Below are 230,686 nucleotides of genomic sequence, written 5' to 3'. Positions count from 1 at the left end.
GATTCATGCTCTGTGCCTGATCGATATGACGCTGACGCACTCCACAGGCGCGCACGGACCACTTCTGATCGATGTAGTGTGCATTTTTGTAATACCAGAACGTCTCCATAGAAAGCTCCGGTGCAACACGCGGCATCAATCCATTTTTCTTTTCTTCGAGGAAATACCGATTCATGATCGGGTCAAGTCCTGCACTCGTTCCGGCGATAATGCTTGTACTGCTCGTCGGCGCTATCGCTAAAAGGTAAGCATTTCGGAGTCCCTGCTGTTTCACTTTTTCCCGAAGCTGATTCCATTTTTCTGTCTTCAAATGTCGTTTATCAAAATATTTTCCTGTCTGCCAATCGCTTCCCTCAAAATATGTGTAACTTCCCTTTTCTTTCGCAATCTCGCTGCTCGCCTCAATCGCAGCATAATGGATTTTAGAAAATACGTCCCCGACAAATTGTAAATGCTGCTCGCTCTCCCATGAAATTCCCTGTTTTGCAAGCATATGGTGATACCCACTCACACCCAGTCCGATCGGGCGATATTTCTCATTATTGATTTTCGCATATGGAACAGGAAAGAAATTCAGATCAATGACATTGTCAAGCGCCCGCACCGCACATTTTGTAATATCCGCAATCTCTTCCCCGTCTTCCACGTTCAGATGTCCCAGAGACAGGCTCGCCAGATTACATACAACAAACTCGCCCGGTTTTGTGACCGTGACAACCACTGTTTCTCCATTCACCGTTTCCACTCGCTCTTCCACTTCTTCGATTCCGCTCATATTCTGCGCAATCTCCGTACAAAGATTACTGCAATAAATCATGCCTTTATGTCCATTTGGATTCATGCGGTTGACATGATCCCGATTAAATGTAAACGGTGTTCCGGTCTCCACTGCGCTTTTGATAATCAGCCGGATAATGTCTTTAATCGGAACGACTCTCTTTTTAATCTGATCATCCTGCACACAGTCCAAATATTTTTCTTTCCACGCTTCTCCATAACAGTCTTCCAGCGCATAGCCCTTCACCGTCAAAATCTCGTGAGGACACATCAGATACCAGTCTCCCTCGATATTGTCTCTTGCCTGCTCCCAAAAATAATCCGGGTAGCAGACCGCCGGGAACACATCATGCGCCTTCATCCGGTCATCCCCATTATTTGTTCGCAAATTCAAAAACTCCGGCAGATCTCTGTGCCACACATCAAGATAAACTGCAACTGCCCCTTGGCGCACACCAAGCTGATCAACTGCGACCGCCGTGTCGTTTGCAAGACGAATCCAACGTATCACACCTCCTGCTGCCCCCTCAAATCCTCGGATAGCGCTTCCGCTTGCCCGCACTTTTCCAAAATACATTCCCATTCCTCCACCAAATTTACTTACTTTGGCAAAATTATCGATACTTCGGTAAATTCCATTTAAACTATCCGGAACAATATCGATGAAGCAGGAAGAAAGTTGGTGATACGGCTTTCTTGCATTCGATAACGTCGGTGTCGCCATCGTCACTTGAAGTTTACTGAGCATATCGTAAAAGCGTTTTACCCAAAGCGCCCTGTCTTTCTGCTCTTTCATCGCCAAATGCATGGCAATTCCAAGAAACATCTCCTGTGGGCTTTCCAGCGCCACACCTTGTCCGGTGTGGATCACATAACGGTTGAGCAGCAATTCCAATCCCGAATACGTAAATAAATCATTTCTTTCAGGAGCTAAAAATGTCTCAAATTCATCGATTTCCTCTTTCGTATAATTCTCCAAAATATACTGTCCATATAGCCCCCGCCCTGTCAGATATACAATTTTTTCATACAGTGTTGTAATCTGACATGATTCTTCCGCTTTCCTCAGTTCTCTTTCAAAAGTAAACAACAACAGCCTCGCTGCAATCATCTCCCATTTTGGGGCTTCCTGTGTAGTCAACTCCACAGCCGCCTTGATCAAAAGTTGCAGATTTTCTTCTATTGAGAGTTCTGGTTTCTGAAATGTCAGAAATTTATCTTCCAATATTCCCAGATAATATATATCTTCCGGGAAATCTTTCTGAATCGCTTCCATATAAGAGGCAATTTCTGTAAACTTTTCAAACGTCTCTATCATCTTTTTTCTATTTCCCATATTTTTACCTCATTACTATTTATAGTATTTTCTAAAACAGAATACCACAATATATAGTTGTTTTCAACCAAAAGAATACATTTCACTCTACACAATTACTATATGCAAAAAGGCACATGACTCTACATCATGTGCCCATTATCCGTTCGTTCTTAAATTTGTTCTAAAGCCTGCCCAATATCTTCTAAGATATCTTCAATATGTTCTGTTCCAATGGACAGTCTGACTGTACTATCATAAATCTGCTGCTCTTCCAATTCTTCTTTTGACAGTTGTGAATGTGTTGTTGTCGCCGGATGAATAACGAGGCTCTTTACATCCGCCACATTCGCAAGCAGTGAAAAAATCTGTAGACTGTCAATAAATTTGTGTGCTTCTTTTTCACCGCCAACAATATCAAATGTAAAGATCGAACCTGCACCATTTGGAAAATATTTTTCATATAATGCGTGATCCGGATGTTCTGATAAAGATGGGTGATTTACACGCTTTACTTTCGGGTGATTTTCCAAAAATGCTACAACTTTTTTTGTGTTCTCTATATGTCTTTCCAATCTCAGTGACAAAGTCTCCACACCTTGCAGTAAAAGGAAAGCATTAAATGGAGAAATGCACGCTCCTTTGTCTCTCAGCAAAATTGCTCTGATATATGTCACAAAAGCAGCCTCCCCGGCGGCATCCACAAAGGAAATACCGTGGTAGCTCGGATTTGCCTCTGCAATGTTCGGATATTTTCCGGATTTCTTCCAATCAAACTTTCCGGAATCTACAATAATACCTCCGAGAGATGTCCCATGACCGCCAATGAACTTTGTTGCAGAATGTACAACGATATCCGCTCCATATTGAATCGGTTGAATAAGATATGGGGTTCCAAATGTGTTGTCAATCACAAGCGGAATATTATGTCTATGTGCAATCTCGGCAATCGCTTCTATGTCCGGGATATCGCTGTTTGGGTTACCTAATGTCTCAAGATAAATCGCTTTCGTCTGTTCCTGTACCGCATCTTCTACTTCCTGAATGTCGTGTACATTGACAAATGTCGTCTGTATTCCCTGTCTTGTAAGAGTGTTCTCCAACAAATTATAGGTGCCTCCGTATATCGTCTTCTGTGCTACAATATGGTCACCTGCCTGTGCGAGTGCCTCAATCGTATACGCAATCGCTGCAGCTCCGGATGCAACTGCCAATGCCGCCACACCACCTTCTAATGCAGCGATTCTTTTTTCCAACACATCTTGTGTAGAGTTCGTCAATCTTCCATAGATGTTTCCCGCATCGCTAAGTCCAAATCTGGCTGCGGCATGTGCAGAATCGTGAAACACATACGATGTCGTCTGATAAATCGGTACTGCTCTCGCATCTGTTGCAACGTCTGCCTGTTCCTGTCCTACATGTAACTGTAATGTCTCAAATCTATATCCCATATTTTCTACCTCTCTTTTTATCAAATTGTCTGGTTCTCGATTTTCTTAACAATCACAGCACATTCGCCCATTTCTGAAATTATGTCTCAACATTAAAAACACTATTTTCATATACCCCATCTCCAATGCTTTTTTATTTCTTAGATATTACCCCTTAATTCCTACCTTGTCAATATGTTTTATGGGCTTTTTGTATCTTTTCTAGAAACAGTAACAGTATTTAATTGCTCAATTCACTTAATTTGACTTCGTCAACTAGAATCGAGCTAATATCCGTCTTCTCTAAATACTCTACAATTTCATCTCGCTTTCCTGAGATACAATAATTCTTTGCTTCCAACACATCTAATTGTTTCGCATCTTCATAACATTCTCTCAGTGCACTCTCTTTCCCTTCACCCGGAAATACATATTTACTGCTTTGTAAATCTAAAGAGTTCCATATATCCATATGGTCCAGCAAATCTTTTAAGTGAGAAAGATACGTCTCTTTCAACTGCGCCTCTGTCATCTCTGTTCGCGCTGCATCCTCTCCACCAATCAAAGAATCCCGCAACGCAAGCCCTCCTTGAAACGATGAATTTGGCTGATAGACTTCCACCCATTGCACATCCACAGCTTCTTTCCGAAGTTCTTCCACCACTTTCGGACTCTCTGCCCCGACAGAAAGATATAAAATCGAAGATTCCGGAAGTTCTTTGATTTTTTCAAGATATTTTTCTTTTTCTTCATATGGATTCTCAAATCGATTTGCCCGAAATGAAGTTACGAATCCACTGTCTCTCCAGTTCACATATTTTCCAAACTTCATATCAACCCACACATTTGGCGCACCATAAATCACCGGACTTCTCCGGTCTGTAATTTGCATAGACAACTCATATCCTGCAAATCCCTTTTTCTTTACTTTTAATGCAACGAGTTCCGCATACGGCTGTGTCGTCTCCCAATAATTTTTCAGAGTTGTCTGCATCTGACTGTGCTCTCCCTCATTTAGCTTTGCCGGGTTGATAAAAATTGCATTTAAAAATGGATTAATAATAAGCAACAGCACAAGAACCACTCCAATAATTCCGGCCAACGTACAGCATACAATCTTCTGAATCTTTTTCTTCATTCTCTGTTCAATTTTCTTCTCCAGTTCTTCCTGCTGCGGCATATCTTCCAGCATCGCTTCCAATTCCTGATCTAATTTGTTTTCATTCCATTCTTTCATGATTCTCCCTCCAATCGTTCTATTAATTTTTGTTTCGCCCTAGAACGTATTCTTACGTTTTCTCGCGTAATTCCATGCATCTTCGCAATTTCCTCATCTTTCATATGAAAATTTCTTATTCGTCTTTTATGTTTCCAGGTGTTATGTTTTTCTGTACGATCTTTTGCATCATCTCCCACACTGATTTTGATGTCGCTTCCACTTTTTCATTTCTCTTATAAATCTGTGACTTTTTTACTCCATGTTCCGCCCAACTCTTCCCACCGGATGCATCATTTAATAAAACCGGCTGAAAATTATCTAACAGATGTGCATACTTTGCATCGGCAGTCTCGTAAGCCTCAAATTCTTCCCATAATTCTCTAAAATATATCCCCTGATCTTTTGGAAGCAAGCCAAAAATACGGTCTGCCGCTTTTTCTTCCCTCTCACGCTTATCAGTTGCCCCTGCTGCATCATACGCATAAGTGTCTCCCGCATCAATCTCTACCAGATCATGAATCAGCACCATGATAATCACTTTCATTACATCTACCGGCTCCTCCACATGTTCTTTCAATAAAAACGCCATCAATGCAATATGCCAAGAATGCTCAGCATCATTTTCTTTTCTGTTTCCATCTGCCAGATACGTCTGGCGAAAAATATTTTTCACTTTATCAATCTCCACAAGAAATTGTATCTGTTGTTCTAATCTTGTCATCTCTTCTCTCTCCTTATATATTCGTCATAGTTAATTTCAGTATACGTCCACACATTTTCCCCGTCAAGAAAAGACTTTTTGGTTACTGTTACCTTGACATTTCTCTCTATTTCGCATATGATACTATATAGTTTACTTTGTTAACTATCCAAAAGGAGGCTAGTTTATGCGAGATTACACATGGCTGGATATGATGAAGATCATGCAGGAAATTCGACTTTTTTCTACACTTCACGTAAGACGTGCCAAAAAGGAAGGAATCACATCCGCTCAGGAAATAGATCTGCTTTCCAGAATCGTACTGTCAGATCACGCCCTGACTCCTCAGGATTTGACTGTCCAGATGGGACTTTACAAATCCGCAGTCAGCCGTCTGATCGACCATCTGGAAAAGAAAGGATTTCTTAAAAAACACTATTGTGAGACAGACAAACGTAGTTATGTGCTTTTGATTACAGAGACTGGAAATATGGAACTGGATTGCACCTATCGCTATTATCTGGAGCCAATCTACAAACTGAGAGAAGTACTCGGCGCAGAATCTTTCGAATCATTAACCACACAGATTCAGACAGCAAATGAATTGCTGCAAGATAAAAAAACAGGGAGGTAGTCATATGACTTTTTATCAAGAATTACAATTGGATCAGGTCGGCTCAAAATCCTATATCGCAAGCATAACTGACCCTAAAGAAAAACGAAAGCACATCGCAATCTATTTATTTAAAATTTTATTAACCGTTTCGTTTTGCGTTGCTTTTGTTACTATTTACACAAAACTTTTCGGAGCAAACAATAGCATTGTCGGTGTCGTTGTATTATTATCCGTCATGGTATTTCGTTATGCCGATATGGGTATTCACAATCCGCATGGCGCATTTAGTATTCTGATCATCTTCTGTATTCTCGCAGTTGGTCCAAGATTGACCAATATGGTCTCTCCGGGTATCGCATTCTTTGTGAACATAATCTGTATCTTTGCTCTGATGCTGCTCGGCTGCCACAATGTCATTATGTCCAATCACTCCACATTTGTGTTAGCTTATCTGTTATTGCAGGGATACGATGTCAGCGGACATGATTATACCCTCCGACTGATTGGACTTTTAGTCGGTGCAGCATCTACTGCTTTGATTTTATACCGGAACCACAAAAAAATGTCTTATAAACGAAGTTTCCGGCATCTGTTTCAGGAGTTTGATTTGTCTTCTGCTCGCACAAGATGGCAGATTCGTCTGACACTCGGTGTCTCCAGTGCGATGCTAATTGCTTCACTTCTCGGAATTCCGCGTGTGATGTGGATTGGTATTGCAGCGATGTCTGTTCTGCTTCCATTTCGTAAAGATATGGAATATCGCGTCAAATTCCGTGCACCCGGCAATATTCTCGGAGCCATCTGCTTTCTTGTACTCTATACTGTGCTTCCGGAAAGCTGCTACAGTTATATTGGAATGATCGGTGGTATCGGAGTTGGTCTTTCGGCGACCTATGGATGGCAGACAGTGTTTAACTCTTTCGGTGCATTGGCAATTGCCACTCCGATTTTCGGACTTCCTATGGCAATCTTTTTACGTATCTTCAACAATGCCTTCGGCTCTTTATATGCACTGGCATTTGACAGTGTCATCACAAAAGTCCGCACATTATTCGAAGACAAAGAATCCCGCATCTCCGCTTAGATGCAGGATTCTTTTTAATTCCAATCACCGACAATATCTTTTACATATGCATAGATTTCTTGAAAATCAACCTCGCACTCTCCATCGAAAATACCTACCGGTATTCTTGCTTCAAATCCATACATCATCGGATAATCTTCTTTTTCAAAATCGTACACGATCACTTTTTTTCTATCAGGATCTACCAGCCAATACTCTCGCACTCCGGCGGTCATATACTTGTTCAGCTTAAGCACCAAATCCTTCTTTCTGGTAGACTCTGACAATACTTCCGCGACAAAATCCGGCGCACCAAAAATACAACGATTCTGAATCTTTTCCCGATCACAAACCACAATGACATCCGGCTGTACCATCGTCTTATCATCGCAATCAAGCTGTACGTCAATCGGAGAAGCAATAAGAACACATCGTCCATGTTGCTTTCTGATATAATCTTTTAATACAAGCAATATCTCCGTCCCCAAAAGTTGATGTACCGATGTCGGTGCGGACATATCGTAAATCACACCATCGATCAGCTCTACCCTCTGTTCCTCTGGCAAAGCATAGTAATCTTCCAACGTATACGCCCCCTGCCTCTTCACGTTATAAATACTCTGAGCTTCCTGCACACAAGAAACCGTATCATTCTGAAAAATCTGTGATAATGCCGCGATCGTATCATATCTCGGAGACTCCGTCACACCCGCAAATATCTTTTGCACCGTTCCGAGCGGCACATTTGACATCTTTGAGATCTGTTCATATGTATATCCCAGTTCTCTCTTTCTTTTTTTCATCTCTTCAATCGTCATACCATCACCTCTTTCCTCTATTTTACCGTTTTCTTTCCACATCGTCAATTATATTTCCATATTTCATCCTTTTTTCAATTTTACGCCATTCATATTTGCAAGTTTCTCTTCGCCATACCTGTTGTAAGCGTTTCTTCAAATTGGTATAATACCAATATAAAATTTTAAGGAGATTCTTATGAAATATACTAACTATTATTCCTCACCACTCGGAAAGCTTTTGATGGCTGCTGATGACATTGGTCTGACCGGTCTTTGGTTTGAAAATCAGCTACACTACGCCTACAATCTTGATCCGGAGCATCAAGAAAAAGAGCTGCCTGTCTTCAATCAGACGAAGCAATGGCTTGACCTTTATTTTTCTGGACAAACCCCTGATTTCACTCCGCCTATTCATATGACAGGCACCCCTTTTCAAACTGCCATATGGAATATTTTAGAACAGATTCCCTATGGTCAGACAACAACTTACGGAGACATCGCAGCTCAAATCGCCAAGCAAAAAGGTATTGCACATATGTCAGCACAAGCTGTCGGACAGGCTGTTGGGCGTAATAAAATTTCCATTATCATTCCTTGTCATCGCGTAATCGGCAAAAATGGAACACTTACCGGCTACGCAGGTGGATTGGACAAAAAAACAGCTTTGTTATCCATTGAAAAAATTATTTGATATTTCTGCTCATAATTTTCTCAATTACTTCTTCCCAATTCGAGACACGAATGTGCTCCGTCTCCTCGTATTGATTTGCCTTGCTGGAAAACAAAAGTGTAGAAATTCCTTTTTCGGAAGCAGCATCACAGTAAGTTAGAGAATCATCAATCAAAACGGATATTTCTTCCTCCACACATGCCTTTGCCTTATCAAACGTACAGATCAGTTTATCATAACAGATGCCGCCATTGGCAAGTTCCTGCTCTGTCGTTTGGTAGGGATCTGTATAAAGTGCATCTGTCCTTGCTGTAATAATCACAATACGATGTCCTAACTCTCGCAGTCTTTTCACCCCCCATGCCGCATCTTGTTTAAATGGTGTACCCGGCACAATTCGGTCATAATACGCTCTGCAAAATCCAATTTCATCCTTTTTCCACTCTTTTGGCAAGTTACTGTAAGAAATATTCTGCTTTCTCAAGGTTTCCTCATCCACATCAAAATATTCTGCCACATACGGCAAAAAATAATCAAATGATTCCGTTAATGTATCATCAATATCAATCGCAATATTCATATTTTACTTTCTCCTGCTCCTTTTTCATTCTCTTAGCTAATTCCAAACTCTTTCGCATACCGAAGAACACCACAAATTTTTCCGGCAGCATCCTTCAGTTTATACGCCATAAAGTTTTCTTGTGGCACCTCAAACGGAGCCGTTATTCCAAACATATTAGCTGGCAAATACCCTGTCCTCGGATAATATGTTTCACTTCCTAATACAATTGAATATTCATAGTTCAACTCTTTTGCAATTCTATGCCCCTCTTCTATCAAAGCAGTACCGACTCCCTGTCTCTGATATTCCGGCAAGACAGATAATGGCGCTAATGCCAAAACCACTTTATCTTCCACTTTCGCTTTTGTGAACATGATATGTCCTACAATCACACCATCTATTTCTGCAACTAACGATAATTCCGGAATATATGCGTCACCATTTCTCAACGCATTGACCAAATCCTGTTCATTCCCATCCGCTTGTACAGCACTGCCAAACGCTTTCTTTACTACAGAATATATATTTTCATAATCTCTTGTCTCTTCTTGTCTGATAATCATAGCATCCTCCTCAATCAATAATCACTTCGCCATTTTCATCTATAAGGTATATCGCAAAAACATGATGGATTTGTGCCGGATAAGATTCTGCAATTTCCCCATTATAGACAACTCGTACCTCTGTTCCTTCCTCCATCTCAGGCACTTCTTGAATCGAGATGACATCTGTGGATACCGATATTCGATCCACAGATGTCAATTCTTGCTCTCCCTCAAATGGCTCTACTAATATACTGTTTTCTTTTACTTCCAACACTGTTGCTTGAAAGTAAGGATTTTTCTTTTGCTCAGTCTCTTTTCCACACCCAACCACCATTACCAGCAAAAATAAGATTAACGCAAGATAAATTTTCTTCATAAGACACCTCCTTTTTTGTTTTAATATGTCTGTACAATGGCGATTGATTGATTTCCCATTCGTGTGTGAGTGACTTTAACATCGAAACGAGTATTTTTAAAACCTTTTTGCGCTGTTTGGTGACCAGATAAAGTTGAAAATGGGCTACATATGAATTGTACTCCCATAAGTCAAAGAGGTCTGCTCCTTTTTTTGAAACATTCGCAATATATTCCGCATCATCTATTCTATCTTCTTTGATTGCGATTTCCATCAACGACATCAATGTCGCATGAATTTCATTGGTAGCAGACAATAATTTTTCTTCTGCTGCTTTCGCCGCCTCGCCCAGTTTTCCCAATTCAATCAATAAATTTACCTGAATCTGTTTTTTATCAAAAAAGTCCTGTTCTGGCAGCGAATTTAGCAATTCTTGCGCCCGCTCATACTCTTTGCGTCCCATGTATCTCGAAATCAGCATCGCTTTTGCCTGATTTTGAATCGCACTGTCTGAGCTGTCCAAGGCACGCACATATAATGTTTCAACACCCTCCTTTTCGGAAAGCTCCGACAATTCATTCAAAAATAATGCAATTTCTCTGTCTGACAAATCTTCCTGAAAAGATAACAATGTATTCAAATCTGTATCCAACAATCTGGCCAATGCCGGAAGCAATGTGATGTCCGGATATGACGTGCCTTTCTCCCATTTATTGACCGCCGGGGCTGTCACCCCAAGATAACCTGCCATTTGTTCTTGTGTAAGTTTTTTTGCAATACGCCGCTCTCTGATCATTTCATTTATTTTCATAACGACTTCCTCCTGAGTTCACTAATCACTTAAGCAAAGTATAGCAACTTTTTCACACACAAACAATTGACTGCTTCTTAAATAATGCTTTCAAAATTTAACCATTGGTATATGAAACGGTATAACACATATGAAAACTGACATACAATTTTTCTTGACAAACAATAGTTATTTTAGTATTTTAGAAATTGCTAAAATACTAAAATAACTATGGAGGTGCTTATGCATAAAATATCAAAAATTGCCCAAATTGGGAAAAATTGTGTAGCCTGCGGATGCTGTATGAAAGTTTGTCCGAAAGGCGCTATACATATAGAACTTGGTATTATTGCCAAAGTCAACAAAGATGCTTGCATCGGTTGTGGAAAATGCGCCAGAGAATGTCCCGCCGGAATTATTCTCATCGCAGAACGGGAGGTAACAAGATGAAACAACAAAAGACATGGGCGGATTATCTCTGGATCATCGAACTATTATATTTAACACTTGGACTTTTTAATATTCTGTTTGCCTGGCTGGGGCTTATATTCTTTATAACTCCACTGCTTATTTCCATCTTCGGAGGCAGCAAGGTATACTGCAACCGCTTTTGCGGAAGAGGTCAATTATTGGGGCTGTTAGGACACAAACTAAAACTATCACGTAAAGCAACACCCCCAAAATTTTTACATAGTCGCTGGTTTCGATATGGGTTTTTGACATTTTTTATGATTATGTTCGGGCTTATGCTATATAGCACTTATAAGGTTTTTAGCGGTGCACCACTGAAACAGACCGTCACACTTCTGTGGACGTTTAAATTACCATGGGAATGGGCAAAAATCGACATGGTTTCACCTTGGATTTCCCAATTTGCTTTTGGCTTTTTCAGTGTCATGCTCACCTCTACAACATTAGGTCTCCTGACCATGTTTCTGTTCAGGCCTCGTTCCTGGTGCGTATATTGTCCGATGGGAACTATGACACAAGGAATTTGCTATCTAAAACACAGGAAGGAATATAAAAATCATGGAAATGAAAGCAAGAAAAATTGCTGATCTGCTAAAACTATTGGCAAATGAACACCGTTTACTGATCTTGTGTTCCCTAATTTCAGGTCCACTCACCGTAAGCGAAATTCATACCTTCACCCCGAACATTACTGTTTCAGCACTGTCTCAGCATTTAAATCAACTGAAAACGGCTGGGATTCTTGAATCAGAAAAAATCGGCATGAATGTTGTCTACCGGATTCAAGACGAGCGGATCATTGCTTTGATCAGCGCTATCAAAGAGAATTATTGTAACTAATACTTAGCCACAAAAACGCTGTGACAAACCTAATCTGGTTTTGTCACAGCGTTTTTGATTATATATTCTCGCTTCGAATGGTCTCAATGATATTCTGCTTTTCTGCTTTTTTCACCGAATATCGCATTGTCCAAAAGATGATCAGAAATACTGCCGCAACTGCAATCAAGATTTCTTTCCACGGAAGTGTATACGGTACCTCAATGATACCGACAAACACTTTGTACATTCCATAGGATAGCGCTACTCCGACCGGAACCCCAAAAGCCAATGCCTTTGTACCATATAAAATACTTTCACAGCGAATCATCTTTCGAAATTCTTTTTCTGTCATTCCAACCGAGCGCAGTATCGCGAATTCACGGCTTCTAAGCGTCATATTCGTTGTGATTGTATTGAAGATATTGGTAATTCCAATAGCCGAAATAACTGCGATAAATCCATATAAGAAAATCGCCGCAACCAATACCATACTGTTCTGCTCTTTTGCCCTCTGCTCATAATCAATGAAATACCACTCTATACTTTCATCCAATCCCTGAATTTCTTCCTGTAATATTTTTGTATCTTCCGCTTCCGCATAAAATCCATCCAGCGTACCACCCATTCTTGTCATCATTTCATCCGAAATAACAGCAACAACAGAATAATAATCCGCCTCCACTCCAAACGGAAGCTCCTTGGTCCGCTTTGCAATCTCCATCGACTCTACTTCTTTTTGTTCTCCATCCTCCGACAACATGCGATAGGAAAGCGTGTCTCCTGCCTTGCTGTTCAGCAGTTGGAACTGTTTCCTGACTGTCTCTCCGGTATCCTGATCATAAATTGTTCTCCGCTGCGTATCGCAGATAATCGCCTTCTCTTTTGCAACCTCATAAGAAAGTCCCTGCTCTTTTACATACGCCCGATATTGGTCATCCGGAATGGAGTAAAATGTGATATATAAATCTTCCTCCCCCACTTCAATTGAATCATATACGCCATTCATATCTTCCAATGCTTCTTTTGTATAATCACCTTGTGCAATATTACAGATTTGATGCTTTACAACTGTACTTTCCTTAATTCCATCTGCCTTTTCCACTTTCCCATAAAGTTTTTCCTGCTGCTCCTGCGAAATATCCGAATCTTCAATCGAACCATAAATATTATAGTCCATCTCCTGATATACATAGCTTTGCAATAAAAATCCATATTGAATAACGGAACTGATTGAGATAAACAGCACAACACTTAAAAAAATGGAAAATACCGTTGTTCTGTATTTTTTGCGGCTTCGTTTTAAATTTTTACTTGCAATCTCACCTTCTATGCCCAATATTTTTGAAAGGAGCTTAGAAGTACGCAGTTTCTTTCCTGCAATTTTAATACCTGCCGAGTCACGAATTGCATCCATTGGAGCAATCTTGACTGCTTTTCTCGCAGGGATGACTGATGATAGATAAATTGTGATAATTGCAACTGCCACTGCAACTACAAGCGCCTGCCATGATACATATAAGTGTAATGGAATATCTGCAAGACCACTTCCTGCCAATATCTGCGTCACTGTCAAAAGTGTAACCCAGATTGCAAAAACGCCACACAGAATTCCCAATGGAATCGCAATCACTCCAAGCACAACTCCCTCAAACAACACATTTTTCCGAATCTGCTTTGAAGTAGCGCCTATGCTTGCCAACATTCCATACTGCTTGATTCGCTCCATAATCGAAATGTCAAAACTATTCTTAATGACAAAGACCGATGTAAATATAATAATCAGAATGACGATCACAGCCATCCGATATAACACCTGCATGGTCTGCTCTGATCTCGTTCCTCCCTCAAACTGCAGCAACATATCATTGGTAATGATCTGTTCTTGCGAAAATCCATGTTCCTCTTTCAAATTTTCCGCAAATGTATATGCTTCTTTTGGATCTTTTAATGACAATGCAATTTCTATCGGCTGTCCGGCTGTATCATGGTCCAGTTTTGTCACAAGTGTAGAGCCCATCATCCCGTCTTTCTGAAATTCAAAGCTGTTAATTCCCATCAAGCCTGCAATCGTATACGTCTCCTCTGAACCATTGACTTTGAGTGTCAACACATCACCCACTTCATAGCTAATACCATCCAATCCGCTCAGCTGCACCGGCATCAGGATCTCCTGCTCATTTTTGGGCATATGACCTTCTATCAGCTTAATTCCAAGCCGCTTCAAATCCTTCTCCTCAAATGCTTTCAATTTCAGCATCCCTCTATAATTTTCCTGATCTTCTTCCTCTTTAAAAAATGTCTCAGGCGCTACATCTGCAATTGTCTGCCCAATCATAGTCTGTTCGATTTTTGCATTGTTTAACAAATATTTCTGCTGTTCAACCGGCACATCCGATACAAAAATATGATAATCTCCATCATTTTCCTTTGCGTACTCTATCATAGAGCCCTGCATGCTGGAAACAAATGTCGTAATCGCCGTAACCAGCGCTACCGAAAGGATAATTCCGAAAATTGTTACAAGCGTACGCTTTTTATTCCGTTTTAAATTTTTGACCGTGAGTTCATTTAAAATGTTCATAAACTACCTCACTCTCTCGTCTTTGACAATCTTCCCGTCATCAATTGTCAGAATCCGATCCGCTTCCAGCGCAATATTCTCGTCGTGTGTAATTACGATCACCGTCTGATTGTATTTTTGATTGGACATTTTTAAAAGATCAATAATCTCTCTTGACGCCTTACTATCCAGATTCCCCGTCGGCTCGTCGGCGAGCACGATCGCCGGATAATTCACGATTGCACGCCCAATCGACACTCTTTGCTGTTGTCCGCCTGACAGTTGATTCGGAAGGTGCTCTTTTCGATTCTTGAGATTTAAGATTTCTAAAAGTTCCTCCAGACGTTCCTCTTTTACTTCCTTTCCATCTAATCTGCATGGAAGCGTAATATTTTCTACTACATTCAAAATCGGAATCAGATTATAAAACTGATAAATCAATCCGACCTGTCTTCTCCTAAAGATTGCCAGTTTATCCGCATTCAGCTCATAGATATCAGTCCCGTCGATAAATGCCTTCCCGCTTGTCGGGCGGTCAACACCGCCAATCAGATGTAAAAGTGTTGATTTACCACTTCCTGACGCCCCGATGATCGCAACAAATTCTCCCTTTTCCACGGTAAAACTCACATTATCCAAAGCAACCACTTCAGTATCCTTTTCTCCGTATCGTTTACATAAATTCTCTACTTTTAAGATTTCCATACTCTGCCTCCTTCGTTTTTCTTTATTCTACGATACAAAAGTGACTCTAAAGTGACTTTTGGAAATCATTTTTATATATTTTTACGATAAACGTCGTGCCCTCATCTTTTTTACTCTTTACTTTCACTTCCCCGTTCTGGTATGCAATCATACTTTTCGTAAATGCCATACCAAGTCCCATACTGTCTTCTCTGCTTCCTTTCATCTTGTAAAAGCGCTCAAAAATATGCGGGAGTTCTTCTTTTTCAATCCCTTCTCCATCATCTGTGATTTCAAGTTTTGTATAAAGATTATTTTCCGACCACAAAAGCGCTATGTGTGCCGCGCCATGCTCCAGTGCATTTTTCAAAATATTGTGCAGAGCTTCCAAAAGCCATTTTTTATCACACCAAAGCGTAATATCTTCTTCGCCAGATGAAGCAATTCTACACCCACTCACCTCACAGAAGATTTTGAACGAATCTATCATCTTCTCTGACAATTCTGCTGCCATCGTCTCTTCTCTTTTCAATGTAAGTGTCTTTGAATCTAATTTTGCAAGGTTCAAAATCGTTTTTACGAACCACTCAATCTTCAGCAGATCCGCCTGCATATTATCAAGAAATCGCATTCTCTTTTCGCTTGACATGTCCATATATAGGATTTCATTTGTCATACGAAGAGAGGTAATTGGTGTCTTGAGTTGGTGCGAAATGTCCGCGATCAGCCTTTCTGTCTCCTTCTTATTTTTTTCGAGCAGTTGATTCTTTTCTCTGAGAAGTACGGTGATATCATATACTTTATTTTTAAGAAGACTGAATCTTCCCTCTTCGTTATCCCGCAGATCCAGCGTTGCCGTTTCCTGAAGTACCTCCTCACAGTATTGTTCCAGTTCCTCAATCTGCTTTCTCTGCCTTTTCATGGCATATAAAAAGATACCGACACAACCTGCACAGACCAAAAATAAAATCCCAGTCACTCCGCCCACTATCATCACCTGCTGATTTCCACCGGTTCGTTTCGGTAAAAAATTGTCTTCCTCAATTCCATATTTCTTCAATACACTTTCTTTCTGAGACGCTACCCCGTCTGAAGTCATCTGACGAATCGTCTCCTCCTCCACATCCGGATATTGCCTTACAATCTCTGTCACAAGACTGTCCGTCACGTCATACAGCCATCTGTTATTCTCCCGCTCCACAGCGCCAGCAAATATCCAGGTACTGATAAGTCCAGCCAAAGCAAGGACACACACGCTGATTACAAATCTTTTTTTCTCCATAGATCAAACCCCCGCCTTATATCCCATGCCGCGCACTGTCCTGATGATCTTTGGAGCATTTGAGTCTTCTTCTATCTTCTCGCGAAGTCTTTTGATATACACTGTCAACGTATTGTTGTTGACAAAATTGCCGGACTCATCCCAGATTCCCGAAAGTATCTGCCCTCTTGTCAGGATCCGGCCTTTATTCTCAAAAAACAGAGCAAGTATCTTATACTCCAGCGCCGTCAGTTCTATGCGCTCATTGTTCTTGTAGACCGCCCCTTGCTCTAAATTCATCTTCACATGCTCAATTTGAATTTCCTGTCTGTTTTCTTCCAGTATCCCAGTATGGCGGATTACATTTCTAATTCTGGAAAGTAATTCCCGTGGACGAAACGGTTTCGTAATATATTCATCTGCCCCCAATTCAAATCCTTTTACAATCTCTTCTTCTCCATCCAACGCCGTCAGAAAGATAACCGGCAGTTCTTTTCTTGCTTTGATCTCCTCAAACAGTTCAAACCCATTTCCGTCAGGCAATGTGACATCTAAAATAACCAACTGAAAATCCTCCGACTTTAACAGTTCCATTGCCTGCCTTGCCATAGCTGCCACTTTTATCTGAAATCCTTCACCTTCCAAAAAAAATTGAATGCTCTGTGCAATATGCTCATCATCCTCAATCAACAGTATTCTTATCATTTTATTCTCACCCCTCCATAGTTGTACAAATTTTATAAATAATTTAAATAATTATACAACTTTTTGTAAAATATTAATATAAATTTGCGATATTTTATTGCTCTTTGGCAAAAGTTGTTGTATAATAAATAATATCATAGACAGAATAAAAAATACATAACAAAGGAGTGATTCCCATGGTATATTTATTAACAGGGCAAAAAGGCAGTGGCAAGACACAAAAGATGATTGAATTAGCCAATCAGAAAGCAAAAGCATGTGACGGTAATGTTGTCTTTATCAAGAACAGCCACAATGATACCTACAGTGTATCATTTGATATCAGAGCAATCTGCATGGATGATTTCCCTTCCATCCGCAACATAGATGAATACACTGGTTTCATCTATGGTATGATCAGCTGCAACAGTGATATCGAAGTTATTTTTATTGACGGAATTTTAAAGCAGACCAGTGTTTCCCTCGAAAATATCCCAAGATTTGTCGATCGTTTAAGCAATATCTCGAAAAAGCACAACGTAGATTTCTATGTAAGTGTAAGTGCTGACAGAGAAGGTCTAAAAGATGTGAAGACGGAAAAATGTGAATTTTTAAATTAGAATGTAAAAAGAGTTGCGAGACTGTCTCACAACTCTTTTTGTTTATTTTAAATTAGTTACAGTGTTCATCTTTTCTCCCACTTTGTACTCTACCGTAATCTCCTGGCCGACATCGTATTTGATGATATCGATATAGTCCACTACAGGCACATCAAAAATGTCCTCGGAGCCTTCTATCATAATGTAATAGTGTGAGTTTCCATCCACAACACCTTGCGCGATTTTTGTAATCTTACCTGTCAGGGTCTGAGTTTCCCGCGTATCTTCCTCTTCCACCTGAATTCCTTCTTTTAAGAGCAGCTCTTGATACCGTTCTTCACATTCATTTACCGTATCTCCGATTGCAACAACCTGATATTTATGGACATTCACCATCGCATATTTCTTGACAAGTCCTGCCTCGTCCTTCAGCGCAATGAAATATGTCGGTTCTCCGGAAATATTCAAAAGCAGCGGGAATGCAGCCTTATAGCCGAGATCCTGCACCTCTCCCTGCGCGGAATTCATCGCTGAACTCTCTGTCGCCCCTTCAATAGCGTAATATTTTGTCTCCATCGTACGTTGATTCATCAGCACAAACCCTACATTTGACTGGTCACCGCTTACGGATGTAACACCTGTATACACCCACACATCATCGTCAATTGCGAGATAATTATATCCTTCTGTCGTCTTCAGACAATCTTTCTGTCCAAGTACACTATTGAAAAATCCGTGTTTTAAAGTTCCATAATAGTCATATAACTGCACAAGCATATCTGCGGAATATGCACGGTCTATCCATTCCGGCACTTCATCAATCGCATAGTCCACTGTCTCACCGGTGATCGCATTACAGAGAACAACACGTCCGATTGTCTCACCACCAAACAGACCGATGTTGAATTTCTTCACCGGACATACCCAGTATGGAACCCCGTCATCGTCAATTTCAAAACTTAAATCATTAAAAATATAGGTTGGATATTTAAAACGCAAATGTCTGTAAATATTTCTGTTGAAATACTCAGATGTGGAATACTTCATCCCTTCCTCTAATTTTACAAGTTCTGTTGTCTGTGTCGCCATATCAATTCGGATATATGCCGGAATTCCCTCTGACTGATTTGTCAGCCATTTGATTGGGTTCGCATAACGAAGCGGTGATACTCTCACCGGCTTATCCCGGTAGTTAATCTGGGTGTAAATATCGTCCACTTCAAACTGAGATACCATATCTACCATACTTCCCATCTTACGGTTTCCGAGAATCGTAGCAGAGTCTTTATCCAAAAGCGGAATCTGATCAAACGATAACTCTTCAATATCTTTCGTGAATTCTCCGTCTTTCACAGTTAAAAGCTTTTGATATTTCTTTGCATTGACAATCGGGGAGGACAGTAATGTTCCCACTCCATAAATCAACACAACGCCTAGCAGAACAAACAGAATTCCCTTCACAACCTTGGACTGCTTAATCTCATCTTTTCCAAGACGCCTTTTCCATATATAATACACCAAAAGCGCCACAATCAGTAAAATGATAAAAATCCAAAATTCTGATGAATGGATATTGATTGCCGGAATGGTTACGTAATAATAAATACATGCCAGCAAAATGACAATCAATATTCCGATAAGTTTCTTACTTGATTTTTTCATAATCTTCTCTCCCTTAAAATTTTCTTCTCCACAAGTTCGATGAAAACAACATTAAAAACGGGAAAATTTCCAATCTTCCGACCAGCATATCAAAACAGAATACAATTTTTGATAACACAGAAAATTTCGCAAAATTCTCAACCGGACCAACCGCAGCAATTCCTGGTCCCACATTATTCAATGTTGTGAGCACGCCGGTAAATGTTGTTGCAAAATCAAAATTGTTGATGGATACAACAAGAACAGATGCTATCACAATAAAAATGTATGCCATAAAATACACATATACCGCATGCATCGTCTCACCACTCACTCTTTTTCCATTGACCTTTACAACACTGACTGACTTCGGATGCAGTGTTTTTTTCACTTCCTGCTTGATACTTTTTAACAAAATTAAAATTCTCGATACTTTCATACCACCACCGGTCGAACCTGCGCACGCCCCGACAATCATGACCATAAGCAGCAAACACTTCGACAGCTCCGGCCAAAGGTTATAATCTGCGGTCCCAAATCCGGTTGTTGTGATAATGGAAGCCACCTGAAATACCGCATAGCGGAATGATTTTAACGGTGTCTCATAAATGTGCATAATGTTGAACGTAATGATAATCGTCGTAGCTGCGATGATTCCCAAATAGGCCCGGACTTCTTCGTTTTTAAATACAGACTTTACATTCTTTAACAGCAACAGAAAATACATATTAAAATTGATTCCAAACAGAATCATAAATACTGTGATCACACCATCTATATATGCGCTGTCATAAAACGCAACACTGTTATTCCTGTTGTTAAACCCTCCGGTTCCAGCAGTACTGAATGCATGGATGACACTGTCATACAGATTCATTCCTCCCGCAAGCAAAAATCCAACTTCTATCAACGTCAGCGCAAGATACATTCCATATAAAATTTTTGCTGTTCCTCTCACCTTGGGAACCAGTTTGTCCGCTTCCGGTCCCGGAACCTCCGCGCGCATCAAGTGCATCGTATTCTTGTCATCTAAAGATGTCAGTACCAGCACAAAGACAAGCACTCCCATTCCGCCGATCCAATGCGTCAGACATCTCCAAAAATTCATGCCCATCGGCAAAGATGCAATATCCGTCAAAATAGTAGAACCTGTTGTTGTAAAACCGGACACAGTCTCAAACAGTGCATCGATATATTTCGGTATCGTTCCCGAAATATAAAACGGAAGTGCTCCGAATACGGACCATAGAATCCATGCCAGCGCCACAATCACAAATCCTTCCTTTGCATAGATCATCGCATTCTCCGGCTTTTTGCGCCCGAAAATCAAAAACAATACCATTAAGACAGCACTTGTGATTAAAAACGCACGCATCGTCTCTTCTCCGTATATCGCGGAAACAATCGCCGGAATCACCATCACAAGCGCCTCTACACCTAACATTCTTCCTAATATAAAACTCGTCATTCTATAGTTCATAATTGCCTCTTCCTCTAACTCAAAATATCTGTGATATCATGAATCTTTCTTTCCAAAGTTACAACTACGACACTATCCCCTACCTGAAGGCTGTCTTCACCATTCGGAATAATAATCTGTCTCTTTCTTCCAATACAGGCGATCAGATTATTCGGCTTGATCGTTATATTCTTAAGCGGTATATTCGTATAATTGTTCTCTTTTCTGATAATAAATTCTAACGCTTCCACCTGACCGTCAACCAGACGATACATCGTCTCCACGTTTGCACTGCGCAAAGAATTCTGTCTTGCACGCACATAACTTAAAATAACATCTGCTGTTGCACTTTTTGCAGATACAATACTATCGATTCCAAGACCTTCGACCATCTGCGCTCTTGTGTCCTCATTTACCTTTGCGATAATCTTATGCACGCCCTGCATCTTTGCAAACAATGCCATAATGATATTCTCCTCGTCCATACCAGTAAGTGAAATAAGTGCATCCGCCTCCCGAATACCTTCCTCGATCAAAAGATCATGATCTGCTGCATCTCCATGAATAATGGTCGCCTTAGGCAGAGACTCACATAACGCTTCGCATTTTTTCAAATCCTGCTCAATAATCTTAACCTGCATTCCCAAAGACAGAAGCTGCTTTGCGAGGTAAAATCCTACGCGTCCACCTCCGCAAATCAAAACTCTTCGGATCTTATTCTTACAATCTCCCAAAGATTTAAAGAAGAGCTCAATCTCCCGATGGGATGCTGCAATGTGAAGCTTATCGCCTTCCTGTGGAACAAACTCTCCGTCCGGAATATAAACTTTCTTTCCTCTTTGTACTGCGCAGACAAGTATCTTAATCTGATATTTCCTATAAATCTCCGCCAGACTGTGACCAATGATCGGATTCCCTGAGCGCAGCATAAATTCAACCAGTTCCACTCTTCCTTTCACAAATGTCTCAATCTTACTTGCCACCGGAAAAATCAGCACTCTTGAAATCTCATTTGCAACTGCCAGTTCCGGATTGACCGCCATACTCAACCTCAAATCTTCTTTCAAAATATCTATCTGCTGATAGTAAATTGGGTTACGCACTCTGGCAATCGTATGTCTCGCTCCCAATCTTCTCGCGATCAGACAACTCAGCATATTGAGCTCATCTGTAGATGCGCATGCAATCACTAAATCTGCATGCGGTACATCTGCTTCTTTTTGCACTTCTGCACTTACACCATCCCCGGTAATACAAATGATATCCAGCTTATTAATCGCCGCCTTTAACTTTCCCGCATTATTGTCAATCAGCACTACATCATAATTGTCTTCAGAGAGTTGCTTTGCAAGTTTATATCCTACTTTTCCATCTCCAATAATTACAATCTTCATCGATATTCCCTCAACTTTTTATTTTCATTCCTCTCGGATTCCCATACAGAATCCAAACAGCATGGCAATTATAGCACCTTTATATCAAAAGTACAATACATTCCCAAAAGGTTGTCCCACACAGATAAAAAGGTAAGGACATCTAAAAATGATGCCCTTACCCGCCTTACTTATTCTTCTGCTGCACGTTTTGCAATCTCTTTTTCCTGCACATCAGAAGGAGCCTGTTCATAGCGTACAAATTCATATTCATAAGCCCCTCTTCCACCTGTCATAGACCGCAGCACGGTGCAGTATCCAAATACTCCTGTCATCGGAATATCCGCTTCGATAATCTGCGCTCCGCCCGCAACCGGCGTCATTCCAAGCACACGTCCACGACGTTTGTTCAGGTCTCCCATCACGTCTCCGGTATACTCATCCGGCACCGTCACTTTAATCTTTGCGATTGGCTCCAATAACACAGGACTTGCTTCCATAAATCCTTTTTTGAACGCCTGCATTGTCGCTGTCTTAAATGCCATCTCAGAAGAATCCACCGGGTGATAAGATCCGTCATATAAAACTGCCTTCACACCTACAACCGGATATCCTGCCAAAGGTCCTTTCAGTACAGATTCCTGCAAACCTTTTTCTACTGCCGGGAAGTAATTCTTTGGAACTGCTCCGCCAACTACAATCTGTTCAAATACATATGGTGTCTCTAAATCTCCGGAAGGTTCAAATTTCATCTTTACATGACCGTATTGCCCATGCCCTCCAGATTGTTTTTTATATTTTGTATCTACATCTGAATTCTTTCGGATAGTCTCTCTGAAAGCAACTTTCGGTGTCTCCAAATCCACATCTACTTTGTAACGGCTTGCAAGCTTGCTCACAACAATCTCTAAATGTTGATCTCCCATACCATACAATAACGACTGACGATTCTCACTGTCATTTACCGCTCTCAACGTCACATCTTCTGCCATCATCTTTGCCAGCGCCTGAGATACCTTATCTTCATCTCCTTTTGCCTTTACAACATATTTCATATATGTATAAGGTGTGGAATATTCTGTCTTTCCGAACAGAACCGGCGTATTCTTTGTAGAAAGTGTATCGCCTGTCTTTACGCCAGAAAGTTTTGCGATCGCACCGATATCACCTGCGTGTAATTCTGAGACTTCCACCGGTTTATTTCCCTGCATCGTATATAATTTCCCAAGTTTCTGTTCCGTGTCATTCTCTGTGTCAAACAGTGTATCTTCGCCTTTTAAGACACCCGAACATACTTTTACAAATGAATATTTTCCAATAAACGGATCTACCATTGTCTTAAACACATATGCCGTCTTCGCTTTTGCGAAATCATAATTTGCTTCAAAAATATCATTTGTCTTGCGGTTGATCCCCACACAAGTTCTCTTATCCGGGCTAGGGAAGAAACGCACAATGTCAGACAACAAATTTGCCGCTCCCTGCGCCTCTATATTTGATCCCATCGCAACAGGTACGATATCCCCATCCATTACTTCCGTGCGCATCGCAGAACGAATCTCTTCAATTGAAAATTCTTCTCCTGCAAAATATCTTTCCATAAAGTCTTCACTCGTCTCGGCAACCGCCTCCATCAGTGAATCTCTTAAAAGCTGTAAGTTTGGCAAACAATATTCCGGAATCTCACACTCCTCTCTCTGCCCGATACCTGTATATCTTCTTCCGGCATTCTTGATGACGTTGATATACCCTACAAGCTTTTCATTCTCACGAATCGGCTGGAAATGCGGCGCAATCTTCTTTCCGTATCTTGCCGTCAAATCTTCCACAACCTGCCGGAAACTTGCATCATCCACATCCATCTCTGTCACATATACCATTCTCGGAAGATTATATTTGTCACATAACTCCCACGCTTTTTCCGTTCCTACTTCTACTCCTGCTTTTCCTGAAACAACAATTACGGCTGCATCCGCTGCACTTACCGCTTCTTCTACTTCTCCAACAAAATCAAAGTATCCCGGTGTATCCAAAATATTGATCTTTGCTTTTTCCCATTCAATCGGGATCAGACTTGTACTAATCGAAAACTCTCGTTTTTGTTCTTCTTTATCAAAATCACTAATCGTGTTATGGTCTGTTATCTTGCCCATTCGATTGGTTGCTCCTGATACATAAGCCATTGCTTCGACTAAACTAGTTTTTCCGCTGCCTCCGTGTCCTAAAAGTACCACATTTCTAATTTCGTCTGTTCTGTAAACTTTCATATTTTGCTGCCTCCTTATTTTTGTAGTTTCTCATGTGTATATTGTACTAAAATTTCCACAAAATTACAACTCTTTTATTAAATTTATACAATTTATTTGTCTTTTACTTTAGTGTACAATAATTGATAAGTGAAAATAAAGAAAGGACAGCAAATATTATGAACAAACCTTACAAAATCGGGTTTATCGGGCTTGGATTGATTGGCGGTTCCATCGCCCGTGCGATCCGTCAGTATTACCCTGATTCCGAGATTATCGCCTTTGACAAAAGCAGAGAGACACTCGCGCTCGCCACGCAGGAATCTGTAATCAACGTAGCCTGCACTTCCATCGATAACAACTTTTCCAACTGTCACTATATTTTCCTATGTGCACCGGTCTCATATAACACTGCGTATTTAAAGCAGATCAAACACTATGTTACCAAAGACTGTATTCTCACTGACGTAGGCAGTGTAAAGACTTCGATTCACGAGGAGATCATCGCTCTTGATATGGAAGAAAATTTTATCGGAGGACATCCAATGGCTGGTTCTGAGAAGTCCGGTTTTTTAAATTCCAAATCGATGCTGATTGAAAATGCGTACTTCATCCTGACTCCATCTTCGACCGTATCGCAAGATAAAGTGACTGCATACAGCACTTTTGTAGAATCGTTAAAAGCACTTCCGGTCATCTTGGATTACAAAGAGCACGATCTGATCACCGGAACAATCAGCCATCTGCCACATATCATTGCATCCACCTTAGTCAACTTTGTAAAGGATACGGATACAAAAGATGAGTTAATGAAACAGCTTGCTGCAGGAGGATTTAAGGATATCACAAGAATTGCCTCTTCTTCTCCGACAATGTGGCAGCATATCTGTCTGAAAAACGGAGACAATATTGTCAAAATTTTGGACGCTTACATTGACATGTTAAAAAATGCAAGAGATTCTGTCGCAGAAAGCTCCGAGCAAAAATTATATGATTTATTTGAGACATCTAAAAATTACCGGAATTCCATTCCGGAAGGTTCCTCCGGACCGATCAAAAAAGTGTTTGCGATCTACTGCGATATCATCGACGAAGCAGGGGGAATCGCAACAATTGCGACCATACTTGCATCAAACAATATCAGCATCAAAAATATCGGCATTATACATAACCGTGAATTTGAAGAAGGCGTTCTGCGTATTGAATTTTACGACGAATCTTCTTCCCATAATGCAACTGAATTGCTGCAAAAATACCGCTATATTGTATATGAACGTTAAAAAGACGGGATTCCCGTCTTTTTTTCTTGCACAATATACTAATCATAAAATTCCGTTAAACAGTTTTATCAATACCGGAACCGCTGCCGAACAGATAATTCCATTCAAAACTGCCATCATCACCACTTCTCCTGATGTATATTTCATCAGCATCGGAAGTGTCGTATCCTCACTCGTAGCTGCTGCCGGAGCAATCGCCGCATATCCGTTAAAATATTTTACTACAACCGGTATGATCATAAACGAGAAGATTTCCCGCAAAAGATTACATAGAAACGCAATCGTACCAATTTTTGCACCTGCAAGCTCCGTCACCAGAACTCCAGAAAGACTGTACCAGCCAAGCCCCGACACAATCATCAGACTGTCCCGTAAGCTTTCCCCTAAAAACAGACTGCACACAACACCTCCAAAAATGCTTCCCAAAATAACTCCTATTGGAATCAATAAGATTTTCACATGATGCTCTCTTAATTTCTGGAATACACCTTTGTTCGCTCCAACACTGATTCCGACAGAGAACATCAGCACATACAACACATGTTCTGAGTGTCCGGTCAGAAAATCAATTATATCCTTGGGAAGAATTCCATTTCCCAAAAGCACTCCCGCTGCCAGACAGCACACTGCGATCACAACCATCATATTTCCTTATCCTCCTTACTTTTCATAAATACTTTCGTAAGTCCATAGACGATCAAAGTAGATCCTGCCACCGCAGACAACATATAGAGCACACTCTTCCAGCCAAGTTCTGCCAGTTCATTAAAAAAGTTTTCTCTGCTTCCAAGCGAGACTCCCATAATAAAAATCAAAATCCCGGTTAAAACAATCTGAAGCACTCCATTTACCTTCAATGTTTTCTTCAAATTCAGTTTCATACCGATAATAACTCCAAGCATCATAATTACAAGTATTAACATATTTCCTCCAACTAGTAGTATTTTACGCACACCTGTTTTCCCATCTTCCTTGCCACCTCCTGAAGCTGTTCTACCAGATTCATTCGGATACTTAAGTCAAATGGAAGATTGGAATTTTGGTGCGCTTCATTCGTTGCCGTCCCCACAAATAAATGAATGTCCGTACATTCTTCGATTAACAGCCTTGCAAGTCTGGACGCTCCATTATCCGCATCCAACTCATCAAAAAATTCCACGTCAAAATCATCTCTCTCATATTTCTTGAGCAGTTTTAATGCTTTTCCAAGTGTCAGAACTCCCTCTGTCACCAAATCCAAACCTTCAATCGCAGCAGTCGGCGGCACTGATGAATCTTGATAATTCACCGATGTGACAATGTTTTTCTGCAAAACGCGCGCCATAATATTTGCGCTCGTCCCTCCTGACACAACCTTTGTTCCCTCTTCTGACATAAATTCCCGCACCATACGCTCATCATCATCTTTGCTTTTTGGCGGACCGGTAAAAATGTTCACGATTTTTCGATTGATCACACGCATGACTGCAATCGTCGTGTCATCACCCGGACGGTGGGCATACAATTCATTGCACAGATCACTCAAAAGAACGGTCAATCTCGAAGCAGAAAGTGTGTTTTTTGTGCATTTCAGCGTATATTCTGCCATCTCGTTCCACGTCCAGCTCAAATTCATAAGCTCTCCTTCCCCGGCGTAGATCACACCATCACTCATCAAAACAAAGCAATCATTGAGCTTTACCTGAAAACGATATTCACGTATTGTTTTCCCTTCGATTATACGTTCTTTGTACGGATAATCCACAATCTTTTTATCCCGGATAAAAATGCAGCTTGGATTGTCAAATTCGACAAGATACGCTTCTCCATTGTGAGCAATCTGAAGAATGCTAAACGTTGCATACGCCACTTCCCGCACTTTGCAGATCGGCAGGGTCTTTGCGATCGTCTCCACCGCAAGCTCAATGGAAGCCCCATCCCGAAACATTGTCTTTAGGATTTTTGAAGTGAGTGTTGCAAGTATGTTCGCTTTCACACCGCTTCCCATTCCATCAGCCAAAATCAAAACGTCTGCCTTATCCGTCTTCAGCACCTCCACCTTATCTCCGCAGAGTTCTTCCTGATATTTGTTCAGACTTTTCCACGCAACATCCACACTAACACTCATGCTACTCCTCCTCATCCATCAGGATTGAATCCCGTAATTTCGTAAGCGTAACCTTTGTCTCCGCCGTTGTTTCTCCTAAAAGTCCCGCAATTTCCTGCGCCACCATCATCTGCTTATCAATAACCTTCTGTGCAGCATCGATCGTCTCCATCTTTAAACGGTACCGCTTTTCCTTCGCCTTCTCCTCTTTCGTGATATCCTGATAAATGACAAGCACTGATGTAAGATTCGGAATATACACAATTTTTTCTTCCGCCTTCAAGTGAATCTGCGGTAAATCTACTTTTTTACTCATAATAGACTGTTTCGTTTCAAGCACCATCTCGATATCTTCCGTCTCGATAAACTCGAATATGTATCGCTCCAGCGCTTCTTCCCTGCTGACTCCCAAATACTGCTGCGCCATTCGGTTGCACTCTCGAATCCGCATCTCATCATCTATGATGAAAATCAGATTCGGTGTCACATCCAGCACAATATTCGACATCGATTCTGCCTGTGCAATCGCATACGGAAGACACATCCCAAGTTCTGCCTTCTTCTGAAATACCGCTGTCGCTTTCGCCCGACAGGTCGAATACCCGCATGCACCACAATTCAATTCATCCTCTTTTTTATACTTTCCGATTGCCTGCAGCAATTCTGTCAATTCCTCCTCTGTCGGAACTTGTTCGTGCTGACTTCGATCCAAAAATGTTTTTTGCATTGATATGCAATCATATGGAATATCCTCGGAAGCGGGCGCATGTTCCACCTGTGCTTCAATCTGCACCTTCGCTTTCACAAAAGAATTCTGCCACTGGTCCGATGCAGGTCCTTTAATACAGCCTCCGTCACATACATTTGCCTCGATAAAGCAGTGGCTGAGTTCCTCCTTCTCCATGCTTTTAAATAGTTCCATACAGGCATCCAGACCGTCCACGTAAAGTTTGTGATATGTATCCTTCATCTCTTTCTGTTCCATCACCGACTTTACAATTCCTCCTCCAACCGGATAAATGCGGTTGATCCTCGGATCCGGATTTCCAAACGGCTTCTCTTCGCATTCCGATATTGTGATTCCTTCTGCCTTCAACCATCCGCCAAGCTCCTCAAATGTCAGAATTGCATCGACAGCCCCAAACACCCTGTCATCCCCAACTGCCTCTTCTTTTTTTGCAATGCAAGGCCCTAAAAAAACAACCTTCACATCCTCACCATAAATCTTTTTGATCAGTCTCCCATGCGCGATCATCGGAGATACTACCGGGGTCATATATTTTGTCAGACTTGGGTAGTATTTTTCGATCAGATCATTCACACTTGGGCAGCAGGTTGTAATCAGGTTTTTCATCGTTCCTTCTTCCAGGAGTTTCTGATATTCACGTGTGACAAGCGCCGCTCCCTCTGCCGTCTCGCGCACTTCAAAAAAACCAAGCTTTAACAGTGCATCCACAACCTGCCCCGGATTTTTATACTCCAACACACCAAGATAAGACGGCGCAATAGAAATCACGGTTTTCATCCCCTGTCTCAGATACCCTTTGACACGCTCCATATCACTCGCAAATGTTTTCGCATTCTGCGGGCAAACTTCCAGACAATGCCCACAGTGAATGCAGGCTTCCCGAATAATATGCGCCTGTTCATTCCGGACTGAAATTGCTTTTACACTGCAATTTCGAACACATTTATAGCAATGCCTGCAATTTGCATCCTGAAAATCAATCACTTTCATTTTCAATCTTCTCCCCTTTCCCAGAGTCGCATTTTCTTCTTTTTAGTATACTCAATTTCTCCGGTTCCCGCAAGGAAAACCCCTTCATACCGCTACCGATATGAAGGGGTTCTCTCATTCTTAATTATCGTCTTTTTTTCTACGTCCCAAGATATAGCCGCTCGCTAAAATCATGGATGAGAAAATGCCAAACACGCTTGTCGGATCTCCTGTTTTTACCGGTTTCTTGTTGTCTGGTTTGTTTTTATCCGGTTCTGTTGGAGTCGTTGGCTTCGTAGGTGTTGTTGGCGTTGTAGGTGTGGTAGGTGTTGTTACTTTCTTAAGTGCTCCACACATCTCATTCAACACTTTTAACGCTTGATCGACATCGTCCTGCGTTGCATTCTCATTTTTCAATACCGCATTGGCTTCTTCAAATGCTTTCGCAAATCCTTCCCAGCTTGCCTCTGTGTAATCTTTTTCATTTAGTTTGCTGCACTCATCTACCTTTGCCTGCAGCGCTGTCTTGTCTACTTCCGGCTGAGGATCCGGTGTCTCTGCCACTTCCAGCTTACCATATGCTTCTTCCAAGCTTTGAAGCATTGCATCAACCGTTTCCTGTGTTGCTTTCTCATCTGCTAATACCGCATTTGCATCTTCCAATACGTCTACAAATGCCCCCCAGCTCTCTTGTGTATAAATATCGGAATCTAACTTACTGTACTCATCCACTTTTGCCTGCAATTTACTCTTATCTACTTCCGGAGTCTCAGGCTCTGTCGGTTTTTCTTTGAGACCTGCAATCGCGTTCTTCAAAGTCTCTGTCGCCTGATCCACAGCCTCTTGTGTCGTCGCATTCTCTTTTACATTTTTCGCATTGTCATATGCTGTTTTAAACGCATCATAAGACTCTGTTGTATACTTATCTTTATACTTATCTTTATCCTGTTCTTTTCCTGCTGCAATCACAAGTTGTTCATCCAATGCTTTATAATCGAGTTCTTCTGTAGGCTCACCTTGTACTACTACATTCACGCTCGCCTTTTTATTCTCTGCATTTGCAACTGCATTTAAACTCAGTGTTCCTTCCAACACATATGTATCTACTTTACCGGTATCTAGATTATCTGTATTCCATGTCACCGGAACAAGTACTTTGATTGTGTCAGTCATTTCTTCCACTGCAACCTGAATTCCATTTACAGCCGGAAGCTTCGCAGCATCAAATTCACTGTCTTTCTCAATCAGGATATCTGTATTTGCAGACACACTCTGTACAGAGGATTTCTCATATACATATCTGCCAAGCACTTCTGCCTCATTGATTCCAACGCCGTGTCCACCTGCCACATTGTTCAATTCCTTAAAGAACACTCTCACATAGCGTGCTGAAACCGGAGTTTCAAATGTAATCTCATCAGTCGGATTCACCGGACCGTTATGTTCTTTTGATAAAGTCTTCACCGTTGTCCAGTTCTCATTGTCATTGGATACCTGCACCTCATAATCTGTAGGATATACTTTATTGAAGTATGATACCTTCAAACCGTCAATCAGATTCATCTGCTCCCCAAGATCAATTGCAAACCATGCATCGCCAATGTCCTGTGCCTCATCACCTGTTCCACTCTTGATAAGATCACTGTCCCATTTTGTGGATGCATTTCCATCATTGATGGATTCCTTGACGCCATTGCTTGTACCAGATACCGTCACTGGTTTTTTCAATCCAATATTCTGCTTTTCTGTCACTTTCACTTGAAGTGCGTTTACTGCCTCCTGCAATTTTGTAGTCGCCTTTGTCACCTCGTCCTGTGTCGCACTTGCATTCTCTGCAACTTTCTTTGCCTCTGCAATGACTGCTTTTAAGCTTTCCTTGGAAGCTTTCGTATACTCTTTGGATTCTGCTTTTCCTTCTGCTTCTTTGATCGCCTCATTTAAAGCAGTCTTGTCTGTCACCTCATCCTTTTTCTCTTTTCCGTAAATCTCAAACTCTGTGATTCCGACACCATTTCCGGCTGCGGCTGAGTTCAATTCCTCAAAGAAAAGGCGAACATATCTGGCTGTCAGAGGAGTCTCTAAATCAATTGTTTCTACCGGATGTGCTGCTCCATTCGGATTTTTGGAAAGTTCTTTTACAGTTGTCCAGTTTTGAGCATCATCCGATGTCTGAAGTTCCCACTTTGTTGGGTAGATCAGATTATAGAAACGTACTACAATCTGATTCATAGTATATTCTTTTTCTGCTCCAAGATCGACGTAAATCCATGAGTTTTCTTTTGCGTTATTACCTTTGATGAAATCACTGTCCCATTTTGTTTCGGTATTCGCATCATTTACATTATTTTTATCTCCAGCAGTCGTTCCAGAAACTTCTACTTTTTTACCGATTGCAATATTCTGTTCAATTTCCTCACCATTGTCTACGATAATTGGATCTACATACTCTCCGATATCGTCAGATGCATTTTCTCCGGTTGTAATTGCCAGTTCATGAATTGAGGCTTCACTTTCTTTAGTCCATTTAATGCTAATCTCTGAAATTGGTCCCACATCTTTTGTATCAAATTTTGCAATGACATCTTTCACTGTTCCCAGTTTTTGCTCACCCTTTGGAGTTGTTACATACAAATCACCTTCACCGGCTGCACCCTGTAACACAGAAATCTGTGTAATGTTTGTATTTTCTGTCACACGATATTTAATATAGTCACCGGACTTTGTCTTTTTATTGAACAATGTACTGATGTCATTATCAATCACGGCTCCCACATCACCTGACATGTTGCTTGTGATCTGCGCCGCCGCTACGCCGCCTTCTGTCTTTTTATTAATCTGAATCTCATGTAGCTTCAATTTATCATTTCCGTTACCTGTAAAGTAAAGTCTTAGATATCTTGCTTTTGCACCTTTCGCATCACCGCGCACATAGCGATAAGGAACTTCCATAACAGAATTGTCATTTTCAACTGTCGCCACATCTGTCCAGTCTTTATTGTTTTCTGAAATCTGAATCTTTGCATTGTACAGACGCTGTAATCCGTCTGAGGTTACTGCCTCCACATCATACACTTCAATCGTTTTTCCCAAATCAAATGTAATATAAGAATCTTTCGCCGGATTTTCTTTTGTCAAAATATAAGTAGAAAGATTGCCATCAAATACATTTGTATACGTCCCTTCACTCAAACCATTTTTAATTGTTGACTGTAACAATTTTGCTTCTGGCTTCAGGCTCTTGATATCCATTCCAATCTTTGTTATATCCACTGTCACATCTTTTTCTGAATTGTTTCTCAATCTTAAATATTTTACTCCGGCAAGGTCTTTGACCTCTTTTGCCTCTGACCAATTCAATGCATCAAATGAATATTCAAATACAAGACCTTCCTCTGCCGATACTTCTTTTACGAATGATTTTGCCGCTTCCGGTGTCTCTAGTTTAATACCAACATAATTATTTGGTTTCAATGTAACACCTTTCAAATTGCGAACGCTAATCTCTGTTCCCTCAATTGTCAGAGGTGTCTTTTTCAATGCATCAACGTTAGTGTAGACTCTGTCATGTTCTTCCACTTTTTTGTTCACTGTAAATTCTCTTACATATGTCCAATAATCCGGTTTCCCATTATATCCTGCTGTCTTCAGATAATATCTCACATATCTCGCTTTCACATTGAGTCCATCTGCCGTAATACGGTCTCCATCCACTTTTGCATCAATCTTTTCCCATGTTTCTCCGTCTTCTGAATATTGTAATTCTGCATCATGGAAAATGTCATGGTGTCCGTCTTTTTGTGCCTGCAAAATAGATACATCTGTCACAGTGGTAACTCTTCCAAGGTCTAATCCATAATAATCGCCCGCCTGCTGTTTTACCTGCCATGAAACATAAGTTGTCTCATCTCCATCATACATCTTCTTCGAATCAGCAGTTTCGGTCACTTCTGCTCCGCCCATTTTCGCATATAATGTTGGTGAAATTGTAGTGTCTCCCGGGTTTAAAATCGGTGTTAACTGATTTTTTGCTGCATTGATTGCCTTTGCCACAAACGGCGCAAGTCTCTTGCTTCCTGCTTTTGCATATACATTCGGCAAATCTTCTGCTGTAAGATAGGTATACATTGTGTTGTAATATTTGCTTGCACTGCTTAGTTTTGTCCAGGCCGTTGTAGTATCTCCATTTTCTAAAGCAATCAAACTCTCCAATGCGCCTTTTCCTGCACTTGCCACATCATTTAATGATTTCAGCCAAGGCGTCAATTCTTTTACCAAATTTTTATTTGCACAATTTTTTTCAAAATCTTTGACTGCATTCAGGATATTATCAAATTCCGCTAAAATTGCTTTCGCATCTTCATTTTCTTTAATTGGCTTTCCTGCATTTACAAGCTTTTGCACTGCATCTAATTTTTCTTTCAAATACTCTGACTCATTAAATCCAGGAACTCTGGATGAGCCAGGTGCATTTGCTACGTTTCTCGCAATCGTAAGATAAGAATCTTTTACCTCAGGCTGCAAATAATTAAATGCGCTCTCCCAAATTTCATTTGCATGTTCAGAATATTTATTATTGTTCCATACCAATGACGCCAACTGATACAAGCCCACCTCATTTGAATATGCAAATCTGCTTGGGTTTGAGTGGAAACCTGCAAGTCCCGTTACATTGTCTCTCGCATAATATGTGATATCACCAAGATAAATTCCTGATTTCGCATGCTCATTTACCGGATAGTTCAACCAGAAGTCCGGATCATGATTTGTCTTTTCTTTCAAAAAGTTTACCGTTTCCTGTGTGATTGGTGAGTTTACATCATCACCGGTCCAGTAAATATGAATGTCATCATTCAAATTCTTTAAAGCTGTTAACTCCGCACCATTACCTGACCATGCCTTGTTATAACCCTGTGGACAGTATGTAATCGGCTGGCAACCTTTCTTTTTTAAATCTTCATTCAATCTATTCAGCACAGTCACAACCATGTCATTGTTTCCGCCACCAAAGTCATCATTCAATATATCAAATTTACGAACACCAATTTTATACAACTGTTCCAGCTTTGCCATTAATTTCTGATACTGTGTTTCGTACTTTGCATCTGATATACTTGAAAATGATTTAAAAAAGTTACCAAGGTGAATAGACCATACAAAATCTACTTTTGTCTCTTCGGCTTTCTTTACTAACTTTTCAAATTCTTTTATTGTTTCATCCGGATATAGCTGATCCCATTTGCTTGTATGATATGCATCTCCCTTCGGTGCATAGACATAGCTGTTCATCTTATAGTCTTTGGCAAATTCCATCAGATTTTCACGCTCATCAAAGTTCCATGCACCATAGAAACCTTCGATGTATCCTCTCGTCGCCACAGTTGCATAGTCTTCAATATGCGCATCCAAAAATTTCTTTCCTGAGAAAGAAGAGAACATCATCTGCAGAGTCGCAACACCATGAAAGGTTGCATCCGTATCTTTTCCTTCAATGACAATATCTTTCTTTTGTGCATCTGCATCAAGCACATAGGCATCCGGCTTTTTGTAAAATTCTGCATTTGGCTCGTTGATTTTATTTTCTTTCATATAACTATCAGCTGCACCGTTTGTTTGTTCCACGCCGAGGATGATATTTGTTTTTTCATCATCTACGTTCTCAGATTCTTTATATCCAACTTTATACTTGTCCAGTACTTTTTTTACAAAGTTTTTGGTAGCCTCATCCACTCCGTTCTCTGCAACAATCGTTACCTCTCCACTTTTCAGTTCAAATGACTGTGTTGTTTGTGGATACGTCACCTTCTGCGGAAGCGGGTAAATTGCATATGCATTCGGATTTTTAGAACACTCTGTCTGCTCTGTAGGCACTGTTGGCGTCGTTTCCTCATTCTTCTTTGCAGCAGCTGCCGGAAGAACAGAGGTTGCTGTCATCGCGCAAACTAACGCTGCACTTGCTACACGTAAGGATTTTCGTTTCTTTTTCATATTTTTGCTCCTCTCGTTTCTTTTTTCACATACAATTCATTATATCATATTTACAATTTCTTCCAAAGAGTTTTTTTATTTTTAGATATATTGTATAAATACGATTTTTTTTTTGGTACAAACAGACAAAAGACAGATTGCCGTGTAACAATCACCATTGTCTTATCACATAGCAATCTGCCTTTTATCATTACTAGATGGAATTAATCGTTCTCTTTATATAAGATGTATGTAAAATCTCATGCGCTTTTTGGCTTCCCGGTCTTCCCAGAAATTCTTCATATAATTTCTGAATCGAAGGATTCTCATGCGATTTTCGAATTGCTTTTTTGGCATCGTTGTCATACAGTACTTTCGCACGTGCCGCTCTCACATCGGTAAAGTTTCTTACATCCGCAGAAACTTGTGGCTGTCCACCGCCATTTACACAGCCTCCCGGACATCCCATAATCTCAATGAAATGATAGTCTGCTTCTCCTGCATTGACTTTGTCAAGCAGCTCTTTTGCGTTTTGCAGTCCGGATGCGACTGCTACTTTCACATCCATTCCCGCTACATTGTAAGTCGCTTCTTTAATTCCATCTGTTCCTCGTACATCTTCAAAGTCCACTTTTGCGAGTTCTTCTCCCGTAAGCGTCTCCACCGCCGTCCGAAGTGCCGCTTCCATAACACCACCGGTTGTGCCAAAGATTACCGCTGCTCCTGTTGATTCTCCGAGCGGATCATCAAAATTCTCTTCCGGAAGTCCTGTAAAATCAAGTCCTGTACGTTTGATCAGTCTTGCAAGCTCTCTTGTTGTAATAGCAATATCCACATCCGGTACCCCCGCCGCATTCTGATCCTCGCGTCCAATTTCAAATTTCTTTGCAGTGCAAGGCATCACACTCACACACACGATATCCTTTGGATCCATCCCCGTCTTTTCCGCATAATAGGTCTTTGTAATTGCTCCAAACATCTGCTGCGGTGATTTACAGCTCGACAGATTCTCTGTCATATCCGGAAAATAATGTTCACAGTATTTGATCCATCCAGGTGAGCAGGAAGTAATAAGTGGAAGTACACCACCATTTTGTACTCTGTCTATAAATTCACGCGCTTCTTCCATAATAGTGAGATCTGCACTGAAATCCGTGTCAAACACTTTGTCAAATCCGATTCTTCGAAGTGCTGCCACCATTCTGCCCTCCACGTCAGTTCCAATCGGATATCCAAACTCTTCTCCCAATGCCGCTCTTACGGAAGGCGCTGTCTGCACTACAACATGTTTTTCCGGATCGGCAATCGCCTCTAACACTTCATCTATATAATCCTTTTCTTGAAGAGCCCCAGTCGGACAGACTGCAATACACTGTCCACAAGACACACAGCTTGTATCTCCAAGCCCCATCTCAAACGCCGATCCAATACTCGTTGCAAACCCTCTGTGATTCGGTCCAATCACACCGATTCCCTGTACTTTCTCACAGACTGCCGAACATCGTCTACACAAAATACACTTATTGTTATCCCGAATCATATGTGCCGCCGTTACATCTAATTCATACCCATTTTTCTCACCATCAAAATAGTCTTCCTCTGCAACTCCAAGTTCACGGCACAACTGCTGCAATTCGCAGTTCCCACTTCTCACACAAGAGAGACATTTTCTGTCATGCGCAGACAAGATTAACTGCAGAGTCTTCCTTCTTGCCTCCAACACTTTCGGTGTATTCGTCCATATCTCCATCCCATCACCGATTGGATGTACACAGGATGCAACCAAAGTCTTTGCACCTTTTACTTCCACCACACAGATTCGACATGCCCCGATTTCATTAATCTCTTTCAAGAAACAGAGAGTAGGTATTTTGATTCCAGCCAAATGTGCTGCTTCCAAGATTGTAGACCCCACCGGCGCCGACACGGCTCTGCCATTTAATTTTATCGTTACATTTTCCATCATCTTACCTCCCCTATTACTCTTTATAAATAGCACCAAACCGGCATTTTTCCATACATGCTCCACATTTGACGCATCTAGACTGGTCAATCATATGTACTTCTTTTACCGAGCCAATAATCGCATTGTTCGGACATGTTCTTGCACAAAGTGTACAGCCTTTACATTTATCCGCATCAATTTTGTATTGCAACAACTCTTTACAGACTCCCGCAGGACATTTTTTATCTACGATATGTGCAATATATTCGTCCCGGAAATAGCGCAGAGTAGAAAGTACCGGATTTGGAGCTGTCTGTCCAAGTGCACAGAGCGAGTTATCCTTTAAGTGATAACAAAGTTCCTCCAATTTATCCAAATCTTCCATGGTTGCCTGCCCCTTTGTAATCTTATCCAAAAGTTCCAGCATACGTCTTGTGCCGATACGGCAAGGTGTACATTTCCCGCAGGACTCATCTACCGTGAATTCCAAAAAGAATTTTGCAATATCCACCATACAAGTATTCTCATCCATAACAATCAGACCACCTGATCCCATCATGGATCCAATTTCCATCAAGTTGTCGTAATCGATCGGAACATCAAGATGTTCTGCCGGAATGCATCCGCCTGACGGTCCTCCCGTCTGAGCCGCCTTGAATTTCTTTCCATTCGGAATTCCTCCGCCGATTTCTTCCACAATTTCACGAAGTGTCGTTCCCATCGGAATCTCCACAAGTCCGGTATTATGAATTTTACCACCTAACGCAAACACTTTTGTTCCTTTTGATTTTTCTGTTCCCATACCCACAAACCATTCCGGTCCCTTTAAAATAATCTGTGGAATATTTGCCCAGGTCTCCACATTATTTAAAATCGTCGGTTTTTGGAATAAACCTTTCAATGCAGGGAATGGGGGACGCGGTCTTGGCTCACCACGATTTCCTTCAATGGATGTCATCAATGCCGTCTCTTCTCCACAGACAAACGCTCCCGCTCCCAGTCTCAAATCAATATCAAAATCAAATCCGCTTCCAAAAATATCTTTGCCAAGCATTCCGTATTCTCTCGCCTGACGAATTGCGATTTCCAGACGTTCAATTGCGATCGGATATTCCGCACGCACATAGATGTACCCTTGTGACGCCCCGATTGCATACCCTGCAATTGTCATTGCCTCCAACACAACATGAGGATCCCCTTCAAGCACCGAGCGATCCATAAACGCTCCCGGATCTCCTTCATCGGCATTACAACAGACATATTTTTGTTCTGCCTGATTGCCTTTTGCAAATTTCCATTTCAACCCCGTCGGGAAACCTGCTCCTCCGCGTCCTCTCAGTCCACTGTCCAAGATAACCTGAATGACGTCATCCGGTGTCATCGTCGTCAAGACTTTTCCAAGAGCCTCGTATCCGCTCGTCCCTATGTATTCTTCAATATTTTCCGGATTGATCACGCCACAGTTGCGAAGCGCAATTCGCTTTTGTTTCTTATAAAATTCCGTCTCTTGAAGCGGCAGTATTCCATCTTCACTGACCGTCTCCTGATATAAAAGACGAGTAACAATTCTTCCGTTTAACAAATGTTCCGATACGATTTCCGGAATGTCCTCTTCTTTTACCATGGAATAAAATGCGCCCTCCGGATAAACGATCATAATCGGCCCCAACGCACACAGCCCGAAACATCCTGTTTTCACGACTCCAATCTCATTTTCCAGACTATTTTTTCGAATCTCTTCATGCAGTTTTTCAATAATTTTCTTGCTGCCGGAAGAAGTACACCCGGTACCTCCGCAGACCAACACATGCTTGCGATACGGGTTATCTTCTGTCCAGACTCCGTCTTCTGAACGAAACTCTACCTGTCCCCGCATCTTTTCTTTGATTGCTTTCAATTCTTCCAGTGACTTCATGCATATCCTCCATTTCTATTTTCATACGATCCTAATCATATTTTGCTAAAATATCATCTATGTCATCTACAGTCAAACGTCCGTAGACATCATCATTTACCATCATGACCGGCGCAAGACCGCATGCCCCGACACATCGACAGGCATCCAGTGAAAATTTACCGTCAGGTGTACATTCCCCACCCACGATTCCAAGCTTTTCCATCAGATAATTATAAATATCCCCGGAACCTTTTACATAACATGCCGTGCCAAGACAGACTGAAATGCGATATCTTCCTTTTGGATTGAGCGTAAACTGTGAATAAAACGTTGCAACTCCATATATTTTCTCCAACGGAATCTTCGTCTCATTTGAAATCATTGTCTGCACTTCTATCGGAAGATACCCATATATTTCCTGAGCCTTTTGCAAAATGGGCATCAAAGCACCTTTATCATCCTTCAATTCCGCAATCACCTGCAATAACGCCTCTTCCTGCTCTTTTGTTCCATGAAACGGAACCCCTCCTGTTTTAGAACACATCCTGAAACCTCCTTTTACTGTAGTTTTCCGTTCTGCACCTTGTGCATCTCGATATACCACTTCATATTAACACAGATTTATGCAAAAATCCATATTTAAGCACTTTTCTTTTATGTATTTTTACCATTATTTTAATTTATTTTTGATAGTTTTTGTAATTTTATACAAAATTCTGAAATTAGACAGGATTTAAAAGACAATAATAAAAAAGAAACCTTGTACAAATCTTACTAGAAGAATCTACAAAATTTCTTTTTAGATAAAAATAAATTATCATCAAACTATTCCGGATGCTATCCGCCTAAAGTTACATCTTGTTTGTCATACCACCTGATTGCTTTATCAAAATCTCTTTCTTTATAATCCGGCCAAAGATTTTCTACCACATAGAAATCTGCGTAGACTGACTGCACAGGCAGCATCCCCGACAATCTTCTCATATTTCCCCAACGAATTACCAAATCAATTCTGGAAATATCCTTCGAATGTATTTGAGTCATTACATCGTTCTCTTGCTCCATACCCTCTTTTCTTATCGCGCTCAAATCCCATTCCCAGCCGTAATTCACAAGAAAATTCACCTTGATATCAGCAATTCCGATTTCCTTTCTCTGTGTATATTTCAAAAGTTCTTCCGGAAAATGTACTGAGCTCGAATCTCCCACAACCAAGAGCGATACATTCCCTTCTTTTTGAATCAGCCGCACTGCATCTACGCACGCTTTTTTAAATGCATTTTGCTGCACTTTCGGCCGTTTACAATTGTCCACAGTAAACCCATAATACGTAATTTCCGCGACTCCATACTCCTTTGCTTTGCGCAGCACTTCAAGTCCCGGGTTCAGTCCGTGCTGATAGCCATCTTTTTTCTCCATCTGATGTTGTGTCGCCCATCTCCTATTTCCATCCGGTATAATTGCAATATGTTTTGGAATCCTCAACGCAGTCCCTCCTAAATTTTTATACAAGGACTATTCCCATAATAAACGATATTTATTCCAATCACATAGAAAAGCCCCGGAACTTCAAGTTCCGAGACTTCATTTTTCACCGTCTATTTAATAAACATCGCATCCCCCATGTAGAGGGCGTGCCTTCATTTCACTACTTATGTACCGCTACTTTGTAGCTCCTTCTTCCTATTATAATAACCGACTTTGCGCCAGTTGGCAAGTCAGTAGTTTACTTTTCTTCCGCAGGTGCAAATAACTCACTTGTTCCGTCCAGAACTCGCTTCTCCTCATCCATCTCAAAGAACCACCCAAACAATTTGAGGGCTTCATACCCTTTCAGCAGTTTATCCGCCTTTTCTTTGGCGTAGCGTCCGCTATAATCATAGGTTTCTCCTACCGTATTCATCGACCCATGCAGAAACACAAGCATTTGATGTGTGATGCTCAATCCTTGGAACGTCTCAGTTGCCTGCTTTCTCTCTTCTTCGCTGTACTTCCACTCATCGTCCTCCAGGAAAAAGCCTCTCGCAATCGAACCGTACAGACCGTAACCAATCAGCACAAGGGCTTCCCAGATTTTTTCTCTCGCTGCGTTTTCGTCCTTAAGAGCCGGGATTTTTCCAGAAATAATTCCGGAGATAAAATCTTTTCTTCTGGCAGCACTTCCTTTCAGAATTTCCTTTACCTCTTTTGACTTTCTATCCTGCTCTTTCTTCGCCAGCTCTTCTTTTGTCAGCTTCTTCTTTTCCTTCGGAGCTTTCGTAACGATTCTCAAATCTCGCCATGTCTCATACCAGTACATCTGCCCTTTCTGCTCTGGCAGTTCAATCTCATCCGGCACATCGTCTGTCAAGTTAATCTCTATCACCGTTTTCCACTTTCCATTGTACATCTGCTGGGAATACTGCTCCGGTGCTTTCTCTACCCCCATCTTTTTCAGCTTCGCTTTGAGCTTCTTTGCGTTCTCTTTCTTCTTAGCATTTGTAATCTCGTTCTGAACCCGGCTCACAATATCTCTGGAGCTGCTGGCCTTATCCAGAATCTCATTTCGCATTTCTACATCCTTGATTTTCTCCAGTTCGTACAGGTCTTTCAATGTGAGCTGAAAAGCATCGTCCTGCTGCTTCTCTTTCAATTTCTCCTGGTCCAGCTTCGCAATATTCAGCCTATGCCGGACGGTTGATTTACTGAATCCGGTCTTTTCTGCAATCTGGTCTTCCGTATCTCCCAAATCGAGCATCATCTGGAATCCCTGGGCCTGCTCCTGGATGGTAAGGTCTTCACGCTGAATATTCTCCAACAGCATGATGCCTACCTGCTCTTTCCGGGAAATCTTGCTTTTAATCTGGCATGGAACTTCTACCAGGCCTGCTAATTTTGCCGCCTCCAATCTTCTATGTCCTATCAGTACATGGAAATCACTGATTACCGAAACCTTATCAGCATCCGGCTGATCTTCCGGGTCTGCTGTCAATGCACTCGCCGGAATAACCGTCAAATTCTGCATGACTCCATGCTTCTTCATTGATTCTGCCAACTCTGTCACATCTCCGAGGTCTTTTCTCGGATTATCCGGATGCGGATATATATTCTCCACTCTGATTTTTACAACTTCACTGCTCTCCATTACTTTTCCTCCTTTTTCTTTTCAAATTTCAGACCCAGCTTTTTCCCGTCTTCCAGAATCCTCTGCATCTCTGCCTCATACTCTCCAGCACTCCGCACCGGTGCAAACGTCATTCTAGTGCCGCTCTTTGTTGGTTTTCCCATTTTCTGCAGTACCGCACCTTTTGTCTGGAGTTCATCCAGTCTGATGCTGATGACTGCAATCTGATAGAATCTCTCTTTCTCATCGAACAGCTTTTTTGTCATCCCCGGAAACATCGTCTGATATTTCATGATTGTGATCTTGTGTTCCATCATCGCCCTCCTTCACATTACTCCGCCGGGAACTCATACACGATGTTCTTCTTGTACATTGCCGGTCTTGTTGCCTGGGCCGCAGTGTCGAAGAACTCAACCGTATAACATTCATTTTCATATGCTCCACAGAAATCTTTCAGCACCTGCAAGCACCGTTCCTTTGTCTGATACTCTGCAATCTCTTCCAGACAACCATCAGATATGCAAATTGTGTGTCTGACGGTTTCCTTCTTTCCCTTGTGGTTTACCTGTTCTGAATATTCCAGGGCGTTAAAGGCTCTTCCGAACCACAACACCTTCTCTTTATTCTGGCTTACAATCAGCATCTTCCTCTTCCTCCTGCTCCCAGAACTCATTTACAACTTCCTGGACTACTGCATATTCCAGATCACCGTTATTCTCCAACATTCTATCCTCTAACTTCTCTGAAATAGAAATGAACACCTTCTCCGGAAGTTCGTCTACACTCTCTCCTGCCGCAGCACACACATCTTTTCCCCACTGTACTTTTTCAGACTTTTTTCTTTTCTCGTATTCATGTTCTGCATACGCATCCGCAAGGTCCAGAACCGCATTCAGTTTATTGTTATCCGGCTCATCCCGGAACATATCTTCCAACTCTCTCATAAGTTCTTCTCTATCCATTTTTTCGCACCCTTTCATTCCATTTTTCTCTTGCCTCTTTCTGCGCAAGCTTCTTGTGTCCGTTCCAGTCCTTCACTGATACATGAGGTCCGAGACTTCCGCACTTCGAGCAACAAACTCTATATCCGTTGTTACCCATCCTACGGATTCCCACTCTTCTATCTCTGCAACCGCAGAACGGGCATGGTTCCAGCTTTACCAAATTATTCTCCATGACTCCTCCTGTCTGCCCTTAATTTTCTCCGGCACATCTTCTTGTGCTGCCACATCCCTGCAGAACCGCTCCGAACAACTGAAATCCGTAAATGAACCCCTGCATTTCTGACTCTATCGCCACATCGTATACCGCAGACGTTATCGCCGTATCAGCTTTCGCACCCGGAACCTGTGCTTCCATAACCGCTCTCAGCCGTTCGTAGGCCTGCGTCAGTTCCGGAATTTCCCGGTTTTCGCCCTTCGGACCAGTAATAAACTGATTGAACAGTTCCCGGACGTCCTTATATCCGTTCTCCGCATCCTCCACCAGTTTCTGACCGCTTACCCGGCAACGAAGCTCTTTTTCCATCTTCTCAATGCCGGTCTTCTTTTTACCGTAGCATCTATCTCTTTTCATTCTCGTCAGATAGAGCTTGCAGGCTTTTTCAGTCAGTTCCCACATCGGGTACTCCTGGTGTCTTGCCTTGAACTGTGCCATTTTGAACTCTGTCTGCTCCATCGGTTCCAGCTCCACGATAAGCTGTGCGATTCTGCGATATGTAACCGAGTGATATTCCTGGAACATATCCGCCACCTCCCGGCTTGTCATGATGGTTTTTCCAACCTCTACCGGCTTCTCTTCCTCACATACATCCACCACTGCCATCTGTGAGATAATCTTCTTTACATCGTCCATCAATTCTACGATCTGCTCGCTTCTCTTCATAACCTGCCAGCTCCTTTCTTCAAAGCACATAACGTACAACACGCTCCGTCGAGTTTGCTATGGCAAATCACGCCTGCATCCTCCGGTCTTTTCCAGCAAAGTGCTCCACATACCGGGCAACGCACCTTTTCCCATCCTTCCTTTCCTTCCGGCACACTGGCTAACAACGGCATACACAGCCAACCGCCTCTGTCCGATTCTTTCCTCGGTTCAATCTTCATACCGCTTTTCCCCCTCTCTCATCCAATAATTTTTTCAGCTCTTTTACAACCGGATGCCAGCTTCTGGTTCCTCTCACTCTCCGGTACACATCAGCCAGAACTGCATCGCCGCCAGGAACAAAGGCTTCCATTCTGGCCTGTGTCATTCTCATATCATGGAACCCATCCGTAAATCTAAGCTCGCCTCTGTCTTCGTATAAAACTACTCTCTTTGCTCCCAGGCGGCCCCAGTCTTTGACATTTACTGTCCGTCCTTCTCTATTCATCACGCATCTTCCTCCTTCGCAAATTTGCTGTTGAGGCTTTCCATGATTGCCTCCAGTCTCTTCGCCCCGATTCCCGGTGTCTCGCTGATTGCTTTCTGCACTTCCGTAATGTCAATCCCAGGAACCGACTTTCTGCCCTCTTCATATGCTGTCATATAAAGATTCTTGCAGAACGATTCAAATTGCTGTCGATCCATTTTCTTGACTCTCTTGTAATCTTCTCTCCGGAGCAGATAACCTGCCCCGGTTGTCATGTTTTTTGTTTTGTTCATGCTCCTTCTCCTCTACTTTGCCAGCTTCTTCATAGTCTTAAAGAACTTCTTCATGCTCTTCATAAATTTCTTCATACTGCTTCGCCTCCTTTATGCAAATGGAATCCTGGCGTCAAACCAGCCGCCGTGTTTCTCAATCACTTGTTCAATCACTTCAACCGGCACATACGGGTACACTGCCTTTGTCGGTTCTGTCGGATCTTCAATATACGGCATCAACAACTCTTCTTTCTGGCTGGGATATCCGACTTCGCAAGCTGCATATTCTCCGCTTTCCAAATTCACCCGTGGCTCACAATACAATCCATCTCCAGCCTGGACACTCATTTCAAAACCGTCTTTGCAGAAGATATGAGGTCTCGGAGCCTGTGCAATCCCGCACACCAGCTTGTATGTCTCATGCAAAAAAGCCTGCACGCTATCCCGTTTCTTGAATTTCTCAACATCTACACACATGTGAGGAAAACAGTTTCCGCAATACTCCCAGATCTCTTTTCCTCTTACGGCGAATGTTGCATATGTGCCGCAGTTCTTCATTGTCTTCGGGTTGATTGCATGACTGTGCGGCTCTCCTACCTGGAAGTAATCCCTTGTCATTGTCCGTGGTGGCAGGATATCCAGGAAGTAATCTGCTACTCCCTGGTCTACCATATCTCCCGGCTTACAATATTCATCCCAACTGTTGCAGCCGCTCTTGTGCCATCCTTCGATTGTCTTTAGCTCTTCTCTTGCCATTACTCATTCTCCTTTTCAAATTCTTCCATCGTTGGTCTTTTTCCATCCAGGTCATCCCAGGTATACGGCTTATGATTTTCGCTTTCCCATTGCGCTTTGTAGCAATCTCTGCATACGCAAAATCCGGAAAGCCATCTCATTTCTCCCCAGTATTCCGGCTTTTTACAGCGTCTGCATATTACTATGCGTTTATTCTCATCCATACTTAGCATCCCTCTCTTTCTCTGATTTCTGTCGAAGCCTTATCCAGAGCTTTCAGCATTACCGGTGACGCTTTCAGTTCTTCCCAAGTCAATCCTAAGCAATCCAGCGTATCCTCAAGATCTCCGGTGTATCCGTACTCGTGATTATCCAGTTCGTACTTGAACATCTGGTAAAGAAATCCTGTTCCATCTTCATCGGCCGCCTTTGCCGCCTCCATCTCAGCGTTGTGCCGGTCCAGTACCTCATGGAAATGCTTGTGATCTTTCTTCTGGATGAATCCACCGCCCGGAATCCGATAAATCTTATCCAGGTCTTTCTCCGGGTCAAGTCCCCATTTTCCCATCATTTCATCAAACTGCTTATCTGAGAACGCAAACCCCAACGGCAGCTCATTGAACTCTTTCTGCTGTCTGTCTCTTAACTCTCTATAGCTCTCCATCTTAACTTTCCTCCTCAAACTCTGCCATCTTGCTTCTGTCAAATTTCATTGCCGGATATTCGCAGTAACCGCTTCTCCGAGTACGCCCGGTTCTCTCCGCAAATCCGTTTTCTTCCAGAAGAGCTACCGCCCAAGGGCAATTATTGGTGTCAACATACGCCTCATCTTCTGCCAACGAATGGTCGCACAGGCAGGTGGTTACTCTCGCAATAGGTCCATCCCATCTGTTATAAATTTCAACAGCAACGCTATTGTCTTCCACATACTTACCGACTCTTAACTTACAGTCCTTATACTCTGAATACTCTGTCTTAACATTCAAACTTGCCATATCAGTTCTCCTCTCTTCCCATTTCCTGGGATAACTGTTTTCTGATTTCCAACTCCGGTGCATCTTCTCTTTTTAATCTGCTCAGACACATTCCACTGTCATGTACCGTAAAATGAATATAACCTTCTGCACTCAATGTAATGCTTACCAGCTTTTCTGCCGTTCCATGCTGGCCTGCAATCTCCGTCAGCTTATCCAGTACCGGCATTACTTCCCTGCTCAGTTCCGCAAACTCTGCCTGTCTCACTTCATTTCCTCCTTTACTCTGGCGAACATATCAAAATCCTCGCACATATCGCATTCACTGCTGCTTAAAATATTCTGGCAAACCTGGCATTTCGGGTTTAACCGTCTGTAATAATCCGGATGATTCTTTTTCAAATCCTCAACCGTGAACAGTGCCACTTTCATATCCTGCATACATTATTCCTCATGCTTTCCCAGAACCTCATCTGCTTTTCTTAACAGTGCAAGACATCTATCATTCTCCTTTTTCAGCTCTTCTTTCTTCCGCTCCCTTTCTTTGTAAAACTCCTCATTTTTCAGCTCTTCTTCCCACCCATTGATGAACTGCCGTACTTCTCGGACATCATTAAATCCGCACTCATCCTCGTAATCATTTCTGGCAGTGAAGATAATGTACTTGTTGTCTCTGCGTTCATCATCAATAGCAACTCCAAAATACAACTCATCCCTCTTCTCTTCGTCAAGCGGCTCGAATCTTACATCATCATAGAGCGGACCGACCATCGGGCAGTTATTCTTGAACCATACTCTGTAGTTATCCAAGATGTAATTGCTCGTAACCCCTTTCAAGATACTCCAGATTTTCGCCAACCGGCCTGCCAGTGCTTTGTCACTGCAAAACCAGTCATACCAACCGGCCTCGATCTGGGTATTTCTGTCTTTTGCAAGGAAATCTCCCTTGCGGTATCTCTCACAAAACTCTCTCAGCGTCATGTCCGCCATCTCTATTCCTCCTCGTAATCTTCGTAATCAATATCTGCATACTCACAGATACCTTCATAGCTCGTGCCGTTCTCATACATATTTTTCAATGATACTCCAAATATTGTGCCATCCCACTGTCTGATTTTGCTTTCAATCTCTTCATTCAGCCGGGCATTGCTTCTGTCTGCCATACTCTCACTCCTCTCCTACATTTCCAGATGCTCAATTTTAATGGCTTCGTCTACTGCATCTGCTCCGTATCTTTTTTTCAGATAAGAAACTGCCACATCCCACTCATGCGGATCGTTGACCGTCTCAAATAATTTCTTAGCCTCTGTAATGCACTGTTCCACTACCAGGTCTCCTTTCGCAACTCTGATGATTCGCTTTCTCAGCTCCTCCACCTGTCTCTGTGCCTGTGCCATTGCCCGGTCAAGCGTCTCTGCATAGTTCGCAGCCTCCATCATATTCTTGATGATTGGCATTCCAAAGGACTTATACAACTCTGCTATCTGTTCCTTACCCTCTACCTCGCTGATGGACGGATGCCATGTATACACATGCTCCACGATGGAATAATCTTTCTGGCTTATCTCAGCCCCAATTCTCTTTTGAAATTCCTGTTTTGTCATACCTTCTACGCCTCCTCAACTTTCTTGTAATCTTCCAGGATGCTCAGCAGCGTCCCTTTTCCAATTCTGAACTTCTGCTTGTGTCCGCATCTGGTTCCCATATAATTGACAACCGTTCTTTCTGGAAGCTCATGCTTTATGTACTGGATTATGTAATAATGACCATCTCCATGATGAACAACGTCTATGTATTTGTGCTCATTCCGGATGTTCTGGTATGTAGCCTTTTCAGTTCTGTTTGCTCTTGATCTCTTTGCCATATTCTTCGCTCCTTTGAATTATTACTTCGATTTTGCGAACCTTACAGGTAAAAAAATAAGCCTACTTCCAACAAAGCTCTCTTACTTTGTCTGCTCGGCTACCAAATCCATACTTTTCAAGCATCTCCAAATCTGCTTTCACTGCCTCATCTTCCAGCGTGCATCCACAATCACTCAAAGAATACAGCTCATCTACGATTTCATCAGCAATGCTTTCTTCTCCAGCTTCCAGGGCTTTTTCAATGAACACCCACAGCATCTTCTGTGCTGCATCCCATTCCGGATAACCAAATTCATTTTTATCTCTTTCACTTAACAGGCTTCTGTATATTACTAATGCGTTCATCTTGACTACCTCCGTTTGTATCGTGTATTTGTTTTGTTATTTTGTAACTTTATTATACTTCGATAACTCGAACGTGTCAAGTGTTTTACTTCTATTTTTCAATTATTTTTACCAGGGCGATTTCATATCCCAACGCACTTACGATTTTCTCCAACGTGTCACAGCGAATACCGCATTTGCTTCTGGAAATAATCTGGTTCGCATACTGTCTGCTCACCCCGATTTTCTTTGCCAGGTCCACTGGTCGCAACTCCTCAACTTCCAGAACCTTTTTTATCAGCTCGTTGCAGTCAGTTCCTCTAATTTCTTCCATCCTCTACCTCTCTTTCAATCCAATCAGCAACTATCATTCCGCAGTTATCAGCTATCTGATACAGAATCTCCGTATCATCCCAGGTGTAATTGTTCAGAAAATCTGCCAGGCTCTCCCACCCCATTCTCTTCACAATCCGCTTCGCATCGTTCTTTTTAATCTCGAACCAGGTCAAGTGTTCATCCTTAAATCTGACGTCCCGGCATCTGTCTTGTACATAGGTTTCAAGAATCAGTCTTCCAAACATTTCCTACTCCTCCTCAAACAGCTTGCTTGCTTTCTGGGCCAGCATCTCATTTCTTCCGGATTTATCATCAAATATCCGGTGGCACTCCTCCAACAGCTTGTCTACTCTTTCCTGGGTTACTTCCAGGCCTGTACTCCGGATTGCTTCTTCCAGGTCTTCCAGATACCAATCTTCCCTGTGCCAGATAGCGTTTGCCCTGCGGTAAATCTCATCAATTATCTTCTGTCGATTTTCCTCGGTTGCCTCCAACAGCCACTCAAATTTCAGTTTCCCATCCTTGGTTGTCGGATTGTACTTTCCGGAACATCTGCCCTGCCGGTCCGTTACATAGGTCTGAACGCCCCACCACGTTTCCGGTTCTTTATCTATGAATCCCTTTCTCTTCCACATTGCCGGAAGTGAATGCTTTCCATGCGTGTTTTCGTTCTTTCGGAACTCTACTACAATTTCCTCTCCCAACGCATTTCTGTCTGCGAAGGTAAACCACCAAACCGGCGGTACTGTATGCTCACACTGATATATTTTTCTCATTTTCCTGCTCCTTTCGCTAATGATTCAGCAATCGCCTCCATCATACTCTGCGATAATTCCAGATACTGCTCTACGATATAGAATTTAGCACTCTGCCCGTTCTCATCCCATATTTCAAAATACCGGAATCCCCGTTCTTCCTCGGCTTTATCCTCCTGCACCTTCACATACTCTCGTGCCTTATTCTCAACGATTTCATCCAGTTTCTTCATGACCGTCTCCAGGTCAATCGACACATCCACCACTGCACACCCATTTGTAAATTCGTTCTCCCAGAACCCATGCAGGACATACACTACAATTTTCTTTTCCTCCATCCCGGCGTCCTCCTATCCGTAAATAATATCATCGAATATCGCATACTGGATAATCATGTCTGCCACTGTCGCATCTACCATGCAACAATCCAATTCATAGACTCCTTTGCTGCATCCTACAGAGTCTTCCGCATCCACCAGGATATTGTACGGCTTGTCTTCATCCTCCAGATACTGTTTTACTCCGCTGAGCAACTTTTCCTTGTTCAGTTCTCTCTTCTTGCCATCCACCGAATCATGCAATACCAGGACTCCTCCTCTGCTGATCTGCTCCGATGCAAATTCTCCGAGATACTTTCCTTTGACTTCTACTCGCCTGCACCAGTAGCAAATACCGCCCTCCAGTGCCGTTGTAACAATATCATCAATATCCTCTGTGCTGATTCGTACGCTTATCTCAGCTTTGATTTCCTCATACTCTTTTCCCATCAGTCTTCCTCCTCATATCCTACTCTCTCTACATAGTTTACGCTGTCCGGTTCGCATTCAAATTCCGGACACAAGGACCGCCATAACTCCTCCAGTTCATTTATGCCATTTGCGGTCAGCTCTGTTTCATCGCCATCATTGAAGCCGATTCTGTATACGCTCGGCCGCTTACCTTTTCTGACAATTCCTTTGCCCGCTCTTCTCAAATTCATTATTCCTTGTCCTCCACTCCGGCAAACTCCAAGATTTTCTCTCTGGCGAATCCCTCAATCACTTCCAGGTAATTTCCCGGCCACACATCCTTGTTCGGCTCGTAGGTTTCTGTGAACTCATTCGCCCAGTCCACAAATTTCTGTTTCCAGGTTATGCTGTCAATGTCTGTCAGTACCTCAAACAGATACTCACTCTCTCCCTTGAGCTGTTCCAGCATCATCGCTATTTCCATCAGATTTTCCGTCTGCTCGTTATACTCCAGCATCACGCCACCTCCTACTCTGTTCTTACCAATCCACCGTTTGCAGGTGCAATTCCGATACTTCCCAGTTCGGAACAATCCGGTGCATCCAGGTTCGCCACATACGCAAGTGAAATCCTCCCGTCCAGGTCTTCTCTATCCAGTTCCCACTCTTCTTCCTCTGCACTAACATACAACAACGCCAGGCATCTTCCAAACACCATATTGCTCAATATTGCAGCGTATACAATACCGCCACTTTCTTCTTCCCAGTCGGCAACAGCTTTCTTCTCCTCATCGTTCAAATCGTACAGAATACCTGCCGTCTCAGATTTAAGGACCGTTCCCTGCTTTCTGAATTTTGTGATTACCTGCGGCATCATTCCCAGGCGGCACATACGACCAACCGCTTCTTCTACCATTTTTGCTCTGTCCTGCTGATTCTTTGCATCCATTATTTCTTATCCTCCATTTTCTTCTCTAAATCTTCCAGTCCGAGTGTTGCATTTACGAATGCCAGCGCACATGCGGCTCCGATACATTCTCTGATTCCGGTTGAAACTCCGACAATCAAACACACCAGCATAGCCAGTGAAAACATTCTTCTGCTTTTCTTCATTTACTTTCTGCCTCCTCTGTGATAAACTTGGTAGCACGAGGAGAACTTGTCTCCCCGGCTACCGAGCTGTTTTTCAGAACATTACTTGAACCAGGTCAAAACTGCCGTAACAACTGCTATCAGCATTGTTACTATGGAAATTACGATATGTGTCCAGCATTCATAAATTTCAATTTTGGTCTTCTTCAACTGCTCTGAAAGCAGCTCTTCTTCTTTTTCTTCAATCCTGCGTTTTCTTTTTCCCAACGGGCAATTCCTCCTTTCTCATTTGTTCTGTCCTCTGCATTCCTACGGGGTTGGAACCGTCTGACAAGCATATGTACTATTCCATCAACCTTGCCGCCTGCATTACTTTGTATCGTGTATTTGTTTTGTTATTTTGTAACTTTATTATACTTCGATAACTCGAACGTGTCAAGTGTTTTACTTCTATTTTTCAATTATTTTTCGAGCTGTCGAATTAGTGTGTGTAGCATCTTTGCAACGCAAAGTGCTATTCTTTTTTATCTCTTTATCTATCTTTATCTCTATCTCTTACTCTATCTCTAATTATGGTGTAGAAATCATGTAAGAAATCTTACAAGGTTTTATATATAGGAAATGCTTTTTCGCTTCGATTTTTCGACTTATTCACATTATCAACATTCTTCCTGTGGATAACTTCAGAACTCAGATTGAACTTTGCAGAACCGCATTTTCAGCATATATGGCTATAACATCGTACACGCTTCTATACCGGCTTTTAGCTCTTAGGCATAAGTTAGTATCTAAAAACGTCTATCGTTACTCAGGCACATTTCGTCAAATTTGAAGGGGATTTTTTGTGAATTTTGTATATTGATTTATTCTACGGACTTGCTCCGCAATAAAAAAGAAGCCCCGGCAGAACACCGGGGCAATGTGACATATTTTCCTTTTTGACCAAAAGAGGTGTGCTTAATTTTCTTAGTTTCTTGCCTTAAAGGCATTATTTGATGTATACCTTGCCATCGTAATAAGCAGCCATCCAACCGCTCGGTGCTTTCATCCAGATATCGTTTCCGACATTCCGAACTTCCTGGCACGTTACGACCGTTCCTGCATCCAGGCAGCCATCATTGTCCTTATCGTGTTTCTGGCCGTCAGCCGTCAACTGCGAATGTTTCTTTGCGCTGTAGTTTGTTCCTGGACCTGTACGAACTTTCAGTTCTACCTGCAAAGTGTACTCATGTCCAGCAGTGTAAGACGGAGTGTTCTTCTTTTCCGGAACACTGGCTGCTGTCTTTCCGTTGTAAGCAGAAACCAGCTTACTCTTAGATACCGGTCCGTACTTGCCGTCCTGCTCCAAACCGTAAAATGCCTGGAACGCAAGCAGAGCTTTCTCTGTGTCTCCGCCGAAAGAACCGTCTACTCCGGAACTTCCGCAGGAGAATCCGCAACCGATCAGCATTTTCTGCATTTCTTTTACTGCGTCCCCGGAATCGCCTTTCTGGAGATAATTTCTCACATTAACCGTTCCGGATGCAGATGCTGTCACTCCGGTGTAACGGTACACATGAATCCACGGCTTATTGTAATAGCTGCGGATGCAGATTTCTCTACCGGTCTGATCTCCAGACTTTCCTCCTGTGACCGTTCCTTTCTCGTTGATACTTGCGTGCACCAGTTTACCATTTCCGCAGTAGAATGCTGTGTGTCCATTTCCGAGCAGGACATCTCCACGGATCATTCCGCTACCGGTTGCCAGATCCACGGATTTTACAACATCCTTGAATCCGATTTTTGGCAGAACCTCCGGCATGTTGCCTGTATAGGTTGCTCCGCTTGACTTTGCCGGGATTCCGGCCTCTTCCAAACATCTGATTACCAGCCCGGAACAATCGTAATTCGGTTTGCCCCAACGGTCTACCTGGTCGTAACCGTGTGAATCGTCCAGGGCGATTGCCTCTGCTCTTGCTACTGCATTTTCAATTTTGCTCACTTTGTTTTCCTCCTTCTTCTGATTCTGGTAAATCTTTAAATACTGCTCCCCGTAAGAAGCCCTTGTTTTCTTCACTGCCGAACCTACATTCGCCGGAGCCTCGAACTTGACTAAGAAGATATCGGACGCTTCCTGCACTGAGGTTGCGGTCTGCAATACCTTCCAGACACTCTTATAGCTCGTCTTCAATTCGCTCAGCATGTACTCTGTCTGCGTCTTCGCATCTCCGATGGACACTCCTCTGGACTTGACCAGATCGTAAAGGCCGGCTTTTCTTCCGGCAGATGTCCACTGACAGAACCCGTAACCGTACTGCTTGGAATCTCCCAACGGATGCAGGAACAACGCTCTCGTTATCTTTCCGGAGTCTACCGCTTCCGTGTAGGTATCGTCCGTATATTTGTACCCAAGTAATCTCTCACAAAGGTTTTCCAGATTACGTGGATTCATTTTGGATTCTGCGTAAATGTTCCCCATTGCCGCACACGCACCATATATCGTGCAACCGGCAGCCATCAAAGCGTCAAACAAAATATCTGTGTATGTATTCCGTTCTATTGCCATTTGTAAATTCTCCTTCATTCACAAAAAGGGCAGGGATTTCTCCCCACCCGGTCATAAGTATGTGTCCTCTTCTGGGTCCATCTCATCATCTTTCGGATGCAACTGTCCCATCTTGTCCATCAGCAAAAATGTCAACGGAACGAACACCGCAAACAAAATTACCAACGGCCAGAAGATTCCTGCCATCAGCAACAGCACTATCACAAGCGGATAATTCGGCTTGCTTGGCTCATAGTACATGCCATTGTCCTGGCAGTACAGCTCTTCGTCTTCATCTTCCATCCGGCACAATGTCCGAATGCCCCAGATGTAGACCGGCTGACACAGCAAAATCCCCAAAAGGTACACCAATAGGATTTTTAAGCCCATAGCTCCTCTCTCCCTTCTCCGATCAGTTCTGAGAGCCATTTACCTTTCCATCGTCCAAAAGGTCCTTAACTTCCTTGAACCACCAGTCAATAATTTTCAGCAGTACCTTTTCGGACATGATTACCTGCAACCACTTAGGCAGCAATCCTCTTGCCTGCTGTACTACCCATTTCAGTTTCTTTTCTCCCTGGCCGGACTCTTTGTAGATATGTTCAGCGTGCAGGAACAGCTTGTACACCTCTTTCCGGATGCCATCCAGTCCCTTCGCTTTCGCATACTGATATACGACCACTGCTGTCACAACGACCAGCACTGCGATCACCAGAATCAGAACCGGAATCGGCACCTGGCTTAAAAAATTCAATAATTCCATAGAATCAATCCTCCTGTTATACTTTGTAATCTCTTGATAGTTCCCTGTAGCGTTTTTAATTGTTTGAATGGGGAAATTATTGCCTAAACGCTATAAAGGCGAATATCGGGCAAATATAGCCTTCTATTTCATTCCCCTGTGATATGGTTCACTCCCTGCCTTGTCAGAAAATTCTCCAGATCATGTTTCTGCTCCAGCTCATAATTTAATGCAGCGTGCATATCTCCGTTGCACTTCGCATCCGGAATCCTCTGCACCGCCTTTGCTGTAGCTTCTGACAAACAAAGAGAACCGTCCAGAGCTTTCAGCATCATGTACTGGAGCTTTTCACGGTTCTCTTCTTTCTCATCCTGTTCTCTCTGCCTGCATGCCCGTTCGTTCTTTTCGACTTCCGCCCGTTCTTGGATTCGCTTCTCCAACAACCAGAAACAAAATGCCACGATTGTGGACGGGATACCGGCAGCTATCAATAATTCCATTGGTATCTCCTCCCTGTTATTTCGGATTTTCAGAACTAATCCGCTTCCGTGGCTGTGCTCGGATCTGCATAGGCTGTACCTCCTTTGCTCTTGAATGTTATCTCATCATCGTCACAGTCAACGTACTTCCGGCACGCATACTCAACGATGCCAAGATCTGCCTCTATTTCTTCCAGGCTCTTTGTCGGCGTTCCTTTGACCAGGAAAATCAGATCATAAATTGCCGACCAGAGCTTTGAGATAATCTGTAGCTTTGTCATTCTCTTCTCTCTTCCTTCTTCCGGAATAGGTGGTAATGTGGTTTCTCTTCTCTGAAAAATGCCCACCGGATATAATCATCCAGGAAAATTCCTAATGCCGACAGGAAAAACCATAACGCTGTGAACTGAGGGCATATCTGACCGAGAATGTTTCCCGGCATGTTGCTGTAGTCCCACATATGCAGACCGAGCAACACGTTCAGAACCAATCCGAACAGAAATTCTATCGCTGTGATTCCTGCCGCCGCAACTAACTGTTGCAGAACCAGTGGCATACACCGGTTTTTCTCATTGATCGCACCGCAAATAATGAAGCACAGGCCTCCGCAGACTACCATTGCCGGGAATGAATAACCCCGAAAAATTATCTCCAGCAAATAATAAATGCTCCCTCCGAAAAGAAAGAGCATTGGATATTTGATTATGCTTTTCATTACGAGATACCTCCGGATGCCAGAATCTTCATGTAATCTTTCAGAACCTCGTTCTGGAACTCTTCCGGGATTTCAGCTCCCCACTGGATCTGCTCCAGATCACTTGCTTTCTCTGCTGACTTAATCCACATATTGACCGCATTGCAGTAGGTCGTGTTGTAAGACACGAAAAACATTGCCCGTTCTACGATATTCTGCATGTCTGCCGCAGAGAAATACTTACAAGGATGTCCGTCCTCATGGTATTCCAGTTTTTCCTCTCCAGCTAGTAACTGCATTTTCTTCCCAAAAAGATTCAACTGATCCTTTTCTGTCAAACTGAAATGCTCCACTCCGGAAGATGTACTCACATCTACTCCGGCGTAAATTGTCTCCTCACATGCAGATGCGATTTCCCGGTATTTCGCTTTTCTGGCATCCTCAAGGCTCAGATTTTCTACACTGGATGGATCTGGTACTTCCTCCGCTTTCTTGAGCCAGTAGTCAAAATCGGCTTCGATCTCTTTCTCGGTTACTTCTCCGTTGTAGTGGAACTGCACTTCGTCGCATTCCCAGACTTTGTATTTGCTTTTCTTTCCATCCTGGATCTCTTCTCTCTCCACCAGCTCGATGCTCTGTCTCAGAATCACATCTGTACCAGAAAACACCGGATAGATCTCAATCTTCGATGGCTGCGATAAGTAAGATTCTCTTCTCATTTTCAACTTCCTTTCCGTGCTTACTTGCACTGTATGAACACATTTTGAATAATGCATCAAAATTGTATTTCTCCCGGAACTTTTGGCTATTGCTATGCTCAACCCATCCTTTATAGGCTGCAATCTTGCAAGCCCTCCACCACGGGACAAATCCTCTTTCTACAAAATCCATCCAGGCACGTAGCACCTGCCTCCGGATTCTCCGGAATACTCTGCCACGGATGATCGTGTATCTTCTGCGGACTACATAGCCCATCATGTCAACTCCTGGAGTTCTTTTCTTACTGCCTTTCTTTCTCTCTTCGTGGTTCTCCTTCTCTTCATTGAACGATGCCACTTGATAGAACTGCCAGATATCCTTGATTTTCAGTCCGAACTTATCATGCGCCCAGACTGTGGCTTTCTTCATGGCTTTTCTCAGCTTCGAGATATCGCCGTATATCGTGAAATCGTCTGCATAGCATACAACCGCATAGACAAGCCTATTCCGCTTTCCTCTGCGTATTTGTGCCTGCTCGTAGATGTATCTCAGAACATATGACATCACGTAGTTAAATAGCCATGCCGGAAGATATCCACCAATACACAAATGGTTCCCAGGATAATTGCTCATAAGAGCACCCAGGAACCATAGCAGCACTTTATTCTTGCCTATATCTCTTCGCAACATCTCCATTACGATACCCACCGTTACCGATGGATAGGCTTTTGTTACATCTCCTTTGATTGCTACAACCTTGCCGTGGAATTTCTTTCTCAAAAGTCTTTCAATCTTCCTCTTTCCAGCAACTCCGCCTTTCTTCGGGATGCTCCCATACTGGACCGGCAGAATCTTTGCCCGGAAAAGAGGTTTCAAAGCAAAGACAGCGATATACTCAAACACCTGCTGTTCCGGAGATTCCTGGCAGATGTCTCTTAGTTTCTGCGTCAGCCCATCCACCCTTTGAAATTGGCGAATTGGCTTTAATTGCAGATCACGGTCAACGATACGCTGTGTCAGCATCTTCGCAACTTCGCTCTCAGCCTCCAGGGTTCGCTTAAAATCCTGGTTCAGCCGGTCTTCTGCAATCTGACGCTTTGTGATCTTTCCGGTCTTGCATAGCAGACGTTGGAAATCGTTTCTGCCACGCTTATTCCGGAAACATTCTATAACGGCAGGTTCATTGAATTTCCAAGATTCAACATCCACATCTGCCGGTTTGCAATAGGTTTTCATCAAACCTCCTTAATATTCATCTGGTTACTTCCGTGGCTTTCCCCGTAGGTACTAGCCTCGTTGGTTTCAAGTTATTTTCGCACATAAGCGAGGATTATACGATGCAATGATTTTTTAATACTCTTTTCAAAATTGTACCAGTTGCTCCGAGAGAGCCGTTCCAGTTAGCGTTAGACACCCCATTGTTCGAGTTACGGCAAGGAACGCCAGCATTACCACCGTTGTTCAAGTTACCAAAGCACCAAGCCGCACGAACACCAGACGCCGCAGGTTCGCAATTGAAGCCAGCTCCCAGACACCGTATAACCCTAAAATTATTTTATTTGCAAATAAGACAATAAAGGGGCTTACTGCCCCTCTGCTTCGCATTCACCCCGTTTTTAACCCTCAAGACCAGGTGCTCCGAGAGAGCCGTACCAGTAAGCGTTAGACACCCCATAGTACGAGAAACGGCAAGGAACGCCAGCATTACCACCGTGGTTCAAGTAACCAAAGCACCAAGCCGCACGAACACCAGACGCCGCAGGTACGCAATAGAAGCCAGCTCCCACTCCAACGCCGCTTCCGCTTGCGTTGGTTGCCTCCGGCCATAGAACATCATCATTGATTGCATTATCAGTAATATACTTCCATGTCCAGGCAGCCGTATCTTTCGGAAATACCAATGTTGGAACATTTACTTTTTCGTAGTTCTCATTGATTGCAGAGCCTACTTTTGACTGATCGTAACATTTGTAGCAATCAAAACAATAATTCTCATTCGCATCCTGGCTCCACTGCCATAATTCATCGGAGACAATCAGATAGGAACCATTCATAAATTCTACACCCTGGATCATTCCAGGTTCTTTTCCGGAAGTCGGACTGTATCGGCTACCATCTCTACCAAGCACATTGTCATTCCATCCGGAATAGTACGGAGCAGTAGACAGCATTGTCGTACCGACTACCGTGTCAAAAGTCTTTCCACCGTTGTCCACGTACACTGCGGAATAGTCTGTGCCGTCAATGTTCACAGTCTCAATCGCTGTGATTAACTTCGCATCAAAAATGGAGTATGCACTGGCAGCGTTTCTATCGGTCGATGCATTGGTTCCCAGCATGACCGCAGAACCCACGAACAGGTTTGCCGCCTGTGCTGTGGTCAGAATTACTCGCTCCACTCCGGTCTCAGCCACGGCTACCGTGTACTGGAAACTGTAGCTTGAGCATCCTTCAATCTTTCCGGAATTTCCTTTACGTCCATATTTCAGACGCATCATAGCATCCAGGAACTTCAGAAGTGATCCAGATGCTCCGGAATACTGTGTTCCTCTGGCTCTCCATCTGGTTACTCCGGTTGAATGTGAGGTACGGTTGACCGGTGCCAGTCCAGTTCCGCAAGTGATCGCTCCGTCTGCGTCCAGACCGGCGTAATATTTCGGATGTGCCATGTACTCATGCACTTTTCCGGTTCGGTCTGTACCTTCTTTCCAACGTTTGTAGCCTGGAGCCGGTGTACATCTGGTTTTCAGATATTTGTAATCCTTGTCCTGCCATTCACGCTTGTAGGTGTTCTTCTGGATCATCCAACACAGATGTTCTCCACCTCTGACCTTTGCTGTATCGTCAATGTGTTCTACATAGAAAATCTCATGGGAACCATCTGCTTTTTTCTCTGCCGCAACCTCCAGACACCAAAACTGCGGAAGGTGTGCAAACGGATCATTACCGGCTGTAGATTCTGTGGACGGTGTACATGTCAGTCCTGTGGAATCATCCGTTAAGGTTCCGATCATGGACGTACTCTTATCATATCTTGGTGTCGTTACGCCGTGAACTCTGGAATCAACCAGAACATTTCCGAACCATCTCTCCAGCATCTCCGCTTTCGTGAAAAGCTCCGGATTATATTGAATCTTCCACCATTCAGTAAAAAGGGCATCCACCTCCGCTTTGGAAGTAGCTGCCGCAACTTTCTCTTTATATTTCAGATCCATTTCTCCAGCAATCTGATCTCTGTGAACTTTGACCAGTAACTGCATGGTCGTGTCTCTGGGGATATTGATTGTCTCACTCATTTTCTGCCTCCTATGCACTTAATATGATTGCGTCAAGCCCCTTGTCATCCGGGTTAATCTGGAACGCAATCGTGTTGACCTGGTTAATAAGTATCTCTGTAGCCTCTTTCGCCTTAGCAATGGCATCCGCAGTATTTGCCTGTCTGTCCTTCTCATTCTGAATCCGGACGTTTTCACTGGCGGTTCTTGTCTGCTCCGCAGATGCTCTCTGAGTTTCTGCCTGGGATCTCGCCTGTTCTGCTTGGACTCTGGCAGTTTCAGCCTGTGACCTGGACTGCTCCGCTTTATTGGCATTCTCAGTAGCCGCATTAGCATTCTGAGCTGCCTGGCTTGCTGCCGAAGCCGCACCGTTCGCATTACCGGCTGCTGTAGATGCCAGACCGGCCGCCTGGTTTGCATCATTCGCTGCCTGGTTTGCTGCTGATACAGATTGCTGGATTGCAGAATCAATCTGTTTTGCAGAATCAACGACTTTCTGCAAGGCTGCCTGCTGGGTCTTGCTGGCCTCTGTAGCTTTCTCGGTTGCTGTCTGCTGATTCTTACTGTCTGATGTAGCCTTTTCCGTAGCTGTCTGCTGGGTCTTTCCGGCTGCGGTAGCTTTCTCATTTGCTTCCTGCTGAGATTTGCCATTTGCAATAGCATTCGCTAGATTCTGCAATGCAGTCTGGACTTCCTCAGTTTTCGTATTGATTGAGTCTACCTGCTGTTTCATAGTAGCCGCAGACTGGTTGACCAACTCTTTGATGTCATTGTAGCTTTCATTCTCCTCATGGATTTTCTGCATACAGCTAATGAAAGCTCCTCGCACCTCTTCTCCATAGACCGCATTTCTAAGCTGATCTATTTCCTGGGAAATATCTGCCATTTACTCCACCTCCTTGATAGTAGGCTCCTCTCTTGCGACATTCTCTTCTGCAACATCCTCTTCTGACATATCCGGATTTTCTTCCGGATTTTCAAATGCCAGTATCAACCCCTCTTTCTCTTTCTCAAAGGATTCCTGCATTTCCTTAACTTCTGTCTCGTAATATGTTTTCAATTTCTCTTCATATCTGGCAGTTTCATCCGCCAGCTCATTTGAGGCATTTGTCCGGATCTCAGCCAGAACCGCACTCAAAATACCCTCTGTCATGAAAATAGGCAGCCCGTAAGCTGCCATAGTGTTTCCGACCTGTCTTGTAATCGCCTGCTTTGCATCAGCATAAATGACACTAAACGGTCTGGCCGGTTTCTTCTTTTCTTCCATCTTTTTCTACCTCCTGTTCTCTTTTGATGGTTCCTACAGCTACACTGTTTTTCGCTACCTTTTCCGGTGCGTCTCCTCTCGGAAAAATAATTTCCATCTTCTTGCCTCCTTCTTAGTTCCAGTAACCTACTATGATTCCGTTGTAAACTCTGAGATGTGAATACGTCCAACTGTTACCGTTGTTCGTGATCTCACATACAATCGGTATTGCTCCGCTAAATGCGGTATATCCTCCAGCAGAAATCGAACCTATCTTGAAGTTCTTCAGCGTGTACCAGTTTCCAATCAGATTGCAACCCATATTCACGCCATACTCATCGTAAATAGAGTTCGCACGGCTGAAACATAACATTGTCGTGTATGAGCTGGCCGATGCGCTGGCTTTCTGAGCGAACGCCATGTACTTTCCCTGTGGTTCCAAGTCGAACACCAGCCCCTTATGAGAATTGTTCTGAGCCCACTGGTTTGTGCCAATACATCCGACATAATAACCATCCCGATAGAAATGGTTTCCGCTTTCATCGAATACCGCTCGCTTCTTTGACGTAGACACGCCATAATCATAAATGGCTATCTCTCCCGCGCTAATCTGCACATACTTACTGCTGTTGTTGAATGCCGTAATTACTCTGTCATAATACTGAGTAACATATGAACCAAAATCTCCCTTGCTTACCTTGCTGATAATATTATCGGCATTGACTTTGATAGATGCCTTCAGATCTTCCTCGCCTTTTGTTGCTCTCTTGACCTCTGCCTCGATGGAATCTTTCAGCACGCTCAACTGGCTTTCTGAGTATGCGGATATATAACCAAGGATTTCAACATCCGTGATATATACAGTTGTATCCGCCACATTGTTATAAAAGTATGTGTGAAAATACGATGGTGTAGCTTCGGCTGTAAATTCAAACTGTTTCCATCCACTTCCAAGTTCTCCGGCAGTCGTAAGAAATGCTTTTCCGTCAATCGTGACTCGTATCCGTGCTTTTCCGGAATCTTCCGTATCACAAGCAGCTTTGAACCTTACAGTCACTTTCCCTTTTTTTGCCCACGGTCTCTGATACCATGAGAGGCTATAGGTCGAAGTATTATTCTCTATCTTCGCACAGCTTTTCCCAGAAAAGGTAGTCTGCGTTATTTGTGCAGCACTACTTCTATTCCATCCGGTAAACTTATCAGTGCTATCCGAAAAATTCCCATTGCTGCAATAATTGTGCAATGAGTTTTCGTATACTTCGGACACAGTTGCAGATACTTTCCCGACTTCGACATCCAGTCTTGCATCGATATCGTCCAACAGTTCCTGCATATCCCTCAAACACCGGATATCCGTTACATACAATACGCTTCCGGAATATCCGTATACCGTCACAGCTACAGACTTTACAGCTTTCGTAATCTTGACTTCTTTGCTGTATGCATGGTATTCGTCTGCGGAATATCCACTGAGATAAGCTGTGGACTTATTTTCGGCAAATCCATACTGGATATAAGACGGTCGGTACTTTGAACCTTCCGGATACGCCGCTTCGACAGCAATCTTATAATTGCCAGCCTCCAGAGTTCCCAGACTCTGTGTCAGCGTTACAGCTCCGGTTCCGGAAAATGTTAGCTTAAAGGCGTTCATGTTCAGAAACTCCGACTTCTCCACCTTGCAAATGCTGGTCGCTCCGGATATTGAGAACCTGGCCAGATCCAGTGTCTCCTGCTCTCCGCCGGTTATATAATTCTTTCTGGTAACTCTTTCCTTAACACTTCGTACAGACAGTTCAATGCGGTTCTCCATGTTGGAAATGGAATTTTCTATCTCTTCCCTTGCCACTCTTACCGTATTGTCTGCATACTCATTAGCTGCCGTTTCGCTTTCGGATATCTTCGTCTCCACGGATGTCCGATACCCGGCATCCAGGGATTCGGTCTTCACGGAATTTGCCAGTAGCATCTTACCGTTGATCTTTCCATCCATCGTCAGAGCCACACCGTCTATAGGTCCGTCATATCCCTGGCTGTAATGAGCAAAACCGCCAAGTCCCCATCTCCACAGGTTCTTGGCTTTGTTCTTATAATCCTTATCATCAGCAACAATGAACTCATTCGGAACATGCACTGCATATCCACTGGCTACCTGTTTGTTTATGAGGTCTTGTGCGCTTCTGAGAGCCTCCTGCAAGATTTCTGACTTGCTCGGCAAGGATTTTATCGTCTCTTCGATTTCTGCCGTATTCTGGCGATTTGACGAGGTGTACGACTTGACGCTTGTTTCATCGCCCAGCGTAACCGTATTATTCTTGAAGCTGGTAATGTATACCTTCTTCTTCGTCAACGGGAATTCCTTATCCAGACCGTTCGGTGTCGATACACACTGAATCTTGTTTCCAACCTCAAATTGCTGGAAGGAATCATCCGTGAGGTTCAGATCTATTGCTTTCACTTCCAAGACCATCTTCTCGAACTGAGCAGATTTCAGATATTCCTCTCCCTTTTTCTTGAGATTTTCCGGAAGAGTCACATCGTCCCAGGTTACGGTCTTGTATATCTTCCCGTACTCCTTCACGGCGTTATCATCCGTGACATAATCAACGCCACCATTTACGCTCGCAATCGTTATCCTCTGTTCAGAGATAGCCTCAAGCGCCGGGTCCTGGTCTTCTTCATCCAGCTTCGCTCCCAACGGGATCACGCAGGTAACCAAATCAGAGGCATCCATATTCTTTGAAAAGTCCAGCAGATTCTTGCCAAACCGGATGCCTTGTGTATTTCTTGTGTAATAATCTTCATCCGACAGGTAATCCAAGATTCTCAGCCCGTCTTCATGCCGGATAACCAGATGTCCTCCAAGTCTGCTCGTCAGCTTATCCTTAAATGCCGTTCTGGTATTTTCGTAATTGGAATACCGGTACAGTGAATCATTAGAATCCTTTACCGTTACCCTGCCGACAACGAACTGCTTTCTCTCCTCTACCTGTGCATTATGAATATCTATCAAATCCTGCACATACGCCTTGACCGAGATGTTGTGATAAACCTTTGGTCTCTGGATGCTGTCACACAAAAAGGCAAGTTCTCCTTCGACGAAGACTTTCTTTGTTCCAGAAAAATCTTCATCATCGTAGAGAACTCGCCCATAAAACTCCGGCTCATCATCCCGGTAAATCACAATATCTGTTGTCAGCTTCTTAACCTTGTCATAGTACGGGTGTGTCGGAAACACCTTGAAGGTTGCTGAACCGTTGATGTTATCTCCGATTTCAAAATACGGATTTCCACCAACGGTCAGTGCTTTTACCCTGGCATCGTGAATCGTGTACTCTTTGCCGTCCACATAGGCTTTAATCGTATACATCTACAGCATCCCTCCTCTGTGAATCAGCGTGACTTTGCCCCTTCCCTGGAAGTAAAGATCATTCACTCCCTTGTACAGGACAATGTCATACATGATATTCTCGCCAGTATATATCGTATAGGTCGAATTACGATACCTTACCTTCATTTCCGCATTGGAAACAATTCTGAGCGTTTCATTATGAACCCAACCGTCCAGGCTGACTTTCTGCCAACCGGAGCCAGAGCTGATCGTGATGTCTGAGGTGTTCCGGATAACGCCATTGATGAAGCTGAACGTATCCCACTTCCAAGGCTCATCCGAAGAATCCACGCTGATTTTATACGGCTCGCATTTGCAGCTTATAACAATCTCCGCCGTTACATCGTTATTCTTCTCTGTCTCTATCTCGCACCTGCCGGTATAATAATATCCCTTGTCGGTGTCGAGGATGATTCTCTTCGAGATTCCCTGCAAATCAGAAGCGATCTGACTTAACAGACCGCTCCATCTTTCATAACTACAGTTTCTTGCCCCGAATGTGAATTTCAAGGTCCGCATCTCATATTTTACGCCGCCGTTCTGAGCTTCTGAGAGATCCAGGTCCCCGTTCATGCCGGGGACGCTCACGTACTCTGTCTTTGCTTTCGGTATGCCGATAACAATCTTCTTGAGTCTTAAGCCCCAGTCCCGGAACGAATGCGTCTCATCAAACGTAATGCCTACTCCCGACATGATTAACCTCCTCTCTTCTTGTGTGTATCAATTCTCGCCATGTTTTCATCGACAATCGGTGTTGTTGCATCTCCAACTTCCCTACCGTCCAAATCTACATGAACGTGTGTCTCTCCGGTAATCTCTACCGTTGTGTCTCCACTCTCGAAGACACCCTGCTTTTCTTTCTCGACTTTGTATGTTGTGCTGACCTTCTTATCAACAGCAATCTTTCCGGTTTCCACATTAACCGCCGTCTGCATCCGCTTTCCAAGACTGGCCATCTCATCATCCATCTGCTTATACAGGTCTGGCATCTCGGCTTCAATACCTACGCCGATACCAGGTGGAATCCACTTACCAATCTCATCTGCAAAGACTTTGGACGGGGAGTGAATACCTAATGCTCCCTTAACACCGTCTACGATGCCGGAGAAGAAACTCTGCACCTGGCGTCTGAACCAACCGGCCGCATTACAGATTCCGTTCCATACACCCATCACGATGTTGTAGCCTACATTCGCCATCTGGGACGGCAAGTTCGCTACGCCATTTATGACGGCACTGCACAAATCAGATGCTGCCTGTCTTCCCTTCGCTACCATATCGGAACCCCACTGGATTACCTTCTGTAGCGTATTACTTAACCAGGTCCAGATTTTTCCTGGCAACTGGGAGAAGAAATTGACGATTGCATCTATCGTGTTAGAAGCTATCTCCTTCGCTTTCTGTAGGGTGTTGGAACCCCACGTTACCAGCTTATTAAAGGCATCAGTCAGCCAGTTCCAAATCTTGCCCGGCAATTCGGAGAAGAACTTCACAATGTTGTCTATACAGTTGCTTGCTATCTCTCCGGCTTTCTGGAGCATCTGACTTCCCCATTCAACCAGTTTGTTGTAGGTGTTTACCAGCCAGTTCCAGATTTTCCCCGGCAATTCAGAGAAAAACTTAATGATGCTATCTATCATCTGAGGAACATTCGTTGTGATCCAGTTAATCACATTTGCTCCCCATTCAATCAGCGTACCAATTACAAAGCCTATCGCATAACCGATTTTGTATGGCAGGTCCGTAAAGAACTGCACAATCGAATCAATAATCTGCGATACTACCTCAGATGCCGTTTCCAGCATCGAAGCTCCCCACTCGACAAAACTTTCTGCCAGTGAGTTAATGGCATCTATGATTTTCCCAGGCAGTTCTGAAAACCACTCAACCGCAGAGTCGATAAACTCGCCTATGCTATCCAGGACACCAGAAAACCATTCCGAAATAGCCGAACCAAGTTCACTCAGCTTCTCCGGGATGCTCTTGAAAAATTCTACAATCTGGTCCCAATGTTCCTTGATGAGAACAACCGCCGTTGCTACCGCAGCTACAATTCCAGCTACCGCCGCCGCAACCAGTGCAGGTGCCCCAAGGATAACAGCCCCGACAGACGCCAGTGCAATACCGACTACCATCAGAACCTCTTTTATGGCACTGAAACCATTTACAAACATATCTACGAAATTGGTAACCGCAAGAATCGCTCCTGCAATGATAGAACCAATTCCGGCTATTGATGAACCGAACTCTGCAAAGAATCCGATTACCTTCTGAACTGCTCCTCCGATAGAGGAGAAAATACCTGCGACCTTCGGGAACTCCAGTTCCAGAACTTCCATCAGTGTTCCGGCTCCGCCCTTCCAGAGTGCGAATCCTTCTACAACTTTTCCGATTACTCCAACCAGTCCGGAAACTCCGCCTTTCAGTGTGCCAAGCACCTTGAACAGAGATTTTACAGAGGACAGAACAGAACTTGCAACGCTCAGAGCTGCTATGGACGCCGCAATCACGCCGATTGCATATCCGACAGCCTCCAGCACATTCGGGTCTGCTCCATCAATCACACTGAACAGGTCAGAAACCACATCTACAATTCCCTGGATAATCGTACTTGCCGTATCGATGAATCCATTAAGGAACCCTTCTATCAGTGCAGATACGCCCGGAAATTCTTCACTCAGCCCCTCGCAGAATCCGGCTACGAAATCTTTTGCAGCCTGGATGATAAGCGGCAGATTTTCTTGTACCGCCTCGCCAATTTTACTCAGCATTTCACCGAAAGAACGGCCTATCTCCTCGGAATGGTCGCTTAATGCCTGCAGAAATTCCGTAAACAAATAAATACCGGCGGACCACATATCCCCGGCAACATTCAGAATCGCTTTTACAAGCTCAGCAACTACAGTTGCTCCGACCTCTGCAAATTCTTCCTGGTGGTCCATGATGGCATTTATGAACGTACCTACCAGGTCCTCTGCAACCCCTATCAATGTAGGTGCTGCCTCCATAGCCATCTGTGCCAGCTCAGCGAGTGAATTTCCAAACGACTCAATCAGACCGTCAAATCCTTTTTCCGCCATGGCTTCATTCATATCCTCTACCATGCCGGTAATGACTTTGACCGTTTCTTTCATTGGTTCCTGTACCTCTTCGTACAGGGCAATAGCTACAGATTCCAATGCACTCTTGCAGAGTGTGATTGCTCCCTGTAGGTTATCATTCATGGTGTCCGCCATTTCCTTGGCCGCACCATCCGCATCGTAAATAGAATCCGTCAACTTCTGGTAGTCTTCATCGGACGCATTCACGATAGCCAGCAATCCACTCATAGCCTCCTGGCCGCCGAGTGATGCTGCTAACTGCGCTTTCTGTGCTTCTGTCAGGCCTGCAAATCCAGAACGCAGGTCATTCATGATCTCTTTCAGAGACTTCATGGAACCATCACTGTTCGTCAGCGAGATTCCTAACTGGTCCATAGCCGCTTGTACTTCTTTGGTCGGCTTCGCCATTCTTGTAAAGATACTTCGCAGAGAAGTACCTGCCTGGCTCGCCTTAATTCCGGAGTTCGCCATCAGACCGATTGCCGTAGCACAGTCTTCAACGCTGAATCCTAAGGCTCCGGCTACGGGGGCAACGTACTTGAACGTCTCGCCCATCATTCCTACGTTGGTATTGGAATTGGATGCTGCCTTTGCCAGCACATCTGCAAAATGTGTAGCATTGGAAACTTCCTTCGAGTACCCGTTTTTGATGATGGTTGTTGTTCCGTCTGCCGCCAGTCCGAAGGCAGTCATCGCATCGGTAACAATGTCACTCGTCGATGCAAGGTCTTCCCCAGACGCTGCCGCCAGGTTCATAATACCTTCAATACTGTTCAGCATATCTCCGGTTTTCCATCCGGCCATCGCCATGTACTGGAAAGCCTCGGCACTTTCTGTGGCACTGAACTTCGTCTTGGCACCCATTTCCTTTGCCTTATCAGCAAGCTGTTGAATCTCCGTAGCCGAAGCACCGGAAATGGACTGGACTTTGCTCATTCCTGCCTCAAAGTCAGAACCGACCTTGATTGCAGCCGTACCAATACCGGCTACCGCTGTTGCGGCACCGGCCAGAATAGTAGTGGTAGCCTTAATCGCTCCGCTCGCCATTCCAGATAATTTGCTTAGTCCGCTCTGGAAACCGGAACTATCTATGCTGGTGTCAAATTTCAGCGTACCATCATAGCCCATGTTCTCACCTCAATTCTTCGGCTCAATCATCGGCTCATAATGGCACTACTTGATTTGTTTTCCGTCTTTGATTTTCAATTCAAAACGGGCATGACAATTTCTCCCTTTGCAGGAGACCATCACGCCCGAACACTCCGCCGTCTCTTCAAAAAACAACGGCATTTTATATTTACACTCCGGGCATTCCACCCGTATCATTTTCTTCTTTACATCTTCAATAGCCAGTCACCTCCTACAGCAGTCCCGTAAGGTCGCCGCCGTTCATAAGGGCTTCTGCTATTGCATCTACCTTCTCTTCCTCATCAGCAGGCAACGGTAAAGCATACAGTTCTTTCTTCCTGCGGTAGAAGTCTCTCTGCTCCTTCGTCATGGTCGCATCAATGTCTACGCTTCGATACTCCATAATCTTACTAAACTCCAAGTCAGATGACAGCGTTCTCAGCAAAGCCTTGAATTTCCACCAGTGCAGGTATTCAATGTCCTGTAGGTCTATGTGATACTGCGTCAGAAACGCCGAATAGATATAATCATCGTCATGCTCAAAAGAATAAATCCTTTGCACTTCTGCCGCCCCTTCTACTGCTCCGGCTCTCTTCTCACGCCATCGTTTACCACCGGCATAGAACCACAACAACCCATCCACCGCAGCATCCAGATTCTCCGGAATCTCCGGATATACCAGTTCCAGACCTTGCCTTGCTTTCTCAGCGTCCGAAAGCTCCGGGTCCTGCATCATCATTTCAAACAGAATGAAGGTACGGAAGTTTGTTTCTATCGCATACTCCGTACCTTCAATCTCTACTGTTTCCGGAAGATAGTCTACAAGCATGTTGTGGTTCATGAATTATCACGCCCACTCGCATTACCGATTGGCGTTACTACTGCTCCGTTCTTGCCATGCTTATTTTTCTTACCTTCCTGGCGTCTCTGTGCCCGGTTCATGTTATACTTGTTGGTAATCGCATTTACCTGGCCTTTCATCTTACCAGCCTCAGAAGAAACAATTCCGAAAGCATCCATGCAGATTGCTAGGTTGTTTTTACCCTTGAACAGCTTTTCAGCCGTTCCGCCTCCAAATACCTCATCGAAGAAATCCTTCACGATTCCGCACGTCTCCCGGATGCCGTCCGCATTCGACAGCTCCGTATGCTTCTTGGTTTCCTCGGCTCTTTTCACAACCTTATCCATGGATTTCTCATAGACCTCCATAGTATCTGCATCGAACAGATCTAACTCTAATTCCTGTCCACAAATTTTTAACATGCTCATATTACTTTACCTCCAAATTCTAAGCCGCAGCTTCTTCAAATGTCTTTGATTCTGTGTTGAAATATCCGTCAAGCGGATCGCCTACTGCATTGAGATTTCCACTCATGCTCTGCTTCTTTTCTCCAGATACGCCGCTCACTTCGGCAGATACCAGGAACTTTCTAGCCGCAAATGTGTTTGCAACCGGTTCAGAAGCGTTCTGCTTCTGGTCCCATAACTCTACTCTGCAATACTCAAATTCTGCATCGCTGCCGGTTAAATGGTTTCTTCCTACATGGTACAGTGCGTTGACCGCATCCTGGCTCTTGATGAGTCTTGCTTCAAACGGAAATACCGATGTGTAGGATACAACAGAGGAAGAGGAAGACGGCTCGCACACGTACTTCTCAGATTCGCTCTCTGCTCCGAAGGTTTCATCCAGTGTTGTGAAACCAACGCCCATCAGTACCCAGTTCGCCTTTTCGGATGTTCCGATATTTAGATAATCCGCAAACTGGTGTCTCTGTACCACTTCTCTTGCGCCACTTACATTACCTGCCATTTTTACTTGCCTCCTTAAAATACAATAATCGCAAGGAAATCTGATACCTTGCGTTTTTCATAGCTCCGTCAAAGATATATCCAGGGGAAAGAACCTCTATCTCCTCTGCACACATTCCTTCCGGAAGTTCCGGGAGGTTGCCTGCCATGCTGCTCTCCTCTACCCAGTTCGCAAATTCTTCATAAAACGTGCTGTTCTCGATGTTCTGTACCCGGTCCATGCTGTAAAACTCCCTGGAACCGAACTGGAACTGATACTGCCGTTCCGAACTGCCATCTACATATCTTTGGATTACCGGGTCGAATATCCCAGTCTCTATGGTGTACTCTACCGGGTCTGGCCCAAGGGCATCTACCCGGAATACACCGTCTTTCAAAAGAGGGCATTTCAGAAAATACTCTGTTATACCCTCCAGTACACTATTTACTGCCATATAACCTCCTAAATCTTATCTGCGCCTCGCAGAATATCTTCTTTTTCAGCCACCTTCATTCGTTCAAACCAATGTGCTCCTCGGTTCGCATCATACGGTCTGGTGTCTGCGGTTTGGTAATACTGTATGGCAGCATACGGGGCAATGTAATCTACCTCTCCACTGCCTACATCCGTTCCCAGTTTGCCGGATTTCTCCAGCATACCTGTTTTGAACGGGACTCTCGGACTGCACCTTCTCAGCACCTCTGAATCTACAAACATCTGCTTTCTGCTAAACTGAGCATTCCTTTTTGCTGCAAAATCCGGGCTCCAGGTCAGCTCCGCTTTCCCGTTCCCGGAATTGATGATTGAGCCTTTCGGAGTTGTGATCTTTTTCAGTGCCATCACGCACCCCCTATTCTCCAGTGCTTTGTCCTGTCGGTTCCTCTGATTGTATTGTCGGCATATTCTGTGACAGTCACAAAATCTTCATCGTGCTGTCTCAGCTTTGCCAGCTCCTCAATCGTATCTTTCAGAATGATACCCTGGCGGAAACTGAATGTGTCGAACAGCCACTGTCCGGCCACCACATACTGTCCTCGCACAATATAAGCTCCCTTCTGGATAGTCCAGTACCTCTCTGCCTCTTCATCTGACAGCTTCTTGTATTTCTCTTCGCTTATATACTGCTTTCCGGCTTCTACTGTCGCTGTGGCCGGGATTCGGATTACGCATTTTGCCTTATCCTTACGGTCTGTGTCCAATACAGTCTCTCCCTTTGTTCCGTACCACGAAACACCCAAGATTCTTGTCGCACAGAGTTTTTCCCGGCGGTCTGCTCCAATTCTCAGATTAAAGATTGTCACATCACTGTTTGTCATCATACTCTTTCACCCACCCTCTGTTCAGCAGTCCGGTGTTCGCCAGGTATGACCTCACAGCCCTGTACATCTCGTTATGCAACGCCGTATCATTCATGGCATCCGCATAGCTGATGGAATATCCATCGTTGGATTCTGACTTCACAACAGCTTCTCTCTTTTCGTTCTGCACTGCCACCGTATCAGCTACACAGCAGATTGCATCCTTAATTGAGTCTATAACCGAACTCATCCTTGCAATCCGGCCAAACGTAACCTGGTTCACGAATGCTTCCGAAATACTCTCGGCTCTCTTGAAATCATTCTCCGTTTTTATCTGCGTGCCACCGTAATCATTCTTGTAGTATGCAAAATCCACATACGGTCTTCTTACGTCCTCCTGGACCATCGAAACACCCCTTTCTGATAAATTGGTAGGCTGCAAAGAAAAATCAGCTATTCGCCGGGTTTACGCCCTCCTGCGTAGCTGAATCTTTTTTGCCGGTCTTCTTTTCTTTCGGAGAAGATGTGCCCGTTCTGACTTCCGGCTCCAGGCTTTCAAGCGAATAGCCCATGCTTTTGTAATATGCTGCCTTTCTTTCGGGAATCCGGCAGGAACTCCCGTCTTTCGTTGCTAAATACATAAGCTACCTCCTACTCAGTTTTCTTTGAGCCTTTGGCTGCTGTTTTCTTTTCAGTTTCTGCCGGGTCTGCAGCTCCTGTTGCGGACTGTGCCTGGACTGCCGCTTTCAGCTTATCATTCTCCTTCTGAAGCTCGGCAATCTTCTTGTCTGCATTCTCTGCATACAGGGTAGCCTCTTCCAGTTTGGCTTTCAGCTCGTCATTCTCCTTCTTGAGCTTTTCAGCAGTCGCCTTAATGTTCTCCGGCTCGAACAGCACATTGTCATTCTCATCCCTGATAATGTAGCCCATCTTCTTGTACTCATCGAATTTCTCATCCGGGATTCTGAGAACTCTGTTCTTTTTCTCAACTTTATACATATGGTTTCTCCCTTCAAAAATTGGCTCCATGCACACGCACAGAGCCAGTAATCAGTTTCTCTTATACACTCACATGGAAATCAATAGCGTCCATCTTGTGAGGCAGGATAAATACATCCTCGAAAGACTCCTCGAAGTAATCATACTTACCCTGGGAGCCTGCGGATGGCGGGTCGAGCTGAGCAAACTCGTAAGAAATCGGTGTGATTACCGCCGCCGGATGTACCAGAACCATGTTGATCTGCTTCGCTGTGGAATCTACCTTCCAACCCTCGGTAAAGTCATACTTCGTCTTCATCATGTCACTCGGTACGCTCTCCGGAATCTTCACATCATCAATAGAATTGATTGCTCTCTTGATTGCATCAGAACGGCTACCTACATCAACGGTTCTGTAAATCTGCTTCGCATTGTTGATGAGCGTTCTGACATCCGGTGTCACATACAGAATTCTTCCGGCTCTCGGAACTCTCTTATTATCCATGTTCTTCATCATCTCATCAAAGACGGTCAGCACATTCTCCTCTGTCAGCACTTCACTGTGGGCTGTCTTCGCTCCGTCAGTAGTCCAGTCTGCATACAGCTTGGAAATGCAGTAAGCATTCATTTCCGGGAACTTCTGCTCCTCGTTGTAAACCTTCGTGATATTTCCGATTGCCACAACACCCTTGGTCTCGGCAATGTCTCTCGGATGTACCAGCGTCTGCCACTGTCTGTGATTCTCCAGGGTCAGCGGTTTCCACTCGTTGTTGTAGTTACGCTTTCTGGTTCCAATGGTGTCTCTGTCTCCATCGGTACGGCCAGTTGTGGAGATTGTCGGCACCTCGATAACTCTGGAATTTACCCAACGGAACCTTCCATTGTTCGGTGTCGCAAATAAGTCTCCAAAATACAGGACATACGGAAACATCTGCTCCAGTGTCTGTAAATACTCGGTTGCATAATTTAATTTCGCCATTTCATTCTCCTCCTGTTAGTTTTTGTCTGGCTGTCTGATTAAGTTGAACCCAAACGGATTAAACGGTGTTTCTTTGCCTTTGACTCCTTCGCCTCCGGCTCCGCCAGTTCCTCCAACTCCTCTCGCAAAGAACGGCTTTCCTTCCTCTTCCTCATGGGAATCGTCTTCCGGATTGCTATCATCTTCGAAAACAAAAGCTCCCTTGTAGTCGTCATTTTCCATGAGAGACTTCATAAACTCATCGCCTCCCAGGAACTTTCCGTCTTCCAGGGTAAAGTTCTTCTTTTCAAACTCTGCTCTTACACCGTTTTCAGCAGGCTTGCTGGAGAACTTATAACCACCCATGAACATATCAAGTGCATGGGTGCGCTCCTGGGCCGCAAGCTGCGTAGTCAGCTTCTGTGTTTCCTGGGTGTACTTCGTCTCCCAGTCCTTTGCAGACTGCTTAATGCCGTCAATATCCATGTCCTTGTAGGACTGAATCGTTGTATTGGCATCTGACAACTGCTGCTTTACTCCGTCCAGCTCTGTAATCTTGGCATCCAGTTTTTCCTTCGACACATAGCCTCCGGCTTTCACATCTACTACCTGGATTTTCTTGTCAGCATCAATCGCCGCCTCCAGTTCCGCATAGGTCATAGCCTTAGGCTCTTCGCCGTCCTTCGGGGTTCCAAAAAGTTTCTTCAAAAATTCGTAAGCCATTTCACTTACCTTCCTTTCTTCGTTTCGCTGATTTCGTTTAGATTCCGGTTCACTCCGGCACTGCTATCGTGCATTTATATCTCCGCACGCAAGAGAAGGAGACAGTTTATATGCCATATCACAGGGCAAAAAACAACAGCCAGACGTTCCACCAACGGACCGGCTGACTGTTAATTGTTTTCGTGGTCTTAAAGGGTGTCTACGAACTTCTGAGAGTTCCCAGGACACGTTTTAAGTGCCTCAATGGTAAATTGTGAGGGTTAATAAGTTACGGCCCTATACGGGGTAAATACCATTTAACCCATGGATGGGAGATAGCAGGATCACCTCCTTCCTACTCCGCTGTGTAGTCTTCGATAACTGGAATACCGTACTCAATAGCACATGTATTCTCGATTTTGCATCCTCTGGCCTCCTGCCAGCCTTTAGTAAAGTAGGCGATGTCCGCACCGGCCAAAAGCTCCAGGGATTTTCCTAAGAACCAAAGGGGCTTTGCATCCACCGGGGCTTCCTGGAAAAAGGAATCAATGACCTCTACTGGCTCTCCAATCTTTTCCTCTGCACTCTCAATGGCTTTCTTGCGTTCTGTCAAAATATCCTCATCGGATTTTCCTTTCATCGGCTGAGAAATAAACAGTTTCTTCATAGTCTTGTTACCTCCTTATTTTGCTTTCTTATTCGCCCATACAGCTTTTCCACTGACTGAGCGGTTAAATGATACCAAGTTACCGTTGCCGTCATATACGGCTGATACCTGCGTTCTGGCGGTATCTACGCTTCGTCCGGTTTGCTTGCAGAAATCTTTCATCTGCGATTCTTTCTCTTTCAACTTCACAGATTCTTTCTGAAACTCTTCTCGGAAGTACGCTCTGTCGGCTTCTGATTGAGCCGTCTGGATATACGAATCATAGGCGGCCAGAATTCTCTTATACTCTCTGACCGCCCTTTCATATTCACGCTGCTTCTGCATACACTCATACTCCGTAAGAAAGTTCCCTGCAAACGAATATTTCGGTCTGCTGTAATCCTCCAGATCATCTTTCGTGTATGCCGGTTTGGAAATTCCCGGCCAGTACGGATAGAAGCTATGTCTGCAATTCCAACCGCACAAACCGGCTCCCGTTCCATATCCGGTTGCCTCGTAGAAGTTCTCATACCCCGGAGCTGCGCCCTCAATCTTGAACACCTTACCCTGCCAGACTGAGTGTGATGGTCTGGCTCCTGCATGAGCTGTTGTCTCGTAATACTCAGCCCCAAGCTCCGAAGCATACAACTCTGTCAGCTTTCCGGCTGTCTGATTTACTCCGGTCAGCAGAGCAGTTCTGATTGCCGTATCCAGCTTCGAGATGTACCCACTGTCATACATGACCGATGTTCCTTTTGCTGCTGCATCTCGGATAGCCTGTCTGATCGCCTCCTGGTACGAAAAAGCACCGGACGTAACCTTCATATAGGCTGCGTTCAGCGCCTGCATATACTCCTGCTGTGTGGCTATCGCCGTTGTCAGCGTAAGGTTTCCTATCTCTCCCCTACACTTCTCTGCAGCGGCCTCCATGGTCCTCTGCATCGCTCCAGAAAGAACAATATCCGAGGTTTTCAGCTTTCCGGCCTGCAATAGCGGCTTTGCATCCTGCAACATCCCGGTCAAGCCTGCATCCTGGAATAAGCGTAATATCTCCGTATCGGATTTTCCAGTCAGAACCCCGACCTCCCGGATTACATCATTCATCAATGCTCCGGACTGTTTTGCCTGCTTCAACTGCCACTCGGCTGTCGGTGTAATTCTTCCGGTCTTCGCTATCCTTCGTGCCACATCTCGGATGATCTGCTCATTCAGCACATCGCACATTCCCAGATAGCCGGAAGAAAAGCTATTCAAATATTCTGGTGTCAGCACTGCTCACACCCCCTATTCTTCTGTAGGAAATCTGGCTACCGGCTCCGGCATCATGTTCTTTGCCTCTTCCTCCGAGCATCCGAAATACCACGCAAGAAACGCTTCTGTTTTCAGCTTTCCGGCAACCACCATGGACCATCTACGCTGATACTCAGCTTCTGTGTCTTCCAGAACTCCATCGCCCCAGTTGCAGTTCAGCTCCGTTTCTCCGTCTGGAACCATATCATAAAGCAACGCCAGAACTCTCATGGCGTATATGATTTTCTCAAATCCCTTATGCCATGCGTCCTGCATCGCCGTTACCGTATGGTATGACCTCTGCTTTGATACCCGGATTTCGTATGCCGTCTTCTCAATGTCCGTTGGTTCAGACAGTGTGCCGTAGGCAAGACCAACCAGGAACTCTATTTTCATTAGCAGCTTATTCAGTCCCTGGAACAACGCTTCGTGGCGAATCTGCGGTGCATACTCTTTCAGCAGCCCCTTGTTAGTTCCATCCGCATTGTCGAAGTCAAATGTCTTGAACATCCTTTCCTGTCCTGCCGGAAGAACCGGCTTTCCATGCTTATCTGTCTGGAACAACTCAGAATCGCCCAGGATAGCAGCTTCTGTGGCTTTATACTCCCACAATACACGCCCGTACTGAATGTCAGCTTGTTCTATTATCTCTGTAGCTCTGGAGAACACTGATACCCCCAATGGCGAATCCGTATCGATATTGTTTGCCTTTGGTACTTTGATGTACGCAAAAAGTGGCTTGTCGATGTTACCGATAATTACCGGCTCTTCCGACAGGCCCGCCCATTCATCCACCTCAGACAGTGGTACTTCTTTCCGGAATCTATCCCTCACAGCATAGGTCCCATCATCGTTGTACTGGTAAATCTCCTCAGATTTGAACGCCTTGTTGATGATCGTATAGGTCATTCCCGTAAGCTCATGGTATTCAAGCCGGGTATACAGGTAATCTCCTATCTTCTTTCCTTCCACGAACACCGCCGCCGTTATTTCTCCCTTGTTATTGAACGCACAGGGGAAGAAATCCACCGCTTTCACAAAATCCAGCTCGATTGCCGTTGGCTTTCCGTTTTCGTCTATGTTCGTCACGAACGGCTTCACTGCAATAGCCCCACCTGCGCAGTACATCTCAACAAATTTGTTCAAGTCCGTAAGCTGGTCTTTCAACTGTTCATTGATGAAAGCAGCCATCGGACTGCCAGTTACCTCCATGCTGAACTCCGTTAGTATCAGCCTGGCAAATTCCTCCGAGATCGCTGCCGGCAGATTCAGAGGAATCACATTGTCTTTTCCACCTCTCCAGGGCGGTTCATTCTTGTACATGTTGTGCCACAGCTCTATGGCATTCTGCATTACTCCGGATTCGCATATATCAACGCCCAGGGCTTTTTCCACACTGTTATTCGGCACCAATCTTCTCAACACCTTTCTCAATATATTTGCAATTCTCAATCAGTTCACCCCGTCTTCTTAATGAATTTCTTTATCCTCTTCTCGAAGCTGTACTCCATCGCATCCAGGGAGTCGATGTCGCTGGTTCCATCGTCCAGACGTTCCAGTTCCATGTTCTTCGGATTCCAGACTGCCATGCTGATAGCTTCGAGAACACTTTCACAATCTGGTGTAAAGAACACACGCCCGGTTGCTGAGAGCGTGGTCATTGTAAAGATACGGTCTGTAATCTTGCACTTGGCAGCATTCGTGACATTGATATTTCCCAGTTCCGCCTCAATCATAGCTTTCTGCAAACCTCGTTTCAGCACCAGTTCCGCAGAATCGCAGTACACATTCGTAATGAATCCGTACCGGTCCAATATCTTCTCAACGAATTTCATAAACATCCGGTTCAAATCATCGGGGTCTGTTCCGTCTGCATCGTGCCATTCAGAGGACAGCACATACAGTTTCTCGTATCCCTGGGTAATTCCAGACGCAACAAAAGCGTGGCCGGAGCCGTTACCTCCGAAGTCCACGCCTATATTCAGCTCTATGAACTCTCCACGTTTCGCCATGTCAATCGTCTCTTCCAACGGCACGATGTACTCATCGTCCTCCGCCGCTATGGAAGTTGCCAGCTTAACGTATATCAGGCCTTCTGCAATACTTCTCTTACCTTCAATATCTCGGATGTACCAGATGCTGTCCTTGTCATACTGGCTGACAATCTCAGCTATTCTCTGCTTCGGGATGTTGATATTCTCGAAGATATTGAAATGCTCGTAATTGTAACCACCCAGAAGCTCTCCCTTGGCCGCTTTCTCAGCGTATTTGTCAATGTAATCAACGTATATCGCTGCCTTAGGATGGTCTGGGTTCAAGTCCCAGAAGATTTTTCTGTTCTTGGCTGCCAGTTGTCGGTTGAATGCCTCTTTGATGGTGTTGTCATGATGCAGGTTGATCTCGGTTGCAATCCACATACCGTATGAGTTGCCTCGGATTTTCTTGTAACTATCGGACGCTGCACCTCCGGCGAAGATTACAATCTTGTCTTTGTACCCCGTATCCGGGCCATTTATCAGCAGGCAGTCATTCCCTTTGTACTGAGTCCACCTGCACTGCCCACGAAATATATACTCAAGACCGAACCCATTAGCATCTCCAATGTTCAGCTTAGCATTCGCCATAGTCGAACCAGTCGCCAGGTGGATTCTATCCTTCGTCGTTTTTAATTCGTGAGCAAATGCGAAAACATTATCTACCGTCTTACCGGAACGAACAGCACCTTCCAGGATATTGTAGGTACTGTTCACACAATTTTTGATATACCGCTTGTGCTTGTCGCTGAAATTGAACCCTATACGCTTACGCCTGTTGACCTTGACATACGGGTTGGATAAGCCCTTATTCTTCGCCGCCATAAATGTCGGCTTCGATACCCTCCATGTCTTCTATCTCGTAAAGACCAATTTCCTGCTTATCTCTCCAGATGTCCGGCCTACGATTCTTTAACCAGAAACAGCACGCTCCTACGTCCGGTATGATGTCCTCTTCGGTCTCAACCGTCTCTATCTTCGCAGGCTTGGTATTACCGTCTTTGTCCATCTCAATAATTTTCCGGGTTACTTTTGTTTTCTTCTTACTTCCTTTTGCTCGCTTATACAGACTCAGTTCGACTTCTGCATCTGCATACTCTTTTCCGGCGGCCAGAGCCTCTGCAAACTCCGGGTAATCCTTTTTCCAACGGTTGATTGTTCTCGGAGATACCTCGAATGCGTCAGCTAAATCCTCATCCGTACCGCCTCTCATGCACAATACCTTGGCAATTTTTACGAATCTCTCATCATACTTCTGCTTTGCCGCCATTCAACCACCTACTTCCCTGCCAGGTAGTCAGCCGCCCAGTATTCAATCATCTGCCATTTGTTCTTACTGGTAATCGTGCCGTCCTTCTCTGCTTTTTTCAGAGCTTTCTTAATCACTTCTGCCGATTCTACCGGAATGGCAGCACTGCCAAATACTTTCGCAAGGTACGTCCAGTCCATATCCGGGTCAAAACCGGCATCGTCCATTTTCTCATTTGCAGCATCAATCATGGAGTGGACTGCCGCCCCTACATTTCGGATGTCCGTAAACTGCTGGTACTTATCCAGTGTCTCCACGAACTTCTCGCACTGCTCATAGGCAGCAACGCCGATAATCTCCGCACAGCTACCATTCAGATTCTTCATCAGTGCGTCCAGGTCTCTGATCTGGTTCGGAAGGAACGCAAACGCAATGGTCTTGAAATCAAACTGAACCGCCGGAGTATTCAGCTTATCAAACTGCTCCAACGGTTCTTCCAGAATCTCTTTTCCAATATAGCTCTCCATCATATCATCGACGTTATCCATCAGCTTCACAATCTCTCTCAGCGTACTCTCATCATCAAATCCGGAGAGTGCATTGTGAGCCAACTGCTTAGAAGCTGCCTTGCTTCGGGTCAGCCCACTCTTATCCAGGATAACGATAATTTCTTTCAGGCCTGCTTCTCTTGCACTCTTTACTCTGTGATGCCCGGAAATAATCTCCAGTTTCTCTCCCATCAATGCAATTAACGGCAAGCTCTCCAACTGCCCTCTGTTCTTGATGTTCGCTGTGAGCTGGTCCTGCATCTCATTTTTCATTATCCTGGCATTGATGTCCTGCTCCTTAAGGTCGGCTAACTGCACCTTCGCAATGTACAGCTCCGTACCCATGTCATAAATTATTTCATATTTTGCTTTCTGCTCTTCTGCCACTGTCTTTCCCTCCTTAACCATTCTTTCAATGTTTCCTGCTCTGTTCGGTCAGTCAGCTCCGCTTCGTATGTCAGCTTGAAACCGTTGTTCTTATCCTTCTGCCGGTTTACCAGCTTCATAATACCCCGGACTTCTTTATTCTCCGGATACTTCGTCAGCATGGCAGTCCGGACTTTCGTTACCTTCTCACGTTCCAGATCGTCCAGGAGCGTTTCCGTGAAGCAATGGTTCTGTGCCAGCATATACAGTAGTCTACCGAGCCGATACGTGGTGTGTGGGACCTTCATAACGTACCAGATGAAGAGTGATGTGGCTTGCATCTTTGAAATCCCAAATACGCCCGATACCATCCCGTCAATCAGAACAGCTCTATTGAACGTAGCCGATGAGCCAACAAAATTATGCGTCCATAGCTGTCTGTAATACTGTGCCTCTGCTGCCTTAATGGAGATGATCTGCACCTTGCTTTTCTCCGTTATCTCGTAATCTCTCGGCAACATACTACATGCAATCGGTGCCAACTTGCTCTCTGAAGGTCTTTTGATTTTCCTTCCCTCTGCCAATGCCGCCGCTTCTTCTCCTCTGTTCGAGGTAATGTAGCTGTTCAAATCTGCTCTTGTACCGGCTCTTGCAAATATCGGCTCTCCTACAGCCTCTCCGGTTCTTTTCTCCTGGTAGCAAACAACCAGAGCATTCGCATTCATGCACCGGTCAAACAACTCAACGTGTCCTGTTTCCGGGTCGAACAGTTTATACTCTGGTTCCTTCCAGGTCATTTTCCCCTGGGTGTCATAGAACTTCTCATAGCCGGAGAAGTAGGTCGGCGGATTGGCAATAACCAGCGTGTGGGGATCGTCAAGCACCTCGTCCAGATGGTCCCACATATCCAACGGTCGGTACGTCATACCGTACATTTCCTTCTTGATGTTCTCTAAACTCTGCCGGATATGCTCAATGTGTTCCTCTCTTCTGTCTCTCAAATCTTTCAGCAGATTAAAGAAATACTCGTTACCGGCTGTCTTCGATGTTCTCAGATACATCTGAGCATACAGAGCAACCGCCGGGTCCAACAGCTCCTCATCGGAAAAGCCCTGGGCGTGTATCTCCAGTTCGTCAAGCGGCTTGCCCGTAATGGCATAGCCCATAACCGAACTCATCATAGACACATCGCTTGTCTCGATCTGCTCCGGCTTATACCCATTCTGGATTGCCAGATTGCTCATGGCGAATGTTCCGGCACATGGCTCTACGAACCTCGTATACCCGTTCTTCGCAGCATTCTTTATCAGATTTACCAAGTATCTCTGCTCCACCGTACCCAAGCATCCCAAGAACATCTCTCCTGGGTCTCTGAAAAATGCCATTCCTTATCAACTCTCCCTTCTCTCGTTGCATAAAAAAAGGCACCGTACCCTTTCGGATGCGATGCCGTTGTTTTTGGACCGGAGCCCTGCGATGAACAGGGCCTCAACTATGGAATAGTCGTGTGCTGCCTACACCAGCTCCGGATATTATATTAAAGCGCCCATACCAAACAGACTCATTTGCTGGTAGCCATCATCTGGCTTTGCCTGCACTTCGGGCTTCTTACTTGCCGTTGATACTTTCTTTCCCTTCGGGGGATTCGGGTCTGGAAGTTCTTCAATAATCTCTCCAGTGTTCTCCACCCACCACTCAGCAAAAACAGTTCTGTGACACCAATCTTCCGGGATTCTCACATCCTCGTAGCACAGAAGGACCAAATCCTTTCCCTGGGCCGCTGCGTCACGTTCCATCTTCATAACCATGCTGATGATTCTGTCCTTGCCTATGCCGTTCAGCTTCTCGTAATAGGCTTTCTTGAAATCTTCCAGGTCCATTCTCAGCATATAACCTTTCGGTGCCAGTGAATAACACTGGTTCTCCAGTCTGTACGCCAGTTTGAATTTCGGCGTCCCGATGCTGATTCCTACGCAATAATATTTGCCATCTGCAAGCTCTTTGTTGCTATATCTGCTCGTATAAATTCCCATTGTCTGTCTGCTCCTTTTCCCTTGAAAAACCGTTGTTTTCCATACTTTAATTATACCAGATTACCTACCTAAGTACAGGGAATACAAGCTGTTTACCGTTTTTTAAGAATCCCTTCCTCCGGCTTTACGGTCCGAAGACCGCTCAGCCATCAGAGAAGGAAAAGTCGATTCACAGTGCTCCATTTTTATGGTGTGACATATGGGCTTTTGGCACTTACTACGTTACCACAGGTATTTTACCCTCGTCAATTCCATATTTTCTACTGTTTTTGAACCCAGTTTTCTCACACACCCAACAGGTACACAGCTATGATTTTGCAGGCGTTCCCGATATCCTTATAGACAGTCTTCTCACTCACACATTCCTCACTCGCAATCTGAGCAACCGTCTTTTCTTCCTCCGCTATGTAGTATTCGTACACTTCCCTGTAACACCGCATAGCTTCTGGCTTTTTCGATGTTTCGCACTCCTCCCGGTACGTCTCAATCGCACGCTCTATCCGGTTGATGTAATACATATTCTCCGCCCTGCGTTTTTCTTCTTTCTCTACTACGCTTTCCTGGCTATTGATATGTGCCGAACCCATCAAATCTCTTAGGAACGCCCACCGTTTTTCTACTTTCTCGCTTTCCGTAAATTCTTCCTTTTCCGGGATTTCCCTTTTCAGTCTACGGTAGTCTGATAACAATTTCTTGGTTCTTTTTACCTTATCAGCGTTACTCTGCTCACGTTTTTCGGTCTTTTTTCGCTCTTCTCTGCACATTTTGACCGCTTCTCTCGCAGATATTTCCGCTATCTGTGTCAGCTCTCTCCCTGTTACCTGGTAGATTCTGTTTCCCTCCAGACTCTCCGTTTCCACAGGTACGATTGCTAACAGTTCCTGCTCACTCTGCCTTTCCATATACCGCCATACCTCCTTGACTTTTCTTGCTCTGCTCCATATAATGAATCTATCTACGAACATTTGAGGAGCTGCCATGGGGATATGGCGGCTTTTCTTTTTAACTTAAAATCTGTAACCCAAGTGCCACATAACCTTCCTGTAATCCGATAAAGTCTCTGAGAACATATCTTACTACCGCTCCGATTTCTCTTCCGCTGTATTTGATGTTATCCCATTCTTTCAGAATCAGTACGTCTCCCACCTGGAAGTTTCTGTCATTCTTCCGGATTTCAAACGGTTTATTGCCCTCTATCGTCTCCTGGAAGTATTTCGGGTATGTCTTCAACTCATGCGTCATGCTCTACCTCCGATACTTCTTGCATGAAGCGAAGTGTGAAATATATCCTGCTCCATCTCCACGCTCGCCTACCAGGATTCTTCCTGTCACTACTTCTCCGTCCGACGTGACGATCTTCTCTTTCCCGGTGCTGTCCTTCTTGTAATTATGCAGTGCCATGTCTACCGGCATATTCTTTCCGGACTTCATCCGCACCCACAGGATTCTTCTGCCACACTGACGGCACGTTCCTTCGCTTGCCCTGTTGATCACAGCCGCACCTTCTTTCCCATTCCTGCCGTTCCGTATCTCAAAGCCTCATTCAGAACCGCAACCATCTCTGTAATGCTTACTGCTATTGCCTGGTTCCGATTTCTGTCATTGATACTTACCATGCCGGTCTGCAAACTTGCCTTGATTCCGACATCCGCTACTTTCTGATGCAGGATTCTCTTCTCTTTCTGAAATGCTCCTGTTCCTTTGAACTTCGTATATGTACCTTTCGTCTCAGCGTACACTCCGTCCAACGGTCCTTCCTTCGGGTCTGTAACATGCCCTATGATAAAATCACTCATATATCACTCCTCCTTTACTCCGGTAACGATGTTCCAGTTACCTGCTTTGCTCCTATGCTGCTTAATTTCTTCAACACTTCCGGGATATTCATTCTTTCAATCGTGTCTTTCGCAAGGTTTTCTTTCAAATTCTGTTCCAGTGATTTTATCAGAGATTCCTCTACCTCTCTCTTAGCATTCGCAATCAGCTTTTCAACCTTCTTTCCAAGTTCCTCTTCCAGATACCGACTCGTGAGCAGACCGGCGGCGGATAATTTCCTGTCACTGGAATAACTTGCAATGCGGCCGTCCCTGTCATATCTCTTTTCCGTAAGGAACAGCTCAAATCTCTCTCCCACGTATTCAGACAGAGGCTTGTACGTTACTTCATCGCTCCAGGTGCTTTTCTTTTCCGGGATAACAATCTTTCCAATCTTCTCCTCACACACATTCGCAATGAACTGGTCTACGGTTGCCTGTATCGTTCCTTCCGCCTCCAGAATCTTCTCTGCAATTTTATTATCCACTGCCTTTACAGCCTCATTTGTTGCCTTTTCCAGAAGGGCGTTTTCCACGCCCTTCACAATCCGTTCTCTTAATTCATCATCGATGGAATATGCCTCTTCATCCATCCAGTCAAGTTCTACTTCGATATTAAATTTTGCCATTCGACTTTTCCTCCTGTTTCTGCTTTTCTGCTTCTGCCGTCATTCTCTGGAAAATACAAAAGCCCTTGCATCTGTCCTGCGGCACTCCGCATGATTTACACGATATGAACAATGACCCATCTTCTTTTCTCGGTCTTTTATCCATGTATTATCCCTTCATTTCCTCTTCAACCTCTGCTCCACACCGGCAACAGATATTCTGAATCGGCTCGCCCAGTTCTCCTCTGAAAATCTGGATGTTATCCATGGAGATCACCGCCGTGCACATCGGGTCATAATGCTCTGCCAGGAAATGCTTGATAGGTTCCGCCGCTACCTCGAACTCCTTCATCAGCTTTTCAGCCTTTTCCTTCTCTTCCTCTTCCGGATTCAGAAGTCTCTCATAATCCGTCCAGTGGTCGTCCATGTACTTTCTTTCCAAAAGCTTCCGCCTTCCGTCTTTTGTGTTCTCGACAACAACCTGTTCTTCTTTTACAGACACAATTTTCACGGGTGTGTCCATGTATTGCTCATCGTATCCATTTGCTTTTCTCCACGGTTCTGAGCCAACGCAAAACGCTCCTATTCTAAGCGGATTCATCAAATCGTGCAAATCTACCGTCACATCCGGTCTCGCAGTTCTAATCGCCAATTTCCCTACCAAATCTCTTAAATTCATTTACTCTTCCTCCTCTGGTTCATCATATCCATACTGATCATCTTCGGTGTCGGTTTCGTCTTCCTCAAAGTCACTTGTAATCTCTGTACCGTCCCCTGCACCGTCTAAATCGGTTTCATCAGTAAATTGTGTATCTTCCGGGTTATCGCCCGTAGAATCGTCATATACGCTCTCATCTGCATCCTCGTATTCTTCCACCGGGCCAGGAAGTGCATGTTCATCTGCTACCTCTCCCGGAAGTTCCGGGTGTTCGATATACTCCGGACCAATATCCGGCTCGATTCCTGCCGGTCCCGGCTCCGTCACATCTCTGTAGTCTGCATCGAAAATGCTTCTCTGTGTAGTATCAGCAACCGGTCTCATCTCGTACTCCCCCGTCTCCTCATTCAAGAACAGCTCCATCTCAGTGTCCAAATTGCCTTTTTTCATATCCTCAACCTTCATCTGGCTTGTTACCTTGTGACTGAACTTCGGCTTCGCAATCTCTCTGCTCTCTCCAGGAATGTTCGGATTGTAGTTCGGCACGTATTCTCTCACGAGCGACACATCAAGTTTCAGCGTCAGCGTTCCCTCCTGGCATTCCTTTTCCTGCATATTACCGAGCAGTCGCTGTAAGACAAAATTCATATCTCTCTTCATGTCATTAAAGGTATCGCCATCAAAATTCAATTCCTTCACAAAATCGCTCATTCTACTTACCCGCCTTTCCGAACTGGATATTATGTTCTTTCATGTACTCCTGCAAATCCTTCAACTGCTGGAGCGTGCCAATCGCATAGAAGGTTGCCTTATATTTCTTTTCCTCCGGAAGAGCTTCTTTTTCTGCCGGCTTTTCTGCCGGTTCCTCACTCTGCACATCCGCCGTCTTATCCGGAACCGATGCGTTGTAGCCAGATTCCGAAGCTCTTTCCTCCTGGGCCTGCTGTTCTGCCAGTGCCTTTTCTCTCTCCGCACGTTCCGCAGCATTTTTTTCTGCCTCCTGGCGTCTACGTTCCTCCGCTTCTTTGGCTCTGGCTTCTGCTTCGGCTCTCCGGCGTTCCTCTTCCTCGGCTTTTCTCTTACGGTCTGCCTCCATCTGCTCTTCAAACTTAATCAGACGAGCGTTCTCAGCCATAGCCTGGGACATATCAAGCGTTCTCACGTATACGTCCTTCGCATTCAGCTTATACTTGCTATCCAGTGCGTCAATGGCCGCCAGGTCACTCTTTACTCTCTGAATCTTTTCCTGGATTTCGGTTGCTGCCTTACTTTCCTTGAAGCTCACATTCAGATACTGTGTCTCAAACACTCGTTCAAAAGGAAGTACCTCTGCCAATTCTCCGATTGTCTCAGCATATACATCCTGCAATCTGGCTTTCTTCTCCTCTTTTACGCCGTTCTCATATTCCTTTACCTGCCCGTCAATGATGCTGATCTGCTCCTTGATGAGTACCGTTACATCCTTCAAGTCATTCTCGAATACCTCATACGGCTCCATGCACTTTTTCTTAACGAGCTTTCTTCTGTCCTCGATCTCATTGAGCAATTTTCTAAGGGCGGCTCTGTCATTCTTCGCATCCGATACCGTATCTTCCGTATACACCAAGCCCTGGTATGCTTCCACGATACTTCTGACATTCGCCTCCAGCTCCGCTTTGTTCCAGTCAATCTTCTGCAAGAATCCGTCTTCCGTTGGATTCACGAGTCTTATTTCCATTTTTTCATCCACTGTGAATTTCCTCCTATTCTTCCTTCGACAAATTTATAATCGTCACTTCTACTCTCGGATTCTCCGAGTAGAACTTCCGGCACTGGCAGTCAACAATTTGCGTATCATCGTAATATGCCAGATTGTTGAGGCTGTCAGCGATAATCTTTACTACGTTATCCATATCCGGCTTCTTAGTCGGACGTATCTCTCCAGCCAGCATCGCCGCTCTTTTTTTCTTCGATGCCGACTTAGGAATCCGGTAATACGCCTTAATCCTCATATCCAGCATCGCCTCTTTCGGAAAGCTCTCTGTCCCGTAGGCTGTCTGCCATTCCAGCTTTACCAGATTTTCATAGGACACCGTATCTTTCGGGGTCATGGCGTGACCGGTCTTCGTATTGAATCTCGGTCTGCCCTTCCCTTTCGGTTCCCCGTATACCGTAAACTTTGCTTTTTCCATATCCGCCTCCTACTGACTTCCCAGGTTGCTTTCTTCAAGCATGGCCTGGATGCAGTACCAGCTACTCTTCTTTCCTTCTCTCGCAACCTTGATATGTCGGGTTGTATAACCGTTCATTACCAGGATTCCTGCAATAGTCCGCCTGTCCTCCGCACTGAAAATTCTCAGCGTGGCGTCCGGCTTAAACTGCTCATCCGCCGTCTGCATACCAAACAGCTTCGCCGGGTGGACTTCCAGGACCTCTGCAATCTTGATGAGAGAGGATGCCGGGATGTCTACTCTGCCTTTTTCATAATCCGCTACCGCCGACTGGCTCTTGCCGATTGCTTTTCCCAGTTCCTCCATCGTCATATCCTTTTCTGTCCTGCAACTCCGGATATTCGCTCCGATTTCCGCCATATCCATATGTCACTTCACCTCCATGTCACATCTTCCCCTGTAAGTTCCGCATGACCTGTTGGAACTTTGCCCTCGTTTCCTCAGACATTCCAGGTTCTGGATCTGTTTTTTCTTCCTCCTGTTTCTTAACTTCGAGCACAGGCTGCTCTTTCTTTTCCAACTCCAACGCATTGTCTCTCATGCTGGCAATCAGCAACCGTATAGATTCCGGCAGCTTTTTCTCCTCGCTGATTCTCTGCACTGTTGTCCTGTAATTCCGGATAAAATGAGACTGCTCTACTGTCTCAACCCTTTCAGAATCCATCAACGCCCACTCTTTCAGATTTGCCGCACTTCCTACGGCTCTCTGGCAAGCCTCCGGCAGTTTCTCAAATTCTTCCACTGAATGATACCCGGAATTTCTGACCGCCTTTCTTACCAAAGACCATGCCTCCAACTCACTCATGCTGCTATCCACACTCTCAACGATCTGCGTTGCCTTTTCTCTGATGTCTGCTATCGTTGGTGGAAATTTCTCTGTCAACATATACTTCTGGATTGCTACGTTGGCCTGCTGATACGGAATATCTTTCAGCAACTCAAACCATACATTGAAAGCATCCTGGTCCGGGATGAATGTCGGCTGTGCATATACAGCTTTCATTCCCTTAACAAGCGTTTTGAACTCCTCTCTTGTCATTACCAGTTGTCTACCTCACTCACTCTGTTCTGAATCCGTTCCCCGGCTGATCTCTGCGGAATCTGCGTCATTTTATCCCAGATAATGCCTTTCCAGTTATTTGACATACACTCCTCAATCAAATCGCACACCCGACCTTCTCCAAATTCTGCCACTTTCTTCTCTACCTGCCGGAGAAGGGATTTCATGCCCTGCTCTTTATAACCTTCCTTGCGTTCAATCTTGTATGTACACCATTCACGCATCTTTTCTCTGATTTCGCCGCCAAGTGCATAATCCGTAACCAGACGCTCATAGAGCTGCATCGTGTCTTCCTTCTTTACGGTTGCCTTTTTCGGCTTCGGCGGCTTTTCTGCTGGTGTTTTCTCCTGCTCCGGTTCCAACATCTCCGGAATCAATGCCTCCGGTACCTGGGAACCGCTCAGTTTCTTCTCATCCTGGATGCGGCGATAATACTTCCTCTGCCGGTCCGCCTCTGTGGAACTCTGCCCGATGAAATTCTGAATATCCATCATGTAGATTGCACCGTTATCCAGCACCTCTACCAACTTCAACTGCTCAAAAATCTTCATCGCACGTTCTACTGTCCCTACCTGATGCCTCGTAATCGTCGAAATCATCTCCAGGCTGTATGGGATATAGTCCTTGTACATCAACCGCCCTTCGTTTTTCAGACTCCGCAGGTACATCTTCATCAGTATGTCACTGTACAAGTACCCGTCTTTCATCCCCTGGAGAAGCAGCATTTCATCAGAATCGAAGAAATCCTCCTTCAATTTCAAGTAGTAGTATTTTTTGTTATCTGCCATCTGCTCACCGCCTAAATTCCGGCTACCAGGTTCGTAATTGAAATCGGTCTCTTCAAAACCTTTGTATGCCTGCAGCAATCGCACATCTCGCATCTGTCCGGTTCAGCCTCTCCATTCTTCACTCTGAGGATTCTCGGCATATTCATTTCTACCATGTGTTTCGCTTCATCGAGATAATTCTGCGTTACATGAATCACTTCGATGTTTGGTTCCTCTTCCTTTGTCCCTGCTGCAATGTAGAATGGTGGTCTCTCTCCGGTATTCTGGTACACAATTTCCTGGTATATCGCACCCTGGATATCGTACCCCCAGTACCGCACGAAATCTAAATAGCCGATGTCTTTTACCCACTCCAGCTTAGTGATCGATGCCATAACCTTAAGGTCCGTAATCGCAATCCCTCTCACAAAGCTGTCAATTTTGATTTTCCATTCTGCCCCGAACAGCTCTCCGGTCATAATGACCTGCTTTTCTCCGCTCATATACTGCATGAACATCGGGTCTCTCTCCATTCTGGCGATGATTCTCTCTGCCTGCTTATAATTTGCTTTCAACTCGCCTTTCTGAGTGAAGATTTCCGGATTCTCTTTCTTGAACTCTTCGAGCGTTCCTTCAAAGTAGGAATCCACGTAGGAACCCACCAGAAGCGGCGTGGTCTTTTTCTGCGCCCATCGTTCTTCCAGCTTCTCAACCGCCGAAAATTCACACGCCATCTTTCCGTATGTTCCTGCGAAATCCTTATACTGGGACACGCTCATGTACTCTTTGTTTGCTTCTTTGCTATAATAATTCTCTGCCGTCAAAACCATATGTCACTGCCTCCTACGCCTCTTCCAAAATCATTCCGTCAATAACCGGTTCTGCCTGCTTCTGGGCTTTTATCGCCGCAAATGCGTCTACCGGCTTATCATTCTCCGGCAACAATGCCTGTCCTGTTGTTGCTCCTGGAAGGGACTGCTGATTGAATACCACGTCTCCGCCGTCTTCGTAAGCTTTCTGCTGCTCTATATTGTCAAAGTCCAAATCAATCAACTTGCACAATCTTCTCAGCACCGTTTTCTTGTACATCTCACCAGTGCTGCTTTTCCATGCCTGGCTGTCTTTCGCTTTAGAGTATGTGTTTCTGACATTTTCGATGTCTTCCGAACTCATCGTGTCATACATCATCGAACCATCTTCAAAAACCACAATAGCGAATGCTCCAATCATCTGTTCATTGGAAAACGGCTTCGGTCTGTACTGCACGTTCTGTTTGCCTCCATCTACCTCTTCCATGAAGAAATCACCCTGCCGTACTACTTTTGCAAAAATGTCTTTAATCTTATTTTTACTGTACCGCTTGCACAATTTGATCTCGCCTTTGTAATCAGTTTGAAAAGTGAGGTTTCCGCCATACGGGATTGCGTAACACTCTCCATTAAAAAAATCCAGTCCCAGATATGCTGCTTTCGCCAAGCAAACTGGGATAGTTTCTGGGTTGATCTTTTCCAACTGCTCCTTCTTCTTATTATCTTTCATCATATCCTGGATTACCGTAATGCAATTCAGAATGAATCTCTGCTGATTAAAGCCGGCCGGTAACGCTTCTTTGTTTTCGGTCAGCTTCTTCGTCAGTCCGGTTTTTATCGTGCCGTACCACTGTTCTACGGTCATCTGTCCCATATCCTACCTCCTATGCTTCTTCCAGGCTCTCGCCCAGTAATTCAAATATTTCATCAATCGTCATGCCTTTTAGGCACTCCTCGCACACATAACTTCCGCAGCTCTCATAGAATCTGTCGCCCGGATAAATTCCTTCCAGGCATTCCGAACAGATATGAACCTCTTTCGGTTCCGGAGCATTCGGGCATCTCGGATGGCAAGGATTCTGTCCGCATATCTCACACATCATCTTCTTCCTCATCCGGCATCTCCAGAACATTGCTCACGCTCTGTATCATTTCTGGAATCCACAGTCTTGCAAGTATCGCCGCCGGAAGAATCAAATACTCTCCTCCAAAAGCTACCCTGCCTCTCTGCTCACAAGCCATCACAATACAGAAGCACTGGAAAATTCCCGTGATGCTTATGTATTCTATCCAGCCTAGGACTTCTGCCATATCCACTGCGTAGATTCTACTCAGCTTCTTCCACAGAACCCTGTGCATCCTACGTCTCATAACTCTGTTTCTCATGCTGTCTGCCTCCGTTCAGTGAAAATTCCGATGTTGATTCCCTTGCTGGACTCAAATCTTTCTATCAGTTCCTCTTTACTTTCGATTCCGTAATCTCTTTTCAGAATTTCAAGCATTTTCTGTACGTCCATACTCACACCTTCTTCAAAAACTTTTCGCCTACGATTTTCAGTTCGCTGATGGACTCCGCAACTTCATCTAAAAAAGCCAGGATCTTTTTCAGCTCCGGCTTCTCCGTTTCATCGATGATTCCATCTTCCGTAATGTCTACAAGTTCTTTTTTGATGCGGTTCAGCTCATCACAATCCAGCCTCTTCATCAGCCGAAGAGCTATCCCTTCCAGGCCTTTTGCTTCTGTTGCAACCGGAAGATAGCTGCATATCGGGCATTCATACTTGCAATAGCCGGTTTTCAGCTCCGGTGCATTATAGAGGTCCGCCATGAGAACCACCTTGTCTACCGGAACTACCTTCGTATTTCCAAGCTCATAGTCTGCGAGTGTCGAAACAGATATACCAAGCAGCTCAGCCGCACCTTCTCTGGAGTATAGCCTTTCGTTGTACATTGCCGCCTTTTTTCTGGCAACAAAATATACATTTTCATTGCTTTTCGTAGGGCCTCTTCCCATTTCTTCACACCATCTTTCCTGTTACAATTTAACTGTCCTTAGAGGAATCCTGTTTCCCTTGATATTCCTGGATTCCGAGTGCACCGCTTATCACTTTCATAACCGGTGGCGAATAGCATCTGCCACAGATAATTGCATTCAGATATTGTGTGGAGTAACCAGTCTTCTCAGCCAGCTCCCCTGTGTTCATATCCAGGTCAATCATGGCTTTTCTTGCATCCATACACCAATCTCTGGTTGCTTCTTTCATGGACGCTGATGCCTTTTCGATGTTGAGAAGGTCACTGATTGCACTTGCAATCGAATCCGAGTAAATCCGGCCATTCACAACTCCGGATACCCTGGTTCTTGACTTGCCGATTCTCTCAGCCAAATCGTTGATAGACCAGCCACGTTCAATCAGCCCCTTCTTAACTTCCTTGCCCCAGTCAGTGATATTGCCCTGCATTATGCTTTTCCTCCTTTCTGATGGATTTTTGCATATGTAGTTTACTTTCTCGAAGTAAAATGATACAATTTAACGGTACAAACGTACACTACATACGCAATCACAAACTACTTATGCGATTTAGCACTTCCCATTTGCGAATCATTTGTAGCTTGTGATTGTATTGTAGCTCGAAAACTCGAATTTGTAAAGAGTTTTTCTTCGATTTCTCGAATTATTTTACGGAGGTGCTACATGGAAGCAATCGACAGAATCGAAACAGTTCTCGAACAGAGGGAGCAAACGCCTTATGCACTGTGCAAATTTCTTGGCATTAACCAGTCTTCCTACTCTACCTGGAAGGCTAGGAACACTCTGCCGCCAGCTAAATACATTGCAGACATCGCCCGGTTTCTGCATGTCTCTACCGACTACATTCTGACCGGAAAAGAATCTGCTTACACTGACGCACAGGCTGAGACCTACACCGATGATGAAAAAGAGCTGCTGAGTATTTACAAGGCTCTGCCAACAGAAAAGCGTTATGAATTTAAAGGGGAAATGAAAGGCTACCTCAAAGCTCTTGAGGAAAGCAAGAAATACCTTGACGGTGAAAAAAGATTATCCGTTTAGATTGGTATCGTCGTTTCAGATGATACCGGACAGGAGGGCTTATGGATTCAAAGAAATACTTTTTCCTGGCCCGGACCGAAGAACAACTGAATTGCGATGCTGCGGCTCTACTGCTCTATCTCTCTTCCTTCTGTTCTTCTCTGGAAGAAGGGCCTGCATTGCTGTCTGTCGGAACCATCAACAAAATAGCGCACCTACGGAAGAAGCTCTCGCTTTCTGTTCGTGAGTTTCTGCCGTTGATCCATACCTATTCTGGCACTCTGACAGACATTGACTGCCGCCGGGCGTTGGTTTTCGCTCTTGACGGCAACATCCATGGCATAACCTCTCTCTGCGAAGGGAGGGTTCCTACATGGAGCAATTAACATCCAATAACAAATTTACTTTTCATGGGGAAGACACCGGGTTGTCGGTAGTAGATTTCTGGTCCTGGGCTTACAGTGATCTGCTCAACAATACAGACCGGGGCGTACTTGCAGAATACATAGTATACAGTGCGTTATTACCCCCCCCCGATTCGAAAATGCGAACTGATTGGCTCCCCTTTGATTTGACCAGTCCTGCCGGACAGCGAATCGAGGTTAAATCTGCTTCTTATCTCCAATCCTGGGATGAAGCATACCACGAGCATATACAGTTCAGCATAGCCCCTCACAGAGCCTGGGACCCGAAAGCCGGATATTCTCCGGACGTCAAGCGTCATTCTGACCTCTACGTTTTTTGCCTTTACAAAGCACTGACAAAAGACGTCTCGCCGCTTGCCCTGGAATACTGGGAGTTCTACGTGCTACCCACCTACGTGCTCAACGAGCAAAAGCCCAACCAGAAAAATATTTCTCTTAATTCGCTGAAAGCTCTAAAACCTTACATAACGGATTTTGCCGGATTAAGGGATGTAATATTGAATTGCCCGACTAAAAGGGCGTAGAAATGAACATGCGCCGTTCTGTAATGGGACGGCGTATTTTTGGAGGAAAAATATGATTTCAAACAGTGCTGCCACTCACGCAAAAGTGGCTATCTACATACGAGTCTCTACACTGCATCAGATCGACAGGGACTCTCTGCCTATGCAGCGTCAAGATTTGATTGCCTACGCCAAGCTGATACTGAACACTGACGATGTGACAATCTTCGAGGATGCCGGGTACTCTGGCAAAAATACCATCCGGCCAGAATTTCAGAAAATGATGTCTCAGCTTCGGACCGGCACGTACACGCATCTGCTGGTCTGGAAGATTGACCGCATCTCCAGAAACCTTCTGGACTTTGCAGAGATGTACCAGGAGCTTAAAAACCTGGGCGTTACCTTTGTCTCGAAAAACGAGCAATTCGACACCAGTACGGCTATGGGAGAAGCGATGCTCAAAATTATCCTTGTCTTTGCGGAGTTGGAGCGTAACATGACCTCGGAACGTGTCACTGCCACTATGATTTCCAGAGCCAGCAACGGGCAGTGGAACGGCGGACGTATTCCTTACGGCTACGATTATGACCCGGAGGAACAGGCTTTCAGCTTCAACTCCGACGAGTACAACATCGCCCATCTGATTCATGACAAATACGAAGAACTCCGCTCCCTGGTTTACCTGGCCCGGTATCTGAACGAACATGGCTACCGGACTCGTGCCGGTAATGACTGGTCTCCTGTCTCTCTGGATATTATTCTTCACAGCGTATTCTACTGCGGCGATTACCAGTACAACCGCCTTAAGGAAGGGGACCGGCAACGTCCTAAGGATAAATCCGAATGGATTACCGTAAAAGACCACCACCTGGCCATCGTAAGCCGGGAACAGAAAGAACGTATCCTTGCACTCCTGGAATCCAACCGCAGGCTCAAATCATTCCGCAAGAGTGGCAAAAGCAAATACACCCACATTTTCTCCGGCCTGCTTATCTGTGGAAATTGCGGTCAGCCTATGACCAGTTCCATTTCCACCGTAAAGAAAACTACCGGCAGACGCTATTCTCTCTACTTCTGCCCTACGCACAGGAAAAGCAAGCTGTGGTGTACCGGAAAATCTACCTCGGACCCAATCGTTGGCGAGTTTGTCTTCAACTACATTCTCAATATGCTCAACGCTCAAAAGGCATTCTCTCCGGAAACGAGCATACAGGAACTGGAACAGCAGCTACTCTCCGGCGATACCTTCTCCCCGGTGGTCGCCATTGCCCCGGACGGATTGCAGGATCTGTTTCATACGCTCCGCACCGGCACCGTCAAGGGAGAGGTCTTCGGAAAAGACGTCAAAATCAAAACCGACTCTGAGCCTCCGTTGCAACTATCAAAGCTCAAAAAGGAAAAGGTCCGTCTGGAAAGAGCTATCGACCGTCTGAACAAACTTTTCCTCTATTCCGAAAAAGCCATGTCTGAATCCGAATACCTTACTCAGAAGATTCAGCTTTCGGACGCTCTGGAAGAAGTCGAGGACAAGCTGGCATTCCTGGCATCAGAAGACAGCCTGCAACAGTCTATCACTGACGATGAATTTATCGCCAAGGCAAGCAACTTCATTCTCTCCCAGAAGCTCACTGACCGAAATTACGTCAGCTTTCAATCGCTGAGTGCTACCGTTTCTCCAGAGGTCCTTGATTCTTTTCTCAGCAGTATCATAGACAACATCGTTTTCAAAGACGGAGCCGTTCACTCTATCACATTCCGCAATGGATTGTCTCACACGTTCATCTACAAAGAAAAGCCAGAGGTTTAATCGCCCCTGGCTTTCTTCATATCTCCATATTCCGTTGTATCGCTATTTTGTAGTGAATTGCTCTACAAAATCATCATGGCATCCCCAAAGCTGAAGAAACGGTATTTTTCTTTCACAGCCTCCTCATAAGCCGAGAGCACCTGTTCTCTTCCTGCCAATGCAGATACCAACATGACCAATGTAGACTCCGGCAAATGAAAGTTCGTGATCAGGCAATCTAACACCTTAAATTCATACCCCGGATAAATGAAAATCTCCGTCCAGCCATTCGTCGCATGAAGTTTTCCATTTTTATCTGCAGCAGATTCAATTGTTCGACAACTTGTTGTTCCGACACAAATTACGCGATGCCCGCTTTCTTTTGCACGATTAATCTTTTCAGCCGCCTCTTCGTCAATCTGATAAAATTCTGAGTGCATGTGATGTTCCAATATATTATCTACTTTTACAGGACGGAATGTTCCAAGTCCTACATGTAAGGTCACACGTGCAATCTGCACGCCTTTCTCTTCAATCTCTTTTAACAACTCCGGCGTAAAATGCAGTCCGGCTGTCGGAGCTGCAGCAGAGCCGGAATGTTTCGCATATACCGTCTGATATCTGTTTTTATCTTCCAATTGGTGTGTGATATACGGCGGCAGCGGCATCTGTCCTAATTGATCTAAAATTTCCTCAAAAATTCCTTCGTATTCAAAATGGATCAGACGATTGCCTTCTTCTACGATATCAACGACTTCACCGACTAAAAGACCGTCTCCGAAACTGATTCGAGTTCCCACTTTTGCCTTTTTCCCAGGCTTTACAAGCGTCTCCCATACATCGTTTTCTTTTCGTTTTAGCAACAATACTTCTATTTTTGCATCCGTGCCGATTTTGGAACCAATCAGCCTTGCCGGAATCACTTTTGTATCATTGATAACAAGACAGTCCCCTTCCTGCAGATAATCTATAATCTCCCGGAACACATGATGCTCCACCTTGCCAGTCTCTTTATCCAACACCAAAAGTCTTGAGCTTGAACGGTCCTCCAATGGATCCTGTGCAATCAATTCTTCCGGTAAATCAAAATAAAAATCTTCTTTTCTCATCTTTTTGAAACTTCCTTTCTTATCCAATGCCGCCATATAAAATACCCAATATATAGACAACAATCGTCAAACCAACAAAAATATATTTTGTCATTGGCTCAAACCATTTTCCAATCTTTTTCTCGCGTCCCATCTGTACCTGCTCCCTTGCAAACCTAGGAGGGCATACCCAGAAAAACATAATTGCGGCAAGCAATGCTCCCAGTGGAATAATGTAAATTGAAACCACATCCATCCATGTACTTACGACATCACCGGATTCAATGACAACTCCAACCGCCACAGCCACAACTGCCACAATTGCGACTGCAATCTTTCTCGACACTCCAAAGCGTTCCTGAATCGCCTCCACCGGTGTCTCAAACAAATTGATCAACGAAGTGACTGCCGCAAACAGAACTGCCACAAAAAAGAGAATACAGAAAAATGTTCCGGCCGGCATCTGCTGAAATACTTTCGGCATCGTAATGAACATCAATGCCGGTCCTGCATTTGGATCTAATTGAAACGCAAACACTGCGGGTAAAATTACAAACGCTGAAAGAAGCGCTGCCAATGTATCGAAAATCGCTACGTTTCTCGCACATGCAATCACATCTTCATCTTTTTTCAGGTAGCTTCCATAAACTATAGTTCCTGAACCTGCTAATGAAAGCGAAAAAAATGCCTGCCCAAGTGCATATACCCAGGTTTTTACATTTCCAAGTTCACTCCATTTTGGCTTTAGCAAAAAAGAATACCCAGATGCGGATCCTTCCAGAAAGAATACTCGCACCGCCAGTATCAGGAACAGGCAGAAAAATGCAGGCATCATAAACTTATTGACTTTTTCAATTCCTTTTGCAATCCCAAACAGCATGATTGCAAACACAATCACCAGACCAAGCAGATGCCACGGAATACTTCCAAATGAAGCAGATATCTCTCCGAAGTACTCTTCCGATTTTGTTTTCATCAGACTTCCCGTCACAGATCCGACCAAAAATTTCAAAATCCATCCCACAACAACCGAATACCCGATTGCAATTCCAAGCGAACCAAGTGTCGGCACAAGTCCGACGAACTCGCCCCATCTTCCGCCTCTCATCTTCGATGCTCCGCGAAACGCCCCGATAGAACCAGCTTTCATCGCACGTCCAAACGCCATCTCACCTGCAACACCCGCAAATCCGAGCACAAAAACAAATATAAAATACGGTATCAAAAATGCAGCACCGCCACCTTCGCCTACACGATAAGGAAACAGCCAGATATTTCCCATTCCAACAGCAGAGCCGATACATGCCAGCACAAAGCCGAACCGGTTTTGAAATGTCTCTCTTTTTTTGTTTGTCATCTTTTTCCCCTCTTCCTCATTTGCATTTTCGCATATATAATCACATTATATATGCTTTTTTCTAAAAACGCTACCCCTTTTTCAATGAAGCATCTGATTCACCAGCAGCCAGTTTGCCCGAAACGGACGCATCAAGTTCCAATACCCGACACCATGGATATCCTTTTCTGCAGCCAGCTGCAATTTTGCATAAATACTTCTCACATCTTCAAACCAGACTTCATATCTCCTTCCACCAATTTCATAATAGAAAAACGGACTTTGATAACGCTCATCGTACTGAATCTCCGCACCTCGCTCTGCCGCGATGACATTCGCCTCAACATTTCCAATCAACCTTGCTTTTGTCACCCCTCGCTCATATGGGAGCGGCCAGCTATATCCATAATTCGGGACTCCCAATACAATTTTTTCTTTCGGAATTTCCGTGAGGGCATACTCCAACACCTGTCGGACATTTGGCAGCGGCGCTACCGCAAGCGGTGGTCCGTATGTATACCCCCATTCATACGTCATCAGAAACACCGTATTTGCACTTTGCCCCAACAGATGATAATCCATTGCCTCATACAACAGCCCTTTTTGATAAGAAGAGGTCTTCGGAGCAAGCGCCACCGACACCCGATATCCATTTTCATTCATCGTCTCCCGTAAACGATTCACAAAATCTGCATACCCTACCCGATCTTCCGGCCGAATATATTCAAAGTCCACATCTACACCTACATACCCCTTTTCTCGTACTGTCTCCAAAAGATTTTCAATCAAATTGTCCTGAACCGTCTCATTTTCCGATAATATTTGAATCAACCCACTGTTAAAGGTCCCCGTCTCCGCAAACGGCGTCAGCACCAGAATCGGTTCCACCTGCTGATTCCAAGCCTCCTGAATCACCCACGTCTCGTCAATCTGAGGTGGTATCAATTCTCCTTCTGCCGTAAATCCATAAGAAAAAATAAGTATTTCATCTATATAAAGAAGTACCTCACGCAAAATATACGGCTCAATAAACGGATATGCATACCCGCTGATCCTACCTTGCATAAGCGGTTCTCCCTCATAAGAAATGACCAAACTCTGCCCCTCTAACAAATAGGTCTGATTCAACAGAAACGGATTGTTTTGATATAGATTTTTGACCGTGATACTATATTCTTCCGCGATCTGCTTCACCGTCTGTCCTTCTCTCACAATATGAACCCGGCTCGTCATCAGAATCAAAAGAGCTTGCCCCGGAACAAGATTTTGCTGCGCTGCCAGCTCATTGTCATACACAATCCGGTCAGCTGAGACGTCATATAGCTGAGCGATCGAATAGATTGTCTCTCCACTTTTTACAACATGTATCGGCATGGTTATTCTCCATTTTTATTTCTTTACTTTTAATATATTCATCTATCGATAACCCCAAAACCGAATTTGTCACTATAACAAGTATTATTGTGCTGACTCTCCCTATCCCTCAACATATTTCATATATGGAACAAACATATCTATACTATGATCATCGGAATACAACTGCTCCGGAGTCGATTCAGTGCTTAATGCTGAACCACATCCCGAAAAACTAATCATAAAAAAATACTCATACCTAAAATAGTAAATATTTTCTTCAATTCATTCACCTCCCATAACATCTATGCAAAATTCCAATTGAACAGTATCGACCTTCCCATTGCCTATGAAAACAATACCATCCTTCCGCTTGGTTGGCAAGCGGTTTTACGATTCAAATGCGCCGCCCGTGTAAAGCAGTGTTTTGATTACTACTGATTTTACATAGAGGATTTTATTATGAAAACACTTGATTTCTGTAGCTTCTGCACAGAAAATGCTGTATAATCACAGGTAAGTACAAAAAACTGCTTTTTCGTTTCCCCCATCATTGATTCTAACCTAAAGAATTTAGAAATGAGGTATTTTTATGGAATATATTAGAGTAACCAACGAGAATATAGACAAAGAGCATATATGCTGTGCCATTTCAAATAACAATGATATTCAAGTATCATCAAAAAAGGCTTGGCTACAAGAGCGATTTAACGAAGGCTTAGTTTTCCTAAAGAGCGAAGAACGAGGAAAGTGTTTTATTGAGTATATTCCTGCTGAAAATGCTTGGAATCCTATTATTGCAGATGGGTATATGTATATTAACTGTCTTTGGGTTGCTGGTTCATTCAAGGGTCATGGATACTCAACAGACTTATTAAATGCGTGTATTGAAGATAGTAAAACAAAAGGAAAACAAGGGTTATGTATTCTATCTTCCCAAAAGAAAAAAACATTTTTAGCTGACCCTAAATTCTTAAAATACAAAGGTTTCATCGTTTGCGATGAAGCAGATAATGGTATTCAATTATGGTGTTTACCATTTAATAAAAATTCCTTGTTACCTAAATTCAAGAAGTGTGCCAAGCACCCTCACATTGATGAAATGGGATATGTTTTATACTATACCAGTCAATGTCCATTTAATGCGAAATATGTGCCTATTGTAGAAGAAATCGCAAAAGAAAAGGGCGTACAGTTTAAATCTATTCATTTGCAAAGCAAAGAGCAAGCACAGAATGCACCTACGCCGATTACAACTTACGCTCTGTTCTATAATGGAGAATATTTAACAAATGAGCAGATGAATGATAAGAGATTTTTAAAGTTATTGGCAAAATAACCCCCAGCTTATAGAGCTAAGAAAACTTCCTCCTACATCCCGTTTCGTCTTACACAAAAAGTACCGCCATCTGACGGTACTTTCCTTCTTTTATTTACTGTCTTAATTCAATTCCCATTTCTTCCAATGCTTTCAAGATTTTCGTCATCGCAGAAGTCACATCTGCCTCTTCCAATGTCTTATCTTTTGCACGGAACACAATAGAATATGCAACAGATTTGAATCCTGCTTTAATCTGCGCTCCCTCATAAAGGTCGAATAATTTGTAGCTTTCTAAGTAAGCGCCGCCTTTCTTCGCAATCACTTCCTCGATCTGACCAACCAAAATTTCTTTCGGCACAACCATACTGATATCACGAGTCACTGCCGGATATTTTGCAATTCCTTCATATTTTCTGTCAAATGTAGCAAGTTCCACTACCTCCGGCATATCAATCACTGCAACATAAGCTCTTGTCCCGATTCCGTAAATATCTGCCACTTCTGGATGTACTTCTCCCAAGTATCCTACTACTTTTCCACCGTAAATGATATTTGCCTGACGTCCCGGATGCAAGAATGTCTTTCCTGCGTTTGGATCATATGTCTCTTTTTCATGCATACCGATTTTTTCAAAGAATTCTTCTACAACGCCTTTCATGCTGAAGAAATCACCTTCTCCATACATACCAAGTGTGAACTGCATACGTTCTTCCGGAAGTTCTGTGACCGGAAGCTGTTTTGGAAGATAAATATTTCCAAGTTCATACAAACGAACATCTTTATTTCTTCTGTTATAGTTTGTCGCAAGCGATGTTAACATTCCATTCAAAGAAATTGTTCTCATAATACTGTAATCTTCTCCAAGCGGATTCATAATCTCCACCGCTTCACGGAGTTTTGAGTCCGCCGGAAGCAACAGTTTATCAAATACTTTTGGACTTTCAAAAGAATATGTCATTCCCTGACTGAATCCACAGAACTCTGCAATATTTCTGGCTACTTCCTCCACACGAAGTTTGAATGACAATTTTCCTGTTGTTGCCTCTCCCCTTGGAAGTGTTGTCGGAATATTGTCATATCCGTAAAATCTTGCAACTTCTTCTGCAAGGTCTGCAAGTCTGAATAAATCATGTCTGAATGTCGGTGTGATCACTTCTTTTGCCTCTGCATCATATTCCAAGCCGATTTTTTCAAAATATCCAAGCATTTCTTCTTCTGAAATATCTGTTCCAAGCATCACATTGATTTTCTCTGCATCAAATGGAACGCGAACCGGTTCTTTTTCTTTTCCATATACATCAACGGTTCCTCCGACAACTTCACCTGCACCTAATTCTTCAATCAACTGGCAGGCTCTGTCGATTGCCGCTTTCGCATTGTTCGGGTCAAGTCCCTTTTCAAATTTTCCGGAAGCATCTGTACGAAGTCCGACTTTTTTGCTTGATTTACGGATATTTGTTCCATCAAAGCATGCCGCCTCAAACAATACGTTCTGCACATCATCTGTAATCATAGAGTTTTCTCCACCCATGATACCCGCAATACCAACTGATTTTTCTCCGTCGCAGATCATTAGGACAGATTCGTCCATCTCTCTTTCCTGTCCGTCTAATGTCACGAATTTTTCTCCTGCTTTTGCTGTCTTTACAACAATCTCATTTCCGGCAATCGTAGAAAGATCGTAAGCATGCATTGGCTGCCCATACTCTTCCATCACATAGTTTGTGATATCAACAAGATTGTTGATCGGACGGATTCCAACAGAAGCCAGTCTTCTTTGCATCCATCTCGGAGATGGTCCAATTTTTACATTTTTCACAACTCTTGCACAGTAGCGTGGGCAAAGCTCTGTGTTCTCCACAGTTACTTTAATATAATCATTGACATCTTCGTCATTTCCAGTCTCTGCCACAACCGGAGGACAGAATTCTTTTCTAAAAGTTGCCGCTGCTTCTCTCGCAATTCCCACTACACTAAAGCAGTCCACACGGTTTGATGTCACCTCGTATTCAAATACAACATCATTTCTTCCAAGTGCTTCAATCGCGCTGCTTCCAACTACTGCATCTTCCTCGAAAATATAGATTCCGTTCTCCGGAGCCTCCGGGTACATATCTGTTGTAGATCCAAGTTCTTCGATGGAACACATCATACCAAAACTTTCCACTCCACGAAGCTTTCCTTTTTTGATTTTGATTCCGCCTTCTACAACTTTCCCGTCATGACTTCCTGCTACACGTCCACCGTCTAATACAACCGGCACCTTTGCTCCTTCAAATACATTCTTCGCTCCGGTTACAATCTGAACAGTCTCTGTTCCAACATTCACCTGGCAGACAACCAGTTTATCCGCATCCGGATGTTTCTCAATTTTATCAATCTGACCAATTACAATTTTTTCAAGGTCTGCATCCAACACCTCAAATCCCTCTACTTTTGTTCCGGAAAGCGTCATCGCATCTGTGTATTCCTGCGCTGTGACATCAAGGTCCGGCACATATGCTTTTATCCATGATAATGATGTATTCATTTTCTAAATCCTCCTAAAAATTTCTACTCTTTGGCATATTCTGTCGCGCCGCTCATTTTACTCTTTGGCACATCTTCTAGAATTGCTTTAAGAATCTAATATCGTTTTCGTATAATAATCTCATATCGTCGATTTCGTATTTCAACAGTGCAATACGTTCCAATCCTACACCGAATGCGAATCCGTTGTATTCTTCCGGATCAATTCCGCACATTTCCAGTACATGTGGATGAACCATACCGCAGCCTAAAATTTCAATCCATCCGGAGCCTTTACAGAAACGGCATCCTTTTCCGCCACATTTAAAGCATGTCACATCCACTTCAGCGCTTGGCTCTGTAAATGGGAAGTGATGTGGTCTGAATTTTGTCTTTGTCTCTGGTCCGAACAATTCTTTTGCAAATACTTCCAGTGTTCCTTTCAAATCTGCAAATGAAATATTTTTGTCAATCACAAGTCCTTCAATCTGATGGAATGAAGGTGAATGTGTCGCATCCACTTCATCCGAACGGAACACTCTTCCCGGTGCTATCATACGAATTGGAAGTTTTCCCTGTTCCATCACACGTGCCTGCACCGGAGAAGTCTGTGTACGAAGTACGATGTCTTTGTTGATATAGAATGTGTCCTGCTCATCTTTTGCCGGATGATCTGCCGGAATATTCAATTTTTCAAAGTTGTATTCGTCATACTCTACTTCCGGTCCTTCCACCACTTCATAGCCCATGCCGATAAAAATTCTTTCAACTTCTTCCAGCGCAATTGTATTCGGATGACGATGCCCAACCATGTTTTTCTTAGATGGAAGTGTAACGTCAATAACCTCTTCTTTCAATTTTGCTTCACGGATCGCTTTTTCCATTGCTGTCTTTGCATTGTTAAGAGCTGTCTCAATCTCTTCGCGAGCTTCATTGACAAGCTGACCAACCTTCGGTCTGTCCTCAGCCGCTACATCTTTCATTCCTTTTAAAACAGCTGTAAGCTCTCCTTTTTTCCCAAGGAATCTTACTTTTACATCATTCAATTTTTCCGGCGCATCCGCTGCCTGAATCTGTGCCAATGCTTCTTCTTTGATGCTTTGTAATTTTTCTTTCATCGTTTTTATCTCCTTTAATTTTTTTACTTATAAAAAGAACCCCGCCCCCAAAAAAGGGACGAGGCTATATCGCGGTACCACCCTACTTCTCACAGAAATCTCCATGAGCACTCGGACTGCGTAACGTGCAGATACGTTATCTTCTACTTTTCTTTATATCGTTCAAAGATACAGCTCCCGTGCGAAATTCGATTCCCATTTGAACTAAAGGAAACTTCCAGCCGATGATTTCCTCTCTCTGTTAGAAAATAGTGCTCTACTAAACACGTTCCATGCCTTTTTGTATTCAAAATTCCTTTTCATTTTAACACATTAATTCGTAATGTCAAGATGTTCCTCGACCAAAACATTAATTTCTCCGCCCAAAAGCATGACATACATACAGAAATATAGCCACAGCATAATCAATACAATCGTCGTCAAACTTCCATACATATTGGAAAATCCTTTGAAAATATCCATGTAAACCGAGAAAATGAAAGATGCCAGCGTCCAACCAAACGCTGTAAACACAGCCCCTGGAAACTGATACTTTATCTTTCCCTTATGATTTGGGAGAAAACGATAAATACAGGTAGAAAATACAATCAGCACTAACAGCGTCGTAACCGTTCGAATTTCAATGATAAAATCCGTCACATACCGGAAAATCGGAACATGTTCGTTGACAAACATACTAATACTGTTACCAAATCCAAGCAGGACAAGAGACAACACAATCGCAATGATAAAAAGTACCGTGTAGAAAGCTGCCCGGATTCTCAAAAAAATATAGTTTCTTGTCTCAATTTCCTCATGAATGCAGTTCAGTCCGTTTGTGATTGCAAGCACCCCGCGCCCCGCAGACCACATCGTCATAAGTGCTGTCAAAGGGATCACCGCACGTGATTGGTTATACACTTCATTCACAATAGAAATCATTGTCGCACGAATTGTCTTCGGGAACACTTCATAAACCGCCGTCATCACATCCGCTTTTGTTACCGGCGTATATCGCACCAAAGTCAGCAAAAGCAAAATGATCGGAATTAAAGAAAGTACAAGAAAAAACGCAGACTGTGCTGCATATGCCCCTACATGGTCTCTTCCTACTTTTTCTAAAAACTCATTTACTTTTTTCACCAAGACTCTCATAAAACGATTCCTTCTCTTTTTTATCTTACGCAATCATATCACGAAACATTCTTTTCGTAAAGTATCTTTCACTCCACGGTCACTCCCTGATAAAACAATTGTAAGATCTCTATGTATGTTTTTCCGCATTTTGCCATCTCATTTGCTCCATTCTGGCTCATCCCGATTCCGTGTCCGTATCCGCCTCCATTTATAATATAATTTCCTTCACTTTTCTCTATTTGGAAAAACGCGCTGGGCAATAAATTTTGACTGTCCACCACTGTCCCATCTTGTTTTTCAATTTGATATCCTTTTCCTCCCAAGGCTCTTCGTATCTTATTTTCAGTATCAACAGTCACGCTTCCACCATCTCCCTGTGCCACTATCTGAAGTGCCACGCCTCCTGCTCCCCGCTTTGTGACCGATACATTTTGAAGTGTTCCGATTTCCGTTGCTGTGTTTAGCTCAATCAGATTAGACAATACCCTTTCCGGCACCACCGCCTTCCATCTATACCACGGAAGTTCTGCTTCATATGAATTTCCATCTTCCTTGCAAATCTCCACACTTTGCAGATACTGATTTTGTTCATCCGGCGTCGTCCCCCACGCCTCAATCCCAGTTGTTTTTCCGCAGGAAGTAGAATAATAATAAGCCGTCACAACCTGATTCTGATACCATAATTTTTGTCCCCGTGTCTCATCCACCGCTCGAACAGCCGACTCCTGCTCCTTAGAATTCCCATACACCTGAAAAGAAGTGCTGTCATCTACATGTGCATTATACTCCGGATAAGATAGTCCTTGTGTCTGATTATAAGCATAGCTTCTCGCACAGACCGCCTGTGCTTTGAGCGCTTCTAACTCGTAAGATGCAGGCATCTCACTTGGAACGACCGCATACAGATATTCCTCCAAAGGAAGTTCATTTACAAGTATCATTCCTTCCGCACTGGAAAACAGCTCAAAACTCCCCAGATACGACGGCGTCCCATACCCTCTATTGAGACTTGAAACCGTAATCTTATCGCCGGAAACCACAGATTCCACTTTAATCGTTCCCTTCTGAAACATCGCGTCATCAGGTGTGACAGCAAACACTTCACCTTGACCATACTCCCTCTTTTCATCTCCTGCAGTCGCAATAAGTCCCCCTTCTGCCTGAAATTTTATTTCTGCATGTGCAATTTCTTGAAATCCATTCGTTTTGATCACTACCCGAATCATTTGCTCCTCCGTCTGCGCCTTTGATTGCGTCTCCTCTTGTTGTATCTTCGGAAGCTTCGACTCAATATCAAGTTCTGTTTCTCTTTTTTTTCTTTCCGAAAACATAATTACAAGAAAAATCGCAACAACAAAAAGCATTATCCCATAATACACATATTTTTCATTTAATTTTCGTTTCACAAGCTACCTCTTGTCCACTCTTTTTTCTATAGTATATACAAAAATATCTTTTTTTATGAAACTAGAATCTTTACACTAAAATAAGCAGCTACTTTCGTAGCTGCTTTTCTCTTTTGTAGTCCCCCAAAATGCCGTTTTCCATATTTTGACTCCTAGCAAACGCTAGGTGGGCAACCGCATCTGCTTTTCTGCCTTCCTCTGCAAAAACCGGAGGCTTGACATATTACAGAGATATAAGAATCCCGTTTAAAGTACTGTAGGTTCAAAATAATGGAAGTATCGCACATCCCAGGTTCTTTCTAAACATATTATAAGACATTGTGTAGTATTTTTCAACTATATTATCACATTTCTACAAAGAAATTCCGTTCCAGTATTTCCACCAGATTTTTTTCCACCACACAACATCCACAGACACTTCTCTTTTTATCTGACAGTATAGCTTTCGGCACATCTGATATTCTTCTTTTTCAATTTTTTCATTTCCAAAATTTGCCTGATAGACAATCTTCACCACCTGGTCTACATCTTCTTCCCTGATATTCGGATATGCCTTGCAAAGTTTCTGAGTAAACTCTCCATCAACTTCTTCGCTTTTTTCTACCTTCCCGGCAAGAACAAGCAATTCAAACATCCTATGGAACAACTCTTTGACGTATTCGGTATAGCCGTGGTTTCTGCTGATTCGTCTTTTCTTCAAAATCCAAACTCGCCTTCCAAAAAACACCGTAAATGCAATCAAAAACATTCCCACGAAAATCCCTACAATCATATGCAGCGGATTATCCGATCGTTTTTCATTTTCTTCTGCCGACAATTTATCTTTTCCCTCTCCAGACTGATTGTTTTCTTCATCCGTTTCTTCCTGTTTATCCTGCAGCTCATTTTGCTGCGTCTCATCTTTCTTTGATTCACTCTTCTGCAACTGTGACTCTGTCTGTTCCTGCAAAGTGTTCATCTCATCTGGTATGACGGTCATGGTATTTCCTGAATATCCGGGAGTTGTCTCCACCGGAATCCAGCCGATGCCCTGTACATAAGCTTCCGCCCATGCATGTGCAGACGCTCCTGTTACCAGGGCTTCATACTCACCCTCTTCATTCAGCTTAAATGCACTTGGCAGCACTGCATATCCGGCAACATATCTTGCCGGAATTCCTTTCATACGAAGCATCAAAGTCGCAACTGTGGCAAAATGCTCACAATATCCTTTTTTATTTTCAAAATAAAAATATTCTGCGACATCTTCCCCTACAAGAGTCTTTCCGGGTTCCAGACTATATTCCGCCTGCCCATCCAGCACTTGTGCGATTTCATCCATCACGCTCCACACATCTGTCGCAGGTACACGTTTTTCTACTTCCTCTAAAAAACTTTTCTCAACCTTTGCCGGCACTTCTGTATCATATTTCGATACATATTTAAAATATGCATTTTCCAAGGGACTTTTCGTGTTTTCCAGCGCTGCAGAGCCAAAGGATTCAAGCGGGCAGTATTGGATATCATATTTTTTTGCATCTCCCTTCACATACGAATCGGATACAATCTCATCTTTCTCTGTATAATATCCCCCGTAAGGAATATATTTATACTTTGTATTTGCCCCTACATTTTCAATATAGAGCGTCTCTTGCGAACTGACTGTTTTTAGTTTTTCATACAAAAGATTCCGCACTTCCTCCGTCTGTGCATTTTGCTGACGAATCCAGCTTTGAAATTCTTTCCTTCTTCCCTCTTTCCATTTATTATCCTCATATATCGTTCCAATATACCCTTGCAGATAAATTTTTTCCTGTGGCTTTGTCTGCGAAGTGATGACCAATTGCTTTTCATCATCTTTTGCGAACTCTCCTGCTCCGCCAATCACTCCATCATTCACTCCTCCCTTTGCTTTTCCAAAAAAATCCAATGATTTTTCTTTCAAAAGCTCCGAGATCTGTTTTGTAACATCCTTTCTATCCCCGAACGCTTTCTGCACCTGCATTCCAGAAAACATGCTCCCAACGGCAAGTGCCGCAGCAACAAGAATCACTCCCACAAATCCTGACCGTCTCTGCACCTGAAATCCTCTTTCCGTTTTTGCCGCCACAATTCCCCCAACTGAAAGCATGCAAAGAACAACCTCTGCCATCTTTGGCACCTTTCCCACTGTAAACGGTATCAAAATGCCGACTCCGAGCAAAACAACCGGCATCCACGAGTGTTTCATACACACAATCCCATACGATAGCAGCATTCCTATCAGTATCCCCAGCACAACCATTCCGTAATCTACAGATGCATCTACATTAAAGTAGGAGCCTAGATAAATCTGAAAATACTCTTCAGCTGTTTCCAGAACGCTTCTTTTGATACACAACAATGACTCCCGCAGAGTTTCTCCCCTTAACAGATACAAAAGCAAAACACTTCCAATCGAAACACTCCACGCAAGAACCTTTCCACTCTTCTTTTCCATCAACAAAAGAAGAGTCTCTATTGCGCAAAAAAGTAATATGATAGAAAATACTTCCGCCTTTTGATATTTCAATTGGAATGTGTTTGTAATCGCAAGCAGTATTCCCGCTGTTCCCATGCAGACATAGAGCAGCATTGCACAATGATATCCCCATTTTTTCATACGCATCCTCCTCTATACCACAATTTCAACAGAGTGAAAAAAGACCTCTAATCCATCTTGAACCATATCCATTTTTTCGTTTCCATTAATCTGCAGCTTCATTCCCGTATCTATTTTCACCATTGCTGCATAGATATCGTTCTTATATGTGTAGCGATACTGCTCCTCCATATTCTGTTCGAGACAGTTTGGGGAAAATTCCAACACTTCCATAATGCATTCATATAAATCCTCTTCCGTTCGGACAAGAATCCTCATAATTCCATCCTCATTTTTCTTCTTCCAGACTACATAATGGGCACACTCCCGTTCAAGCAATGCTGCTGAAAGCGATACTACCGCTTCCATAAACAAATTTCCCACACGACTTCCCTTTGTATCCTCTTCCATCAACAATACAACCGTTGCTCCCAATGGATAACTGAATTCCTTGATATACAAAGTGTTTTCTCTGGCGCTTAATTTCCAATGCACTTTCTGCATACGATCACCTGCCTGATATTCCCGTACATCGTAGATTTCCGCGCTGTCCTCTCCGCCTCTGTCCTGCGCATAGGATTCACCATCCACCGGAAACCATTTTGTTCGATTGCTCACAATCAGGTTCACCGGATATACTTTCGGCATCACAGTCGCAAACAGTTTTTCTTTTGGTCTTTTTGTAATTCCTAAAATGCCAAGTGCATCATAGCAAACAACCTTTCTCATCTGAATTTCTATTTTCCCACAATATTTTGGAATCATTTCGCACGTCAAATTTTGTTCCTGTCTGCCATTCAAATACACCTTATATTTTCGTTTTTCTTCTTTTCCGTCTGCCACATACCGATAACAAAACTGTACTTTAACCGGAACTGGAAATGCCATTGGATTTTTCAGACGAATCTTTACGGCGCAGCTTTCTTTTTGCTCCAGCATGATCCGATCCATCTTCATATAGGCACTGATTCTTCGCCTCCCAAAAACAGCCATCATCAGACAAAACAGTAAAAAAATAATTTCTGCCGCCAACACTGAACCGCCTTCTTTCCATTCATACAGCAGATTCAGATAAATCGTGACTGTCACTATCAGTAAATAGATCCACTTTTTCATCCGACACGCTCCTTCATCGTTCCTTTGGGTTTGGAGCTTGTACACCGTTCAAAATCTCCTCTATAATCTCCTGTACCTTCACACGGTTGAGCCGTGCTTTTGCATTCAGCTGAATGCGATGCCTTGCCACATTTTCAAAAATTTCCTGCACGTCTTTCGGGACACAATAGTTTCTTCCATTCAGATACGCAATCGCCTTTGTCATCTTTGCAAGCGCCACAGTCCCACGTGGACTGATTCCAAGTTCAATCATCGGATGCTTTCTCGTCTCTGTAACTAATTCGCCAATATAGCTATAAATCACATCGTGAATATAAATATTCTCCACCTCTTTTTGCAAAAGCACAAGCTGATCCGCTCTCAAAATCGGTCGTATTGAGTCGGTTATATTTCCTCTTTGATTGCCTTTTACAATTTCAATCTCCTGCGCCATATCCGGATATCCGATTGTAATACATATAAAAAATCGGTCTAACTGCGCTTCCGGAAGCATCTGAGTTCCCGCCGATCCAATCGGATTCTCCGTTGCGATCACAATAAACGGATGCGGAACTTCCCTCGTCACTTTGTCAATTGTAACCGTTCCTTCCTCCATAACTTCCAAAAGCGCAGACTGTGTCTTCGGCGATGTCCGATTAATCTCATCAGCCAAGAGAAGATTGCACATCACCGCTCCCGGTTCATAATAGAATTCTCCGCTTTTCTTATCATACATGGAAAATCCTGTGATATCCGCCGGAAGTACATCCGGTGTGAACTGCACCCTGTTCTGTATAAGAGTCATGCTTTTGGCAAAGGCAACCGCCATCGTTGTCTTCCCTACTCCCGGTATATCTTCGATTAAAATATGTCCGCCCGCTAAAATCGCAGCCAGAATTTTTTTCACACATTCGTCTTTTCCAATCACTGCCTTTTTCACTTCTTCTATAATTTTCCGTGCTACCTCTACATATTGCGCCATTTTCCGACCTCCTTCATACAACTGTGAAACCTTATCCTTATCTTATCATGTTTCCTCCATGTATTCTATAGTAGTACACAAAAAACCGAGTGCGTATTACACACTCGGCATTTTCTATCTTATAATATTTCTTATAACTGTGGACCAGCAGAAACAAGCGCTTTACCAGCCTCGTTGCTTTCATATTTTGCGAAGTTCTTAATGAATCTTCCTGCAAGGTCTTTTGCTTTTTCTTCCCACTCTGCTGCATCTGCGTATGTATCACGTGGGTCAAGAATATTTGTATCAACTCCTGGAAGTTCTGTAGGTACTTCAATGTTGAAGTATGGAATCTTCTTTGTAGGAGCTTTCTGAATATCTCCGTTCAAGATTGCATCAATGATACCACGTGTATCTTTGATAGAGATACGTTTTCCTGTACCATTCCATCCTGTGTTTACAAGATATGCTTTTGCACCGTTTGCTTTCATCTTCTTAACAAGTTCTTCTGCATATTTTGTTGGGTGCAGTTCCAAGAATGCCTGTCCGAAGCAAGCTGAGAATGTTGGTGTAGGTTCTGTGATTCCACGTTCTGTACCTGCAAGTTTTGCTGTAAATCCAGATAAGAAGTAGTATTCTGTCTGCTCTGGTGTCAATACAGATACCGGTGGAAGTACTCCAAATGCATCTGCTGACAGGAAGATTACATTCTTTGCTGCCGGTGCTGCTGATACCGGACGTACAATTTTTTCAATATGATCGATTGGGTAAGATACACGAGTGTTCTCTGTTACACTCTTATCGTCAAAGTCAATCTTTCCGTTTTCATCTAATGTTACGTTCTCAAGAAGTGCATTTCTCTTGATTGCGTTGTAAATATCTGGCTCAGATTCTTTATCAAGGTTAATAACTTTCGCGTAGCATCCACCTTCAAAGTTGAACACACCATTGTCATCCCATCCGTGCTCATCATCACCGATCAGAAGACGTTTTGGATCTGTAGACAATGTTGTCTTACCTGTTCCTGAAAGTCCGAAGAAGATTGCTGTATTTTCTCCGTTCATATCTGTGTTAGCTGAGCAGTGCATAGAAGCAATACCTTTCAATGGGAGGTAGTAGTTCATCATAGAGAACATACCTTTTTTCATCTCTCCACCGTACCATGTGTTCAAGATAACCTGTTCACGGCTTGTGATATTGAACATAACTGCTGTCTCAGAATTCAAACCAAGTTCTTTATAGTTTTCAACTTTTGCTTTAGATGCATTATAAACAACGAAGTCTGGTTCGAAGTTCTCAAGCTCTGCTTCTGTTGGCTGGATGAACATGTTCTTAACAAAGTGTGCCTGCCATGCCACTTCCACGATAAAACGAATTGCCATACGTGTATCTGCATTTGCTCCGCAGAATGCATCTACTACAAATAATCTTTTGTTAGAAAGTTCTTTAATTGCAAGTTCTTTACATGTATCCCAAGCTTCCTGAGATGCTGGATGGTTGTCATTTTTATATTCATCTGAAGTCCACCATACAGTATCTTTTGAGTTCTCGTCCATAACGATGAATTTATCTTTAGGAGAACGTCCTGTATAGATACCTGTCATAACGTTGACTGCACCAAGTTCACTTTCCTGTCCTTTTTCAAAACCTTCAAGTTCTGCTTTTGTTTCTTCTTCAAATAACACTTCATAAGAAGGGTTGTAAACTACTTCTGTAGTTCCAGTGATACCATATTTGCTTAAATCAATTTTTGCCATCTTAATAAACCTCATTTCTTAATATAGTAGTTTGAATTTTTCCAAGTTTCACTGATTTTAATTATACATACTTCACTAATAAAGTCAATACTTTTTTGAAAGATATGACATACATCTAATTCATTTCTTCCTGTAATTTCATTAAAATTCTATAAAATAAATATTAAAAATGCAAGTTCGAAACTTGAACCCTGCATTTTTTACGCATTTTTCATATATTTTTAATTATATTCACTCATTTCACACTGAATTTTGCAATTCGCTTGTCAAAAATTTCACGTTCATATTCTTCTAAAAAAATCTTTCTTGTATTCCGGTTTTTATTCAAAAAAATCTCAGAAGTACAGCATCTGCCTGCACCTCTGAGACCTTCTTTGAATTGTTAATGCAATTTATTTTTCAGAAAAATGCAGACTTTTACACGTTCAGTATCTCTTTTACTGTCTCCTCCATCTTGTCCGCATCACATTCTCTTGTATGAACAATCTTGGCATCTCGAATTTCTTCAATTGCTTTTGGAATCTTGACACATGAAATCTTTTCCAGTTCCGCTATCAAGTCAAATTCTTCCAACGTATCATACTTTTCATCAATGGAAGTCATCACACTTCTTGCAAATTTATACGGACTTGCAGTAGATGCAATCACTGTCTTTCTCTCATCTTTGTTTTCCTCAAGATATGCTTTCCCAACCGATGCCGCAACTGCTGTATGCGTATCGATCACATATCCTGTAGATTTATAAATCTCAGAGATTGTCTTCTTCACTTGGTCTTCCGTTGCATATCCTGCCGCAAAATCATCCAAGTTCTCCTTCATCTCTTTTGAAATCTCATAAACACCCTGTGATTTTAATGCGCGCATCAAATCCTGATTCTTTACAGCATCCTGACCTGCAATGAGATAAATCAGGCGCTCTAAATTGCTTGAAATCAAAATATCCATTGATGGTGATGTTGTCAAAATGAATTCTCGATTTTTATCATACACACCTGTTTGGAAGAAATCGAACAAAACTTTGTTCTCGTTCGATGCACATACAAGTTTTGCGATTGGAACTCCCATCTGTTTTGCATAATATGCCGCCAAAATATTTCCGAAATTCCCAGTAGGAACAACTACATTAATCTGCTCTCCCTCTGCAATTTCTTCATTTTTAAGCAATTTTGCATATGCATACACATAATATACAATCTGTGGCACAAGCCGACCGATATTGATAGAATTAGCAGAAGAAAATTGATAACCCGCAGCATCCATCTCTTTTGCAAGCTCTTTATTTTCAAAAATTGCTTTCACACCACTTTGCGCATTATCAAAATTCCCATGGATTGCAACAACCGATGTATTTTCACCTTTTTGTGTCACCATCTGAAGTTCCTGCACCTTGCTCACACCGTCTTTTGGATAGAATACAATAATCCTTGTCCCTTTTACATCCGCAAATCCTGCAAGCGCTGCCTTCCCGGTATCTCCGGAAGTCGCTGTCAGAATCACGATCTCATTCTTTACATTGTTTTTCTTCGCAGAAGTCGTCAATAAATGTGGTAAAATGGACAATGCCATATCTTTAAAGGCAATGGTTGCTCCATGAAATAACTCTAAGTAATACATACCATCTGCTTTCACAAGAGGCGCAATCTCTTCAGTATCAAATTTTGAATCATATGCCTTTGTGATACAGCTTTTTAATTCTTCTTCCGTAAAATCGGTAAAAAACTGTTTCATCACCGCATATGCAGTCTCTTGATAAGACATCTCTTTCAGTGTCCCCATATCGACATTCAGCTTTGGAATCGTCACTGGAACAAAAAGCCCTCCGTCATCTGCAAGACCTTTTAAAATTGCCTCGGAAGCTGTCACTGTTTTTTCTGCGTTTCTTGTACTTTTATACAATAAATTCATCTCAACCACCCTTTTTCACATTTTTTCACTATAGATATAAATATATCACAAAACTTGCGACTTCGCAATTTCGTTTTTTACTGTGACGGACATTTGTCACTCTGCTACATACGTTTTCGTTCTTTTCGGAACAAAATAAAGCAGATTGCACTAATCGCCATCAGAATCGGATAATACAGATATGGTATAATTTCAAACGGTGTAAGTGCTGTTAACGTCGCTGCTGAAAGGAGTTGTGCCCCATAAGGGATCAGCCCCTGTCCCACGGATGTAAAAATATCCAAAAGAGAAGCTGACCGTTTCGGATCAATGTCAAATTCTTCGCAGATTTCCTTTGCGATCGGTCCCGCCATGACAATTGCAACCGTATTATTTGCCGTACATGCGTCCACTAAAAGAGACAGTCCGGCAATTCCAAGTTCTCCCCCTCTTCTGCCACTGATTCTTGATTTGATTAAGTTTAAAATAAACTGGATTCCACCGTACTCCTTCACAAGCGAAACAATACCTGCCACAACAATCGATATTACCGTAATATCATACATTCCTGTCACGCCTTCCCCAATTACACTAAACATCTCAGATGCTGCAAGTGTTCCCGTTGCCACACCTACAATCAGTGAAAGAATTGTTCCACTGATCAGCATGATAAATACATTGATTCCTATCAACGCTCCGACTAAAACCAAAACATATGGTACTACCTGCCACAAGTTGTACGTAAGCGCCTCTGTAATCTCATAGCTTCCATTTCTTGTAATCATAAAGAAAATAATAATGGTGATAACTGCCGCCGGAAGCACAATCAAAAAGTTCGCTTTAAACTTATCTTTCATCTCACAGCCCTGTGTCTTTACAGCTGCAATCGTAGTATCTGAAATCATAGATAAGTTGTCACCAAACATTGCGCCACACACAACTGCTCCAATGCAAATCGCCATCTCATATCCCGTCTTTTCACTGATTCCCACAGCAATCGGTGCGAGTGCCGCAATCGTCCCCATAGATGTTCCCATAGAAACTGAAATAAAGCAGCCGATGACAAAAAGACCTGCAACTGCAACATTAGACGGAAGCACAGAAAGGCCAAAATTAACCGTACTTTCCACTCCGCCTGCTGCCGTCACGGCTCCGGAAAATCCACCGGCGCATAGAAAAATAAGACTCATCGTAATAATATTCTCATCCCCTACGCCTTTTGAAATCACTGACAATTTCTCAGCAAATGACAACTGTTTGTTCTGCATAAACGCTACTGCCAACGCGATCAAAAAAGCTACGATTGCAGGCATCGCATAAAAATCTCCTGTTACAATACCGGAACCCAAAAAGATTACCAGAAATACTCCAATAGGGAGCAGGGCAATTGCCCTTCCTTTGTTCTCTACTTGATTCATTCTTTTCCTCCTCATTTTCGTAAAGTTGCCTTATTGTATCATATATTTCTCCTGCAATCAAATACCCCGGCACAAAAAAACTATGCCGGGGTATCTTTTCTGTTATTTTTTCTTGCTATTTGTATAATTCACCAATCCGCCTGCTGCGATTAGTTTCTGCATAAATTCCGGAAACGGTTGTCCCTGAAACTCTGTTCCCTTTGTTCGGTTATAAATCTTTCCGCTGTCAAAATCCACTTCTACTTCGTCTCCTGCTTCAATACCATTCGCTGCTTCGGGACATTCGATAATCGGGAGTCCGATATTGATTGCATTTCGATAAAAGATTCTGGCAAATGTCTCTGCAATCACACAGCTTACGCCCGCTTCTTTCAGGCAAAGCGGTGCATGTTCTCTTGAAGAACCACATCCAAAATTTTTATTTGCAACAATCATATCACCCGGTTTTACTTTTTTTGCAAATTCCGGATCGATATCTACCATCGCATGGCTTGCTAATTCTTTTCCGTCAAAAGAATTCAAGTATCTTGCCGGAATGATTACATCGGTATCTACGTTGTCTCCATATTTGAATACGTGTCCTAATGCTTTCATTACTTATCACCTACTTTCTCTGGATTGGCAATGCATCCCGCAATCGCACTTGCCGCCGCAACTTCCGGAGATGCCAGATAAATAAGTGAATCTACATGTCCCATTCTTCCCACGAAGTTACGGTTCGTTGTAGATACACATTTCTCACCTGCTGCCATAACTCCCATATGACCTCCCATACAAGGTCCGCAGCTCGGAGTATTAAATGCACAGCCCGACTCAATAAATGTTGTCACAAGCCCTTCCTCAATACATTGTAAATAAATCTTTTGTGTTGCCGGAATTACCATCACACGCACATCCGGATGTACTTTATGTCCCTTCAAAACCGCTGCCGCTCTGCGCATATCTTCCATTCTTCCGTTCGTACAAGAGCCGATCACTACCTGATCGATCTTAATCGGTTCCATCTCCTCTACTTCGTCAATTGTCTTTGCATTGCCCGGCAAATGCGGAAATGCTACTGTTGGTCTCACCTTTGACAAATCAATCTCCACCACTTCGTCATATTCGGCATCCTCATCAGCAGTATAAACCTTATACTCTTTCTCGGAATGTTCTTTCATGTAAGCTTCCGCTTTTTCATCTACGATGAAAATACCATTTTTAGCACCGGCTTCAATCGCCATATTTGCCATTGTAAAACGGTCATCCATAGAAAGATTCGCAATACCATCTCCTACAAATTCCATCGATTTGTACAGTGCTCCATCAACTCCGATTTTTCCTATAATATGTAAGATAATATCTTTTCCGCTGACATATTTCCCCGGCTTTCCGGTGAGCACAAACTTGATTGCACTTGGCACTTTAAACCACAATTCTCCTGTTGCCATACCGGTTGCAATATCCGTCGTACCTACTCCTGTAGAAAACGCTCCAAGTGCGCCATATGTGCAGGTATGAGAATCCGCACCGATGATACATTCACCTGCAACTACAATTCCTTTTTCTGGCAGAATCGCATGTTCAATCCCCATTTGCCCGATTTCAAAATAATGTGTCAGGCACTGACATTTTGAAAACTCACGGATTGATTTTGAATTTTCTGCTGATTTAATATCTTTATTCGGCGTAAAATGATCCGGTACCAGCACTACCTTATCTTTGTCAAACACTTTATCTGCCATCTGATAAAACACCGGAACCGCCATCGGTCCTGTAATATCATTTGCCATAACCACATCTAATTTGGCTTCAATCAATTGTCCTGCAGTTACAGATTCCAGTCCTGCATGCGCGGCAAGAATCTTCTGCGTCATCGTCATTCCCATTTGGATGCCCTCCTTTTCCTGTTCTGTCTGATATTCTATCATATTCAAAAAGGATGTGACAAGGTGCGATATTAACCTATTTTTGTTTTTTCCAAATGTTCTGCATGCATAAAATCACTACGATTCCCAAAGATAATAAACCTATACCATACCAAGTTTTTTGCATTGCATCTCCTGTTTCAACCGGCTTTGCTTCCTGCTTTTCCACAATCGGGATATGTTTTGGGATCACTTCGACTTCATATGACATTTCTCTGCTTTCCGCATTCCACGTCGGCAGCGCAATCAGAAACGGAGTAATCCGATCATACTCTTTTGTCTCTTCCGCCACAAATAAATATACTCCCGTCTCTAAATTCTTTAGCTCTATTTCACCGTTTTTGTCTGCCCTGACCTTTGCACTTCTTTTACCGGAGAATGCTTTTAATTTTTCAGCTGCCTCTTCTAACTGCTCAGCTGTTTCAATTTGATTCAAATCCACTTTAGATGCCTCAAACTGCTCTGTCAATTCATAACTTCCATCCTTCCAGTCTGCTACTTTTATATAGGAAAATTCTACTCCTTCTTTTTTCGTTCCCTTTTTCCCATCTGTTAAGCTGATATGAATATTTCCATATTTCCCTAACTCTTTTTTATACTCTTCTTCCGGAATGAAAGGACTTTCTCCTCTCGCTGCTTCTACATTCTTCCATGCTCCCACTGTCAAAAAACTAATCATCAGGAACAACATTACTATTTCCTTTGTCTTAAACATCTCTTCCTCCTGTTTCGTTTTTTCGGTACAAAAACAGACACAAGAAATGCGGCCGGAAGTCCGTCAAAGAACAGTTCTCGTATAGACGGAACCTTCTTTGGCAAGTTCTTCCTTTCACTCTCCCGATAAGGCACTCTTTTTCCGGTTACTACCAGACGATGTGTGTTTAACCCATATGGAGTGCACGTAATCAGAGACACTAAATCTTCTCCTTTTTCCGGTTCCAAAACCTCTGTGATTTCTGGTTCGATTACTTCTATTTTCGACACCTCATAAGCAAGTGTTCTTCCACAAACATCCAAAAAGAATAAATCTTCTTTCTTCAATTCATCCAGCCTTGTAAACAACTTTGAATTTGGAAGTCCCCTATGCCCCGTAATCACACATCTTGTATTCTCTCCTCCAACCGGAAGTGCACTACCTTCCATATGACCTGCCCCAACAGCCAGAACATCTTCCTCCGTCCCATGATAAATCGGTAACTTCACACTGATTTTTGGTATTACAATAACTCCCATCACTCCGGTCTTCGACACATTCAAAAGTGTTTCATAATGTTCCTCACGAAGTGTCTTCTCCATCATTCCAGCCACTATTTTCCCATGTATCTGCTGTAACATCTCATTATATTTTTGTGCTTCTCGCCACACGGATTCCATATCTTTCGTTTTCTCCAACCCATTTTCATAAGTGGTGATCACCTTTTGCTGCCTCTCTTGCTCAATACGATTACTCACAAGCGGATATGAGCACAATAGAAATCCGGTTATAAAGCAAAGTATGGTCATTACTTTTCGCTTCATATTTCATCTCCTGAATCTGCTACTTTTTTTGTCCTCCATATTTTCTGTGCAGGCAAACTGTAAAACCACTCAAAAGAAGACTTCCGGCTCCAACCAAAAGAAGCATAGCTGATGATCCTGTCACCGGCAATTTCTTTCCTACTGTATTAATGACATTTAAATTTGCAGATCCACTTTCACTATCCGTTACAAGTTCTATATTACGCTCTTCAAAGTCACCATTTAAAAATTCCTTCATATATACATTTGCCTCTAATTTCTGCAAAATTTTATCCGTACCTCCCTCTCCTTTGATATAGCTGTTTCTTTCTTCCGTAAAAACAGCCTTAAGCTTCAGTACAATCGGATCTAAGATCGGACGGTACCCCGTAGGCGCTGATGTCTCTTTCAGATAATATGTGCCGCTATCCAAACCAAAAATTATAAAATTACCATTTGAATCTGATTCCATCTCAACAGCCTCTTCCGGAACAGAATTTCCCGAAAAATCACGGTTAATCACGCAATACCCATCTTCTATTTTCTTTATATACACCTCATTTTTTAAGTCCTTATCTGAATATAATCGAAATTTTGCTCCTTCCAATTTTGCTCCGTGATTATTGGTTTTCAATCCATTTAATTTGTATGTAAAACAGACAACCGTATCCCACGGTGTATATCCGGTACTTCCCTCGCCATTCGAATCCGGATTGTTTGAAAATTCCAGACGCACATCATTTTCAAATCCAGGTCGCCCGGTATCTTGTGCTGCTTTTTCATTCAAAGTAGCCTCATACGTCAAAACCACTTTCTGCCCATACACATTTTCATCCACTTCATTTTTTCGATCAAATTCTCTGTCTACGATCGCTTTCAAATCATTGATTGCCACTCGAAATGTCTCATCATCTCCCAGATTTGTGGACACTTGAAATTCATCTTTTCTTAGAGTATAATACTTTGACTGTGAACCGGATGTTTCATAAATTGTAATTGCGACAGAATCCTCATGAAATGTCAATGCTTCATCCATACAGTCATGCCATGCATAGTAATAGGTGTCGTACCCATTGATGTTTGGAACCCGGGACTCGTATTTATATGGAACAGTCTGTCCGATTTCATAATCGGCAATATCATTCCAACCGTCATTTCCAATCATCTCTTTATAATCATCTTCCTGTATCTTTTTCGTCACACTTGGATAGTCTGACTTCACATTCATATCCGCATCCGGATTCGCTGTTGTCACAATACAAAGTGAAGACGATGCATGGGTTCCATCTACATTACTCACTTCATCCGTCACATAATATCCATAATCCAGACCTCCAATTACAATCGAATTGTCCTTCCTTGTCTCTGTTACCCTAACCACATCAGGCTCTGCCTGATCTTTTGCGATTTGATCTCGCAATTTTTCCACAAAATACCGATAGGAACTATAACTGCCTTCCAATGGCTGCTCTTCATTTGCCCCCTCTACCTGATTTTGATTTAGAGATTGGATATGATCAATCACCTCATACTCTGTCACCTGTTCTGCGTCTTTGCCAATTGCTTCGCCGACTACTTTCTTTACCGGCTTCTCATAGTTTGGATTGAGTGTATATTGTATGGATTCTCCGCCTGCTGCATTTTCCGCATGGAAAATCTGATATACATGAAATTTCTTTTCCTGGAGAGGCTGACCGCTGTTTCCTCGAATTGTAATACTCGCATCTCCTCTTTTAAAATCTGCTATTCCACCTGGTGTTTCGACTGGATTCAGGTTCTTGGTTTCTGTCTCCCATGCTGCCGACACTTCCGCCAATGCAGCCTGTTCAGACATCAAAAATATTGCCGCGCAAACCGATACACACACCGTTTTCATCATTCTATTTTTCATCGTCTTATTCTCCTTATCTTTTTTCTTTTCTGTTGTCTGCCTGCAATTAAGCATAAGATTCCTCCTGCTGCCAGCATTAGAAGCATCCATTTAGATCCTGTATCCGGAAGTTTCATACCCGTTTCATTGATTACCGTGACATGCGTCTCCCTGTCCGCTTTTGTTCCGCCTACCGAAAACATACCGTCCGAATCAGATGCATCATAGGCTTTTCCATTTACATAAAACAGAAACGTATCTTTTGCCGGAATACTCTCTACCCACAGTTCATACACCAGTGGATTTCCAAACAGATCAACTGGGATACGATATCCTTCCGGCGCCTTGGTCTCCTTCATATAGTATCGTTTTCCAACTTCCAAATTTCTTAACTCCAATACCCCATCAGTACCTGTCTCTCCTCTCATCACAACATTTTCACACGTCTTCTCTGCATACAGTGTAAACTCTGCTCCTTCGAGGCGTTTCCCTTTCTGATTCTCTTTGTGGATCAAAAGTCGAAACGGTGCCAGAGGATCTTCCATGGTCACAATTATATTTCCTTTATCTGTCACCTGAATCTCTGCTTTTCCCAGCGTATCATCTATCTTGGATGTGATACTGATCTGATTGTCTTGTGCAACATAGAATTCAATTACATTTCCATTTAGCAGATAGCCCTCCATTACAGATATCTCTTGAATTTTATGCGTTCCATACTGTAGTCCTTTCAGTGTCAATTCTCCATTTTGATCCGTCTCTATCGTTTCCTTCTTCCCATCTGGACTTTCATGTTCAAATTTCACTCCCGGAATCGGGACGTCTAAGCCTTCCTGTCTTTTGATCAAATCCAGTTTTAAAATGCGCTCCGGTACACCCAGTGTATTGTAAGTATCCACGGATTCTGTATTTCCTTTTGCCGTAATCTGTCTTACAAACAGTTCCGGATTGAGCAAATATCCTTCCGGCGCTTTTGTCTCCTGAATCGTAATCGTCCCAATCGGCACAGCCGGTCGACCATTCAGATCCACATATAACGCATCTCCTGATACGAGATGTTTCTTTCCATAAGAACATTGTCCGTCTTCATCCGTCTCAAATACCCATGTCCGTTTCGCTGTCTTACCTAACTTTTCCGGATCTGTATCTTCTTCCCATAGTCCGTCATAATATTTTACAGTGAATCTTGCTCCACGAAATGTGGCTGCTCCCTGCGGCTTATTTTCTCCAGTGTCCGCGTCCGTTTTTCTCAGTAATATCTCAATTGTGCAAAGTTGTGGAACATCTTCAAACATTACCTTACTTTCACGCCCGGAAGATATTGTCACTGTTTTCGTCTCCGGATTTAGCGCGTACCCTTTTGGCGCCTTGATTTCTTTCACAAAATAGGTCCCCGCCTGCAATGAAAGTACATTTGAGTCCCCTTTTGCATCTGTTTTAAGCACACCTACTCTGGATGATCCGGAAAACGAAGCCTCTTTATACACTCCAAATTCTGCTCCTTCAAGTGAATAATTTCCATTCTGAGTTGTCACAGAAGGATTCGCAGACTCTTTTTTTAATCGAACCGTGCCGAACGGCTTGTACGTGCCTCCCCACTTACTCAGCGGTTGTCCTGCACCCTCATACATTATTCCGTATGCATCCTGAAAATACTGATAATTTTTTCTGGCCCATGCCATTCCATTTGCCATATACTCACTTTTGTGTGTTGCAAGCCAGTGTCCCAAATTACACTTCACATTATTTCCGGTCTCTATCACCACGTTTCCATACCAATGATGTGCCTCATTCAACACCCACCAGACCGCGCACTGCTTAAACAGATAATCGTAGTTACTGTTAATTCCACTGCATGCATAATGATCATAGTAATAAAACATTGCCGCAATCATCTGAATCGTGGCTTTGTTATAATATTTTGCAGCATCGACCGCCGTTTTGTAGCCTGCCCGAAAGGAAACTGTCGGATTCGCGCAATATAATTCTTCCCCATTGCTTGTTCCCAATCTCCCCTCGTTCCAGTGCTCTAAAATCACCCACGGAGTGCCATCCGGCGCAGTCTGATTGTAATCCACAATATCAATTGCACCTACATTCGCCTCCAATACCTGCGCATAAATAGTGCTTTTAGCCGCAAATTCTGCTCTTGGAATTTCCTCGTATCCTTCCACGGTACCAACTCCTACTTCCCGCAAAATTTCCCGTATGTCCTCTGCCATCTGAAGTTTTTCTTCCACAGAAGGAGGATCTTTTGGCTCCTGTGCATAAACACTCAGCGTGCCAAGAACCGTCGCGCAGATTAAGACGAACGAAAAAAGCTGTTTTATTTTTTTCAAACTTTTTCCTCCAATCTTGAATTTTTCTGTTAATATAGTTTCCCTTACACGATCCTCCTTCCTAATATGCAAATTGTTCTCGTTTTGGATACTTGGGATGATCATCCCTTTTGAATAATTGAATTGCTCTTAGACGAGTGCCTTTATCATAGTCTCATTCCACTCATTTGTCAACAGAAAAAAAACAAATAATACAACAAAAGCTAGAAACGTTTCTTATTCTCTGATAAAATAAATGTATTTCAAAAAGAAAGAAGGATTTTTATTATGGCTATACAGTCTTCTGCAGCCTTGCAGACTTTATTAAATCGAATACACCGCAAAAGCTATCCAGCTTACAAAGAAACAAAAGGTATCTATCAGTTTGACCGCTATGTGCTCTCAATCGACCACGTGCAGGGAGACCCTTTTGCCTCCCCATCCAAAGTGAGCATCCGTGTTCTCGGAAAAGATGCTCGTTTTCCTTCTATACTGTATGACAGTTACGAAAAAAGGATCGCTCTTCAAGATTATCTGACCCGCAAATTTCACCAGGGGATTGACCGTTATAATTTTAAGGCAAAGGGTTCCGGAAAAAGTGGGTTATTGTCCATCAGCCAATGCAGGCAGGAAATTTTAGAGCGTACCGCCTGCACAACCCATCCCAAAAACGGAGATATTGTACTTCGAATGGAAATTGGATTTCCGGCAAACGGACGAACGATCAATGCACAGGAACTCATTCGGATCTTATTTGATTTTCTTCCTGACTGCGTGTATAACACCTTATTTTATGCAAAATTGAACCACCAGAAATTACAGCAGATCCATGATCTTGCAGAAGATCAGGCATACATTCGTCACGAGCTAAAAAGACGAAACCTCGTAGCTTTTGTCGCAAACGGATCGGTTCTTCCAAGAGAATCCGGCATTTCACCACGTCCGCTGAAAGATGCCGTGCCTTTTTCTTCTCCTGCTTCTCTTGAAGTTACGATGTCTCTTCCACATAAGGGTGAGCTTATCGGAATGGGGATTCCAAAAGGAATCACATTGATTGTAGGTGGCGGGTATCATGGAAAATCAACATTGCTCAACGCTTTAGAACTCGGTGTCTATAATCATATTGCAGATGACGGCAGAGAGTACGTTATCACAGATGACACTGCCGTAAAACTCCGCGCAGAAGACGGTCGCAGTATCAAACACACAGATATTTCCATGTTTATCAACAATCTGCCAAATGGTAAAGATACTGTCTCTTTTTATACTGAAGACGCCAGTGGAAGTACTTCCCAGGCTGCCAATGTCATCGAAGCGATGGAGACCGGTTCGTCGCTGTTTCTGATTGATGAAGACACCAGTGCGACAAACTTTATGATCCGCGATGAATTGATGCAGCGCGTTGTCAATCGAAACAAAGAGCCGATTACACCGTTTATTGAGCGTGCCCGAATGCTCTTTGAACAATATGGTATTTCATCCATCATCGTAGCCGGAAGCTCTGGATCCTATTTTCATATTGCCGATTTGATTTTACAGATGGATCAATATGTGCCATTTAACATCACGGACTTTGCCAAGCAGGAAGCAAAAGCCTTCCCATTGCCAGATTATGACCATTTGGCTGTTCCTGATATTCCGGATTATAAACGTATTCCAAAACCAAATTCTGCATTTCGGTCGCAGGGAAAATGCAAGGTTAAGACACTTGGAAAAGATGCTGTACAGATCAACCGGGAAACGATTGATCTGCGCTACGTGGAGCAGCTTGCTGACTCCGAACAGACAACCGCGCTCGGATACATCATCAAGCATTTAGAAAGTAATGCAATTGACGGAAAAAAGAACTTGCAGACATTAGTAGATACTCTGTATCAAACATTTGACCAAAACGGATTTTCCAGCATTGCACCGAACACAAACATGGCACTTCCGCGCAGACAAGAAATATTTGCGGCATTGAATCGTTATCGAAAACTAAATTTATAGATTTGTTTGTTTTTAACTAGTTTCCTTTTATTTTTCGACATTTTTTTTATTAAATGACTAGTAATTGTGAAAATTCTGTGATAAAATTATAAAAAATTTTTCCAAAAATAAGGAGGATAACTTATGAAAAAATTTAAAAATGTGATTGTAGCTTTATTGGTACTGATTATGGGAACTCTTTCCGGATGTGCTGCTTTTCAAAAATTTGACGCATCTGGATACACAAAGGCCTGTTTGGACGCAACGTACAAAGGTGAGTTTGATGAATATATAAAACTCACAAAGCAGACAAAAGAAGATGCCGAAAAGACCTATAACCAAAACTTAGAGCTTGCCACACAACAGTTAACAGCTGTTGGTGTTTCAGAAGAATTATCTGAAAAATATATGCAACTTTTCATTGACTTGTTTAAAAATACAAAATACACTGTAAAAGAGGCAAAAGAAGGCAAAGATAAAAATTACACAGTAGAAGTTGAGATTGAACCTGCTCAGGTATTTGAAGGTGTGTTAGAAGCTACACAGGCTGAAGTTGAAACACTTGTTACTGCACAGGCTGAAAGCGGTACAATTCCTTCTCAAGATGAAATTATTGAACAGACTTTCCAAATCTTATATGACAAAGTTTCTGCTAACATGAAGAATATAACTTACGGTGAAAAACAGGTTATCGAAATCAGTGTAACAAAAGATTCTAATAATGTATATTCTATTTCACAAGAAGACTATTTAAAATTAGATGCAGCAATGTATGACAAAAATAATTTATCTCTATAATATAACTTATCTCTATAACAATAACAGGGACGGGAAATTTTCCCGTCCTCATTCATTACATTCTTAAATTCTAATTGCAGATATCTTCCAAATCCTTCAACCAAATATTCGCGCATGCGTCACTTGGCATTCGAAGATCCCCACGCGGTGACAGTGCAACACTTCCTGTCTTCGGTCCATCCGGCAGGCAGGAACGTTTGAACTGCTGTGAAAAGAATCGTCGATAAAATGTATTGAGCCATTTTAAAATCGTATCCTTGTCATACATTCCTTCAAATGTCTGTCTTGCAAGACGATAAATTTTAGAAGGTACATATCCAAATCGCATCATATAATACAGATAAAAATCATGCAGTTCATATGGTCCCACAAGATCTTCTGTCTTCTGTGCGATTTCCCCTTCTTTTGGCGGAAGGAGCTCCGGACTTACCGGCGTGTCTAAAATATCCACTAACACTTCCTGTAACTCTTTGTCTTCACAAGTATCTGCACAATATTGCACAAGGTGTCGAACCAGTGTCTTCGGCACAGAAGAATTTACCCCGTACATCGACATATGGTCTCCATTGTAAGTTGCCCATCCAAGCGCAAGTTCAGACATATCCCCTGTGCCAATCACCATTCCGCCTGTCTGATTAGCAATGTCCATCAGCACCTGTGTTCGCTCACGTGCCTGCGCATTTTCATACGTCACATCATGTTTCTCTTCAGAATGACCGATATCTCGGAAATGTACCCTCACTGCATCCTGAATATTCACTTCATGAAGTGTTGCCCCAAGCTTTTTCGTCAAGACACATGCATTTTGGTATGTTCTGTCAGTTGTTCCAAAGCAAGGCATTGTGACAGCTTCTATGCAGCTTCTGTCTATTCCCTGCAAATCAAACGCCTTTGCCGTCACAAGCAACGCCAACGTAGAATCCAATCCTCCTGAAATCCCAACGACTGCACTCTTACAATTAGTATGATTCAGACGTTTTTTTAGTCCCATCGCCTGAATCATCAAAGATTCTTCACAGCATCTATTTCTCAGACTTTCATTCTCCGGCACAAATGGCAATTTTTCAAAAGTTCTTGTAAGTTTCGTATCTTCCACCTCAATTGAAAATGGAACACGAATAAATCGATCTAAGTCTTCCTCCATCTGGAAAGTCGTATTTTTTCTTCTTTCACTGACGATTCGATCCACATCGATCTCACTGTAAATAGTCTGATTCATAAAGCGTTCTGATTCGCTTAAGATGCTTCCATTTTCAGCGATAATATTGTGTCCACCGAACACTACATCTGTGGTTGACTCTCCATCTCCTGCATTTGCATACACATATCCCGCAATAAGTCTTGCAGACTGTCCGGAAATCAGCTGCTTGCGATACGCATCTTTCCCAACTGTCTCATCGCTTGCAGAGCAGTTTACCACAATTGTTGCACCGGCAAGTGCCGCCTGAATACTCGGCGGAACCGGAGACCACACATCCTCGCAAACCTCAGCTGATACAACTAAATTCGGAAGTTCTTCACACGCAAATAAAATCTGCGGTCCAAATGGAATCTCTTCCTCCCCATACGGAATCCAATCTGCCTTTTTAGGTCCCGGCTGGAATTGCCGCATTTCATAAAATTCACTGTAGTTTGGAAGGAATGTCTTCGTTACCATCCCAATCACTTCACCATCACATACTGCTGCCGCAACATTATACAACTTATTGCACACGACATATGGGAGACCGACAAAAAATAATCCGTCTTTTCCTGTTGTGTAAGCGGCAATCTCTTCCAGTGCCTTTGCTGACTGACTCAGCAAAATGTCCTGTGAAAATAAGTCTCCACAGGTGTATCCGGTAATACAAAGCTCCGGAAACACTACAATCTTTGCTCCATTTTCAATTGTCTCGTCAATCAGACGAAAGATCTCCCACTTATTGTGTTCCACATCTGCAACTTTCGTGTTCAATGTTGCCGCAGCGACTTTTACAAATCCATCTCTCATCTCAACGGACCTCCTCTCTCATTACCTGCTTCTTTTTATAATCTCTTTCAGTTCATCTACTGTAAATTTATAATTCGTATTGCAGAAATGGCAGTTGACTTCAATCTCTTTTCCGTCATCGATCATCTCCTGAATATCTTTTTTCCCGATACTCACAATCGCTTTTTCTACTCTTTCTTTTGTACAGTTACAGTAAAATCTAGTTGGAACCGTATCTGTAAATTCTACATCCATCCCCTCAAGAACCGTCTCTAAAATCTGTTCCGGTGTGTAACCTTTATCCAGCATTGCTGTCACAGAATCAATTTTTTTAATATTTTCTTCCAATTTATCAAGCACCGCATCTTCGACAAAAGGCATGACCTGAATGATAAAACCACCTGCCTGTTTGACAGTATTATCTTTTTCCATCAGTACACCAAGTCCAACAGACGACGGAACCTGCTCTGATGTCGCAAAGTAATAAGTCAAATCCTCCGCAATCTCACTCGTCTGCAGAATTGTCTGCCCTACATATGGCTCTTTCAATCCCATATCTTTGATGACACTCAAAACTCCCAGATCAAGCGCTGCCGCCACATCAAGCTTTCCGGCTTTGCTTGGCGGAAGCATTACATCCGGATTCTCCACATAGCCTTTTACATTTCCATTTACATCGGCAGTCACAGTAAGACCTTTGATCGGTCCTTCACATTTAATCTGGATCGTCAGCAGATCCTTTTCGTTTTTCATCATGGTTCCCATCATGGCTCCCCCGGTCAACAGTCGTCCGAGTGCCGCCGTTGCAACCGGGCTTGTATTGTGGGCCTGTCTTGCAGTCTCCACAACATCTCTTGTTGTCGCAGCAAACGCTCTGATCTGGTTATTTGCCGCTGTTGCTCTTACAATATAATCTTTCATCGTTATTTCCCTCTCTCTCTTGCAATCACATAGATTCGTTCACTCACTCTTGTCGGCGCTTCTTTTGTAAACGCATCATATGCTGTAATATATTCTAATCCAGACTGTGTAATCAGCCTTTTCATTGTCTCCAGGTCATACGCCTTTTGAAAATGTGTCTCTTGGTATTTGCGATATAACTCAGAATCTCCTTCCCGAATAAACAGACTGAGTTCATATTCATTTATTCTTTCCTCTTCGTAATAATAATTATCCCAGATAAAACTGCATTCCTCACGGTTCTCTGCAATCGTCTGATCACCTAATATTTCCCTGTATTTATAAACCGTGTTGAAATCAAAGATAAACACTCCGCCAGGATCAAGATAATTATTAACGAGCCGAAATACCTCCTCCAGCTCTTCTTCCTCTAATATATAATTGACAGAATCACAGACACTGACAATTGCTTTCACTGTTCCATACAGTTCAAATTCTCGCATATCCTGCTGAAGATATAAAATATCAAGCCCAGATTTCATCCTTTTTTCTATCGCAATCTCAAGCATCTCTTCTGCATTGTCCACCCCGATCATATCGTAGCCGGATTGTGCCAGAATCTCTGTCATATTCCCGGTTCCACAGCCAAGTTCTAATACAAGTCCCTCACGCACACCGTATTCGTATAACAGACTTTTCAAATATTTTTCCCACTCTTCATATGGAATATTATCCATAAAAGTATCGTAGACAGCCGCAAAACTTGTATACGCCTCCACAGAGCATCCCTCCTATTTTTTACATAAGCTGATATATTATAGCATATTTTTAGTTTTGGAGCAAATTTTGAATAAAACTATTGACAAGTTCTGTTTCTGTGTATTAGACTAACAAAAAAGAATAAGATTCGGTAGGTGAGGCTACCACAGGGATTTGGATTTTCCTAAGATTGCTGCCGCAACAACGTGGAGACACGATTCGCTGGTTAGCAGGATATGTCGCAGATAAGGCATATCTTAATGCAATTTATATGCCCTGTGATGCTAAAGCTTGAACGATGTTGTCACGGAATGATTCCCACCATTGTTTTTGCTTTGGCGGGATTTTTTATTGCGTAGAAATTGCATCGCACTGCTGCGGACAGGTATCTTGTTCTTAAATTTTTATACGAGGAGGTGAGGGCAATGGATGCTGGTGCCAGTTTTGATCCCAAAATACGAACGAAAAATAAAATAATGAAAAGGAGAACTGACTATGAACAGAACAACTTTTATCGAACTGTTAGAGAAAAGAGATTTCAAAACGCTCAAAAACACGTTGGAGATAATGAATGCAGTAGACATTGCCCTGCTGCTTTCTAACTTAGAAGACAAGGAGAGAGCCTTTGCGTTTCGTCTGATTCCCAAGGACAAAGCTGCAGATGTATTCTCCAATATGAGTAATCCCATTCAGTCTTACCTTGTAAAAATTTTTACCGAAAAAGAACTTCGTGAACTGCTGGATAATTTATATATGGATGACACGGTAGATTTATTAGAGGAACTTCCGGCAAATCTTGTAACCAGGATTTTGCATACTGTCAGTTCCGATAAACGAGATCTGATCAATCAACTTTTGAAATTCCCTGAAAACAGCGCGGGAAGTATCATGACAACCGAATATGTATCTTTAAAGAAGACTATGACAATCAAAGAGACTATGAAACATATCAAAGAAGTCGGAATACACAAAGAGACCATTTATACGTGCTATGTGTTGGAAAACCGTCGTTTGATTGGAATTGTCTCTGCCAAAGACCTGATGACTTTAGACGACAATACATTTATCCAGGATATTATGGAGACTGAGATCATCTCTGTAGGCACACATACCGATCAGGAAGAGACAGCCAGACTGTTTTCCAAATACGATCTGCTCGCACTTCCTGTTGTAGACCTCGATAACCGAATGGTGGGAATCATCACTGTGGACGATGCTATGGACGTTATGGTGGATGAGGCAACTGAAGATATCTCTATCATGGGGGCTGTAAATCCAAGTGAAAAAACTTATTTTGAGACTTCAGTCTTTTCACATGCAAAAAACCGTTTTTTATGGCTTTTGATTTTAATGCTGTCGTCAACCATTACCGGAACAATTATAACACAATATGAAAATGCATTTGCTGCTATCCCTCTGCTTGTCTCCTTCATCCCAATGCTGATGGATACCGGCGGAAACTGTGGTTCTCAGAGCTCCACTTTAATCATACGCGGACTTGCATTGGACGAGATCCGTTTCAAAGATATTTTCAGAGTCATATTCAAAGAATTCCGTGTGGCACTGCTTGTAAGTCTTGGACTTGCACTCGCAAACGGACTGCGAATTTTTATCATGTACAAAGATTTGAAGCTTGCAGTCGTGATTGGTCTTTCCCTAATTTGCACTGTCATTTTATCAAAGATCATCGGCTGTATTCTGCCACTGTTTGCGAAAAAAATCAATTTAGATCCTGCAATCATGGCAGCTCCGCTTATCACAACACTCGTGGATACCTGCTCCATCATCATCTATTTTACGATTGCCACGCACATCTTTCAGCTTTAGAAAAAATTAGGGACATCACAACTTTCTGCGATGTCCCTTCTGTTTCTTTCCTATTTAATAACTTTAATCCAGCTTTCCGGAGCTTTGATATGTCCCATTTGAATTCCTGTCAATGTGTCATATAATTTCTTTGTAACAGGTCCCATCTCCTCCATTCCACTTGGGAAACAGATCTCTTTTCCATGATCTACCACTTTCCCAACCGGTGAGATGACTGCTGCTGTTCCGCAAAGACCACACTCTGCAAACTCCTTCACTTCTTCAAACAACACTTCTCTTTCTTCCACTTCCATACCAAGGTACTCTTTTGCAACATATACAAGTGAACGCCTTGTGATAGATGGAAGAATCGTATCAGACTTCGGTGTTACCAACTTATTGTCTTTTGTAATAAAGATAAAGTTCGCTCCACCTGTTTCTTCTACTTTTGTTCTTGTAGCAGAATCTAAGTACATATTCTCATCATATCCCTGTTGATGCGCATCTACAATTGCATGAAGACTCATCGCATAGTTCAAACCTGCTTTGATGTGTCCTGTCCCATGTGGGGCAGCGCGGTCAAAATCGCATACACGAATTGTGATTGGTTTTGCACCACCTTTGAAATACGGTCCTACCGGTGTTGCAAATACACGAAATTGATATTCATCTGCCGGTTTCACTCCGATCACCGGATTCGTTCCAAACATATATGGGCGGATATACAATGTAGCTCCTGAACCATATGGAGGCACATAATCTGCATTTGCCGCAACAACCTGCTCAACCGCTCTTATAAAACGATCTTCCGGAAACACCGGCATCTCCAGTCTTCTTGCACTGTCTGCCATTCTGCTCGCATTCAAATCCGGACGAAATGTGACAATATGTCCATCTTCAGTCCTATATGCTTTAAGCCCTTCAAAAACTGTCTGAGCATACTGAAGAACACCCGCACACTCATTTAATACCACATTCGCCTCTTCTGTAAGTCCGCCTTCATCCCATTTTCCATCTTTATAATTTGAAACATATCTTTTATCCGTCTGTACATAGCCAAATCCGATATTTGACCAATCTATCTCTTTTTTACTCATCACAATTCCTCCATTCCGTTACTGATTTCTCTTGTTTTTTATTATTATACTTTTTTATCCGCCTGTCAATAGAGCGCACTCTGTTTTTTTGTGTTTTTTCAAAAAGAGACTAAAATACTTATCGTTCTGCCATATTGATTGCTTCTATTCCAACGCTTCCGCCACGTACAACCTCAATTGCCTGAAATTCTTCATTCATCAGCTTAATCAGCGCATCATTTTTTGACGCCGTCTGCACAAATTCCAAAAGCAGGCTGTCTTTCCCGTAATCGATGATCTTTGCTTTAAAAGACTGTGCAATCTGGAACAGTTCTTCTTTATCCTCTCTCGTACATTTTTTGACTTTCACATACATTAGTTCTTTCATGCACACAGAACTGTTTGTAAAGTCAATCACTTTAATGACCTCCACAAATTTATTGAGCTGTTTTTTGATCTGTTCAAATGTCTCATCGTCACTGACTGTCTCAATCGTCATTCGCGAAATCGTCGGATCCTCCGTTGTTCCTACGGTAAGACTTTCCAAATTGTATAATTTTCCGGAAAACAACCCTGATATTTTAGGAAGTACACCTACCTGATTTTCCACATACAGAGAAATCCATCTCTTTTTCATTGTCGTATTCATAATTTTTGCTCCTCCTAACAATCCATCAACATCTCTTCTAATGTTCCGCCCGGCTTGATCATCGGATATACCAAGTCCTCCGGATCCATAATGAATTCAATCAATGTCGGGGTCTTTGTATTCTTTCTCGCCTCTTCAAATGCTTCTTTGATTTCCTCCGGTTTGAATACGCGAATTCCTTTTGCGCCATAGCTCTCTGCCAGTTTCACAAAGTCAGGTGTATACGGCGGGCACTCACATTCCGGTGTTCCGCATTTTCCCTCGCAGGATTTTCTAGCACGAAGGCAGGTCATGGAATAACGCTTTCCGTAAAATAACTTCTGCCACTGACGCACCATTCCAAGATAGTTATTGTTAAACACGCATAAAATGAGAGGAAGTTCCTGCCCGACTGCAGTCGCAAATTCCTGTATATTCATCTGCATACCACCATCTCCGGAAATCGCAATGACCGGTGTGTCTGGATTGCCAAGTTGTGCGCCGATCGCCCCCGGAAATCCATACCCCATTGTCCCCAGTCCACCGGATGTCAAAAGTTGTTTTTTCTCCGTCAGCTCCAAATATTGTGTTGTGAACATCTGATGCTGTCCCACATCTGTCACCACAATTGCCTCCTCAAACATCTCATTGATTGTCTCAATGACTTTTTGTGGTGTCAGCACTGGTTTTTCTTTCATTTTCAATGGATGTTCTTCTTTCCATCCTTCTATCTTTTCAAGCCACTGTGCCGTATCATGAAAGGCCGCATACTCCAAAATCTTTTCGGTCGCGGTTTTCGCATCTGCCACAATCGGAATATCTACATGTACGTTTCTTGAAATAGAAGCAGTGTCAATATCAATGTGTACAATCTGTGCATTCGGAGCAAATTCATGTATCTTTCCGGTAATCCGATCATTGAATCTTGTTCCAATCGAAAACAAAAGATCACATTCACTGACTGCCATATTTGCCGCATATGCTCCATGCATGCCCAAATTTCCGATAAACAGTGGGTGATTCGTAGGAATCGACCCTCTTCCCATGATCGTTGTCACTACCGGAATCTTTGTGATGTCTACAATTTTTGTAAATATCTCGACCGCGTTTGCAATCTTTACACCGCCCCCTGCTAAAAACAGCGGTTTTTTCGCTTTATTCAGCATCTTCATGGCACGTTTTAGCTGTCCGATATGAACCTCTGTATTCGGCTTATACCCTCTGATATTCACAGTCTGCGGATACTCAGGACTTCCAAGTTCTGCCATCACATCTTTTGGAAGGTCTATGACTACCGGTCCCGGTCTTCCTGTCCTTGCAATATAAAATGCTTCTTTGATAATCCGCCCCAAATCTTCTCTTTTTTGTACCGTAATTCCATATTTGCAGATACTTCTTGTAATTCCGACAATATCAACTTCCTGAAATGCATCATTTCCGATCAGATTTCTTGCGACCTGCCCTGTAAAACACACAAGCGGAACACTGTCATAGTTGGCTGTCGCAATTCCGGTAACAAGATTCGTCGCCCCGGGACCGCTTGTCACAAGACAGACACCTACCTTTCCGGTAGATCTTGCATAGGCATCCGCCGCATGCACAAGCGCCTGCTCGTGTCTTGGCAAAATCACTTTTGTATAGTCCTGCTTATAAAGCTCATCGCTGATATCAATCGTACAGGCGCCTGGATATCCGAACAGAATATCCACCCCTTCTTCTTTTAGTGCCTTCACAAACAATTTATTTCCTGTAATCTTCCTCATATATGTCCTCCTTCCAGATACAAAAAAACACCCCAAGCATACAGCTTAGGGCGAATCATTTTCTATATTGCCGACCAGTTTTTCAAAAACTGTGTACTCCTCCTTGACACTGTATTTTACAGACAATTTAGAGTTATTATAAAATTTTCTGACACTTTTGTCAACTAAAGTTTTCCTTTTTTGCAAAACTAATTGCAATGCATCCAGGACCCACATGTGTCCCGATAATGCCGCCAACCGGATAGATCTCGTATTTTTTCAGACCATATTCTGCTACCGTCTTTTCCATAAATTGTTCTACAATCTCTTTATCGGAAGTATATCCAAAATATACCGGCTCATTTTTATCAATCTCATATGAGCCAAACTCCTTCCAAAGATATTTCATGCCTCCTTTTTGTCCCCTCGCTTTTCCAAGCATGACCAACACCTTGTCCTTCAATTCAATGACCGGTTTGATTTGGAGTGCATTTCCAAGCACTGCCAACGGTGCAGGTATTCTTCCGCCCTTTTTCAAATAGGTCAGAGTGTTCAGCATTCCACATACGGTCAAACGCTTCTTTAAATCTTCAAGACATGCGACAATCTCTTCCACACCCTTCCCTTCTTTGCGCATTTTCACCGCGCGCTGAACAAGAAAACGCTGAGTGATGATTGCCTGCTCTGAATCCACAATCCAGATTTTTTCATACTCTGCCATCTGTTTTGCCAGATTCGCCGCATTGACCGTTCCACTTAATCCACTTGAAAGTGTGATCACCAGTACTTCTTCTCCTGCATCTTTCGCTTCTTCGTAAAGCTCCAAAAATTCTTCCGGAGATGGCTGACTCGTAGTCGGAAGATCTTTTTCCGCTGCAAGTTTTTCGAAAAACACAGAAAAGTCTTCTTCCGTATTCTGATGAAACTCCCCATCTGAAAATCTTATCTTTAAAGAAACGATTCGGATATTCATCTCCAATGCTTCCTGCTTTGTGATATCCGAAGCAGAATCCGTAATAATCATCATATCATTTTCCTCCTGTACCAATTGACAACATCTGTTTGATTTTTTAAAATAGATGATACGAATGTATCAACGAGAAACTATATCACAACTGTTAAAAAAAGCAATTAAAAAATTATAAAATAAAAGGAGAATGACTATTTATGATAAATCCGATGAAATTCATGCAGGTAAAAAGCATGTTAGCAACACTCAAACAAAACCATCCAAAGTTTCCTTCTTTTTTAGATGCTGTTTCAAAAAGAGCACTCTGCAAAGATACAATCATTGAAATCAAAGTTACAACACCGGACGGGGAATCTCTCGAGTCCAATCTTCGCTTAAAAGAATCCGATTTAGAGGTCTTACGGCAAATGCAGGAACTCAGAAAAGAAGGGCTGTCTTCTTAAGACACGCCCTCCTTTGTTTCTTTATAATGCTTCAAAAGCTCTTCTATGGCATACGCCACTCCATACGCTTCATTGCTTTTTGTCACATACTTTGCCACTTCTTTAATCTCAGGTTCCGCATTTTCCATTGCAACCGTCGCTTTGAAGTCCATAGAAAGCATTGAGTAATCATTCATGCTGTCTCCAAATACCATCACTTCATCCATCGTATATCCAAGCGACTCAATATACCGCTTTAACATCGGTCCTTTCTGCGCATGTACATCTGTAATCTCCAGATTCGTAATAAACGAAGATGCCACCGCAACCTTGTTGTTTTCACCTAGTACGCTCTGAATCCGTTTCAATAGCGGAATATCTTCGGTAAAAATAAAAACCTTATAGATTGGCGCTTTTCCCTCTTTTAATTCTGCAAAATCCGATATTCTTCTGGTCGCTTTACAGATACGCTCATACAATTCAGAATGTCGGATTTTCTCCGGCTCCAAATCCAGATGGAACAGATGAATCTGTTCTACAATGCTTTCCTCAATCTCCTCCTCGGTTCCGATTCGATAGTCAAAATCATCTGTAGAAAAGATGATCGACACCGGAAATTTTATCAACTGTCGATATAGTTCTTCACACACCTCAATCGGAATCGGTGTTTGCAGCACCACTTCTCTTTGCGGATTTCTCACTTCTGCGCCACTTCCCACAAGATAATCACACTCTAGATCCAATTCCTCCAGTTCCTCCATTGCACTTCGGAAATTTCTTCCTGTCGCGATCATAAAACGAATTCCCTGCTCCTGTGCCATATGAATTGCCTCCAATGTCCTCGGTGCGACCTTATGATCTAACCCAAGCAGCGTCCCGTCCATATCTGATGCAATCACTTTTATCATCTTGTCTTATCTCCTAACCAATTCTTTCGTATTTTACAAATTCATATTCCAGATTGAAATATGTCTGTTCCTCGCTGACCCCTGTAATCTTCCACTCCGGCATCTCATCTAGATTTGGAAAATATGTATCTGCCTCATACGCATGGTCAATCTTTGTAATGTGCGCAACCTTACAGTATGGGAGAAGCTGACGGTAAATGCTTTCCCCGCCGATCACGTAAATATCCTCATCGTTATACTGTCTCAGTTCCTCCAAAAGTGCTTCCACACTGTTGACTACAACAGCATCTTTGACCTTGTAATTCTTATCACTTGTCAGAACAATATTCGTTCTCTTTTTGAGTGGCTGCCCTCCCGGAAAACTCTCCAATGTCTTTCTTCCCATCACGACCACTTTTCCCATCGTCGTCTCACGGAAAAATTTCATATCTGCCGGAATACTTACCAAAAGTTTATTATGCAGACCAATTGCCCAATTCTTATCCACTGCTACAATCAAATTCATCTTTTTTCCTCCTACACTGCAATCGGAATATTTTTAATCTGTGACCCTGTCTCATAATTGTCCAGGCGCACATCATCTGGTGTAAATTCATAAAAATTCTTCACCTCGGGATTCAGCCAGAACGTAGGTGCAGGCAGCGGCTCTCTGGAAATTAGTTCTTCCACAAGCGGAATATGTCTGTCATAAATATGCGCATCTGCGATCACATGGACAAACTCGCCCACCTGCATATCACACACCTGTGCCAGCATATGCATCAACACCGCATACTGGCATACATTCCAGTTATTCGCCGCAAGCACGTCCTGAGAACGCTGGTTTAAAATTCCGTTTAAGACCAGCTTGTCACTGTCTTTCTTCTTTGTCACATTAAATGTCATGCTGTACGCACACGGATACAGGTTCATCTCGTGCAAATCCTGGTGGACATAAATATTTGTCATAATACGGCGGCTATATGGATTATTTTTCAAATCATAGATTACACGGTCCACCTGATCCATCATTCCCTCTTTATATTGATGCTTTACACTCATCTGATATCCATAAGCCTTTCCGATCGACCCATCTTCATCTGCCCAGCTGTCCCAAATATGTGGCTTTAGATCATGCACATTATTGGATTTTCTCTGCCAGATCCACAACAACTCATCCACACAACTTTTGATACCGGTACGTCGAAGTGTCAACGCCGGAAATTCCTTTGACAAATCATATCGATTCACCACACAAAACTTTTTCAGCGTATAGGCAAAGCTTCCATCCTCCCACTTTGGGCGCACCTTTTCACCTTCCGTACTGACACCGTTATCGATAATATCACGGCACATATCTATAAACACTTTATCTGCATAACTCATATCGTTAACTCCTCCTTTTCACGCTCTCCATTGTACCACGAGAAGCAATTGTTCTGCAATGCGATTTTCCACACAGACCTTCCACATAAATATTCATTGACTGCATGCACTTTTGCCATATCATACATCAAAAACTGTAGTTGTGCTTTCTTTATATTCGAATAAACCTTCCAATATCCGCACAAAACCGCCCCCTTCCCATTTTGCTTTATAAAAGCTTTTACATCCTCAGGCGGATACCCCAAGAACACACCTATCTCATGTGGAAATAGCTGTTCTTTCTGCAAATAGCATTTCAGTCTCATGCCGAGCAGGTTCAAACAGTTTTCCATATGCTCACAGTCATATCCATATGCTATTAAAAACTTACGCACCTCCGTCCTTCTCAGATAGGTTTGAAATTCTTCTTTTCGATATAAGAACACTTGAAAACCACCCTGCACTTTATAGAGCAGTTTATAACAGATATCCGTATTGTTCAATACTTCCACACATATTTTCTCGTCAAAGCACTTCGCACAAAACATACCTGCTATCTTTATCCTTTTCATTCTCCTGTGAAAGCAAATAAGAGATTACTTCTGCCGTCATCTCGCATTCTCCTTTTTGCTTTAGTATGCCACATTCTTCTTTAATTATTTTATACTTTCACTCGAAATGCGGAAAAGACTTTTGCTTTTGCGAGCACCTCAACAACCGCATACAACATGATCGACTGTATCGGCACCATGATGATCTGTTTGATCAGACGTGGCGGTAAAATTGCCATAAATGCATTTCCATACAACATCGAAAGCCAATACGTATTCAAAAATACATTGACAACGATTGCCACAACAATCTTTGACGCCAATATTCTTTTAAAGCTGATCGGCTTTTTATAGAGCATCACGCCATAGATCACTGCTCCGAGTATCGCATTGAATGTAAACCCAAAGAAAAACGGACCGGTAGGTTTGAGCAGATATTTGATAATATCGGCAACTCCTCCCATAATACCGCCGACTACCGGACCAAACAGCATGGCTGTCAGTTCATTGGCAATAAATGAAAATCCGATTTTCAAATTTTCCGTCAACTGAACACTGAAAAATCCAAGTACGACGGCAATGGCAATCAGCAGCGCTGTCACCACAATTGTCCTCAAGTTCTTCAACTCCTCAAAAGAGTCTGCAAATTGTTTCTTCATTTGCAACATAAAAAATACCTCCTTTGCAGTAGTCCTGAAGCTACGCATAGCAGATATTTTCCTTATATCTGTCATGTGCAGCAGCGGGATGCAGAGTATGTACCGCAAGCAATTTTGCTTTTCGTCCGACTGGCAACTCCCCGTCCAACTGGCACTTAACGCACATACTCTTACTCTGCTTTTCTTTTTATTTTATTTTTCCTCGACAATTGTAACACAATCTGTTTTTCACGTAAAGACTGATTTTTAATAAACACGGATCTTACTGCTGATTTCCTCCAAAATCGGCATTTGCATCAGCTCATCTAACGCCTCCTGTAAATATCCTTCTTTCACATACTCTGTCACAATTACCAGCTCCGCTTTTTCTTTTTCAACATCTTTTTGAATGATTCGTTCGATACTTACCTTATGTTTTCCAAATACATTTGCAATGCTTGCCAGCACTCCCGGCTGATTCGTGACCTGCATGCGGAGGAAAAATTTATTCTTGACATCGGCTATTGATTTGACCTGTGTTTCTCGATAACAACCGCAGCCAATTCTGCCTGTACATCCATATTCCATATTTCTCACAACGTCCAAAACATCTCCCACAATCGCGCTTGCCGTCGGAAGTTCTCCCGCGCCCCTTCCATAGAACATGGCATCGTCCACCGCATCTCCATGCACAAATACTGCATTGAATGAATCTCTTACCGACGCAAGTGGGTGCTGATTTGAAATCATCATCGGATAGACAGCTACCTCGATTCCTTTTTCTGTATTGTGGGCTGCGCCGAGCAGTTTGATCACACTGTCAAATTCCTTTGCATAAGCAATATCCTTTGCTGTAATTTTTGTGATTCCCTCTGTATAGACATCCGAAAAAACGACTCTGGAATGAAATGCAATCGATGCCATGATTGCAACCTTCCGCCCTGCATCGTATCCTTCTATATCTGCTGTAGGATCTGCTTCCGCATATCCAAGCTCGGTCGCTTTTGCAAGCGCCTCCTGAAAATCCATTCCTTCTTCGCACATCTTGGTCAAAATATAATTGGTTGTTCCATTGACAATTCCGATGACATCTGAAATCTCATTTCCCGCAAGACACTGTTTCAGCGGACGGATGATTGGAATACCACCTGCGACAGCCGCCTCGAATAAAAAGTCTTTTTGATTCCTCTCTGCTGCTTCAAACAGTTCTTTTCCGTGCTCTGCCACCAGATCTTTATTCGCTGTCACTACATTTTTTCCTGCATTTAACGCCTCCAAAATCATAGCTTTTGCCGGTTCGATTCCACCCATCACTTCTATCACAAGCTCAATCTCATCATTTTCAATGATCTCTTTCCACTGATCTGTCAAAAGACACTTCTTCACTCCCGGTCTTTCCTTTTTCAGATTATGTACCAGAATTTTTTCAATCTGAATCTTCGCACCCGTGCGTTTTTCAAATTCTTCTCCCTTTTCTTCGATCAATTTATATACACCGCTTCCGACTGTTCCCAAACCTAATAATGCTATTTTTACAACTTTTATTCCTTGATTCATCACTTATTTCTCCTCCTGTTTTTTGATTTGTATATAAGAATAACACATTTGTACGCACTTTGCACACATTTTCTTACGTTAAATGATTCACGTAGTTAAGTATTTCTTGACTTTCCCTCATTTTTATATTACACTTTAACCAAATAAAATCTAGAAAAAAGTAGCAAGTACTTGTGAAAGCCAATCAAATTTGACCACAAGTACTTTTTTTAAGAGAAAAAATCCTTTGCTGCTTTTTTCTGCCAAGCAAAGGAGGAACTTATTGTGTTTAACAATTTATTGGCAAGTCTAAATGACTTTCTCTACAGCTACATTCTAATCTTTTTACTTGTAGCTGCTGGTATCTATTTTTCCATTCGTACAAAATTTGTACAATTTCGTCTGATTGGTGATGCGATCAAAGCGCTGAAAGAAAAAGCGGAAAAGAATGACAATGGAAAATCCGTCTCTTCTTTTCAGGCTCTGATGATTTCTACTGCATCAAGAGTCGGTACCGGAAATATTGCCGGAATTGCAACTGCAATTGTAGCCGGAGGGCCGGGCGCTGTATTTTGGATGTGGGTTATGGCAATCGTCGGCGGTGCATCTGCCTTTGTCGAAAGTACACTGGCACAAGTTTACAAAGTAAAAGATGGAAAAGAATTCCGCGGAGGTCCATCTTATTATATTGAACGTGCCCTCGGCAAACGTTGGCTTGGAGTTCTCTTTTCCATTCTGCTGATTGCATGTTTTGCCTATGGTTTCAATGGTCTTCAGACTTATAATATGTCATCTGCTTTGGAATATTACATTCCAAATTACAGCGATACAATCCTTCCTGCCGTTGTCGGACTTTTGATTGCTGCTGCAACTGCATTTGTCATCTTCGGAGGGGTTCACAGAATCGGATTCATTTCTTCTGTAATTGTTCCGATTATGGCTGGAATCTACATTTTGATGGGAATCTTCATTACACTGACAAACTTAGACCGTGTTCCTGAGATGTTTTCACTCATCTTTGAAGGCGCCTTTGATTTTCGGGCAATCTTCGGTGGATTTGCCGGAAGTACTGTCTTAATCGGGATCAAACGCGGGTTATTCTCCAACGAGGCCGGTATGGGTAGCGCGCCAAATGCATCCGCAACCGCAACTGTTTCTCACCCGGTAAAACAAGGAATGGTTCAGGTTCTTTCTGTATTTATCGATACACTTATGATCTGTACGACTACCGCTTTTATCTTGTTGCTTTCCGGAGTAACGGGCATTCCTGAAAAATTGGACGGTATCCCATATGTACAGGCTGCGATCAGTGCAAATGTCGGTTCACTTGGTATCCATTTTATTACATTTTCCATTTTTGCATTTGCATTCACAAGTTTAATCGGAAATTACTATTACGCCGAATCAAACATTCTGTTCATCAAGAACAATCGCATTCTGCTGAATGTATTCCGAATCACATGTCTGATTGCGATTTTTCTCGGTGCACAGGCTGATTTTAGCACTGTATGGAATCTCGCAGACGTATTGATGGGATTCATGGCAATTGAAAATATTCTGGTCATTTTCTTGTTAGGCGGAATCGCTTTCAAAGTGCTTGACGATTACACAAAACAGAAGAAACAGGGAATCGATCCCGTATTTAAGGCAAAAAATGTCGGTTTAAATAATACTGATACTTGGAAATAATCATTTTCAAACAAAGAGAGGGCATCGCTCAATCATCTCACCCGATGATTTTGCGATGCCCTCTCTTCATTTTTAACTTATATTATATTAGCGTTTTTTTCTTCTTACAAAGAACGCTGCCACAACCGCAAGCACTGCCAAAACACCTGCAAGTGTCCATCCGATTGGTGATGTCGCATCTCCTGTCTTAGCCACTTTCTTACTGCTATCTGCTTTTTTCGCATCTTCAACTGCTACAAGTCCATCTCGACTTGCCCTTAGGGCTTTCTCAGCTGCATCTACTTCTTTTTGGTCAGCTTCCGGATCTTCCATAACTGCTTTTACTTCAAGAAGCACATTTTTGAGCGCCTGTACGCTCTCCGTTGTGTAACCGCTCAGATCCATACTTTCCACTTTGTTAATCAAATCTTCCAACGCATCTTTGTTTGGAATCAATCGTAATCCAAAAATAGCTTTTTGAAGCGTTGTATAGGCTGAATCCACTTGTTTCTGAGTTGCATTTTCATCTGCGAGAACTGATCTTGCCGCATCCAACGCTTCTTTGAAACTTTCTCCACTCGCCGGTGTATACTTGTCTAAATTCGGCTCATATTTTGTCTCAGAATCTTTCACCAGTTTTTCCAGTTTTGATTTATCTGCCAATGGTTTCTTCACCAAGCCGTCCATCGCTGTCTTGAGAGCTGCTCTCACTGCATCAATTTCCTCTTGAAGAGCATTCTCATCTGCAAGAACTGCTTCTGCTTCTTTCAGAGCCTCCGTAAATGGCTTCCAGCTCTCTGCTGTATAGAATTGTTCTTCTAATCCTTTTGCCGCGTCCACAAGCACTTTCAAAGAACTTGTATTTCCTGTAAATTCCAAGTGATGAACCATATCTAACAACTTATCATATGCTGTATCCACTGCCTCCTGAGTTGCCGCATTATCTGCACTCACTTTCTCAGCTTCCGCTAATGCCGCCTCAAATTTTTCTTTTACAACCGGCACTACATACTGATAATTTTCATTTTCCTGCTGGCTCTTTGCATACTCGATCAACGCATTTAATGCTGTTTTGTCTAACTCTACTACATATTCCGCTGCACCAATGTCTGTCTTTCCATCAGCAAGTGGTGTTCCAAAGTAATCTTTTCCACCATTGTTTTCGATATTCAGACCTGCATCAATTGCCGGTGAGTCTGCCTGAAGTTTGTAACCTTTTACAGAATCAATTCCTTTTCCACCTGTTCCAGGAGCCACAAATTTCGGGTCTTCCTGAATCAATGTTGTATCGTTTGACGGAACTTCATCAAATCCTACAAAGATATTGCTCTCGTAGTCGATTTCCTGTTCATTAAATCCTTTTCCAGGTGTCATATTTCCTTTATTTACTACGATATTATTGTAGAACTTCGCATCACTCTTTCCACCTGTATAGCCGTTTTTCAACCATTCTCTGTCAATTCCTTCACCTAGATAAATCGTGTTGTTGTAAGCCATACTTCCTTCATGACCTTCTCTCCAGTCAATTACACCGTGTTTTGCATCGTCATTCTGGCTGATGTTATAGCGATAAATTCCATTAAATCCTCTTAAGCTTGCAGTACAGCACCACATAAATACGCCACCTGCGTTATCGTGCAGATAATTGTACTGTACTAATGTATTTTGGTTCAGCGCATCAATTTCGATTCCCTGTCCATCTCCTGCTCCAAGTAATGCATCTGCCGGAGATGATTCATATACTTCATTGTATTCAAATACGACATTGTCTGAGTTCCAGTTGAAAAGTCCAACGCCATACCAGCAGTTATATACTGCACGGTATACTGTGTTATGATCTACTGTTACATCTTTACAACCATCTACAATTGTTCCATCACCGTCAATATCATGAATAATATTGTTGCTCAGTGTAAATCTTTCATATGGTTTCCATGCACCTTTTCCTGCATATCCAAATGGTGCATACTTATTCCATTTGTCACCTTCTCTTGTTGTCCAAGGTGAAACAAAGTTGATTCCAGATCTTCCCAGATCATACAGTTCACAGTTTGTAACGCTGATGTCATGCACCGCTGTTGGAACTCTTTTTGATGCATCGTTCAGGTTTGTTGTCACTGTCATAATAATTCCACCGGAAGATTTCCCTTCATTGCTGATTGGTCCTCTAAATCCGTGAATTGTCAGATTATCAAACTTAAAGTAAGAAAGATCCCCAACATCTTCTGCTGAGATATTGATACCTCTGCGGTAAACATTTGTATTTGTATTTTGTTCATACGTAGAATCATATAATTCCAAATCTCTTACTTCCCAGTATTCCTGGTTGAAGAATGTAATTACATTGTTGACTTTTGGGTTGCGAACAACTTGATTCGCAATGTTCATATGAGAAATCGTCCAGTCTTCACCTGGCATTAAAATTGGTTTCTTTCCTTCACCATAGCTTGCAATCACAATCGGTGCTCCATCCACACCAGATCCTTGTGGTTTTAATGCACCTGTCCAAGTCTCTCCTGCTTTAAACAGAATCTGGTCTCCCGGCTGGAATTTTTCCTGGTTGACTCTGTCAATTGTCTGCCATGCAGTCTCAGGACTTGTACCGTTGTTGCTGTCCTTTCCGTTTGTAGCGTCCACGTAATATTTCACGCCGCTTCCAAGTTCTACTCTGAACTCTGCTGTCTTAGCCACATCTTTATATGTTACTTTTACGGTTACATCTTTCGGATCTACAGCCCCTGAGATTTTGTCAAATGTCATAACAACATTTTTGCTGTCCTTATTATAAGTAAACTCTTTAATTGCAGCCTTCTCAAATGCTCCATCATTCACTTTATATTCTAATGTAAAGTCATCTTTTACCGGAGCTACTGTAGGCACTTTATCCAAATTCGCTGTGACACTGCCATTTTCAGCAGTAATTCCGGTAAGATTTGCTTCTACCAACTCTTCTCCGGATGCATCTACATCAAAGTCTACTACCATAGGCTGTTTGCTTGGTTTATAAGTAGCAGTGACTGTGATTGTCTGTTTCATAGGCTGTTTTGCAATCTCTGCAAAATTCATTGTCAATGTCTTGCCGTTCACAGTTTCACTTGTAATATCCAGTTTCTTTGCCACTTCAGGTTCTAAAGAGGATGTATAAGAGATATCAAAATCAGAACTCTTCATTTCGCCCTGATAGTCTGCATTATATTCTGCTTTCAGCGCTCCATTTTCCACGCTTAAGCTCTTAAGATCACTGGAAATCTGTAATGACCAGTCATCCACATATACATTTCCACTATTGCCTCTTTCCACCCAGATTGCAGCTCTTGTATTTTTTCCTGCATCTGTTCCAGTTGCCCCTGTATATGTAAATTCAATCTCATATTGTTTGTATTCTGAAGAATCGATTGCAACTTTCTTTTCGCTTCCTCCGTACCATTTCAGACACAGCCATGTTTTAAGACCAGATGGGTTCGTATTTTTTGCCCATACAGAAAGTTTGTATGTTGCTCCCTTCTGAAGATCCGGCACATCCTGCTCCAATGCATCATTTTGTTTTGCAACAGTTGCTGACCATTCTCCGTTGTGTGCATTTTCCTGTACTTTTTTTACTGTTCCCGGATTTTGTGTTGAATACGCGAACCAGTTTCCTACTTTGTTATTCTGATTACTATCAGAATGAGTGCCAAGATCCACACCTTCTTCAAATGTAGGATTTTTCAGCAGATTTTCATTTGTCACTGTAGAAGCCGCCTGTACAATTCCAGGACCAGAAGTTCCCACTGTCTGGAACGTTGTCACCGCCATTGCAATAGACAAACCAACTGCCAGTAAACGTTTTACCATTTTCCCTTTCATATTTTTTTACTTCCTTTCTTTATTATTTCTTAAAACAGAAACAGTACATCCTCTTTACTGCCCCTGATTTAATTCAAACTCCAGTGGATGCTCTTTCTCAGCCTGTTTCACCAGCTTTTCATAATAAACATCCGATATGTAAATCTTAAGGACCGTGCTTTTGTCCGCCTCAAAATCAGCAGTCTTCATTGTTTTTTTCAAAATCTCTCCACTGATTGGTTCGTCCCTCTCCGATAATGTGAACTGATCACCCTCTTCCCCATAATACAAATATTCAAACAATTCACTATCTGTCTTTTCCAATGTGGAAAGTTCATCCCAGACAACTTTTTTCGTCTCTTCACCTAAACGATATGTGATCTCATCTACTCTCTCAAATTTATCAGGGTGTGCTTCCCAATATGTTTTTGCTTCTTTCTCTAAGGATTCCTCATGATTTCTTACCATATAATCCACTGTCTGTATTTTCAGATTACTGAGTGTATATTCAAGATAACTGTCTAATGTATATTCCAATGTACCGTAAACAACTTCTCCTGCACTCTTTTTCGCCTGACGCTGCTGATTTTCTGCTTCCATATCCATCTTTAGCGATTCATAGGAGTACGGTTTGCAAAGATTATACGCTTCCCCTAATGCAAATTGAGCATACACTTCCTTTGCATATTCTTTTGTCTTTTTCTCTAGTTCTTTCTGATCTTGCTCTTTATAATCTTTTTGCACAACTTCGCTATAAAACTGATATTCTTCCTCCGACACAACTGTCACCACTTTCGACGAAGAATTTTCTTCTGCATTCTTGTTTCTGCCATTAAAGATGACGGCAATTGCTATACCTAAAATGACTAATATAACTATCCCCGCCAAAAAATATTGTTTCTTTTTCATATATCATTTCTCCCGACTAATCATTTTTATCTCTCTTTTTTATAATTATAACACCTTTTTTTTTCAATAATGCTTATATAAACTGCTCCTGTTTCCCTTGTTTTTTGTATAATTCGGAACTCCATTTCGACCTTTATCTTAGAAGTGCATTTTTTTATTATAGGATTCCAAAGGATTTTCCTATAATAAAAAAAGCCAACAGCACCTGCATATCATCAGGCAGCCATTGGCAATCCATTCTTTCCTTATCAGTCAAGACACAAAAAAAGCACGAGACGGGATTCGAACCCGCGACCCTCGCCTTGGCAAGGCGATACTCCACCACTGAGCCACTCGTGCATATTATTGTTCTTTAAATCAGAACCTTTATTCAATTGTCATTGAAAGAGCACGAGACGGGATTCGAACCCGCGACCCTCGCCTTGGCAAGGCGATACTCCACCACTGAGCCACTCGTGCATATTGTGTTCTCTGAATCAGAACAATATTCATTATACTGATGAAAAGCACTTTTGTCAACACTTTTTTTATTTTTTTATTTTGTACTATTATTTAGAATATTTACAACACCCCGGAGCATCAACTTCCCCGGGGTGCACATATCACCTTATTACACTACATGTTTTTTTCTTTACGAAATTTTGCCACTACAACTAAAATCGCTGCGAACATTAAACCAAGAAGGTTTCTCTTTCTTCTTTTTTTGTGATAGCCAAGCAAAGCTCATCTAACTGTTTCTGATCTACCCCTGAAGGTGCTTCTGTCATCAGATCCGATGCATCTTTTACTTTCGGGAATGCAATAACATCACGGATACTGTCTTCTTTTGCCATCAGCATCACAAGACGATCCAATCCATATGCAAGTCCTGCGTGAGGCGGCACTCCGTATTTGAATGCATTCAACAAGAATCCAAACTGTTCCTGCGCCTGCTCTTTTGTAAACCCAAGCACTTCAAACATCTTGCTCTGAATCTCCTGATTGAAGATTCTGACACTTCCACCACCGATTTCTGTACCGTTCAGTACAATATCATAAGCTTTTGCACGTACTTTTCCCGGATCTGTGTCGATCAGATGCAAATCTTCTTCCATCGGCATTGTAAATGGATGATGCATTGCTGTGTATCTTCCGGCCTCCTCATTCCACTCTAACAATGGGAATTCTGTGATCCACAAGAATTTATATTCATTCTTATCAAGAAGTTCCAGCTGACGTGCAATTTCAAGACGTAAGTTTCCAAGGACATCCCATACGACCTGATTTTTATCTGCTGCAAAGAGCAGTAAGTCACCATTTTCTCCATCCATTGCTTTTACAAGTGCTGCCATTTCCTCTTCACTCATGAATTTTGCAAAAGAAGACTTGATTGTGCCATCTTCCTGTATTGCCACGTATGCGAGACCTTTCGCACCAAAGTCTTTTGCCAAATCAACCAGTTTATCGATTTTCTTACGCGGCATTGCCCCCTGGCCTTTGGCATTGATTCCTCGAACGCTTCCGCCATTTTCCAATGCATTTTTAAACACTACAAATTCGCAGTCTTTCACAACTTCCGACACATCTGTCAATTCCATTCCGAACCGGATATCCGGTTTGTCTGAGCCGAAACGATCCATTGCTTCCTGCCATGTCATTCTCTGGATTGGAAGAGAAACTTCTATCCCAAGAATCTCTTTGAACATTTTAGCCAGTAATCTTTCATTAACGTCAATGACATCGTCCACATCAACAAACGATAATTCCATATCAATCTGTGTAAATTCCGGCTGACGGTCTGCACGTAAATCTTCATCACGGAAACATTTTACAATTTGGAAATAACGATCATATCCCGCACACATCAAAAGCTGTTTAAAAATCTGTGGTGACTGTGGAAGCGCATAGAAATTTCCCGGATGCACACGGCTTGGCACAAGGTAATCTCTCGCTCCCTCCGGAGTACTTTTGATCAACATCGGTGTCTCGATTTCCAAAAATCCTTCCTCTGCAAGGAATTGACGTGTCAATGTCGCCGCTTTACTTCTCATCATCAGGTTTCTCTGTAAATCTGGTCTTCTCAAATCCAACACGCGGTATTTCAGACGTAATTCCTCTTTTGTCTTGCTGTTCTCTTCAATTGGGAACGGCGGTGTCTCAGACTCAGATAAAATACGAAGTTCTTTTACACGAATCTCAATCTCTCCTGTCGCAAGATTTTCATTCACTGCACCGGAACGTGCTTCTACAGTACCCACTGCTGCAATTACAAATTCACTGCGAAGCTTTCCTGCTTTTTCAAAATCTTCTTCGCTCACGCTTCCATTTTCAAAAATAAGCTGCAGCAATCCGGAACGGTCACGTAAATCCACGAATACAATTCCACCTTTATTACGGTTCTTCTGCACCCATCCCATTACAGTTACTGTCTCTCCGATATTTACCTTACTTAACTCTGCACATCTGTGGCTTCTCTTCAAGCCCTGCATTGATTCTGCCATTGTTCTCTCTCGCTTTCTATTTTATATTATCTTTAAAAATTTCCTGAATATCTGTATATCCTTCATTCATAAGCTGTTCTTTCTGGAACTTTTTGTTTTTCTTCATATTCACAAGCATCACCTGTTTTCCGTTTGCACGCTCTTCTTTCGCAATCGCAAGGATTTTTAACATTCCTTCTGCAGACATTCCTTTTTCAATCAGCAATGCCTTCTTTTCTCTGCTGGTTGGAACTTTATATCCTCTTTCCAAAAGCAGCATTACGATACGCTCAAATCCGATTGAAAATCCACATGCCGGTGTCGGCTGCCCTGTAAATTTCCCGATCATCTCATCGTAACGTCCGCCGCCTCCTACAGAGCCGCCGAATTCATCCATGGAAATCTCAAAAATCGTTCCTGTATAATATGACATACCGCGTACTAATGTCGGGTCAAAGCTCACTTTAAATTCTGCCTCTTTTGCACTTTCTACACTGGAAATAATCATTTCTAATCCATCGGCTGTCTCTGCTTCCAAAAATCCTTCCAGTTTTTCTTTGCAGTAGCGCACACCTTCGATATCATTTGTAATCTTTTTAAAGAGTTCTAAGTATTTCTCAATAGATTCCTTTGCATATCCGTTCTCTTCCAGTTCTTTCGCCACACCGTCCAAGCCAATCTTATCCATTTTATCTAAAATAATAAATACAGTATCGTAATCTTTCTCTTCAAAACCACTGTAAGCAGCCATTGCTTTTAAGATTTTTCTGTCATTGATACGAATTGTAAAGTTTTTGAAATCTAACTTTCCAAGCAGTGTTGTTGTCGCCAAGATCAGCTCAATCTCCGCTAAGTTACTTGGTTCACCAAGAATGTCGATATCGCATTGCATAAACTGACGGAAACGTCCTCTTTGCGGTCTATCCGCTCTCCACACATTTCCCATCTGCAATGCTTTAAACGGTGACGGCAACACACTTGCATTGTTCGCATAATATCTGGACAACGGCACTGTCAGGTCATAGCGAAGACCTCCATCCACCAAATCCATCTCTTCTTTCGCTGTATCTAATTTTAATTTTTCTCCACGTTTTAAAATCTTGAAAATTAGTTTTTCATTGTCTCCACCCTGTTTGCTGCACAGATTCTCAATGTGCTCCACACATGGTGTCTCCATGGAAGAAAATCCAAATGTGCGGTATGTGTCTTTAATCATCTGAATCACATAATCGCGGATCTCCATCTCTGCCGGCAACATATCTTTCATGCCTGTGACTGGTTTTTTCTTTAATGCCATAACCATTCTCCTTTTCGCTCTATCATTTCATCAATTCGATTGATGTATTGTTCGACGTCTTTTACATTCTCCGTCCTGACAATCTGCTTCGGATTGCCTGTCTTTTCATCTATCAAGGTCTTCTCTTTTGGCAGCACGATCTTTGTCGATGCCCCTGCTCCCACAGCCACGATAGATTGTTTCTCTTCCATAATAAGTATATTGTATATTCCGGCTTTGTCAACCTTTGCATAACCAACATTTTCAAAATTTCCCGCAATATTCTTCTGCCTATACAGATAATACGGTACGAGCTGCATTTTCCCCGCATATTCTGCTGCGAGTTCGATCATCTCCGATAACATCGTGGCACTGTCTGCCTGGTCATTTCCCCGATAGCTTCCCTCTCGTTTTTCCTGTGTCAGTCTGGATGCACGCTTCATCGCAAGCGCATGCACAGTCAGACTGTCCGGGGCAAACATTTCTATCTGTCGCAGTGTATCTTTCATATCGTCTAAAGTTTCTCCCGGGAGTCCCGCAATCAAATCCATATTAATGTTCTCAAATCCCAGTTCCCTTGCCATCGCATACACTTGTCGAATATCCTCTACTGTATGTTTTCGCCCGATACAATCTAATGTCTTTTGCTGCATTGTCTGCGGATTGATTGAAATTCTGGAAATTTGATGTCTTCTCAGCACTTCCAACTTTTCTTTTGTAATACTGTCCGGACGCCCCGCTTCCACCGTAAATTCTTTCAAATCTTCAAATGAAAATGTTTTTTCAATATGTGACAAAAGTCTCTCCAACTGTTCCGGTTCCAGCGTCGTAGGCGTTCCTCCACCAATATAAACCGTATTTAGTTTCTTTTCTTTTGACACTTCTCCTACAAAAGTGATCTCTTTACACAAGGCATCTAAATATTCGTCTACCCGGTCTTTCCATTTGTGAATTGGCTGCGAGGTAAAGGAGCAGTAACTGCAGGTAGTTGGACAAAACGGAATCCCCACATAAAGACTGTAGCCATCCTTATAGTCTAATTGAGCCAGCAGCGCTTTCTCTCGTTTTGCAATCTCCATGCCGAGGTTTGCTTTTTTGTCCGTTGTCCGATAATTTTCTTTCATATAGTCAATGACATCCTGTTCGCTTTTTCCTTCTTCCAGCAAGTTCATCATAATCTTCGTCGGTCTGATTCCTGTCAACACACCCCAGGCAAGTTCCTTTTCGGTTTGTTTTGACAACCAGTCATACACTTTCAGGTTCACATACCTCTTTTTCTGCTTTCGCTCTGCGTATTCTTCCACCTCATTTTGGTTGATCAAAAGACACTCTTTTCGCTGCCCATCTATTCTCAGTTCAATCAAATTAGGGACACCACTGTCGATTGTTTGGTCAATCTCACTCCCCGGGTAAAAAGCCCTTAAAATATGGTACATATCGTATATATACATTTCCTCTTTTACGATTATTTTTATCATTTTACACCTCACTTCAACCCAATTTGGGACGTAGTAAACTTCAATTTTACTACGTCCCAAATTGAACCTTTAAATAAACGGATTATACTGTTTTTCATCCGCAATGCAAGTCAAATCGTTATGCCCCGGATAGACCATCACCTGATCCGGAAGGGAGAATAATTTTTCTTGAATCGATTTCACCAAAACTGATGCGCTTCCGGTCGGGAAGTCGCTTCGACCAACGCTTCTGCAAAACAGTGTATCTCCGCTAAACAGCACTTCCTCATCCTTCACATAGTAACAGCATCCGCCACTTGTATGCCCGGGTGTATGAATCACTTCAAACGTATATCCTGCCAGCACAAGTTTTTCCCCATCACTCAGACAGGTTACTTTCTCATAGGCATAACTTGTCCCAAACATGCTGGAAAGATTTAATGCCGGATCTCTCAATATTGCCGCTTCATCTTTATAAATATATACCGGAATATCGAATTCTTTTGTCCACCCTTCAATTCCCATCACATGATCAAAATGACCATGTGTCAGAAGAATTGCTTTCGGCTCATAGCCGATTCGTTTCACATAACTGATCATATAATCCGGACAAATCGCCGGATCAATGATAACCAGCTCTTTTGTCTCCTCATTTTCCACTAAATAACAGTTGGTCCCCAGTGAACCCAATGCATATTTTTCTATCTTCATTCTTTTACCCTGCCGTACGTTCAATATCAATCACGCCCTCTATCTGACGCAATTTTTCCACAATTCGACTCAATTCTTCTCTGCCGCGAACAACAAAACCAAGTTCAATTGTTGCAACTCCCTGTTTGCTGACACGCGTATTCATCAAATTGATATCAATTTTATTCTCTGTAAATATCTTAGAAATCTCCATAAGCAGACCTTGCCGGTTATTTGCATACATCTTGATTCCCGACATATACTGCCCACCGGCTTCATCCGACGCATTTGTCTCCCACTCCGCATCAATCAATCTGGCTCTTTCCGCCTCCGATAAATGAATGATGTTGACACAGTCCGTTCTATGAATAGACATTCCACGTCCTCGTGTCACAAAGCCGACAATCTCATCTCCCGGAACCGGATTACAGCATCTGGAAAACCGAACCGCCATGTCATCAATTCCCTTTACAACAATTCCGCTTTTCGACTTCGTCACATGCACTTTATTCTTAGATGCTTCAGATACCCGTTCAATAATCGTCTCATCTGTCACAGCTGCCTTATGATCTTTTTCGTATTCCTCCAAAAGACGATTGATAACCTGACCTTCTTTTAAGCCACCATGCCCGATTGACGCAAGCACCGCATCCCAATCACGGAAGCCATATTTGACCTGTACTACCTGCATGTATTTCGGCTTGGTCAAATCACTGAGCACAATAGATTTTGTCTTGCAATACGCCGCAAGCATCTCTTTTCCGCGAACAATATTCTCTTCCTTAAATTCTTTCTTAAACCACTGATTGATCTTGTTACGCGCCTGCGTACTTTTTACAATGTTCAGCCAGTCACGACTCGGTCCCTTGGAATTTTGCGAAGTAAGAATCTCAATTCTGTCACCATTTTGAATCTTATAATCAATGTTTACAAGTTTTCCGTTCACACGGGCTCCTACCATCTTATTTCCGACCGCGCTGTGAATTGCATAAGCAAAATCAACCGGCGTAGAACCATTCGGCAGATTCTTTACATCCCCATTCGGCGTAAAGCAGTAGACATCTTCTGCGAACAAATCCAGGTCTCCTTTCAAGAGACTTAAAAATTCGCGGTTATCTGTATCCTGCTGCCATTCCAAAATCTGTCTTAACCAGCTTAGTTTTTCCTCTTCCTGCGCGGCAACACTCTTTTTGCCATCATTGGATTCTTTATATTTCCAATGGGCAGCAATACCATACTCCGCCGTCTTATGCATCTCCTCGGTACGGATCTGAATCTCAAATGGCTGTCCCACTGAGCTCATCAATGTCGTATGCAATGACTGATACATATTCGGCTTTGGCATCGCAATATAATCTTTAAAGCGCCCCGGAATCGGCGTGTACATCTCATGAATAACACCAAGTGCAGCATAACAGTCTTTCACTGACTCCACAATGATCCGGACTGCAAACAAATCATAAATCTGATCCACTGTCTTATCCTGATTGACCATCTTTTTATAAATACTGAAGAAATGTTTCACTCTGCCTTTTACTTCTGCCTTAATCTTCGCATTTTTCATATGTTCTGACACTTCTTCGACAATCTGCTGCACAAATTCTTCACGCTCTGTCTTTCTCGCATTGATCTGCTGCACAAGATCATAAAATACTTCCGGTTGAGAATATTTCAAAGACAGATCATCAAGTTCTGTCTTAATCCTGGAAATACCAAGTCTCTGTGCAATCGGCGCATAGATGTCCATCGTCTCACGCGCTTTCTCAATCTGCTTTTCCGGACGCATGAACTGAAGTGTTCTCATATTATGCAGTCTGTCCGCAAGCTTGATCAGAATCACTCGGATATCTTTTGCCATCGCCAAAAACATCTTTCTTAAGTTCTCCGCCTGCACCTCCAGTTTGTCAGCGGAATACGACAATTGTCCAAGCTTTGTGACACCGTCCACAAGCAGTGCAACTTCCGAACCAAAAATCTCGGTAATCTCCTGCTCTGTCATCACAGTATCTTCCACAACATCATGCAAAATTCCGGCAACAATCGTCTCTTTATCCAACTCCAGATCAGCAAGAATGATTCCTACCCACAACGGGTGAATAATGTATGCCTCACCTGATTTTCGAAACTGTCCTTCATGCGCATGGTACGCGATATTGAACGCTTTTTCCACCATGGAAATATCTGTAGACGGATGGTACTTTCTAATTCGTTTGATCAATGCCTCATATAACATCTTCGGGTCCTGATAATCTTCCGGCGCCTTCACCGCATGCCCATCCACAATCTCAAGTCCCTTGTATGGATTCTCTATTACTTTATTGTCGGCCACATTAATCCCCCCTTTCTGGTTCTTATTTTCCAGGGTATGCAATAACAGTCTCTACGTCAACCCCTTCTAATCTCTTTCTGCCTTCTAATCCTTCCAGTTCCATTAAAAATACTGCTTTGACAATCACTCCGCCCATCCCTTCAATGAGCTTTGTAATCGCCTCGATCGTACCTCCGGTTGCCATCAGGTCGTCGATGATCACTACTTTTTGTCCCGGTTTGATCGAGTTTTTATGCATCTCAATCTCAGCGCTCCCATATTCCAAATCATATTGAATCGAAACAGTCTCGCATGGAAGTTTTCCTTTTTTCCGAACCGGAATAAACGGTTTATGCAGATTATATGCAATCGGTACTCCAAAAATAAATCCTCTGGATTCCGGTCCTACCACTACATCAAATTCCGTGTCTCCGATTTTTTCCTGCATCAAATCTATCGCCAGCTGAAGTCCGTCAGCATCTTCTAAAATACTTGTTACATCTCTAAAAATAATCCCTTTTTCGGGAAAATCCGGTATACTTCTTACATATTCTTCTATTGGTTTTTTCATTCTAACTCACTCCTATTTTTACAGTATATTATAGTATAGCATTTTTTTGTCATTTTTTCAATTCATTTGCACTACTCTCACAAGCCAAACGCATGAATGTGCTCCTCAACCACACCATATACTAAATTCAAAAATTATAAAGACATAATCTTCTCTAAATGCTTTTCTGGATTTGTTCCAATCACATACCGTTTCTTTTTCATGCTTAACGGACGGCTTCCTACCTCTAAAATTTTTAACATATTCAAAGCCAGTTTTCTTATAATGTTCAGATTATAGGATGCCTGCTTTTCTAATGTGTGATTCCCATCTTCTCGAAAGGTTACATCTAAATGCCAATGATAGCTTTCTATCATCCAATGACCACGCACAGCTCGCTCTGCTTCTTCTATATTGGTCGACAGGCTGCTTATGAAATATCTTTCTTCTACTGTTGTACTGCCATCTGTCCCTGCTATTGTATTACGAGTCATGATAATGCTTTTTAATCCTGCCCATTCTTTCTTCCGGCTTAACCAGCTGATGTCTTCTGTCTGCCAGTATTCCCGTTTCTCAAGGTTCCCCCTGGCCTTTTCTATCCGGTTTTTATAAGCGCATTTCTCACGAAGTTCTTTATCTGCAAAATATTCCCTCACATCTTCCAGAAGACTCCCCTGGTTTGCCTTTAATGCCAGAACATAATCCGCACGCTTTTGGCGGATTTTCTTTACAATAGCCACCTGGGTTCCCATGGCATCTGTTGTTATGATTGTCCCTTTTATATTCAGATGGTCCAACAGTTCTGGGATTGCTTTGATCTCATTTGTTTTTTCTTCTACTCGTTTCTGTCCCAGGCAAAAGCCTCTTTCATCTACAGCACTGACAATATGATTCGGTCTCTGGTTCTTATTTCCGTTCCCTCTCTGGGTTTTTCCGTCAATCGCAAGCAGGCGCTTTACTTTCTCCCCCTCATCGCTGCTTAACATTTCATTCCACTTTTGCTGAAAACTTTCCAGAAATTCAGTGGGCACCATTGCAAAAACTCTTTGGAGTGTATCATGGAAAGGGATTCCATTTGGAAGTTCCAGATAATTTTGCAAAAAATCTTCATGTTCTTTTCCAAACATCTCAATCTCTACCCAATCATCTGCATTTGCAAGCGTAGCAAAAAATACAAGCAGGATAATATCCGCCATCTTATGCAAAACTTTCTTCTCCTGTCTTATGTCCATCACCGTACCTGCATAGTCTAAAATCTCTTTCATATGAACACCCCATCCTTTTTTCTTTGATTATATCAAAAAATCCGGACAGGGTGTTCATAATTTATTCATTCATGCGTTTGTCGTGACTACTCTCACTGATAGTTCTGAATGATGATCTGAACAGTTTTCTGCCCCATATATTCATTAATTCCGGGATAATATGTAAATGCCGCCTCAACTTTGCTTCTCTGTCCCCGAAGCAGACCATCTACCGCAGGCTTTCCATACTTTTCTCTAAAAAATTCCAAAAATGCCTCCACATCACCAAAGTACATGGCATCCATCTGGGTTCCAGGCGCATCCTGCACCTGCATCTTCAACACATTTTTATTCTTCCCAAGAATTCTCGCGCTTAAAATTTCAATGTTTTTCTCCACAAATACAGGCTTTATATTTCCTTTCCCAAAAGGCTCCAGAAGCTCTAATTCATCCACAAACGCTTCATTGATATAGCCAAGCGGCATCTGCATATCAATAGAAATCTTAGGAATCAGATCTTCTTGTGTGAGTGTTGACAGATCATTTAAAGTTTCTCTGAGTCTGTCTACATTTTCCTCCTCCAAAGACAGTCCCGCCGCAAGTTTATGTCCGCCAAATTTCGTCAACAGCGATTTGCACTTATTCAATTCTTCATACATGTGGTAACTCTCAATAGAACGCCCCGATCCTTTCACGCCTTCTTCTGCCTTCGTCAAGATAAATACCGGCTTATGATAACGCTCCCTCACTCTTCCAGCTACAATTCCGGCAAGACTTTCGTGACAATCCGGAAGATAGATCACCAGCACTTTATCCTCGCCAAGTCTGGTCTCCTCCACTTGCTTCACCGCCTCTTCCACCGCTGAAGCTGTCATATCCTTCCGGTTGTCATTTAGCGCTTTCAAGTCACCCGCCAGTATGTCTGCCTCCTTTTTTGTCTTTGCACACAAAAGCTCCAATGCCCGTTTCGCCGTATCCAGTCTCCCGCTTGCGTTCAGGCACGGTCCGATCACAAATCCGATATGATATGCCGAAAGTCTCTCCACAGGCACACCGGTACATTCCATCAGCGCCCGCAATCCCAAATTATTTGTGCGTTTCAGCATCTCCAAACCTTGTTTTACAAAAATACGGTTCTCTCCGACCAGATCCATAACATCTCCGACTGTCGCAATTGCCACATTCTCCATCAGATAATCCACATCTTCGATATCTTTTCCACACGCGCCGAACAACGCCTCGATCAGTTTATATGCAACTCCTGCTCCACACAATTCTTTGAATGGATATGCACATGTCTGCTGTTTTGGATCAATCACTGCATCAGCGGGCGGCAGAATATATCGTTTTTCACTTTCTACCTCCTCATAAGGAATCTCATGATGATCTGTCACTATGATCGTCATCCCAAGACTCTTTCCATACGCAATCTCTTCTCTTGCCGCAATTCCATTATCACAGGTGATGATTGTATCAATATCATCGTCAAATGCACGATCAATCAGATTTCGGTTCAAGCCATATCCATCCTTCATGCGGTCCGGTATATCGATATCAGCTTCTCCTCCAAGATACTTGATTCCTTCCAATAAAATGTAAGTCGAATTGATTCCATCAATATCATAATCTCCGATAATTCGAATCTTTTTGTCCTCACGTATTTTCTCCAGCAAAATGTCTACCGCTTTATCCATATCTTTCATGAGCATGCCATCATACAAATCTGCGATCGTGCCGTTCAGATACAATTGAATCGCTTCATCCCCTATCACATCACGATTCCGTATCAGGCGGGCAAGAATCGGATGAATCTGAAATTTCTCTGCAATCTCCTGAAACGGAGCCCCTTTTCTCATTACAAACCATTTTTCCATACGTACTCCTCAATGCAAAAACGGGAGTAATATCATGATTACCCCCGTCCCCGTTTATTTTTTCTTTGCAAATCTTGTTTTCATAACATACCACAATGGTCCTGTGATACAGATAGAAGAGAATGTACCTCCTAACACACCAACCATAAGCGGCATTGCAAACTCTTTAATCGAACTTACTCCAAGCACATACAGTACCGCAAGCATGATAAAGGTTGTCGCATTTGTGTAAATACTTCTCGTCAAAGTATCTGTAATACATCTGTTGACCAATCCTGATAATTCTTCGTTTTTCTTTTTCGTCTTTAACTCTTCTCGGATACGGTCGAAGATAACAATCGTCGCATTGATCGAGTAACCTACAATTGTCAGGATACATGCGATAAATGTATTTCCGACAGACGTTCTCGAAATTGCATAAAATGCGATTACAAACAAAACGTCATTTAACAATGCGATAACCGCACTTGTTCCGAAACGAATATCTTTGAAGCGGAACCAAATGTAAAGCAGCATACATACCGTAGCAATCACAAGCGCAACGACTGCATCTGTCCGCATCTCGGAGCTGACTGTGGAACTGATATTCTCCGCAGTTATCGTAGATGCATCTACACCGAAGTTATCCGCCATCGCTTTGTTAAATGCCTCACGTGCTTCCAAATCCAAGCTGATTGTCTTAATAACAACCGCATTCGAATCTTTTACCTTCTGGAACTGAACGTTCTTATCTCCTGTTACTTTCTCTACAACCGGCACAATCTTAGAATCGATCTCTTCAATCGAGTAATCTTTGTCAAATGTTACCGTAGATGAAGTTCCTCCCATGAACTCAAGGCTGTACTTAAACGCACCTTTTCCGTTTGCCGAGTTCACTCCCATCATAGCAAATCCCGCTACAATGATCACAAGTGAAATCGAAAAGCTCAACACTCTTCTCTTTAAGAAATCTCTTTCTTTTCTTGGTTTCTGACTACCATATAATTTTGGACTTCTAAGTCCGACTGCATATAATGAGTAGATAATGATTCTTGTCACAACCAGTGCCGTAAACATAGACACTACAATACCAAGCGCCAATGTCTGAGCAAACCCTTTTACGCTTCCTGTTCCCTTAACCCAAAGTACAATTGCCGCAATCAAAGTTGTCATATTACCGTCCACGATCGCTGACATCGCCTTCTGGAATCCAGACTTCAGAGATGATTTTACACTTTTCCCTGCTGCCATCTCTTCTTTTACTCTGGCAAAAATAATAACGTTCGCATCTACCGCCATACCAATTGAGAGCACGATACCTGCAATACCAGGAAGGGTCAATGTAATGTTAAACGCATTCAGCAATACAATTACAATTCCTGTGTAGATAACCAACGCAATGCTCGATGCAAGTCCCGGAAGCAGATATACGATACACATAAAAATAAATACAATTGCAAGTCCGATTGCACCTGCCATCAAACTTGTGCTGATTGCCTCTTCTCCAAGCTGTGCTCCGACTACTTTTGAGCTCAATTCCTCCAGCTCCAGTTTCAGACCACCTATACGGATTGTAGATGCAAGATTGTCTGCTTCTTCATAAGACTCCATTCCATCAATATAAGCCTGTCCACCGGTAATCGCTTCGTTTACTTTTGGATTACTGATGATTTCATCATCGTAGACAATAGCAATCTGTTTCCCGATATTCGCCTCTGTAGCCTCAGCAAATTTAGTCTTTCCTTCATCTGTAAGATTCAACTCAACGATATACTGTTTGTTTCCCATGTTATCTTGACTCGTTTTCGCAGATGCTGTTTTGATATCTGTTCCTTCTAAAACAACATTCCCTTCCGCATCCTGAAATTCAAGCGATCCCGGTTTTCCGAGTTCTTCCAGAATTGCATTCGCATCTGAAACACCTGGAATCTCAATATTGATACGATCCGAACCTTCCTGATAAACAGTCGCTTCTGTACTGTATTGCTCTACACGCTTTTGCAGCTTGTAGATCGTATCTTTCATCTCTTCCTCTGTCGGATTCTCATCTTTTACCTGGTATGTAATGCTGACACCTCCGGCAAGGTCAAGTCCAAGCTTAATATTTTTTGCCGCTCCCGCACCTGTTGCACCAAATCCTACAACTGAGGTAAACCCTAATAAACAGATTACCACCACTGTGAGGATCAGGTTAATGACACCTCTACTCTTTTTCATCTCTTACATCCTTTCTCCGTCTGCCAATGCAGCCTTGATCATAATCGCACATTCCACACGTTTCCTTTGCATCTCACAGCCAATATCATATGCATCATGAATCGAACCATGAAACTTGTAAGAATTTGCCATACATCCCCCACTACAATAGAATTTCGCAAAACAGTTCTTACATTTTTCTTTGGAATAGACACTGCAGCCTCTGAATTCATCTGCAATTTCCGGTCTCACAATCCCTTCGTCGACATTTCCCATCAGGAAATCTTCCTCACCGACAAACTGATGACAAGGATATAAGTCCCCCCAAGGTGTGACTGCAAGATACTCTGTTCCCGAACCACATCCGGAAAGTCTCTTCGCAACGCAAGGACCTCCGTCCAAATCAATCATAAAATGGAAGAAGTTAAATCCTTTTCCCGCCTCTTCTCTCTCAATGATTGCTTTTGCCAATGTATCATATTCTTCAAAAATCTGTGGAAGATCTTCTTTCTTGATCGAATAAAAATCTGAATCCTCTCCTACTACAGGCTCAATGGAAATCTGCTCGAATCCCAAATCCGCAAAATGCAGAACATCTTTTGAGAAATCCAAATTATCTCTTGTAAAAGTTCCTCTGATATAGTATTTTTCCTGATTACGGCTTTCTGCCAGTTTCTGGAATTTCGGCACGATCAGGTCATAACTTCCTTTTCCGTCGCGGAACGGACGCATCTTGTCATTGACTTCTTTTCGTCCATCCAGACTTAATACCACATTGTCCATCTCTTTGTTGACAAATTCCTTTACCTCGTCATTCAGAAGCACACCGTTCGTTGTCAGTGTAAAACGGAAATGCTTATCATGGAGTTTTTCCTGCTCTCTTCCGTACGCCACAAGATCTTTTACTACCTGCCAGTTCATAAGCGGTTCCCCGCCAAAGAAATCTACTTCCAGATTCTTTCGGTTACCCGAATTTGCAATCAAGAAGTCCAGAGCCTTTTTCCCGACCTCATATGACATCAGAGCTCGTCTTCCATGATATTCGCCCTCTTCTGCAAAACAGTATTGGCATGCGAGGTTACAGTCATGCGCAATGTGGATGCACAATGCCTTTACAACCGTCTTTCTGCTTTTTACCTCTCCGATATATGCCTCGTATATATCTTTTGTAAAGAGCTGTCCAGCCTTTGTAAGTTCCGCAATATCTTCTAACGCCTCTTTTAATTCGTCCTCTTTATATTTTTCTCCTAATTGTTCTTTCACATACGCCGATGTCTCTTCGCTTTGCAGTGTCGCTTCTGTATGATCCGGGTTCATTGCCTCTAAACAGGCGATCGAATCATAACACAAATCATCTACCACATGCACGGAACCGCTGTTCACATCGAGCACAATATTATAACCATTGTTTCGGTACTGATGAATCACAACATGTACCCCTTTCTATTTTCTCTATTTTTTCTGTCATGCAAAAAGAATGTGCCATCGCACATTCTCTGCCTGCGTCTACTGTCAAAAGACAGCACTTGTCTTTTTGTTCAGCTTACGCAATCATTATCTTTTTTGTTCGCAAGTCTGATTTCCTACTGTACAAGATGTCTTACATGCTGACTGGCATGATGTCTGACATTCTCCACATCCACCTTTTTTCACTGTATTGTTTAATGTCTGTGTATTCAATGTTTTGATATGTTTCATTGTCATTTCCTCCTTCGCTTTGCATTACTTCTGTTATTATACCACAGGACTGTATGTTTTGAAAGCCTTTTTTCTCAGTTCGGTTAAGAATTACTTAAGAAATCATTCCTCCAAACATCCCCCCTCCGGCACACATCAGAAATGTCGTAAGAATATTGCTCCAGTTCCCGTCAATCCCCCTGTATATCCCAAGCGATATCAAAAGCAGCAATACAAAATAAGCAACCCCAAGCGTCAAGCCCCATGCAAATCGATTTACTTTTGTAAGCTTTCCTAATATAAGACCTCCCACAAAAGTAGACACCACATAAATCACCACAATCCCCGCAGTCACTTTCTGTTCGTCCAGCTCAAACTGATACAATAAAAATGTCAGCAGCACAAGCAATATACCCGTTACAAGATACGCCGCAAGCAGTGATTTCAAGATCCATATGAGCTTCGATTCTTTTTGAACCTGTTTTTCCATACTATTCCCTCCTCGCATATCACAATCTATGATTGTCCGAAGGGTTTTATGCTTCTATTGTTCCATTTGTCTTCCAAGAAAATTAGCTGCGCATGCGGCGAGTTTTTCTTCTGTCTCTCCAAATTTTTTCTTCTTTTCTAACAGAATTACCGCTCCGATGACATCTCCTCCGCACAGGATCGGATGAATGATCTCATCTTCATATTCCTGTATCCGTTCATCAATCACCGCCACATATTTCTTTTCACCTGCCGATGCATGCACTGCTTCCCGTTCCTTAAAAATACGTTCCAACTGTTTACTCACATATTTATCCTGTAATTCTTTTTTTCCCGCACCGGATACCGCAATAATCTGATCATGATCCGTCACACAGACCGTTGCTCCGCACGTTACCGCAAGACTTTCCGCATATTCTTTTGCAAATGAGGAAAGCTCACTGATCGGTGAATATTTTTTCAGGATAATCTCTCCCTCTCGGGCCGTGAATATTTCCAATGGGTCTCCCTCTCGAATCCGAAGTGTTCTCCTGATTTCTTTTGGAATGACCACTCTCCCCAGATCATCAATTCTTCTTACAATTCCTGTTGCTTTCATAATAAAAATTCCTCCATTTACTGTACTTTCCAACTTTGGAAATAGTATCTGTAAACAGAGGAAAATTATACATTTTTACTGGTTCAAATAAAATCTATTATTTTAACAGTGCGTTTTCTAAATCTTCAAGCATAAATCCGAGTGCATTTACACCGCCTTCTGCCGTATACCAAACTGCAGGATGTTCTAAGTAGACGATTTTTCCGTCCTTATAAGCATCTGTTCCCATAATCAGCTCGTTTTCCATAATATCCTTTGCAAGCTGCGCGCCATCTGTACCGATCGCCGCATCACGGTCCAATACAAAGATGTAATCCGGATTCTTCTCTACCACAAATTCAAATGACGCCTCATTCCCATGTGTAGAAGTATCGACATTTGCATCCACTCCGATATTCTCAAATCCAACCTCATTACCGATCAAAGCGCAACGTCCATCGTTTCCGAGAACATTGAATCCTCCACTTGTACACATTCCGATAATCGCACTTTTTCCTTCGGCAAACGCTTTCAGCTTTTCAATTCTCGCATCATAGCCGTCCATCAGATCTTTCACATCATCTTCCACACCAAACATAGATGCAATCGTCTTTGCATTTTTCTCCACACTTTTTACAAGTCCGATTTCTGTGTCTGTGGACAGATAGACAACCGGTGCAATTTCACTCAGTGCATCATAAGACTGTGCAAGACGTCCTCCGATAAAGATCACATCCGGCTCACACGACATCACTGCTTCCATATCTGCCTCTTTGATTGTTCCTAAATCCACAATTTCATCATTCGTAACGTACTCCTGAAGATAGTCCAATGATGTGCTGGAAGAACCCACTACACGATCTCCCAATCCGAGACTGTCTAAAATATCAAGCGCCGCCATATCCATCACAGCGATTCTTTGTGCATCATAAGGCACTTCCAAATCTGTTTCTTCATTGTTCGCATTAAAGCTTTTAATTGTAACTGTTTTTGGTTTTTCTGTTTTATTTGTATCTTCTTTTGAAGTTGTTCCTGAATTCTTATTTCCGCAAGCTGCAAGACTAAATACCATCACAAGCGCAAGCACTAAAGTTGTCAATTTTTTCATCTTGTTTTCTCCTTATCTCTTCCCAATAATCTTTTGTTGTAAAATTCTGTTTCTACGTCGTTTCAACAGACCTGATTAATAATAGATTGATAGCGGTTTCCCGGCAATCTTCATAATCTCAAAATCTACTTTATAAATTTCTGTCAATGCCTCTTTCGTCATCACCTCCTCCACGGTTCCGAATTTTGCGATCTTGCCGTCCACAAACGCACAGATATAATCGGAATAAAATGCCGCATAATTAATCTCATGCAATACTAAAACAATCGTTTTCCCAAGCTCATCACAAAGCTTTCGAACCGTTTTCATCAGATTTGTTGCATGGTAGATATCAAGGTTGTTCGTCGGCTCATCGAACAGAATGTACTCCGTATCCTGTGCAATTACCATTGCGATATACGCTCTCTGTCTTTGACCTCCTGACAGCTCATCGATAAAACGCTCTCGAAATTCGTCCAGTTCCATGTATGAGATTGCCCTGTCAATCATCTTTTTATCTTCCTCTGTAAGACGGCCTCCTGAGTAAGGGAATCTTCCAAACGCCACCAACTCTTCCACCGTCAGCTTCATCTGAATGTGGTTGCTCTGCGTTAAAATCGCAAGGCGCTTCGAGAGCTCTTTGCTCTTCCATTTTCCGATATCCTGCCCTTCAAACTCGACAAGTCCTCCATCTCTTGCAATCAGTCTGGAAATCATTCCCATAACCGTTGATTTTCCTGCTCCGTTTGGTCCGATCAAAGATGTCACTTTCCCTTTCGGGAGTGAAAAGCTGACCGAATCTACCACCGGTTTTCCATCATATGTTTTTATCAATTCTTCTACAATCATTGTCTAACTTTCCTTCCTTTCTCTCAGCAGCAGATACAGAAAATAGATTCCTCCAAACACGGTAATAAACACACTTACCGGAACGGTATAGGAATAAATCTGCTCTACCAAAAGCTGTCCTGCCACCAGAATCACCATTCCGAAAAATGCCGATCCCAAAATAAGATGACTGTGACGATATGTCTGCAAAAGCTGTCTGGAGAGATTTGCAATGATCAGTCCCAAAAAGGAAATCGGTCCAACCATCGCAGTCGCCACTGCAATAAACAGCGTCACACCCAATAACAGTCGTCTGATACATCTGTCATAATCCACTCCCAGATTAATTGCCTGTTCTTTTCCGAGTGTGATCACATCTAACAAAGCCAGTTCTTTTCTCAGGCAAAAGACCACGAGTCCCATAACAATCACAGAAAATACAATAATCTCTGAATTGACGTTACTAAAACTTGCGACTAAGGTCGCCAGCAGGCTGTCATATTCATTCGGATCCATCACCCTCGTCAAAGTGGACTGGATACTTCCGAAGAAGGAAGTCAACACAGTTCCTATAAGCAGTACATAAAGCACATTATGATTTGTCTTTTTAAACAGATAACTGTAAATAACGGTCGCGGTTCCGCCCATCAATACAAGATCCACCGCAAATGCAGCATTTGGATTGACAGCTAAAACACTTCCTGAGCCGGCGACAAACACAACCGCAGTGTGTATGACCATGTACAGAGAATTCATTCCAAGCAGACATGGTGTCACAATAGTATTGTTGATAATAGACTGGAACACAATAGATGCCCCGCCGATGGCAAACGCCGTGATCAGCATCACAATTAATTTTGGTGTACGAATTTTCATCGCATACCAGAACAATTTCTCATTGCCAAACTTTACATTCACCAACATGTAAAGCGCACATGCTAAAATCACAAGAACCATCATCACGATAAGTTTTTTCTGATTTCTTCGATTTACCGCTCGATTCACAGACTCGTTCCCCCTTCCATAATGCACGTCTTATTTTCCCCTCTACGGGTAAAATGGATCGCCTTGCGGCCATGTTTCAGCCGGTAAAGCAACAGCATAATAAAAAGCAGACTTCCGAAAATTCCCACAATCAATTCGATCGGCAATTCATACGGCGCAATTACGACTCGACCGATCAGATCACACATAAGAACAAAATTTGCCCCAAACAATGCCGTATCCACAAGCGTTCCACGAATCTTATCCCCTTTAAACATAGAGACAATATTTGGAACGATCAGACCGATATAGGAAATGGAACCCACCACGACAACTACCGATGCTGTAATCATCGCTGCAATCGTCAGCCCCATAAACAGAACAAACTTATACGGGACTCCAAGATTTTTGGAAAAATCCTTTCCCATTCCGACGATGTTAAAATGATTCGCAAACAGAAATGCCAGTATCACAAGCGGTACCACAAGATATACAATCTCATATCTGCCCTTTAACACCATTGAAAAATGCCCCACAAGCCATGAGGAAAGTGCCTGCGTCATCTCATATTTGTAGGCGAGATAACTCGTAATTCCAGACACCACATTCCCGAACATAATTCCCACAAGCGGTACCATAACCGCTTCTTTAAACTGAATTCGTTGTATGAACCACACAAAAATCCATGTTCCGAGAATCGCCGTGGTAAATGCAAATATTGCCCGCCCCCACAGCGTGGACTGCGGCATAAACAAAAGTGCCAGAAGAATTCCAAATTGCGCAGACGAAATCGTCGCTCCCGTAGTCGGAGAGACGAATTTATTCATGCAAAGCTGCTGCATAATCAATCCCGCCGTACTCATCCCGACACCGGTACAGATGATTGCAAGCAGGCGTGGCAGCCTGGAAATCAAAAAGATTTCCAATTGTTCCATATTTCCACGGAACAATTCTATAGGGGTCACATCAATCACACCCACAAATAAAGACACCGCTGACAGAACCAGAAGAAGTGCTGCAAGGATGATTGTTGACATCCGCTCTTTCATAAATTTCCTCCTTTTTAAAGTTAGCTCAAACTAACTCGTAGTTAAAATAAAATGTGCCTGATCACTGCCAAAATCATTTTCTGTGTGGTCACAGCACATTTCCACGTTAGTTTAAACTAACTCATTTGTTTTGTCAAGTATTTTCATATTACATATTTTTCATTGAATACCATACTTTATTATGCTAAAATATATACATTCAGATTGAATGGAATCGTTCATAGAATAGGAATAATCAGGAGGACATGAAAATGAGTAAAACAGATGAAGTAAGAAAAGCAATGGTCGATGCAATGAAAGCAAAAGATAAAGACACAAAAGATACACTTTCTCTTTTACTTGCTGCGTTAAAGAACAAAGCCATCGATAAAAGAGCTGATTTGACTGAAGAAGAAGAGGTTCAGGTCATCTTAAAGGAGATCAAACAGACAAAAGAATCGTTGGAGATGACGCCTTCTGACCGCACAGATATGATTGAAGAGTGCAAAAGACGACTTGCAGTGCTGGAGACATTTGCTCCGAAGATGATGGATGCCGACGAGATCAAAGCAGTTGTGGAAAGCGTTTTGAGCGAGCTTGGAATCACTGCTCCGACAGCCAAAGATAAAGGACGGATCATGAAAGAACTGATGCCGAAAGTAAAAGGAAAAGCAGACGGAAAGCTTGTCAATGAGATCGTTGGTTCTTATATGACAGAGTAGAAAAAGACGGGGATACCCGTCTTTTTCTATGCATAATGGTATTTTTTGTGCTGACTTTTAAAGTAGCCGACAGATATGAACAGCGTCACAAATTCCGCCAGCGGAACAGACAGCCAAACACCCGTCACCCCCATCACCAATGGCAGTACAAGGATACTCACCACGATGAAAATAAACGTCCTGCAAAACGAGATGATCGCAGATCTTTTCCCATCACCAAATGCAGTAAACATCGCAGATGCAAAAATATTGATTCCCGCAAATATATAATTAAAAGAAAACAAGAAAAATCCATCTGCTGCAATTTCATATGTCCTTGAATCTCTTCCACTGAAGATTCCTACTATCGGCTCTGCAAAAACAAGCGCCATCACAAGAATCACAATAGAAGATACCGTGATGAAGTACATGCAGATTTTATAAATTCGCTTCAGCTGGTCATAATTTTTGTCCCCGTAATTAAAACTGAACACCGGAGCCACTCCCATTGAAAATCCCAGATACATTGATGTGAACAAAAACTGACCGTACAGCACGATCGTAATTGCTGCCACACCGTCTTCCCCGAGGAGACGCAGCATCGTCAGGTTAAATAAAAAGGTTACAATCGCCATTGAAAGATTGCTCACCATCTCCGAAGAGCCATTTCCACAGCTTTCCAGCAATACTGTTCTGCGAAATACCGGTCGTACAAAATAAAGCCCCTTTTTGATCACGAAAAAGTACACAATTCCAACAACCGCCATGATCGTCTGTCCAATTCCGGTTGCAAGAGCCGCTCCAATCACGCCCATTCCCATAGGTCCCATAAACAGATAATCTAAAATGACATTGGTAACTCCGCCTGTAATCGTTAAAACCAATCCGAGTGTCGGCTTTCCCGCAGTCACAAAAAATACCTGAAAAAACATCTGCATCATCGTCAGCGGTCCAAACAGTAAAAGAACACCCAAATATCGTTTACAGTCTGAAAGAATCAGAGGTGTCGCTCCAAGCACATTGCAAAGCGGTTCCAAAAACAGTATCCCGACCGCTAAAATCACCACTCCTACCAGAAAGCTCACCAATGCGATCAAAGAAAAATTTTCCCTTGCCTCACTTTCTTTTTTCTCACCAATCTGACGTGCGACAATGGCGCTCCCACCTGTTGATAGCATAATCCCGCATGCAAACATCAGATTGATGACCGGATAAACGATATTGACCGCGGACAACGCATTGCTCCCGACAAGTCTGGATACAAAAATTCCGTCTACAATCGTATATAAAGACATAAATACCATCATCACCATCGTCGGGAATGCAAACTTCAGCAATGAAAACACATTAAATTTCTGCGCTATTGAATTCGTCATATTTCATCTCATCCTCCAATTGTATATTGATTTTTTCCAATCTGTACCCTATCATAAACTATAGGGTAACACGATAGTCAAGGGAGGTTTTACAAAAATTGGAGAAAAAATTAAAATCGAATCGAGATGCCTATCTGACAACCGGAGAATTTGCAAAACTTGCAGGTGTCTCCAAGCACACATTGTTTCACTATGATAAAATCGGGCTTTTATCACCGGAAATCAAACTCCCCGAAAATCAATATCGCTACTACTCCATCTCACAGCTGGAGCTTTTGGAAATCATCACCTTATTAAAGGAACTTGATATGCCGCTGTCTGAGATCAAATCATATCTGGACAACCGGACAACATCGCTTTTCATTGAGCTGCTCACCAAAGAGCAGACACTTATCCGTGAAAAAATCCAGGCGATGCAGCAGATGGAGCGTTGGATTCAAGAAGAACTTACGCTGCTTCACAATGTATCTGCATCTGCATTGGACGATATTTCTGTTATTCATTTTCCGGCAAAATATATGCTTACCACACCTGTGCATTCCCTGCACGACAAAGAAATTGCAAAAACGATCCGAGACCTCATTCTTTACGGCAATGAACATCAGATTCAAAGTCCTTACGGAGTCGGGGGAATCCGCGACCTTTCTTCGTTCGATTTAACGACAGAAGAGTATACCGATTTCTATCTGCTTTTAGACCATAGGCCAGAGAATGTTCCGCTTTGTGTCCGGGAATCCGGACACTATCTTCGTGCATTTCACTGTGGAGGCTACGAGACCATCCATACGACCTATGAAAAAATGCTGCAATATGCATCTGAAAACGCCTTAGAGCTGACTGGTATATTTTACGAAGATGTTCTGATTGACACGCTCACCGAAAAAAAGGAGGAAGATTATATCCTCCAGATCAGCTGTAAATTAAAAAAGGGATAGGAGAACTCCAAATTGTTCTCCCCTCCCTGTTTCTAGACAGCCTCTATCAAAAAACCTTTTGCTCTGAGCATTTCTTCTATCTCATCTAATATTTCTTCACTCTCCGCACTCACTGTATGGTAATGATAGTTTGAAGTAATATTTTTCAGTGGACTTGATTTTCCACTTTTGATGTCTTCTATAAATGCTGCCGCTTTTCTTCTTGAGTGTATGCCAAGCGGCGCTTCCATATGACCGTATACTCTGTGGTTTACCATCACATTTTCCACGCATCCTCCCAAATCCACAATCTCATACAACTCCTCCTCCGTCTGCTCATCAGTATGCTGCACCTTAAACACACGGCTGATTGCTTTTTGCGTATTCAGTATATATCCTCTGTTCGTTGAGATAATATCATAACCTGCTGTGCGGATCAGCGCAATATCCTGCACGATCACCTGCCGGCTCACACCATAAAGTTCCGCCAGCTTTTTTCCTGACACAGGTTCCTTACTCTCCTGTATCTGACGAACAATCTGCTCTCTTCTCTGCGAACCATTCACAAACCTTCACCTCCTGTTTTTGCATCACTGGTTCTATTATACTACATGAAGGTTCTTTAAGGAAATATCTAAAATTGGTGCAGAGTGTGTCAATGCTCCGCTGGAAATATAGTCTACCCCAAGTGACGTCAGGCGGGCAATATTTTCTTTTGTCACATTTCCGGAACATTCTGTCTCAGCTCTCCCGTCAATGATACGGATTGCCTCCGCCATCTCCTCTGTGGACATATTGTCAAGCATAATAATATCTGCTCCCGCATCCACAGCTTCTTTTACCATCTCCAGCGTTTCTACTTCCACTTCAATCTTTCGCACAAACGGCGCATATTCTTTTGCCATGCGCACTGCATTCGCCACACTTCCGGCTGCCCCGATATGATTATCTTTTAAAAGGACACCGTCTGACAGATTATAGCGATGATTGTAACCGCCTCCCGCACGCACCGCATATTTTTCAAAAATACGCATATTCGGCGTCGTCTTTCTCGTATCTAAAAGCTTTGTACCGGTTCCCTTTAAAAGCTCTGCAACGGAGCGTGTGTATGTTGCGATTCCGCTCATTCTCTGCAGATAATTCAACGCCACTCGCTCTCCTGATAAAAGTACACGGATATCGCCAACCACTTTTCCCATCAGTTCTCCATTCTTCACCTGATCCCCGTCTTTACAATATAATTCCACCTTTGTATTCGCATCCAAAAGACGGAACACCCGTTCAAACACATCTAATCCGGCAATCACTCCATCCTGCTTACAAATCAATTCTACCTCTCCTGTGACCGCTTCTTTCATCACGGCATTCGTTGTCACATCTTCGCTGGAGATATCTTCTCTCAACGCCTCCAAAATCAAATGATCCACTTGAAGATCCATCGTAATTTTATTCATCCTTCTATTTCCTTTCTTATCGGTTTGCTCCAATTTTTTTTGCTGCACGTTTCGCAAATACAAGGCTTTCCAACAGCGAGTTACTTGCCAGACGATTGGCGCCGTGCACTCCGTTACAGCTTGTCTCGCCTGCTGCATACAGATGCTCCATCGATGTCAGGCTGTCAGAATCCACCCAGATGCCACCCATAAAATAGTGCTGTGCCGGTACAACCGGAACCCACTCTTTCGTGGCGTCGTATCCTTCTTCCAGACATTGTTGATAAATATGTGGGAAATGTTTTCGTATCGTCTCCTCTGAAATATGCTCCATCGACAACCACACGAACTCTGTATGATCTTTCTCCATCTGCTCCTGAATTGCCTTAGTCACAACGTCTCTCGGAAGAAGTTCATCTACAAAACGCTTTCCTTCTTTGTTATATAACACTGCTCCTTCCCCACGCACTGACTCTGATATCAGAAATCGTCTTCCCGGTTTTTTCGAATACAGTGTTGTCGGATGAATCTGCACGTAATCCAAATGCTCCAGGCGAATTCCATGCTCTTTTGCAATTCGAAGCGCATCTCCTGTCAGATGAGCAAAATTAGTAGAATGCTTGTAAGTTCCGCCGATTCCTCCGCTTGCTAAAATCGTGTCCTTTGCATGGAGATAAATGATTCCTTCCTCATTTTCAGCAACAATTCCTGCACATCGTCCTTCTTCTTCCAAAATATCCGTCATCGTAGTATACTCAAAAATCGACACATTCTCAAGTTCTTTCACTCGCTCCAAAAGTTTGCTTGTAATCTCTTTTCCGGTCACATCCTCATGGAATAAAATACGTGGCGCAGAGTGCGCACCTTCTCTTGTATATAAAAACTCCCCATTTTCCTGTTCAAATTCCACTCCATATCCCACAAGATCTCCAATCACCTGACGGGAGTTACGAATCATAATATCGACCGACTCTTTTCGGTTCTCATAATGTCCCGCTTTCATAGTATCTTCAAAATAGCTTTCATAGTCATCCTCATCTCGCTGTACACAGATTCCCCCCTGTGCAAGAAAAGAGTCACTGCTCTCTACATCTGATTTTGTAATCATCACAATCTTTTTTTCCGCCGGCAGATTCAGCGCACTGAAAAGTCCTGCCACTCCTGTTCCGACTATGACGACATCTGTATTGATATCCATATTTCCTCCTTCACTGCAAACACGGTTATTTTGCAAGCTCCAACATCCTCTCCAATGCTTTTCCCGATTCTTCTCTTACTTTCTCTGTCACGTGCACTTCATTTTCCCCTGTCTTTAATACATGCAATACCTTTTCCAATGTGATCTTCTTCATGTCCATGCAGACAGGCTCAGTCTCTGTAAAATAAAATTGTTTATCCGGGTTTCTCATCTCTAATTCATAGCGCACTCCATTTTCCGTACAGATAATAAATTCTTTTTTGGGGCTTTGAGTGACATACGAAATGATTCCCGATGTGCTGCCGATGTAGTCGGAAATCTCGCAGATTGCTTCCGGACATTCTGGATGTGTCAATATTTCCGCCTCCGGATGCAATTCTTTTACCCGCTTCACCTCTCTAAGCTTCATGTGTTCATGCACCGGACAATATCCCTGATTGAATACAAACTCCTTTTCCGTCACTTGTTGGGCCACATATCTTGCCAGGTTTTTATCAGGAATAAAGAAAATGTGCTTGTTCGGCAATGCTTTCACGATCTGCACCGCATTCGCCGATGTCACACACACATCCGAGTGACGTTTTAATTCCGCTGTCGAATTAATATAACATACAACCGCCAAATCTTCATATGTATCACGCATTTTCTGAATGGTCTGTGCATCTGCCATATGTGCCATCGCACAATCTGCTGACTTGTCCGGCATCAGCACGGTCTTATCCGGATTAAGTATCTTCGCACTTTCTCCCATAAACGCCACCCCGCAAAACACAATGGTCTGCTCTTTTAATCCAACCGCTACTTTGCTCAGATAAAAAGAATCTCCAATGTAATCTGCTATCTGCTGTACTTCTGGATTCACATAATAATGTGCAAGAATCACTGCATTTTTTTCTTTTTTCCATTTCTTAATTTCATCAATCATATCCATGCTTTTCTTCTCCTTATGTAAACTTCCATTATTATAGCACTGTATTTTACAGGTGACAAGACACATGCTTTTACAAAAAAGAAGGATTTACACATGAATTTTTATCGATTCTGTGCAAATCCTTCCTATTTTCTCGAAAAAATATGTTTTAAAAACACATACATCACAATGGCAAACGCAATCAGATAACCAAATGCTCCCAGTGCCGGAATCCCCCAAATCTTAGGTTTCATGTTCGTTGTACAGATAATGCTGGAACTGATCAACAGCGCCATCACCCAAAGTCCCATCACAACATTTCTCACAAGTCTTCGCAGCAGTCTCTCCAACTCCATCGATGCATGCAGATCCAGATTAATCTTTGTCTGCCCCTTCAGGTATCCCTGTAAAATATCAGAGATCAGTGACGGAATATTGATTGCTTTATGAAACGATCTGTAAATTGTCTTACCGCTGTTTTTTAATTCCTGCTTCCAGTCTTTTTCCTTCAGCATCTTTCCCGCCATATGTCTGGAGGCTATCTCCACCATGTTCAATTCCGGCGCAATATCAGCAAGCACCCCTTCCATATGGGTCAGTCCCCTTGCAAGCATCGTCAGTCCATGCGGCATGATAATCTTATTTTCCTTCATCACTTCCATGAGACTCATCGTCACTTTGGCAATATCAATGCTCCCCATATCGGCAGTACCATACTGTGAGAGCAAATTGCTGATTCCTTCATACAGGCAGCTTTGATCCGGTGGCTCCTTAAAATCTCCAAGCGCCATCACCGCATCCTGAATCATTCCGATATCACTCATAGCAATTCCTTCTACCGCATTTCCAATCAGTTCTCGATCACGTTCTGTGAGACGCCCCATCATCCCCATGTCAATCCAGATAATCTTTCCGCCCCGAATCTTTACATTGCCGGGGTGTGGATCCGCATGAAAAAATCCGTCATCCATCACCTGCTTGATATAGTTGTCAATCAGCTTGATACCTACCTCTTCTAAATCATATCCGTCTCTCAGAAGATTTTCTTTATCATCGACGGCATATCCGTCAATATATTCCATCACCAGCACATAGCGGTTCGTGTACTCATGGTACATCTTGGGTGCTCCAACAAACACAATATCTTTATTTCTTCTTGCAAACTCCTCCAGGTTAGATGCCTCTGTCAGAAAATTCATCTCTTCTCTTGTAACTGCCCACAGTTCATCAAGTACCATGTCAAGATCAACCATACCCTTTAAGCTGACTGGCGGAAGTAACTTTACCGCACGATGCAAAAGTCCGATATCTCTTGCCATCTTATCGTAGATCCCTTTTCGCTGTATCTTTACAACAACTTCCTCTCCATCTCTCAAGACTGCTTTATGCACTTGTGCGATAGAGGCTGAGCCAAGTGGTAATTCTTCAATCTTTTTAAAAATCTCTTTCCATGGACAGCCGTACGCCTCCCGCAATACTTCCTCCACCTCCGAAAACGACATCGGCGCCACCTCAGAGCGAAGACGCATCAGCTCATCACAATACCGCTTTGGCAAAATATCAGAATGCATCGACATAATCTGTCCTAATTTGATAAACGTCGGTCCCAAATCTTCCAAAATCAGACGTAGCTTCTCCGGGGATACTCCTCTGGTAATATTATGCTTTCGGAGTACCCCTGTCATCTCTTTCAATCTTTCTTTGTATTCCTGCGATTCCTGTCTGCCCATCTGTCACATCTTCCTATTCTGTCTAGAGCTCTTCATCCGGTTGCTGCTCAGTCTCAGATTGTTCTCCTTCCATAGCATTCAGTCTCTCCTTCAACGCTTCGATCTGTTCCGGCGTCATCTTTTCCAATAGTTCGTCCAGTTCTTCCGGAGAAGTCGGTTTCACTGACACATTCACATTCTCTTTGACCGTCTTTTTGATATTGTGCTTCAGTTCCTCATTCAATGCTTTCCCCTGCTCTACCGTTAATTCTCCTTTTTCTACCATATCATCCAATAACTCTTTTGATTTTTCCGCAGTTGTTGCTGCCGCACCGATTCCTGCCAACAATAGTTTTTTTACGCTTTCTCCAAATCCTTCCATCATTCTGTCTCCTTTCATTTTGCCATGAAATTCTTTGTTTATATAAGTTCTAACACTTTCGGGACAAAAATCAAAAGTCCCACTCCTGCTGCCATAATTGCCGCAATCAAAACTGCCCCCGCCGCTGTATCTTTCGCAAGCTTTGCAAGCGGCCTTCTCTCTTCTGTGACAAGATCTACCACCGCTTCCATCGCCGTATTGACAAGTTCCAGTGACAGAATCATTCCAAACAGAATCAGACAGATACACCATTCAGAAACTGAAATTCGAAACACAAATCCTGCCGCAACAACACATAGCATTGTCAGACAATGAATCTTCATATTTCGTTCTTTTTTGATTCCGGTAAAAATTCCTTCAAAAGCATATCCAAAACTCTTATATAATGGATTCTTCTTTTGTCCCTTCACAAACTTCACCTTCTTGTCCTAAATTTGTTTTTATTATACTACAAAAAACTCCCCAGTGAAACCGGAGAGTTCTAAAAACATTATAATCTTTATTGATTTTTTCTTTCGACTTCATATATCGCTTTGCAATCCTTCCCAACCTCTTTCCATATAAAGTTGTTTTACAATTTCTTCCAATTTTCTCCGGCTTTTCCTATCCGGTACCTGTCTGCAAAAATCTTTCACCCACTGTTCCTGCTGATCTTCATCTGTTTCCGATGGATCATAAGGTACAATGCTGCTTGTCTCATCATACAATCGCTGCAACTGTTGAAACTGCTCCCTGAACTGTCCGGCATATTTGTTCCAAATCTCCAGCCCGTAAAGCTTTAGTCCCAAAAAATCAGTAATATAGTTCAATCTGTCAAGATCCGAAAATGTCATTTTTTCTTTTCCCTGCAAGATGCGCCTGTCCCTATTTCCACATAAAAATAAAAATGCAAACCGTTCCATATCCACTTGATGCACCATCATCACCTTCCTTTTTTGTGTTCCACTTCATCTCCCTTTTACAATCGATTGTATTCCTAATTTCATGTGAAATCAATAGAGAAAGTGCAAAAAGTGAGACAGATATGCAAGTCCCTTTTTTATATAATTTCTTCTAACAATCGTTCCCACTGTGCCACGATTTTGTCTAGTGCAAATTTTTGTCTGCTCTTTTCCGCCTGCTGTGCAAACTTTTTGCGCAAAGCATCTTTTTGAATGAGCAGTTCTATCTTTTCTTCCATCTGCTCTAAGTCAAACGGCGGAATCAAAAATCCGGTTTTCCCATCTTCGATAATCTCTGCTGGTCCGGTCTGAATGTCAAAGCTAATACTCGGCACTTTGTATCCTGCCGCCTCCAGAAGAACCATCGGAAGCCCTTCTGCTCTGGACGTCATCACATAAAAGCCAACATGATTGACTCCAAAGAATCTTTTAAATCTCCGCGAATCACATTCATCATCAACATACGAAGATTTTTTCTATCACTGACCGCCAGCGCCTCCTCAATCGGTACCATGTTGCGTTCACGCTCTTCATCTGCTTTCAGATGCGTCTTAATGCGCTCTTTACTGAAAATCACATCTTCCAAATCTACCTCCTGCCGAAAAATCGTTCGATAGACAAGCTGACTGCACGCAAAGAACAGTGGTCCTATAACCGGGCAGAGCACCATAACGGCAAGCCGCATTCTCCATGTCGTTTTGTTTTCCTTTGCTTTCCACAAAAAACACAAGATCGAGATCAAAAAATTTAATCCCCATATTACGCAAAACAACATTTCCTCTCTGTCCATCATCCCGTCACCTCCCTATTCCTCAGTTCACAGTTACATCCCTGCTCTTGGAATCTTGCGATAACCCATTTTGCATTTTCCTCGCTGGTATTTGGAAGCAGTACATATAGCCCATCTTGCAGCACGCCCAGATAATCGGTCTGGCGAAGCAGCGAACTGAAGGCATGCGCGGTGTCCTCATACGTTCGCGCTGCATCTTCTATCTTTAAAAGAGAACATTCTGTCCATCCTTTACCCTTTGCATCGAAAAACGCATTCACAAGTCTTTCAAAAGCTTCCTGCTCTAAAATATTTGTATCTGCCACATATCGGTTTTCATGCAGCGCTTCCAGATAACGACTTGCACGAACTGCGGCATTTTGCACAAGAGAACCGATAATCATCAATCGGTTCGATTCTGCCAGATTCATCCGTTCCCATGGAATCCCCCACAGCATCATAATAATCTGCATCTGTTCTTCCGCATATACCCCGACCGCCATCAAGGAATACCTGTTGTCCATTGTCCGATTGATATACACGCGGCGTTCCTTCAGTTCTCCATACAGTTCTTTCATATCTGTGTACTTAATGGAATTTCCCATCTTCTTTGCAGTATCAGATGTGAAAGAAAACAGACGCGCATAGTCTCCATTTACTACAGTATAAATTGCAGCATCGGGCGTATCCATCAAATGTGACAGCACATGCGCCGCATAGAAAAGCACCTCCTCCGGACCATATTGATCAAGTTCTGACACAATCGCATAAATTTTCCCAAGGCTGTCTTTCTGATTCACAATCTGGCGTTCAAACATATGCTTCATTCGCACATTTCTCTCATTGATATCGATCATATCTCCAAGCTGCCCGTTCAGATAACCAATTTCTTCTTTGTCCTTCTCTTTTATGTAGCGGATTTGATCCCGCATATATCCAACAACCATTCCGAGTATAAACAGCTGAGCCATCCAGACATACGTACCGTAATCCATCAGGACTTCAAATCCACTTCGGTCATACATCTGTCGGAAACAATATCCAACCACGGCAAGCAGCGCTGAAAAAATCGCCTGTTGCTGCCCATATACGATTGCAAACAAAAGCACATATAACAGATAAAAGTCTAATTTATTGTAATACGCACTGGAAACAGCCCTGTTATTCAGCATAAAAAACACTCCAAAGCAAAACAGGTTTTCCAGATACGGGATGAGCAAACGTACAATGTTTTTTATCATTTTCCACGTGCGGCTGCCAATACTTCCCCCGGCATCTTCCTTCTTCAGAAATCTCCTGCTATGTTTCTTCATGTATTTGACTGTTCTTTTTACACCTTCTTCACTTGGAACAAACACTTTGTGTGGAAATTCGCATTTATAACGCTCGGTACTTAATACCCGGCGATATCCCTCTCCCACCGTATTGTCCACCAGTTCCATTCCCGTCCCCGCATACTTTTGAATCTGTCTTGCCAGTTCCATCTGTGTAATGCTTTCTCCTGATGCAATGTTGTAAGTCGCATGTAATAGATTCTCCGCTTTGATAATCTGGTATGTAAACTCTACTGCATCACTCATATACAAAAGAGAAAATACATTTCGACTGTTCGCAGAAATCTTGCCGGTCTTTAGCGCCTCCAGCATCATCTGAAAACAAGGATTCTCTTCCTGTCGTTCTTTCTTTGGTTCCCCGTAGAGGTGGTCAAATCTCAAAACAACCGTGTTGCTCCCACTCGTCTCTCGATAACTACGGCACAATTCCTCTCCCTGCGCCACTGCCATCGTGCGGAAACTTCCTGTTGACAATTTTAGAGCGAACATAAAAAGAACTAACTCGTATTTCTGTTAGTTCATTTCTATACTTATGTATTTTTCATCGCAACACTTCCTACGATATCCGCCACATGTTCACAGGCATCCGCACATTTTTCAAGATATGTGTAAATCTCTCTCCAGGCAATCACATTTCTGACATCCTTCTCTTCCACATGCAATTTTCTCATGCTGGAAATAAACAGATCATCTTCTTTTTCTTCCAATGTATTCAATCGGATAATACTCTGTTTGAGTTCTTTAGAATGTTTGAAATTCTTAAATTCTTTCAACAGATTCTGAAGTTCTTCACAGCATTCAATGACCACATTCAGCATGCTGAAGACTTCCTCGCGCATCTCCTGTACATTGTTGATATAAACACGGATCAACACTTCCTCAATCTTATCTGTCACATCATCAATGTGATGGCTGAGCGCGATGATATCTTCCCTTTCAATCGGAGTAATAAATGCCTTCGCAAGTTTGTCTGTGATCTCGTGTCTGTGCGTATCTGCCTCACGCTCAATTTCATGAACTTCCTCCATACGCTTTGAGATTTCTGCTGGTTGAAAATCCGTCAGTATCTCTTTCAATAAATACGCTTCTTTGCATGCGTATTCCGCACATTTAATAAAATTGTCAAAGTAATAATCATCCTGTTTTTTTGACATTGCCATCTTCCTCCTTTTATCCAAACATGTACATAAATATTTTTGCCATACAAAAACTGATCAATCCACAGCCTGGAAATGTAAAGATCCAGGTTAGCATCATATCCTTTACAACCGAAAAATTAATAGCCGAAAGTCTTTTTACTGCCCCTACTCCCATAATCGCACTTGTCTTTGTGTGCGTTGTCGAAACCGGAACTCCCATCAGGCTCGAATACAGCAGACAGATTGCTCCCGCAAGGTCAGCAGAAAATCCCTGATAACGTTCCAGTTTTACCATATTCATTCCTACGGATTTGATAATCTTCTCTCCTCCTACGCTGGTTCCCACACCCATAACAATACTGCACAAAAGCATCAGTCACACCGGAATTTCCATACCATTTACAGAATTATGTCCTCCCGCAAATGCAATCCCTAAAAACAAAACACCTATGAACTTCTGTCCATCCTGTGCACCATGCATAAAACTCATAGCTGCGGCACCTGCAATCTGTGCCCCGCCAAAAAAGCGATTTGTCTTTCGGCGATCCATCGCCCTGCACAAAACAGTAAGCAATTTGCACACTGCCCATCCTGTTGCAAATCCCAAAACCAAACTCAGCACAAGTCCGTACAGCACTTTTATCCACTCATCAAAATTAATTCCGCTCACTCCATGCTGAATGGCGATTGCCGCTCCTGATAAGCCTGCAATCAGACTGTGGCTCTCACTTGTCGGTATCCCGAAAAACGAGGCGGCTGTGCTGTAAACCACAATAGACAGCAACGCCGCACACAGTGCAATCAAAGCTTCGTTTGTGTGCTCTCCAAAATCCACCATATTACTGATCGTAGATGCAACAGAACTGTTGATCTGTGTCATCACAAAAACACCGAGAAAGTTAAACACCGCACTCATCATGATTGCAGCACGCACAGGCATACATCTGGTAGCCACACAGGTGGCGATCGCATTCGGTGCATCTGTCCAGCCATTTACAAAAACAACTCCCAATGTAAGTAAAACTGTGATAAACAGCATCGGATTTCTCACGATCTCCTGCCAGAAATTTATAAATGTCATTTCCATAATCTTTCCCTCCGGCACTTAAATCTCATTTACAAAAACATCAATGTTATCGACTTTTCCGATGACCACAATGATATCCCCATGACGCAGACGGTAGTCCGGCATCACTTCGATATCTGTCTCATCACCATTTTCAATAGCAATAATATTCAGTCGGTATTTGTGGCGAATCTCTGTCTCTTCTATGCTCTTTCCAATCAAATGATTCGGAACCCGTATCTGACGGATTTCGACCTGATTGCACAGAGAAACATACTCCAAAAAATTGTTAGACAATAGCTTTTTCCCAAGTCTGAGCGCCATATCCCTCTCCGGATATACTACTTCAGCGCCAAGCTTGCCAAGCACTGCACCCTGCTCGGGGCTCAGCGCTTTTGCAATAACACGAGGCACGCCCAACTCTATCACACTCATCGTTGTCAATACGCTGACGTCGACTTTCTCTCCAATACAAATAATGACCACATCACAATTTTGAATTCCGATCTCCTTCAGAGTGTCCGAACTGAGATCATCTGTCACAAAAGCACAATCGGTATACTGACGCATCTCTTTTACTTTCTTTTCATCTCTGTCTACTGCAATCACTTCATTGCCGGATTGTGCCAGCATCATTGCCAGGGCTGCTCCAAAACGCCCCAGACCAATCACTCCATACGCTGTCTCTAATTTCTTTTTCATTTTCTAATTTCTCCCTTTTTAGCCTATTGAAACTTCCTCTTCTGAGTATCTCGCTCTTGGTTCTACACGATTCACCCACATAGAAAGTAACGTAATAATTCCAACTCTTCCTATAAACATAACAATAATAATAACAGCCTTTCCAGCTACACTGAGTTCAGGGGTAATTCCAGTGGAAAGACCTACCGTTCCAAATGCGGAAACCACTTCAAACAGAAGCTGCATAAAACTATATTCCTGTTCCAGTACACACATGAAAAATGTTGCGATACATACAACCGTTCCGGAAAGAATCGTAATCATAAACGCCTTTGTAATATTCTGCTCTGATATGTTTCGGTGAAACGCATGCACCGTTCCCTTTGTGCATGTTCCTCTTATCTTCTGGAACATAATGAAAAATGTACTCGTCTTGATACCTCCACCTGTAGATCCTGGAGAAGCACCTATAAACATCAAAATACACAATACAAACAAACCGGCGTTTGTAAACTCTCCAATCGGGTATGTGGAAAATCCGGCTGTTCTTGCTGAAACACTTTGAAAGAACGCCCCAAGCCATGTCACATTTTCTGTCAACTTCAATATAACCGTTCCCGCAACCAGCAAAACTAAACTCGTGACAATAACCACCTTAGAATGCAAGGTCAGTTTGCGAAAACGCTTTTGTTTTAGTATATCCAAAATCACAAGGAATCCCAGTCCTCCAAAAATAATCAGGATACAGGTTGTCAGATTCAAAAGAACATTGTCCTGATAAATCGTAAGGTTCCTAAGCCCCCCAAAATATCAAACCCTGAGTTGTTAAATGCCGCAATTGAATGGAATATACTGATTCCCACTGCATGAACCGTATCGTAATCCTGTCTGAAAACAAAAAAACTTAAGATAGCGCCTCCGGCTTCAAAGCACAGCGTCATTAGCAATACCGCTTTCACCAGCTTAACAATACCCTTATAACTGTCGATATTCAATGCTTCTTTTACCAACATTCGGCTCTTGATTCCGACTCTTTTTCTTGCCACAAGCATAAGCCCCACACCAAGCGAGGTCACTCCAAGCCCGCCAATCTGTATTAATGCTGCCACAATCCCCTGACCAAAGGCAGTGAAATGATCTGCTGTATCAATCGCGATCAAACCTGTTACGCACACTGCGCTGGTAGAGGTGAATAACGCGTCGATGGCAGATACTTCTGCTCCATCTTTTACAGATATCGGAAGGAGCAGCAGAATCATACCAAACAGTATGACACCTGCAAATCCTCCCACAATCATTCTGCCTGGAGGCTGATTTCTTAAAAACATACTTATCTTTTTCATTTTCCTTTTCGTCCTGTCTTTCTTTTCTGAATCCTTTCTTTATGTTCTTCCCACCATACCCATAGTGGTCCGGCTATACAAATGGAAGAATAACATCCCGAAATGAGTCCTGCTAAAAGTGGAAGTGAAAAATTCGTGATGGATTCCATTCCATACACTACGGAAACTACAAAAATAACAAATGCGCACAGAACCACAGTAAATGCTGTGTTTATAGAGCGTTGCAAGGTCTCTGTCGTACTGATATCCACCAGCTCTGCCAGTGTGCTTTTATTTTTTGCACCATTTCTGTGTTCCCTAATTCTATCATATAACACGATTGTATCGTTGATCGAATATCCGATAATCGTCAAAGTAACAGCCACAAATGCATCGTTCACAGGAATCTTGAAAATTCCAAAGATAAACAACACAATAAGTATATCGTGAAGCAGCGCAATCACCGCCGTAACTCCTGACGCCAGTCCTCCTAATGCTGAAAACCGCACTCGGATATACACTACAATAAACAGGAATGACAAAACAATCGCAATCGCTGAGTTTTTCAATGCCTTCGCACCAATATATGGTTCTATCGCCGATGTCTCCGCCGTCTCAAACTGATTTGTATTTCCCTCATTGATCGTATTCAGGATCTCTTTTTGTTGTTCCGGTGTCAGTCCTTTCTTCCCTGATAATGTAATTACCAGATTCTTTTCCCCTGTAGCCGAATTTTTTGCAGTCTGCACATTGACATTTCTGTCTACAACATCCTGAACCTCTTTTTGGATCTTTCCGGTATCAGCCTCTCCGCTATATGTATATCTTAAGATGACTCCGCCGGTGAACTGGGTATCTAATTTCATTCCATTTACCGAACTCCAAATCAATCCAGCCATAAGCAGCACAACACTTGTCAGGAAGAAATATTTTTTTGTTTCTGCAAATTTCAGAATCTTTTTTTCTTTCTTTTTGCGGAACCATTTTTCCTGATTGAAGAGCTTATATCTTATAACCGAATTCAACATATATCTGGACATCCATACACCTGCAAGCAGGTTGATGATAACTCCTGTGAGCAGTGTATATCCAAAGCTCAGCATCGTGCCGGAGCCTAGCACCATCAAAATTCCAGCTACTACAGCCGTCGTAACATTTCCATCCAAAACAGACGAAAAGGCACGCTTATATCCATTCTTCACCGCAGTTCTGACCGAATTTCCCTTTTTCAGTTCCTCACTGATTCGCTCACTGATAATAATATTGGCATCCACCGCCATGCCGGCTGATAAAATTAACCCTGCAATTCCGGGCAGTGTGATTGTATACTGCGGAACCGAAATAACTAAAACCTGTAGCGCGACCTGAAATGCCAGTGTCAGACAACTGATCACTCCCGGAAGGCGATACCACGCAATCATAAACAGGCAAGTCAATACCAATGCAATCTCAGCAGCCAGTGCCATCGCATTTAACGCCTTATTTCCAAGTGTCGGGCTGATTGTATTGTAATTAGTCGTCTCCATTGAAAACGGAAGCGCTCCTGAATTAATCTTGTCGGAAAGATTCTGCGCTTCTTCCTGTGAAGCCATCCCTGTAATTTCAGCTTTCCCGCCTGTTATTTTTGCATTGACAGTCGGATTTGAAATCAACTCTTCATCCATGTAAATCCTCATAGTCTGTCCGACAAGCTTCTCTGTCGCATCTGCAAATTTCTTTGCACCCCTTACTCGTAAATTCCAGCTCTACGACATACCGATTCTGTTGATCCACCGCCACCTGACTTTTGGAAACATCCGACCCTTTCACATACACTGTGTTATCTTCTCCTCGAAATGTCAACTCTGCCATCTCTCCAAGTTCCTGAATGGCGGTTTCCGGATCAAAATCTTTTTCATCTGATTTCCACGGAAATCTCACAATAATATCTCCCGCCTTTTCGTCCACCGTTACTTCTCTGTCTAAAATATTCTGTGCATCCAATCGGGTCTCTATTACATCTCTTGCCATTTCCAACTGTTCCTTAGTCGGCTTTGTTTTTAACCCCGCCGGTTCAAAGACCGCCTCTACACCTCCGCGAATATCGATTCCAAAACGCATATCGCGAATTCCTTTGATACTGTCTCCGCATCCAAAGATTGCCAGGCACACAAAAAAAGCGATTACTACAAGAGCAATCCAAATATGTAATTTTTTATTTTTCATTTTCTCGCTTTCCTTCTTTACTTCTCTCTAATCTTTAAAGGCAAAAGCAAATCCTCTCTTTTTTCCCATCCTTTTTGAGCAAAACACTTTGCTCCCATAGGAACCTCTCAAAGGGGAATGAATAGAATTGAATATACGACAAATAGACTCTCTCCAGACATATGCCCAAAGAGAATATAAGAATCACAAAGAATTCAATTGATAATCGCTGAACACTCTTACGCTGTTCAAACTTTTGAGCAGAAAACGCTTCTTTCCGATTTTCCGAACGCAAATAACTATCATGAAGAATTTTCGCGCCCATGTCATCTGTGTACTTTGTTTCTGTTCGTATGCTTGAAGTTGTTCTCCCCGCATACGAATCCATATCTCGAAACTGTAAAAAAGAAGGGAGAAAAAGACCGAATATTAAAATCAAAACGGTTACACCAAAAACTTTTAATTTATTTTCCATTGTCTTCTCCTTTCCTATCTTCTCAAAGTATATTGAGATTAACACTAAACCAACTATATGTCAATATAAAAATTTTTCTTAGATGCAACAACTACCTAAAAAACCCCTTACGCAATGAAAGCGTAAGGGGTTCTGTTATTGAAACTAATGAAGTTTCTACACCTGTTATCTACGGTGTATTACTTGTTATTGATAGCAGCCTGTGCAGCAGCTAATCTTGCGATTGGCACACGGAATGGTGAGCAAGAAACGTAGTCTAAGCCAATCTTGTGGCAGAATTCTACAGAACTTGGATCTCCACCGTGTTCTCCACAGATACCTACGTGAAGGTTTGGATTAACTGGTTTTCCTAATTTAATAGCTGTTTCCATTAATTTACCTACACCGATCTGGTCTAATTTAGCAAATGGATCATTTTCAAAGATTTTTGCATCATAGTAAGCATCTAAGAACTTACCAGCATCATCACGAGAGAATCCATATGTCATCTGTGTTAAATCGTTTGTACCGAAGCAGAAGAAGTCTGCCTGTTTTGCGATCTCATCAGCTGTAAGGGCAGCTCTTGGGATCTCGATCATAGTACCAACTTCGTATGCAAGCTCAACACCTGCTGCAGCGATTTCAGCATCTGCAGTCTCTACTACCATATCTTTTACATATTTTAATTCTTTTGCGTCACATGACAATGGGATCATGATCTCTGGTTTTACTGTCCAGTCGCTGTGTGCTTTCTGTACATTGATAGCAGCACGGATAACAGCTTTTGTCTGCATCTTAGCAATCTCTGGATATGTTACAGCAAGACGAAGTCCTCTGTGTCCCATCATTGGGTTGAACTCATGTAAAGAATCAATGATTGCTTTAATCTGTTCAACTGTTTTTCCTTGAGTATCTGCAAGTTTCTTAATGTCTTCCTCTGTTGTAGGAACGAACTCATGAAGCGGTGGATCTAAGAAACGGATTGTAACCGGATTTCCTTCTAATGCTTCATATAATGCTTCGAAATCTCCCTGTTGTTCTGGAAGGATTTTTTCAAGAGCAGCTTCTCTTTCTTCTAATGTCTCAGAACAGATCATTTCACGGAATGCATCGATTCTGTTTCCTTCGAAGAACATGTGCTCTGTACGGCAAAGACCGATACCTTCTGCACCAAGCTCACGAGCTTTTCTTGCATCTGCAGGAGTATCTGCATTTGTTCTAACTTTTAATGTTCTGTATTTGTCAGCCCATCCCATAATTCTTCCGAATTCTCCAGCGATTGTAGCATCTACTGTTGGGATTACTCCGTCGTAAATATTACCTGTAGATCCGTCAAGAGAAATGAAATCTCCTTCATGGTATTCTTTTCCAGCTAATTTGAATTTCTTGTTAGCTTCGTCCATTGTGATGTCACCGCAACCAGATACACAGCATGTACCCATACCACGTGCTACAACGGCAGCGTGAGATGTCATACCACCACGTACTGTCAAGATACCCTGAGCAGCTTTCATACCTTCGATATCTTCTGGAGATGTTTCAAGACGAACAAGAACAACTTTTTCTCCTCTTGCAGCCCATTCTTTTGCATCGTCAGCTGTGAATACGATTTTACCGCATGCAGCTCCTGGTGATGCTCCAAGTGCTTTTGCAACTGGTGCAGTAGCTTTTAATGCAGCAGCATCAAATTGTGGGTGAAGTAATGTATCTAAGTTACGAGGATCGATCATAGCAACTGCTTCTTCCTCTGTTCTCATACCTTCATCTACTAAATCACAAGCGATTTTCAAAGCAGCCTGAGCTGTTCTCTTACCGTTACGTGTCTGTAACATGTATAATTTACCGTGTTCTACTGTAAATTCCATGTCCTGCATATCTCTGTAGTGTTTTTCCAAAGTCTGGCAAACTTCTTTGAACTGTACGAATGCTTCTGGGAATTTTTGTTCCATTTCTGAAATATGCATTGGTGTACGAACACCAGCAACAACGTCTTCACCTTGTGCATTTGTAAGGAATTCTCCAAATAAACCATTATTTCCTGTAGCTGGGTCACGAGTAAATGCAACACCTGTACCACAATCATCTCCCATGTTACCAAATGCCATCATCTGTACGTTAACAGCTGTTCCCCAAGAATATGGGATATCGTTGTCACGACGGTATACGTTAGCACGTGGGTTATCCCAAGAACGGAATACAGCTTTTACTGCTCCCATTAACTGTTCTTTTGGATCTGATGGGAAATCTTCACCGATTTTTTCTTTATATTCAGCTTTGAACTGCTCTGCAAGCTCATGAAGATCTTCTGCAGTAAGCTCAACGTCCTGAGTTACTCCCCTGTCTTCTTTCATCTTGTCGATTAATTCTTCGAAGTATTTTTTACCTACTTCCATAACTACGTCAGAGTACATCTGGATAAATCTTCTGTAGCAGTCCCAAGCCCAACGAGCATTTCCTGATGCAGAAGCTAAAGTTTCTACAACTTCTTCATTTAAACCAAGGTTCAAGATTGTATCCATCATACCTGGCATAGAAGCTCTTGCTCCTGAACGAACAGATACAAGAAGTGGATTCTCTTTATCACCGAATTTCTTTCCTGTGATCTCTTCCATTTTAACGATTGCTTCCATGATCTGTTCCATGATCTCATCGTTAATCTTTCTTCCATCTTCATAGTACTGAGTACAAGCATCTGTAGTGATTGTGAAACCTTGTGGTACTGGAAGACCTAATTTTGTCATCTCAGCAAGGTTAGCACCTTTACCACCAAGAGTGTTTCTCATGGTTGCGTCACCTTCTGTGAACATATAAACCCATTTTGTCATGTCTTTGTGACCTCCTAAATAATATTTTTATTAATACACCGCACGAAAAAGACGACTTTCTACCCAAAGTCGATTTTCTATGCTTTATATTATTAACGGGTATAATACGACATTTTTCGTCGTATCTTCATTCTATACGGTTTTTCAGGGTTCGTCAAGGCTTTTTGTTCAATTGGGGACGTAGTAAAATTGAATTTTACTACGTCCCCAATTGAAAATACCCCTGTCCCTTTTTGAACAGTTTTTCTATCCTTCTTTCAGGAAAACTTTATATCCTTTGTAGGCTTCATAAATATCTGCTTTACTTACAATTTCCCATGGAGCATGCATATTCAACACTGCCACTCCACAGTCTATCACTTCCATTCCATACGCAGCCAGAATATACGCAATAGTACCTCCTCCCCCCGCATCTACCTTCCCTAATTCTGCAGTCTGAAAAACTATCTGATTCTTTTCTAATATATTTCTCAAATGTGCAATATACTCTGCATTTGCATCATTAGAACCACTTTTCCCTCTGCTCCCCGTATATTTATTAAATATGATCCCTCTTCCAAAATAAGCAGTATTTTCCTTTTCGTATACACTCTCATACATCGGATCAAATGCCGCACTCACATCACAAGATAGCATTTTTGAATTTGCCAATACTCTTCTTAATTTTAGCTCAGAATATTCTCCCATTCTATCAATAATTTCAGCAACTGTGTTTTCAAAAAATTTCGAATGCATTCCTGTAGCACCGACACTCCCTATTTCTTCTTTATCCACCAACAAGCAACAGGTTGTTCGTTTGACTCCTTCAGTATCAAGTATTGCTAGAAGCGATGTAAAGGCACATGCTCTATCATCCTGTCCGTATCCTATAATCATACTTCTATCTATTCCACAGTCTTTTGCTTTTCCAACCGGAACGATTTCTAATTCTGCAGAAATAAAGTCATCTTCCTCAATATCATACATTTTTTTCAAGAGCTCAAGTATATTTTCCTTCACTGCTTCTTTTTCAATACCTTTCATTGGTTTATTTCCGACAATTAAATCCAATTTTTCACCTTCGATTACTTTGTCGGCTTTATTTTCCATCTGTTCTGCTGATAAATGCACCAATAAATCTGTAATCACAAAAATTGGTTCTTCGTCTTTTTCACCGATTACAATTTCCTGTTTTGTACCATCTTTGCGTACCACAACACCATGTATCGCCAGCGGCAATGCCACCCACTGGTATTTTTTTATTCCTCCATAATAATGGGTATCTAAATAGGCAAATTCTCCAGCTTCATACAACGGATTTTGCTTCACATCAATACGAGGTGAATCTATATGCGCACCTAAAATATTGAGACCAGTTTCAATATTTTCTTTTCCAATCTGAAATAACACAATTGTTTTCTCCATACATACAGAATACACTTTATCTCCTACTTTCAACGGCTCTTTCCCTTTTATGATTTCCTGCAAATCTCTGTACCCTGCCTTTTGCGCTAATTGAATAGTAGCCTTTATGCATTCCCTTTCCGTTTTTCCAAAATTCAGATACTGTTTGTATGCATTGTTTACTTGTTCCAATTTCACATATTCATCTTGACTATATGATTTCCATAAATTTTTCTTAGCCATACTATCCTCCCTTTCAATTGGGGACGTAGTAAAATTCAATTTTATTACGTCCCCAATTGAATACTCTGTCTCTAAATTGCATCTATCCCTGTCTTTTTATCCTATCCAATAATTTTCAATTTCAATTCATCGTAAATCTTATTCAACATTTTATTCGATATTTTCAGCTCTTCTTTTAATCTCTTTTTATATACTTTCCTTAATTCACCCTCTTCCAAAATTTCCATAGCATTTTCCACCCCTTTTTCTTTTTGAAGCTCCCACAAGAGCAACAAAGCTTTTTCTTTTCTCTGAATATAAACTTCTTCTTTGCTATCCATAAATATATCTGGATTTTGGGGTTGATGATATTGCTGGAATTCTTTCCAATCATGAAATTTCATTTTGTAATGTTTGATTGCATTTTCATGTAGTATATCCACAATTTCATTCATATAATCTTTAATACTGCTATACTTATAATCCATTAAGCCTGACACCATACAGGCTTTCACAGGATTCATATGTATATATTTTAAACAATTCCAAAAATACCGTTCACTTTCAATACATTCACTTCCAAAGCGGTTTTGAAATACATGACCATTTCTATTATTTTTATAATTATAATATTGCGCGTATTTTGCCAAGACTTTTGACATAAACATAGATAATTCTTTTAAGTCCGATTTAATTAGCAGATGTGCATGATTTGACATGATACAGTAAGAATATATTTCAACATCATATTCTTTTAAATATTTTCTGATAATTCTTTTAAAATAATTTTTTTCTCTTGGTTGACCAAATATCTTTTCTTTATTTATTCCTCTGACATAAATATGATAAAATCTTGTGCTGCTTTCTCTTCTTGGTTTGTGCGGCACTCTTCTTCCCTCCTTACATTTAGGGACAGGGATAGATGCAATTTAGGGACACCACTTTTTTCAATTGGGGACGTAGTTAAATTCAATTTTACTACGTCCCCAATTGATTAAAATTCAAATTTTTTCTCAAAATATGTTTTCAAATCTTCAATCTTAACTCGTTCCTGTTCCATAGTATCTCTATCACGAACAGTAACCGCTCCGTCTTCTTCTGATTCAAAATCATATGTAATACAGAACGGTGTTCCGATTTCATCCTGACGACGGTAACGTTTTCCAATATTTCCACGATCATCAAATTCACAGTTATAATATTTTGACAACTGTGCAAATACTTTCTCCGCACCTTCGTTTAATTTCTTAGACAACGGAAGCACACCTATCTTGATCGGAGCAAGCGCCGGATGGAAGTGAAGTACTGTACGAACATCTCCACCTTCTAATTCTTCTTCATCATAAGCACTGCAAAGGAATGCAAGTACCATACGGTCTGCACCAAGTGACGGCTCAATAACATATGGAATATATTTTTCTTTCTTCTCATCATCAAAATAAGTCATATCCTGTTTTGATACTTCCTGATGCTGTGTTAAGTCGTAATCTGTTCTGTCTGCAATTCCCCACAGTTCTCCCCAGCCAAATGGGAATAAAAATTCTACGTCAGTCGTAGCCTTGCTGTAGAAGCAAAGTTCTTCTGCAGAATGGTCTCTCGCTTTGATTTCTTCTTCTTTAATTCCAAGTGACTTCAACCAGTCAAGGCAGAATTGTTTCCAGTATGCAAACCATTCCAAATCCGTTCCAGGTTCACAGAAAAATTCTAATTCCATCTGCTCAAATTCTCTTGTTCGGAATGTAAAGTTCCCCGGTGTGATCTCATTACGGAATGATTTACCGATCTGACCAATACCAAATGGAATTTTCTTTCTGGATGTACGCTGTACATTTTTAAAGTTTACAAAGATTCCCTGTGCAGTCTCCGGTCTTAAATATACTGTATTTTTTGCGTCTTCTGTTACCCCCTGGAAAGTCTTAAACATCAGGTTAAACTGACGAATCTCTGTAAAATTGTGTTTTCCACATGTCGGACATGGAACATTGTGCTCTGTAATCCAAGCTTCCATCTGCTCTTTTGACCACGAATCCACACTTTCTGTCAGTTCGATTCCATTTTCTTCCGCAAAACTTTCAATCAACTGGTCTGCACGAAATCTCTCTTTACATTCTTTACAATCCATAAGCGGATCACTGAATCCTCCCAAATGTCCAGAAGCCACCCATGTCTGTGGATTCATCAAGATTGCACAATCCACACCTACATTATATGGATTTTCCATGATAAATTTCTGCCACCATGCTCTTTTCACATTGTTTTTCAATTCCACACCAAGGTTTCCATAATCCCATGTATTTGCAAGCCCTCCGTAAATCTCAGATCCCGGATATACAAATCCTCTTGATTTCGCAAGTGCTACAATTTTTTCCATTGTTTTTTCCATCTTATTCATTCCTCTCATTTCGAATTTCTTAATGTGTTTCATTATACCGTTAAAGTGCTGATTTTTCAACCCTCTTTCCTAAGCCCTCAGGAAAGCAGGCACATTTCCAAAATTTCCAGTGATTTAAATCGTTTATCCACATACATTCCCGTATATTGTTTCATAATCTTTCCAAGCTGTTTCAGCACCTCATCTGACACAACAAACGTATACAGTTTCTCAATCGTAGAAGTTACTACATACTGCATCGTATAAAGAGTCGAACTATTGATCTGGATTCCATCAGACACTGTACGCCTGCACTTTTCACATACAATCCCTCTGTTTCTGCAACTGAACAAAACACCTTGCTCCCGCGTACCACACCCTGTGCAGTGAAACACATCCGGATACTCTCCGTTTACAACCAGCGTCTTCAATTCAAATATGTACCTCACCAGTTCTCTCGGAATCTTATTTGAAGATAATGCCCGCAATGTCTGATACAAAAGCCTTAACATCTGCCGCTCGTCATTGTGTTCTTTCGTATAATAATCGGCAAACTCCATAAAATAAAATCCATAGTAAGCCCCCTCTAAATCCGTTGCAAGTTCCATAAAATAATTGGAAATGTTTGCCTGCAGCAGATTATAGGAACTTCTTCCCTCATACAAAACGAATTCGCCAAAAGAAAAAGGATTCGTCGCGCCAAGAAGATGGCTGTTCTGTCTTCTTGCCCCTTTTGCAAACGCTGAAATCTTTCCTTTTTCTTTTGTCAAAATCACAATTCTTTTATCATTCTCACCGATAGGTGACGCGGACAGTATCATCCCTGTCACTGTTACTGACTGACTCAAGTGTTCTCTCTCCCACGTTTCTATTTTTCGGCTGCACACAGGAATATTCCTCTTTACCAACTCCCTTGTAAGACAAATAATCTGTCACGCAGCCTGTCTTTGTAAATGTTTCCCACCAATCTGTTTTCGTCATGAAAAATCCCTCCTTTGTGCTTCTAACATTAGGATTTCCCATTCGACCGTTTCCATACTGAGACTATCTGCCAGTTCTTTTTGTGTCGCAACCCCTTGACAAGTTTATTCTTCCTCGTTTTTATATCCAAAATTCTGAATCAAGAAGTCACTGTCTCTCCAGTCTTTCTTCACCTTCACCCACAACTGTAAGTTTACCTTGCAATCTAAAAGACGCTCAATCTCAAATCTGGCGGTACTTCCTATCTTCTTTAACATGCTTCCCTGTTTTCCGATGATGATTCCTTTATGTGAATCACGCTCACAAATGATCGTTGCATCGATGTCCATCACTTTCTTTCGCGCTTTCATACGGTCAATCGACACTGCAATTCCATGCGGAATTTCCTCATTCAGACAGTGCAGCGCCTTTTCGCGAATCAATTCCGATACAATCTGGCGCTCCGGCTGATCTGTAACCGTATCCTCATCATAGAACTGTGGACCATACGGCAGATACTGCAAAATCACTTTCACAAGCTCATCTGTATTCTCCCCGCTTCTTGCCGATACCGGAACAATCTCCGCAAAATCATATATTTTACGATATGCATCTATAAACGTCAGCACTTCTTCTCTTTTTACCATATCTACTTTATTAATTACCAGCACAACCGGCGTCTTTACTTTTTTTAACTGGTCTGCGATGTGTTTCTCCCCTGCCCCGATAAAGGTAGACGGCTCCACAAGCCAAAGTACCACATCGACCTCATTCAATGTCCGCTCCGCCACATTCACCATATATTCCCCAAGCTTATTTTTCGCCTTGTGGATTCCAGGTGTATCTACAAAGACAATCTGACCTTCCTCCGTTGTCAAAACGGTCTGGATTCGATTTCTTGTTGTCTGCGGTTTGTTCGATGTAATCGCGATCTTCTGTCCGATCAGATAATTCATCAATGTAGATTTCCCTACATTCGGTCTCCCGATCAATGTTACAAAACCTGATTTATAATCTGCTCTCATAGCTTCTCCTATCTGTATATTTTCTGCTGCTTACACAGCTAAACTCCTCACTTATAACCGAACTGTTAAAATAAACTTTTTGTCTCTTTAAACAAGCTCTTCTGCTCCTCAATTTTCTCTTCGCTTCCGATTACGCAAATCTGATTGCTTCCAAGAACTGCCTCAACCACTTCCGCCAGTGCCCGGATATCCTCTTCGTTTGCATCCAAAATCTGCGCTCTCTCTTCTTCTATCATCTGTGCAGTCACATGATTCATATAAAGATTCATAGAACGCTCTCCTTTTAATGCCGGAGTCATAGGCTGATCAATATTGCTTATCGTTCCGATAATATATTTCGTCATGTCCCGTTCTCCTACTGAGAATTGTCTCAGATATTCTGCCACACCCTCGTAAATCTCATTTGTCTTTTCCAGATTCGGATCGCGATAAGACACAAAGTAACCATCTCCGATTCTTGTGAAATTACTCATGCATCCGTATGCTCCGCCTTTTACACGGACGTTCTGCCACAGATAATCATAACTTAAAATCACTTTCAAAATCTGGAGCGCTCCAGTATAAGAAGCTCCACCGTCAATAAAGTTTCCTGCGCGAGCTACATACTGTACTTTGGACGATGTCTTAAATCCTTCATTTTTCTTTTCACAGTGAATCACACAAGGCTGCCCCTGTACAGGCTCCGTAAATAATTTCGCCTTCAATTCACTCACAAGTTTTTCCAAATCTTCCATTCCTTCTCTTGCAGCCGTGTAACTTACCATCATATTTTCCGGACGGAACAGTAATTTCGTAAGTGTCTGCAGATTCTTTATCAAAACATCCTTCTCTTCCTCAAAATGCTCTTCAATCTGTTTTACAATCTCATAGTATCCGATTCCTGATGTCAGGTCTTTCAACTTTGATAACGGAGATGCATACGACATTGCTCGCAGAGCCGCTGTTGTATGTCCGGAAGACTGAAAACGCATCTGCAGTCTTGATTTTGCCATGGAAAGAATCTCTTTCAGACGTTTTTCATCTGTCAGTTGCGACTCTGTTAAAATCTCCTGCATCATACAGAATGCAACCGGAAGTTTGCCATATAAGGCTTTTGTCTTGATCTCAAACGTTGCCTTAAACTCTTTTTCCTTCACTTTTTCTACATTCGGATACAATTCAAGCGACGTCCCGATACCACCTGTGTGTACATTGATCTCATTGAACAGCTCACCATATTCATAGTTATTTGTGTCAATAATCCCGAGTACCGCCTGCAAAATTCCTGCATACGGAAGCATCTCTTCTGATACTCCTGACAGATCGAACAATAAATCCACATATCCGATTCCATTTGTCTCAATCTCGTGATAAACAACCGGCGTGCTGTCAAAATCCAGCACTTCATTATAAATCGGCGCAATCTCACGGCTGATGTCTTCTCTTCTCAGCACTGGAATCTTTTCCAAATCTTCCGCTGCCGACGGTTCTTCCTGATACTGCTGCAATTGTTTCGTATCCCGTACCAGTTTTTCAACTTCTTCGTCACTCAATCCTTCTTTATAATTCTGAAGTTTTTCTTCCAGTTCTCTGTCCATTCTTGCAGTGCGCCCTTTTTCCGGTTTCACTACAACAATCGCTCCATGTGTGTTGTCAAGCAGATATTTCTGGATTAACTTCTCAAAATATCCGTTCTCTATATTTTCCTTCAGGAATTCAAATGTCTCAATTGCCTCCACATGAATAAATGGTTTCTCATCATCATACAGCCAGCTGTCAAAAATCTGAAGTCCATACATCAGCCCTTTTGGATAATTTCCAAAATCAGCCTCACGATAACGGAATTCATGATAATTGATACCTGCTTCCAGCGCCTTCGTATCCATTCCCTTTTTCACGATCTCTGACAATGTTCGTTCCACAATAGAAAGAAACTCTTCTTTTTGCTCCAAATTTGCATTTTTCGCAATAATCGAGAAAATTGGCTGATAAATTCCATTGTCATACGATCCCATAATATCTTTTCCGATACCGGCATCCACAAGCGCCTTCTTAAGCGGTGCGCCCGGTGCAGATAAAAGTGCATAGTCCAAAACCTGAAATGCCAGATACAATTCGCGGTCAAGACTTGTTCCGATTACTTTATTGTATGATAAATAAGTATTATCCTCCTCCGACTCGTCACTTGCAATTGAATATTCCATCTCAATCTCTTTTACAGCATCAAATGGAGCCTGCTCTCTGATTGCAGAATCAATCTGCAGTGTATCAAACTTCGACAGATACTCTCGATCCAGCCATTCCAGCTTTTCTTCCATATCCATGTCGCCATACAGATAAATATAGCTATTGGACGGATGATAATATCTGCTGTGAAATTCTAAGAACTGCTCATACGTAAGCTTTGGAATCACTTCCGGGTCTCCGCCCGACTCATTCGCGTAAGAGGTATCTGGAAAAAGTGAATTCAGGATCACACGGTCAAGTACTCCCTCCGGTGAGGAAAATGCTCCTTTCATCTCATTGTACACCACCCCATTATAAGTCAGCGCATCCTCTTTTGATTCCAGATTATAGCTCCATCCCTCCTGACGGAATATCTCATCATGCTCATAAATATTCGGATAAAACACCGCATCCATATAAACATGCATCAGATTCTGAAAGTCCTTTTCATTGCAGCTTGCCACCGGATAGACCGTTTTGTCCGGGTAAGTCATCGCATTCAAAAATGTGTTCAATGATCCTTTCACAAGCTCTACAAACGGATCTTTTACCGGAAAATTTTTCGATCCGCACAGCACCGAATGCTCCAAAATATGCGGAAGTCCTGTACTGTCCTCCGGAGGAGTGCGAAATCCAATCGTAAACACCTTATTTTCATCATCATTTTCCATCAAAAGCACTCTCGCCCCGCTTTTTTTATGGCGCAGCAGATATCCTTCCGACTTCAAATCCTTCAATTCTTTTTGCTGTATCAGCTCATAGTTTGTCATTGCATTTATGTTCATATATTTCCTCTTTTCTACTGTCATAAGCTTTTATTTTTAGTCTTCCCATATATTTCTATTGTATCACAAAAATAAGAGCATCGTAAACTTAAAGTTTACGATGCTCTTTCCCCTTATTTTTTCATACTCAACACCAGCAGTGTCCCGAGCATCAACGCAATACCAATCGGCAGCGCAATCCATGCACTCTGCACAAATCCGGCAATAATATAAGTCACAAACGATACCGCTGCAGCTGTCATCGCATACGGAAGTTGAGTAGACACATGATTTACATGGTCACACTGTGCACCTGCCGATGCCATGATCGTCGTGTCAGAAATCGGCGAACAGTGATCTCCACAGACCGCACCAGCCATACATGCTGAGATAGAGATAATCATCAGTTCATGGTTCGTATTTGCAAAAATCGCAACTACGATTGGGATTAAAATACCAAAAGTTCCCCATGATGTCCCTGTCGCAAATGCAAGGAAGCATCCAATCAAGAAAATGATCGCCGGCAGAAAGTTCATCAATCCCCCTGCGAACTGCTCTACTGTCGTTGCAACAAATTCTGCTGCTCCAAGACTGTCTGTCATCGCTTTTAATGTCCACGCAAATGTCAGGATCATGATTGCTGGCACCATCGCCTTGAATCCTTCCGGAATACATGACATACAATCCGAGAAATTCAATACTCTGCGTACCACATACAATGCAATCGTTATGATTAGTCCGAAAAAACTTCCAAGCACAAGACCTACAGATGCATCACTGTTTGAAAATGCCTCCACAAATCCTACTCCATCAAAAAATCCGCCTGTGTAGATCATTCCGATGACACAGCACACAATCAGCGAAAGAATCGGAATCACCAGATCAATTACCTTTCCATTATGATTCACAACACCTTCAGATGCATTTTCATAAGGACGTCCTTCTGTTGTATAGAGATCACCTTTCAACGCATTCATCTCATGTGTTCTCATCGGACCGTAATCTGCTTTGAGCAATACGATTCCAATCATCATCACAATTGTAAGAAGTGCATAAAAATTATATGGTATCGCCTGCATAAAGATTGAAAATCCATCTTCCCCTTCTACAAACCCGGTCACCGCTGCCGCCCACGAAGAAATCGGTGCAATGATGCAGACCGGAGCCGCTGTTGCGTCGATCAAGTAAGACAATTTCGCACGAGACACATTATGTTTGTCTGTTACCGGACGCATCACGCTTCCCACAGTCAGACAGTTAAAATAGTCATCAATAAAAATCAACACACCAAGTGCAATTGTCGCAAGCTGTGCGCCCACACGTGATTTGATATGTTGTCCTGCCCATTCTCCGAATGCTGCGGAACCTCCTGCTCTGTTCATCAAGGAGACCATTGCTCCCAATATCACAAGGAATACCAAAATTCCAACATTATACTTGTCAGAAAGCACGCTGATAATTCCGCCTTCAAAAATATGTACTACCGTTTTTTCAAATGAAAATCCCGAGTAGAGTAATGCTCCTACCAAAATACCAACAAACAGTGAACTATATACTTCTTTTGTGATCAACGCGAGAGCAATCGCCACAACGGGAGGGATCAATGCCCAAAAAGTAGCATACAGTTGCGGTTTCGGTGCTTTCTCAGCCGCAAACACCGTCATAGACAGTATCAGCGTCAACACAAAAACACTCGAACACACTGACAATACTTTCTTTTTTGAAATATGCATAAATAAGTTCCTCTCTTTCCTTCAAAGGGTATCTCCCCTGATAATAAAAACCATGAATGACCTTTGTGTAAAAGCACATTCATGGTTCCCGCATACTTATCCTGCATCTTTTCTTTCGTATTCCTAACAAACCAACGATAGCTCTCCACATAAGTGACAGTATATTGCATATTCTGCAATATCCCAGAGATATCTTTCTGGACAAAAAAACATCTCTTCGGCGACTTTCCCTTTCGTATGTGGCGGCTGTCCAACTTTGCCACACAATACTGATGAAATCCGCACCTCTATCCTTTTAGTCATTCAATTATTAATAGTATATCATAACTTTCCTCGATTGTTAATACTCAATTTAAAATTCTGTTGCCCGGTGGCATGCTGCTTTGTGTCCTTCTCCAAACTTTTGGAGAACAGGCGTCTCTTTTTTACACTGTTCTGCTGCATATGGACATCGACTGTAAAATGCACAGCCCACAAAATTTTCCGTTCGAATCGGCTGTTCTCCTTTTAATGCCACAAACGTTTTTCTGCTGACATATGGATCCAAAGCCGCTGCGAGCAACGCTTTTGTATAAGGATGCAGCGGATTTGAAAACAATTCTTCTGTCTCTGCCTCCTCTACCAATGTACCAAGATACATTACTCCCACACGATCCGATATAAACCGCACAACACCAATATCATGCGATATAAAAAGCAGACTAAGTTTTAGTTCTTTTTGCAGCTTTTTGAGCATGTTTAAAATCTGTGCCTGAATTGATACATCCAAAGCCGATACCGGTTCATCACACACGATCAGTTTGGGCTGTACAACCAGTGCACTTGCAATCCCAAGACGCTGAACCTGTCCTCCGGAAAGTTCATGCGGAAATCGAAAATAATACTCTTTTTCAAGTCCCACACGTCTCAGCACCTCGACTGCCTGATTTCTCCTTTCCTCACGGTCTTTCACACCGTGAATAAAAAGAATATCCTCCAATATACTTCCAATCCTTTGACGCGGATTCAATGCAGACAGTGTATTTTGAAACACCATCTGTATCTCCTTTCGAAACGGACGAAATTCTTTTTCACTCAGACTGCACAAATCTGTCCCTTCATAAAAAATCGAACCGCTGTCTGTTTTAGACAATCCTACAATTGCCCGTCCGCTTGTCGACTTTCCGCACCCAGACTCTCCTACCAGCCCATAGGTCTCTCCCTTTTTGATATAAAATGACATCCCGTCCACCGCATTCATACGCTCTTTTGAACCAAAAAGTTTTCCTGTATTTCTATATATCGGATATGTTTTTTTCAGATTTTTTACTTCAAGCAAATATTCGCCCATAATCACTCCTCACTTTCCGCATTTCCCTTATCTATATATTTCCAGCATTTTACAAAATGTCCCGAAGTGACTTCTATCAAAGGCGGCTGCTGTCGTTCGCACTTTTTATCAGCGTACCGGCATCTCGTGCAAAAATGGCATCCGTCCGGTATCTGCGAGATAGACGGAACCGCTCCATGTATCGTAGACAATTCCACATCTCGTTCCACTCCCAGATGCGGAATACATGACAATAATCCTTTTGTATATGGGTGAAGCGGATTAGAAAAAAGCTCCTCGGTCACGGCATCTTCTACAATTTGTCCAAGATACATCACCTTCACACTGTGACACAACTGCGATACCGCGCCCATATCATGAGTGATGAACAATACCGACATTCCCATTTTTTCATTCAACTTTCGTATCAGATGTAAAATTTGTTCCTGAATCGTCACATCCAAAGCTGTCGTCGGTTCATCCGCTATCAAAAGCTTTGGCTCACATGCCAGCGCCATCGCAATCATCACCCTCTGCTGCATTCCTCCCGACAACTCAAACGGATATTTTTTCATACAATTTTGTGGATTTGGAATCCCTGTCAATTTCAACATTTCAATCGAACGTTCCTGCGCCTCTTTTTTGGAAATGTTTTTATGAAAAAGAAGAATCTCACTCAACTGTTTCCCAACCGTATGAACTGGGCTCAATGAATTCAATGGATCTTGAAAAATAATAGAAATTTTTTCTCCTCGGATTTTTCGCATCTGAGACAGAGGACGTTTCAAAAGATCCTCTTTTTCAAAGAGAATCTCTCCTTCACACCGAACAGATGTATCATGCTCTTTCAAACGCAGAATAGACTGGGACATAACACTTTTCCCAGAACCCGATTCTCCTACAATTCCTGTGATTTCTCCCGGATAAACAGAAAAATCCACACCGTCAACTGCCGGAAACCATTTTTTATGAATTGGAAACGACACCTTCAGCCCCTTCATTTCCAACAGTACTTCCTGCTCTCTTTCATTGTTCTTCGCTTGCATTATTTACCTGCTCCTCCTTTCGTTTTAGGATCCAGAAAATCTCTAAGACCGTCTCCCAAAAGATTCAGGCTCAGCACGCATACGATAACAGCAATCCCCGGACATAACATCGTCCAAGGCGCCTTTGAAAAAACAAGTTTGCTCGCCTGAAGCATATTTCCCCAACTTGCCGCCGGCGCCGGGATTCCTGCTCCCAAAAAACTGAGAGATGCTTCCGAGATAATCGCCTGTGCAAAAATGAAAGATGCCTGCACTGTAAGCGGGGAAATAACCCCTGGTAAAACTAATTTCCATAAAATTCTAAAATTGCTAAATCCCTGTACCTTGGCAGCTTCCACATACGGCTGTTCCCGAATAACCAACGCCCTCGCCCTCACTGTTCTGGCAACACTCGGCGTGTAGACAACCGTAAGCGCAATCACTACATTCCAGCTTGATGCGCCTAATGCGGCTATCAGCGCAATCGCCAAAAGAATTCCAGGTATCGCGATCAATCCGTCACAGATCCTCATTAAAATTTGATCTAATATTTTAAAATAGCTTGCATAAATTCCGATCAGTGTTCCAATAACACAGGATAATACGGCTACGCTTCCCCCTACCCAAAGAGAAACCCTTGCCCCATACATCAGACGAATAAAAAGATCTCTCCCAAATTCATCTGTTCCAAATAAATATGCTCCTCCGGGTGCTCTGAAACGCTCGGATACCGACATTGCATTCGGATCGGCAGAACTGATAAGCGGGACAAAAACCGCAGCTGTCAAGATGACAAGAAACCCGATTGTTCCTATTATTAATGCAGGATTTCCCAAAATCCTTTCTTTTGTAAGCTCTCTTTGTTCCTTAAAAATCGTCTTACTTGCCTCCGACATACTTTTACGTGTAAAATACATTTTTCGTCACCTCCTATTTCAATCCTGGCCGAAGTCTCGGATCCACAAAACCATACAGTACATCTACTGTCAAATTCACAATCACATATAACAATGTGACAAAGAGAACCACTCCCTGAATCACAAATACATCTCTTCGATTGATCGAACTAAGCGTCAGCATACCAAGACCCGGAATGTTAAATAATGTCTCTGTCACAATCGTTCCGGTAATGAGACTTCCGAAAGACTGACCGATTGCAGTCAATATGACTGGCGCCGCATTTTTCAGACCATATCTCAAAATTACGGTTCTCTCTTTAAGACCTTTTGAGCGTGCCGTATGAATATAATTCATATGCAGTACATCAAGCAAAGAAGAACGAATCATTCTTGTAAGATATGCAGCCTGCACAATTCCAAGTGAAAGTGCCGGCACAAACAGATATTTTAAATGTTCCAGTATTCCTTCTGACAAACTTGCATAACCAGCTACCGGGAACCAATGATTGTAGACGCTAAAAATAAGCATCAAAAACATACTAAGCAAAAACCCCGGAAGCGCCACCCCCAAAAGTGAAGTTGTGACAGCTGCCACATCCACCGCAGTTCCTCTTTTACAGGCAGCAAGAATCCCCAACGGAACCGCTAACAGCAGTGCAATAATCTGTGCAAGGATTGCAAGACTCAATGTTGGCGGAAAATATTCTGCGATAGCCTCTAATACAGACTGATGTAAAAAATATGATGTCCCCCAATCGCCTTGAAGTACTTTCCCAAACCAATCCACATATTGTGTAAGAAATGGGCGATCAAATCCCAGCTCTGCATTCAAAGTATGTATCTGTTCCGGTGTTGCTTCCATTCCAAGTAATGCCGTCGCCGGTCCGCCCGGTATCATATATACAATCAAAAAAGCAACACAGGACACTACAAGCAAAACCGGTATCAGTGACAAAATACGTTTAAAAATATATGATAACATCCAAATACACTTCCTTTCTCATAAAATCAGCGGACTGCTTTTGCACTCCGCTGTTAACCTGTTTCTATTTTGAAGCTGTTGCATTCCAATAAATCGGAAATCTCAAATAATCCACACCATCTACATTTGCACTCATGGCATTCACTCCGGTGTAATGTCCAAGTACCGTAGCTGCACCATATTCATATAAGAATGTCTGCAAATCTGCCCATGCCGCAGAAGCATCTTCCGCTGTCGCCGCCGAACGAATCGCTGCGATTCCATCTGTGACTTCCTGACGGTCCAGACCTGCCCAGCCTTTATCCAATACAGAAAGCTGGATTGGAAGCATATTATAACTGTTACTTGTAATGAACATAGAGAACTGTTTCGGATCTGCTCGATGTTCCATAAAAGTACTAAAATCATAGCTTTCTACTTCTGCATTGATTCCCGCTTTCTTTAGCTGTTCCTGCACAACCAAAGTGGCATTATACATTTCTGCATAATCCGGGGTCGTTACCAAAACAATCTTTTCGTTATTGTATCCTGCTTTTTTCAATAATTCTTTTGCTTTTTCCACATCATTTTGGTTATAGTATTCTTTTCCTGCATCTGTTCCCCACTGAGTATCAGTAGGCACGCACCATCCTGCATTCACTTCATATAAATCTTTGTTACCATAACTTGCAAGAAGAATATCGTCACAGTTCAGTGCTGCAAGAATTGCCTGTCTCATATTTACATCTGCCATGATTCCTTCCGTTGTATTGAGGAACAAATTCAGTGTACCTCCTCTTTCAACGCTCATTTTTAAAGATTCATCTTTTGACAGCTCCTCATAATTATCTGCCGGAATTTCCTCCGCAATATCATACTGACCATTCTGCAGACCTGCAATACGAGTTGCCGCATCTGTAACTACATCAAAATAAAGTGTCTCTGTAGCTGCTTTCTTTTCGCCCGCAATACCTGTCGATGCGTCTTTTGAAGGCTGATAATCCTCATTTTTCTCCAATTTTACATATTGATCCTGTTTCCACTCAGACACTTTGTAAGGTCCCGTACCAATATATTCGCTGATACCGTCTGCGCCTGCTGATTCAACTACTTCTGCCGGGTAAATCGCAGCAAACTGAATCGGACTTGCAAGAATCATAATAATGTCAGATGACGCCTGATTTACTTTTAAATTCACAGTATAGTCATCTACTTTTTCAAATGTAGAGCCTCCAATCAACGTGTTCGCTTTCGGAGAAGTTTCAATCCAGCGGTTCATAGATGCAACAACATCATCTGCCGTCATCTCCTCCCCATTGTGGAATTTCACACCCTGTCGAAGCTTAATCGTGTAAGTCATTCCATCATCACTCACCTCATAAGACTCTGCTAAGACAGGTGTTGGCTCATAATTTTCATCCATTGCAAACAGCGATTCGTATACATGAATTCCAATTCCCCCGACGATATTAGAATTTACCGATTGCGGATCCAGCGATGGCGGATTCGCAGAAATGGCTATATGTATCTCATCTTTTTTACTTGATTTTTTACCATCGTCATTTTTGTCCGACTTTGTGTTTCCACAGCCTGATACCAAAAGCGCTACACACATTGTCAATGCCAAAATACACGATAATGCTTTTCTTTTCATAATTTACTAATCCTCCTTTATTTTTACCCGTCTATTCTACTTGAATCCATTCCCCCCTGTAAAATTGATTTATTTTATAAAAGAGTGGCATTTATCGAAATCATCAATAAATACCACTCTTTTATTCTACTTTAAATTGACGATAGCAAATGCACCTGTCTCTTTCCAAAACTGGCAAATCATACGTCTCATATTTTCTTCGTTCACGTTGCCCTCCAGTGTAAGTTCACAACTGAGTCTATTTCCATATTCCATTGCCGATACTCCACTTACCGCTATCCGATTCAGATACAACATATGCATATACAATCCCATTTCTTTTTTCTCACAGCAAAATTTCATGACCACTCGTTCATGTGGCTCTTTTCCTGTAAATCCTGCACTTTTCAGCGTTGTTTTCAAAACTTCTTCCTGCAGTTCTTGTAGAACTCCATATTGATATCTTCTGCTGATCTGCATCACATCTTTCAAAAACGCAGTGTATGCCTCTTGCGTTTCTCCTTGTGTGTCTTCTGATCTGTCCGCTATAATTTCCGTTTCCCGCTTTGGCACATATACCTCTTCTTTTGTCTTCGCCTTTGCTTCTGCAACCTGTCTTGAACATGCCAGCCGTTCTAAAAACAATGGCTTCATGCTGTTGTCTATCTCATCAATTTTTTTTCGGATATCATCTAACATTTATTTTCTCCTTTGACCATGTACAAAAAACTCCCGGCATAACAATATGTTTGTTATACCAGGAGTTTTATATCTTTTATTGATTCTGATTATTCAGCATCATTTCCATAAAGAGTAACAAGCTTATTCAGGTAAGCATATCTCTCTTTTGCTGCTTCTTCAGATTTTGCAAATAATTCTTCTGCTCTTTCCGGATTCATTCTTGCCAATGCATTGTAACGAACCTCTCCATTTAAGAATTCTTTGTAGTCTTCTGTTGGAGCTTTACTGTCAAGTGTAAATTTGTTCTCTGCTGCAGGATTGAAACGGAAGTTGTGCCAGTATCCTGATTTTACTGCTAATTCTTCTTCAGTCTGAGCTTTGCTCATACCCTTCTTGATACCATGGTTAATACATGGAGCGTAAGCAATGATCAATGATGGTCCCGGATAAGCTTCTGCTTCTGCAATTGCTTTTACAGTCTGGTTAAAGTCAGCTCCCATAGCGATCTGTGCTACATATACATATCCGTAGCTCATTGCGATGCTTGCCATATCTTTCTTCTTCACTTCTTTACCGCCTGCTGCAAACTGAGCGATTGCACCTGTTGGTGTAGATTTAGAAGATTGTCCACCTGTATTAGAATAAACTTCTGTATCGAATACCATAATGTTGATGTCCTGACCAGATGCCAATACATGGTCAACACCACCGAATCCGATATCGTAAGCCCAACCGTCTCCACCGAAAATCCATTGAGATTTTTTCGCTAAGAAGTCTTTGTTATTTACGATGTCTTTGCAAACTTCGCAGTCAGCACCTTCTAATGCTGCAACTAAGTTATCCGTAGCTGTTCCGTTTGTAGCTCCGCAGTTGAATGTATCTAACCATTCTTTGCAAGCTGCTTTTACTTCTTCAGAAGCTGCTTCAGAAGCTGCAACAGATTCTACTTTTGCTTTCAATCCATTTCTCAACGCTTTTTGAGCTAATAACATACCGTAACCAAACTCAGCATTGTCTTCAAATAATGAGTTAGACCATGCAGGACCTTGTCCTTTTTCGTTTACTGTATATGGTGTAGATGGTGAAGAGTTACCCCAGATTGAAGAACAACCTGTTGCGTTTGCGATGTACATTCTGTCACCAAATAACTGTGTGATTAATTTTGCGTATGGAGTCTCTCCACAACCTGCACAAGCTCCTGAGAACTCTAAAAGTGGTTGTTTGAACTGGCTTCCTTTTACTGTAGTCTCTTTGAATTTTGCAACTACTTCTGGTTTTACAGGAATCTCTCTTCCGTAATCGAAGAAATCTTGTTTTCCAGCATTTTCTTCCATGTTCTTCATAACAAGAGCTTTTTCACCCTTCTTACCTGGGCATACGTTAGCACATGAACCACATCCTGTACAGTCATAAGCAGATACTGTCATTGTAAATTTCAGCCCCGGCATACCAACCATATCGATTGTTTCTAATCCTTCTGGTGCATTTGCAACTTCTTCTTCTGTCAATGCAACCGGACGGATAACTGCGTGAGGACATACATATGCACAGCGGTTACACTGGATACAGTTTTCTGGCTGCCATACTGGAATATCTACTGCAATACCACGTTTTTCATATGCAGATGATCCTGATGGTGTTGTACCATCTACATATTCTGTAAATGCAGATACTGGTAAACTGTTACCTTCCTGAGCATTTACTTTTGCCTGAATATTTTTAACGAAATCAACAACGTCTTCTCTTCCGCCTTTTACTTGCGGTGTAAATAAACCTTCATCTTCAGCGTCTTTCCAAGACTCTGGAACTTCGATCTCAACAACCTGTTTTGCACCGGCATCGATTGCATCGTAGTTCATCTGTACAATCTTATCACCTTTTTTACCATAAGAAGCTTTTGCAGCTGCTTTCATTAATTCGATTGCATGTTCTTCCGGAATGATGTTTGCAAGTTTGAAGAAAGCTGACTGAAGAACAGTGTTGATACGTCCGCCAAGTCCGATCTCTTTACCAATCTTGATACCATCAATCACATAGAATTTAATGTTGTGATTTGCAATAAATGCCTTCACCTGTCCTGGTAAATGTTTTTCAATACCTTCCATATCCCATGGGCAGTTCAATAAGAATGTACCACCGTCAACTAATTCCTGAACCATGTTATATTTGTTAATATAAGACGGATTATGACAGGCAACAAAATTCGCCTGTTTGATCAGGTATGTTGATTTAATCGGGCTCTTACCGAAACGTAAGTGAGACATTGTCACACCGCCTGATTTCTTAGAGTCATAATCAAAGTAAGCCTGTGCATACATATCTGTATTGTCACCGATGATCTTGATAGAGTTCTTGTTAGCACCTACAGTACCGTCAGCGCCAAGTCCCCAGAATTTACAGTTGATTGTTCCTTCCGGTGTTGTAACTAGTGGAGCTCCAACTTCTAATGATAAGTTTGTCACATCATCCACAATACCGATTGTGAATTTCTGTTTTTCAGTATTGTCATATACTGCAACGATCTGAGCCGGTGTTGTATCTTTAGAACCTAATCCGTAACGTCCTGTAAATACAGGTACTGCATCAAATTTTGTTCCTTTTAATGATGCAACTACATCTAAGTATAATGGCTCGCCAAGTGCACCTGGTTCTTTTGTTCTGTCAAGAACTGTGATCTGTTTTACAGATTCTGGAATTGCATTGATCAAAGCTTCTGCACAGAATGGTCTGTAAAGACGAACTTTTACAACACCTACTTTTCTTCCTGCTGCCAATAAATAATCAACTGTCTCGTCGATTGTATCACATACAGAACCCATAGCGATAATTACATGTTCTGCATCTTCTGCGCCATGGTAGTTGAATAATTTATAGTTTGTTCCAATCTTTTCATTAACTTTATCCATGTATTCCTGAACGATTGCAGGCATTGCATCGTAGAATGGATTACATGCTTCTCTTGCCTGGAAGAAGATATCCGGGTTCTGAGCAGAACCTCTCTGACAAGGATGATTTGGATTCAACGCATGTTTTCTGAACGCATCAATCGCATCCATATCTGCCATATCTTTTAAATCTTCATAATCCCAAGTCTCGATTTTCTGAATCTCATGAGATGTACGGAATCCGTCAAAGAAGTTGATAAACGGAATCTTTCCTTTGATTGCTGATAAATGTGCAACCGGTGTCAAGTCCATAACTTCCTGTACGCTTGATTCACAAAGCATCGCACATCCTGTCTGGCGGCAGGCATATACGTCAGAATGATCACCAAAAATTGATAATGCATGGCTGGCCAAAGCACGTGCTGATACGTTGAATACACCTGGTAATTGTTCTCCTGCGATTTTATATAAATTAGGAATCATAAGCAGTAATCCCTGAGATGCTGTATATGTTGTTGTAAGAGCACCTGCTGCTAAAGATCCGTGCACTGTACCAGCTGCACCTGCTTCTGACTGCATTTCTGTAACCTGAACTGTCTGTCCAAAAATATTTGTTCTACCTTGTGTAGCCCATTCATCTGTAGCTTCCGCCATAACTGATGAAGGTGTAATAGGGTAAATAGCTGCAACATCTGTGAATGCATATGAAGCATGAGCTGCTGCATGATTACCATCCATGGTTTTCATTTTTCTTCCCATTGGTTTGTTCCTCCTTCAAATTTTCAAAATTGTATTTTGACATATATGATATTATAGTCCTTTCGAAGTTAAAAGTCTAGTTCGTTTTTGTTTCTTTTAAAATACAAAAAGGGAAAAGCAGCTCTCCACTACTTTTCCCTCACACTAATTATTTTTTTCTATTCCGTGACGCTCCAAAAAGCTATCATACCCTGCATGATATACAAACAAAATACTTTTCACAAACAGGCACGCAAACGCATATCCAAAGAGCAGACCTGTCACAAATCTTCTGCTGTTCGTGCTCTCATATGAAGTCAAAAATTGTAATAAACCATCTATGAGCAGCGGTATCATCAGCAGAACAGTCAACCCAAGATTTGGTATGTACCATGCACACAGACAGAAAAATAAAATCATGCCAACCAATTCGCCTGTACATCTCGCACAAATCGGGAACTGTATTCCTCGAAAATGAAATGATCGTTCTTTTCTGCAGTGACAACCGAAAAATATCGGCAACCACTTATAAATAAAAGCACGCATCTTTTAGTAATAGTATCCCATACTTGCCGATCCGATTCCAATCACGAAGATAATAACATAGAACAGTATACTGAGAACCACACCAACAATCGCTCCGATTCCTGCTTTTTTCGCAGTATTCGGTTTTTCTTTGTTCCAGACAAGGAATAAAATCAAGCCTACGATCGGAATACAGCATCCTAAAACACTCCATCCAAAGCTCCCACTGTCATTGTTTGCTGACGGCACCATGCCTCCCTGCCCTTGTGCTGTTCCACAGTATGTGCACACATTTGCATTGTCGTCAATCTCTTTTCCACAATTTTTACAATACATCTCTCATCCTCCTATATCAATAGTGTAAGTGATATCCCCTTCTTTTCAACAAGTATAACAAATTAATTTCAATTAGTCTACTATTTTTGTTCAATTGGCACAACTTTCTTTCTTCCAACCACTAATAAAACTGCCGATACTACAACAAGCACCGCTGCAAGAACCTGTGATACGGCAACTCCGTTGAAAAATTGCAGTTGATCTGTTCGAAGTCCTTCAATCCAGAATCTTCCGACACCATATCCAAACAGATACATCAAAAAGATTTCTCCATTAAATTTTTTATGCTTTCTCCACAATAACAGGATTATGAGCACACCGATATTCCATACCGACTCATACAAAAAGGTAGGATGCACCTGTATAAACTCAATTCCGTTGATTACCTCAATATGTTCCCGCATTTTTTCCGTGATATCCGATGCCCGAACTGCATCTATAGGAAGCTGCATGGCAAACAGATTGTTGGTATATTCTCCGAACGCCTCTCGGTTAAAAAAATTCCCCCATCTGCCGATAATCTGTCCCAATATCAGCCCAAGTCCTGCCGTATCCACAAGCAATCCAAAAGAAATCTTTCTTCTGCGCGAAAACACAAACACAGTAATCATAGCAGCGATTACTCCACCATAAATTGCAAGCCCTCCCTCGCGGAGATTCAGAATACTCAACAGATCATCTTTATACAAATCCCATGAAAACGCCACATAGTAAAGCCGGGCACCGATGATGGAAAAGATCACCGCATAGAGCGCCAGATCATAATAGGTCTCCGGGTTTTGTTTTGTCCGCTTTGCCTCTTTTACAGCCATCAAAACCCCTGCCAGAATCCCAATTCCTATAATCATTCCATAATATGCAATATCAAATCCGAATATCGATATCTTTTGTCCCACATGTTCCAAATGAATTCCCAAATTCGGGAAATTAATACTCTCTGTCATTTTCTTCCTTCTTTCTCAATCTCTACACATTGAATCGGAATAAAATAATATCTCCATCCTGCACAACATATTCTTTTCCTTCCAGTCTGACAAGTCCTTTTTCCTTTGCCGCTGTATAGGTTCCACAATCCATAAGATCATCATAGCTTACAATCTCTGCACGGATAAATCCACGTTCAAAATCAGAGTGAATCTTTCCGGCTGCCTGAGGCGCTTTTGTTCCTTTTTTAATCGTCCATGCCCTTACCTCCTGCTCACCTGCTGTCAGGTAGCTGATAAGTCCAAGCAGACTATAGCTTGCTTTGATGAGTTTTTCCAGACCAGACTCTTCCAATCCGAGATCTTCCAAAAACATCTTTTTCTCATCATCATCCAGCTCTGCAATCTCCTGTTCAATCTGTGCGCATACAACAAACACTTCACAGCCTTCTTTTTCTGCATATTCCTTGACAGCCTGCACTCCGTCATTGTCAGCTCCGTCATTTGCAAGATCATCTTCTGTCACATTTGCCGCAAAGATGACCGGCTTGTATGTCAGAAGATTATAACTTTCAAGAAGCGCCTGCTCATCTTCATCATTTACAGTAAAGCTTCTCGCCATCTTATTTTCTTCCAGATGTGCTTTGATTCGTTCAAGAAGTTCTAACTCTTTTGCTACCGCTTTATCATTGCGGGCCACTTTTACCGCTTTTGCAATACGTCTTTCCAACATCTCAATATCAGAAAAGATCAACTCTAAATTAATTGTCTCTATATCACGAATCGGGTCAATACTTCCATCTACATGCACGATATTACTGTCCTCAAAACATCTTACCACATGCACAATTGCATCTACTTCACGAATATTTGCAAGAAATTGATTTCCAAGTCCCTCTCCTTTTGACGCTCCTTTTACAAGTCCTGCAATATCAACAAACTCAATCGCCGCCGGGACAATTTTCTTTGTGTGATACATCTCTCCAAGTACGTTGAGACGCTCATCCGGCACTGTTACAACTCCCACGTTCGGGTCGATCGTACAAAATGGATAATTTGCTGATTCTGCTCCCGCCTTTGTCAAAGAATTAAATAATGTACTTTTTCCTACATTTGGTAAACCTACGATTCCTAATTTCATTTTTGTCTTTACCTGTCCAGAAACCCTATAATTTTGCGGTTTTCTGCCTTTCTCTATATTTCTTGTACGCCCTTTTTACGCCCTTTTTGTTTAACTGGCGGCGTAGCTTGTTGAAATTGACGTATTGCATTTACCAGTGACTCATCCGTAACATGAACATATCTGTCCATTGTTGTTTTTATACTTGCGTGCCCTGAAAGCTGTTGCAGCACTTTAGGTTGTACGCCACGTTCAATCGCGCGTGTAGCATAAGTATGTCGTAAGGAGTGCATATAAAAGCGTTTGATTCCTGCTTCATCACACAATGAGAATGTGCTGCCACTTCAAGAAATAAGCCATTTTTTTGCTTCTGGCAGCGTTTTGAAATATCTATTTTGACGCGTACCATTTTTAGCATAAAATCTTGCGAAATATAAACTGTCCTTTCTTTGAAAAATACCTTTTCCACACTCTTTGCCTTTTAAATTTTTTCCCCATAACAGACTCCTTTCACGTAAAAAAAAGAGTCCAACGCAAATATAAAGTATATCACAAGGACTCCGTTTTTTCAATCTTAACGGAATCTATTTTTTTATGCTTCTTACCATCTCATATCCTTTCATTTTTCCATTTTTTATAATTATATACAGCTTGAATCAATAACAAAATCACCATCGCAGTTGCGGCCAAACCTGTCCAAAGATTAGATTGAAATGTGTTATGAAAACAAATAAGAACGACAAACTCTATTGGAATCATCCATAATGTTCTAATAAATTTTCTTCTATAACTGAGTTTCCAGTAACAAAATGCAATTCCTTTATCAACTTTTTCACCCATTCCCCATCTTTTTGTCATGAATATGGATATTGTCATCGCTATAAATACAGGAAGTAAGAAAAATATAAAATCCACGATATCACCTCTTCTTAGCAATTTATGTAATGATACTATACTCCTGTAAAATTACACAACATGCATCATTAAATATTCGTAAAATCTATTTTCCGAATCTTAATCTAAAGGAACCTTCGCGTTTTTACAAATCAAAAAGTTAAAAAACCAATGCGATCTCGTTTATCATATCGCATTGACTTTCCTTTTTTCAACAGAAGCACACGGATTCTTCGTCTCTTGTCTCCATCAATATTACCAACCCTTTCGGAAAAGTAATCCTCACTTCTTCGTCCTGAATCTGATTGCTTACGCACAGGCTGTCATACGGGCAGAGCGTATGATCACAAAGTGGATATTTCGCCCCTTCAAGTGAAAAATGTTCCACAATTCCTCCCAACGGAAACACCGAAAAATAAGGTCCGAACGCATCCTCTTTTTTCAGGCATGTCTCTTTTCCAATCAGAGAAATCTTATTACAGACATCCACAATATAAGCTTCCACTCCTGCATCATACGGTATTTTTAACACTTGAATATTTGCCAGGACATGATCTATCCTTGTCCCGGTCCCTCCTAATATCCAAAGTTCTTTCACCTTCAACTCCAGTGCAAGCCGCACCGCAATCTCTGTGTCCGATGCATCTTTGACCGGATTAAATTTTCGAATAGGAACCGTTGTATGCTCTTTATAATAACTTACGATTTCAGGATTCGCACTGTCAAAATCTCCGACGATATGGCTTGGCACTATCTGATTCTGATAGAGGAATTCCAAACCTTTGTCCACTCCAATAATATAATCCGGCTGTACTTCCTTCAATGTCTGCAATGCAAACGAAGTGTTGATGGTACCACCGCTGATAATCAATCCCTTTTTATTCATATCTCTTTAAAATCTCTAGCATTTCTTTTGTATTATTTGCTGTATCCCCCTTAAAGATAGCGGATCCTGCTACAATCACATTGGCTCCTGCCTCAATGACTTCTTCCACATTATGTGTATAGATTCCACCATCAACCTGAATATCCACACATAACCCTTCTGTATCGATCATCGCTTTCAATTCACGGATTTTATCCAATGATTCCGGAATAAATGCCTGACCGCCAAACCCTGGATGTACAGACATGATCAGAATCATGTCTACTTTCTTCAGCAGATTTTTCACTGAGATCACCGGTGTATCCGGACAGATGGAAACGCCCACTTTACATCCGCATGCTCTAATCTTTTCAATTGTCGCATTGATGTCTTCACAAGCCTCCAGGTGTACCGTGATCAAATCCGCCCCTGCTTTTGCAAACGCTTCCACATAGCGAATCGGTTCTGTCACCATAAGGTGTGCATCACACACAAGCTTCGTAGTAGGACGGATAGACTCCAATACCGGAACCCCAAAAGAAATACTCGGCACAAACATTCCATCCATCACATCAAAATGCAGATATTGAGCCCCATTTTCTTCGATTGTCTGGATCTCCTTCCCCAGTTCTTTAAAATCTGCCGCCAAAATCGATGGTGCTAAAATCATCATAACTAATATCTCCTCTTCTCTTTCAACTCGTTGTACATTTCTAAATAGTTTTCATATCGAATGTGGTGTATCTTTCCCTCCTCAAGCGCTGCTTTCACCGCACAATTTGGTTCATGTACATGATCACATCCCTGAAATTTACACTTTCCCTCATACGGTTCAAATTCCGTAAAATAATATTTTAATTCTTCTTTTTCAAAATCATTTGTATAGAGAGAACTGAATCCAGGCGTATCCATAATATAAGTATCCTCCTCGATACAAATCAATTCTGAATGTCTTGTCGTATGTTTCCCTCTTTCAATCTTTTCACTGATCGTACCGGTCTCCATATTGGCATCCGGTTGAAAAATATTAATCAGTGAAGATTTTCCTACCCCGGATGGTCCCGCAATGGCTGTTGTCTTTCCACGGAGCAGTTGTTTTACGTTCTCAATATTCTCTTTTTCCAGTGCGCTTGTAAAAATCATCTGGTAGCCACAAGACTCATAGATTTCTTTCAAGTGTTGTATCTCCGGTTCTTTTGCAATATCTTTCTTATTAAAGCAAAGGACAACCGGTATTCCCTTACTTTCCATCATAATTAAAAAACGATCTAAAAGGTTGAAATGTGGTTTTGGTTTGGTCACCGCAAACACAACCAGAGCCTGATCAATATTTGCCACCGCCGGGCGAATCAACTCATTCTTCCTTTCCAAAACTTCAACGATATTCCCTTTTTTCTCTGCTTCATCTAAAATATCAATTTCTACATTATCTCCGACAAGAGGTTTTATCTTTTCTTTTCGGAAAACTCCTTTTGCCTTACATTCATAAAGACCGAATTCTACTACGTGAACGTAGTAGAATCCGGCAATTCCTTTTACTATCTTTCCCTGCATAAATAGTTCCTTATTGATTCTATTGTGTTGACGAATTTCCATTGCCTTGATCCGGTGTTGTTGGTGTCTCCGGCTCTGATGGCTTCGCACCTTTACTTACAACCAGGTTTACAACAGTGCCAGGATTTAGTTTATCTCCTTCGTTAAAACTTGCAGAAATAACTACTCCTTCAGCATCTTCATCCGAGTATTCCGATGTTACTTTTCCAACGGACAATCCCGCTGCACGAAGCAAAGATTCTGCTCTGCTTTGATATACTCCTACTACCGGAGGCATAGTAACCTTTTCTTCCGGTTTCGCTCCTTTGCTTACCACGTAAGAGACTGTTGTTCCCTTATCTACTTTTTCTCCTGAGTCAATGTCCTGACGAATAACTTTTCCTGCCTCTGTATCACTATACTCTTCTGAGGCGCTTCCGCTCAGTCCAACTGCTGACAACGCACTCTCGGCATCTTCCTGTGATTTGCCAACCAAGTTCGGCACTGTTACTTTTTCAGCACCCGTACTTACGTAGATTGTTATCTTTGTATCTTCCGTTGCTTTTGAATTTGCTTCCGGTGTCGTCGAGATAACCAATCCGGCATCCACATTGTCACTTTCCTGCTCTTCCACTGAGATATTTGCTTCTTTAAATCCCTTATCGATCAATTTCTGCTTTGCATCATCTTCAGACATTCCGCTGACATCCGGAATCGTAATCTCCTCACCCTCAAGTCCGGTGCTGACCCAAACTTGAATCTTTGTGCCTTTTTTTACCGATGTTCCCTTTCCGGTCATCTGTTTTGAGACAATTCCTTTTTCATATTTTGTAGACGTTGCCTCTTTTACAACCTCCAAAGTCAGTCCCTTTTTCTTCGCCAACGCCTTTGCTTCCTCCAGTGTCTTTCCTTCAAAATTCGGAGTTTCCACTTTTTTATTGTCTGTCGTCTCTACATTTTTCGAATTAAACTTCAAAAGTCCGGTTGCTTTTCCGACTGTAAACACAAGAATAAATACAATAATGGCTGCTACGACGGCTGTGAGAATCTTCATAAGCTTTGCCATCTTTGGATTCACTTCTGAATCTTTCTTTTTAGAACCGCGTTTCCCTTTTTCGTAGTCCTCATCGTCGTACTCATCGTACTCGTCATCCTCTTCATCGTATTCATCATCGTCATCGTAATCTTCATCGTCGTACTCATCATACTCACCGTCATCGTCATAAGCTGCCTCTTTCTGAATGCGCTCCAACTCATCTGGTGTGATTGCAACGGTATCCGCAACGCTTGCAAATGGTGCAATCGTGACAAAATCTCCCTCAGGATCCACCAAAGAACGCTTCAGATCGCTGATGAGTTCTCCCATATTCTGATAACGTCTGTCTGAGCTTTTCTGTGTACATTTCAGAATAATGCGCTCTAAGCTATATGGGATATCCGGTACCAATTCTGACGGCGCGGCAATATCTTCCTGCAAATGTTTGATTGCAATAGACACTGTCGTCTCTCCGTCAAACGGGAGTTCTCCTGTGATCATCTCAAACATTGTAATACCAAGCGAATAGATATCGCTTCTGATATCACTGAAGCCGCCTCGTGCCTGTTCCGGAGATGTGTAATGTACAGATCCCATCGCATTGGTACTGATCGTATTCGATGTCGTAGCCTTCGCAATCCCGAAATCTGTCACTTTCACTTTTCCTTCTTTTGATATCATGATATTCTGCGGCTTAATATCTCTGTGGATAATTCCATTGTTATGTGCCGCCTCAATACCTGCACACACTTGAAGTGTAATACTGATTACTTCTTTCGGTGTCAGTCTTACTTTTTTCTGGATATACTCTTTTAATGTAATTCCTTCTACCAGTTCCATGACCATAAAATACAGACCCCGGTCTTCCCCGACATCATATACATTTACAATGTTCGGATGCATCAGTCCGGCTGCTGCCTGTGCCTCTGATTGAAACTTTTTTACAAACAATTCATCTTCTCTGAATTCGCGCTTTAATACTTTGAGCGCGACATAACGATTCAGCTTATGATCTCTCCCCTTATAGACATCCGCCATCCCCCCGGTGCCGATTCTACCCATGATCTCATAGCGATCGCCAATCAAAACTCCTTCTTTAATCATATACTCACCTCACCTGCAAACGGCTCTGCGACAATAACCCCAATGTTGTCCTTTCCGCCGTTGCTATTTGCTCTTTCTATTAATTGTTCCACTGCCTCCACAACATCTCTGGAACTGCGAACAATCTGAAATATCTCTTCATCCTCCACCATATTGCTCAGTCCATCTGTGCACATCAAAATAATATCTCCTTTTTTCAGGCGATGCTCAAAGAAATCAATCTCTACATCTTCTTTTACTCCAATGGCTCTTGTGATAATGTTCTTATCCGGATGATGTTTCGCTTCCTCTGCGTTAAGTCCCCCAAGACGTACCATTTCCTGTACTAACGAATGGTCTTTTGATAATTGTCTGATCTCATCATTCAGTAAATAAAGCCTGCTGTCACCTACATTCGCAAAATATAATGTATGCTCAATCACTGTGGCAGCAACTAATGTTGTTCCCATTCCTTCTAGTCTGGCATCGGTTTTGGACTCTGCGATCAATTGATGATTTGCAGATGCAATCGCTTTTTTCATCATTGCTCTCGGACCATCTTCTCTGCTCTTGGCAAGCTCTTTTTTCAGAACTTCCACAACAAATTTGGATGCGTAATCCCCCGCATTATGTCCCCCCATACCGTCTGCAACTATTAAAAGATTCGGAATATTCCCGACCGGCTGATCTGATACAAATACGTAATCCTGATTCACCTCTCGTTTTCTTCCAATATCTGTCTTTGAAAACGTCTTCATATGCTCTCCTTTTACTTTGTCTCTACATAACGTCGTCTTAGTTGTCCACAGGCTCCGTCGATATCAGAGCCCATTTCTCTTCTAATAGTAACATTTATTCCGCTTTTTTCAAGTTTATTTTTGAAATTCATGGCATTTTTTTTGCTTGGTTTCTCGAATGTACGCTCTTTAATCGGATTTACAGGAATCAGATTCAGATGGCAATTACGATGTTTTAAAATGTGGATTAATTCCGCTGCATCTTCCTCTTTATCGTTCACTCCATGTACCAGACTGTACTCAAACGTCACTCTTCTTCCCGTCTTTTCAAAATAATAGTCGCACGCCGCAAGCACCTCAGAAAGTTCATATTTGTTTGCAACCGGCATCAATACTTTTCGCTTTTCCTGCGTAGAACCATGCAGGGAAAGCGCCAAGGTAATCTGTAATTTTTCCTCGGCAAGTCTCTTCATATTCGGAACGATTCCACAAGTCGATACCGTAATGTTCCTTTGGCTGATATGTAAACCGTGTTCATCGGTCAATATATGTATGAATTTCAGAAAGTTATCATAATTATCCATCGGTTCCCCTGTTCCCATCACAACTACGTTCGAAACACGTTCCCCCGATATTTTCTGAATCTGATAAATCTGTCCCAGCATCTCTGATGCCTTTAGATTTCTCTCCAATCCTCCGATGGTAGATGCACAGAATTTACATCCCATCCGACATCCGACCTGCGAGGAAATACAGACAGAATTTCCATGCTTATACTTCATCAGAACACTTTCCACCACATGTCCATCCTGTAGGCAAAACAGAAATTTATTTGTGCCGTCCAGTTTTGATTCCTGTCTCTCAAGCATTTTTACCGGTGCGATCTCATAAGCTGCATCCAGCTTTTCTCTGAGTGCTTTTGACAGATTCGTCATCTCTTCAAAAGAATCTGCAAGCTTTACATGCAGCCATTCATACACCTGCTTTGCCCGAAACGACTTTTCTCCGAGATGTTCCATCTCTTGTTTTAATTCTTCAAATGTATATGATCTGATATCTTTTTTCTCCATGATCTTTTATTCACATTTCACCTTTCTAAACTTTGCAATGAAAAATCCATCACTGTCATGTATCCCCGGCAGAAGTTGAATACACCCTTGTTCCACAACATCATTTTTCAACTCTTCGCACAATAACTGTGCAATCGGCACAAGTTCAAACTCTTTATTCTGTTCTAAGAACCAATGTACGTTACCCATATTTTCTTCTTCGTGAATTGTACATGTGCTGTAAACCAAAGTTCCTCCCGGCTTCACATAATCTTTGACTGTCGACAGCATCTTGCGTTGAAGAGCCACCAATTCTTTTTGTGTCTCTTCTGTCATCTTATATTTCAGATCCGTCTTTTTCCCAAGCACTCCCAGTCCGGAGCACGGAAGATCTGCCACCACAATATCTGCCTTTTCAACTGCAGTTTCATCTTTTTGAGTCGCATCCCACCTGACTGCTTCGATGTTTGTCATACCAGAGCGTAAGATGTTTTCCTCTATAAGCCCCACCTTATATTCTGTCAGATCTCTCGCCTGCACATGCCCTGTACCACAAAGTACCTCTGCCATGTGAAGTGCCTTTCCACCGGGTGCTGCACAGACATCTATGATCTCGTCTCCTTCTTTTGGTTCTGCCAAATGTGCCACAAGCATGGAGCTGATATCCTGCACCGAAAACGCTCCTTTTTGAAACGTCTCAAGCTCTCCTAAATAATTATAAGAAGATATTCGAAGTGCATATGGAAGGTATGGATGTTCCTCGACATGTACTCCTTCGCCTTCAAGTGCCTTCACAAGTTCTTCTTTTGGCATCTGCCCCAAATCACACCGGATTATCGTGTCCTTTTCTTTTAGGAAATCCTGAAGCATACACTCCACACTCTCCCTGTCATATGCTGCCAGCCACTGTCTTAATATCCATGTCGGCATCGAGTATTTCACAGACAGATATTGTTCCAAATCTTTCTCATCCGGATATGATATCTGTTCCAGATTTCGGTCGATATTTCGTAAAAGTCCGTTCACAAATCCTTTTAAATTTACAAATCCTTTTTTCACCGCAAGTTTTACCGCCTCATTACAGGCAGCGGAATTCGGAACCGAATCCATATATTTCATCTGGTAAACCGCACTTCGGATGATATTGCGGATGACTGGTTTCATCTTGTTTACCTTTACTTTTGAAAACTGATTGATAATATAATCAAGCTCAATCATGCGCTCCAGTGTTCCCTCCGTCACTCTTGTGATAAAAGCGCGCTCTTTTTTGTCTAAATACTGATATTTATTCAGAACATTGCGAAGTGCGATATGACTGTGCTCTCCATCTCGTGTCACTTCCAGCAAAATCCCAAGCACCAGTTCTCGTTCATTAATTGACTTAGTCATCTCGTCTTCTTCCTCCTGTCAGAATCAAGATACGCACAAGCTGTAAGATTGCTGCAGCCGCACTTGCCACATACGTAAGCGCAGCCGCATTCAGCACTTTTTTCGTGGCTACAATCTCTTCACCCTGCATCATCCCGGTCTCAGCAAGAATGCGTACTGCTCTTCCCGATGCATTATATTCCACCGGCAAAGTCACAAGTTGAAACAATACTGCCAGCGAAAATGCCAAGATTCCGATATTGATAAGCAGTGCTGAAGACTGGCTGTTGATAAACAGACCTAACACAATCAGTGGCCAGGCAATCATGGATCCAAAATTTGCCACCGGAACAAGCGCGCTCCGAAACTGTAGCGGTGCGTATCCTCTTGCATGCTGAATCGCATGTCCACACTCATGCGCTGCAACTCCCACTGCAGCTACTGAACACTGTCCATATGTTGCATCGGAAAGTCTGAGCACTTTATTTCTCGGATCATAGTGGTCTGTCAGATTTCCTGCTACCCGCTCAATTCGCACGTCATAAATTCCGGCCCCATGGAGTACACGTTCTGCCGCCTGCGCTCCTGTCAGCCCCATATGGTTTCTCATTCCGGAATATTTTGAAAATGTACTTTTCACCCGCATCGATGCAATGGAGCAGATAATAACTCCTATGATAATCAATATATATGTTGGATCAAAATAAAAACTTGGATAAAACATCCTGCTTCCTCCTTTTTTCTACGCTCTCGAAAGAATTTCTCCTGATTTTACCTGATACCCCCTCAAAAATGCTCCGGCATCCATTCGTTTTTTCCCCGGAATCTGAAGTTCCAGCACTTTCAACAGCCCATCTTTTGTCTGTACAGAAAACGCTTCTTTTTCTACTTTCACAATCGTTCCAGGTACGCCCTCTCCCGATGTCTCTTCCACCTCTGCACTCCAGATTTTCATTGTTTTTCCATTCCACATTGTATATGCGCTCGGCCACGGTGTCAGCCCGCGAATCAGTCTCTCAATCTCTTTCGCACTCTGATTCCAGTCAATATTCCCAAGATGCTTGTCGAGCATTCTCGCATAGGCGGTCGGTGATTCTCCCTGTTTAACCGGAGTCACTGTTTTTTCTTCCAGCGCCTTTAATGTCTCTACACAGAGCTTTGCACCTGCGGCCGCAAGCTTATCATGAAGACTTCCTCCGGTCTCCTTTTCTTCTATTACAATCTCTGTCTTTAACAGCATGTCTCCGGTATCCAGTCCTTCGTCCATCTGCATGGTCGTGACACCTGTCACCGTTTCCCCGTCAATAATGGACCACTGAATCGGCGCTGCCCCGCGATATTTTGGCAACAATGACGCATGCACATTGACACATCCATATGGCGTCATCTCCAAAATTTCTTTTGGCAAAATCTGTCCAAATGCAATGACGACCATAATATCCGCCTCATATTTTCGAAGTTCTTCGATGCATTCCGGCTCTCTGACTTTTTTCGGCTGATAAACTGGAATTCCATGCTTTAACGCGCACTCTTTGACAGGCGTAAACTGCATCTCTTTTCCGCGTCCTTTTGGTTTATCCGGCTGTGTCACAGCAAGAACCACATCGTGTCCCGCCTCGATCAAAGCCTCTAAAGTGCCCACCGAAAAATCCGGAGTCCCCATAAAAATTACTTTCATCTGCTGTCTCCTCCTTAGTCTTCCTCGTCAAACTCATCATCATACTCCACACTGTGAAGTTCGCCTTCTACTTTTTCGACATACAAATGCCCGTCCAAATGGTCAATCTCGTGGCAGAACGCTCTTGCAAGCAGCCCTTCTCCTTCATAAACCACTTCTTCCATCTCTTCATTGAGCGCCTTTACTTTCACATAATTCGGTCGCGTCACAGTTCCCGATTTTCCCGGCAGACTTAAACATCCTTCCTCTCCTGTCTGCTCTCCTGCTGTCTCAAGAATCTCCGGATTCACCAAAATAATCGGACCCTCTCCAATATCAATAACTACGATTCGTTTTAAAATACCAACCTGCGGTGCCGCAAGTCCCACTCCCATAGCATCATACATTGTATCCAGCATATCCTCAATCAACACCTTTGTTCGGTCTGTCATATCGGTTACTTCTTTACATACCTTCTCTAACACATCATCACCAATTTCTCGAATCTTACGAATTGCCATTTTTTATCCTCCTCATTTAAAATACATTCATCGGATTAAAGTCGAACTGCACTCGAACTTTTCGAAATCCGGAATTAATCTCTATATATTGTTCCAATTTATTTTTCAAATCTATCATCGCCTCGTATCTGGCATGTTTTAAATAGATCACTCTGCGATACACATCGTTTACCTTTCCCACATACGGACTTGCGGGACCGATGATTCTCACTTGATTCCGGTTCATGCGCTCTGCATAACTCTTCATGTAGCTGCACGCCGTCTCAAGCAAAGACTCATCTTCACTCGTAACCAAAATCGCTGCAAGCTGTTCCACCGGCGGATATCCCATCATTGTACGGTATGCGAGTTCCTCTTGATAAAACGCTTCATAGTCCTGCTTTGCAGCTGTTTCAATACTATAATGCTCCGGACTGTATGTCTGAATGACAACCTCGCCCTTTTCACTTCCTCGCCCGGCGCGTCCCGCCGCCTGTGTAAGAAGCTGAAATGTCCGCTCTCCTGCACGATAGTCATCGGCGTACAACGACAGATCCGCCGCCAGTACTCCGACAAGTGTCACATTCGGAAAATCATGTCCTTTTACGATCATCTGCGTTCCAATCAAAATATCCGCCTCTTCATTTGCAAACGCCTCCAAAATCTTCTCGTGTCCATCTTTTTCCTTCGTCGTATCCATGTCCATGCGAAGTACACGTGCATCTGGGAATTCCTTCTTTACAAGTTCTTCAATCTGCTGTGTTCCTGCTCGGAAACCGCCGATATGTTTTGAGCCGCACGATGGGCAGACTGAAATCATAGGCTCCTCATATCCACAATAATGGCAGACCAGTTTCCCACCGCGGTGAGATGCAAGTGAGACATCGCAATGTGGACATTTTACCACATAGCCGCAGGATCTGCACGAAATAAATCCTGCAAACCCTCTCCGATTGATAAATAACATAATCTGTTGTCTCTTTCTCAATCGGTCAGCCATCAATTCATACAGCTTTCCACTGATAATCGAACGATTTCCACTTTTTAGTTCCTCTCGAAGATCGATTGTGTACACCGTCGGCATCTCCTGCATCTTTGCTCGGTTCTGAAGTCTTAAAAGTTCGTATTCTCCTTTTTGGGCACGGTAGAAAGCCTCAAGAGACGGTGTTGCTGAACCAAGCACAACACTTGCACCTTCTAAGTGTGCCCGCTCCACAGCCGTCTCTCTGGCATGATATCGGGGGATCTGTTCACTTTTATAAGTCGATTCATGCTCCTCATCGATCACAATCAATCCCAAATTGGCAAAAGGGGTAAATAACGCTGATCTTGGACCAATCATCACATCAATCGCCCCTTCTTTTGCCCGCATCATCTGGTCATACCGCTCGCCGCTTGACATCTTGGAATTCATAATGGATATCCTCTCGCCAAACCGCTTATAAAACCGCATCACAGTCTGGTAGGTCAGTGCAATCTCAGGAATCAGGACAATCGCCTGCTTCCCTTCTTTGATCACACTTGCGATCATCTCCATGTAAACTTCAGTCTTTCCGCTCCCTGTCACCCCATATATGAGATAAGTCTTGCGGATTCCTTTCAGATAGTCTTCCCGAAATGTGTCAATCGCATGCTGCTGTTCCTCAGTATAAACCACTTCTTTCCACTCTTTTTTTCGATTTTTAATCGGATTTCTCCAGACCTGCTCGGACTCTATTCTGGCAACATTCTGCTCTTCAAGTGCCCGAATGACTGTTCGTGTGACATTCAGTTTTTTTGTGATAAGCTCATACTCCAATATCTCCTCATCAAGCAGTGCTGCCAAAAGTCTCGCCCTTGCCTTCTGATTCTTCTTCAGATATTCCTCAAGCTTTGTCTTCCCTTCTTCTTCATCTAACAGCAATCGGACATAGCGCCTGATCTTTTTGTTCTCTTCCCGCTTGATTGGAAGTACTGTCTTTAGCGACTGTATCATCGTCCCGCCATAGTACTCTTTCATCCACGCCGCCAGTGCCTCAAGTCTGCCCTCGATCGCCACGCTTTTCTCCGCCAGACTCAGAATCGATTTTACTTTGTTCGGATCGTATTCACAGTATTCTGACAGCCCGATCACATACCCTTTGATCTCACGATTCCCTTTTCCAAACGGCACGACAACCTCTACGCCTGCGTGTAACCGTTCTTCTAATTCTGCCGGAATACGGTACTCAAAAATTTTATCCAGTTTTTCATGTGTAATATCTACGATAACTTTCGCATACATGCACAACTGCTCCTATACTTTTATCGAATCAAATTCTCTCTTTTACTCTCTTTTACGACTTCCGCAATGAGAACTCTCTCATCCATATCGTACTTCACGCCTTTGATCTCCTGATAGTCCTCGTGTCCTTTTCCTGCGAGCACGATTACATCGCCCACCTCAGCATGGTCAACCGCATAGCGGATTGCTTCTTTTCTATCACAGATCTCCACATATTTTCCATCTGTTTTTCCAATCCCGATCTTAATATCATCAATGATATCCTGAGGTTCTTCAAAACGCGGATTGTCCGATGTGATGATTGTAAGATCTGCTAATTTTCCGGACACCTCACCCATCTCATATCTTCTCGCCTTCGCTCTGTTTCCTCCGCATCCAAACAGACATACAAGACGCTTTGGGTGATATTCTTTCAATGTTGTCAAAAGACTCTCAAGGCTCATCGCATTGTGCGCATAATCAATCATGAGCGTAAAGTCCTCAGATACTTTCACCATCTCGATTCTGCCTTTTACCTTTGCAACTTTTAAAGCCTTCTTGATCATCTCCACCGGCACATCAAAATGTCTGCACACCGCAATCGCAGTCAACGAATTATAGACACTGAATGTTCCCGGAATGTCAATCTCCACATCAAAATCCATCAGCCCGGACACATGGTAAGATACTCCTAAGTATCCCGGTCTTGACACTAATTTTGTATCTGCTGCCCGAAGGTCTGCTTTTTGTGCAAAGCCAAATGTTTCAATCTGGCAGGTCGCGCCGCGAAATACATCTTCAAAGTACGGATCATCCACATTCGCAATCCCAATCCTGCATTGTTTGAACAGCAGACCTTTGCATCGCTTGTAATCTTCAAAATCTTTATGTTCATTCGGTCCGATATGGTCTTCCCCAAGATTTGTAAAAATTCCAATCTCAAACGGAATACCCGCAGTTCTGTGAAGCATCAACCCTTGCGATGACACTTCCATGACCACTGCATCACATCCCGCATCAACCATTTTCCGGAAATACTGGTGAATCGTAAACGACTCCGGTGTCGTATTCTTTGCCGGAATCACTTCGTCTCCGATGATCGCCTCGATTGTTCCGATCAGACCAACTTTATGTCCTACTCCCTCCAAAATGGACTTCACCATATATGTTGTCGTCGTCTTTCCTTTCGTTCCTGTGATACCTATTACTTTCAGCTGCTCTGCCGGATAACCGAAATATGCCGCAGATGCCAGCGCAAGTGCATACCTCGTATCTTCCACCTTAATCACAGTCACATGTTCTGGAGCTTTCACTTCTTTTTCCACGATCACTGCTTTCGCACCTTTTTCTAACACCTCTTTTACAAATTCATGACCATCTACAACTGCGCCGCTGATGCATACAAACACGCTGCCGGCGCAGACTCTTCTTGAATCATTCGTAAGCTCTGTAATCTCTATATCATCGTTTCCTTGTACTACTTTATACTCTAAACGTTCTAATAACTTTGTCAGCTTCATCATCTATTGCCTCCTGTTTTTTCATAGATACTATTAGGATACCACATCTCTATGAATATTCATAATAAAATTTCTATATACTATTTTTAAGAAAGCAAATATGAGGTATCACTATGCACATCTTTATCATGGATATGATGAATTCCTTCGGCTATATCGGAATTGCACTTCTCATTATGATCGAAAATCTCTTTCCTCCTATTCCCTCGGAAGTCATCCTGACATTCGGCGGCTTTATGACAACTTATACCCATTTGACAGTAGGTGGAGTTGTCTTTTTTTCCACCCTCGGTTCCACAGTTGGCGCCATCTTTCTTTACTACATTGGGAAATTACTCTCTCCGGAAAAATTAGAGCAACTTATAGATGGAAAGCTCGGAAAAATCCTCCATTTCAAAAAATCAGATGTCAGAAAATCGATCAAAAAATTCCAACAAAAAGGGAATATGACTGTTTTCATCTGCCGTTGTATCCCAATCCTTCGAAGCTTAATCTCTATTCCTGCCGGAATGTCGAACATGAAAATGGGTAATTTTTTAGTCCTTACAATTGCCGGAAGTGCACTTTGGAA

At 42.5% G+C, this 230,686-nt stretch carries 232 protein-coding genes, 2 tRNA genes, 1 other RNA gene, 3 pseudogenes, 3 riboswitches and 1 other annotated feature (2 of these 242 only partly in view); of the genes and pseudogenes, 21 read left to right on the top strand and 217 right to left on the bottom strand.

Going from position 1 to position 230,686, the window contains the following annotated elements; all coding sequences use genetic code 11:
* The 4 genes from AC6I5B_RS07225 to AC6I5B_RS07210 form a co-directional block, all read right to left on the bottom strand.
* Nucleotides 1-2,113: the 5' portion of a ribonucleoside-diphosphate reductase subunit alpha gene (locus AC6I5B_RS07225; protein ID WP_004614010.1), read on the bottom strand. 137 nt of this gene lie to the left of the window's left edge; only the first 2,113 of its 2,250 coding nucleotides appear in the window; it begins with the start codon at nt 2,111-2,113; the stop codon falls past the left edge of the window.
* 152 nt (nt 2,114-2,265) lie between these two features.
* On the bottom strand, nt 2,266-3,543 hold the full coding sequence (locus AC6I5B_RS07220) for an O-acetylhomoserine aminocarboxypropyltransferase/cysteine synthase family protein (protein ID WP_004614011.1): 1,278 nt from the start codon (nt 3,541-3,543) through the stop codon (nt 2,266-2,268).
* 220 nt (nt 3,544-3,763) lie between these two features.
* The gene (locus tag AC6I5B_RS07215) at nt 3,764-4,759 is read right to left on the bottom strand and encodes a hypothetical protein (RefSeq protein ID WP_004614012.1); all 996 of its coding nucleotides are present in this window, start codon (nt 4,757-4,759) and stop codon (nt 3,764-3,766) included.
* Nucleotides 4,760-4,874: 115 nt separating this feature from the next.
* Nucleotides 4,875-5,462: an HD domain-containing protein gene (locus AC6I5B_RS07210; RefSeq protein ID WP_004614013.1), complete on the bottom strand. Its 588-nt coding sequence runs from the start codon at nt 5,460-5,462 to the stop codon at nt 4,875-4,877.
* Between the two features lie 166 nt (nt 5,463-5,628).
* Here AC6I5B_RS07210 and AC6I5B_RS07205 point away from each other — a divergent pair, with 166 nt between their 5' ends.
* Together AC6I5B_RS07205 and AC6I5B_RS07200 are read left to right on the top strand one after the other, a co-directional pair.
* Nucleotides 5,629-6,075: a MarR family winged helix-turn-helix transcriptional regulator gene (locus AC6I5B_RS07205; protein ID WP_004614014.1), complete on the top strand. Its 447-nt coding sequence runs from the start codon at nt 5,629-5,631 to the stop codon at nt 6,073-6,075.
* Between the two features lie 4 nt (nt 6,076-6,079).
* Nucleotides 6,080-7,141 carry an FUSC family protein gene (locus AC6I5B_RS07200; RefSeq protein ID WP_004614015.1) on the top strand — a complete coding sequence of 354 codons (1,062 nt, stop codon included), beginning with the start codon at nt 6,080-6,082 and terminating at the stop codon, nt 7,139-7,141.
* A gap of 14 nt (nt 7,142-7,155) precedes the next feature.
* On the opposite strand, the gene AC6I5B_RS07195 is transcribed toward AC6I5B_RS07200, so the two are convergent.
* Nucleotides 7,156-7,938: a Uma2 family endonuclease gene (locus AC6I5B_RS07195; RefSeq protein WP_044987842.1), complete on the bottom strand. Its 783-nt coding sequence runs from the start codon at nt 7,936-7,938 to the stop codon at nt 7,156-7,158.
* 178 nt (nt 7,939-8,116) lie between these two features.
* Here AC6I5B_RS07195 and AC6I5B_RS07190 point away from each other — a divergent pair, with 178 nt between their 5' ends.
* Nucleotides 8,117-8,611 (top strand): methylated-DNA--[protein]-cysteine S-methyltransferase, encoded by a 495-nt coding sequence (locus AC6I5B_RS07190; RefSeq protein ID WP_497773711.1) that lies wholly within the window; start codon nt 8,117-8,119, stop codon nt 8,609-8,611.
* Here AC6I5B_RS07190 and AC6I5B_RS07185 read toward each other — a convergent pair.
* From AC6I5B_RS07185 to AC6I5B_RS07170, 4 genes are read right to left on the bottom strand one after another with little or no spacing between them, the layout of a single operon-like run.
* Nucleotides 8,604-9,170 carry a hypothetical protein gene (locus AC6I5B_RS07185; protein WP_497773710.1) on the bottom strand — a complete coding sequence of 189 codons (567 nt, stop codon included), beginning with the start codon at nt 9,168-9,170 and terminating at the stop codon, nt 8,604-8,606. The two genes, AC6I5B_RS07190 and AC6I5B_RS07185, sit on opposite strands and share 8 nt — an antisense overlap.
* Nucleotides 9,171-9,202: 32 nt before the next feature.
* A complete protein-coding gene (locus AC6I5B_RS07180) occupies nt 9,203-9,715 on the bottom strand; it encodes a GNAT family N-acetyltransferase (RefSeq protein WP_022250861.1) in 513 nt (170 codons plus the stop codon).
* 10 nt (nt 9,716-9,725) lie between these two features.
* Entirely contained in the window at nt 9,726-10,073 is a 348-nt protein-coding gene (locus tag AC6I5B_RS07175; protein ID WP_022250860.1) for a DUF3221 domain-containing protein, read from the bottom strand.
* The gene (locus AC6I5B_RS07170) at nt 10,003-10,863 is read right to left on the bottom strand and encodes a helix-turn-helix domain-containing protein (protein ID WP_497773709.1); all 861 of its coding nucleotides are present in this window, start codon (nt 10,861-10,863) and stop codon (nt 10,003-10,005) included. Before AC6I5B_RS07170 ends, AC6I5B_RS07175 begins: the two co-directional genes overlap by 71 nt.
* Before the next feature lie 222 nt (nt 10,864-11,085).
* On the opposite strand from AC6I5B_RS07170, the gene AC6I5B_RS07165 reads away from it, so the two are divergent.
* Genes AC6I5B_RS07165 through AC6I5B_RS07155 form a run of 3 tightly spaced genes read left to right on the top strand, consistent with a single transcriptional unit; the run spans nt 11,086 to nt 12,153 of the window.
* A complete protein-coding gene (locus AC6I5B_RS07165) occupies nt 11,086-11,292 on the top strand; it encodes a 4Fe-4S dicluster domain-containing protein (protein WP_022250858.1) in 207 nt (68 codons plus the stop codon).
* On the top strand, nt 11,289-11,900 hold the full coding sequence (locus tag AC6I5B_RS07160) for a 4Fe-4S binding protein (protein ID WP_004614030.1): 612 nt from the start codon (nt 11,289-11,291) through the stop codon (nt 11,898-11,900). Before AC6I5B_RS07165 ends, AC6I5B_RS07160 begins: the two co-directional genes overlap by 4 nt.
* Nucleotides 11,872-12,153 carry an ArsR/SmtB family transcription factor gene (locus tag AC6I5B_RS07155; protein ID WP_004614031.1) on the top strand — a complete coding sequence of 94 codons (282 nt, stop codon included), beginning with the start codon at nt 11,872-11,874 and terminating at the stop codon, nt 12,151-12,153. Before AC6I5B_RS07160 ends, AC6I5B_RS07155 begins: the two co-directional genes overlap by 29 nt.
* A 58-nt stretch (nt 12,154-12,211) precedes the next feature.
* On the opposite strand, the gene AC6I5B_RS07150 is transcribed toward AC6I5B_RS07155, so the two are convergent.
* From AC6I5B_RS07150 to AC6I5B_RS07135, 4 genes are read right to left on the bottom strand one after another with little or no spacing between them, the layout of a single operon-like run.
* Entirely contained in the window at nt 12,212-14,716 is a 2,505-nt protein-coding gene (locus AC6I5B_RS07150) for an ABC transporter permease (protein ID WP_497773708.1), read from the bottom strand.
* Nucleotides 14,717-14,719: 3 nt separating this feature from the next.
* Nucleotides 14,720-15,400: an ABC transporter ATP-binding protein gene (locus AC6I5B_RS07145; protein ID WP_497773706.1), complete on the bottom strand. Its 681-nt coding sequence runs from the start codon at nt 15,398-15,400 to the stop codon at nt 14,720-14,722.
* 46 nt (nt 15,401-15,446) lie between these two features.
* Nucleotides 15,447-16,661 (bottom strand): sensor histidine kinase, encoded by a 1,215-nt coding sequence (locus tag AC6I5B_RS07140; RefSeq protein WP_071143835.1) that lies wholly within the window; start codon nt 16,659-16,661, stop codon nt 15,447-15,449.
* A 3-nt stretch (nt 16,662-16,664) separates the two neighbouring features.
* On the bottom strand, nt 16,665-17,345 hold the full coding sequence (locus tag AC6I5B_RS07135; RefSeq protein WP_497773705.1) for a response regulator transcription factor: 681 nt from the start codon (nt 17,343-17,345) through the stop codon (nt 16,665-16,667).
* A 176-nt stretch (nt 17,346-17,521) separates the two neighbouring features.
* Here AC6I5B_RS07135 and AC6I5B_RS07130 point away from each other — a divergent pair, with 176 nt between their 5' ends.
* A complete protein-coding gene (locus tag AC6I5B_RS07130) occupies nt 17,522-17,944 on the top strand; it encodes a hypothetical protein (protein ID WP_004614036.1) in 423 nt (140 codons plus the stop codon).
* Nucleotides 17,945-17,986: 42 nt separating this feature from the next.
* On the opposite strand, the gene AC6I5B_RS07125 is transcribed toward AC6I5B_RS07130, so the two are convergent.
* The 4 genes from AC6I5B_RS07125 to AC6I5B_RS07110 all read right to left on the bottom strand — a co-directional run bounded on the left by AC6I5B_RS07125 (nt 17,987) and on the right by AC6I5B_RS07110 (nt 24,663).
* Nucleotides 17,987-19,585 carry a hypothetical protein gene (locus AC6I5B_RS07125; protein WP_022250853.1) on the bottom strand — a complete coding sequence of 533 codons (1,599 nt, stop codon included), beginning with the start codon at nt 19,583-19,585 and terminating at the stop codon, nt 17,987-17,989.
* 13 nt (nt 19,586-19,598) lie between these two features.
* Nucleotides 19,599-21,044, bottom strand: a complete 1,446-nt coding sequence (locus tag AC6I5B_RS07120; protein ID WP_117787627.1) for a TrkH family potassium uptake protein — start codon at nt 21,042-21,044, stop codon at nt 19,599-19,601.
* A gap of 14 nt (nt 21,045-21,058) precedes the next feature.
* Nucleotides 21,059-22,417, bottom strand: coding sequence for a Trk system potassium transporter TrkA (gene trkA, locus AC6I5B_RS07115; RefSeq protein ID WP_004614039.1), 1,359 nt, complete (start codon nt 22,415-22,417; stop codon nt 21,059-21,061).
* 170 nt (nt 22,418-22,587) lie between these two features.
* Nucleotides 22,588-24,663 carry an elongation factor G gene (locus tag AC6I5B_RS07110; RefSeq protein ID WP_004614040.1) on the bottom strand — a complete coding sequence of 692 codons (2,076 nt, stop codon included), beginning with the start codon at nt 24,661-24,663 and terminating at the stop codon, nt 22,588-22,590.
* 158 nt (nt 24,664-24,821) lie between these two features.
* Between AC6I5B_RS07110 and AC6I5B_RS07105 the strand changes: the two genes are divergently transcribed.
* Nucleotides 24,822-25,922, top strand: a complete 1,101-nt coding sequence (locus AC6I5B_RS07105; RefSeq protein WP_022250850.1) for a prephenate dehydrogenase — start codon at nt 24,822-24,824, stop codon at nt 25,920-25,922.
* Nucleotides 25,923-25,964: 42 nt separating this feature from the next.
* Here AC6I5B_RS07105 and AC6I5B_RS07100 read toward each other — a convergent pair whose 3' ends face one another.
* The 94 genes from AC6I5B_RS07100 to AC6I5B_RS06635 all read right to left on the bottom strand — a co-directional run bounded on the left by AC6I5B_RS07100 (nt 25,965) and on the right by AC6I5B_RS06635 (nt 93,618).
* Nucleotides 25,965-26,567 (bottom strand): LysO family transporter, encoded by a 603-nt coding sequence (locus AC6I5B_RS07100; RefSeq protein ID WP_022250849.1) that lies wholly within the window; start codon nt 26,565-26,567, stop codon nt 25,965-25,967.
* Entirely contained in the window at nt 26,564-26,845 is a 282-nt protein-coding gene (locus tag AC6I5B_RS07095; protein WP_022250848.1) for a LysO family transporter, read from the bottom strand. Before AC6I5B_RS07095 ends, AC6I5B_RS07100 begins: the two co-directional genes overlap by 4 nt.
* 11 nt (nt 26,846-26,856) lie before the next feature.
* Nucleotides 26,857-28,029 carry a SpoIIE family protein phosphatase gene (locus tag AC6I5B_RS07090; RefSeq protein ID WP_022250847.1) on the bottom strand — a complete coding sequence of 391 codons (1,173 nt, stop codon included), beginning with the start codon at nt 28,027-28,029 and terminating at the stop codon, nt 26,857-26,859.
* Nucleotide 28,030: 1 nt separating this feature from the next.
* Complete coding sequence (locus AC6I5B_RS07085) at nt 28,031-29,746, bottom strand: [Fe-Fe] hydrogenase large subunit C-terminal domain-containing protein (protein ID WP_022250846.1); 1,716 nt, start codon at nt 29,744-29,746, stop codon at nt 28,031-28,033.
* A gap of 120 nt (nt 29,747-29,866) precedes the next feature.
* Entirely contained in the window at nt 29,867-35,710 is a 5,844-nt protein-coding gene (locus AC6I5B_RS07080; protein ID WP_497773704.1) for a glycoside hydrolase family 84 protein, read from the bottom strand.
* 193 nt (nt 35,711-35,903) lie between these two features.
* Nucleotides 35,904-37,652 (bottom strand): NADH-dependent [FeFe] hydrogenase, group A6, encoded by a 1,749-nt coding sequence (locus tag AC6I5B_RS07075; protein WP_044987775.1) that lies wholly within the window; start codon nt 37,650-37,652, stop codon nt 35,904-35,906.
* Between the two features lie 16 nt (nt 37,653-37,668).
* Nucleotides 37,669-39,510 (bottom strand): NADH-quinone oxidoreductase subunit NuoF, encoded by a 1,842-nt coding sequence (nuoF, locus tag AC6I5B_RS07070; protein ID WP_044987853.1) that lies wholly within the window; start codon nt 39,508-39,510, stop codon nt 37,669-37,671.
* A gap of 70 nt (nt 39,511-39,580) precedes the next feature.
* A complete protein-coding gene (locus AC6I5B_RS07065; protein WP_022250842.1) occupies nt 39,581-40,075 on the bottom strand; it encodes an NADH-quinone oxidoreductase subunit NuoE family protein in 495 nt (164 codons plus the stop codon).
* A 293-nt stretch (nt 40,076-40,368) separates the two neighbouring features.
* A complete protein-coding gene (gene uppS / locus AC6I5B_RS07060; RefSeq protein WP_044987778.1) occupies nt 40,369-41,016 on the bottom strand; it encodes a polyprenyl diphosphate synthase in 648 nt (215 codons plus the stop codon).
* Nucleotides 41,017-41,257: 241 nt separating this feature from the next.
* The gene (locus AC6I5B_RS07055) at nt 41,258-42,655 is read right to left on the bottom strand and encodes a ParB/RepB/Spo0J family partition protein (protein ID WP_118005727.1); all 1,398 of its coding nucleotides are present in this window, start codon (nt 42,653-42,655) and stop codon (nt 41,258-41,260) included.
* Nucleotides 42,655-42,948 (bottom strand): hypothetical protein, encoded by a 294-nt coding sequence (locus AC6I5B_RS07050; RefSeq protein WP_117687970.1) that lies wholly within the window; start codon nt 42,946-42,948, stop codon nt 42,655-42,657. The genes AC6I5B_RS07055 and AC6I5B_RS07050 overlap by 1 nt, the downstream gene beginning before the upstream one ends.
* 17 nt (nt 42,949-42,965) lie before the next feature.
* Nucleotides 42,966-43,277: a hypothetical protein gene (locus AC6I5B_RS07045; RefSeq protein ID WP_064786051.1), complete on the bottom strand. Its 312-nt coding sequence runs from the start codon at nt 43,275-43,277 to the stop codon at nt 42,966-42,968.
* Nucleotides 43,255-43,596: a hypothetical protein gene (locus AC6I5B_RS07040; protein WP_147335023.1), complete on the bottom strand. Its 342-nt coding sequence runs from the start codon at nt 43,594-43,596 to the stop codon at nt 43,255-43,257. The genes AC6I5B_RS07045 and AC6I5B_RS07040 overlap by 23 nt, the downstream gene beginning before the upstream one ends.
* Nucleotides 43,589-43,810, bottom strand: coding sequence for a Lar family restriction alleviation protein (locus AC6I5B_RS07035; protein ID WP_211133410.1), 222 nt, complete (start codon nt 43,808-43,810; stop codon nt 43,589-43,591). Before AC6I5B_RS07035 ends, AC6I5B_RS07040 begins: the two co-directional genes overlap by 8 nt.
* An 18-nt stretch (nt 43,811-43,828) precedes the next feature.
* A complete protein-coding gene (locus AC6I5B_RS07030) occupies nt 43,829-44,518 on the bottom strand; it encodes a Rha family transcriptional regulator (RefSeq protein WP_117687966.1) in 690 nt (229 codons plus the stop codon).
* Nucleotides 44,515-44,739 (bottom strand): alanine racemase, encoded by a 225-nt coding sequence (locus AC6I5B_RS07025; protein WP_117687965.1) that lies wholly within the window; start codon nt 44,737-44,739, stop codon nt 44,515-44,517. Before AC6I5B_RS07025 ends, AC6I5B_RS07030 begins: the two co-directional genes overlap by 4 nt.
* On the bottom strand, nt 44,736-45,008 hold the full coding sequence (locus AC6I5B_RS07020; RefSeq protein ID WP_253059807.1) for a hypothetical protein: 273 nt from the start codon (nt 45,006-45,008) through the stop codon (nt 44,736-44,738). The genes AC6I5B_RS07025 and AC6I5B_RS07020 overlap by 4 nt, the downstream gene beginning before the upstream one ends.
* Nucleotides 45,005-45,277: a glutathione peroxidase gene (locus tag AC6I5B_RS07015; RefSeq protein ID WP_497773703.1), complete on the bottom strand. Its 273-nt coding sequence runs from the start codon at nt 45,275-45,277 to the stop codon at nt 45,005-45,007. Before AC6I5B_RS07015 ends, AC6I5B_RS07020 begins: the two co-directional genes overlap by 4 nt.
* Before the next feature lie 90 nt (nt 45,278-45,367).
* Entirely contained in the window at nt 45,368-46,012 is a 645-nt protein-coding gene (locus AC6I5B_RS07010) for a hypothetical protein (RefSeq protein ID WP_064786061.1), read from the bottom strand.
* Entirely contained in the window at nt 46,012-46,215 is a 204-nt protein-coding gene (locus tag AC6I5B_RS07005) for a hypothetical protein (protein WP_227081137.1), read from the bottom strand. Before AC6I5B_RS07005 ends, AC6I5B_RS07010 begins: the two co-directional genes overlap by 1 nt.
* 2 nt (nt 46,216-46,217) lie before the next feature.
* Nucleotides 46,218-46,655 carry a DUF7659 family protein gene (locus tag AC6I5B_RS07000; RefSeq protein ID WP_118315544.1) on the bottom strand — a complete coding sequence of 146 codons (438 nt, stop codon included), beginning with the start codon at nt 46,653-46,655 and terminating at the stop codon, nt 46,218-46,220.
* 1 nt (nt 46,656) lies between these two features.
* On the bottom strand, nt 46,657-46,986 hold the full coding sequence (locus AC6I5B_RS06995; protein WP_064786069.1) for a DUF4313 domain-containing protein: 330 nt from the start codon (nt 46,984-46,986) through the stop codon (nt 46,657-46,659).
* 1 nt (nt 46,987) lies between these two features.
* Nucleotides 46,988-47,233: a hypothetical protein gene (locus tag AC6I5B_RS06990; RefSeq protein ID WP_118005710.1), complete on the bottom strand. Its 246-nt coding sequence runs from the start codon at nt 47,231-47,233 to the stop codon at nt 46,988-46,990.
* The gene (locus tag AC6I5B_RS06985) at nt 47,230-47,406 is read right to left on the bottom strand and encodes a hypothetical protein (RefSeq protein WP_497773702.1); all 177 of its coding nucleotides are present in this window, start codon (nt 47,404-47,406) and stop codon (nt 47,230-47,232) included. Before AC6I5B_RS06985 ends, AC6I5B_RS06990 begins: the two co-directional genes overlap by 4 nt.
* A gap of 3 nt (nt 47,407-47,409) precedes the next feature.
* Nucleotides 47,410-47,955 (bottom strand): hypothetical protein, encoded by a 546-nt coding sequence (locus tag AC6I5B_RS06980; RefSeq protein ID WP_175305441.1) that lies wholly within the window; start codon nt 47,953-47,955, stop codon nt 47,410-47,412.
* 2 nt (nt 47,956-47,957) lie between these two features.
* A complete protein-coding gene (locus AC6I5B_RS06975; RefSeq protein WP_175305442.1) occupies nt 47,958-48,128 on the bottom strand; it encodes a hypothetical protein in 171 nt (56 codons plus the stop codon).
* A gap of 15 nt (nt 48,129-48,143) precedes the next feature.
* Nucleotides 48,144-48,569, bottom strand: coding sequence for a hypothetical protein (locus tag AC6I5B_RS06970; protein WP_117687960.1), 426 nt, complete (start codon nt 48,567-48,569; stop codon nt 48,144-48,146).
* Between the two features lie 5 nt (nt 48,570-48,574).
* Nucleotides 48,575-48,829, bottom strand: a complete 255-nt coding sequence (locus AC6I5B_RS06965; protein WP_117687959.1) for a hypothetical protein — start codon at nt 48,827-48,829, stop codon at nt 48,575-48,577.
* A 61-nt stretch (nt 48,830-48,890) separates the two neighbouring features.
* Nucleotides 48,891-49,175, bottom strand: coding sequence for a hypothetical protein (locus AC6I5B_RS06960; RefSeq protein ID WP_117687958.1), 285 nt, complete (start codon nt 49,173-49,175; stop codon nt 48,891-48,893).
* Between the two features lie 91 nt (nt 49,176-49,266).
* On the bottom strand, nt 49,267-49,488 hold the full coding sequence (locus tag AC6I5B_RS06955) for a helix-turn-helix domain-containing protein (protein WP_064786078.1): 222 nt from the start codon (nt 49,486-49,488) through the stop codon (nt 49,267-49,269).
* Nucleotides 49,475-49,735, bottom strand: coding sequence for a hypothetical protein (locus AC6I5B_RS06950; protein WP_117687957.1), 261 nt, complete (start codon nt 49,733-49,735; stop codon nt 49,475-49,477). The genes AC6I5B_RS06955 and AC6I5B_RS06950 overlap by 14 nt, the downstream gene beginning before the upstream one ends.
* A 3-nt stretch (nt 49,736-49,738) precedes the next feature.
* A complete protein-coding gene (locus AC6I5B_RS06945) occupies nt 49,739-50,266 on the bottom strand; it encodes a hypothetical protein (protein ID WP_497773701.1) in 528 nt (175 codons plus the stop codon).
* On the bottom strand, nt 50,263-50,583 hold the full coding sequence (locus tag AC6I5B_RS06940) for a hypothetical protein (RefSeq protein ID WP_117963898.1): 321 nt from the start codon (nt 50,581-50,583) through the stop codon (nt 50,263-50,265). The genes AC6I5B_RS06945 and AC6I5B_RS06940 overlap by 4 nt, the downstream gene beginning before the upstream one ends.
* A 12-nt stretch (nt 50,584-50,595) precedes the next feature.
* Nucleotides 50,596-51,012: a hypothetical protein gene (locus tag AC6I5B_RS06935; RefSeq protein WP_211133403.1), complete on the bottom strand. Its 417-nt coding sequence runs from the start codon at nt 51,010-51,012 to the stop codon at nt 50,596-50,598.
* Nucleotides 51,012-51,224 (bottom strand): hypothetical protein, encoded by a 213-nt coding sequence (locus AC6I5B_RS06930; protein ID WP_117687955.1) that lies wholly within the window; start codon nt 51,222-51,224, stop codon nt 51,012-51,014. Before AC6I5B_RS06930 ends, AC6I5B_RS06935 begins: the two co-directional genes overlap by 1 nt.
* On the bottom strand, nt 51,224-51,490 hold the full coding sequence (locus tag AC6I5B_RS06925) for a hypothetical protein (RefSeq protein WP_064786085.1): 267 nt from the start codon (nt 51,488-51,490) through the stop codon (nt 51,224-51,226). Before AC6I5B_RS06925 ends, AC6I5B_RS06930 begins: the two co-directional genes overlap by 1 nt.
* 11 nt (nt 51,491-51,501) lie before the next feature.
* Nucleotides 51,502-51,921: a hypothetical protein gene (locus AC6I5B_RS06920; RefSeq protein WP_101872211.1), complete on the bottom strand. Its 420-nt coding sequence runs from the start codon at nt 51,919-51,921 to the stop codon at nt 51,502-51,504.
* Nucleotides 51,921-52,085 carry a hypothetical protein gene (locus AC6I5B_RS06915; protein WP_158563048.1) on the bottom strand — a complete coding sequence of 55 codons (165 nt, stop codon included), beginning with the start codon at nt 52,083-52,085 and terminating at the stop codon, nt 51,921-51,923. The genes AC6I5B_RS06920 and AC6I5B_RS06915 overlap by 1 nt, the downstream gene beginning before the upstream one ends.
* Nucleotides 52,086-52,166: 81 nt before the next feature.
* A complete protein-coding gene (locus AC6I5B_RS06910; protein WP_158563047.1) occupies nt 52,167-52,331 on the bottom strand; it encodes a hypothetical protein in 165 nt (54 codons plus the stop codon).
* 721 nt (nt 52,332-53,052) lie between these two features.
* Nucleotides 53,053-54,609: a phage tail tip lysozyme gene (locus AC6I5B_RS06905; protein ID WP_303015807.1), complete on the bottom strand. Its 1,557-nt coding sequence runs from the start codon at nt 54,607-54,609 to the stop codon at nt 53,053-53,055.
* 51 nt (nt 54,610-54,660) lie between these two features.
* Nucleotides 54,661-54,978: a hypothetical protein gene (locus AC6I5B_RS06900; RefSeq protein WP_497773700.1), complete on the bottom strand. Its 318-nt coding sequence runs from the start codon at nt 54,976-54,978 to the stop codon at nt 54,661-54,663.
* 22 nt (nt 54,979-55,000) lie between these two features.
* Nucleotides 55,001-55,351, bottom strand: a complete 351-nt coding sequence (locus AC6I5B_RS06895; RefSeq protein ID WP_118315538.1) for a hypothetical protein — start codon at nt 55,349-55,351, stop codon at nt 55,001-55,003.
* A gap of 128 nt (nt 55,352-55,479) precedes the next feature.
* Nucleotides 55,480-55,830 (bottom strand): serine/threonine protein kinase, encoded by a 351-nt coding sequence (locus AC6I5B_RS06890; RefSeq protein WP_497773699.1) that lies wholly within the window; start codon nt 55,828-55,830, stop codon nt 55,480-55,482.
* A 35-nt stretch (nt 55,831-55,865) separates the two neighbouring features.
* Nucleotides 55,866-56,090 (bottom strand): hypothetical protein, encoded by a 225-nt coding sequence (locus AC6I5B_RS06885; protein ID WP_497773698.1) that lies wholly within the window; start codon nt 56,088-56,090, stop codon nt 55,866-55,868.
* Nucleotides 56,087-56,524, bottom strand: a complete 438-nt coding sequence (locus AC6I5B_RS06880) for a putative ABC transporter permease (protein WP_497773697.1) — start codon at nt 56,522-56,524, stop codon at nt 56,087-56,089. The genes AC6I5B_RS06885 and AC6I5B_RS06880 overlap by 4 nt, the downstream gene beginning before the upstream one ends.
* Nucleotides 56,524-57,222 (bottom strand): DUF4376 domain-containing protein, encoded by a 699-nt coding sequence (locus AC6I5B_RS06875; RefSeq protein ID WP_244806750.1) that lies wholly within the window; start codon nt 57,220-57,222, stop codon nt 56,524-56,526. Before AC6I5B_RS06875 ends, AC6I5B_RS06880 begins: the two co-directional genes overlap by 1 nt.
* Nucleotides 57,182-58,438: an RNA-dependent RNA polymerase family protein gene (locus AC6I5B_RS06870; RefSeq protein WP_244806749.1), complete on the bottom strand. Its 1,257-nt coding sequence runs from the start codon at nt 58,436-58,438 to the stop codon at nt 57,182-57,184. Before AC6I5B_RS06870 ends, AC6I5B_RS06875 begins: the two co-directional genes overlap by 41 nt.
* A 380-nt stretch (nt 58,439-58,818) precedes the next feature.
* Nucleotides 58,819-60,498: a hypothetical protein gene (locus tag AC6I5B_RS06865; RefSeq protein WP_497773696.1), complete on the bottom strand. Its 1,680-nt coding sequence runs from the start codon at nt 60,496-60,498 to the stop codon at nt 58,819-58,821.
* Between the two features lie 10 nt (nt 60,499-60,508).
* Nucleotides 60,509-61,363, bottom strand: a complete 855-nt coding sequence (locus AC6I5B_RS06860) for a hypothetical protein (RefSeq protein ID WP_497773695.1) — start codon at nt 61,361-61,363, stop codon at nt 60,509-60,511.
* Nucleotides 61,364-61,744, bottom strand: coding sequence for a hypothetical protein (locus tag AC6I5B_RS06855; protein ID WP_497773694.1), 381 nt, complete (start codon nt 61,742-61,744; stop codon nt 61,364-61,366).
* Nucleotides 61,710-61,841 carry a hypothetical protein gene (locus tag AC6I5B_RS06850; RefSeq protein WP_497773693.1) on the bottom strand — a complete coding sequence of 44 codons (132 nt, stop codon included), beginning with the start codon at nt 61,839-61,841 and terminating at the stop codon, nt 61,710-61,712. Before AC6I5B_RS06850 ends, AC6I5B_RS06855 begins: the two co-directional genes overlap by 35 nt.
* Nucleotides 61,842-61,856: 15 nt before the next feature.
* On the bottom strand, nt 61,857-65,090 hold the full coding sequence (locus AC6I5B_RS06845; protein ID WP_497773692.1) for a phage tail protein: 3,234 nt from the start codon (nt 65,088-65,090) through the stop codon (nt 61,857-61,859).
* Entirely contained in the window at nt 65,091-65,684 is a 594-nt protein-coding gene (locus AC6I5B_RS06840) for a hypothetical protein (protein ID WP_497773691.1), read from the bottom strand.
* A gap of 122 nt (nt 65,685-65,806) precedes the next feature.
* Complete coding sequence (locus AC6I5B_RS06835; RefSeq protein ID WP_497773690.1) at nt 65,807-69,340, bottom strand: phage tail tape measure protein; 3,534 nt, start codon at nt 69,338-69,340, stop codon at nt 65,807-65,809.
* A gap of 45 nt (nt 69,341-69,385) precedes the next feature.
* Nucleotides 69,386-69,538 (bottom strand): hypothetical protein, encoded by a 153-nt coding sequence (locus tag AC6I5B_RS06830; RefSeq protein WP_302245723.1) that lies wholly within the window; start codon nt 69,536-69,538, stop codon nt 69,386-69,388.
* 34 nt (nt 69,539-69,572) lie between these two features.
* On the bottom strand, nt 69,573-70,181 hold the full coding sequence (locus tag AC6I5B_RS06825; protein WP_117687943.1) for a bacteriophage Gp15 family protein: 609 nt from the start codon (nt 70,179-70,181) through the stop codon (nt 69,573-69,575).
* Nucleotides 70,178-70,609: a DUF6673 family protein gene (locus AC6I5B_RS06820; RefSeq protein ID WP_497773689.1), complete on the bottom strand. Its 432-nt coding sequence runs from the start codon at nt 70,607-70,609 to the stop codon at nt 70,178-70,180. The genes AC6I5B_RS06825 and AC6I5B_RS06820 overlap by 4 nt, the downstream gene beginning before the upstream one ends.
* Before the next feature lie 19 nt (nt 70,610-70,628).
* A complete protein-coding gene (locus tag AC6I5B_RS06815; RefSeq protein ID WP_015514270.1) occupies nt 70,629-71,150 on the bottom strand; it encodes a hypothetical protein in 522 nt (173 codons plus the stop codon).
* A complete protein-coding gene (locus AC6I5B_RS06810; protein ID WP_173878314.1) occupies nt 71,140-71,583 on the bottom strand; it encodes a hypothetical protein in 444 nt (147 codons plus the stop codon). Before AC6I5B_RS06810 ends, AC6I5B_RS06815 begins: the two co-directional genes overlap by 11 nt.
* A gap of 8 nt (nt 71,584-71,591) precedes the next feature.
* The gene (locus tag AC6I5B_RS06805; protein ID WP_497773688.1) at nt 71,592-71,969 is read right to left on the bottom strand and encodes a hypothetical protein; all 378 of its coding nucleotides are present in this window, start codon (nt 71,967-71,969) and stop codon (nt 71,592-71,594) included.
* Nucleotides 71,969-72,448: a DUF6751 family protein gene (locus AC6I5B_RS06800; RefSeq protein WP_118315526.1), complete on the bottom strand. Its 480-nt coding sequence runs from the start codon at nt 72,446-72,448 to the stop codon at nt 71,969-71,971. Before AC6I5B_RS06800 ends, AC6I5B_RS06805 begins: the two co-directional genes overlap by 1 nt.
* Nucleotides 72,432-72,833: a head-tail connector protein gene (locus AC6I5B_RS06795; RefSeq protein ID WP_211133388.1), complete on the bottom strand. Its 402-nt coding sequence runs from the start codon at nt 72,831-72,833 to the stop codon at nt 72,432-72,434. Before AC6I5B_RS06795 ends, AC6I5B_RS06800 begins: the two co-directional genes overlap by 17 nt.
* Before the next feature lie 43 nt (nt 72,834-72,876).
* A complete protein-coding gene (locus tag AC6I5B_RS06790) occupies nt 72,877-73,068 on the bottom strand; it encodes a hypothetical protein (RefSeq protein WP_064786130.1) in 192 nt (63 codons plus the stop codon).
* 10 nt (nt 73,069-73,078) lie between these two features.
* Nucleotides 73,079-73,426 (bottom strand): hypothetical protein, encoded by a 348-nt coding sequence (locus tag AC6I5B_RS06785; RefSeq protein WP_497773687.1) that lies wholly within the window; start codon nt 73,424-73,426, stop codon nt 73,079-73,081.
* Nucleotides 73,427-73,487: 61 nt separating this feature from the next.
* On the bottom strand, nt 73,488-74,384 hold the full coding sequence (locus AC6I5B_RS06780) for a capsid protein (protein WP_173813359.1): 897 nt from the start codon (nt 74,382-74,384) through the stop codon (nt 73,488-73,490).
* Between the two features lie 15 nt (nt 74,385-74,399).
* Nucleotides 74,400-75,086 carry a phage scaffolding protein gene (locus AC6I5B_RS06775; RefSeq protein ID WP_173878309.1) on the bottom strand — a complete coding sequence of 229 codons (687 nt, stop codon included), beginning with the start codon at nt 75,084-75,086 and terminating at the stop codon, nt 74,400-74,402.
* Between the two features lie 334 nt (nt 75,087-75,420).
* The gene (locus AC6I5B_RS06770; protein ID WP_173878308.1) at nt 75,421-75,732 is read right to left on the bottom strand and encodes a DUF4406 domain-containing protein; all 312 of its coding nucleotides are present in this window, start codon (nt 75,730-75,732) and stop codon (nt 75,421-75,423) included.
* Nucleotides 75,733-75,747: 15 nt separating this feature from the next.
* On the bottom strand, nt 75,748-76,983 hold the full coding sequence (locus tag AC6I5B_RS06765) for a phage minor capsid protein (protein ID WP_173878307.1): 1,236 nt from the start codon (nt 76,981-76,983) through the stop codon (nt 75,748-75,750).
* A 12-nt stretch (nt 76,984-76,995) separates the two neighbouring features.
* Nucleotides 76,996-78,453: a phage portal protein gene (locus AC6I5B_RS06760; protein WP_173878306.1), complete on the bottom strand. Its 1,458-nt coding sequence runs from the start codon at nt 78,451-78,453 to the stop codon at nt 76,996-76,998.
* 5 nt (nt 78,454-78,458) lie between these two features.
* Nucleotides 78,459-79,859, bottom strand: a complete 1,401-nt coding sequence (locus AC6I5B_RS06755) for a terminase large subunit domain-containing protein (protein ID WP_173878305.1) — start codon at nt 79,857-79,859, stop codon at nt 78,459-78,461.
* Complete coding sequence (locus tag AC6I5B_RS06750) at nt 79,843-80,304, bottom strand: hypothetical protein (protein ID WP_064786146.1); 462 nt, start codon at nt 80,302-80,304, stop codon at nt 79,843-79,845. The genes AC6I5B_RS06755 and AC6I5B_RS06750 overlap by 17 nt, the downstream gene beginning before the upstream one ends.
* Before the next feature lie 8 nt (nt 80,305-80,312).
* A complete protein-coding gene (locus tag AC6I5B_RS06745) occupies nt 80,313-81,218 on the bottom strand; it encodes a ParB N-terminal domain-containing protein (protein ID WP_233435065.1) in 906 nt (301 codons plus the stop codon).
* Nucleotides 81,185-82,582, bottom strand: a complete 1,398-nt coding sequence (locus tag AC6I5B_RS06740) for a putative antirestriction adenine methyltransferase (RefSeq protein ID WP_117687933.1) — start codon at nt 82,580-82,582, stop codon at nt 81,185-81,187. Before AC6I5B_RS06740 ends, AC6I5B_RS06745 begins: the two co-directional genes overlap by 34 nt.
* Nucleotides 82,583-82,729: 147 nt before the next feature.
* A complete protein-coding gene (locus AC6I5B_RS06735; RefSeq protein ID WP_497773686.1) occupies nt 82,730-83,230 on the bottom strand; it encodes a hypothetical protein in 501 nt (166 codons plus the stop codon).
* Nucleotides 83,231-83,514: 284 nt separating this feature from the next.
* Nucleotides 83,515-84,132 (bottom strand): MerR family transcriptional regulator, encoded by a 618-nt coding sequence (locus AC6I5B_RS06730; RefSeq protein ID WP_497773685.1) that lies wholly within the window; start codon nt 84,130-84,132, stop codon nt 83,515-83,517.
* A 100-nt stretch (nt 84,133-84,232) separates the two neighbouring features.
* The gene (locus AC6I5B_RS06725) at nt 84,233-84,472 is read right to left on the bottom strand and encodes an ASCH/PUA domain-containing protein (RefSeq protein WP_101872445.1); all 240 of its coding nucleotides are present in this window, start codon (nt 84,470-84,472) and stop codon (nt 84,233-84,235) included.
* Nucleotides 84,473-84,475: 3 nt separating this feature from the next.
* Nucleotides 84,476-84,724, bottom strand: a complete 249-nt coding sequence (locus AC6I5B_RS06720; RefSeq protein ID WP_481326800.1) for a hypothetical protein — start codon at nt 84,722-84,724, stop codon at nt 84,476-84,478.
* Entirely contained in the window at nt 84,721-85,026 is a 306-nt protein-coding gene (locus AC6I5B_RS06715) for a hypothetical protein (protein ID WP_101872444.1), read from the bottom strand. Before AC6I5B_RS06715 ends, AC6I5B_RS06720 begins: the two co-directional genes overlap by 4 nt.
* 14 nt (nt 85,027-85,040) lie before the next feature.
* Nucleotides 85,041-85,673 carry a hypothetical protein gene (locus AC6I5B_RS06710; protein WP_497773684.1) on the bottom strand — a complete coding sequence of 211 codons (633 nt, stop codon included), beginning with the start codon at nt 85,671-85,673 and terminating at the stop codon, nt 85,041-85,043.
* Nucleotides 85,660-85,818 carry a hypothetical protein gene (locus AC6I5B_RS06705; protein WP_497773683.1) on the bottom strand — a complete coding sequence of 53 codons (159 nt, stop codon included), beginning with the start codon at nt 85,816-85,818 and terminating at the stop codon, nt 85,660-85,662. Before AC6I5B_RS06705 ends, AC6I5B_RS06710 begins: the two co-directional genes overlap by 14 nt.
* A 3-nt stretch (nt 85,819-85,821) precedes the next feature.
* The gene (locus tag AC6I5B_RS06700) at nt 85,822-86,331 is read right to left on the bottom strand and encodes a hypothetical protein (protein ID WP_497773682.1); all 510 of its coding nucleotides are present in this window, start codon (nt 86,329-86,331) and stop codon (nt 85,822-85,824) included.
* Nucleotides 86,332-87,021: a hypothetical protein gene (locus tag AC6I5B_RS06695; protein ID WP_497773681.1), complete on the bottom strand. Its 690-nt coding sequence runs from the start codon at nt 87,019-87,021 to the stop codon at nt 86,332-86,334.
* A 1-nt stretch (nt 87,022) separates the two neighbouring features.
* Nucleotides 87,023-88,039, bottom strand: coding sequence for a DUF1351 domain-containing protein (locus tag AC6I5B_RS06690; protein ID WP_497773680.1), 1,017 nt, complete (start codon nt 88,037-88,039; stop codon nt 87,023-87,025).
* Between the two features lie 13 nt (nt 88,040-88,052).
* Nucleotides 88,053-88,481: a RusA family crossover junction endodeoxyribonuclease gene (locus AC6I5B_RS06685; RefSeq protein ID WP_497773679.1), complete on the bottom strand. Its 429-nt coding sequence runs from the start codon at nt 88,479-88,481 to the stop codon at nt 88,053-88,055.
* A 9-nt stretch (nt 88,482-88,490) separates the two neighbouring features.
* A complete protein-coding gene (locus AC6I5B_RS06680) occupies nt 88,491-88,886 on the bottom strand; it encodes a helix-turn-helix domain-containing protein (protein WP_064786167.1) in 396 nt (131 codons plus the stop codon).
* A 19-nt stretch (nt 88,887-88,905) separates the two neighbouring features.
* The gene (locus tag AC6I5B_RS06675) at nt 88,906-89,559 is read right to left on the bottom strand and encodes a replicative helicase loader/inhibitor (RefSeq protein ID WP_497773678.1); all 654 of its coding nucleotides are present in this window, start codon (nt 89,557-89,559) and stop codon (nt 88,906-88,908) included.
* On the bottom strand, nt 89,559-90,368 hold the full coding sequence (locus AC6I5B_RS06670; RefSeq protein WP_211133374.1) for a phage replisome organizer N-terminal domain-containing protein: 810 nt from the start codon (nt 90,366-90,368) through the stop codon (nt 89,559-89,561). Before AC6I5B_RS06670 ends, AC6I5B_RS06675 begins: the two co-directional genes overlap by 1 nt.
* A gap of 11 nt (nt 90,369-90,379) precedes the next feature.
* On the bottom strand, nt 90,380-91,177 hold the full coding sequence (locus tag AC6I5B_RS06665; RefSeq protein WP_412941266.1) for a PD-(D/E)XK nuclease-like domain-containing protein: 798 nt from the start codon (nt 91,175-91,177) through the stop codon (nt 90,380-90,382).
* Between the two features lie 13 nt (nt 91,178-91,190).
* Nucleotides 91,191-92,030, bottom strand: a complete 840-nt coding sequence (locus AC6I5B_RS06660; protein WP_412941267.1) for a RecT family recombinase — start codon at nt 92,028-92,030, stop codon at nt 91,191-91,193.
* Nucleotides 92,031-92,040: 10 nt separating this feature from the next.
* Nucleotides 92,041-92,271, bottom strand: coding sequence for a hypothetical protein (locus AC6I5B_RS06655; RefSeq protein WP_082923073.1), 231 nt, complete (start codon nt 92,269-92,271; stop codon nt 92,041-92,043).
* Entirely contained in the window at nt 92,249-92,542 is a 294-nt protein-coding gene (locus AC6I5B_RS06650) for a hypothetical protein (RefSeq protein WP_211133371.1), read from the bottom strand. Before AC6I5B_RS06650 ends, AC6I5B_RS06655 begins: the two co-directional genes overlap by 23 nt.
* Nucleotides 92,539-92,673: a hypothetical protein gene (locus AC6I5B_RS06645; protein ID WP_255779299.1), complete on the bottom strand. Its 135-nt coding sequence runs from the start codon at nt 92,671-92,673 to the stop codon at nt 92,539-92,541. Before AC6I5B_RS06645 ends, AC6I5B_RS06650 begins: the two co-directional genes overlap by 4 nt.
* Nucleotides 92,674-92,675: 2 nt before the next feature.
* On the bottom strand, nt 92,676-93,170 hold the full coding sequence (locus tag AC6I5B_RS06640; protein WP_101872434.1) for a helix-turn-helix domain-containing protein: 495 nt from the start codon (nt 93,168-93,170) through the stop codon (nt 92,676-92,678).
* A 28-nt stretch (nt 93,171-93,198) separates the two neighbouring features.
* On the bottom strand, nt 93,199-93,618 hold the full coding sequence (locus AC6I5B_RS06635; RefSeq protein ID WP_064786182.1) for a helix-turn-helix domain-containing protein: 420 nt from the start codon (nt 93,616-93,618) through the stop codon (nt 93,199-93,201).
* Between the two features lie 234 nt (nt 93,619-93,852).
* Between AC6I5B_RS06635 and AC6I5B_RS06630 the strand changes: the two genes are divergently transcribed.
* Genes AC6I5B_RS06630 through AC6I5B_RS06615 form a run of 4 tightly spaced genes read left to right on the top strand, consistent with a single transcriptional unit; the run spans nt 93,853 to nt 96,944 of the window.
* The gene (locus tag AC6I5B_RS06630; protein WP_117687927.1) at nt 93,853-94,230 is read left to right on the top strand and encodes a helix-turn-helix domain-containing protein; all 378 of its coding nucleotides are present in this window, start codon (nt 93,853-93,855) and stop codon (nt 94,228-94,230) included.
* A gap of 41 nt (nt 94,231-94,271) precedes the next feature.
* The gene (locus tag AC6I5B_RS06625; protein WP_497773677.1) at nt 94,272-94,595 is read left to right on the top strand and encodes a hypothetical protein; all 324 of its coding nucleotides are present in this window, start codon (nt 94,272-94,274) and stop codon (nt 94,593-94,595) included.
* Nucleotides 94,583-95,158 (top strand): hypothetical protein, encoded by a 576-nt coding sequence (locus AC6I5B_RS06620; protein ID WP_117963880.1) that lies wholly within the window; start codon nt 94,583-94,585, stop codon nt 95,156-95,158. Before AC6I5B_RS06625 ends, AC6I5B_RS06620 begins: the two co-directional genes overlap by 13 nt.
* Before the next feature lie 52 nt (nt 95,159-95,210).
* Nucleotides 95,211-96,944: a recombinase family protein gene (locus AC6I5B_RS06615; protein ID WP_497773676.1), complete on the top strand. Its 1,734-nt coding sequence runs from the start codon at nt 95,211-95,213 to the stop codon at nt 96,942-96,944.
* A 62-nt stretch (nt 96,945-97,006) separates the two neighbouring features.
* Here the strand turns inward: AC6I5B_RS06615 and queA are convergent, their stop codons facing one another.
* From queA to AC6I5B_RS06600, 3 genes are all read right to left on the bottom strand, one after another.
* Complete coding sequence (gene queA, locus AC6I5B_RS06610) at nt 97,007-98,032, bottom strand: tRNA preQ1(34) S-adenosylmethionine ribosyltransferase-isomerase QueA (RefSeq protein WP_497773675.1); 1,026 nt, start codon at nt 98,030-98,032, stop codon at nt 97,007-97,009.
* A gap of 19 nt (nt 98,033-98,051) precedes the next feature.
* The gene (locus AC6I5B_RS06605; RefSeq protein ID WP_004614054.1) at nt 98,052-99,368 is read right to left on the bottom strand and encodes a sodium-dependent transporter; all 1,317 of its coding nucleotides are present in this window, start codon (nt 99,366-99,368) and stop codon (nt 98,052-98,054) included.
* Nucleotides 99,369-99,449: 81 nt separating this feature from the next.
* Nucleotides 99,450-100,721, bottom strand: a complete 1,272-nt coding sequence (locus tag AC6I5B_RS06600) for a glycosyl hydrolase family 18 protein (RefSeq protein ID WP_117787621.1) — start codon at nt 100,719-100,721, stop codon at nt 99,450-99,452.
* A 571-nt stretch (nt 100,722-101,292) separates the two neighbouring features.
* Between AC6I5B_RS06600 and AC6I5B_RS06595 the strand changes: the two genes are divergently transcribed.
* Nucleotides 101,293-102,039, top strand: coding sequence for an N-acetyltransferase (locus tag AC6I5B_RS06595; protein ID WP_022250839.1), 747 nt, complete (start codon nt 101,293-101,295; stop codon nt 102,037-102,039).
* 94 nt (nt 102,040-102,133) lie between these two features.
* On the opposite strand, the gene pheT is transcribed toward AC6I5B_RS06595, so the two are convergent.
* The 17 genes from pheT to AC6I5B_RS06510 all read right to left on the bottom strand — a co-directional run bounded on the left by pheT (nt 102,134) and on the right by AC6I5B_RS06510 (nt 125,496).
* Nucleotides 102,134-104,551 carry a phenylalanine--tRNA ligase subunit beta gene (gene pheT, locus AC6I5B_RS06590; protein ID WP_022250838.1) on the bottom strand — a complete coding sequence of 806 codons (2,418 nt, stop codon included), beginning with the start codon at nt 104,549-104,551 and terminating at the stop codon, nt 102,134-102,136.
* Nucleotides 104,552-104,627: 76 nt separating this feature from the next.
* The gene (gene pheS, locus AC6I5B_RS06585; protein WP_004614060.1) at nt 104,628-105,647 is read right to left on the bottom strand and encodes a phenylalanine--tRNA ligase subunit alpha; all 1,020 of its coding nucleotides are present in this window, start codon (nt 105,645-105,647) and stop codon (nt 104,628-104,630) included.
* A 51-nt stretch (nt 105,648-105,698) separates the two neighbouring features.
* Nucleotides 105,699-105,929 (bottom strand) — a binding site (T-box leader).
* 30 nt (nt 105,930-105,959) lie between these two features.
* Nucleotides 105,960-106,781 carry a YihY/virulence factor BrkB family protein gene (locus AC6I5B_RS06580; RefSeq protein ID WP_004614061.1) on the bottom strand — a complete coding sequence of 274 codons (822 nt, stop codon included), beginning with the start codon at nt 106,779-106,781 and terminating at the stop codon, nt 105,960-105,962.
* Nucleotides 106,782-106,849: 68 nt separating this feature from the next.
* Nucleotides 106,850-108,169 (bottom strand): SpoIID/LytB domain-containing protein, encoded by a 1,320-nt coding sequence (locus tag AC6I5B_RS06575; protein WP_004614062.1) that lies wholly within the window; start codon nt 108,167-108,169, stop codon nt 106,850-106,852.
* Nucleotides 108,170-108,285: 116 nt separating this feature from the next.
* A non-coding RNA gene (ssrS, locus tag AC6I5B_RS06570) (6S RNA) lies at nt 108,286-108,467 on the bottom strand.
* A gap of 54 nt (nt 108,468-108,521) precedes the next feature.
* Entirely contained in the window at nt 108,522-110,789 is a 2,268-nt protein-coding gene (locus AC6I5B_RS06565; RefSeq protein WP_004614063.1) for a transglutaminase-like domain-containing protein, read from the bottom strand.
* A gap of 12 nt (nt 110,790-110,801) precedes the next feature.
* Complete coding sequence (locus AC6I5B_RS06560; RefSeq protein WP_004614064.1) at nt 110,802-111,884, bottom strand: DUF58 domain-containing protein; 1,083 nt, start codon at nt 111,882-111,884, stop codon at nt 110,802-110,804.
* 13 nt (nt 111,885-111,897) lie between these two features.
* Nucleotides 111,898-112,845, bottom strand: a complete 948-nt coding sequence (locus tag AC6I5B_RS06555; RefSeq protein WP_004614065.1) for an AAA family ATPase — start codon at nt 112,843-112,845, stop codon at nt 111,898-111,900.
* A gap of 131 nt (nt 112,846-112,976) precedes the next feature.
* Entirely contained in the window at nt 112,977-114,581 is a 1,605-nt protein-coding gene (gene pckA, locus AC6I5B_RS06550) for a phosphoenolpyruvate carboxykinase (ATP) (RefSeq protein WP_022250834.1), read from the bottom strand.
* A 417-nt stretch (nt 114,582-114,998) separates the two neighbouring features.
* Entirely contained in the window at nt 114,999-116,486 is a 1,488-nt protein-coding gene (gene thrC, locus AC6I5B_RS06545; protein WP_117787615.1) for a threonine synthase, read from the bottom strand.
* A 104-nt stretch (nt 116,487-116,590) separates the two neighbouring features.
* Nucleotides 116,591-117,883: a Na+/H+ antiporter NhaC family protein gene (locus AC6I5B_RS06540; protein WP_497773674.1), complete on the bottom strand. Its 1,293-nt coding sequence runs from the start codon at nt 117,881-117,883 to the stop codon at nt 116,591-116,593.
* A gap of 102 nt (nt 117,884-117,985) precedes the next feature.
* Nucleotides 117,986-118,477: a 3-isopropylmalate dehydratase small subunit gene (gene leuD / locus AC6I5B_RS06535; protein ID WP_004614071.1), complete on the bottom strand. Its 492-nt coding sequence runs from the start codon at nt 118,475-118,477 to the stop codon at nt 117,986-117,988.
* On the bottom strand, nt 118,477-119,751 hold the full coding sequence (gene leuC, locus AC6I5B_RS06530; protein WP_044987782.1) for a 3-isopropylmalate dehydratase large subunit: 1,275 nt from the start codon (nt 119,749-119,751) through the stop codon (nt 118,477-118,479). The genes leuD and leuC overlap by 1 nt, the downstream gene beginning before the upstream one ends.
* A 76-nt stretch (nt 119,752-119,827) precedes the next feature.
* Nucleotides 119,828-120,505, bottom strand: coding sequence for a pilin N-terminal domain-containing protein (locus AC6I5B_RS06525; RefSeq protein WP_004614073.1), 678 nt, complete (start codon nt 120,503-120,505; stop codon nt 119,828-119,830).
* Nucleotides 120,484-121,308: a class C sortase gene (locus AC6I5B_RS06520; RefSeq protein ID WP_004614074.1), complete on the bottom strand. Its 825-nt coding sequence runs from the start codon at nt 121,306-121,308 to the stop codon at nt 120,484-120,486. Before AC6I5B_RS06520 ends, AC6I5B_RS06525 begins: the two co-directional genes overlap by 22 nt.
* A gap of 19 nt (nt 121,309-121,327) precedes the next feature.
* On the bottom strand, nt 121,328-123,232 hold the full coding sequence (locus AC6I5B_RS06515; RefSeq protein WP_497773673.1) for an isopeptide-forming domain-containing fimbrial protein: 1,905 nt from the start codon (nt 123,230-123,232) through the stop codon (nt 121,328-121,330).
* Complete coding sequence (locus AC6I5B_RS06510; protein ID WP_022250827.1) at nt 123,175-125,496, bottom strand: MSCRAMM family protein; 2,322 nt, start codon at nt 125,494-125,496, stop codon at nt 123,175-123,177. The genes AC6I5B_RS06515 and AC6I5B_RS06510 overlap by 58 nt, the downstream gene beginning before the upstream one ends.
* A gap of 273 nt (nt 125,497-125,769) precedes the next feature.
* Here AC6I5B_RS06510 and AC6I5B_RS06505 point away from each other — a divergent pair, with 273 nt between their 5' ends.
* Entirely contained in the window at nt 125,770-127,464 is a 1,695-nt protein-coding gene (locus AC6I5B_RS06505) for an ABC-ATPase domain-containing protein (RefSeq protein WP_044987865.1), read from the top strand.
* Nucleotides 127,465-127,587: 123 nt separating this feature from the next.
* The gene (locus AC6I5B_RS06500; protein WP_004614078.1) at nt 127,588-128,241 is read left to right on the top strand and encodes a hypothetical protein; all 654 of its coding nucleotides are present in this window, start codon (nt 127,588-127,590) and stop codon (nt 128,239-128,241) included.
* Nucleotides 128,242-128,311: 70 nt separating this feature from the next.
* Here AC6I5B_RS06500 and AC6I5B_RS06495 read toward each other — a convergent pair whose 3' ends face one another.
* The 3 genes from AC6I5B_RS06495 to AC6I5B_RS06485 are packed head-to-tail and all read right to left on the bottom strand — an operon-like array spanning nt 128,312 to nt 131,889.
* Nucleotides 128,312-130,231 carry an NAD(+) synthase gene (locus AC6I5B_RS06495; protein ID WP_497773672.1) on the bottom strand — a complete coding sequence of 640 codons (1,920 nt, stop codon included), beginning with the start codon at nt 130,229-130,231 and terminating at the stop codon, nt 128,312-128,314.
* A gap of 21 nt (nt 130,232-130,252) precedes the next feature.
* Nucleotides 130,253-131,131: an Hsp33 family molecular chaperone HslO gene (gene hslO / locus AC6I5B_RS06490; RefSeq protein ID WP_004614080.1), complete on the bottom strand. Its 879-nt coding sequence runs from the start codon at nt 131,129-131,131 to the stop codon at nt 130,253-130,255.
* A 2-nt stretch (nt 131,132-131,133) separates the two neighbouring features.
* Nucleotides 131,134-131,889 carry a class I SAM-dependent DNA methyltransferase gene (locus AC6I5B_RS06485; protein WP_022250823.1) on the bottom strand — a complete coding sequence of 252 codons (756 nt, stop codon included), beginning with the start codon at nt 131,887-131,889 and terminating at the stop codon, nt 131,134-131,136.
* Between the two features lie 120 nt (nt 131,890-132,009).
* A riboswitch (M-box (ykoK) riboswitch) is annotated at nt 132,010-132,180 on the top strand.
* Between the two features lie 184 nt (nt 132,181-132,364).
* Between AC6I5B_RS06485 and mgtE the strand changes: the two genes are divergently transcribed.
* On the top strand, nt 132,365-133,696 hold the full coding sequence (mgtE, locus tag AC6I5B_RS06480) for a magnesium transporter (RefSeq protein ID WP_004614082.1): 1,332 nt from the start codon (nt 132,365-132,367) through the stop codon (nt 133,694-133,696).
* Between the two features lie 50 nt (nt 133,697-133,746).
* Here mgtE and AC6I5B_RS06475 read toward each other — a convergent pair whose 3' ends face one another.
* From AC6I5B_RS06475 to AC6I5B_RS06460, 4 genes are all read right to left on the bottom strand, one after another.
* Complete coding sequence (locus AC6I5B_RS06475; RefSeq protein WP_004614083.1) at nt 133,747-134,772, bottom strand: branched-chain amino acid aminotransferase; 1,026 nt, start codon at nt 134,770-134,772, stop codon at nt 133,747-133,749.
* A 118-nt stretch (nt 134,773-134,890) separates the two neighbouring features.
* Complete coding sequence (gene ilvN / locus AC6I5B_RS06470) at nt 134,891-135,400, bottom strand: acetolactate synthase small subunit (RefSeq protein ID WP_022250821.1); 510 nt, start codon at nt 135,398-135,400, stop codon at nt 134,891-134,893.
* Nucleotides 135,401-135,414: 14 nt separating this feature from the next.
* Nucleotides 135,415-137,142 (bottom strand): biosynthetic-type acetolactate synthase large subunit, encoded by a 1,728-nt coding sequence (gene ilvB / locus AC6I5B_RS06465; protein ID WP_004614085.1) that lies wholly within the window; start codon nt 137,140-137,142, stop codon nt 135,415-135,417.
* 160 nt (nt 137,143-137,302) lie between these two features.
* The gene (locus AC6I5B_RS06460; RefSeq protein WP_117787609.1) at nt 137,303-138,148 is read right to left on the bottom strand and encodes a DegV family protein; all 846 of its coding nucleotides are present in this window, start codon (nt 138,146-138,148) and stop codon (nt 137,303-137,305) included.
* A 140-nt stretch (nt 138,149-138,288) separates the two neighbouring features.
* On the opposite strand from AC6I5B_RS06460, the gene AC6I5B_RS06455 reads away from it, so the two are divergent.
* Nucleotides 138,289-138,534 (top strand): hypothetical protein, encoded by a 246-nt coding sequence (locus tag AC6I5B_RS06455; protein ID WP_004614088.1) that lies wholly within the window; start codon nt 138,289-138,291, stop codon nt 138,532-138,534.
* On the opposite strand, the gene AC6I5B_RS06450 is transcribed toward AC6I5B_RS06455, so the two are convergent.
* The 6 genes from AC6I5B_RS06450 to AC6I5B_RS06425 all read right to left on the bottom strand — a co-directional run bounded on the left by AC6I5B_RS06450 (nt 138,531) and on the right by AC6I5B_RS06425 (nt 143,511).
* Nucleotides 138,531-139,421, bottom strand: a complete 891-nt coding sequence (locus tag AC6I5B_RS06450) for a Cof-type HAD-IIB family hydrolase (RefSeq protein WP_022250819.1) — start codon at nt 139,419-139,421, stop codon at nt 138,531-138,533. The genes AC6I5B_RS06455 and AC6I5B_RS06450 overlap by 4 nt on opposite strands.
* A 13-nt stretch (nt 139,422-139,434) precedes the next feature.
* A complete protein-coding gene (locus AC6I5B_RS06445; RefSeq protein WP_022250818.1) occupies nt 139,435-139,926 on the bottom strand; it encodes a dihydrofolate reductase in 492 nt (163 codons plus the stop codon).
* Between the two features lie 11 nt (nt 139,927-139,937).
* On the bottom strand, nt 139,938-140,786 hold the full coding sequence (gene thyA, locus AC6I5B_RS06440) for a thymidylate synthase (protein ID WP_022250817.1): 849 nt from the start codon (nt 140,784-140,786) through the stop codon (nt 139,938-139,940).
* Nucleotides 140,783-141,337: a DUF3793 family protein gene (locus AC6I5B_RS06435; RefSeq protein ID WP_497773671.1), complete on the bottom strand. Its 555-nt coding sequence runs from the start codon at nt 141,335-141,337 to the stop codon at nt 140,783-140,785. Before AC6I5B_RS06435 ends, thyA begins: the two co-directional genes overlap by 4 nt.
* A gap of 89 nt (nt 141,338-141,426) precedes the next feature.
* Nucleotides 141,427-141,984 (bottom strand): folate family ECF transporter S component, encoded by a 558-nt coding sequence (locus AC6I5B_RS06430; protein WP_022250815.1) that lies wholly within the window; start codon nt 141,982-141,984, stop codon nt 141,427-141,429.
* 70 nt (nt 141,985-142,054) lie between these two features.
* Nucleotides 142,055-142,155: riboswitch (THF riboswitch) on the bottom strand.
* A gap of 66 nt (nt 142,156-142,221) precedes the next feature.
* On the bottom strand, nt 142,222-143,511 hold the full coding sequence (locus AC6I5B_RS06425) for a homoserine dehydrogenase (RefSeq protein WP_004614095.1): 1,290 nt from the start codon (nt 143,509-143,511) through the stop codon (nt 142,222-142,224).
* Between the two features lie 264 nt (nt 143,512-143,775).
* Here AC6I5B_RS06425 and AC6I5B_RS06420 point away from each other — a divergent pair, with 264 nt between their 5' ends.
* On the top strand, nt 143,776-145,179 hold the full coding sequence (locus tag AC6I5B_RS06420; protein WP_004614096.1) for an alanine/glycine:cation symporter family protein: 1,404 nt from the start codon (nt 143,776-143,778) through the stop codon (nt 145,177-145,179).
* 87 nt (nt 145,180-145,266) lie between these two features.
* Here AC6I5B_RS06420 and AC6I5B_RS06415 read toward each other — a convergent pair whose 3' ends face one another.
* From AC6I5B_RS06415 to AC6I5B_RS06315, 21 genes are all read right to left on the bottom strand, one after another.
* Nucleotides 145,267-149,004, bottom strand: a complete 3,738-nt coding sequence (locus AC6I5B_RS06415; protein ID WP_497773670.1) for a right-handed parallel beta-helix repeat-containing protein — start codon at nt 149,002-149,004, stop codon at nt 145,267-145,269.
* 54 nt (nt 149,005-149,058) lie between these two features.
* Entirely contained in the window at nt 149,059-149,892 is an 834-nt protein-coding gene (locus AC6I5B_RS06410) for a hypothetical protein (protein WP_004614098.1), read from the bottom strand.
* A 267-nt stretch (nt 149,893-150,159) separates the two neighbouring features.
* Nucleotides 150,160-150,231, bottom strand: a tRNA-Gly gene (locus AC6I5B_RS06405).
* 48 nt (nt 150,232-150,279) lie between these two features.
* Nucleotides 150,280-150,351 (bottom strand) — tRNA-Gly (locus AC6I5B_RS06400).
* A 212-nt stretch (nt 150,352-150,563) separates the two neighbouring features.
* On the bottom strand, nt 150,564-152,372 hold the full coding sequence (aspS, locus tag AC6I5B_RS06395; RefSeq protein WP_004614099.1) for an aspartate--tRNA ligase: 1,809 nt from the start codon (nt 152,370-152,372) through the stop codon (nt 150,564-150,566).
* A gap of 16 nt (nt 152,373-152,388) precedes the next feature.
* Nucleotides 152,389-153,648, bottom strand: a complete 1,260-nt coding sequence (hisS, locus tag AC6I5B_RS06390) for a histidine--tRNA ligase (protein ID WP_022250811.1) — start codon at nt 153,646-153,648, stop codon at nt 152,389-152,391.
* Nucleotides 153,639-155,105: a coproporphyrinogen dehydrogenase HemZ gene (gene hemZ / locus AC6I5B_RS06385; RefSeq protein WP_004614102.1), complete on the bottom strand. Its 1,467-nt coding sequence runs from the start codon at nt 155,103-155,105 to the stop codon at nt 153,639-153,641. Before hemZ ends, hisS begins: the two co-directional genes overlap by 10 nt.
* 69 nt (nt 155,106-155,174) lie before the next feature.
* A complete protein-coding gene (locus tag AC6I5B_RS06380; RefSeq protein WP_004614103.1) occupies nt 155,175-155,795 on the bottom strand; it encodes an MBL fold metallo-hydrolase in 621 nt (206 codons plus the stop codon).
* 4 nt (nt 155,796-155,799) lie between these two features.
* Nucleotides 155,800-158,103, bottom strand: coding sequence for a RelA/SpoT family protein (locus AC6I5B_RS06375; RefSeq protein WP_118208636.1), 2,304 nt, complete (start codon nt 158,101-158,103; stop codon nt 155,800-155,802).
* Between the two features lie 22 nt (nt 158,104-158,125).
* Nucleotides 158,126-158,653 (bottom strand): adenine phosphoribosyltransferase, encoded by a 528-nt coding sequence (locus AC6I5B_RS06370; protein ID WP_004614105.1) that lies wholly within the window; start codon nt 158,651-158,653, stop codon nt 158,126-158,128.
* Between the two features lie 134 nt (nt 158,654-158,787).
* The gene (locus tag AC6I5B_RS06365; RefSeq protein ID WP_497773521.1) at nt 158,788-159,897 is read right to left on the bottom strand and encodes an ISAs1 family transposase; all 1,110 of its coding nucleotides are present in this window, start codon (nt 159,895-159,897) and stop codon (nt 158,788-158,790) included.
* A gap of 92 nt (nt 159,898-159,989) precedes the next feature.
* Nucleotides 159,990-161,750 (bottom strand): single-stranded-DNA-specific exonuclease RecJ, encoded by a 1,761-nt coding sequence (gene recJ, locus AC6I5B_RS06360; protein WP_004614108.1) that lies wholly within the window; start codon nt 161,748-161,750, stop codon nt 159,990-159,992.
* Between the two features lie 54 nt (nt 161,751-161,804).
* Nucleotides 161,805-163,946, bottom strand: coding sequence for a protein translocase subunit SecDF (locus AC6I5B_RS06355; protein ID WP_004614109.1), 2,142 nt, complete (start codon nt 163,944-163,946; stop codon nt 161,805-161,807).
* Between the two features lie 3 nt (nt 163,947-163,949).
* The gene (scfB, locus tag AC6I5B_RS06350; RefSeq protein ID WP_497773669.1) at nt 163,950-165,353 is read right to left on the bottom strand and encodes a thioether cross-link-forming SCIFF peptide maturase; all 1,404 of its coding nucleotides are present in this window, start codon (nt 165,351-165,353) and stop codon (nt 163,950-163,952) included.
* A gap of 126 nt (nt 165,354-165,479) precedes the next feature.
* Nucleotides 165,480-165,623, bottom strand: a complete 144-nt coding sequence (gene scfA / locus AC6I5B_RS06345; RefSeq protein WP_004614112.1) for a six-cysteine ranthipeptide SCIFF — start codon at nt 165,621-165,623, stop codon at nt 165,480-165,482.
* 94 nt (nt 165,624-165,717) lie between these two features.
* On the bottom strand, nt 165,718-166,092 hold the full coding sequence (locus AC6I5B_RS06340; RefSeq protein ID WP_117787912.1) for a TIGR04086 family membrane protein: 375 nt from the start codon (nt 166,090-166,092) through the stop codon (nt 165,718-165,720).
* A 54-nt stretch (nt 166,093-166,146) separates the two neighbouring features.
* Nucleotides 166,147-166,689 carry a stage V sporulation protein T gene (spoVT, locus tag AC6I5B_RS06335; RefSeq protein WP_004614114.1) on the bottom strand — a complete coding sequence of 181 codons (543 nt, stop codon included), beginning with the start codon at nt 166,687-166,689 and terminating at the stop codon, nt 166,147-166,149.
* Between the two features lie 97 nt (nt 166,690-166,786).
* Nucleotides 166,787-167,776: a siderophore ABC transporter substrate-binding protein gene (locus AC6I5B_RS06330; protein ID WP_004614115.1), complete on the bottom strand. Its 990-nt coding sequence runs from the start codon at nt 167,774-167,776 to the stop codon at nt 166,787-166,789.
* 75 nt (nt 167,777-167,851) lie between these two features.
* A complete protein-coding gene (locus AC6I5B_RS06325) occupies nt 167,852-168,604 on the bottom strand; it encodes an iron ABC transporter ATP-binding protein (protein WP_004614116.1) in 753 nt (250 codons plus the stop codon).
* 3 nt (nt 168,605-168,607) lie between these two features.
* Nucleotides 168,608-169,543, bottom strand: a complete 936-nt coding sequence (locus AC6I5B_RS06320) for an iron chelate uptake ABC transporter family permease subunit (protein ID WP_083382935.1) — start codon at nt 169,541-169,543, stop codon at nt 168,608-168,610.
* Nucleotides 169,544-169,584: 41 nt separating this feature from the next.
* A complete protein-coding gene (locus AC6I5B_RS06315) occupies nt 169,585-170,616 on the bottom strand; it encodes an ABC transporter permease (protein ID WP_004614118.1) in 1,032 nt (343 codons plus the stop codon).
* A gap of 251 nt (nt 170,617-170,867) precedes the next feature.
* Between AC6I5B_RS06315 and AC6I5B_RS06310 the strand changes: the two genes are divergently transcribed.
* On the top strand, nt 170,868-171,317 hold the full coding sequence (locus AC6I5B_RS06310; protein WP_044987789.1) for a GatB/YqeY domain-containing protein: 450 nt from the start codon (nt 170,868-170,870) through the stop codon (nt 171,315-171,317).
* Nucleotides 171,318-171,343: 26 nt separating this feature from the next.
* Here AC6I5B_RS06310 and AC6I5B_RS06305 read toward each other — a convergent pair whose 3' ends face one another.
* On the bottom strand, nt 171,344-172,672 hold the full coding sequence (locus AC6I5B_RS06305; protein ID WP_004614120.1) for an MATE family efflux transporter: 1,329 nt from the start codon (nt 172,670-172,672) through the stop codon (nt 171,344-171,346).
* Between the two features lie 98 nt (nt 172,673-172,770).
* Here AC6I5B_RS06305 and AC6I5B_RS06300 point away from each other — a divergent pair, with 98 nt between their 5' ends.
* Complete coding sequence (locus AC6I5B_RS06300) at nt 172,771-173,607, top strand: MerR family transcriptional regulator (protein WP_004614123.1); 837 nt, start codon at nt 172,771-172,773, stop codon at nt 173,605-173,607.
* Between the two features lie 32 nt (nt 173,608-173,639).
* Here the strand turns inward: AC6I5B_RS06300 and AC6I5B_RS06295 are convergent, their stop codons facing one another.
* The 51 genes and pseudogenes from AC6I5B_RS06295 to AC6I5B_RS06045 form a co-directional block, all read right to left on the bottom strand.
* A complete protein-coding gene (locus AC6I5B_RS06295) occupies nt 173,640-174,152 on the bottom strand; it encodes a transcription repressor NadR (RefSeq protein WP_004614124.1) in 513 nt (170 codons plus the stop codon).
* 36 nt (nt 174,153-174,188) lie between these two features.
* Nucleotides 174,189-175,040, bottom strand: a complete 852-nt coding sequence (gene nadC, locus AC6I5B_RS06290) for a carboxylating nicotinate-nucleotide diphosphorylase (protein ID WP_022250803.1) — start codon at nt 175,038-175,040, stop codon at nt 174,189-174,191.
* Between the two features lie 16 nt (nt 175,041-175,056).
* A complete protein-coding gene (locus AC6I5B_RS06285; protein ID WP_118208669.1) occupies nt 175,057-176,217 on the bottom strand; it encodes an L-aspartate oxidase in 1,161 nt (386 codons plus the stop codon).
* Nucleotides 176,218-176,242: 25 nt separating this feature from the next.
* Nucleotides 176,243-177,148, bottom strand: coding sequence for a quinolinate synthase NadA (nadA, locus tag AC6I5B_RS06280; protein ID WP_044987791.1), 906 nt, complete (start codon nt 177,146-177,148; stop codon nt 176,243-176,245).
* A gap of 125 nt (nt 177,149-177,273) precedes the next feature.
* The gene (locus tag AC6I5B_RS06275; RefSeq protein ID WP_004614128.1) at nt 177,274-178,857 is read right to left on the bottom strand and encodes an ABC1 kinase family protein; all 1,584 of its coding nucleotides are present in this window, start codon (nt 178,855-178,857) and stop codon (nt 177,274-177,276) included.
* A gap of 22 nt (nt 178,858-178,879) precedes the next feature.
* Nucleotides 178,880-179,218, bottom strand: a complete 339-nt coding sequence (locus tag AC6I5B_RS06270; RefSeq protein WP_044987793.1) for a hypothetical protein — start codon at nt 179,216-179,218, stop codon at nt 178,880-178,882.
* A 38-nt stretch (nt 179,219-179,256) separates the two neighbouring features.
* On the bottom strand, nt 179,257-179,628 hold the full coding sequence (locus AC6I5B_RS06265; protein WP_022250798.1) for a diacylglycerol kinase family protein: 372 nt from the start codon (nt 179,626-179,628) through the stop codon (nt 179,257-179,259).
* Between the two features lie 111 nt (nt 179,629-179,739).
* Nucleotides 179,740-180,141 carry a hypothetical protein gene (locus tag AC6I5B_RS06260; RefSeq protein ID WP_004614131.1) on the bottom strand — a complete coding sequence of 134 codons (402 nt, stop codon included), beginning with the start codon at nt 180,139-180,141 and terminating at the stop codon, nt 179,740-179,742.
* Nucleotides 180,142-180,257: 116 nt separating this feature from the next.
* Nucleotides 180,258-180,551 carry a glycosyltransferase gene (locus AC6I5B_RS06255; RefSeq protein WP_004614132.1) on the bottom strand — a complete coding sequence of 98 codons (294 nt, stop codon included), beginning with the start codon at nt 180,549-180,551 and terminating at the stop codon, nt 180,258-180,260.
* Nucleotides 180,551-180,952: a hypothetical protein gene (locus tag AC6I5B_RS06250; RefSeq protein WP_004614133.1), complete on the bottom strand. Its 402-nt coding sequence runs from the start codon at nt 180,950-180,952 to the stop codon at nt 180,551-180,553. Before AC6I5B_RS06250 ends, AC6I5B_RS06255 begins: the two co-directional genes overlap by 1 nt.
* Nucleotides 180,949-182,712, bottom strand: coding sequence for an NAD-dependent epimerase/dehydratase family protein (locus tag AC6I5B_RS06245; RefSeq protein ID WP_497773668.1), 1,764 nt, complete (start codon nt 182,710-182,712; stop codon nt 180,949-180,951). The genes AC6I5B_RS06250 and AC6I5B_RS06245 overlap by 4 nt, the downstream gene beginning before the upstream one ends.
* 80 nt (nt 182,713-182,792) lie before the next feature.
* A complete protein-coding gene (locus AC6I5B_RS06240; RefSeq protein ID WP_022250793.1) occupies nt 182,793-183,416 on the bottom strand; it encodes a DUF47 domain-containing protein in 624 nt (207 codons plus the stop codon).
* Nucleotides 183,417-183,432: 16 nt separating this feature from the next.
* Nucleotides 183,433-184,488, bottom strand: a pseudogene (locus AC6I5B_RS06235) (inorganic phosphate transporter).
* An 18-nt stretch (nt 184,489-184,506) separates the two neighbouring features.
* Nucleotides 184,507-185,169: a potassium channel family protein gene (locus tag AC6I5B_RS06230; protein ID WP_004614137.1), complete on the bottom strand. Its 663-nt coding sequence runs from the start codon at nt 185,167-185,169 to the stop codon at nt 184,507-184,509.
* Between the two features lie 18 nt (nt 185,170-185,187).
* Nucleotides 185,188-186,491 (bottom strand): annotated as a pseudogene (locus tag AC6I5B_RS06225) (TrkH family potassium uptake protein).
* Nucleotides 186,488-188,675, bottom strand: a pseudogene (secD, locus tag AC6I5B_RS06220) (protein translocase subunit SecD). Before secD ends, AC6I5B_RS06225 begins: the two co-directional pseudogenes overlap by 4 nt.
* A 34-nt stretch (nt 188,676-188,709) precedes the next feature.
* A complete protein-coding gene (locus tag AC6I5B_RS06215) occupies nt 188,710-189,129 on the bottom strand; it encodes a hypothetical protein (protein ID WP_497773667.1) in 420 nt (139 codons plus the stop codon).
* A 179-nt stretch (nt 189,130-189,308) separates the two neighbouring features.
* Nucleotides 189,309-191,933: a pyruvate, phosphate dikinase gene (ppdK, locus tag AC6I5B_RS06210; protein WP_004614442.1), complete on the bottom strand. Its 2,625-nt coding sequence runs from the start codon at nt 191,931-191,933 to the stop codon at nt 189,309-189,311.
* A gap of 246 nt (nt 191,934-192,179) precedes the next feature.
* Nucleotides 192,180-193,559: an aminopeptidase gene (locus AC6I5B_RS06205; protein WP_004614443.1), complete on the bottom strand. Its 1,380-nt coding sequence runs from the start codon at nt 193,557-193,559 to the stop codon at nt 192,180-192,182.
* 101 nt (nt 193,560-193,660) lie between these two features.
* The gene (locus tag AC6I5B_RS06200; protein ID WP_071143806.1) at nt 193,661-194,425 is read right to left on the bottom strand and encodes a transposase; all 765 of its coding nucleotides are present in this window, start codon (nt 194,423-194,425) and stop codon (nt 193,661-193,663) included.
* Nucleotides 194,426-194,532: 107 nt separating this feature from the next.
* A complete protein-coding gene (locus AC6I5B_RS06195; protein ID WP_022250773.1) occupies nt 194,533-195,921 on the bottom strand; it encodes a glycine--tRNA ligase in 1,389 nt (462 codons plus the stop codon).
* A gap of 86 nt (nt 195,922-196,007) precedes the next feature.
* On the bottom strand, nt 196,008-196,757 hold the full coding sequence (recO, locus tag AC6I5B_RS06190; protein ID WP_071144704.1) for a DNA repair protein RecO: 750 nt from the start codon (nt 196,755-196,757) through the stop codon (nt 196,008-196,010).
* Nucleotides 196,702-196,890: a hypothetical protein gene (locus AC6I5B_RS06185; RefSeq protein ID WP_136017795.1), complete on the bottom strand. Its 189-nt coding sequence runs from the start codon at nt 196,888-196,890 to the stop codon at nt 196,702-196,704. The genes recO and AC6I5B_RS06185 overlap by 56 nt, the downstream gene beginning before the upstream one ends.
* Nucleotides 196,891-196,994: 104 nt before the next feature.
* The gene (era, locus tag AC6I5B_RS06180) at nt 196,995-197,894 is read right to left on the bottom strand and encodes a GTPase Era (protein WP_022250770.1); all 900 of its coding nucleotides are present in this window, start codon (nt 197,892-197,894) and stop codon (nt 196,995-196,997) included.
* Between the two features lie 65 nt (nt 197,895-197,959).
* On the bottom strand, nt 197,960-200,884 hold the full coding sequence (locus tag AC6I5B_RS06175) for an insulinase family protein (protein WP_022250769.1): 2,925 nt from the start codon (nt 200,882-200,884) through the stop codon (nt 197,960-197,962).
* A gap of 113 nt (nt 200,885-200,997) precedes the next feature.
* A complete protein-coding gene (locus tag AC6I5B_RS06170; RefSeq protein ID WP_022250768.1) occupies nt 200,998-202,596 on the bottom strand; it encodes a Na+/H+ antiporter NhaC family protein in 1,599 nt (532 codons plus the stop codon).
* A 130-nt stretch (nt 202,597-202,726) separates the two neighbouring features.
* Nucleotides 202,727-202,894: riboswitch (Lysine riboswitch) on the bottom strand.
* A gap of 54 nt (nt 202,895-202,948) precedes the next feature.
* Entirely contained in the window at nt 202,949-203,926 is a 978-nt protein-coding gene (locus AC6I5B_RS06165; protein WP_004614451.1) for an ABC transporter ATP-binding protein, read from the bottom strand.
* A 2-nt stretch (nt 203,927-203,928) separates the two neighbouring features.
* Nucleotides 203,929-204,951 (bottom strand): ABC transporter ATP-binding protein, encoded by a 1,023-nt coding sequence (locus tag AC6I5B_RS06160; RefSeq protein ID WP_004614452.1) that lies wholly within the window; start codon nt 204,949-204,951, stop codon nt 203,929-203,931.
* Nucleotides 204,951-205,847, bottom strand: a complete 897-nt coding sequence (locus tag AC6I5B_RS06155; RefSeq protein WP_022250766.1) for an ABC transporter permease — start codon at nt 205,845-205,847, stop codon at nt 204,951-204,953. The genes AC6I5B_RS06160 and AC6I5B_RS06155 overlap by 1 nt, the downstream gene beginning before the upstream one ends.
* A gap of 13 nt (nt 205,848-205,860) precedes the next feature.
* Entirely contained in the window at nt 205,861-206,811 is a 951-nt protein-coding gene (locus AC6I5B_RS06150; RefSeq protein WP_022250765.1) for an ABC transporter permease, read from the bottom strand.
* Between the two features lie 64 nt (nt 206,812-206,875).
* On the bottom strand, nt 206,876-208,444 hold the full coding sequence (locus AC6I5B_RS06145; RefSeq protein WP_004614455.1) for an ABC transporter substrate-binding protein: 1,569 nt from the start codon (nt 208,442-208,444) through the stop codon (nt 206,876-206,878).
* A gap of 126 nt (nt 208,445-208,570) precedes the next feature.
* Nucleotides 208,571-209,122 carry a chorismate mutase gene (locus AC6I5B_RS06140; protein ID WP_004614456.1) on the bottom strand — a complete coding sequence of 184 codons (552 nt, stop codon included), beginning with the start codon at nt 209,120-209,122 and terminating at the stop codon, nt 208,571-208,573.
* Nucleotides 209,123-209,211: 89 nt separating this feature from the next.
* Nucleotides 209,212-212,748: a pyruvate:ferredoxin (flavodoxin) oxidoreductase gene (gene nifJ / locus AC6I5B_RS06135; protein WP_004614457.1), complete on the bottom strand. Its 3,537-nt coding sequence runs from the start codon at nt 212,746-212,748 to the stop codon at nt 209,212-209,214.
* A gap of 144 nt (nt 212,749-212,892) precedes the next feature.
* On the bottom strand, nt 212,893-213,273 hold the full coding sequence (locus AC6I5B_RS06130) for a DUF2085 domain-containing protein (protein WP_044988051.1): 381 nt from the start codon (nt 213,271-213,273) through the stop codon (nt 212,893-212,895).
* A gap of 3 nt (nt 213,274-213,276) precedes the next feature.
* The gene (locus AC6I5B_RS06125) at nt 213,277-213,588 is read right to left on the bottom strand and encodes a zinc-ribbon domain-containing protein (RefSeq protein WP_004614459.1); all 312 of its coding nucleotides are present in this window, start codon (nt 213,586-213,588) and stop codon (nt 213,277-213,279) included.
* A gap of 80 nt (nt 213,589-213,668) precedes the next feature.
* Complete coding sequence (gene lgt, locus AC6I5B_RS06120; RefSeq protein ID WP_004614460.1) at nt 213,669-214,532, bottom strand: prolipoprotein diacylglyceryl transferase; 864 nt, start codon at nt 214,530-214,532, stop codon at nt 213,669-213,671.
* Nucleotides 214,533-214,554: 22 nt separating this feature from the next.
* Nucleotides 214,555-215,652 (bottom strand): redox-regulated ATPase YchF, encoded by a 1,098-nt coding sequence (ychF, locus tag AC6I5B_RS06115; protein WP_004614461.1) that lies wholly within the window; start codon nt 215,650-215,652, stop codon nt 214,555-214,557.
* 53 nt (nt 215,653-215,705) lie between these two features.
* Entirely contained in the window at nt 215,706-215,957 is a 252-nt protein-coding gene (locus tag AC6I5B_RS06110) for a tyrosine-type recombinase/integrase (RefSeq protein ID WP_227038982.1), read from the bottom strand.
* Nucleotides 215,958-216,240: 283 nt separating this feature from the next.
* Nucleotides 216,241-216,546 (bottom strand): hypothetical protein, encoded by a 306-nt coding sequence (locus tag AC6I5B_RS06105; RefSeq protein WP_004614464.1) that lies wholly within the window; start codon nt 216,544-216,546, stop codon nt 216,241-216,243.
* A 190-nt stretch (nt 216,547-216,736) separates the two neighbouring features.
* Nucleotides 216,737-217,411, bottom strand: coding sequence for a thiamine diphosphokinase (locus AC6I5B_RS06100; protein ID WP_004614465.1), 675 nt, complete (start codon nt 217,409-217,411; stop codon nt 216,737-216,739).
* Complete coding sequence (gene rpe / locus AC6I5B_RS06095) at nt 217,404-218,063, bottom strand: ribulose-phosphate 3-epimerase (protein ID WP_004614466.1); 660 nt, start codon at nt 218,061-218,063, stop codon at nt 217,404-217,406. Before rpe ends, AC6I5B_RS06100 begins: the two co-directional genes overlap by 8 nt.
* 2 nt (nt 218,064-218,065) lie before the next feature.
* Entirely contained in the window at nt 218,066-218,944 is an 879-nt protein-coding gene (rsgA, locus tag AC6I5B_RS06090) for a ribosome small subunit-dependent GTPase A (protein ID WP_044988053.1), read from the bottom strand.
* Between the two features lie 19 nt (nt 218,945-218,963).
* Complete coding sequence (pknB, locus tag AC6I5B_RS06085) at nt 218,964-221,063, bottom strand: Stk1 family PASTA domain-containing Ser/Thr kinase (RefSeq protein WP_004614468.1); 2,100 nt, start codon at nt 221,061-221,063, stop codon at nt 218,964-218,966.
* Nucleotides 221,060-221,800, bottom strand: a complete 741-nt coding sequence (locus AC6I5B_RS06080; RefSeq protein WP_004614469.1) for a Stp1/IreP family PP2C-type Ser/Thr phosphatase — start codon at nt 221,798-221,800, stop codon at nt 221,060-221,062. Before AC6I5B_RS06080 ends, pknB begins: the two co-directional genes overlap by 4 nt.
* An 11-nt stretch (nt 221,801-221,811) precedes the next feature.
* Nucleotides 221,812-222,849: a dual-specificity RNA methyltransferase RlmN gene (rlmN, locus tag AC6I5B_RS06075; protein WP_004614470.1), complete on the bottom strand. Its 1,038-nt coding sequence runs from the start codon at nt 222,847-222,849 to the stop codon at nt 221,812-221,814.
* 6 nt (nt 222,850-222,855) lie between these two features.
* On the bottom strand, nt 222,856-224,217 hold the full coding sequence (gene rsmB / locus AC6I5B_RS06070; protein ID WP_022250757.1) for a 16S rRNA (cytosine(967)-C(5))-methyltransferase RsmB: 1,362 nt from the start codon (nt 224,215-224,217) through the stop codon (nt 222,856-222,858).
* Nucleotides 224,210-224,920, bottom strand: a complete 711-nt coding sequence (locus AC6I5B_RS06065) for a zinc metallopeptidase (protein ID WP_022250756.1) — start codon at nt 224,918-224,920, stop codon at nt 224,210-224,212. The genes rsmB and AC6I5B_RS06065 overlap by 8 nt, the downstream gene beginning before the upstream one ends.
* An 18-nt stretch (nt 224,921-224,938) precedes the next feature.
* The gene (fmt, locus tag AC6I5B_RS06060; RefSeq protein WP_071143800.1) at nt 224,939-225,874 is read right to left on the bottom strand and encodes a methionyl-tRNA formyltransferase; all 936 of its coding nucleotides are present in this window, start codon (nt 225,872-225,874) and stop codon (nt 224,939-224,941) included.
* A 14-nt stretch (nt 225,875-225,888) separates the two neighbouring features.
* Complete coding sequence (def, locus tag AC6I5B_RS06055; protein ID WP_004614475.1) at nt 225,889-226,374, bottom strand: peptide deformylase; 486 nt, start codon at nt 226,372-226,374, stop codon at nt 225,889-225,891.
* A gap of 16 nt (nt 226,375-226,390) precedes the next feature.
* On the bottom strand, nt 226,391-228,616 hold the full coding sequence (priA, locus tag AC6I5B_RS06050; RefSeq protein ID WP_497773666.1) for a replication restart helicase PriA: 2,226 nt from the start codon (nt 228,614-228,616) through the stop codon (nt 226,391-226,393).
* A gap of 20 nt (nt 228,617-228,636) precedes the next feature.
* Complete coding sequence (locus AC6I5B_RS06045) at nt 228,637-230,115, bottom strand: UDP-N-acetylmuramoyl-L-alanyl-D-glutamate--2,6-diaminopimelate ligase (protein WP_044988179.1); 1,479 nt, start codon at nt 230,113-230,115, stop codon at nt 228,637-228,639.
* Nucleotides 230,116-230,228: 113 nt separating this feature from the next.
* On the opposite strand from AC6I5B_RS06045, the gene AC6I5B_RS06040 reads away from it, so the two are divergent.
* Nucleotides 230,229-230,686 carry the 5' portion of a DedA family protein gene (locus AC6I5B_RS06040; protein WP_004614478.1) on the top strand. It continues 157 nt past the right edge of the window, so the window shows 458 of its 615 coding nt (coding positions 1-458); the start codon lies at nt 230,229-230,231; its stop codon lies beyond the right edge, outside the window.

It is taken from the genome of Faecalimonas nexilis, from assembly GCF_059731825.1.
The sequence above is the reverse complement of the archived record's forward strand: the minus strand, read 5'-3'. Positions and strand labels throughout refer to the sequence as shown.

Bases quoted from the DNA above. Each gene is read 5' to 3' on its own strand.
- AC6I5B_RS07210 (WP_004614013.1), bottom strand. From the start codon at position 5,462: ATGACAAGATTAGAACAACAGATACAATTTCTTGTGGAGATTGATAAA.
- AC6I5B_RS06985 (WP_497773702.1), bottom strand. From the start codon at position 47,406: ATGCAGGATATGAAAGTGGCACTGTTCACGGTTGAGGATTTGAAAAAG.
- lgt (WP_004614460.1), bottom strand. From the start codon at position 214,532: ATGACAGAGAGTATTAATTTCCCGAATTTGGGAATTCATTTGGAACAT.
- AC6I5B_RS06165 (WP_004614451.1), bottom strand. From the start codon at position 203,926: ATGGGCGAATATTTGCTTGAAGTAAAAAATCTGAAAAAAACATATCCG.
- AC6I5B_RS06965 (WP_117687959.1), bottom strand. From the start codon at position 48,829: ATGGCAAAGAGATCAAGAGCAAACAGAACTGAAAAGGCTACATACCAG.
- AC6I5B_RS06755 (WP_173878305.1), bottom strand. From the start codon at position 79,859: ATGGCGGCGAAGAATAAGGGCTTATCCAACCCGTATGTCAAGGTCAAC.
- AC6I5B_RS06890 (WP_497773699.1), bottom strand. From the start codon at position 55,830: ATGGAATTATTGATAGCTGCCGGTATCCCGTCCACAATCGTGGCATTT.
- leuD (WP_004614071.1), bottom strand. From the start codon at position 118,477: ATGAAAGCATTAGGACACGTATTCAAATATGGAGACAACGTAGATACC.
- AC6I5B_RS07105 (WP_022250850.1), top strand. From the start codon at position 24,822: ATGAACAAACCTTACAAAATCGGGTTTATCGGGCTTGGATTGATTGGC.
- priA (WP_497773666.1), bottom strand. From the start codon at position 228,616: ATGTATGCGAAAGTTATCGTAGATATTACACATGAAAAACTGGATAAA.
- AC6I5B_RS07200 (WP_004614015.1), top strand. From the start codon at position 6,080: ATGACTTTTTATCAAGAATTACAATTGGATCAGGTCGGCTCAAAATCC.
- AC6I5B_RS06700 (WP_497773682.1), bottom strand. From the start codon at position 86,331: ATGAATTTAAGAGATTTGGTAGGGAAATTGGCGATTAGAACTGCGAGA.
- AC6I5B_RS06975 (WP_175305442.1), bottom strand. From the start codon at position 48,128: ATGGCAGACAGAAGCAATGCCCGGCTGAATGAAGAGATTGAAAGCAAA.
- AC6I5B_RS06850 (WP_497773693.1), bottom strand. From the start codon at position 61,841: ATGGAAATTATTTTTCCGAGAGGAGACGCACCGGAAAAGGTAGCGAAA.
- AC6I5B_RS06650 (WP_211133371.1), bottom strand. From the start codon at position 92,542: ATGAGAAACAGAGTTATGAGACGTAGGATGCACAGGGTTCTGTGGAAG.
- AC6I5B_RS06695 (WP_497773681.1), bottom strand. From the start codon at position 87,021: ATGAGCGATTTTGTGAAGGAATTGAATTTTGATGGCGATACCTTTAAT.
- AC6I5B_RS07085 (WP_022250846.1), bottom strand. From the start codon at position 29,746: ATGAAAGTGATTGATTTTCAGGATGCAAATTGCAGGCATTGCTATAAA.
- AC6I5B_RS06380 (WP_004614103.1), bottom strand. From the start codon at position 155,795: ATGAAGATAGAAAAATATGCATTGGGTTCACTGGGGACCAACTGTTAT.
- AC6I5B_RS06795 (WP_211133388.1), bottom strand. From the start codon at position 72,833: ATGGTCCAGGAGGACGTAAGAAGACCGTATGTGGATTTTGCATACTAC.
- AC6I5B_RS07095 (WP_022250848.1), bottom strand. From the start codon at position 26,845: ATGTTAATACTTGTAATTATGATGCTTGGAGTTATTATCGGTATGAAA.
- AC6I5B_RS07155 (WP_004614031.1), top strand. From the start codon at position 11,872: ATGGAAATGAAAGCAAGAAAAATTGCTGATCTGCTAAAACTATTGGCA.
- AC6I5B_RS06130 (WP_044988051.1), bottom strand. From the start codon at position 213,273: ATGCGTGCTTTTATTTATAAGTGGTTGCCGATATTTTTCGGTTGTCAC.
- pckA (WP_022250834.1), bottom strand. From the start codon at position 114,581: ATGGCAAAAATTGATTTAAGCAAATATGGTATCACTGGAACTACAGAA.
- AC6I5B_RS06145 (WP_004614455.1), bottom strand. From the start codon at position 208,444: ATGAAAAGAAAAGCATTATCGTGTATTTTGGCATTGACAATGTGTGTA.
- AC6I5B_RS06815 (WP_015514270.1), bottom strand. From the start codon at position 71,150: ATGGCAGGTAATGTAAGTGGCGCAAGAGAAGTGGTACAGAGACACCAG.
- def (WP_004614475.1), bottom strand. From the start codon at position 226,374: ATGGCAATTCGTAAGATTCGAGAAATTGGTGATGATGTGTTAGAGAAG.
- AC6I5B_RS07180 (WP_022250861.1), bottom strand. From the start codon at position 9,715: ATGATTATCAGACAAGAAGAGACAAGAGATTATGAAAATATATATTCT.
- AC6I5B_RS06595 (WP_022250839.1), top strand. From the start codon at position 101,293: ATGGAATATATTAGAGTAACCAACGAGAATATAGACAAAGAGCATATA.
- AC6I5B_RS06215 (WP_497773667.1), bottom strand. From the start codon at position 189,129: ATGGAAAATAAATTAAAAGTTTTTGGTGTAACCGTTTTGATTTTAATA.
- AC6I5B_RS06780 (WP_173813359.1), bottom strand. From the start codon at position 74,384: ATGGCGAAATTAAATTATGCAACCGAGTATTTACAGACACTGGAGCAG.
- AC6I5B_RS06080 (WP_004614469.1), bottom strand. From the start codon at position 221,800: ATGAAGACGTTTTCAAAGACAGATATTGGAAGAAAACGAGAGGTGAAT.
- AC6I5B_RS07050 (WP_117687970.1), bottom strand. From the start codon at position 42,948: ATGGAACACAAGATCACAATCATGAAATATCAGACGATGTTTCCGGGG.
- pheT (WP_022250838.1), bottom strand. From the start codon at position 104,551: ATGAATACATCATTATCATGGATAAAAGCATATGTGCCGGACCTTGAT.
- AC6I5B_RS07065 (WP_022250842.1), bottom strand. From the start codon at position 40,075: ATGTGTTCTAAAACAGGAGGGGTTCCGTTTCATGGAACAAAAGAGCAG.
- AC6I5B_RS06805 (WP_497773688.1), bottom strand. From the start codon at position 71,969: ATGGCACTGAAAAAGATCACAACTCCGAAAGGCTCAATCATCAATTCC.
- AC6I5B_RS06865 (WP_497773696.1), bottom strand. From the start codon at position 60,498: ATGAGTGAGACAATCAATATCCCCAGAGACACGACCATGCAGTTACTG.
- hslO (WP_004614080.1), bottom strand. From the start codon at position 131,131: ATGAAAGATTATATTGTAAGAGCAACAGCGGCAAATAACCAGATCAGA.
- AC6I5B_RS06100 (WP_004614465.1), bottom strand. From the start codon at position 217,411: ATGAATAAAAAGGGATTGATTATCAGCGGTGGTACCATCAACACTTCG.
- fmt (WP_071143800.1), bottom strand. From the start codon at position 225,874: ATGAAAGTAATTTTTATGGGGACTCCGGATTTTTCGGTGGGCACTTTA.
- AC6I5B_RS06205 (WP_004614443.1), bottom strand. From the start codon at position 193,559: ATGGCTAAGAAAAATTTATGGAAATCATATAGTCAAGATGAATATGTG.
- thrC (WP_117787615.1), bottom strand. From the start codon at position 116,486: ATGAATTTATTGTATAAAAGTACAAGAAACGCAGAAAAAACAGTGACA.
- AC6I5B_RS06925 (WP_064786085.1), bottom strand. From the start codon at position 51,490: ATGCTGGAGTATAACGAGCAGACGGAAAATCTGATGGAAATAGCGATG.
- AC6I5B_RS06635 (WP_064786182.1), bottom strand. From the start codon at position 93,618: ATGCAGGGCAATATCACTGACTGGGGCAAGGAAGTTAAGAAGGGGCTG.
- AC6I5B_RS06305 (WP_004614120.1), bottom strand. From the start codon at position 172,672: ATGACGAATTCAATAGCGCAGAAATTTAATGTGTTTTCATTGCTGAAG.
- AC6I5B_RS06525 (WP_004614073.1), bottom strand. From the start codon at position 120,505: ATGTTTAAGACAAAGGAAATAGTAATGTTGTTCCTGATGATTAGTTTT.
- AC6I5B_RS06685 (WP_497773679.1), bottom strand. From the start codon at position 88,481: ATGGAAAAAGCAAAGTTTACGGTATACGGGGAACCGAAAGGGAAGGGC.
- AC6I5B_RS06560 (WP_004614064.1), bottom strand. From the start codon at position 111,884: ATGAAAAAGTGGATCTATTTACTGATAGTGACAGTCACGATTTATCTG.
- nadC (WP_022250803.1), bottom strand. From the start codon at position 175,040: ATGAATAAAATTACGATGGATCTTCAAGTGGATCATTTGATTTTGGAG.
- AC6I5B_RS06665 (WP_412941266.1), bottom strand. From the start codon at position 91,177: ATGGTTTTGACGGCAGAGAATTATTATAGCAAAGAAGCAAACAAAGAG.
- AC6I5B_RS06630 (WP_117687927.1), top strand. From the start codon at position 93,853: ATGGAAGCAATCGACAGAATCGAAACAGTTCTCGAACAGAGGGAGCAA.
- AC6I5B_RS06955 (WP_064786078.1), bottom strand. From the start codon at position 49,488: ATGGAAGAAATTAGAGGAACTGACTGCAACGAGCTGATAAAAAAGGTT.
- AC6I5B_RS06725 (WP_101872445.1), bottom strand. From the start codon at position 84,472: ATGACGCATGAGTTGAAGACATACCCGAAATACTTCCAGGAGACGATA.
- AC6I5B_RS06825 (WP_117687943.1), bottom strand. From the start codon at position 70,181: ATGAACCACAACATGCTTGTAGACTATCTTCCGGAAACAGTAGAGATT.
- AC6I5B_RS07175 (WP_022250860.1), bottom strand. From the start codon at position 10,073: ATGAAGAAAATTTATCTTGCGTTAATCTTATTTTTGCTGGTAATGGTG.
- AC6I5B_RS06355 (WP_004614109.1), bottom strand. From the start codon at position 163,946: ATGAAAAAGAGTAGAGGTGTCATTAACCTGATCCTCACAGTGGTGGTA.
- leuC (WP_044987782.1), bottom strand. From the start codon at position 119,751: ATGGGAATGACGATGACGCAGAAGATTCTTGCCGCGCATGCAGGACTG.
- AC6I5B_RS06155 (WP_022250766.1), bottom strand. From the start codon at position 205,847: ATGTATTTTACACGTAAAAGTATGTCGGAGGCAAGTAAGACGATTTTT.
- AC6I5B_RS06620 (WP_117963880.1), top strand. From the start codon at position 94,583: ATGGAGCAATTAACATCCAATAACAAATTTACTTTTCATGGGGAAGAC.
- AC6I5B_RS06770 (WP_173878308.1), bottom strand. From the start codon at position 75,732: ATGAAGAAACTGTTTATTTCTCAGCCGATGAAAGGAAAATCCGATGAG.
- AC6I5B_RS06410 (WP_004614098.1), bottom strand. From the start codon at position 149,892: ATGAAAAAGAAACAATATTTTTTGGCGGGGATAGTTATATTAGTCATT.
- AC6I5B_RS06500 (WP_004614078.1), top strand. From the start codon at position 127,588: ATGAAAAAATTTAAAAATGTGATTGTAGCTTTATTGGTACTGATTATG.
- rsmB (WP_022250757.1), bottom strand. From the start codon at position 224,217: ATGACTAAGTCAATTAATGAACGAGAACTGGTGCTTGGGATTTTGCTG.
- AC6I5B_RS07165 (WP_022250858.1), top strand. From the start codon at position 11,086: ATGCATAAAATATCAAAAATTGCCCAAATTGGGAAAAATTGTGTAGCC.
- AC6I5B_RS07035 (WP_211133410.1), bottom strand. From the start codon at position 43,810: ATGGAGAATAATTTGGTAAAGCTGGAACCATGCCCGTTCTGCGGTTGC.
- AC6I5B_RS06425 (WP_004614095.1), bottom strand. From the start codon at position 143,511: ATGAATCAAGGAATAAAAGTTGTAAAAATAGCATTATTAGGTTTGGGA.
- mgtE (WP_004614082.1), top strand. From the start codon at position 132,365: ATGAACAGAACAACTTTTATCGAACTGTTAGAGAAAAGAGATTTCAAA.
- AC6I5B_RS06430 (WP_022250815.1), bottom strand. From the start codon at position 141,984: ATGTTGCAAATGAAGAAACAATTTGCAGACTCTTTTGAGGAGTTGAAG.
- AC6I5B_RS06820 (WP_497773689.1), bottom strand. From the start codon at position 70,609: ATGAGCATGTTAAAAATTTGTGGACAGGAATTAGAGTTAGATCTGTTC.
- ilvB (WP_004614085.1), bottom strand. From the start codon at position 137,142: ATGAGGAAGATTACAGGAAATAAATTGTTTGTGAAGGCACTAAAAGAA.
- AC6I5B_RS06860 (WP_497773695.1), bottom strand. From the start codon at position 61,363: ATGGCAGATATTTCCCAGGAAATAGATCAGCTTAGAAATGCGGTCTAT.
- AC6I5B_RS06655 (WP_082923073.1), bottom strand. From the start codon at position 92,271: ATGAGGAAGAAGATGATGTGTGAGATATGCGGACAGAATCCTTGCCAT.
- AC6I5B_RS06140 (WP_004614456.1), bottom strand. From the start codon at position 209,122: ATGTTAGATGATATCCGAAAAAAAATTGATGAGATAGACAACAGCATG.
- scfA (WP_004614112.1), bottom strand. From the start codon at position 165,623: ATGAAACATATCAAAACATTGAATACACAGACATTAAACAATACAGTG.
- AC6I5B_RS06920 (WP_101872211.1), bottom strand. From the start codon at position 51,921: ATGGATGCAAAGAATCAGCAGGACAGAGCAAAAATGGTAGAAGAAGCG.
- AC6I5B_RS06710 (WP_497773684.1), bottom strand. From the start codon at position 85,673: ATGGCAAAATTTAATATCGAAGTAGAACTTGACTGGATGGATGAAGAG.
- AC6I5B_RS06540 (WP_497773674.1), bottom strand. From the start codon at position 117,883: ATGAATCAAGTAGAGAACAAAGGAAGGGCAATTGCCCTGCTCCCTATT.
- AC6I5B_RS06250 (WP_004614133.1), bottom strand. From the start codon at position 180,952: ATGATGGACAGAGAGGAAATGTTGTTTTGCGTAATATGGGGATTAAAT.
- AC6I5B_RS06670 (WP_211133374.1), bottom strand. From the start codon at position 90,368: ATGGCAGATAACAAAAAATACTACTACTTGAAATTGAAGGAGGATTTC.
- AC6I5B_RS06475 (WP_004614083.1), bottom strand. From the start codon at position 134,772: ATGAGTAAAAAAGAGATAGATTGGTCAAATATCGGATTTGGCTATGTA.
- hemZ (WP_004614102.1), bottom strand. From the start codon at position 155,105: ATGATAAAAATAATCGTAAAAGAGGAAATGTATATATACGATATGTAC.
- AC6I5B_RS06460 (WP_117787609.1), bottom strand. From the start codon at position 138,148: ATGATGATTATTACGGATTCTGCTTCGGATATCACAAAGCAGGAAGCA.
- AC6I5B_RS06330 (WP_004614115.1), bottom strand. From the start codon at position 167,776: ATGAAAAAATTGACAACTTTAGTGCTTGCGCTTGTGATGGTATTTAGT.
- AC6I5B_RS06835 (WP_497773690.1), bottom strand. From the start codon at position 69,340: ATGGGCTATGATGGTACGCTGAAATTTGACACCAGCATAGATAGTTCC.
- trkA (WP_004614039.1), bottom strand. From the start codon at position 22,417: ATGAAGATTGTAATTATTGGAGATGGAAAAGTAGGATATAAACTTGCA.
- AC6I5B_RS06935 (WP_211133403.1), bottom strand. From the start codon at position 51,012: ATGGGAAAAGAGTATGAGGAAATCAAAGCTGAGATAAGCGTACGAATC.
- AC6I5B_RS07075 (WP_044987775.1), bottom strand. From the start codon at position 37,652: ATGGAAAATGTAACGATAAAATTAAATGGCAGAGCCGTGTCGGCGCCG.
- AC6I5B_RS07125 (WP_022250853.1), bottom strand. From the start codon at position 19,585: ATGAAAAAATCAAGTAAGAAACTTATCGGAATATTGATTGTCATTTTG.
- AC6I5B_RS06675 (WP_497773678.1), bottom strand. From the start codon at position 89,559: ATGACAAGAGAGGAGTTCAAAACGCTTGTTAAGGGAATGAAAGCTGTA.
- AC6I5B_RS07005 (WP_227081137.1), bottom strand. From the start codon at position 46,215: ATGGATGAGAATAAACGCATAGTAATATGCAGACGCTGTAAAAAGCCG.
- AC6I5B_RS06555 (WP_004614065.1), bottom strand. From the start codon at position 112,845: ATGGCGCAATATGTAGAGGTAGCACGGAAAATTATAGAAGAAGTGAAA.
- AC6I5B_RS07195 (WP_044987842.1), bottom strand. From the start codon at position 7,938: ATGACGATTGAAGAGATGAAAAAAAGAAAGAGAGAACTGGGATATACA.
- AC6I5B_RS06310 (WP_044987789.1), top strand. From the start codon at position 170,868: ATGAGTAAAACAGATGAAGTAAGAAAAGCAATGGTCGATGCAATGAAA.
- AC6I5B_RS06880 (WP_497773697.1), bottom strand. From the start codon at position 56,524: ATGAAAAGCATAATCAAATATCCAATGCTCTTTCTTTTCGGAGGGAGC.
- AC6I5B_RS06245 (WP_497773668.1), bottom strand. From the start codon at position 182,712: ATGGCAGTGGCGCAGGGAGAGGAATTGTGCCGTAGTTATCGAGAGACG.
- AC6I5B_RS07150 (WP_497773708.1), bottom strand. From the start codon at position 14,716: ATGAACATTTTAAATGAACTCACGGTCAAAAATTTAAAACGGAATAAA.
- AC6I5B_RS07025 (WP_117687965.1), bottom strand. From the start codon at position 44,739: ATGAAGATTGAACCGAGGAAAGAATCGGACAGAGGCGGTTGGCTGTGT.
- AC6I5B_RS06325 (WP_004614116.1), bottom strand. From the start codon at position 168,604: ATGATTGTAGAAGAATTGATAAAAACATATGATGGAAAACCGGTGGTA.
- AC6I5B_RS06900 (WP_497773700.1), bottom strand. From the start codon at position 54,978: ATGGGCTTAAAAATCCTATTGGTGTACCTTTTGGGGATTTTGCTGTGT.
- AC6I5B_RS06800 (WP_118315526.1), bottom strand. From the start codon at position 72,448: ATGATGACAAACAGTGATGTGACAATCTTTAATCTGAGAATTGGAGCA.
- AC6I5B_RS07145 (WP_497773706.1), bottom strand. From the start codon at position 15,400: ATGGAAATCTTAAAAGTAGAGAATTTATGTAAACGATACGGAGAAAAG.
- AC6I5B_RS07205 (WP_004614014.1), top strand. From the start codon at position 5,629: ATGCGAGATTACACATGGCTGGATATGATGAAGATCATGCAGGAAATT.
- era (WP_022250770.1), bottom strand. From the start codon at position 197,894: ATGAGAGCAGATTATAAATCAGGTTTTGTAACATTGATCGGGAGACCG.
- rsgA (WP_044988053.1), bottom strand. From the start codon at position 218,944: ATGCAGGGAAAGATAGTAAAAGGAATTGCCGGATTCTACTACGTTCAC.
- AC6I5B_RS06625 (WP_497773677.1), top strand. From the start codon at position 94,272: ATGGATTCAAAGAAATACTTTTTCCTGGCCCGGACCGAAGAACAACTG.
- AC6I5B_RS06450 (WP_022250819.1), bottom strand. From the start codon at position 139,421: ATGATAAAAGTGATTGCATCAGATATGGACGGGACGCTGCTTGGGTTA.
- AC6I5B_RS06905 (WP_303015807.1), bottom strand. From the start codon at position 54,609: ATGGCAATAGAACGGAATACATACACAGATATTTTGTTTGACGCTTTG.
- AC6I5B_RS06315 (WP_004614118.1), bottom strand. From the start codon at position 170,616: ATGAAAGAGCGGATGTCAACAATCATCCTTGCAGCACTTCTTCTGGTT.
- AC6I5B_RS06810 (WP_173878314.1), bottom strand. From the start codon at position 71,583: ATGGCAGTAAATAGTGTACTGGAGGGTATAACAGAGTATTTTCTGAAA.
- AC6I5B_RS06600 (WP_117787621.1), bottom strand. From the start codon at position 100,721: ATGCCGATACATGTTGTAAAAAGTGGAGAGACAATCTATTCGATCGCT.
- AC6I5B_RS06520 (WP_004614074.1), bottom strand. From the start codon at position 121,308: ATGAAGCGAAAAGTAATGACCATACTTTGCTTTATAACCGGATTTCTA.
- AC6I5B_RS07215 (WP_004614012.1), bottom strand. From the start codon at position 4,759: ATGAAAGAATGGAATGAAAACAAATTAGATCAGGAATTGGAAGCGATG.
- AC6I5B_RS06455 (WP_004614088.1), top strand. From the start codon at position 138,289: ATGATAAATCCGATGAAATTCATGCAGGTAAAAAGCATGTTAGCAACA.
- AC6I5B_RS06735 (WP_497773686.1), bottom strand. From the start codon at position 83,230: ATGGGAATTTATACGAGCAGATATAGCAACAAAGAGCTTGCAGATGGC.
- AC6I5B_RS07040 (WP_147335023.1), bottom strand. From the start codon at position 43,596: ATGGATAGAGAAGAACTTATGAGAGAGTTGGAAGATATGTTCCGGGAT.
- AC6I5B_RS06885 (WP_497773698.1), bottom strand. From the start codon at position 56,090: ATGACAAAGCTACAGATTATCTCAAAGCTCTGGTCGGCAATTTATGAT.
- AC6I5B_RS06950 (WP_117687957.1), bottom strand. From the start codon at position 49,735: ATGTTTGGAAGACTGATTCTTGAAACCTATGTACAAGACAGATGCCGG.
- rpe (WP_004614466.1), bottom strand. From the start codon at position 218,063: ATGATGATTTTAGCACCATCGATTTTGGCGGCAGATTTTAAAGAACTG.
- AC6I5B_RS07185 (WP_497773710.1), bottom strand. From the start codon at position 9,170: ATGAATATTGCGATTGATATTGATGATACATTAACGGAATCATTTGAT.
- AC6I5B_RS06945 (WP_497773701.1), bottom strand. From the start codon at position 50,266: ATGAGAAAAATATATCAGTGTGAGCATACAGTACCGCCGGTTTGGTGG.
- queA (WP_497773675.1), bottom strand. From the start codon at position 98,032: ATGAGAAAAGAAGATTTTTATTTTGATTTACCGGAAGAATTGATTGCA.
- AC6I5B_RS07130 (WP_004614036.1), top strand. From the start codon at position 17,522: ATGGTATATTTATTAACAGGGCAAAAAGGCAGTGGCAAGACACAAAAG.
- ppdK (WP_004614442.1), bottom strand. From the start codon at position 191,933: ATGACAAAATGGGTTTATATGTTCACAGAAGGTGACGCAACCATGAGA.
- nadA (WP_044987791.1), bottom strand. From the start codon at position 177,148: ATGGATATGATTGATGAAATTAAGAAATGGAAAAAAGAAAAAAATGCA.
- AC6I5B_RS07030 (WP_117687966.1), bottom strand. From the start codon at position 44,518: ATGAAGAGAAGCGAGCAGATCGTAGAATTGATGGACGATGTAAAGAAG.
- AC6I5B_RS07080 (WP_497773704.1), bottom strand. From the start codon at position 35,710: ATGAAAAAGAAACGAAAATCCTTACGTGTAGCAAGTGCAGCGTTAGTT.
- AC6I5B_RS06705 (WP_497773683.1), bottom strand. From the start codon at position 85,818: ATGGATAAAAGACCGAGAAAAGAAGATGGGTCATTGTTCATATCGTGT.
- AC6I5B_RS06160 (WP_004614452.1), bottom strand. From the start codon at position 204,951: ATGCAAGCGAAGAACAATGAAAGAGAGCAGGAAGTACTGTTGGAAATG.
- AC6I5B_RS06870 (WP_244806749.1), bottom strand. From the start codon at position 58,438: ATGAAAACCTATTGCAAACCGGCAGATGTGGATGTTGAATCTTGGAAA.
- AC6I5B_RS07055 (WP_118005727.1), bottom strand. From the start codon at position 42,655: ATGGAGAGCAGTGAAGTTGTAAAAATCAGAGTGGAGAATATATATCCG.
- AC6I5B_RS06660 (WP_412941267.1), bottom strand. From the start codon at position 92,030: ATGGGACAGATGACCGTAGAACAGTGGTACGGCACGATAAAAACCGGA.
- AC6I5B_RS06185 (WP_136017795.1), bottom strand. From the start codon at position 196,890: ATGACGAAAACAGATTGGTGGGAAACATTTACAAAGACAGGCTGCGTG.
- AC6I5B_RS06240 (WP_022250793.1), bottom strand. From the start codon at position 183,416: ATGTCAAAAAAACAGGATGATTATTACTTTGACAATTTTATTAAATGT.
- AC6I5B_RS06260 (WP_004614131.1), bottom strand. From the start codon at position 180,141: ATGATGGTGCATCAAGTGGATATGGAACGGTTTGCATTTTTATTTTTA.
- AC6I5B_RS06715 (WP_101872444.1), bottom strand. From the start codon at position 85,026: ATGAGTGATTTTATCATAGGGCATGTTACAGACCCGAAGGAAGGACCG.
- AC6I5B_RS07120 (WP_117787627.1), bottom strand. From the start codon at position 21,044: ATGAACTATAGAATGACGAGTTTTATATTAGGAAGAATGTTAGGTGTA.
- AC6I5B_RS07100 (WP_022250849.1), bottom strand. From the start codon at position 26,567: ATGATGGTTGTGATCGCAGTGTGCTGTCTGGCAGCGGGAGTGCTTTTG.
- AC6I5B_RS06980 (WP_175305441.1), bottom strand. From the start codon at position 47,955: ATGGCGGACATGACGCTGAGAGAGTTTTGTGAGAGATACCGCAAGGGA.
- AC6I5B_RS06445 (WP_022250818.1), bottom strand. From the start codon at position 139,926: ATGAATTTGATTGTAGCAGTGGATAAGAATTGGGCAATTGGTCTGCAT.
- AC6I5B_RS06940 (WP_117963898.1), bottom strand. From the start codon at position 50,583: ATGGAGGAAAAGAAAATTGTAGTGTATGTCCTGCATGGGTTCTGGGAG.
- ilvN (WP_022250821.1), bottom strand. From the start codon at position 135,400: ATGAATACGACAATGAAAAAGAGATGGATTTCTCTGTATGTGGAAAAT.
- AC6I5B_RS06340 (WP_117787912.1), bottom strand. From the start codon at position 166,092: ATGGAAAAACAGGTTCAAAAAGAATCGAAGCTCATATGGATCTTGAAA.
- AC6I5B_RS06515 (WP_497773673.1), bottom strand. From the start codon at position 123,232: ATGCTTAATTGCAGGCAGACAACAGAAAAGAAAAAAGATAAGGAGAAT.
- AC6I5B_RS06150 (WP_022250765.1), bottom strand. From the start codon at position 206,811: ATGTTATCATATATTTTTAAACGTATTTTGTCACTGATACCGGTTTTG.
- AC6I5B_RS07140 (WP_071143835.1), bottom strand. From the start codon at position 16,661: ATGGAGAAAAAAAGATTTGTAATCAGCGTGTGTGTCCTTGCTTTGGCT.
- AC6I5B_RS06960 (WP_117687958.1), bottom strand. From the start codon at position 49,175: ATGAACGCATTAGTAATATACAGAAGCCTGTTAAGTGAAAGAGATAAA.
- AC6I5B_RS06730 (WP_497773685.1), bottom strand. From the start codon at position 84,132: ATGGAAAGGCAGAGTGAGCAGGAACTGTTAGCAATCGTACCTGTGGAA.
- AC6I5B_RS06320 (WP_083382935.1), bottom strand. From the start codon at position 169,543: ATGATGGTTCTTGTGATTTTAGCATGTGCGCTTTACATGTTGGTGAAT.
- AC6I5B_RS06845 (WP_497773692.1), bottom strand. From the start codon at position 65,090: ATGTATACGATTAAAGCCTATGTGGACGGCAAAGAGTACACGATTCAC.
- AC6I5B_RS06270 (WP_044987793.1), bottom strand. From the start codon at position 179,218: ATGGAAGGATTTGGAGAAAGCGTAAAAAAACTATTGTTGGCAGGAATC.
- AC6I5B_RS06580 (WP_004614061.1), bottom strand. From the start codon at position 106,781: ATGAGAGTCTTGGTGAAAAAAGTAAATGAGTTTTTAGAAAAAGTAGGA.
- AC6I5B_RS07110 (WP_004614040.1), bottom strand. From the start codon at position 24,663: ATGAAAGTTTACAGAACAGACGAAATTAGAAATGTGGTACTTTTAGGA.
- AC6I5B_RS06605 (WP_004614054.1), bottom strand. From the start codon at position 99,368: ATGACAAACAAAAAAAGAGAGACATTTCAAAACCGGTTCGGCTTTGTG.
- AC6I5B_RS07190 (WP_497773711.1), top strand. From the start codon at position 8,117: ATGAAATATACTAACTATTATTCCTCACCACTCGGAAAGCTTTTGATG.
- AC6I5B_RS07220 (WP_004614011.1), bottom strand. From the start codon at position 3,543: ATGGGATATAGATTTGAGACATTACAGTTACATGTAGGACAGGAACAG.
- AC6I5B_RS06170 (WP_022250768.1), bottom strand. From the start codon at position 202,596: ATGCATATTTCAAAAAAGAAAGTATTGTCAGTGTGTTCGAGTGTTTTT.
- AC6I5B_RS06175 (WP_022250769.1), bottom strand. From the start codon at position 200,884: ATGAACATAAATGCAATGACAAACTATGAGCTGATACAGCAAAAAGAA.
- AC6I5B_RS06615 (WP_497773676.1), top strand. From the start codon at position 95,211: ATGATTTCAAACAGTGCTGCCACTCACGCAAAAGTGGCTATCTACATA.
- AC6I5B_RS06435 (WP_497773671.1), bottom strand. From the start codon at position 141,337: ATGAAAAGGATAAAGATAGCAGGTATGTTTTGTGCGAAGTGCTTTGAC.
- AC6I5B_RS07135 (WP_497773705.1), bottom strand. From the start codon at position 17,345: ATGATAAGAATACTGTTGATTGAGGATGATGAGCATATTGCACAGAGC.
- AC6I5B_RS06875 (WP_244806750.1), bottom strand. From the start codon at position 57,222: ATGAGAAGAGAATCTTACTTATCGCAGCCATCGAAGATTGAGATCTAT.
- AC6I5B_RS06495 (WP_497773672.1), bottom strand. From the start codon at position 130,231: ATGAGAGATGGATTTGTAAAAGTCGCTGCGGCAACATTGAACACGAAA.
- AC6I5B_RS07160 (WP_004614030.1), top strand. From the start codon at position 11,289: ATGAAACAACAAAAGACATGGGCGGATTATCTCTGGATCATCGAACTA.
- AC6I5B_RS06775 (WP_173878309.1), bottom strand. From the start codon at position 75,086: ATGGCTTACGAATTTTTGAAGAAACTTTTTGGAACCCCGAAGGACGGC.
- AC6I5B_RS06645 (WP_255779299.1), bottom strand. From the start codon at position 92,673: ATGGACGTACAGAAAATGCTTGAAATTCTGAAAAGAGATTACGGAATC.
- AC6I5B_RS07045 (WP_064786051.1), bottom strand. From the start codon at position 43,277: ATGCTGATTGTAAGCCAGAATAAAGAGAAGGTGTTGTGGTTCGGAAGA.
- AC6I5B_RS07090 (WP_022250847.1), bottom strand. From the start codon at position 28,029: ATGAGTGTTAGTGTGGATGTTGCGTGGAAAAGTCTGAACAAATATCAG.
- AC6I5B_RS06565 (WP_004614063.1), bottom strand. From the start codon at position 110,789: ATGAAAAAATGGGGATATCATTGTGCAATGCTGCTCTATGTCTGCATG.
- rlmN (WP_004614470.1), bottom strand. From the start codon at position 222,849: ATGGAGAAAAAAGATATCAGATCATATACATTTGAAGAATTAAAACAA.
- recJ (WP_004614108.1), bottom strand. From the start codon at position 161,750: ATGGAAAAATGGTTTGTAATGAGAAAAGGGGCTCCGTTTCAGGAGATT.
- AC6I5B_RS06840 (WP_497773691.1), bottom strand. From the start codon at position 65,684: ATGAACGGGGACCTGGATCTCTCAGAAGCTCAGAACGGCGGCGTAAAA.
- AC6I5B_RS06855 (WP_497773694.1), bottom strand. From the start codon at position 61,744: ATGGAAGAAAAGAAGAAACCGGCCAGACCGTTTAGTGTCATTTATGCT.
- AC6I5B_RS06640 (WP_101872434.1), bottom strand. From the start codon at position 93,170: ATGGGAAGAGGCCCTACGAAAAGCAATGAAAATGTATATTTTGTTGCC.
- AC6I5B_RS07000 (WP_118315544.1), bottom strand. From the start codon at position 46,655: ATGGAGAGCTATAGAGAGTTAAGAGACAGACAGCAGAAAGAGTTCAAT.
- AC6I5B_RS06680 (WP_064786167.1), bottom strand. From the start codon at position 88,886: ATGGATATGGCGGAAATCGGAGCGAATATCCGGAGTTGCAGGACAGAA.
- nuoF (WP_044987853.1), bottom strand. From the start codon at position 39,510: ATGCGGGGACAGGTAGAGTTTCGTTCAGAAGACGGAGTCTGGACAGAA.
- AC6I5B_RS06045 (WP_044988179.1), bottom strand. From the start codon at position 230,115: ATGAAGCTGACAAAGTTATTAGAACGTTTAGAGTATAAAGTAGTACAA.
- AC6I5B_RS06195 (WP_022250773.1), bottom strand. From the start codon at position 195,921: ATGGAAAAAACAATGGAAAAAATTGTAGCACTTGCGAAATCAAGAGGA.
- thyA (WP_022250817.1), bottom strand. From the start codon at position 140,786: ATGAGTTATGCAGATAAAGTGTTTATAGATATGTGCCGTGATATTATC.
- AC6I5B_RS06930 (WP_117687955.1), bottom strand. From the start codon at position 51,224: ATGAATTTGAGAAGAGCGGGCAAAGGAATTGTCAGAAAAGGTAAGCGG.
- pheS (WP_004614060.1), bottom strand. From the start codon at position 105,647: ATGAAAGAAAAATTACAAAGCATCAAAGAAGAAGCATTGGCACAGATT.
- AC6I5B_RS06740 (WP_117687933.1), bottom strand. From the start codon at position 82,582: ATGGCATTTTTCAGAGACCCAGGAGAGATGTTCTTGGGATGCTTGGGT.
- ychF (WP_004614461.1), bottom strand. From the start codon at position 215,652: ATGAAATTAGGAATCGTAGGTTTACCAAATGTAGGAAAAAGTACATTA.
- AC6I5B_RS06830 (WP_302245723.1), bottom strand. From the start codon at position 69,538: ATGATACGGGTGGAATGCCCGGAGTGTAAATATAAAATGCCGTTGTTT.
- AC6I5B_RS06750 (WP_064786146.1), bottom strand. From the start codon at position 80,304: ATGGCGGCAAAGCAGAAGTATGATGAGAGATTCGTAAAAATTGCCAAG.
- AC6I5B_RS06065 (WP_022250756.1), bottom strand. From the start codon at position 224,920: ATGTTTTATCCAAGTTTTTATTTTGATCCAACATATATATTGATTATC.
- nifJ (WP_004614457.1), bottom strand. From the start codon at position 212,748: ATGGGAAGAAAAATGAAAACCATGGATGGTAATCATGCAGCAGCTCAT.
- AC6I5B_RS06995 (WP_064786069.1), bottom strand. From the start codon at position 46,986: ATGGCAAGTTTGAATGTTAAGACAGAGTATTCAGAGTATAAGGACTGT.
- AC6I5B_RS07170 (WP_497773709.1), bottom strand. From the start codon at position 10,863: ATGAAAATAAATGAAATGATCAGAGAGCGGCGTATTGCAAAAAAACTT.
- spoVT (WP_004614114.1), bottom strand. From the start codon at position 166,689: ATGAAAGCAACAGGAATTGTAAGAAGAATTGATGATCTGGGGAGAGTG.
- AC6I5B_RS06370 (WP_004614105.1), bottom strand. From the start codon at position 158,653: ATGAAAAAACCAATAGAAGAATATGTAAGAAGTATACCGGATTTTCCC.
- hisS (WP_022250811.1), bottom strand. From the start codon at position 153,648: ATGGCATTAAAGAAAAAACCAGTCACAGGCATGAAAGATATGTTGCCG.
- AC6I5B_RS06415 (WP_497773670.1), bottom strand. From the start codon at position 149,004: ATGAAAGGGAAAATGGTAAAACGTTTACTGGCAGTTGGTTTGTCTATT.
- AC6I5B_RS06230 (WP_004614137.1), bottom strand. From the start codon at position 185,169: ATGAAAAAGAAATTAGAGACAGCGTATGGAGTGATTGGTCTGGGGCGT.
- aspS (WP_004614099.1), bottom strand. From the start codon at position 152,372: ATGGCAGAATCAATGCAGGGCTTGAAGAGAAGCCACAGATGTGCAGAG.
- AC6I5B_RS06255 (WP_004614132.1), bottom strand. From the start codon at position 180,551: ATGACGTCCAGAGCAGAAGGGCTTCCGATGGTTCTTCTGGAGGCGGCA.
- AC6I5B_RS06895 (WP_118315538.1), bottom strand. From the start codon at position 55,351: ATGGAATTATTGAATTTTTTAAGCCAGGTGCCGATTCCGGTTCTGATT.
- AC6I5B_RS07015 (WP_497773703.1), bottom strand. From the start codon at position 45,277: ATGAACAAAACAAAAAACATGACAACCGGGGCAGGTTATCTGCTCCGG.
- AC6I5B_RS06970 (WP_117687960.1), bottom strand. From the start codon at position 48,569: ATGACAAAACAGGAATTTCAAAAGAGAATTGGGGCTGAGATAAGCCAG.
- AC6I5B_RS06785 (WP_497773687.1), bottom strand. From the start codon at position 73,426: ATGTATAAAGTTGAGAAAAAGAACAGAGTTCTCAGAATCCCGGATGAG.
- AC6I5B_RS07010 (WP_064786061.1), bottom strand. From the start codon at position 46,012: ATGGCAAGAGAAGAGCTAAAGACAATCGAAGGATGGCACAAGAGCGGC.
- AC6I5B_RS06790 (WP_064786130.1), bottom strand. From the start codon at position 73,068: ATGTATTTAGCAACGAAAGACGGGAGTTCCTGCCGGATTCCCGAAAGA.
- AC6I5B_RS06365 (WP_497773521.1), bottom strand. From the start codon at position 159,897: ATGAAAGAGATTTTAGACTATGCAGGTACGGTGATGGACATAAGACAG.
- AC6I5B_RS06275 (WP_004614128.1), bottom strand. From the start codon at position 178,857: ATGGGCAGACAGGAATCGCAGGAATACAAAGAAAGATTGAAAGAGATG.
- AC6I5B_RS06285 (WP_118208669.1), bottom strand. From the start codon at position 176,217: ATGGATATCAATACAGATGTCGTCATAGTCGGAACAGGAGTGGCAGGA.
- AC6I5B_RS06125 (WP_004614459.1), bottom strand. From the start codon at position 213,588: ATGTATTGTAAAAATTGTGGAAAAGAGATTGACGACAATGCAAATGTG.
- AC6I5B_RS06915 (WP_158563048.1), bottom strand. From the start codon at position 52,085: ATGAAGAAAAGCAGAAGAATGTTTTCACTGGCTATGCTGGTGTGTTTG.
- pknB (WP_004614468.1), bottom strand. From the start codon at position 221,063: ATGATTAAAGAAGGAGTTTTGATTGGCGATCGCTATGAGATCATGGGT.